The sequence below is a fragment of the Methanococcoides vulcani genome (genome assembly GCF_900111645.1).
Classification (GTDB): domain Archaea; phylum Halobacteriota; class Methanosarcinia; order Methanosarcinales; family Methanosarcinaceae; genus Methanococcoides; species Methanococcoides vulcani.
Genome location: NZ_FOHQ01000003.1, coordinates 1 through 230,686, shown reverse-complemented (window position 1 = coordinate 230,686; position 230,686 = coordinate 1). Strand labels below are relative to the sequence as shown.

The window sequence follows — 230,686 nt, the reverse complement described above, 5'->3', positions numbered from 1 at the left end:
ACATCACCACAGCCAACAAGCTGCTGGATGACATCTGGGACCCTGCAGCATACCCTTCCAGGACCCAGGAACAGCAGGAACACGGCAAGATGAAGAAGATGCTGGACTTCTGGTTCCGCTTTGAAGAAGATGATCCCAACGAGACCGTTGCAGTGGAAGAATGGTTCGATCTTGAACTAAGCGGTGCCCATTTTGCAGGATTGATCGACAGGATAGACCGGACACCTGATGGTGAATACATTGTTATCGACTACAAGACTGGAAAGACCACACTTTCAAAGAACAAGCTGAAGGATGATGTTCAGATTGCTTTGTATTGTCTGGCTGTGAAGGAGATGTATGGGAAGCTACCGATAAAGGCAGGACACCTTTATGTCAATCCCGAGGTCCAGGAGCTTAGGATGATCGATGTGGATGGGGAGAGGATCGGTGCTGTGGTGGAGGGTATCAATTCTGTGGTCGAGAGGGCAATGAGGGATGATTTTGAGGTTGATGCTGATCCGAATTGTTATTATTGTGACTACAAGGGGCTTTGTGAGTGGTATAATGGGGAGTGAATTTTAATTATCTCAACCGGAAGGATGTTCGTGTTTCGAGATTTAGTGCTGGGTTTGGGGTTAGTGGTGGGTTGAGAGTATAAATCGAGCAGGGGGTTGCCGTGAATTGTGAACGTTTGCTCTCAGGGTGCTAAAAGTGCCCACTTGGTGACAATGATAAAAAAAACCAATCGAGCTAATACCAATCAAACCAATTATTGTTTGTAAATAGATGCATGGGTCAAGTAGCAAATTGTCTGTGAACTTATAGCTCACAAGAGCTTTCAATAGCCTGTTGATGCCAATACTATGTTTTTTGTGTTTGCTGAAAATACTAGAAAAATTCAGGACATCGATATGGGATGCTTTACGAACGGAAATGTTTAATTTTTTTATTATATAACATCCATTATATTACAAAGTCCTTAAATAGAAAGGACAATATATTGTAAGCAGGGAGGTCATAAATTATGACATATAAATTAGCTTGTGAAGATTTGGGGGTTACTTGTCCCTTTGTTGCTCAAGGAAAAACCATGGATGAAATGATGGAAGTTGCTGTAAAGCACGCCAAAGAAATGCATGGTTATACTGATGAACAATTAAATGATCCCGAAACGCAAAAAGAGATTAAAGCAGCAATCAAGGAAGAATAACATCAAATGTCGTAAAACTGGATGACTTGCTCATAACAGGGAAGTCACGTCCGAATACAACTATTTTTTTAATTTTTCATTGTGGAGACCTAGCCTTAATTCAACATCGATTGATGCCGGTTCCTTCAATTTATAATTTTAAATTCAACTTTCTTTTTTATACTTCACATTAGCTGCTCTGTTTATGAAACTTTTCAATCGCTTATTCTCATCCTGTTCCTCACCTATACAGTCCAAATCGAATACTGTTAACCACTTCACCCCCACCACAATATAAATACAATAAGAAAACCATTTTGAGTATGGAAGAACTCCTCGACCTCCTGCAAAACTCACAGTATTGCGTAGTCCTGACAGGTGCAGGAATATCCACCCTTTCAGGGATACCGGATTTCAGGGGAAAGGACGGACTTTACAACAAATTCGATGCAGACCTTATTTTTTCAATCGAGTACTTCAACAAGGACCCATCTTATTTCTATACCCATTCCAGAGAGCTGATATACGAACTTGATCAAAGGAAACCGAACATCATTCACAAAGCCCTTTCAGAACTTGAGAAGAGAGGGATCGTCAAAGCGGTGATCACACAGAACATCGATATGTTGCACCAGCGAGCAGGATCAAAGAACGTCATTGAGGTTCACGGTTCTCCAAGGAATCACACCTGCCTTGCATGTGGAAAGAAATATTCATATGAATACGTTGCAGATCTTGTTAAGAATGAAGAGATTCCCATGTGCAATGAGTGCGGTGGTCTCATCAAACCGGATGTGATCTTCTATGGGGAAATGCTTGAGCATGAAGTGATCCAAAAAGCCATTGACGAAAGCTCAAAGGCCGACCTGATAATCGTACTGGGATCTTCGCTGGTGGTCCAGCCGGCAGCTGCACTTCCATTCTACACTCTTGATAACGGTGGGGATCTTGTAATAGTGAATAATATGCCAACACCGCTTGATAATTATGCACGGAACAAGTATGATGATCTTGTGGAGTTTATCAATTATCTGGCTGAAAAAATGGGTCTCGATGTTTCAGAACATATATAAACAAATAAAACTTAAATGCTCGATAAATATATCGATCGCAAAAACGATGAGCATGAAAATAATACCGGAACATATAATCCAGGCTGAACCTCAAGCACATGGTCAGTTGCTACTATCCCTTGCGTTCATGTTCATGTTCCTGCTGTTCCCATTCGTCAGCTGGGAGATCCTTATCGGCCTGTTCTTCTTTTTGCTTTTAGCCATTAGATATCTTGAGGACAGACCTGGCACATTGGGAATGTTCGAACCAATGTTGAAGATAAGATCAACACAGTATCTGGTAGTTTCGATCTTTATTCTGCTTCTGGTAAGCTTTGTGCTGAACTTATTCTCTGCTACCTATCCGCTCTTTGTGATAGGACAGACGATCACCATATCGACCATGGGCCTAGGTGTTGCAACCATCGTTCGGTGCCACATGAAATCAAAGTATGCATCCCTTACAAAGAATAAATATCCTTCAAAAAAATACAAGGGTGACCCGAACAGCCTGAATCTCATACCTTCAAGCATCTCAATGCTTATCACTGGAATTATCGTTGCATCAATAGCCGGTGCATGGATAGTCTACTGGCAGGATCCGGGCATATCCTACAATCTGGTGTTCTTTGTAGCAGTAATAGGCTCAATAACAGCCGCACTTTTCGAATCCATACCTTCCAAGATAGATGAGAATATTTCCATCCCACTTGGTGCAGGAATGGCAATGTGGCTTTTCTTCTCGTTTGGGTATTCTGTTCCCCCGCAACAGATATTATTCGCTCTTCTGTTCGCATTGTTCTTAGGATACCTTGCTTATTATGCAAAGATAGCAGACATATCCGCATCCCTGAGCGCCACTCTGATCGGTGTTCTCATCATTGCATTCAGCAATATCTACTGGTTCGTATTACTGTTGACATTCTTCATACTTGGAGGCATGTTCACCAAGTACAAGTATAAATTAAAAGAATCACTTGGCATTGCCGAATCAAAGGGTGGTGTACGCACATATGAGAATGTTTTCAGCAACAGTACAGCAGCCCTTATATTAGCGATCGCATATGGCATCTACCCGCAACATGGTGAACTGATCATCTTTGCCTACCTTGGAACAGTAGCAACAGCTGCAGGAGATACTCTTGCCAGTGAGATAGGTACGACCTCGAACCAGAAACCGAGAATGATAACTACCCTGAAACCTGTCAGGACCGGTATCGATGGGGGTGTTACCCTGCTTGGAGAACTCTCCTCTATAGGCGGATCGGCTGTAATTGCTATACTGGCAGTGGCTTTCGGAATGGTTGACAATGTTACTGCAGCCCTTGTCATAACAATTGCAGGTGGATTCTTAGGCACGAATGTTGACAGTCTTCTGGGTGCTACACTCCAGAGTAGAGGATTGCTATCCAATAGCGGTGTCAATTTTGTAGCCACCTTCATAGGTGCTATTATATCTGCAGGACTCTATCTGCTGCTTTTTTGATTTGCAGATATTAATATAGAAATTAAACTTCAGCAAAACTATATTATCTTCGAAAACAATTTCCTATTATGAAAGTAAATGGTATTGCACGTGAAACGCTGGAGTTCATCCTGAGTGTCAGTAAGTCCATGGCCCCAAAAGAATTCGCCGGACTTTTACAGGTAGAGGACGGCGTGATCGCTGAGGTCCTTATACTTCCAGGTACCGAGTCCAGCGAGCAGAATGCTGTTATCAAGTTATTCATGATGCCAAACGTCTCATCCGTAGGATCGGTACATAGCCATCCCGGATCTAACATAACTCCTTCTAACGCCGACCTTCGGCTTTTTGGGAAAACAGGAAGCTATCACATCATTGTAGGTGCCCCTTATGATGAGAACAGCTGGCAATGCTATAATGGTGATGGGGAACCTATTGAACTTCCGGTACTTGATGTTGAACTTAAAGAACCGGACTTCATCTGATGCTGCAATATTACGTGATATTATTAAGGTTTGAAATTACTCATCCTGCAGCTTTTTGTGGATGAAACCACCCAGCCAGAAACCTACCATTCCAATGCTAAAGGCTATTGGTATAAGGATAAGCACCTTAAACCCAAGTGGAACCATCAATGGGAGTGCCACTGCTACGGAAGCCAGAACGAAAAAAATGTAGCCTGCATACTGTGCCTGTCTTCTGGAAATATCGCTCATTGACATAATAGTCGTCTTCTAATATACTGATAGTACTTAAATGAAACAGATACTATCGATCTTTATTCGTTAAAACTTATTAAAAAATATAGATTGGGATCAAAAAATTAATTAAAGCAGAATTATGCCCTGGTGATCTGGTTCTCAACAGGTATTGTAAAAGTGAACTTACTACCTTTTCCAACTTCACTATCTACCCAGACCTTGCCACCATGCATCTCAACATAATTTTTCACAAGAGCAAGACCAAGCCCTGTGCCATCATATTCCCTTGAGTTTGATGAATCCACCTGACTGAAAGGATTGAACAGTTTACCCTGGTCGTTTTGTGAGATACCTAAACCGGTGTCTTCTACAAAAACTGAAACCAGCTCATTAGATGTGTTCACACCTATTGTCACAGACCCTCCCTGATCGGTGAACTTAATAGCGTTACTTACAAGGTTATAGAGAATCTGCTTGAACTTCAATGCATCCGCCATTATAAGGGGGTTCCCGATATTTATGTTGCATTTCAGGTCAACGCCCTTCTTCTTTGCAAGAGGCATCATTGTCGCTTTTATTCCATTGATGGCATCGAGGATAACAAACTTTTCAGGGAAAAGCTCCATCTTACCAGCTTCGATCTTTGAAAGATCAAGAAGATCATTGATTATTCTCAAAAGATGTTGACCATTTATAACAACATTGGACAGATACTTTTTTTGTGTATCGTTCAAGGTACCAAAGTTTTCACTTGACAGTACATCCGAGAATCCGATGATCGAATTGAGAGGAGTTCTCAGTTCATGATTCATATTTGCAATAAATTCGGTCTTGGCCAGGTTAGCATCTTCAGCAGCAATTTTCGCATTCATAAGCACATCTTCAGCATTTCTGCGTTCAAGGCCAGCACCTATGATCAGAGATGCCAGAGAGAGAATGTTGATATCTTCTTCTTCCCACTCCCCTGTATTCAGAACATTGTCCAGACCAAGAAAACCTGTAAGTTCACCGTTCATATAAATAGGTAAAACTATCAGGGATCTTATACCCTGCATCTCAAGGATCTCTTTTTCTGCAGATGCTTCTTCTGTCAACGCTGAAACATCTTTAATGTGGATTGCTTCACCATTGTGGAGTTTGTCCATCCACCATGGAAACATATCGACCGTAAGGTCCTGAAGATTGCCTTTTTGTGGAGAAATGCCTTCCGGACAGTATTCATGAGTATTGCTCATTCTTGTTCCATCATTACTGAACCTGAAAATGTAACTTCTGCTGCATCCACATAGTTCACAGATCTTCTCAAGAGCGACGTTAATAGTCTGATCAATATTTTTAGGAGATATGAACATAGAAGAGATCGATGCCACGGTTTCTTCAATTTCGAGCTTTCGCTTGATAAGCAAGTTTGCCTTTTTGATGTCAGTGATATCCACAAACGAAGCCATCATACAAACCGGTTTCCCGAATTCATTAGATACCATGTTAGCTGATAAATTTACTAAAAATTCAGTATCATCTTTTTTTCTGGCAAGTAATTCTCCAATCCAACTACCTTCAAAGAATAGTGCCTTTTTTACTTCCTCTGCTTTACTTTCATCCTGCCAGAATTCTACAGAGAGTTTCCCAAGAACCTCTTTTTCATCACCATAACCCCATAATTCAAGGAAAGAATGATTAACATAGGTCAGATTCCCTTCAAGATCAGCAAGAGCAATAGCATTGATCGATGAATCGATAGCCTTTTCTTTTACTAAAAGTTCCTCTTTTGTTTCTTTAATTTTTGAAATATCTATAAAGCTCTCGATCAAGTATAGATGGTCGTCCTTCTTGATCTTCTTGACAGTCTTTAGAATCGGAATTGATTCGCCCTTATAGTTTAAAAGCACACATTCCGATCGATCTATAATTTGCCAGGGATGAAAAACAGGACATTGTCCGATCTCAGCAGGGCAGATATACTTGTGACACACGTTACCAATAATATCTTCTTTTGCCAGCCCGATCATCTTAGCAGCTGTTTCGTTTACATCAACTATAACATGATCTTTGTTATCAATGATCACAACACCTGATAATATTGAATCCAAAACAATATCAATGAGTTTTTCTTCTTCGTGTGTCGTATACATCTCTCCCATATTATTAGAGTGCATTATGATGATGAACCTGTTAAGTTATGTTATTACCTGCTATAAACTTTTTTATGATCTGTTTAATAAAATCGTAAAATGATTTTAGTAAATTTGTAGTTATGTTTATGTTAGAATAACTATATACTAACCATATAGAATTCTTAAAAATTATTTTGAGTGCCTGCTACTTAATGTCATGAGCTCATCCATTGGATCAATATCGAAATAGATATGTACTTTCAGATATGCTTTATTTATGTTCTATAGAAGAAAGTGTGAAATATTAATGATATCAGAGCTACTATCAGACATGGTGGACAAATTTACTTGTAAGACAACTTTATCTTAAACTTGAACTTGAAGCAAGAAGGTGTAATATATGGGATTGGGAAACTTTATCAGCAACCTGTTTGGGAAAGAAAAGGCAACTGCAAGCAACGAACCGGCAGTAGAGGAAATAAGTACGAACCTCTACGAGATCAATACAGCTGCATTCGAGAATGAGGTTGTAAACTCCGGTTTACCTGTTGTAGTGGATTGCTTTACAAAGACATGCCCACCATGCAGAAAAATGGCTCCTATATTTGAAAAGGTAGCCGCAGAATATGATGGAAAGATCAAGTTCGTAAAAATGAATCTCAAGAACTCACCTGAGATCGCAAAGCAGTTCAAGATCATAGGCGTACCAACCTTTTTGTTCTTCAGGAGTGGGGACATGGTGACGAACGTAGTTGGATTTGTCGAAGAAGATAAGCTGAAAGAGAAACTTGAAAGTCTTTTGGAATGATGCATTAAGAACCCCCGATTCAACGTGAGAATTATGAGCGAACGAAAAACTACAAAAGAAGATGTACATTCATGGACTTCCAGATATGCAGATAAAGCGGGATATATGCTTAACCCGGATGAAGAAATGAGGGAACTTGTTCTGGAAGGAATAGCAAAGAACAAGGACACTCACGGAAAGAACTATTGTCCCTGCAGGATAGTAACAGGTGATGAGATCGAAGACAAAAAGATAATTTGTCCCTGCATATACCATAAGGGTGAGATCGAAACCGATGGTTCCTGCCATTGTGATCTTTTCTTCAAAAAGGAAGATGAAGATACAGACGAAGATTAAAATTTAACATCTTTTTTATCTTTTACGGATATGACAATATTTATCAGGTGAACCTATGACAAATGCATTGGAGATATATCAGCTTCTCCCAAAAACGAACTGTAAGCAATGTGGGAAAGCCACATGCATGGCTTTTGGGGCTGCTCTTCTTTCAAGAGAAGTTACCATAGATGACTGCCCGCCCCTGAAAGAGGACAAGTTCAGGGAAAACTATGAGAAACTCTCGCAGATGATAACACCTTCAGGCGAGGCCTCGGAATCCGGGATGATCGTCCATACGGAAAAATGCATCGGATGCGGTAATTGTGTGGTCGCCTGCCCTGTAAATGTTGCAGAAGACCCTTATGGTGCAGGATCAGGAAAAGCTCCTACAAATGAAAATGTCATCCTGCGCGTTGAAGATGGTGTTGTGCGCCTCTCCAATGTTAACCAGTGCCGCCGTTTTGGAAAGAACAAGATAATGTGCAACGGCTGCATAGTGACATGTCCGACAAAAGCAATAGAGTTCGTCTGAAGAATGTGGTGAGATAAGTGGAACAGGAATATTACGTTTGTACAGGTTGTGCACTTCTTTGTGATGATATCGAAATAGAAGTAACTGATAATAAACTCTCAAAAGTGAACAACGCCTGCTTAAAAGGTGTGGCCCGCCTCAAAGAGTGTGCTAAACCCGCAGAGTGTAAAGTTGATGGAAGCAATGTCAACATAGATGACGCTATAAAGGAAGCATCAAGCATACTTAAAAATGCCCCCAATCCCCTGATATTCGGCATGGGCAATTCCACCACCGGTGCCCAGAAAAAAGCTATAGAGCTTGCAAAGAGGACAAATGCATACATTGACGATACATCCTCATTCTGTCAGGGACCTGTTATTGAGGCTATCCTTGGGGACAGGATTAGGACATGCACGCTGGATGAGGTGAAAGACTATGCTGATGTGATAGTCTATTGGGGTGCAGACCCTTCGAACTCACATCCACGTCATCTCTCAAAATACACATACTTCCCTCGCGGAAAGGAAAGGCAGCGTGGCTGGGAAGAGGACAGGACCGCTATATGCATCGATGTTAGAAAGTCTGATACTGCTATTATATGCGGGGATAAGTTCTACCAGATACCACCACAGGCAGATGAGGAACTGATCGATGCGCTTGTCAGTGCATTGTCAGGGAAAGTCCCAAAGGTCTCCTTTGGAATGGGGCCAAAGAAGATACTGGAACTTGCCAACCTATTAAAGAAAGCAAAGTTCGGTGTCGTCTGTGTAGGTCTTGGGTTAATCTATTCCCTTTCTGACATTGAACCTCTTGTCAAGTTGATGAACAAGCTCAACGATGTTTCTAATTTCCACCTTATACCAATGGTAGGCCAGTTCAATATGCGTGGATTTGACCACAACCTGCATGAGGAAACCGGATACATCAATCGTGCACGATTCCAGGAAAGTGGTGTTGAACATGGTCCGCAATGCTCTATCGTAGAGTTGCTTAGAACTAAAAATGTGGATGCAGCCCTTGTAATAGGCTCTGATCCAATGTCAAGCCTGCCGGGAAGTATTGCTAAAGAACTTCTTGACATCCCTGTGATAACGATCGACCCCTGCATGACAATGACGTCTAAAAAAGCAAAGGTAGCAATAGCTTCTGTTACCAGTGGTGCTGAATGTGGAGGCACTGCTATAAGAATGGATGGTGTTGAGGTCGAGTTCAAGCCGATGATACCTACTGACAGTTTAAGCGATGAAGAGATACTTAGCCGCATCATGGAGGCATTATAATGGGATTTGGCCAATTTCTTGCAGCTCCTGAATATGATCTAAAGATCATAACTTACAGGGATATATTCCAGAACACTGCCCTTGAGTCCTCAAGAGGCGGAGAGGAATACCTCAACCGTTCAGCAGTCATAAAGATAGATGTAAATGACATGAAGAAGATGGGATTCAAGGAGAAAAGTAACGTTATCCTGAAGAACAGCTTTGCAAGGGTCGTGGTTTCTGTTCAGCTATCCGAATATGAGGAAGCTCATGAAGGTATTGCCTACATGACCAACAGCCCATGGTCAAATGCACTTGTGTCCGCTGACGACGGTACAGGAGTACCAAAGTTCAAAATGATAACTGCAACGATCTCTGATGCAAAGGACGAGAAGATAACCACTTATGATATTTGATATCGAGACCTGATATTCAATGTTTGTCAGTAGTTTTGCCAGTGCTCATTAAGGATCATCAAAAAATATTTTGCCGAAAAGATCAGACAAGATCTTTCGGCTGCTTCTTTTCAGGAAGCACTGGTAAAGGCATTGTGTTTACAAGTATCGGGCTTTCTACTTCCTTGGCACGCTCAAGCAAAAGCTCCTTTCCTTTCTGAGTAAGTGCAAATAAAGGCACAGCAGTGCCTACCTGTGCCAGAGGTCTTATTGCATCCCTTATGTTCTTTGAAGCACAGGAAGTGACAATGTCGAGATGCTTGATGATCTCAAGAGCTTCTTCCCTGCCAAGACCTGTTGTATGCGCACCGATTATCATAAGCTCAAGGTCATTCTCTTCCTCGATCTCACGAAGGGTCCTTGCAGTAGCAGGGTCGACCACAGTAACTGCAATCCTCTTGAAGCCAAGATCACTGGCTTTCAGAACGCCGCCTACAGGATCAATAGTTGCATTTGAAGGATCGAGCACGATGCCACCCCTGTCCTCGATACCGTTGATGACTTTATCAATAGGCTCGGTCTCTACAAGACCTGATATCCTTGCACCCATTCCCTGAACAAGAGTTGGATTATTGCTAATTACAGTTCCGGCACCATCGCACACGGTTATTGTGGTATCCAGCAGGTCACGGTTCAGGCCGGTCATCATAACTTCAGAAGCACCGAAACCCACAAAGACGTCCATCTCAAGCTTACGGTCCTCAGTAAAAAGACCGAAATCCTTTATGCGAAACTCCATGTTCTCCTTTACAGCTTCGCAAGTAATTTCTTTGATACCTCTTGCTTTTTCAAAAAGAGGGCACCATTGGAGCTGTGGCTAACCAACTTCGACAACCTTTCCGTCCTCGACCACAACCCTTGTTTTTCCAAGGATCTCCATAACGTGTGGCATATTTGAACCTCTGGAAGAATATGAAGGGGTTAGATAGCTTCCCTTCTGTCAAAGACCCTCTTGGCCTTACCTGTGCTTCTGGGAATCGTACCCTTTTCCACAAGCTCAACGTTTGCCCTGATGCTCAGGACACTCTTGAGTTCGCCTTCTACAACCTTTTTTACTGTTGCAAGGTCCCCGATCTCACCGGTGAAAGCATCTTCATCAAGTTCTACCCTTACTGTGATCTCATCCAGCTTCTTCTTGTTCCTGTCAAGATAGATCTCGAACTGGTCTGTGATCTTCTCGATCCTGACAAGTACGTCCTCTATCTGGGATGGGAATACATTAATGCCTCTTACAATAAGCATATCATCTGCCCTTCCAAGGATCCTTGAGATACGATCAGTGGTACGTCCACAGGCACACTCACTTTTCAGGCGCCTGGCAATATCTCCGGTACGATACCTGATAACAGGTAGTGCTTCCTTTGTAAGGGAAGTAAGCACAATTTCTCCTTTCTCGCCTTCTGCAACCTCTTCGCCAGTCTCATCAAGGATCTCCACGATGTAGTGATCACTCCAGATGTGAAGACCATCCTGCTCCTGGCATTCAAATCCGATGCCTGGTCCCATCATTTCAGAAAGACCATAGGAATCGTATGCCTTAATATTAAAAGCAGATTCAAGTTCCTTTCTTGTACTGGAAGACCATGGCTCTGCACCGAAGCAGCCGACACGTAATGATAATTTGTCAACGATACCCATTTCCCTGACAGTTTCTGCAAGGTAAAGACCATAAGAAGGAGTACAGTGGATAGCAGTAACACCAAAGTCCTGCATCATCTCGATCTGGCGGACTGTATTTCCTGTTCCGCTTGGAACTGCCATGGCACCCAGCTTCTCAATGCCGTAGTGGAAGCCCAGACCACCCGTGAAAAGGCCGTAGTTAACAGCATTCTGGAAAGTATCATTTGCATCAAGCCCAACCATTGTGAAGTTACGTGCCATCATGTCTGCCCAGGTGTTGATGTCATTGGCAGTATATCCGACCACGGTAGGCTTACCGCTTGTACCGGAAGATGCATGGATACGGACAATGTCCTTCTTTGGAACAGCAAAAAGACCGAAAGGATAGTTGTCACGCAGGTCCGTTTTTCGGGTAGTTGGCAGTTTTTTAATGTCATCCACGGACTTGATGTCATCAGGAGTTATGCCCAAAGAATCGAACTTCTCCCTGTAGAAAGGAACATTATCATAGACTGCAGCAGCCGTTTTCTTTAAACGATTCAATTGCAGTTCCCGAAGTTCATTGTGCTCCATTGTTTCAAATTTTGGCTGCCAGTATTTCATGAGATGATCACCTTTTCAGGTGTCATTGAATTCAATCTTTAAATTATTTCCTATCAGCCCTTCGATAAAAAAGACGGGGACGAAAAAATACTGCTTTTACATTCTTGCTAAACGCTCACTGTAAGTTCATGATTTTATAATATAAGGCCATGAATTATATTTTTGTTTCCATAAACTTTATCTTATGAACATATACTCCTTTTTCGTGAACATTTATTATTTCTTTATTGAGGGAGCATGAGTAAAGCACATAACTTAACAGAGAATGATAGAATTTGTAGCGAAACTTTCGGCATAATAAAGGAGCTTTGGACCGACTTCATATATGGAGGGCATATTTTTGCATTTGGTGCAATCTGTGTTGCATTCATGTGCTCGATCCTGTTCGCTATCCCCGTAACATGGGATTTCCTGATCATAATCTACCTTATGTTCTACATAATCTACCTGTACGATTACTTTAATGGAACAGAAGATGACCAGAAAACAAATTCAACCCGTGCAGATTATTTCCGGAAAAATGATTCAAAGACAATAGCCTACATATTATATGGATCCATTATTTCTATAGCCTTTATCTACGTGCTTTATAGTGACATACCGAACATGCTGATAGGATTTGCCATCCTGATACTCGGACTGACATATCAGGCATATTTTAAGGGACTTACAAAAAAGATAACAGCATTCAAGAACATCTTTGTATCACTGGTATGGGCCATACTTGTGTATGTCATGTTCATGTACTACTCATACCCCATAACAACAGAAGCACTGGTCATCTCTGCTTTTGTATTCCTGAGAATGACAGGCATCCAGATACTTTTTGACATCAGGGATATCGAGGGCGACCAGAAGAAAGGACTACGCACATTACCTGCGATCTACGGATACAGGAAAGGCCTTATGACCCTCGTTGCCATCAATTTCATTACAGTCATACTACTTATTTACGAAACATACATTCGGGTCCTTCCGCCCACTGCATTGATGATCGTACCGGTAATGTTCTATTCCCAGAACTATCTGGAAAAGGTCAAAAGATCAAGAAAAGACCATAAAAGCTACCTCTTTGCAGCTGGGGAGCCATTTATCTGGTTCATTCTGATCTTTTCAGGTTCAATGTTCTTCCGCATGGTCCCTTACATATCAGAGATCACGAACATCTTGTGAGAAATTAAAGGCCTTAAAGACCTGCTGCATTTGATATAAATATCATTAGAGTTTATTTTTAACTGAAACTAATGAGCTATGAACTCTTCATTGCAGTAAGACATATTAAGTCAAAACGAAGGCAGACGTTACTATCCATCATAGCCATAGCCATAGCGGTTATGGTGCTTTCTGTTTCACAGGCCATCATGGTAGGATTTACAGATGAGCTCTATGACAAGACCATAGACCAGCTGCCTCATGTGACCATATCACCGGAAGAGGATGAGGAATACATACACCTCCATAACAATGTCCTGAAAGACATACTCAACATTGAAGGGGTGGTGGCTGCCTCCCCGTACCTGATAGGGACGGCGACCTTTAGTAATGACGAACTGAGCCAGAATGCTATATTGAAAGGGATAGATCCAGCCGAGGAAGACGCTGTTTCCTACCTGTCAGATGACATCGTTGAAGGCGACCTTTTTGGATTGGTGCATTCAAGGAACTCAATTATTCTCGGAGATGAATTTGCAGAAGACCTCGAAGTCGTACTGGGCGATAGTATTGATGTATCGTTTCCAAATGCAAAGACAATGTCCCTGAAAGTTGTCGGGATATATGATACAGGAACCCCATATGACACATCCCTTGCATACACTTCCCTCCAGACCTCACAGGAATTCTTTGATACAACTGATGTGATAAACGGAATGTCACTGAGGATAGAAGATATCCACCAGGACATGGTGATCGCAGAAATGATCAAGCAGAAAGGCTACAATGCACAGGGATGGACCGAGACGAACCCGGAGATACTGAGGACTATGGCAATAGAGACTGCAGAGAACTACATAATCTACGGCCTGTTACTACTGATAGCATCATTTGGTGTTGTGAGCACACTTAATATGATGGTCATGGGAAAGATGAGGGAAATCGGGATCATGATGGCAATGGGAGTTTCTCCTTCAAGCATACGGACGATTTTCCTTCTGGAAAGCGGACTGCTGGGACTGACCGGTGCGATCCTGGGGGCCTCTGCAGGGATTATAATTTCGTCCATGATAGGCGATATAGAGATTGGAAGTATGGGTGACACTTATGGCTTTACATCCATTCCGGTCATAGTAAGATTCATTGACGTCTTACTCGTAGTGATAGGAGTATTTATACTGAACATTGTGGCCGGACTATACCCTGCCAGGAAAGCAGCAAGTTTTGATCCGGTATATGCAATATCCAATCGATGAGATCGATTACTAGCCTATAGTCAGTAGCCTACGATCATTAACACACGATCATTACCCACAATCGTTAACTCATATAGTAAACAGATCACGATCAAAAGATAAGATACATCAAAATTTCAGCCAGCAAGATCAGTCATTCTCAATTGCTTCCACAGGATCTAGTTTCGAAGCACGTCTTGCAGGATAAACTCCTGCAATGAGGTTCAGGATAAAAGCAAACCCGGCAGCATAAACGAAATTGATGGCTTCTATTTTCATTGGCATTGTGGTCAGGCCAAGATACATCTCACTTGGGAGCTCAAGCTCATAAGCTCCAATTGCCACAGATGCCAGATATCCTATTATACAGCCCACTACCACACCGGATGCTCCAAGGAAAGCTGACTCAAAAAGGAATATCGAAGTTATGCTCTTTCTGGAAACACCCATTGCCTTAAGCATACCGATCTCTTTTTTCTTGTCCATCACTACTGTGATAAGGGTGTTAGCAATGCCAAAACCTGCGATCACATAGATAAGAGCATAGAATATCCAGACGAACACTTTCTGGGTGTTGAGCAGGTCGAGGATGTCCTTGTTGGCCTCGGTCCAGCTAACTGCATCAGCCCCGGTTTCTGCCTCAATTAAAACCGCTATATCTTCTGCCTGATAAGGGTCAAGCACTCTGACACCAATAGAGGTCACAACCCCGTTCTTTCGGAAGAGATCCTGCAGGGTCCCAAGCCTTGCATATGCGAGACTTTCATCACTGGCTGTTCCGGTGTTGACAATACCAACAACCTTGAAGGATCTTGTCGGAGAACCCGGATAAACAGCTTCGACGTTGTCCCCGATACCTACTTCGAGGTTCTCTGCAAGTTCGTCACCAAGGACAATACCATGTCCAGTAAGGGAAATATCTACAAAACTTCCTGCTACAATGTCGTCGCCTACACGCATCACACGCTCTTCAGCATGTGGTTCTATACCTTTGAGCAATACGCCTTCTGCATTGTCTTTATATTTCAAAGCCGCCTGACCTGAAAGATAAGGTGACACTGCAACAACCCCCTCTTTCTGTATGATGATATCCATCAGATAATTATACAAATGGAGATCCTCTTCAGCATCTGACTGCGGGCTGACAACAATATGTGGAGCGTTCTCAATGGTGATCTCGATAAGTTCCTCCTGAACTCCTGAGACCATTGACATGAGGACAACTATAGTAGCAACTGCCAGTGCAACGGCGAGAAGAGAGAATAGAGTATGCCGCCGGCGTGAATTGATATGACGCATTGCTATGCTTAACTCGAACACAAGAAATCTCCTGATACAGGTACTCTGCCTGCTATGGATATTAGATTATTTTCTCCGGCTTAATATTTGTTTGTATTGCTTGTATTTATTTTGAAACTGGGTTACCCACTTCATTTTTAGAATACAGGTCAGAATAAGATTATTTATTAATGGGAGTCAAGCAGACCACATATGAACCGGACATCAGCGGTCATAAGGGCACATATATTTATAGCTTTCAAATATTATTATAATGGGCAGGTGTTTCCGCAGATGAGCTGTGGAGATGACATGAGGGCTGCCCTTATAGAGGTAATCAGATGGATTTTATTGAAAAGCTTAAGGATAAACAAAAAGACCAGAGCGCTAAGAACTGGTTCGACCTTGGTGTGCAAACAAAAAGCCTGGATAAAAAAGTGCAGTACTTCACGAAATGCCTCTTGATAGAGCCGGAAAACGTGCAGGCATTGAGACTTCTGGCAGATACACAGGAAGAACTTGGTATGATAGATGCTGCTATGGGAAGCCGTGCAAGGGCAGATGACATCGAAGGCTCATCCAGTATGTTCAGCCAGGAACCCGGAAGCTATACAGAGAACAATGCATTTGGTTCTGATAGCTTCACTTCAGATACCATGGCTGTAGAAGAAGAGAATTTCGTGGAAGAATCCACATTCTCAGCACCTGAAAATAACAGGAATATGGGCTTTGGAACACCTGTGACCGAAACTGACCCGGGCAGCGAAATATCCAATTCGAACAAAGAGAAGTGGGCTATTTTTGAGATAGCAAAGGAAAATGAAGCTAAAAAAGAGGAAGAGAGCTTCAGCACAAGTGCAGCATCATTCTCTCAACAGGAAACGAATGTCGTTGTGGAAGAACTAAACGAAACTGAAGATCAGCCAGCTATTCCAACCACACCAGCCAGTGTCCCGGAAGAGAGTCCTACAAGAGCAAAACCGGAACCAGTTGTTGTTAAAAAGCAGACTGAGCAGAAGGTGGCTACTCCCGTGAGGGAACAGACCACACGCCAGCCAGCTGTACAAGCATCAGGAAGTAAAACTGCAGCAACATCTTCAAATTCAACTGCTGTTCCACAGGCAATGCCACAATGCAGTATTTCAGAGCCGATAGCTATAAAATTACCAATTATGGAGATCATTAAGTTCTGGATAGTAGGTGCCATTGTACTGATCATTGTAGGCATGATCATGAATTCCTTACTTGTATAATGACCAGGAGAGATTAATTCCCCAAAGATCAATAAGATCGGAAGGTATTCTGGTATTAAACGTAATAGAAAGCAGCGTAACTTTCAAAAAGAATTACTACCAAAAACTACCAATTTCTACTGAATTGGTAGTTTATTGTTGATCCTTTAACTTCTTAATAAAAAAGAAGTCTGGTAAAGCAGACCATTAGAAATAATGATCCATCTATTACCAGCGATTACCTTTTTTCCTTCTGCCTTTATCTCACTTTTTTGCTTTACCATATATCTCACTAATAATAGCCTGAAATTTTCTGGCACAGATATTCACAGGTCACTATCCCCGTAGCAACTGACCTCCATATAGACCGGATAGTGATCTGACACAGCAACTGTCATTTCTTCGGAAAGGCCATATTCAAGATCATACCTGAAAACACCATGCTCACCGCTAAAGTCAGAAGCATCAGTTAGCACTATCCTGTCGTAAGTATAATCAGTACTTTTAGTGGTAGTATCCCAGCTATCATCGATCAGCCAGAAGTGATCATCGAGGTCACTGGAAGAGTCCTCATCAAAGTAATTCCCGTCAGCGTTGAAATCACCCATAAGGACAAAATCCCCCTCATCAGGATAGGACAGTTTTGCATATTCAAGTACATCATCAAGAGCATTGATCTCCTCGGTAGCCTCATCGGGGTCTGTATGGATCACCCATAAGGACAGCATCATAATCACCATCTAAAGCTTTGAAATAGCTGATATATGGGCTGCCTGTGGAACGGATCGGTACCTTCAGGCTCAGGATATGTTTCAGGTGTGCCTGCAAGTGCAACAGCGGAGGTGTCATAGATATAAGCATATTGCTCCTTACTGGAAGTCCTTCCAAGGCGCTCACTTACAACATAATCGTATTGTGAACCATCACTGTTCACCAGATCCACAAGTGCAGGAAGTGCGGTCTGCGAGGAATCCCGAATCTCCTGAATGGCAATGATATCATAGGTGCGAACGATGTCTGCAAGCACCATCATGACATCAGATTTTGATGCCTTAGTAACACCGAACACCTGTATGTTGAAAGCGCCTATGCGAAGATCATCCATATCAGATGTTGAATCGTCAATTGCAGGTGTTCCTTTACCATCATCCACATCAGAGGGAGTGTTTTCCGCAGGTTCGTTTGGTTCGTTCAGTTCGGATTCTATCTTTTCTATAGCACCTGATACTTCTGCTGCAGCCGTAGATATCTTATCTACAGACCCTGCAAGGTCTCCCGTGGAACTCGTGCAACCGGACGATATCAGGAATATTGATAATAATAAAATTTGGATTGTCTTTTGTAACATCTCTATACCCCTTTTTAGAAGTATAGATTTTTGTTTTAATATTATATTGAAGTTATTAAATAATCAGAAAAGGGTTAATGACCTTGAGAAAACCTGTGAAATTGTGATAACAATTACAAGCTTTCCGGATATTCAGGTTCTGTTTCTTGACGTTTTGACATTTTATTTAATGCCTAACTAAAAAATGCAGGCGCAAATGCGATAAAATAAACAAGAATAAATATAAAAAATAAAACGGGGATTGATGGGATTTCTTTCCCATCTCGTTTTTATCAAAATCTCATTTTCGCAGGATCTTCTTTAAGCTTCGGTTATGATCTTTCCTTCCATATAAGGATGGAAAGTACAAATATAATCAAAAGTGCCCACTTCCGCGAAAGTAAAACTGAAACTTTCGCCTTTTGAAAGACTTCCTGAATCGAACTCTTCATCATTCGAAGTTGCTGTGTGTGCTGCTGAATCCATATTGATCCATGTAACAGTATCACCAACCGATATCTGAAGTTTAGTAGGTTTGAACTTAAAGTCCTCGATCAGCACTTCATGATCCTTTGACAAAGTTTCATCGACATTATTGGTGATGTCCATCTCATCTTCATCATCTTCTGCTGTGACTTCATCTGTATTTTCAGGTGTGGTTATGTCTGTTTCCTGTGCAGGTTGTTCGCTATCCTGTACACATCCTGCCATTATTATTGTTGTCAATAGAACGAACAATACCATTAATGCTCTCACTGGTAAGTCCCCCTTAGTTATTCCTAACTTGCCTAAATTTATGTTAGTATCAATAATATGCGTTTTCCTAAAAATAGCCCTGCGAAATTTATTAATAGTTCAGTTGATGATATTTTATTGGGAATTTGATCGAGTTGTAGCATTTTTGTTTTTTTGAATGCTTTCTATAATCGATTCGATATAATTATAGGTTAACGGGATGCAGATATGTTATCGAAGATACCAATAGACCTTTCTAAAGTAGCTGCTGAAGACATTAATAAAGAAATCCTCAGGACTGCAGTAATTGCTGAACTTGATGCTATCAGTCTGTATGAGCAAATGGCTTCTCTTACAGATAACAATGAGGTAAAACAGGTCCTTCTGGATGTTGCAAAAGAAGAAAAGACCCACGTAGGTGAATTCCAGACACTGTTACTGAAAGAAGATGACCAGTAGGACTATGAACTAAAGATGGGGAAAAAAGAAGTTGAAGAAAAGCTCGAAAAGTAAAGGAGGCTCCTGTGATGTTATCAGAAATACCTATTGATCTTGAAATAGTAAATAAGGAAGATATTAACAAGGAACTCATGAGACTTTCCATGATAGCCGAACTGGATGCTGTCAACCTTTATGAACAAATGGCTTCCCTAACCGACGATGAAGAGCTCAGAGCGATACTTCTTGATGTCGCAAGAGAAGAAATGATCCATGTGGCCATGTTTCAGACAGCACTGATGGAAGTGGATGATGAATATCTGAAGGTGCTTGCAGAATACTCCCTTGCAAGGGACTGATTTTTATCCTTAAGTATCGGTGAGAGAAGTTCATAGGATATATATCATCTTAAGATATCGATGAACTTTCTTTTCATCCAATTCTTCATTTCTATTCTTTTTTTCTTCTTTTCCCCAAAATGCTTTAATTACTTGCGATCCTTCCTGTCAAAAGATGCCCAAAAATAATATACTCTCCGTGTTGAAGTATGTTTCACGCATGAAAAAAGAGTTCATGCTATCGGAGATAAAGGACTACATAGAAGAAGAGATGTCGACACAGGACATCTATAAAGTCGTATCACCATTCTTATTCGATCTTAAGATCAATGCAACTCCCCGGGATGAAGATTTCAGGATGACCCGCGCTCTCAGTAAAGAAAAGCTGGAGCTTACAGTTGAAGAGCAGGGAAGAACCAGGTCATTCTTCAGGTCTCCTGTTGTATCACAACAACTCCAGAAGACCATTGAGCAGTACATCAAACATAAGACGACAAAGGACTGGGATGACCCTCTGGTTCTGGAAAAAATAAGAAAAGCGATAGTTGCCCAGAAGAATTCCTACTGGAAATCAGGAAAGTCCAAGAATATCTCTTATGAGAAAGGTTATAGCATCCTTGCCTATCTTGCTTATCAGTTTCCGGTCTATTTCGTACAGTTTGAACATATCCTCTACAGCATGGCACTTGATGGCATGTTGAAGACCAGGATGAAGATCCTTGACATAGGCACCGGTCCGGGAACAGTTCCTCTTGCTATCACTGACTTCTACAAGCGACTTGACGTGGCAGAAGCAGCTATCCATAGCGTTGAACTATATGACGAGAACATCGAGGCATATGATTCCATCGTACCGGAATATGCAAAGAACAAAGCAAGGGTATCCGTGGAAAAACCCATTAAGGCTAATATCGTGGACCTTAAGCCCGAGGATATTCCTGACAAGATCGACCTAATGGTATTTTCCAATGTTCTCAATGAGATCCGGGAGCTTACAATTGAGCAGAAGGCAGAGCTTGTCAAAAAACTGTCCGAGAAGCTCACAGACGATGGCAACATTCTTCTTATCGAACCTGCAGATAGGGTAAATTCAACCGAGTTCAGGAAGCTGACCCTTGCTCTTAAGCATCTTGGTCTTGGGATATATAGTCCATGTTCCTTTATCTGGTGCAGAGGCTGTAATCCTGACGAATGCTGGAGCTTTGAGCAGAAAGAGGATATAAAGCCACCTCTCCTTATGTCAAAGATTGCGGAATGCGAGGAGCCCTTCAGGTATCTTAACACTGATATCAAATATTCATATGCTATAATGAGAAAGGACAATTTGTCAAAAGTAAGCTACAAGGTACCACTAAAAGCGAAATTTGCCAGATTGTCAGATATGAAAAAGTATGTTGACAAGCGCATCAATGTTGTTTGTTCCCTTATGTCAGGAGATCTTGGTGATAATAAATACTCCGTCTATAAGGTATGTGATGGAACTTCAAAAAAACAGGTATATGCTGTATTACCTTCACATAATGTCGTTTATGAAAATGCGCTTCTCAAAGAGGAAGGTTATGGAAATGTTCTTGAGCTGTACAATGTTCTTGTTAAGTACAACGAAGCTAAAGATGCATACAACCTGCTTTTGAGCAAACAAAGTATTGTTAAAAAGGTGGAGTAATATTTCCACCAGTTTTTTCTATTCTTCTCTTCATTTTCAGTTTTGTCTTTTTTCTGATCGTTTCTCTTTTTGACAAAATATTATCGGGAATTTTACATTTTATATTTTACATTTTTATGCTATTCTATATGGTACTAAAAGAAAACTTAAATAACATTGAATTATAACAATATACATTGATTTGTGTTTTTCAATAAACCACAATTCATTTTATGGGGGGTTAATCGTATTTCATACGAAGATACAATGGACAAGGTAATTGTGGAGCTAGATTCCACAAAAGGCATTGAGCAAATACTATTTCTGAATGCTGTAGACCGAATGAATATTATTAAACTTGAAAAGAAGGACGAAAGGGTCAAATCAGTTCTTTTCGGTAAAAAGAAGAACCTGGGGGTAAAACAGGTCCTTGATTGCGATGTGATGATAGCGTTCATGACGAACAAAGACTTTGAATGGCCAGCGAACAATATCAAGCTGATGCATGGTGATCAGATCATAGGTGGGGACGTAACTGATCCTGTCAAGCTTCAGGAGTATCAGGAACATTCAGGTTACTGTGTTCTTGGAAATATCGTAATAGAACTTGATAAGTTTGTAAAAATTAAATCCTGTGCTGATTCTGTCTGTATGGTCGTCAATCCAAAACCATTCCCTTACATAGAACATATTCCCGGGATCTCCGATGCTCTTATGGCTTCACCTTCCAGGTTTGCGGATGAATACATAAGATCAAGAGCACAGATTAGCGACAAAAAGCATTGTGTTGGTTCTTTCCTTCTGGGATTCAATATCAAAAACCACATCTGTGCAACCCAGGCCGAGTGTGCTTCTGCTAAGAGTATTGTTTATTGATCAATAGCTGATAAAAGGGTGGATGGATGTGATTTAACTTCCTTTGACACATCCATTATTCTTATTTTCTGCTATTTCTTCCGCTTCTTTTCCGTCAAGTAATTAATTACTATTACGCTTTATTCTTCATTTGGTACAACTATACGAAATCCATTCAATTCTTCTACAGTTGCAGAAACACCGTATACCTGTTCAATAGTCTCAGGCACAACTATCTCGTGTCCCCCATGAGCGAAGATGTTTCCATCCTTCAGAAAAATATACCTGTCAGCAAATCGGAGTGCAAGATTAATGTCATGCATTGTTATGACGGCAGACACTCTGTTATCTTTCACAACCTGCCTGACAGTACGCAGTATCTCCAGCTGTTTCTTAAGGTCAAGACTGCTGGTTGGCTCATCAAGCAACAACAGCTTTGGTTCCTGGACGAGGGCTCTTGCTATTGCAACCCTTTGAAGTTCTCCGCCACTCATTTCATTGATGTACCTGAGTGCAAGTTTATCAAGTTCCAGCTTCATAATGATGGACTCGACGATCTTGTGATCTTTTTCTTTAATGTTCCAGCCAATATGCGGTTTCCTTCCAAGCAGGATGGCATCATAGGCAGTTAGCTTTCCGGCTTCAGAACGTTGTGGAACGTAACCGATTCTCTTTGCGACCTCATGCTTTTCAAGGGAAAGGACCTCCTCACCATCAACAAAAATAGTTCCTGTGGCAGGCGGATGTATAGTGTTGATGCATCTGAGAAGTGTCGATTTTCCAACACCGTTAGGACCAAGGATAGCAAGGACCTCTCCGGGTTTTAGACCGAAGTGGATCTGTTCGAGTACTTTTCTGGTCTTATAGTTAAACCCAAGCCCTTCTACGTTCAACATTAGTGCTGATACCCCCTGATAAGCAAGTAAAGGAATAGCGGAGCACCCATAAAAGCGGTCAGTATAGCTACCGGGAGTTCGTGGGGTGCGAGCATAAGACGTGCAGCGGTATCTGCACTAAGTAATAGCAGGCCACCTGTAAGGCAGGATGCTGGCAGGAGGAATCTTTGTTCATCACCTACGAACTTGCGTGCAATATGCGGACAGACCAGTCCGACAAAGCCAATGACACCCAGGAAAGCCACGACAAAAGCGGTCATCAGGGATGCGACCAACATACCCCAAAGACGAACTTTTTCGACATTAACACCAAGCCCTTTAGCTGTTTCATCTCCTGCGTCTATCGCATTGTAGTTCCAGCGGTTGAGCAGGAAATAGACCATTGAAGGTATCGTTACGGCTGTTAGTATTCCAAGATCTCCCCAATCGGCCCGACCAACGTCCCCGAAGGTCCAGAAAACAACCGCTGCAAGCTGAACATCATCTGCAAAATACTGAAGGAACATTGTACCTGCAGTAAAAAGTGATGCCAGTGCAACTCCTGTGAGGATCATAACTTCCGGGGAAGCACTCCTGTATCTTGCGATAGCTATCAGGATGAATGTAGCTATCATAGAGAAACAGAAAGCAACCGCCGTTGTCATATAGGGATTGTTAAGCATGACCGCATCTGCTCCTGTGCTTCGCATACTGCCGCTGCCAAGAACGATCACTGAGAATGCTGCACCGAATGCGGCAGCATGTGATATCCCCAGTGTGTAAGGCGACCCAAGCGGGTTTCGCAGGATGGACTGGAGTGCTACACCTGCAACCGATAGTCCTATGCCTGAAACGATGGCTGTCAGTGCTCTAGGAAGGCGTATATTCCATATGATGGTGGAAACATTTCCAACATCGTAGCCGAACAGTGCAGCCATAACATTTGTGAAAGAAATATTTGCAGCACCTACGGCTATGGAATAGATGAGTAACAGGAACAGAAGGATCGATGAGATGATCATGAAGGAGATCTTCTTTCTGATGTAACCTGTATAGGCCAAAGGAAGTGTATCTTCCTTTAGCTCATCCATTTTACCTTCTATAAATTCCATATTTTCCTCCGATATTCTTCAGGCTCAATCCACTCTTTATTCATCAAGTTCGATCTGGCCGAATCCGGCACTGAATCCGGATCTCAGGTTTTCATAAGCTGGTTCCCCAAGGAGGAATACATAGATCTCATCTGCCTTGTCGGAAGGTTCGATGTCCTGGAACCTTTCAGGATAGATAACTTCTCCTGAGTAGTAAGCTGCAGCAAGGACTGAACCATGGTTTGTGGTGTACCAGTTGTAAGGTAGCACTCCATAGACGTTCCCGTTCTTTACAGCTGTCAAGGATGTATAGGCAGGATCAGTTTTCAGCTCATCTACTGCTGAAGGTGTTGTCTGGTATGTTGAAAGGTCAACAAAAATGATCTCCGGATCCCATTCAATGATAGCTTCCTTTGACACATCAGCATGTTCGGTCCCAAGTGAAGCTGCTACATTCTTTGCATTGATCAGGGCAAATGGCGGGTAAGAGGGTTCTGTTGACTGGAATCCGTGTGGACCTCGGTATGCTATACCGCCAACATAGACCGATATCTTTTCGTCTTCAGGAATATCCGATGTCCGGGACTCGAGGTCCTCAATGGTCATATCGAAAAACCCAATAACCTCTTCAGCTCTCTCTTCCTTCCCCATTACTTCTGCCATGATACGCAGTGACCGGTACATATCATTGCGATAGGCCCCAAGGTCTCCATAATTAAGGGCTACAACAGGGATCCCTGTCTTTGCCTGGAGTTTATCTGCATCATCAGCTGACTGGACGTATGTCCAGAAGATCACATCCGGATCAACAGTAACGATCTTTTCTGGGTCAGTATTTCCCCTGTATTCACCGATCAGGGGCATATTCTGGAATTGAGGATTAGCAATAGCATAGGGTCTTCTATTCTCATCTTTTCTCAATTCAATGTCTTCCACACCAACAACTGCATCCTGTGCATTAAGATAGCAAATATATCTTAATGCCCCTGGTCCCTGACAGACGATCCTTTCAGGATTAACGGGAACCGTTACTTCCCTGCCAAGTCCATCGGTAATGGTCTGCACTTCTATATTGTCTTCTGTTGACTGCCCGGAACTCGAAAGGCAACCTGCACCGATGCAGGACAGTATTAGTACGAGGATAATTAGTATTCCACTATATGTTTTGAATTTCATTTTGTTAACACCACTGATATGATGTTACAAATGATCTTCATACACAGAACCCGAAGTTTTAGGTTTATTTCCCGGTATGGTTAAGTTTTTTCTTCTTTTAAGGTTCTATTGGCATGATCATCTGTAACAATTTAATGCTATGTTATAATCTATTTAACTTATCTATTAATACTAATTTTAATTTTTGTAATAATAAATAGCATACAACTTAAACTTTATGTTAATAGTGTTAACAAAGAAAAATTTATTAAATGAAGAGGTCCTTAACTCTATTGATCCAAAGAGCATTACTCAATCGCATACTTTTTAAAATACTATGCCTTTTACTAATTAATGGACCTTATCGGGTATTTTATCTATTCTTTTATCACTTTATTTATTATTGTAAGCCCTATTACCGGAGTAATTACTTTTATAACGCTGACCAATGGCCTCACTCTAGATGCAAAGAACGTGATCGCAAAGAAATCTGTTTTGTTGGCATTTGTTATTGCCATATTCTTCATTTTCACGGGAAACATTATTCTTGATATTCTTGGGATCAGTCTTGATTCACTGAAAGTTGCAGGTGGACTGTTACTTTTCACGATAGCTTTTGATATGATGCAGGCCAAGATTTCAAGAGAAAGCATTACTGATAAAGAGATAGATGCATCCGCGGATCGTGAAGATATCTGGATCTTCCCCATCGCAATGCCTATTCTAACAGGTCCTGCTACCATTACAACCGTTATAATTCTTACAGAAACTGCTGAAGTGGTTCAGCAAAAGTTTCTGATAATACTCGCAACAGTACTGACCTATTCAATAGCCATGGTAACATTTCTCTTTTCGAGGAGAATACACAAAAAAATGGGATATAATGGAATGCTGGTACTTACCAGGTTATTCGGTCTGTTCTTGGGTGCGATCTCAGTAACTATGATTGCCAGTGGTATCTGGGGAATTTATCTGGGCATGATCACATTGCCAACTTGAATCCAGTTTTAATAATTCTTTAGATCCATTTCAGTTTTCTGAAATAAGCAAGCATCACAAGAGCTACAGTTATCATTAGTGCCCAGATCACAGGATATCCCAAATGCCATTTCAGCTCTGGCATATATTCAAAGTTCATTCCATATATTCCTGCAATAAAAGTGAGGGGAATAAAGATGGTCGCTATGATAGTAAGTACTTTCATTATCTCGTTCATTTTGTTGCTTGCAGTCGAAAGGTAAAGGTCGAGCATCGTGGAGAGGATGTCCCTGTATGATTCAATTGTATCCATTACCTGAATTATATGATCATAGACGTCTTTTAGGAAAATTGATGTTGACTCTTTAATAAAAAATGACTCTTCCCTTTGTAAACTGCTAACAACTTCCCTTGAAGGCCAGATGAATTTTCTTAAAAAGATCAGTTCTTTCTTTAGGTGATGGATGTCCTCAAGCGTTTTTGGTGTAGGTTTATCTAATAGCTCGTCATCAAGTGCGTCGATATTTTCACCTATTTTTTCAAGCATAACAAAATAGTTGTCAACTATAGAATCCAGAAGTGCATAAGCCAAATAATCAGGACCTTGTTTTCGAATACGGCCCTTTGAGGACCTTAATCGATCTCTTACCGGATCGAAAGTATCCTCGATAACTTCCTGGTACGAAATAACAAAATTAGAGCCGAGGATAATACTTACCTGTTCAGCTATAAGTTCTTCTTTGTCCTTATCATATTGTAGCATCTTCAGAACTATGTAGATATAGGAATCGAAGAATTCTACTTTAGGTCGTTGATCAGTATGGACGATGTCTTCAAGTACAAGGGAGTGTATTCCAAAGTGAATACCTATCTTTTCGATCAGGTCGACCTGATGTACTCCGTGAATATTGATCCAGGAAACGTTTTCACTATCTTTAAATGGATATACTTCCTCGATATTTTCTGCTACCAGTTCCTGGAAATTATCTACATTGTAATCAATAACAGTTATTTTGGGCTCTGTTAGATGCTTTTTCCCAATATGAATAAGTGTTCCGGGAGCAACACCTACTTTTCTGGAACCCACATGAACCATTTTACCCATTATATCCCCTTGATATCATTTATTCTTTTAATATTATTTATCCCTGTTCTCAGCTATTGCTGTTGTTGTCGGCCTGATCGCAGGTGTCTATCCTGTGAATAAAGCTTCAAAGCTTGATCCTGTGGAGTCCTTGAGAAAGAGCTGATCTGGAATGGATGATAGAATGACCAACTGGCGGATTGACTGAATTCATTTTCAGGATCATTTCTTTTTAGTGCATCCCGCTACTTAAGTTAAGCCCGATTACACCTATGATGATAAGGGCAATAGACCCTACTTTAAGGGCAGTCAGTGTTTCATCAAAGTAGAAGATGCCGATCGCAGTAATGCTCAATGTACCGATCCCTGACCAGATCGCATATGCAAGGCTGACCTCAAGCCGTTTGAGGGCTAATGTGAAGAGAGTGAAACTTATTCCATAGAACACAAAGATCAGTATAGAAGGAAGTGTTTTGGTAAAACCTTCTGATAGTTTCATGCAGGTAGTACCCATAACTTCGAAAAGTATGGCTGCAAAAAGAAATACATAACTCAATCAGATCACTCTCCTTATCTGTCAGAACCTTTTGTTTTCTAATAAGAGAACAATATAACTTTTAAATCTTATGTTAGATGAAGTTTCATTTTGGTTTCATTTTTTGATGTTATGAAGCTTACCTTTTGGAAATATGGTCTATTTTAGTTAGTTTTTTGTATCTGGCTGTCTTAAATAAATATGAGGTACTAAAATGGCTAAAACATCACTTTCTGCAGGCGAGAAAGCCCCACAACTCTGTTTACCGGATCCTGAAGGCAATGATGTATCTTTAGAGGATCTTAAAGGAAAATGGGTAGTTCTTTATTTCTATCCACGTGATAACACATCAGGATGCAGTATAGAAGCCATGGAATTTACGAAACTCAAGGGTGATTTTGAGAAAGAAGGTGCTTTCATACTTGGTGTCAGTAAGGACAGCCAGAAATCACACCAAAGGTTCATTGAGAAGAAAGATCTGGGCATTACTCTCCTTTCAGATGAGAGCACTGAGTTGCAGCAGAGTTATGATGTGTGGCATTTGAAGAAGATGGCAGGCAAGGAATACATGGGTACTGTTAGGACAACCTTCCTTATTGATCCTGAAGGCAACATCGCGAAAGTATGGGATAAGGTCAAGGCCAAAGGACATGCCATGGCCGTACTTGAGGAACTGAAGAAGATCAAGGAAGAATAAATCGTTCTTATTCTTCTTTTTTACTTTGTTTTTCTTTTTATATCTTTTATACTCAGCCCCCTTCCTGCACTTTCTTTTCAAAAGAAAGCATCCTGAAGGACAGCAGAAATACTGCGTAAATAATTGCTGCAGCTATTATGAACGACAAGCCTCCAAGTATTTCATAGAGGAAACCTCCCAAGATAAGTCCTGCAATACTGGCCAGGCTTGAAAAACTGCTGGCAAAACCCTGTACCGCACCCTGTTGGTCTTTACCCGTAAGTTTTGAGATCATGGAAAGGACCGAAGGCCACATGATCCCGTTTCCAAGTGCAAAGAAAACAGCTGCAAGATATGTAAGAGCAACGTTTCCGGGAACAAGTAGAATGAAATTTGTACCAAGTACAACACTTCCGAATATGGTCAGGTAAGCATCTGAATACCTCTTTACCGCCTCGCTAAGTATTGGGCCCTGTACTATTATCATCATTATTCCAAGTACTGAGAAATAGATCCCTAGATCAGCAACGGACCACTGAAGTGAACGGATGGCATGAAGTGTGAATGTTGTATAGAATATATTGAAACCAAGAAATATCAGGAAATATAGCAGCAACATATATGGTATGTTCTTTATCCCAACCACTTCCCTGAAGCCGATCTTCTCTGCTTTCCTTATGGTGCATTGCCTTGATTCCGGCAGATACAGAACTATTACAACAGTTCCCACCAGGGATATGAGGGCAGCAGCAAGTACGGGGATGAGTTCCCTATAGATCGTTATGCTAAGCAGGCCTGCAAGTGCCGGTCCTATTATGAATCCAAGATTCGTAGAAATAGACATTTTCCCAAAGTTCTTATTGCGGTCCTTTTCTTCAGTTATGTCTGCAAGGTAAGCATTTGCTACGGCTACATTTCCCCCCGTAAGCCCATCAAAGCTTCTTGCTATGAAAAGGATGAGAAGTGGTATTGTGATAACAAATGTCCCGAAGAACGCGGAATCTACGTTAACAAGGGCTTTTACGGGGGTAAAAAATGCAAGCAGGAATATGATCCAGGAAAACAATGTTCCTGCCTGGGTTATGAACAGGATCTTTTTTCTTCCGTGAATATCAGACCATCTTCCAAGTATGGGTGCTCCTATTAGCTGGAATGCCGGATACATGGCACCGATGAATCCGTAAACTATGGCATTTCCTCCAAATCTCTCTACCAGAAAAACAAGGAATGGGATTACTATTCCAAAACCAAGGGTATTGATGAAGTTGATGAGCAGTAAAGGAAAAAGTCTTGGTTTTTTTGGTTCATAGCCATTCTGGTCCATCTATACATATTTTCTGTTTATATCTATTTATAGGATCATGTTCCATGCAGGAATTGAGTTCAGAATTACTTTTATGGATATTTAATGATTGCAGTTACCCCAATTTTCATTGACGTTTTGTTTCCCTTTTTATTGAACCTTTTTAATCAATTTTAGTTGATTAAATGTTAAATATAATTTTTAAAAACAGTTATATACCATCAACGGACTATTTATTATTATCAAATAAAACTCAAAATGAGGTGTTGTCATGGCATGTTGGGAATATGATATTAAGTCTGTTCGAATGGGTGAAGTTGGTGAGACAAAAGAAGATCTTAATCAGATGGGTCTTGATGGCTGGGAATTAGTCAAGTTTGTTGGTCAAGTAGATGAGGAAGGTATGTCTACTGCATTTTTCAAGCGTGTTTTAGATGGAGCTAACATCTAAGCTTCATCTTATACCTCCATTTTCCATTTGTCTCCTTCTACCATTTCTTCTGCATCCCTGCAAATACAGAATTTGCAGAGAGCACACTCCACATCATTCTGTTTGTCTTTCACAGGGCAATAGTATATTCCATCCTTTTCCAGGACCTGATCTCCTCCTGGAAAGACCATTCCTATTGGATGGATCGGTTTTTTGACGATGAATACAAGATAGGGAGCTGTAAGATTTACTAACTTATTGAAATACTCCTGATTCAGATCTTCTGAAACACCCATTTGGTCGAGCCTTTTCATAAGATCATCATATTCTTCTGCATCAATGGCCTCATTCTTTTCAGGCTGCTTTGAATTGCTGATCTCTGTAAAGATGGTATACAGATAGTTGAAAAGCTCAGTTGAATATGTTTCCCTGTACTTTTTAGGCAAACCGGAAGCTGATCTGACCATGAAGGCCCTTGCTTTCATAAGATCTGATGTGGACATGCTTCGTGCAGCTTTGTGAAGCGAGCCAAGAAGATCTTCAGTGTTCATAAGAGGTATTGTGTCTTTCTTTCATTTAAAAATTTGTCAGATTTCATGATTTTATGTCTAATTGCCTTCATTTAACGGTATTTCCCCCTTACAAAACATTTATATAACAACAGTTCGCATATACACGAACGTTACTATTGGATCATATTATTGCTTAACTAATTTATTTACTACTTAATCACCTACATTTTTTCTTTTCTTGTTTGAATCGACCTTGAAACACAAAAAATGATGGAGGCAGACCATGACAGAAAAAGAACGCAAAGATGATGGTTCAGTTCCTCTTCCGATGAAGGAACTGGAAGAAATTGTCAGATCCCTTATTGAGCGTATCATGGATGATATGGCTGAAGAGGGATTCGAAAAACCTGCATTTTATGGTTTTTCCGTAGTCTACAATGAAGCTGATAACTCTGAGGAGCAGCACTTTTCCACCATAAAATTAGGTGATAATAGCTTCTTCTATGTTTCAAAGAAGGATGCAGTCGTAGAGTGCACCGAGGTCGATGATAAACTATACGTTACAGTTGATACCGGAGTTGAGGTCGATGACGTATCATATAGTGCATCAGGTTCTGAACTTGAACTTCAGTTCGAGACTAAAGAACAGGTCTTTACCCAGCATGTTGAACTGGAACCAAAGGTTGATCCTAAAAGCTCAAAAATGACCTGCAAAAATGGAATAGTCGAGATCGTATTCCAAATACTCGATGAATGATCATCGTAACTGTACACGACCTCCTCTCTTTTTATGGCACTTTTAATTCTTCATTTATCTTATTTTGTCTTCTTTCTTAGAATAGCAAAAGCTATAGCCACGGAAAGAAGTGCAATGGTTGGACTTAAGGGGCTATCCTGCTCATCCTCCGGAGGCTCAAGAACTACGCCTTCAGGGAGATAAAGTTCTGTTTCGGGATGGAATGCATACCATGCGAACCAGAAGTCCCTTTCTTTGACTATTTCTTCCCCGGTATCCTGGTTGGTTATGGTGACAATTCCCACTTCGTCCCTTTCTACCAGGATATCAACACCATCGACAGTGTCTTCGATGGTCCCGAGTTCGATGAGTTCATCCTCACGGTAAGCCTTGAACATACCGTCCAGTTCTATACCGAAGACCACGGTCTTTGGATGGATCGTAGTATCGCTGTTCTCTACCGGGAACAATAATATGCTGTTCTCGTAGTAGTTACCATAAGGGTCATTTCCATAAGGCCTGCTGAATCCGGTATTCTGAGAAAGCACTTCTGAGTCCGGATGTGCAACCTTCCAGTCTCTCCAGACGACGGTCTCAATGGAGATCGCATTAAGCTCCATGCCTGTAAGTTCTCCTACTATCGCCTGTCCTCCGATCTGTGTCCAGTATGAATTAGTTTTCCTGTCGTACATCACAAGGTTCGAATTATAGAGTTTACCTGATGTCCCGAACTCAACCTCTTCTCCGTCTATCGTTCTTTCATAAGCGATACCTGAACCACACAGGGGGCAATATGTAATGAGGATTGGCTCGCCATTGATGTGATCATTAACGATCTCATGCCATACCATGATCTGCAAGGGGTAGACCCTCTTTGTCTCATTATAGACAAGGGCCAGCACAAGTTCATTGTCCTCGATCCAACTGTCAGCTTCCTCTACGGTAACGTATTCAGGATCATCTAGTGATGGTATCCCGTCCATAGGAGGTCCGCCTGAGACGATATCATTGGGGTCTACAATATACCTGACACCCATTTCCGTAAGCTTTATCCCAAACTCTTCTTCCATCTCGGTCAGTTCAGGAAGTTTCTCTATACCACCATTAGCTGCTTCCTCGGCAGATGCAGGGATGCATGCCATGAAGGCAGCTAGCAGAATCGTTATCGATACTAACAATACCTTATATTTTATTTTCACATCAATCTCTCCACTACCCTGAATACGAATATAAGATAATACAACGATATTACGAGCATTATTATGCCTGCAGACAGGTTGATCTTCCTCTTGTACTTGATAAGGAATCTAATGATGCTTTTGCTTTTTGCAGTTGATATCGCTGAAAAGACCAGTAACGGGAAACTTATTCCTATTCCAAAGGCTACAAAGTTCAGGAAATTTCCAACAAAACCCATGCTGGTAAGTGATTTAGCAAAAAGGGCTGCAATAAATGCCGGGTTACATGGTACAACGATAGCCCCGAAAAAAAATCCATAAAGGAATGCAGTTATCAAAGGATTCCTATCTCCTCCAATGTTCGTGCGTGGCAGGAACTTTCCAATATCATAGTCTATTATCAGTAACAGGCTGATGATAAAAAGTATTCCGAAAGCAATAGGGGAAATTATCCCTACAACCTTTGTCAGTGATACCTGAAGCAGGGTTGTGAATATGAAGCCCAGTAAGGACATGAAAAGGATCACACCTGCACTTATGATCAGGCCAAAGATCAAAGGCAATCTCTGGTTCTTCTCTTCACCTGAAAGCTGGTTTGAAAGATATGCCAGGAATGCAGGATACAATGGCAGTACACATACAGCTGTAAGGGGAGTTAGTAGGCCCAGTGTAAATGAAAGGAACAGGTCTGCTAAAAAGGCCGGGACAAGTGCCATTCAGCACCCCTCCATGACCTCATCATTTAGTTCCTCTGCAGATTTGAGCCCTCTGCCTAATAATCTTGCATCTCCATCCTCACAGATTAGTATAACCGGTGCAATTGGTGCATTTACGACCTCTACACCAAATTCATCGATCAGGTCTTCTGTCATTTCTGTAGGTGCAACTGCAAAATACCAGTCAAGATCATTTCTCTGGACATGATCAAGCACAGCTTCAATATCTTCGTTTGGATCGGTGTCAAGAGAGACATGAGTGATCGTCTCACCTTCTGTCAGAATGAGCTTTTTCATTTCTTTTTGCTGCTGAAGGCAGGTCGGACACCATACTGCAAAACTTTCAACAAGTACAGGTCCTTCAAAGTCACTTATCCTGAATACCTCCCCGGTCCTGACATCGGTAAGTTCCACATCTCTCCAATCAACAGATTCCGTCTGTTCATTATCAGTTGTAGTCTCACTTTCGACACAACCAGACAACATGACAAAAAATAATATCAGTACAACTGAAGCTAACACTATGTTCTTTTTAGTATGCATTTAAAGCCCCCATTAATTATGGGGTTTATCTTCAAATAAGTGTTTTGTATTCCGAACTTAACGAGAGAGTTGTTTTGCTTATCCCTTAGCCTTGAGCAATTGCATCATCTTTTCCGGATCGGTGGTAGGTTCTTTACAGCTTAAGTCCTTGCATACGTAAGCTGTTGCCTTTCCATCTTTCATAATAAGGTTCTCAGTGTACTCCGCGATCCGGGTGATGGCATTCCCTTCATTTCCTGGTGCTTTGAACATCACGACCTTATTAGGCAGGTACTCCTTATGAAGATGTGATAGCATCAATTTTGTATCCTCTGAATTAAGGTCGCCTGCGATCACAACTTCACTTGAGGGTCCCAGAATAAAGTTCACGCCAGATAGGAACTGGGTGTATCCTATAGGTATGGTTGAAACAGTTCCGGAGAAGGTCTTCATGATCTCGTAGGCCTTTTTCTCAAGTTCCGTGTTCCCCGTCATTCTACCAAGGCGGATCAGGTTAGAAAAAGCAACTGAGTTACCGCTTGGGATCGCACCGTCATAAACTTCCTTCTTCCTGAAAAGAAGACTTTCCGAAGTATTGGCTGTCTGATAGAAGCCACCATTTTCAATATCCCAGTAATTATCCAGCAGGTATTCGTTGAGTTTTAATGCCGTATTGAGGTATGATGTTTCAAAAGTGGCTTCATATAGCTCTATCAGTCCCCATATTAAGAATGCATGGTCTTCCAGGAATGCTGGTGTTTCTGTTCTTTCGCTGCACAGGTGGGAAAGACTGCCTGTTCTCATATATGTACTGGTAAGGATAAAGTCTGCACATCTTTTTGCCAGGTTTTCGTATCTCTTTTCTCCAAGTGCTCTTGAAGCGATGGCCAGTGAAGCTATCATCAGTCCGTTCCAGTCAGTGAGTATTTTATCATCTTTTGAAGGATGGACTCTTTTCTCACGTACTTCAAAGAGCTTCTGCCTGCTTTTCTCAATGGAATTTTCAAGTTCTTCGATATCTATATTGTGTTTATGTGCGATCTCATCAGGACTGGCTTTTATGTGCAATATGTTCTTTCCGGTTGGTCTGCGAGTGCTTTCATCAAGGAAATTGCCGCTTTTTTCCATGTTGAAATGATCTATGAATAACTCTGCATTAGCTTCTTCAAGAATCTCTCTGATCTCGTTAGTATCCCAAACGTAGAACTTACCCTCAACACCCTCGCTGTCGGCATCTTCAGCACAATAGAATCCACCTTTCGGGGATGCCATATCTCTTTCGATATACTCGAATATCTCTCTGATCGTTCCTGCATATTCGGTTTTGCCGGTTGCCTGATAGGCTTCTGAATAGGCAATTGCCAGCATTCCTTGGTCGTATAGCATCTTCTCAAAATGAGGTATAAGCCACGTGCTATCTGTGGAATATCTGTGAAATCCAAAACCGATATGGTCATAGATCCCCCCGGATCTCATTGCACTGAGGGTTTTTTCTACAATTTCCAGTGCCCTTTCATCACCGCTCCGGTTCCAGTATCTAAGCAGGTACATGAGGTTGTGTGGGGAAGGGAACTTGGGTTCATTCCCAAACCCGCCATTCTCTTCATCGAAAGTGTCCTCAAGATGCTTGAAGGCCAGATACAGGACATTATCGCCAATTATTCCTTTTCCCATAGGCTTCTGAGCTGTTTGTTCTGAGAAATGGGAAACTATCATGGATGTCTGCTCCTCTATCTTGTGATGCTCTTTGGTCCAGATCTCATTTATCTGTGGTAAAAGTTCCATCAGCCCAATATGCCCTGGAATGCTCTCTTTTGGCATATATGTTGCAGCTACAAAGGGCACTTTTTCAGGTGTCATTATTATTGTAAGCGGCCAGCCACCGTTTCCGTTCATAGCCTGACAGACTTCCATGTAGACAGCATCAATGTCCGGCCTTTCTTCCCTGTCCACTTTTATGGAAACAAAATTGTTGTTCATCAGATCTGCCAGGTCCTGATGCTCAAATGATTCCTTTTCCATTACATGACACCAGTGACAGGTTGAATATCCTATGGACAGGAAGATAGGTTTGCCTTCATCTTTCGCTTTCTTGAATGCTTCTTCTTCCCATGGATACCAGTCCACAGGGTTGTATGCATGTTGCAAAAGGTACGGACTTTTCTCATGGATTAACCTGTTCGTTTTTCTGTTGTTCTGATCATTGGTTTTCATTTTATGCCCCGATTGTTCCCCAACTTAATTAGCATTATTTAACATCGATTTGCTTAGTATATAGTTACTTAGCATATATTTTCAAGATCAACCTTTATTAGATTTATGAATGCATGGCCACATATTCTGTACCAAATCTTAAAATTAAAAAATTGAAAACCTTAAATGAGTTGGTAAATTAATGTAATGAAACACCTTGCTAAAGAAGACATGAGAATGGTCGTGTCAACTCACGAAATGGGATTTGCCAGGGAAGTTGGTGATCGCGTACATACAGACCTGCTTATTCTCAGTTTTATTTTTTAGTTATCTCTATTATTTCTGGCACAAAGACTTTTTTCATAATATTAATCCTAATTTTCTTTAATTAATTATAAAATTTATTTAAAGCCAAATGTTATATATAGTTTTATCGAATGGTAGCGAAGGAATTAAGTCATCCATATATTTTTACTCAACATTGGACCAGATTCCAATGTTAATTGGAGATTTTAATATCCAAAAGCTAAAAACGAAAATTGAAGTACGAAACCTGACTAAAATTTTTGGGAAAAACCCAAGAAAGCTCTTTCTCTTATTGAAAACGGATTCTCAAAACGTGAAATTTTTGAGAAAACCAGTCAGAACGTTGGACTCTACAACGTTAATTTACTTTTAAATAAATACTTTTAATTAAATATATGTTCTAGTAAATAGCAACTACTACTTTTTTAAAAATGCTATTGGAAATATATATTTAAATATATATGATTTGTTTATTAGTTAGTGTAATATATGCTTATTCGTATATATTATACTAACTAAGTTTGTTTATTTAACATTATGTATATTTTCAATATACAATTAGTATCTAGTTTTTGTTTTATTAGTATAACATATAGTATATTTTATAATATCCATATGCTTTAGTAGACTTTAAGCAACATTTTTGAGATCTTATTTTTAATATTGACACTCATTAATAAATACATTTGTATATATTTGTCAAATGAAAATATGCATTATGTTTATTGTTTAAATTTATCAATATCTTACCATTTGATCCTTCCAAAAACAAGCAGTTTTAATTTTATAATGCTATATTTATTTATTACTTTACAGCTTTGTTAGTATATAGGTGTTGATGTACAAATAGATAGATTCGCATAGGCAAACTCGGTAAAAATTTATGATGTGAAATCATTTATTTTGATACATTATTTGCTTATTTATATTCATCATAAAATCTATTTTTTATAGTATATATGATACTATAGTTTTGATTTATTGTACTTTCATATATAGTTTATTCCATAACCATTCATTGATATATACTATTAATAGTATATTTTATTACATCTTTTTAAAATATTTGTTTTTTATGTATAATTAATTCAATTATACAATATGTTTAAAAAATAACATACTTTGTATAATGTATACTTTACTATATAGTTTAACGAATTTAATTATTATTAAGCTATTTTTATATATTATTTTTTTGGTTGCATAGTCTACTAGTTGTGCCCATAAAATACTCTAATTCGCATAGTCAAAATCACTCTTATTTTTTGTATTCAATACATTTTTTTGTAGAAGTAACTTGCATTATGCTACAATAATTTTAGAGTTCTTAGTTTTATTGTTAATCATATTTAATGAAGTGATTCAAATTTAGAAAATCGTTCAATATAATTCCTGCCTGCATCCATTCTCATAATATATATGAATGGAGTGAGTTCCATCTCCGAAAAGTGTGATTATGCAAACATAGTTATTACATAGTCTATATGAATATACATCTTATAACCTGCGAACCCCCTATTCTCTACAAAAAATAATCGAGAAATGCATATTAGGGATGTTACTCCACCGTGTGCACATAGACTATGTAATATTGTAATATCGAATTTTGTAGTTTTTTAATCTCAGTTATGCCAGGTATATTCGTGAAAGCAGACCCAATTTGTCTGATTATTTTAATTACATTTTTGAGGTTGGCTTATTTTATTGTCCAAAAACTCCTATATTTTTCGGTACTTTTTCAGATTACAACTGGTATAGGTTACATTCAATATTATGCTAAAAAAGCATAGGCATTTTCCGTCCATAGTTAGTTGTTCTATTGAAGCGCATAAATAAAATGGAGATATCTTTTAATGCTCTAAAGTATCACTCATTTTTTTGAGTTAGAGCTTAATGAAGATCTTCATTTCTTATAATTTGTCTTATGATTTGCAAAATGTCTATAATTATTTTTTAAAAACATGCCTATGTTTTTCTACTAATATTCAGCTTATTACATATACACTCTGCATTTTAAAAGTTAATTGAAACACATAGCACAAAATAAGGTACTATATTTTAAATTTAATTTTTATTATAATAATACTGAATTTGATTTTTAAGTTACACTCTAAAAAAATCGCATATGTTCGTTTTGTTTGACACTCGTTCAACAGTTACAAATTAGTTTATCTGTGCATGATATAATGTTCAATAATATATTATCCAATTATAATTTTAATTTATATTTTGCGGAGTAATTAATGTAATGGCATTTTATTACATGATTGGTCTGAATTAATTTTAACTTTTAAAAACGCAATCGTAAGCCCTTATTTTAAATTGTAAGCTTGACTCCAAAAACATCTTCAAAAGTTTGATATTTTTTCCTGGCATTATAGAGATATTGCCTAATACATTTCTCACCTTTTGCACGTGCAAACAGTGCTGTGATTTCCGTGGGTGAAAAAATAGTCTCTATCTGCTTCATAGGGATGCTGTTCAATAGTTCCAGGTCATCAATTTCAGGGGTTTCTGATTCTTTAGGACCTTTGGCACCTGGGAATATTTTAGATACCCCTTCCGCGTTATGTTCAGAGATCGGGCTGGAATAGTAAGAAATGGCTATTTCGCTAATCCAGTTCCAGTCGGAATCATAGATGTTTGCAGAGAGAGTTCCACAGTTAGTACAGTTGCCTACAACAATGAATTTATCATCTGTCTCATGATAACTGAGACTTGTGATGGTCGATTCACAGTCCCCACAGGTGCCGATCTCATTTTCTTCCAGCTCATAGGCAGGTACCTGTTGATCTCCTGCGTAAAGTATATTTTCTTTCAGATTGTAACTATAATTTCGAGTATCTTGAGCTGTCATTATCATCCCTTTGTGAATCAATGGTTCTGATATCAATTCTGCTTCATTATTTTACAAAGATATATATACTGCAATCTACATAATATGTGTTACTGTTCTTTAGGGAGAATACATATCATGGCATCTATTCGATCTAAAATTAAAGACCGGCTTGAAAAATTCATTGAACTGGACGTTGATGGACTTAGGAGCTACATACTATCGTTGTTCTTAAACTTAAAAAAGTCTACTGTAGATGAATTACATGCAAGCATCACCAAAAAGTATGATGTTTCCAGAAGCGCAGTTGCTTCGATGGTGGGCTATATACATTCAAAGCTCGGAATTCTAAGGTCCCATAAGGAATCTTACAAGACTCTTACGGTCTATTCTTTAAAGGAAGAATATGCCGATCTTTTAAGGTCAGAACTTAGTTCTAAGGGGATTGCCTCAAGCAGATCTCTGATCAGCAGGCTTTGATCTTAAATGGTATCTGTAAAAGATGCTCCCAGAACCTCTACGACCATAATGGTACGTTCCGATACAAATGCGCGCATAACCCGCTCCAGGGATCCTTATTTCAGCCTTATGCGCCGTCTTTTCCAGGAAGATGCCACAGCTATGCGCGGGCAGAAATTCCTTACCATGGTCGAAGAGCGCCAGAAGGCAGGTAATCCGATCAAGACAAGCGAATGGCAGGATGTCATAAAAGAGCTTGATATAGGCCGTGCCTCATTCTACGCGATGCGTAACAAGCTTCTTGGTGCCGGTATGATCACCAATAAGAACCACAAGTATCGTTTATCGGGCCAGTTCAGCCGCGATCTTATGGATATGGCAAGATGGTGGATGACAGCCATTCTGGATGAGAATCCGGATGATCTCTAAGCTCTTTTTAAGCACCAGCCGATAGCTTTATTAATTAGGGTTACTATGTAGGTGCTGTAATCATAAGCAGCCCGGTAGTGTAGTGGTCAATCATGCAGGACTCTGGATCCCGCAACCTCGGTTCGAATCCGTGCCGGGCTACCAATTTCTTTCTGAATCAAGTATTTTTCTGATTTTGTTCAGGTAATACACTGATATATCTTGATATTTGCTGGATGGATTGACACTCCCAGCTACAGGCATAGATGTATAATAAAGTTTAAGTATTTTCCAGTAAAAACACATTCATAGTGCTTAATCAAGGTGATGGATGCATGCTTAATTTTAAAAAAAGTGCCAGAAAAACCCTGAATACCATAAATCAGAGTTTTCCTGTAGTTTTTGGAGTCGTAATGGCAATAAGTCTTCTGATAGCTGCAGTACCTGAATATCTCTATTCTAGAATTTTTACTGGCAATATCCTTATTGATCCCCTCGTCGGTAGTTTTATCGGGAGTGTGGCAGCGGGAAATCCGATAACAAGTTATGTAATTGGAGGTGAACTCCTTAATGAAGGTGTATCTCTTGTTGCTGTTACAGCATTCTTGTTAAGTTGGGTTACTGTAGGAATTTTAAATCTCCCTGCTGAGATGGACCTCCTTGGGAAAAAATTTGCACTCACAAGAAATATAATCTGCTTTATCGTAGCTTTTTTTGTGGCCATATTAACAGTAACAACTCTGGGATTCATAGGAGAAATATAACCGTGAGAAATTATTATTTTGTTGGAATAATGATCGCAATCTACCTAATGGTTTATTTTACGTTTCCTTCTTTGTTCTACGAAGCGGTATTGCAAACCTACTTGATCCTTTTAAGTGTAATTCCAATACTTGCATTAGTATTTGTTTTCATATTCCTTTTCGACTTGTTTGTCAAACCTGACAAAATCGGGACGTATCTTGGACAGGAAGCAGGGGCAAGAGGCTGGATATTTTCAATTGTAGCGGGCATCTTGAGTGCAGGTCCAATTTATGTATGGTATCCTCTTCTTTCAGATCTTAAAGAAAAAGGAATGAGAACTTCTTTCATGAGCACATTCCTGTATAACCGCTCTATAAAACTCCCTCTACTTCCTATCATGATACATTATTTTGGTGTTACCTATACGTTGATACTTACACTGTACATGATCATAGCATCGGTTGTTGTCGGCTATATTACAGAAATAATAGTTGATGATACATCTGGCTCCCGGCATACCTAATTCCTGTGTAATATGCAGCTTAAGAAAACAGTTAGGCACAGTACGCGTGATCTTGATGTCATTACAATGTTTGAATAGCCGATGTCCTTTCCGAATCACTGCATCATCAAAGATATTCTGATCTGCATCCCAGTGATCTCGTAATCGGTAGCAATTGCACCACCCCATGGACATAACTCATACTTATTTTTTAATTTGTTGTACCATTTAAAGATTCTGTGCAACATGCACTTTTTGTATACCTTCATTTGAGGATTGACAAAAAGCACAGAACTTGTGATTATGTGCCTTTTTGTATCTGCATCAGTACAAAATAATCGAAAAATATATATTGCAATTAATCTTTTAGCTAATCCGCTCATTCAATATGTGGTGGTACTAAAGTGATGAAATCTGTCTTAAAATTATCAATGGGTCTGGTAATTGTGGTCCTTTTGATCACTACTGCAGCTCTGATCGTTAGCAACAACACATCAGGCTCTGTAGGAACAATGGTTGGTTCCGCACAAACAGAACCTCCAACAATAGCAGACACCCTGATGTACGAATTATCTGAAATGTCACTGGATTCAGGTGTAAATATAGTTGGAGTAAGTTACTATGAAAACATTGACGCAATAGTAATCGGCCTTGAAAAAAGGTCATATTCTGACAATGAACACTTGCGTAATTCAATGGTCCATTCTATTTTTGAGATCATGCCTATAGTTTTTGATCATACAGAAGAGTTGAGTGGCAAAAAGATCGTTTTCACAGGTAGCTCTATCTCGCTTAATGCAAGAGGCACCCGTACAATGATGAAGATCTTCCACACCGAGATCGAATTTGATCTGGCTACGCTGATCGATTGGAATGATTTTACTGATAATGAAGATGAAGAGCAATTGTTAACAGAAGAATTTGAATATGTATGGTGGCATACGAGAGTTAAAAGCAGTTGATTGTTTTGTTGATACTATCACTCTAAGTTTCTCAATTTCCGCTCAATTTTTACTTTAATTTTAACGTTCCCGGACGAAATGGTTTATAGTTTCCCACTAAAATAAAAGTGAGAAATAATATGTCTGGTAATTTGAATGAAAGACAAGAGGAAGTTTCTAAGGACTCGATCATTTCATCTGCTCAGAATTACATTGGTTCTATGCTCAAAGCTCTTCCACAGAAGTTAAAGGAATCAACTGGCGAAGTGGCTTTGAATATTATTTGTGATGAGATCAATAAAATGCCAGTTCCTCTTCTGGGCACTGTGCTTGCTTCTACTATAAGGCGTACATTCGGGGAAGAACAAGGGATGGGCAGAAATTATTCTGATGCTATAGATATGCTCAGCAACATCCAGGCTTCGACCAGTTCATTTGAGAATGAACTGATGTCCTACAACATACAAATGGATGAGATCACAAATGAGATATCTCTTCTAAGGCAATTATTGATGGAGAAAAAGGAGTCATCGTGCCTAAAGATGGTCCGGCCTACTATAACTCTGGATTACCCTCAGGGAAACAATGAGATCCAATTTATTCTAGCTAATACAGGTTCCGGATCAATTATTGTAGAGGAGATCTTCCTGGAGGTCGAAAAGTGGGAACCTGACACTACAATTGATTACTCCTTGCCGGCAGCCCCATTGAACTTTGTTATGCTGGAGGCTGAACTCAGCGTACATGAAACGCAATATCCATTGCTTAAGCTGAACAATGAACCTGAGCTTACATTCAGTGCCAAAGGTGAAGGTGCAGATAAGATCGCTATCAACATTTCATCCCAGGAAAATGCTTGCTATAGCCTCAGATTAAGGATGCCTTACTTTGATATTGTTACAGAGGAGTCTGACACGCTTTATTATCCGGCCATCGGCGAGGAACCGTTTGTTGTTCCATTTTATTTTGCTCCGGGCTGGAAACATCTCGAGCCAGCTAACTTATTGGGTAGGGAGTTGATCTTCCAGGAACTAAAGGAAAAGTTCCAGACAATTCTTTCCATCTTTGAGAACCATTCCCTTTCTGATCCATTGAGAGAGCAAAAGAATCGTGAAATGCTGGAGGAATTTCAAATATGGTACGATCCTGATAATTCAATGAGAAGGACATTCTATTTCTTAAGCATCTTTGTTCCTCCTTTTACAAGCATGGCAGTTCTGGAAAGGAAGCAGGAAGCAGTTGAGCTTATCCTCAAACTTCTCTGTCATGAAGCCGAATATTTTGATGAACAGGTCAGGAATGAGTACAGGAATACCATCGAAGCAGGAAATACGGAATATTATGTTCCCGAATATTTCAGCGATATACTAATGCTGATCAATGATCCGGGGGCTGAGCAATTTGTGAAAGATCTCATGCTTGAAACTGAGTTTAGCCAGAGAATAGCATTAACCGACCTGATATTATCAAAGATGAAACCTTTAGATTGATCACTTGGACGGTCTATCATCTCCTTTACCTTTTCAAAAGGTAATGTAAAACTTCCTCTTGAATCTGCAAAACAGACAGGTCAATTCAGGTTGCACGTATCAGTTATCTCTACGATCCCAACGCATGTGTGCTGTTGATGATCCGCACACAATCCATAATCAAGGGGACAGCCCTTCGAAACAGGCTTTTGGTAGTGTAGGGGGCTTTGAACCGGGCCTGTTGCTTAAGACATCAAGATAATCGTTGGCATCCGAATACACAGGGGTTTCGAAAGAACCGTGATCCACACAGTGTTTACATAAAAAGACCTTGTTCTCACGCAGTATCATCTGGCAATCAATGACATTAAGGCATTCCAAGCACACACTTTTTGAAGTTCTTGTGATAATCTTATTGCACTCTAAGCCTTTTTGAGCCGATCAGATCCCATCCGGAGAATGTTCCAGAATCTTTAGTAATTGTTAATTTCCCCTCTTGATGGCAAATACAGCATCTGCTACACAATATTACCATTCCATAGTTTTTTTCTTAAACTATATATAGAGATTATAATGGGATGATCTACATCGAGATTATCTAAATGAAGGTCAATATCTCTAAGATCAATTGTTAGAATAAGGATTTACATTACATATGATGTGTAGATATGATGGAAACCTATAAAGTTAAATGAACAATAAAATCATGGTCAAGGAGAGAATCCTTGATCTTACTCAGCTAATTTAAGGGTCTTAACTGCAGCATATCCTACCAGGGCCATTGAAGGAGCTATCATAAGAAATATGTTACTTTCAAGGAATATGCTGACTCCGGACCTCATTGCAGCAATTTCCAATTGAAGGAGTGTTTTTGCTACTAAAGCAAGTGCAGCATATGCTAAAATTATTAGACTAAATGAATAGTATTTAGATTTAATCAATTTAGATCCCCTGATGTCCATAAGCATTTAAAATTTCAAATATATTATATGTTGAATATTCGATTATATCTATAGTCATTGTATAAAAGAATTTTATATTAATACTACTTTTTTTAATATAGTTTTAAATAGGTAATAAAGAAGAATCAGATCTGACATGATATATTTGTTTTCTTTTCAGTTGATGGTGGCAGTATTATCCAAAAGGTTTATATGTAAATAAGGTGTGTATAAATTGCTTTTAGAGAATTAACGCTGCTTTGATGAATATATAGGTTTGGATGGTATTGCTTTAACTGTTTTGCTATTTCTCCTTATGTTTACTAGTCTGGTTATTATCTTTTTAAGCACTTTAAAGGAAGTGAAATATTTGTTCAATAACATGGAATCAACTGCACCAGTAGAAGCTGGCGAAACATACGACGTAACAATTGAAGATATCGCAAGAGAAGGCGATGGAATCGCTAGAGTAAGCGGTTTTGTAATTTTTGTCCCAGGCGCAAAAGTTGGCGACGAAGTATCAATCAAAATTACCAAGGTCATGAGAAAATTCGCATTCGGCGAACTCGTTTAATTACAGCTTTATAAGCTCAATGATGGAAGGTCGTATTGTTCGATCTTTCATTGTCACTTTTTTAATACTAATTCTTGTTTTGAGTTGCAGTTTTAAATTATAGTATCGTTTGCAATATTTATCTGGTTGATAGTGAAACCAGCCGCTATATTACCCGTATCTATATCCATCTATATTTCTTAATTTAATTGAGACGTAGATACCAAATTTAGCAAAATAATGAAAATAGATAATGAAAATAAATAATGAATGATCATACATTCATTATTTATTTCAGGTAGCCCTTGCGTTGAAGCCAGTTTACCTGTGGAAATGTGTACTTCCAGATCACATCAGCTTTGGAATCCTGGAAAGACCATGGGGTCGCTATTACAATATCGCCTTCGCGAACCCACATCCTTTTTTTCTTTGAACCGGGGATCCTGCCCATCCTTACAACGCCGTCCATGCATTGTAATGTGACTCTTTTTCCACCAAGCAATGTGCCAACAGTTGCTAAGACCTCATTTTTATCTTTTCGTGGGGTACGAACTCTTGTAACTTCCGGAGTATCGGAAGCTTTGCCGCTTGCACCCTTATTTTTTCTCATATTACTTCTATAATTGGCCAGATTAATTCCTCGTTGCTAGTATGTAGATCATTAGAATGTGTGTATAACATTCTGTCCTATTCTATAAACAAATAAGTGTGAAATGTGTGAATTGCTATAAAGCACCTGAACCACTTAATGGTATCTAATTCTATAAAGTTCCACTGAGATTATTTGTTGGAAGATTAACCAAATATGATCAATATAATTTATCATTCAAAAAAGTGGAAATAATTTTTTTAATAACAAACCATAAGCATATTTGTTTATGATATTAAACAAACTCAATACATATAAAGTCTGTTGAAGAAATAGCAATAGTCGAAACAATTTGATTCATTTTCAACTTGAAATTAAAGTTTCATATATATACTCTCAAAAAACTCACAGAATTTGTCTTTCGGAGCTAGCGGTTACTTTGCCAGAATTTATTTTCATTTTCTGAAGATAAATTATATATCCCATCAATTCCCATCTTCACACCGTTAACTCAAACACAAAAGCTTATCAGTAATGTCTATAAGACTAACGGCCTGAACATTTTTGTCGATAGAACTAAGTAACAGATACTCATGTTCTGATTTGAAAAATGCTATAGAATGCCATCGATCAATTGATGATCAGCAACTGGTTACGTTTAATCTGTAAATTTTGTGTTAAATTCATAGGTAATTAATATCTCTTCAAAAAATTGGAGGAAACATGCTCGAGGTAAAAGATCTGGTAGTTGAGATTGGCGGCAGGACGATCCTGAACAAAGTTAATCTCAAAGTAGAGCAGGGTAGCACCACTGTTCTTTTCGGCCCCAACGGAGCTGGTAAATCTGCACTTCTCATGACGATTATGGGATTTAGCGGTTACAATGTTGTTAGTGGGCAGATAATATTCAATGGTGAGGATATAACTAGCCTTTCAGTTGATGAAAGAGCAAAAAGAGGATTGGGTATTATGACCCAGAGACCACCTAACATGACAGGTGTTAAGCTCGAGAATCTTGTGAACGCTATATCCACTGAAGATAGTCTTGACACTGACGCGATCGCAAAGAAACTTGATATGGAGCGTTTCATGGAAAGGGACGTCAATGTTGGTTTTTCGGGTGGCGAGATCAAGAGATCTGAATTGTTACAGTTATCAGCACAGAACCCGTGCCTTTACTTGCTCGACGAGCCAGAGTCAGGTGTTGACCTTGTAAGCATTGAAGAGATAGGCAAGACCATAGACGAACTGCTGGCAAGCAGGTCAAAATGTTTTGTTGACCATAACAAGAGAGGAAATTCCGCACTTGTTATAACACATACAGGTCAGGTATTGGACTATGTTGAACCTGATATGGGTTACATACTTTGCAATGGTACTGTTGTGTGCAAAGGTCACCCACGTGAGATGCTCAAGGAAATAAAGAGTCAGGGATATGGAGAGTGCATTAAATGCAAACGGGGACAGCTTTAAAGGAAAAGGCCGAAAAGGCCATAACAAAGGTTGCAATGTATGGAGAGGACTTCGATCTTAACGAGTTCGAGGTAGGTACAAGAGAAGTTCCTTTAACGGATGATCTTGAAGATCTTGACAGTGATCTTAAGCAGACGCTTGTAAATGTAGGTGTTCTCCCTGATGAGAAGGACCGTTCAGGCAGTTTCCTGATGCTGGACAATGCAATATCCCATTCGTCTATTAGTGATCCTGACATTGAACTGATGTCTTTGCATGAAGCAATGGAAAAACATGACTGGCTGGAAGATTATTCCTGGAAGCTCGTTTCTGTGGATGCTGACAAGTACACTGCAAAAAGCTATCTTGAGAATGCTAATGGTTATTTCATTCGTGCACCTGCAGGTAAGAAAAGTTCTATGCCGGTGCAGACCTGTCTTGTCATGGGTCACAAGGATGCGACACAGACCGTTCACAACATCCTTATTGTAGAGGAAGATGCACAGCTTGATGTCATTACCGGCTGTACTACCAAAAAAGGTGTGGAAAGGGCAATGCACCTTGGTATCTCCGAGATATATGTCAAGAAGGGCGGTGTCCTTAACTTCACAATGATACACAACTGGGCCGAAGATATAGGGGTACGTCCAAGAACTGCTATCCATCTGGAAGAAGGTGCAACATTTGTTAACAACTATATCCTGCTAAAACCTGTGAGGTCGATACAGTCCTATCCAACTGCTATCCTGGCAGGAGAGGGTGCTTTTGCAAGGTTCCATACAATTGCTGTTGCACACCCCGGTTCTGAACTTGATCTTGGAAGCAGGGTACTTTTCAATGCTCCGAACACGAAGGCTGAACTTGTTTCCAGGACCATAACTACCGGCGGTAAGATCACTGCCAGAGGAGAAATGGTTGCAAATGAACTGCACTCAAAAGGTCATCTGGAATGTCATGGACTTGTACTTAGCAACAAAGGTACACAGCGCGCAATTCCAATACTTGAGGCAAATGTGGATGATGTGGAGCTTACACACGAAGCTGCTGTCGGAAGGATCGCAAAGGAGCAGGTCGAATACCTTATGGCACGTGGACTTTCCGAAGAGAATGCTGTAGGAATGATCGTTCGTGGTTTCCTTGATGTGGGTATAACCGGTCTTCCGGAAGAGCTTGCAGCAGACATTGACAAGACGATCGCACAGATCGGAAAGGATGCAATCTGATTTCAGATCGATCCTTTCATTTTCATTCTTTTTTTGTTTATTATCTATTTATCAATTATCTATTTTTAATTATGTATAGTATCCAATATATTACGAACTCATCCATCCTTTTATATTTTGATAATTTTATATAATAGCTCTTTTTATTTATAATAAGGGATTGCAATCCGAAAGATCGATCATATGGACCATACTTATAAATATTCAAGAGTTCCCATTGTAAGAGGGGTAAGAAATGAATTGGAAAATTCTATTAACAACTTTTGTTGTTCTGGCTGTTATCCTTAGTGGATGTACAGAATCGGGATCTGAGGATCGTGCAGATGCTGAGAAGGGTAAAGTGGTAATTGGTTCTAAATTGTTCCAGGAGTCATTTATTCTGGCGCACATGGCTGGCATCATGCTCGAGGAAGAAGGGTATGAGGTCGATGTACAACAAGGTCTTGGAGGCACTCTCATAAATTATGAAGGTCTCAAACAGGGCACTGTGGATGTTTATGTGGAGTATACAGGTACTGCATATAGCCAGATCCTGAAAGAACCCCCACTTGAAGTATGGGATCCTGAAGTGGTCTACCAGAAATCCGAGGAAGGTCTCAATGCTGATGGTGTTGTCATCGTAGCAGACCTTGGCTTTGAGGATGCATATGCACTTGCTGTAAAAAAAGATTGGGGCGAGGAAAATAATGTCTCTGACATCAGCGACCTGGAAGAATATGCATCTGAACTGATCATAGGCACTGATCCTGAGTTTGCAAACCGTGAAGATGGTCTGCCTCGCATCAATGAACTTTATGGTCTTGAGTTCAAGGCAGTCAAGCCTACAGTTGCAAACATCATGTACGAGGCTATCAAAAACGATGAGGTTGATGTTGTTTCAGCATATACTACCGACACCAGGAACGAACTATTCGATCTTCGCATCCTGAATGATGATAAGAATGCATTGCCTCCATACGATGCTATCATTGTGATGTCTGCGGAGTTTGCAGATGCAAACCCTGATGCGGTTGCTGCTCTTGAGAAACTGGAAGGACAGATCGACACAGACACAATGAGGGGTCTGAACTACCAGTTCGATGTCGAGAAGCGTGATGCAGAGGACATTGCAAGAGACTATTTGATAGAAAGCGGATTGATAGAGGCTTAATTCCTCTGTCATTCTCTTATTTTTTTAGTATAGCTGCAGAAACAGCTTTTTTATTGAGATCTACTTATGCCATCCAAAAGGATATTCGACAGGATAGATTCGATCCAGCTTCGTGGCGTGACCAAAAAGTATGAAGGCAGGTTTGCTATCAATGACCTGACCCTTGATATTGAAGGCGGTGAAATGCTCATTCTTATCGGTCCCAGCGGATCAGGGAAAACCACAACGCTACGTATGATCAATCGTCTGATCGAACCGGATTCCGGTACTATTCACATAAACGGGCAGGATATTATAGAACTTGAGCAGGTTTCTCTCAGGAGGAACATTGGTTATGTCATCCAGAACATCGGTCTTTTCCCTCACATGACGATAGCTGAAAATATAGGACTTGTTGCTAAACTGGAAGGCTGGGATAAGGAAAAGATCAGTGAAAGAGTAAAATACCTTCTGGATTTTGTATCCCTCCCATCAGAGATGTTCATGAACAGGTACCCTCATCAGTTAAGTGGAGGCCAGCAACAGAGGGTGGGGCTTGCAAGGGCACTGGTGATGGACCCACCGCTTTTGCTTATGGATGAACCCTTTGGTGCACTTGACCCTATCCTGAGAAAGCAGCTTCAGGAAGAGTTCTGTATTATCCGGGAGAAACTTGGCAAGACCATTATTTTCGTGACACATGATATCGAAGAGGCTTTCAAGCTGGCGGACAGGATAGGTATCATGGACGATGCAAAGCTCGTCCAGATCGGAACAGCAGAGGAATTGATCTTCCATCCTGCAAACGATATGGTGGCAAGTATTGTTGATACCGGGAAAAAGTTCAAACATCTTGATACTTTGAGGATAAGGGACCTCATGACTCCCCTTGACAATAAATATGTCCATGCTGCATCTCTTGCTGTCGATGAAGCGATCGATTCGATGCTTGCAAAGGACATCGAGCTTGCTGTCGTATCTAATGGCAACGAACCTGTTGGTATTGTCAGGTTACCTGACCTGATGCGTCTGGGGGAAACAAGTGATACCATTGGTGACCATGCTGTCAGTGTCCCGTCATTTGCCAGTGATGAGCTTCTTGAGCCTTCACTTAAGGACCTGCATGAGAAAGGTCATTCGATCGCATTTGTTACAGATAATGGCAGGATCAGCGGTTTCCTGTTTCCCAACGATGTCTTCAGGCAACTGGTTTGATAGGGAGTGAGTATTCTTGTTACTATCTGACCTCATGAACGTCTGGGAAGCAAATTCCCTTACCACTCGTACTATTGAGCATCTGACGATGTTTAGCATTGCTATTGTCATTGCTTCCATCATCGGGGTAAGCTTAGGTATCTACCTGTATAGCAGACCCGGAATTGCTCATCCTGTTCTCAATTTCCTGAACGTTGTGGAAACCATACCGGATATCCCGTTACTTGTACTTCTTCTGCCAATATTCGGACTCGGAGAGGAACCAACGATCGTGGCTTCTATACTTTATTCGCTTTTACCTATCACACGTAATACCTATACCGGCCTGAAAGAGGTCGACCAGCAGTATGTGGATATAGCACATGCAATGGGACTTTCCCAGCGGGACATCCTCTTCAGGGTGAGAATTCCACTGTCTCTTCCCATGATAGCAGGAGGATTGAGGATAGCTCTTGTCTTTACCATGGGTGTTGTGACACTTGGTGGACTCATCGCTGCAGGTGGTCTCGGAGCAGCACTCATAGCCGGCATTCAGCTCTATGAGGTCGGAACCATACTTGTAGCCGGTATCTGGACCGGTCTTCTGGCAGTGATCCTTGACGGTTTTGCCGGTTCAATTGAGAAGAAACTGCAGAGGAGGTATGGCACATGGTAACCATTGAGACAATCCTTGGACACACCGGTGAGCATCTTGTGCTGTTACTAACCACACTGTTCGTCAGTATTTGCATCTCCCTGCCCCTTGCATTTGCTTCCCTTTACAGCAAACGTGTTGGGTATGTCATTATGAAGTTCGCGAACCTTGCACAGGCAGTGCCAAGCTTTGCCGTTGTTGCTATTGTTGTACCTCTGATCGGCATAGGTTTCTATCCTGCCCTGATAGCAATTTTGCTGAGGGCACTTCTGCCTATTATCAAGAACACCTACATCGGCCTTTCCACAGTTAATGCCTCCATGCTTGACTACGCAGATGGTATCGGTCTTAATAAGTGGCAGATCCTCCGCTATATACGTCTTCCAAATGCCTATCCTGCCATATTTGCAGGTATTAAGTTCGCTTCTATTCTCATCAACAGCATAGCTATCCTGACAGCCTACATTGGCAGCGGAGGCCTTGGTGAACTTATCTTTGACGGACTTGTGGGATTCAACAATGAGAAGATCCTTGCAGGCGCCATTCCTGCAATACTGATAGCACTTACACTGGATGTGATCTTTACGGCAATGGAGAAGAAGCTGGTTCCCGACTACAGGAAATAAGTTTCACGATGTTTGAATACTGAACAAAAATACGAGGGTTCGAATCCCTCCCCCCGCACATATCAACGGGGATATAGGTAACAGCAAAAAAGTGTACGGGTTTGTGTGAGTTATATGCACAACCTTGTGTATAGTAGACTTAAAAAATCCCCTATATTTTTGTGTAACTAATAAATTTAAAAGTTCAAGTTTGTATTTACTGTACAAATAGACAAATAACTAACTATCCAATTCATTTTACAGGCGTAGCTTTTTAAGCTATAGCAGCAAGAAATAATTGGGGGTTGAATTATGAAAATATTAGTTGCTTATAATTTACAAAAAGATAAAAATGAAGAAAATGCTGAATTTTTATCAAAAGAAGATGTTCTAAGAGTCGAAAAGGCAATAAAAGAACTTGGTTATAAAACAAGTCTTGTTGAGGTTTCAGGTGAAGTAGATGAAGTAATAGAAAAAATAAAACTTTCTGAGCCTGATTTGATTTTCAATCTTGCTGAAGGTTCTGTCGGAGAATCTCGTGAAGCATTTTATCCCAGTTTATTTAAAAATTTAGGAATTCCATATACAGGAAGTAATTGTTCTTTATTGTTTTTAAACTTAGATAAGCACTTAACTAAAGAAGTTTTAAAGTCACATGATATAAAAGTTCCCAAAGGTTTTTTTGTGAAAAATAATGATTCAGTAAAAAATAATTTAAATTATCCAGTAATAATAAAGCCTAACTTTGAAGGTTCAAGTAAAGGAATAACTCAAGATTCAATCGCTCTTAATTTTGAAGAATGTTGTGAAAAAGTTAGTGAATTGCTGAAAAAATATCCTGCTGGAGTTATTGTTGAAGAATATATTGAAGGACGTGAAATTACTGTTCCGATGCTTGAATATTTTCCTGAACTTGCATTAGATATAGTAGAAAATACTTTTGATATAGAAAAAATAAATTATAAATATAATATCTATGACTATACGATAAAACGTGGTGAATACAATAATTGCGTTAAATCATCTATTCCTACAGATTTACCCAAAGATGTAGAAGAAAAAATAATTGAGGACTGTAAAAGAATTTTTAAGTTGATGAATTATAATGACTTTGCAAGAGCAGATATAAGACTCAGCAAAGATAATATTCCTTATTTTATTGAAATGAATCCGCTTCCTTCACTTCATCCAAAGGCTTCTTTAATGTTAGGAGCAAAGAATGTAGGTTTAGAATATAAAGATGTAATAAATAATATTATTCATTCAGCTATAAAAAGAACCAATCTAAAAGCAATTATTAGAAACTCTAAAAAGCAAGAGAAATTAAAAAATAAACAGAACAAAACATTAAGAGAAGAAGGAATAATCACTGGATATTATAAAACTGGTGAGTTTAATGCAATAACTGATGTAAAAGGAGTTATGGTGGGGCATTCAACACATATGAATGATGTTGTAATACCTGAAACAGGGGAAAAAACTAAAATAAGATCAGGCGTAACTGCTATAATACCGGCAAAAGATGTCTATGAAACAAGATTAATGGCTGGTGGTTTTGTTTTAAATGGTATAGGTGAAATGGCAGGTATGACACAAGTATTAGAATGGGAATGGCTAGAAACTCCAATTATGCTAACTAATACCATGTCTGTCGGGAGAGTTCATGATGGACTTATTGAATATATGCTTGAAAAATATCCTAAGTTGCACGGAGATAGAAGCGTAATAATTCCTGTAGTTGGTGAAGCTAATGACTCTTTTTTGAATGACACAAGAATTAGGTCTATAACTATTACTGATGTTAAAAAAGCTATTAACTCAGCAAAAGTTGGGGCAGTACTGCAAGGTTCTGTTGGTGCAGGAACAGGAATGACTAGTTTTGATTTTGCAGGAGGGATTGGTACTTCTTCAAGGTGTTTGCCAAAGAATGACGGGGGATATACCGTGGGGGTATTAGTATTATCAAACTTTGGCATTATGAGGAATTTAACTATTAATGGCAAAGTTGTTGGCACAGATTTAGATGAAATTTGTCCTAAAGAAACTAGAAGAACTAAATGTGACGGCTCTATAATTGTAGTTGTTGCAACTGATGCTCCAATGTTATCAAGTCAGTTGAATAGATTATCACGAAGAGCCGCTTTAGGTCTTGCAAGAGTCGGCTCACATGCAAGAACAACTAGTGGGGAAATAATAATTTCATTTAGTACAGGTAATCATATAAGCAGATATGAGCATTCACGAAAAAAAATTACGTCTTTAGAGATGGTTGGAGATAGTTTGACAAATAAGCTCTATGAGGCAACAGTTGAAGCTACAGAAGAAGCGGTTTTAAATGCAATGTTTTGTTCTGAAGGAATGGATGGTTGGAATAATCATTACAGCCCTTATATTCCACATGAGAAAATTTTAGAGTTATTAAAAAACTGAACTTTAAAAATTTTCCGAAAAGAGTTTATTCATATATTAAATACTTGAAAATGCCGGAAAGCATGTATATGTTCCTCAAAATGAAGGCAGGCTGTATCATATGTTCCCCATGAACATACATTTCCCAATATGATGATTTTCAAAACTATATCGGGATGCAGGTCACATGATTGAGTTTCTATGAAGGGCTGAACATCATATGTAGTTAGTGCAGCAGTTCTTTGCTCCTTTCGATACTGATTTATTCTGTTGTATAGTTCTTCTTCACTCTTTATTATTTTGTTTCATGTAATGAAAGTACCTTTCAAGAATCCCATCTCCTTCCATTAGTTGTAGGACATGTCAATGATTTCTTCCTTAACAGATCAGAATTACCCCTTCAGCAACATAAAGAAGTTGTTAAATATATTTCAACGCCTGTAGTCCCTATTTTCACAAATTAAGTGTGATGCCTGTAAAACCATATTTTACATGTAAATTTGAGTTGTAAATTTCACAATTCACATGTGAATTATCCATTAACAGAAACTTCATTATTCCAGTTTTCCACCCTTTCCCTTACATGAGCGTTCAAAGTAAACGGTTTATCACTCTTGGTATTCTGCTTCATGTAATGCAACGTACCCTTAGAAAATCCCATCTTCTTTCATTCGGTGTAGGACATATCAATGGTCTTCTTCCTCAACATATCTGTCTTGGAATCTTCCAATAGATATATATTAAATTACACACATTTTTTTAGCGGGGAAATGCAATTCGGGGTATTGCAGATTTTCTGGATCAATACAATATTGACGTTTATACTCATGCTGAAATATTGATGAAGAAAAATGATACAGAAGATCAGTCTCTGGCAGAAAGGTTATGGCCAGTTCATGTGCTATGACCAACCTATTGTACCCTGCAAGCAAACTGAACAAGTAGCTACAATAAAATATTGAGTGAAATTTAAATATTTCATCAATGACAACGGGAGGAATACAAATAAAAAAAATAGATTTCAAAGGGCCAAGAGATATGCACAAATCAAAATGTACTAACTGCGGTCAGGAAACAGAAGTGCCTTTCGTACCGGACCCAAACAGACCGGTATACTGCAGGGAATGCTTCCAGAAACACAAACCATCTAAAAAAGACTAAGTGGATGTGAATAATAATATTTTCTTAAAGATCAAAGTGAAATGTGCGGTTAGATAGAATATTTCTATCATGATCGCACAATCTATTTTTGGATTAATTTTTAGATCAATTTTTGTTTTAAGCAGTCTTGAGGATCATAAACAAGACCATATTAGTTCTAATTCATTCCTTTCAGTCACATAAACAGGCATCATAAAATATTTTGTTTTATTCTCTTTGGATAGTTTTATGTACTCCACTTATCAAAGTTTGGTTTACATTCACTGATAAATTCCAAGATGGAACCATTTCGCACTATTTTAAGTATCATCAATTCTGTTATGAATCACGGAGTTGCACTACAATGGATGTCCCTGAACTTATCAATGTTATCCGTTCCTCGCGCAGGTATGAAGGCCAGATCGTTCATGTCGAAACGATTCCTTCAAAGGAGCCGGAATATGGTGAGGTTTCACTGAAACCGTTGATAATGTATGCTCTCAGTGAAATGGGCATTAAGAAACTTTATACTCATCAGGCAGAGGCCATCAGGACAGCAAAGAGTGGTGAGGATCTTGTACTCTCCACCAGCACAGCAAGTGGCAAATCCCTGTGCTATATGCTTCCTATCTTCGAGACATTGATGGAAGATCCAAATGCAACTGCTCTTTATATTTCACCCCTGAATGCACTGGTCAATGACCAGCTTGATACATTCAGGGACTTTCGTGATCTCATGGGGATCGAGATGAACATCAACAGGTTCATCGGTACCATGTCATCTGAGGAGAAATCCGCTGTAAAGTACGGGAATCCCAGAATACTTTTCACAAATCCGGAAATGCTCCATTTGAGCTTCCTGCAATGGAAACACCAGTGGAAGAAGTTCCTCTCGAACCTGAAGTTCATTGTTCTGGATGAGAGCCATTCCTACAGCGGTGTCATGGGAAGCAATATGGCAAACCTGCTCAGGAGGCTCAATCGTGTTTGTGATCATTATGGAGCAAAACCCCAGTACATCTGCTGTACAGCTACCATTGGAAATCCGAAAGAACACACTTCTGCCCTGATAGGCAAAGAAGTGACACTGGTCAATAAGGATGGTTCAGGTGGTGGAATGCAGAAGTTTATTTTCTGGAATCCTCCCCTTTATTCCCGTTCACGCTCCAACAATTTCACTCTCCGGAAGGCAAGTTTCGGTGAGACTGTCGATCTCTTCACCACTTTTGTACAGAACGACCTGCAGACCATTGTATTTGCAAGATCAAGGCAGAAGGTCGAGAGGATGTACGTTGAAGCAAAGCAGAGACTTGAGCAGCGAAGTGACCAAAAGACCATCAGCCCTTACAGGGGTGGCTATCACGGGAACGAGCGTGAAGCGATAGAAAAGGGACTATCGAACGGGAACATCACAGGTGTTATCTCTACCACGGCTCTTGAACTTGGCATCGATATCGGAGGTCTGGATGCCTGTATCATGGATGGGTTCCCGGGGACCATCATGAGTGCAAGACAGCAATCCGGACGTGCAGGGCGTGGGAGTCGTGAAAGTGTTGTTGCCCTTGTCGCGGATTCCAATGCTCTTGACCAGTATTACATGAGAAATCCAACTGACCTTTTCAAGAAGGATTGCGAAGAGGCTGTGATCAATGTCTCTAATCGTTATATTCAGGCAGGCCATCTACTCTGTGCAGCAAGGGAGATAGCATTAAGACCGGAGGATGAGAAGTATTTCGGCAGTGATTTTGCTGAGATAATGGCAGTGCTTGAAGAGGAAGGATTGATTGAAGGCGATCACGAAAAACTTTGTACGGACGGCAAGGCACATATGTGTGTATCCATCAGGGGAATTGAAGGCGATGGCTATACCATTTTTGAGAAAGGAAGCCGTGCTCCCCTCGAAAAGGATATTGGCAGGCTAAGGGCATACAGGGAAGCTTTCAAGGGTGCTGTCTACATTAATAAAGGCACTCCTTATTCTGTTACTGAACTTGACCATGAGAAACAGATCATCCGGGTGGAGAAAGCAAAGGATGGCTATTACACAAGGTCACAGGTAGCTTCAGACATACATATCGTGGATGTGATCGATACGAAGCCTCTTCAAACATGCGATGGTGTCACTGTTGGTTTTGGTGATGTTGATGTCACCCAGCAGGTGACGGGATTTAAGAGATTCAGGCAACGTACCGATGAGGAGATCGGACAATCATCCCTCACGATGCCGAAGTTCAGTCTTGAGACCGAGGCCCTCTGGCTTGAGCTTCCTGAGAATTTCACTGACCTTGTGGAAAAGCATGAAAGGGATTTCAATGGTGGAATCCATGCGATCGAGCATGCCATTATAGCGATGTATCCGCTTCATCTTCTTGCCGACAGGAACGATGTGGGTGGAGTTTCCACTCCTGAACATATTGACCTGAAGAAGAAGAGCGGGATCTTTGTCTATGACGGTCATGCCGGAGGTGTCGGGTATGCTGAAGCAGGTTATGGCAGGATCGTCGAAATGCTTGAAGTGACATTGAAGGCTATAGAGAGCTGTCCCTGCAGGGATGGATGCCCAAGCTGTATCCAGTCCCCTAAGTGTGGTAACAACAACAGTCCTCTGGATAAGGATGCAGCAATAATGATCCTCAGAAAGATGCTTGGCAAACCTGAATATATCCCGAAGAGGAAGCACCTATCTGAGATCTCAAAGCAGAGGCCAGGATCTCCTGCTGTGAACAGGCAGCATGAGAAGAAGGACCAGAACGATCCTGCGGATGCATTGAACAGGGCAAGAAGGAAGCTGAAGCGCCAGGGGTCAGGATCCGCGGCTGAATGGATAAAACTGGGAATCGCTGCCGGAAGGGATAAGAAGGATCACAAAAAAGCATGTGATTGCTTTGACAAGGCCCTGCAACTGGAACCTGATAATAGTGTCGCACTTTCGAATAAAGGGATCACATACATCATGATGGGAAAACATACGCTGGCGTTACAATGCTTTAACAGATTGCTGGACCTTGGTTATGGGAAAAGTCATGTTGTATGGAAGAATAAGGGTACAGCTTTGAGGCTTCTTGGAGACCGTACCGGTGCCATTGAAGCATACAATGAAGCCCTCAGGCTAAAACCGGATGATGCCGGGACAAAGGGAATGCGGGATAAGTTAAGGGAAGCTGATAATGCTCTATATGGCCGCGATGACTTATAACAGAAAAGTTAAACAAAAATAAAAAAAGCATGACAGATCCAGACTTTTTTGTGGATAGGTTCATGCATTACTTCACTTTTAGTTGATTGATGTTATTTTGAACAAGATGTTCAGGCGAACATCTCATTCACAGCTTCCACGAGATCGTGGAGTCTTTCCACAGGAATTCCAATGATCATCTCATTTTCTGTGATGTTTGCGAATTTCCTGCTTCCTCCGCATCCAACTGTTACACTGATCTTACCTTCCTTGTATGGAAGGACAACACCGTCTGCACAAACACTCTGGATGCCTGCAAAGCTTGCTTCGACCCTGCCACCGAACTTAAAGAGAAGTGCCTGGGAAAGCTGCATGACCTGTTTTGGTGAAGCGACGATAACGACAACATCAGGCTTGAATGTTACTGTCTCAAGTGATCCGTAGAGGACCGCTTTTGTGGATCCGGGTGCTACTTTTATAACTTTTTCCATTGTGCGTCTTGCTGCATTGATGGTACTGAAACGCTTGAGATTATAGTAGGTGTCCCCGGTAGCCAGTTTGTGTGGCATTTCCTGCAACCCCATGACAGCAGATCCTCCCCTGCACATCTGATCTTCTGCTGTGGAGTAGAACTGCTTTCCGGTCTTCCTGACAATGTCTACCATCTGGCAGTGTCTTGTTTTCTCATCTATTTTTTCAATGCCCTCAGGAATATCATGACCTTCCGGAATAAGTGAGACTGCAACAGGTTTTGTCTTAAGGTTGAGCTTTTCGGTCAGTTGCTTTCCAAATTCGTTAATTTCCTTGATGTCCATATAGATCACTCTAAATTATATTCGATATAACTGCTCATAACAACTTTATTTTTGTTAGCAGTGGTTCTGATAGTTTTTAAGATGTTTATTTCGGTTGTGCTGCAAGTGTACACAACTGATTTTATATAAGTTTTACCATGGATCATTCCTGCAAGAATGAGAGCAGATCATCTTTTTCAGGCGATCTTATGCTTCAATATTATCAAAAACAGAATAAGATAATGGATAAGGGGAAATAAAACAGAGAAAAGAGAATAGAGAATAAAGAATATTAAGGCATTTGATGTCCCCATAGAAAAACGAGCTCTACAGGGCATCATTCTACCTGAGAATCAGGATCTCATCCAGTCGTTCCATGCACCGGCTTTCATTTCAAGGATGCCTGTGATGTCCTCAAGCTGTTCTTCCGGAATACCTACAACCATTTCATCGTCATTGAGTCCTGCATTCTTGGCAGCACCATCACATCCAATAGAGATGTTGACTTCTCCGGTGGTGTAAGGTGAACCGGTAGCATCGGCACATGTGGACTGGATGCCTGCGAAGTTTGCAGTCATACGGCCACCACGCCTGTAGATCACAGCATGTGCGATCCTTCTGGCTACCAGGGTGTTTCCGATAATGATAATAACATCAGGTTTAGTTGGTGTGCTGTCCAGTGGAGCAACGATGGTTGCAACGGTCGATCCGGGAGCAGGTCTTGGCATGTTGTCTACAACACGTTTGGCGACACTCAGGGATATTTCCTTTTCCAGTTTATCGAAATACAATTCCCCAGTTTTGATCTTGTCAGGATAGTCCTGTAATCCTATAGCTGCAGCACCACCTTTGCAGGCATGCTCATCCATGGTAGCAAAAGTGACCTTATCATCGAACCTTGCATCCTGAAGCATCTGGCAGTATCTTCTTGGTTTTTCTATCTTTTCTAAGCCTTCAGGAATGTCCTTTTCTCTCTTTAATAATGATATTGCGACTGGTTTTCCTTTAAGTTCCAGTGTCTCAATAAGCTTCTCACTCATTTTTGCATAATCCATGTTAATACCTCTGGAATTTGTACTTGTATCGGGGATAAAATTTCATCTATCCCTGGTAATTACATATTCTATAATCTCTCATCGATGGGTAAATATATAGGCCTTTTTAGTAAACTTTATATATTTCCTCTCATCTGAGTATTATACAACAAAAGGATAATTCGAAATGAGGAAATTATATGAAGATATGTGTAACAGCCACAGATAAAAATATTGATGCAGCAGTGGATCCACGTTTTGGAAGATGCCCGTATTTTGTCGTCGTTGATCCGGAAACTATGGAATTCAAAGCATTTGACAACACGGCAGCTTCAGCATCAGGAGGAGCAGGTATACAGGCTGCCCAGAACATTTCTGACAAAGGGATCAATGTTCTCCTTACCGGTAACGTCGGTCCTAATGCCTTCCCGATCCTTTCCGCAGCCGGAATTAAAGTAATGACCGGAGCCAGTGGCTCAGTTAAAGATGCGATCCGCCAGTACAAGGGAGGTCAGTTGAATGAAACTGCTGCTCCGACAGCACAGGCACATGCCTCTATGGCTGCACCCGGCAGAGGCATGGGTGGACGTGGCAGGTCTGGCGGGTCCGGCAGAGGTATGGGAGGCGGCGGTGGAGCCGGCAGAGGCGGAGGAATGAATCGTTAAGTTCAGTACTATGAGGTGATCAGATGAAAATATGTGTACCTTCAAGTGGTAAAGGCGGACTCGATGATCTCGTTGGCCAGCATTTTGGCAGGGTACCGACCTACACCATAAAAGACACTGAAACGAATGAAATTGGAACGATCGAAAATAAAAGTGAACATATGGGAGGAGTGGGGCTTCCTCCAGAGCTCCTGTCACAGGCAGGAGTTGATGTCATGCTTTGTGGGGGACTTGGGAACAAGGCTGTACAGCAATTCGAACAGTTTGGCATAGAAGTATATGTTGGTGCCAAAGGAACAGTAGGAGAGGCTATAATGGCATGGGAAGCCGGAAATCTTCCAAAGGCCACACGTGAAAATGCCTGCCAGTCCCATGAACACCATCACCACCACTGAAAATAAAGCGTAAAAATTAAAACGAGATGAGACCAATGTCAGAAGAATATAAATGGTTCTTAAAAGATGCAGTTGTCGATACCGGAATGTGTACCTTATGCGGTGCCTGCGCTGCGGTTTGCCCCTATGAGATAATCGAATTCGATGAGAACGGGCCAAAGTTAAAGGAAGAATGCTACAGGAACGGAGAAGGTGCCTGTAAGGATGTTTGCCAGCGGGTTATGACAGATGCAGCCCGTATCTCAATGAACGTGTTCAATTTCAAATCACTACCACCATCGCCTATCGGCCAATATCAGAAGATCGTTTCTGCAAGGGCTACAGATCCGTCAATAGCTGAAAAAGGTCAGGATGGCGGAGCGGTGACCGCTCTTCTTGGATACTGCTTTGACAATGGTCTTATCGATGGTGCTGTCACCACTGCAGGTTTTACAAAACCGGATTCCTGCCTCGTTACAAGCAAAGAAGAACTTATAGACACCCAGGGTGCCAAATATTCAGCAGTTCCTGTGATGGCTGCACTGCGCCAGAGCAAGGATGAACTGAAAAATGTTGCAATGGTAGGTGTTCCATGCCAGACATACGGAACCAGAAGGACACAGTTCTTCACAGGCCTGAACGTTCATCCGGTGGAAGTCGGAATGAATGGTGAAAAGGCTGACATTCCAAATATACCATATACGATCGGTCTGTTCTGCATGGAGAACTTTAACTATGAAAAGTTATCCGAGCACATGACAAGCATAGGTATCGATCTGGACAAGATCAGAAAATATGCTATCAGACTTGATGAGATGACCGTTTCCACTGATGAAGGGGAAATTGAGATCTCCCTGAAGGACATCGCTGACTGTGTATGTGATGGATGCCGTATCTGCAGGGATGCTGTTTCCAAAGTTGCAGATATATCAGCAGGACATGTTGGCTCATCCACCGGCTGGACCACTTTAATAGCCCGCAATGACAAGGGCCTGGAACTTCTTGAAGCAGCTGAAAAAGCAGGCTACATAGAGACCATCGATGATGTCGATATCAGCATGATAGATGACTTTGCAGCTATCAAGATGAGAAAGTTCAATAAAGAGCTTGATAAGCGTCTTGATGATGGAAAGAAGGTGAACTTCTACTGGGTACGTGATTATCCCGGCGTAAGACCAGAGGCAAATGGTACGAATTTCGTGAAGATCAAAACCAACTCCGGTATCGTGCAGCATGATTACATTGCCAGAGTTGCTGAACTTGCAGAGAAGTATGGTGACGGTACACTTGAGCTTACCACAAGGAAGAGCGTTGAGATACAGGGTGTCAAAGGCGAAAATGTCGATGGCCTGATGGCCGATGTCTATGGTAGCGGGCTGAAGACCATTGGAATGGGTTATGCTAATGCCTGTCCGGGAATGGCTTACTGTCCTGAAGGACTTGTTGATACTAAAGAACTTGCAAATGAACTCACAATGCAGTTCGCCCAAAAGCTCACACCCCACAAGATGAAGGTCGGTGTGGCCGGATGTCCGAACAGCTGTATCAGGGCAGAGAGCAATGACATAGGTATCGTAGGTCAGCTCCGTCCGAAGGTCGATACGGAGAAATGTACCGGATGCGGAAGATGCAGTGAATTGTGCAAACTGAATGCTATCTCTGTGATCTCAGGAAAAGCTGTCATTGACAGGGACCTCTGCATCAACTGTGGATGGTGTGTCCGGGGATGCCCACATGAGGCTGCTGTTGAAGAACAGAAAGGTTATTCTGTCTGGATCGGCGGGAACGATGGAAGAAGACCAACAAATGGTGTTCTCCTGAAGGCATTCTGCACAAAAGAGGAGATCCCATCCCTTGTAGATAAGGTGGGTAAGACCTTTGTCAAATACCGAACCAAACCCGGAAAGGAACGACTTGGTAACATCATTGAACTGGTAGGAGAAGGTCAGTTCATCAGTGAAGTTCTGAAGGAATAATCGCAACGAAGGATCCCGATGAGGGATCATTTCTTCTTTTTTTATTGTTTATTAGTTATTGGGAGAATATAATGTGGCTGTAAAAGAAAAACTCTGGTTAGGTGTGCAGGCTTCAAGGAATTCTACTATTGCACTGGTTTTTCTTGCAGCAATAAAAGGTATCGTGGGGTTCTATTCAGGCAGCTCCTCCCTGATCGCAGATGCGATCCACACATCAATGGATATCTTTACATCTCTTGCAGTATGGATCGGGTTAAGGCTAAGCCTGAAAAGTAGCGGGGAGCACTTTCCCTATGGTTACTACAAAGCAGAGAATCTGGTGGCTCTTTTTGTCTCAGTTATCATCATATTATCCGGGGTCGAACTTGTGCGTGGAGCCCTGAAAACTATAAAGGACCCTGTCGAGCTGGAATTCCAGGGACTGGCGCTTGGAGCGGCTGTGTTCTCTGTAATTACCATCTATGCCCTTTCACAGTATAAGTTCAAAATAGGAAGACAGATAGGTTCACAGGCACTGATCGCGGATGCTAAGCATTCATATACGGACGTATTCAGTTCTATGGTCGTTGTTGTTGCTATTACCGGTTCGATGTTTGGCATACACTGGCTTGACAGTGCCGGGGTTCTTGTTATATCATTGATCATCTTCAAGCTCGGGATCACAACAGCAAAGGAATCGGCACTGACCCTGATGGATGCATGGCTGGACCGGGATTCTATCGAACGTATCAGGCATACAGTGGACCATACCCCCGGCGTTAACAAGGTTGATGAGATCAGGCTCAGAAGATCCGGTCTTGTGGTCTTTGGGGAGATGCAGGTAGAAAGTGCAGGAGAATACGACCTGAAAAGAGTGGAAATGCTTTCCGCTGAGATCGAAGAGGCGGTTAAAAGTGAGATCCCAAATCTTGAACATCTTTCAGTCGATGTAAAACCCGGAAAAATATCCGTGCTCAGGGTCGCGATCCCTGTAATGATGCCAGAGGGATTACAGTCGAAGCTATCCAGACATATCGGAAAAGCTCCCTATTATATTTTCATCGAGCTGAAAGACAACAAAATAATGAGCTGGGATATTGGTGAGAACCCTGCTGCCGATCTGGATAGAAAAAGAGGTGTAAAGACAGCGGAGTATCTGGAAGAACAGGGTGTTAATATTGTCATCGGAAAGGATATCGGGGAAGGCCCATTCCACAGATTCCATGACAGCTTTATCAAACTGTTAGAGATGCCGGATGATGTGGAGGATGTTGAAACACTTATTGGAAAGATCCCTGAGCTGAGCGTGATCACGTCTCCTACAGAGTAATATAATCTAGAAACTGGAGAATTTATAAATGAAAATTGCGATCGCAAGTGGAAAAGGTGGAACAGGTAAGACCACCATAGCAGTCAATCTCGCACTCTCTCTAAAGGATGCGCAGCTATTCGACTGTGATGTGGAAGAACCTAATTGCAACCTGTTCCTTGGGTACGATCTTGAGAAAGTCGAGGATGTGAATGTTCCGACACCGGTTATTGATAAGAGTAAGTGTGATCTTTGCGGTAAATGTTCTGAGTTTTGCCAGTTCAATGCCCTTGCTGTTTTGCCTGAAGATGTAATGATCTTCCCAACACTCTGTCATGGATGCGGTGGATGCAGTATTGTATGTCCGAATGAAGCTATCAGCGAGGTGGACAGGAAAGTCGGAGTTATCGAAGGTTCGACGAATGAGGACCTCGTGTTCTATCAGGGCCTGTTGAAGATAGGGGAACCCATGACATCACTTGTGATCAAGGCCCTGCAGGAACATATCGATAAGAACACGACTGCCATCATCGATGCACCTCCGGGTACTGCCTGCCCGGTCATTGCCTCAGTGAAGAATGTCGATTACTGCATCCTTGTGACCGAATCGACACCTTTTGGGTTCCATGACCTGAAGCTTGCTCTTGATGTGATGAGGATACTGGGAATACCGTTCGGTGTGGTGATCAATCAATGCGATATCGGTGACAACAGGGTGGAAGAATACTGTATTGAAGAGGAGATCCCGGTCTTGATGAAGATCCCTTACGATCGTGAGATCGCAAGGTTGTATTCGCAGGGAATTCCCTTTGTTAATGAGATGCCGGAATGGAAGGACCGATTTGTCAGACTTTTCAGGGATGTTACCTCACTATATGAAATGAGGGATCGCACTGAACAATGATCAAAGGAGTTGATATTAATGGTAAAGATCGGATTGGTAAGATGTGAAATGGCTTCAAGGTCCTGCCCTGGCACCTCTTGTTTTAAGGCGATAAAGAACGGGACAGGAACACTTGAAGAGTTCAAGGATGAAGATATTGACATCATTGGCATGGTCACATGCGGAGGATGTCCGGGAAGGGATTCGATAAGACAGGTCCGGGAAATGGTAAGGAGAGGAGCTGAAGTGATATTCCTCTGCACCTGCATGATAAAACCGATCCCCAATCCGCCTAAGTGTCCTTATGCTGAAGAAATTGCAGAAGCGATCAGGAATATGTGTGATGTCAGGGTCATCATGGGAACACACTGATGTTTTCCTGAGATCTTTTAAGATGCCCGGAGAAATTACATGAAACAGCTTACTATAATAAGCGGAAAAGGCGGCACAGGAAAGACTACTATCGCAGCAGCTTTTGCTTCGCTTGCAGAAAATGCTGTGATAGCTGATTGTGATGTGGATGCAGCCGATATGCACCTGATATTGGACCCGCAGATAACTGAAACAATAGATTTCTATGGTCTGAAGGAAGCATCTATTGATGACTCCCTGTGCATTCACTGCGGCCTGTGTAAAGAGAATTGCAGGTTCGATGCAATTACCGATGATATCAGAATCGATAGCTACGAATGTGAAGGCTGTGGAGTATGTGCTCATATCTGTCCTGAAGGGGCCATAACGATGGTTGAAAGAAAAGCAGGAGAAGCCTATCTTTCTGAAACAAGGTTCGGACCAATGGCAGATGCAAAACTCGGTGTAGGGGAGGAAGCAAGTGGTAAACTGGTAGCGTTTGTCAGGGAGAATGCCAGAGACCTTGCTGATAGATATGGCAAAGACATGATTATCATTGATGGTCCCCCTGGCACAGGGTGCTCTGTGATCGCTTCCATTGCCGGTGTTGATATGGTTGCGGTCATAACCGAACCCAGTGTATCAGGAATTCATGATCTTGAACGGGTTCTGGGCGTGGCCGGCCACTTTAATATTCCGGCTGTGGTCTGCATAAACAGGCACGATATAAATGAAGAGAACACCCGTGTTATTGAAGATTATTGCAGGAAAAACGGGATCGATGTTGTGGGAAAGCTTCCTTTTAGCAGAATTCCGACCGAGGCAATGATCCAGGAAAGAACGGTGATGGAATATTCAGGTAATGAACTGTCAAATGAGTTCTCAGAAAAACTAAAAGAGATATGGGGAAACATTATGAGAAGCCTGAACTGAAATGTGGTTTATGTTTTCAGGCTATGCTCTCATATAATATTACATAGTACGCTTTACCGCAAGCATCCTGTCAAGTGCCTTTTTTGCTTTGAGCCTTGTCTCTTCGGGAACTGTGATCACATATTCCATTTTCTCAAGTGAATTGAGCACAGAATCAAGGGTTGTGATCTTCATGTTAGTACATACGGTGAACTCGGACACATAGTAGAACTTCTTGTCAGGATTCTCTTTTCTTAACCTGTGTAGCAAACCGTTCTCAGTTCCGATGATGAACTCTTTTGCATCAGAATTCTTTGCATAGCTGAGTATTCCGGTAGTGCTGAGAACCTCATCTGCAAGGTCCAGTACTTCGGTCCTGCATTCAGGATGTGCGAGGAACAGGGCATTTGGATGCTCTTCTTTTGCTTTGAGAACGTCCTGTGCATGCATCTGGTGATGGGTCGGACAGAAGCCTTCCCATGTAATGATCTTCTTGTCAGTGAAATCTGAAACATAGGTGCCAAGATTCTTGTCAGGGACAAAGATTATCTCGTCCTCTTCAAGGGAGTTGACCACATCAACGGCATTTGCCGATGTGCAGCAAATGTCACTCTGGGCCTTGATCTCAGCAGAAGAATTCACATAACAAACTACAGCAGCATTCGGATGCTTTTTCTTCTCGTCGTCAAGTGAGATCACATCGACCATTTCGGCCATCGGGCAACCTGCGTCCCTTTCAGGCAGGAGTACGGTCTTTTCCGGACTGAGTATTGCAGCACTCTCTGCCATGAAATCCACCCCACAAAAAACGATGACATCGGCGTCTGAATCGACAACCTGCTGGCTGAGACCCAGGGAATCACCGGTAAAATCCGCAATATCCTGCACTTCCGGACGCTGGTAATTGTGGGCGAGGATAACTGCATTATGTTCTGCTTTCAGGGAATTGATCCTGTCAATTATATATTTCATTTCCTGCATATTCTCACCACATCATAATTTATATTGCATAGTGTATCCAGATTCTTGGATTTTTATAAGGATAATTATACCCAATTATGCTTTTTCGTTTTTATAAATATGGGTAGCATTTATGTATGGTATATTTAAGTATGTTAACGGCGTTAACTAACCGACTGACACTTTAAGTAGTTTGCGCTAACATAAAAATATTGGAAAAGTATTAATCTAATAATTGCACATTTCATTATGGGAGTGAAAAAATGGTTGAAACAACTATAAAAGTAGAAGGCATGTCCTGTGGACATTGCCAGATGACTGTCACAAAAGCAATATCAGGTGTTGAAGGTGTTTCTTCTGTTGACGTTGATCTGGAGAAAGGAGAGGCTAATATCTCTTATGATCAAGAGGCAGCAGATATTGATACAATCAAAAAAGCAGTCAACGATGCCGGATATAAGGCCTAATACCTGCCTGCAATCCACCTGCCAATTTATACTCTTGCTTTTTGCTGTCTGACAGCACTGATAGACAGACGAACCCTATTTCTTTTGGTACAATAACATGAAAACTACGATCGATGTTCATGGAATGACCTGCATGCATTGTCATGAGAGCGTGACAAAAGCAATTTCCTCCCTTAAAGGCGTGGAAAGTGTAGAGGTAAGCCTTGAGGAGAACAATGCTACTGTTAGTTTCGATCCTGCAAAGGTAACCCTTGATGAGATCAGGAAGGCAGTTACAGATGCTGGTTATGAAGTAGGCGAAGACATTGATTCAGAGAAATCTGTAGAGGTGCCGGAAGAAGTGAAAGAGGAAGCTCAACCTTCATCCCTGCAGGTTTCGACAGAACTCTCTACAGAGTCTCCGACAGAAGCTTCAATAAAAGATTCGACAGAAAAAGCTACCGAAGAACCGGCAAATTCCACATTGAAAGTTACCGGTATGACATGTGCTGCCTGTGCATTACGCATAGAAGATGCATTGAAGAAACAACCAGGTGTCCTTTCGGCAACTGTCAATCTCCCGCTTGAGAAAGCATCCGTGACCTATGATCCAAAGGTCATGACCGTTAGTGATCTTGAAGAGACGATCGAAGATACAGGCTATGGCGTGCTGAAGGATGAGATCGATCTTGATGTGGGAGGCATGACCTGTGCTGCATGTGCATCTAACATCGAGCGTGCTCTCAGGAAGCTTGATGGCGTAAGCAATGCCAGTGTGAATTTTCCGATGTCCAGTGCACATGCTGAATATGATTCCTCAAAGGTTTCCGTCGCTGACATGCTCAATGCTATAGAAGGGATCGGCTATACGGCATCCGTAAAGAAGGAAGGAAGACCCGTTGATCGTGAACAGGCTGCAAGGGATCTGGAGATCACTCGCCAGAGGAACAATCTGCTAATTGCTTTCCTGCTGACAATTCCGATCGCTCTTGGTGGAATGAGTGGCGGGTTCCCGCAGTATCTTTATTTTGTACCTCCTATCCTTGCTGACAGGGGTGTGCTTTTCGTTCTTACTACCATAGTAATGGCCTTCCCCGGAAGACAGTACTTCGTCGGTGCCTACAAAGGGCTTCGGCACGGCTCTGCTGATATGAATCTTCTGATCGCAACGGGTACTGGTGCTGCTTACACTATCAGTGTGGTGACAAGCTTCATCGATCTTGGACCGGGATACCAGCATACTTTCTTCGATTCAGCTGCAATGCTGATCACCTTCATAACATTTGGACGTTACCTTGAAGCAAAGGCAAGAGGCAGGACATCTGAAGCCATCAGGAAGCTCATCGGATTGCAGGCAAGGACAGCACGGGTCATCAGGAACGGTGAGGAGATCGAAGTAGCTGTGGAAGATGTGGTCACAGGAGATATTGTTGTTGTCAGGCCGGGAGAGAAGCTACCGGTGGATGGTATCGTGACCGAAGGCTCATCTTCCATCGACGAATCCATGATCACCGGTGAAAGCATTCCTGTTGAGAAGAATATCGGTGACCAGGTGATCGGTGCTACTGTCAATGGTACCGGTTCTTTCAGGTTCGAGGCTACCAAAGTAGGTGCTGATACTGCACTTGCACAGATCATCAAGCTGGTAGAAGATGCACAGACATCCAAGGCACCAATTCAGAGAATAGCTGACTTTGTTGCCGCTCGCTTCATTGTTGCAGTTATTGTGATCGCTCTCCTTTCATTCCTGTTCTGGTTCTTCATCGGATACAACATGTTCGATGTTGCACAGTATTCTGTTATCACAAGTCCGTTCCTGTTCTCCCTTCTGATCGGGATCACAGTTCTTGTGATATCCTGTCCCTGTGCTGTTGGACTTGCAACACCGGTAGCCATAATGGTAGGTACAGGAAAGGGAGCTGAGAATGGCATACTTATCAAGGGCGGTGAAGCACTTGAGGTCAGTCGCAAGATCGATACTATCGTATTTGACAAGACAGGTACGCTGACAGAAGGAAAACCTGTAATAACTGATATTATCGCTTTTGGAGAACACACTGAAGATGAAGTGCTTTCCCTTGCAGCTACTGCAGAGAAGGGATCAGAGCATCCCCTGGGCGAAGCTATTGTGAACGGTGCTGTAGACGGTAATGTTCCTATCCTTGATGTTTCATCCTTTGAGTCCATACCGGGCCATGGAGTAAAGGCAATGATCAAAGAGCAGGAGATACTGCTGGGTACCCGAAAGCTCATGGCTGACAATAATGTTGACGTTTCTTCCCTTACCGGCAGGCTTGAGGAGCTTGAACATCAGGGTAAGACCGGCATGCTGATTTCAGTTGATGGCAATGCCACTGGTATCGTAGCGGTAGCAGATACTCTCAAGGCGAATTCCATAGAGGCTGTTTCCAGGCTCAAAAAGCTGGGGCTTGAGGTTGTGATGATCACAGGAGATAACAGCAGGACCGCATCAGCTATTGCATCTAAAGCGAGTATTGATCGTGTTCTTTCTGAGGTGTTACCTGAAGACAAGGCAGCGGAGGTCAGGAAGCTTCAGGATGAAGGAAGGATCGTTGCAATGGTCGGTGACGGTATCAATGACGCTCCTGCGCTTACCCAGGCGGATGTAGGAATAGCCATGGGAGCCGGTACAGATGTGGCTATTGAGTCGGCACAGATCGTGCTTATCAGGAACGACCTGCTTGATGTGGTAGCTTCCCTGCGCTTAAGCCGTCTGACCATGCGAAAGATAAAGCAGAACCTGTTCTGGGCCTTTGGGTACAACAGTCTTGGAATTCCAATAGCAGCAGGCATTCTCTATCCTGTGTTCCATCAGATACTTGTAACTCCTGCAATGGCAGCGGCTTTCATGGCCATGAGCTCGGTATCTGTTGTGACGAACTCATTACTGATGAAAAGAAGCAGGATAAAATGATGAACAGATCATCACCAATTATTATCAAATGGCATTTTTAGGCATGCTAATCCTTTTTTTCTTAATTTGATAACTACGGATCAATTCGAAGTTTAGACAATTCTTTAATAAGTTCAGCACATATTGGAACATGTCGAAAGACGATCACGATCATAAAGGAGAAATTGATATGAAGAAATATTTCGCGTTTGTCACACTCGGTCTGCTGTTGCTCAGTATGACGGCAGCAGGTGTTGCTGTTGCCATCTCTGAGCCGGTGGTCGAGGAACCTGTACTGATAGCTGAAAAGATCGCTGCGGATGGATATTACCAAGACATGATCTACCCTGAAGCTGCAAGAGAGACCGTTCCCCTCTATGTTGATCCGGGATATTCCTATCTTACAATCAAACCTGGTGAGTCCGAGGAAGTAACTGTTGTGCTCTACAACCACGGTGAAGGGACAATCACAGTTGAGCCTTACCTTGTACCACAGTTCTACAGCGATAATATGCTTGATGAGGATTGGGTCACTATCTCACCTGCAAAAACTGAACTGGAGACCGGAGAAAAGCAGGAGTTCACTATCAAGGTATCAGTTCCTGAAGATGCTGAACTTGGCCATTACAGTGCGAACGTCTTCTTTAGCGGTCTTGTGGGAGATGTAGCTTCCCTGTATCCGGGTTACAACGGAGCACTTGAGCTTTCAGTGAATGTATGGTTGCCACCAAATGTGGAGATCTCTAATTCATACATCAGTGACCGCGTGGAAGCCGGTGCTGAGTATGAGTATAACATCAAGCTCAAGAACGTTGGTGACAAGGCAATTTACATTGATCCTGAGTTCGAGGAGATCGAGGATGAATGGTACAGATACAGTTCACAGGTCTCTCTTGATGAGAAAGATGTGACCATCACAGCACCTTCTGTTATCAAGCCAGGAGAGAAAGCTGTTGTGAAGGTAAATGTAAGGATCCCGGCTGATGTAGAAGGAAGTATCAATGGCAGGATCAACCTGAACATCGATGACAGGACCATCAATGAATGGAGCCAGAAGGTAAGCATGAACTTCGATGTCTGGCAACAACCAGATGAACCATTCACAACAACTTTCAATGCAAGAACCGATGATCCTATCACCATCAAGGTGTTCTCAATGGATTACAACTATGGTAGCAGCAGCACATCTTCTACAACACCTTCCTTTGATGTTGTATTGAAGAACACAAAAGGAGAGGTAAAGACGGTACTTGTAAGCACAAGCTACAGTGGCTCCGTAAGTCTTGGACAGCAGTATCCTGTCCCTTACAGGATGGCAATGGATGAAGCTGTCAGCAGCTATATGGAAGTTGAATCTGTGATGAGTGAGGATATGGAACAGCCTGATGTCTATCAGCAGGGTTCTACCGGATATTCAGAGACCTATCGTGTTGACGGTGGTGTCGGTAAGTGGACACTTGAGATCATGCCACATAACACAGAGAACTTTGAATATTCGATCAATATTGGTCCGACTGAATAAGACCCCGGTTCATTATACTGACGTGTGTCATGTGCTAACATGACACCCGGTACTTTTTTTAACTTCCTGTATGTTAAAATACGGAAAAGGATCGCAATATCAAGTTAAGTTGCTTGAATATTGTTTCTTTCAAAATTCTATTTTATTTTGTAAGTATCTTCCTTATTAACCAATAAAAGTTGATATCATGCAGGAAAAAATAAAGGAAATCTCGTCACGTATCCATGAATTGCGCGAGCTGTCAGAAATCAGTGTAGAAGAAATGGCAAAATATCTGAATATCCCTGTTGAAACCTATCAGCAGTATGATACAGGTGAAACTGATATCCCTGCCAGTATACTTTTTGAGATCGCACAGTTCCTGAAAGTAGATATGACACTACTTTTAACCGGCGAAGAACCACGCATGCATATTTTTACTGTTACCAGGAAGGACAAGGGTCCCACTGTTGAGAGAAGGGAAGCTTACCAGTATCAGAATCTTGGACCAAATTTCATACACAAAAAGGCAGAGACTTTCCTTGTTGAGGTTGAAGCCGGATCAACAGATGCTGAGAATTCCATGAATTCGCATCCGGGACAGGAGTTCGACTTTGTTCTTGAAGGTACCCTTAAGGTGAGGATACATGATAATGAGATCATTCTTGAGGAAGGAGATTCCATCTATTTTGATTCCAGCTATGGTCATGCAATGGAAGCCCTTGGGGATAAACCTGCAAAGTTCCTAGCTATGATCATTTGAAAAACATATAATTGAATCCAATTTAAGAATTGATCTATTAGAAATGGAAAACGGTGTAAATATGTCATCTTTTTTAGAAGAATATGTTTCACGCACGGAATTCGAATCGTATGATGACTACAAGGAGAACTTTAAGATAAAGATCCCCGAAAACTTTAATTTTGCATACGATGTGGCCGATAGGTACGCAAAGGAACAGCCTGAGAAAAGAGCCCTTGTATGGTGCAATGATGATGGTGAAGAACTAATCTATAATTTCAGGGACCTGAAATACTACAGCGATAAAGCTGCAAATCTCTTCAGAAAATATGGCATCAAGAAGGGCGATGTTGTAATGCTGACCTTGAAGGGCAGGTACGAGTTCTGGATCTGCATCCTTGCCCTGCACAAGATCGGAGCTGTCGCACTTCCTGCTACCCATATGCTAACAACCAAGGATGTAACCTACCGTATCGAGCTTGCAAAGATCAAGATGGTAGTAAGTGCTGACGATGAAGGCCTTATGGGCTACATTGATGAAGCACACAAAGGTTATGAGGATGTCCTGCTCCACAAGGCTGTCCTTAATGTTGAGAAAGAGGGTTGGATCAATTTCAAAAAGGAGCTTGAAGAAGCTTCTGAAAACTTTACTCGCCCGGAGGGCGATGAGGAAACAAATAACGATGATATTTCCCTGTTGTATTTCTCATCCGGAACAACCGGTCTGCCAAAAATGGTTCAGCATGATTTCGCCTACCCACTTGGCCACATAATCACTGCTAAGTACTGGCAGAACGTGATGGACGACGGATTACACCTTACAGTTGCAGACTCCGGCTGGGCAAAATGTGTATGGGGCAAGCTCTACGGTCAGTGGATCTGTGGCACTGCTGTCTTTGTTTATGATTATGAGCGTTTCGATGCAAAGAACATGCTTGAGATGGCAAGCAAGTATGGTGTGACAACTTTCTGTGCACCGCCTACTATCTACAGGTTCCTCATCAAAGAAGACCTTTCACAGTATGATTTCAGCAGCCTTGAGTACTGTGTGGTTGCCGGTGAGCCATTGAACCCTGAAGTGTATGAGAGGTTCCTTGAGTTCACAGGACTAAAACTTATGGAAGGTTTCGGTCAGACCGAGAGTGTGGTGACCATTGCAACCTATCCGTGGATGGAACCAAAACCGGGATCCATGGGAAGACCATCACCCGAGTACGATATCCAGCTGTTGAACCTTGACGGGAAGCTCTGTGATTCCGGTGAGGAAGGAGAGATCGTCATCAATACTTCAAAAGGCAAACCAATAGGTCTTTTTGCCGGATATCGTGCAGATGAGGAAAAGACCAGAGCTACCTGGCATGATGGATATTATTATACAGGTGACATGGCATGGAAAGATGAGGATGGCTATTTCTGGTTCATCGGAAGATCTGATGATATCATCAAAAGCTCCGGTTACAAGATAGGTCCTTTCGAGGTCGAGAGTGCACTGATCGAGCATCCTTCTGTGCTTGAATGTGCCATCACCGGTGTACCGGATCCGGTTCGTGGCCAGATCGTTAAGGCGACCATTGTTCTTGCAAAAGGGTATGAGGCAAGTGAAGAGCTTAAGAAGGAACTGCAGGAGCATGTCAAGAAAGCCACTGCACCTTACAAATATCCAAGGGCTGTGGAATTCGTGGATGAGCTTCCAAAGACCATCAGCGGTAAGATAAGACGTGTCGAGATACGTGATCACGACAAAGCAACAAACTGATAAACTTTGATTACTTCATGTCAGGAAGCTAAAGGTTTCCTGATGTATTTATTAATAAATATTAAAGATATTCTGATCTAAGAATATTGTAAGATCGATCATTTGAGATCATATTTATCCGTTCATTGAGTTGATATTATGTCTGAGAATAAGGAAAAGATGCAACCATATCCTGAGCTGAACATTATTGAATGTAAAGGATGTGAAAGATGCGTAGCTGCATGTCCTAAAGATGTACTCTTTATGAGTGAACACATTAACGAGCGCGGCTACCATTATGTTGAATACAAGGGAGAAGGATGCATAGGATGCGGAAATTGTTACTACACCTGTCCTGAGCCACTGGCTATTGCTGTGCATATCCCGATCAAGGAAGAATAAGCCAAAAATGAGGTGATATTTTATGGCTACACAATTAATAAAAGGCAACTCCGCAGTTGTCATTGGTGCTTTATATGCCGGTTGTGACTGTTATTTCGGTTATCCGATCACACCTGCAAGTGAGATCCTGCACGAGGCTTCCCAGACATTCCCGAAGCTTGGAAGGAAGTTCGTACAGGCAGAATCAGAAGAAGCTGCAATTAACATGGTATATGGTGCAGCATCTGCCGGACACAGGGTTTTGACGGCTTCATCAGGTCCTGGTATGAGCCTGAAACAGGAAGGTGTATCATACCTTGCAGGAGCAGAACTCCCATGCGTGATCGTGGACATCATGAGAGCAGGTCCGGGTCTTGGTAACATTGGTCCTGAACAGGGAGATTACACACAGGTCGTAAAGGGTGGCGGGCACGGAAACTATCGTAACATCGTCATCGCACCAAATTCCGTCCAGGAAATGTGTGATCTCACAATGAAGGCATTTGAGCTTTCAACAAAATATCGCAACCCGGTTGTAGTGCTGGCAGATGGTGTGCTTGGTCAGATGATAGAGCCACTCAAGTTCCCTGAAACTGCAGAGGAACTTGCTATTGACAAGTCGTGGGCTGTTTGCGGAACAAAAGAAACACGGGAGAACCTTGTTACATCTATCTTCCTGGACTTTGACCAGCTTGAGGATTTCAACTATAAACTTCAGGAAAAGTATGAGACCGTCAAGGAAAATGAGGTCGATTACGAGGAATACATGATGGAAGATGCATCCATTGTGCTGGTTTCATATGGTATCAGCAGCAGGATCTGCCGTTCAGCTGTGGAAGCTGCAAGAAAGGATGGCATCAAGGTAGGACTTTTCCGTCCGATAACATTGTTCCCATTCCCTGAAAATGAGCTGAAGGCCCTTGCAGATTCAGGTGATAAAACCTTCGTTTCTGTTGAGATGAGCAATGGTCAGTTGATCGATGATGTACGCCTTGCTACAGGTTGCACTAAGCCTGTAGAACTTGTGAATCGTATGGGTGGAAACCTCATTACAATGGATCAGGTCATGGATAAAATAAAAGAAATTGCTGCAAGGGAGGAATGAACATGGCAGAAAAGATCATTGGAAGACCAGCCGGAATTTATGAAGAGTTCCCACGCAAAGGCGGAGCAGCACCAACTGCAACCCACTATTGTCCGGGATGCGGACACGGTATTTTGCACAAACTGATCGGAGAGGCTATGGAAGAGCTTGAGATCCAGGACAGGAGTGTCATGATCAGCCCTGTAGGATGTGCAGTTTTTGCTTACTATTACTTTGATTGTGGAAACCTCCAGGTTGCACACGGTCGTGCACCTGCTGTAGGTACAGGTATGTCAAGGGCACAGGACAACTCTGTTGTGATCGCATACCAGGGTGATGGTGACCTTGCATCTATCGGTCTTAATGAGACCATGCAGGCAGCTAACCGTGGCGAGAAGATGGCTGTGTTCTTTGTGAACAACACTGTCTATGGGATGACCGGTGGCCAGATGGCACCAACAACACTGATCGGTGAGAAGACCGTTACGTGTCCTGATGGAAGGGACCCACGCTTTACAGGATACCCTATGCATATGTGTGAGCTGCTGGACAACCTCAAGGCCCCTGTGTTCATAGAGCGTGTTTCAGTGTCTGATATTTCACATATCAGGAAAGCAAAGAAAGCTGTCAGGAGAGCTCTTGAGGTTCAGAGGGACGGCAAAGGATATGCATTCGTTGAAGTGCTTTCCACATGTCCGACCAACCTCAGGCAAAATGCTGAACAAAGCACAGAGTTCGTCAACGAGATGATGGAGAAGGAATTCCCTCTCATGAACTTCAGGGATAATTTCGATGAGACCGAACCATTATGGCGCTCTGAGAGTGATTTCTCCAAAAAGGGTATCGATGAACTCTATAGTCTCGATAGCAGTGCATCCCCTGATGCAGTACAGGACCCTGACTTTGGCCAGGTGCTCGTAAAGATCGCCGGATTTGGCGGACAGGGTGTTTTGAGCATGGGACTTACACTTGCACGTGCAGGATGCCGTGATCAGCGCTACACTTCCTGGTATCCGTCATACGGACCGGAACAGCGAGGAGGAACTTCCAACTGTTCAGTTGTGATCTCAGGAGACTCCATTGGTTCACCTATTGTTTATGGGTCAGATGTGCTTGTAGCACTCAACCAGCCATCCCTTGAGAAATTCGCAGGGGATGTGAAGAAAGGAGGTCTCATACTCTATGATGACACCGTAGGTGAGTTCGATGCTCCTGAAGGGGTAAGAGCAATTGCAGTACCTGCTATGCAGATAGCAAAGGACGCAGGTTCAGTAAAAGCTGCAAATACGGTCATGCTCGGTGTGCTCATGGCACAGGGAGATAGCCATCTTCCGGAAAAGGTCTTTAAGGAAGCGATAGAGGATACTTTTGCAAGCAAACCAAAGCTTATCCCGATGAACCTGGATATCCTTGAAGCCGGTGCAAAATGGTCAAAAGAAAATTTTAAATAAGTTGCCGGTCATTTCCGGCTAACTTTGCTTTTTAGCGACCATGATAAGAATAGTTCACTTTTTGATAGCTTTCATCGTATTCGCTATAATAGCTGTTGCTGTAACAGCTCTGCTTTAGGAAAGGATATTTTTCTCTGTGTTTGTAGGACTCCCTGCCGGCACAATTGCAGGAGTTGTTACTTTCATTTACCTCAGGGTGAAAAGCAGAGAGCAATAAAGGTAAATTAAATGGATCGATCCTGTCCAATATGAAGGATTGATCCATTATTGAAGCTTTTAACTACATCATTTAATTAGCTAAAATCATGGTCATATGCATTTTCTCCATGTATTGCCCAGTCCAGTCCCAGACATTCATGCTCTTCTGAGACTTTGACCGGTGTTATAGTATCGATCATTTTCAGCATCATGTATGTGAATACAAATGCATAGACCGAGGTTCCTGCTACAGCGGCAAACTGGATCATGAAGAAGGTCGTTCCTCCATATATCAACCCATCAGCACCTGCCGGATTTATTGCTGTGGATGCAAAAACACCCAATAGGATCGTTCCTATGACTCCGCCCATTCCATGTACACCCCATACATCAAGAGCATCATCCCATCCAAACCTGTTCTTGATGTGAACGGCAGAGTAACATCCAATCCCTGCAAAGATCCCCATTATTGCAGCAACTGGCATTGATACGTAGCCAGCAGCAGGGGTTATTGTTGCCAGACCGGCAACAGATCCAGTCAATAATCCTACGAATTTGGGCTTGCCTTCCTTTTTCCATTCTATGATCAGCCATGTGATAGCTGCAAATGATGCAGATATATCTGTGTTTATAAATGCTAATGTTGTGATCCCATCCAGGTTAAGCTCACTTCCTGCATTGAATCCGAACCATCCAAACCAGAGTAAAGCTGTACCAATAGCAACAAGTGGAATACTATTTGGGTTTGATTTTGTATCCATCCTGGAGCCAACATAGAATACCGATGCAAGAGCTGCAAACCCTGCAGTTGCATGGACGACGATACCTCCTGCAAAATCAAGCACGCCCAATGTTGCCAATAAGCCACCACCCCATACCATATGGACGAATGGGTAGTAGACGAATATCTGCCACAATACCAGAAAGATCACATATGCTTTGAAAGTGACACGATTTACGAATGCACCGGTTATCAGAGCGGGAGTAATGATCGCAAACATCATTTGATATGAAACAAAAACGATCTCAGGGATCATTCCATTACCTGAAAATACAGAGTCCATTGTTACTCCGTTCAGGAATATCTTATCAAAGTTCCCAATGATCCCTCCCTCTCCGCCACTGAAGCATAAAGAATAGCCGATAATGAACCATAAGATCGTTGTAATTCCCAATGAAAGAAAAGTTTGCATCATTATTCCAAGAATATTCCTTTTACATGCAAGTCCACCATAAAAAAAAGCCAGTGCCGGAGTCATGAGCATGACAAGACTTGTTGAAATTAACATAAAACCTGTTGTTCCTGTGTCAAACATAATTGTTCTCCTGATCATAGTACGGTAATATGAAGCTCTCTTCCGTCTTTATATTATTTAAATTTAACTATCATTCGATTTAAAATCAAAATCAGAAGAGGTTTTAAATAAAATGGTCTTGAAAATAGTATTTTATTTATAATTTACTACTAAAAAAGGAAAATAATTATTGATCCCGGACATTAGTAACAATAAAAGCAACGATCGAATTGATCATCTCATCTGATATTTCGCCAGAACCCAGGAATTTCTATGCCCATATCCATGTTCATTCTGGTATTTGCCTGTCTGTTCCGGAAAAGGAATAACTGGGTTTCTTCCTTTTTCTGTTTCTCATTAGCATCGAGTGGGTAATTTTAACGTCCTGCAAGCAAATATTCGCAATTGTAGATCATCTTCCTGCACAATCCTTTAATTGTGAGGTGGTATTTTTATTCATTCGATTGCGATTTGTATTAGTTCTTTGAATTCCATGACGCTTGAAAGGTAGATGTAGATAAATTCAGTTACCCACTCGATGTTGAGGAGATCCCTTTTTCTTATTTTCGTTTTTTAGAGATTTTAAGCTATAATGAGATGTTTTGATTATAGTTGCCACTATGATCAATAACTCAATCAATTAAACAATCGATGAATAAATGTGGAATATCAGATCAAAAAAGTAATCCTAATGGTAAATTCACCTTCTCATCTTTAATTCACTTATCAGGTGAATGAATGAAAGTTATAAACTTACCATTAGCTTAAAATCCAATAAATTAACTCACCACGCTCAAAGGAGCTTCTTTCCGGCATCGTCTCCGGATTTACATTCGAAGACCTCGGTGATCTTCATGACCATAAGAGCTTTTGCAGGGAACTTGTCTCCCTTTGCCTTTGCGCCAGCATAGGCTTTCTCATAGTCATCACCACTTGTCTTGATCTCGACATCTCCCTTGATCTGGAAGCAGCCACCGACCTCAGGTCCCCAGACAAAGATAGATGCAACCGGGTTCTCATCCAGGTTCTGGCGGGTCTTCAGGAAATAGTTGTCTGTTATCCAGATAGTTTCATCATCTGCCAGCTGGCACATGCCGATAGGGATGACATTTGGCATTCCTGCCTTTGATGCTGTTGCAAATGGGAATATCTTTACTTTGGAAAATGCTTCCTTCATGTCTTCTGTTAGTTTGACCATCTAAATCACCATTTCTAATAAATAATAATGATCTCTTCTGAGACCTTAAAGAGAGGACACGCTACACCTTAATAAGAATTTCTTATTTGTTGCGTGGTTTTGTTATCAGAACAGCATGTCAAGGAAATACTGGTGAATTCTCATATCCTCAGTAAGCTCAGGATGGAATGCCAGTGCCAGAACATTATCCTGCTCGGCAGCAACTATCTTGTCATCAATTGATGCAAGGACCTTTACATTCTCTCCTGCCTCAAGAATAGCCGGTGCCCTGATAAAGATCGCATTGTATGGTGAATCAAGTACTGATACATCAAGTTCGATCTCGAAAGATTCGAACTGCCTTCCAAAAGAGTTCCTGTTGACCCTGATATCCATCAGTCCAAGCAGGTATTGATGCGTTTTCTCTACCTGTGAATCTCCTGACTTTGCAAGAAGGATCAGGCCTGCACAGGTACCAAGTATTGGAATACCGTTCTCTTTTGCCTGTTTGATCTCCTCGTCAATGCCTTCCCTGAGGATCAGGCGGCCAAGAGTTGTGCTTTCCCCGCCCGGGAATACAAGGCCGTCGCATGTAGGAACTATTCCTTTGTGCTTGATCGTAACTACCTCGGCAGTCTCGCCACGTTCGGCAAGTGCTCTCTCAATAGATTCCACATGTTCGGCAACATCGCCCTGAATAGCAATTACACCTATACGCATTATAAACACCGTAAAAAAAGAAAGAAAAAAAGAAGGTTACCAGCCGCGTGTCTGGAGAACCTGATCATCCGGGATAGTATCCACGCTGATTCCTTTCATGCCTGCGCCGATACCTTTTGAGATCTCTGCGAGCACTTCAGGATTGTCGTAGTTGTTAACAGCCTCAACGATAGCTTTTGCCATCAATGCAGGGTTCTCTGCCTTGAAGATACCTGATCCGACGAAAACACCGTCAGAGCCAAGTCTCATCATGAGAGCTGCATCAGCAGGAGTTGCAACACCGCCGGCTGCAAAGTTCACAACAGGAAGACGCTGCATCTCTGCGGTCTCCATGACAAGCTCAATAGGTGCTTCGATGTCTCTTGCAGCCATAATAAGCTCTTCCTTTGTCATACCCTTAAGGGTCCTGATCTCACCTTGGATCTGCTTCATGTGGCGTACAGCTTCCCTGACGTCACCGGTACCAGCTTCACCCTTTGTACGGATCATAGCTGCACCCTCGTTGATCCTTCTGAGTGCTTCACCGAGGTTACGTGCACCACATACGAAAGGAACTGTGAACTGTGTCTTATCGATATGGAAGCTTTCATCAGCAGGTGTGAGTACTTCTGACTCATCGATCATGTCAGAGCCAAGTGCCTGCAGGATCTCAGCTTCAACGAAGTGACCTATTCTTGCTTTTGCCATTACCGGAATTGTTACGGATTCAATGATGTCAGCAGTGACCTGTGGGTCTGCCATCCTTGCAACACCGCCTTCCTTCCTGATATCGGAAGGTACAGCGTGGAGTGCCATAACTGCAACAGCTCCTGCTTCTTCAGCGATCCTTGCTTCTTCAGGAGTTGTAACGTCCATAATAACGCCGCCTTTCTGCATCTTTGCAAACCCGCGCTTGATAAGTTCGGTACCATGTCGTAATTTTTCAAGTTCCATAAGATCATCCTTCTGTCGATTTAGTGTACTAAATATAGTCAATGCTTAAAAGTGTTTAGTTCGTGTCATTCCTCATACTTAATTCTTGCAACACCCACGACCTTGTCGCCGGAGCGTACATTCATTATTTTAACACCCTGTGTGTTCCTGCCCTGTGCACGTATGTCTTTCACAGGTATCCTGATAATGATCCCTTCAGAGCTGGTAACCATGACCTCATCGTCCTCATGAACGGCCTTCACATTTATGACCGGACCATTACGCAGGCTGGTTACTATGGTAATGACACCCTGACCGCCTCGTCTCATGCCACGGTATTCATCAAAGGAAGTACGTTTTCCATATCCGTTCTCAGTTATTGTGAGCAACTTGCTTTCCGGATCAACGATGTCCAGGCTTACCACAACATCATCGCCGGCAAGTTTCATACCGCGAACACCTCTTGCAGTTCTTCCCATTGAACGCACATCGTCCTCAGAGAACCTGATGGCCTTTCCATGCCTTGATACCATCAGTATTTCCTTTGATCCGTCGGTAAGTGCCACATTGACCAGATCATCACCGTCGTCAAGGTTGATAGCAATAATACCTGCCTTTCTAACGTTGCTGAAATCAGATAACTGGGTCTTCTTCACAGTCCCCAACATGGTAGCCATGAACAGGTATTTGTCATCCTCGAATTCCTTTACAGGTATCATTGCAGTAACGGATTCGTTCTCTGCAAGTTCCAGCAGGTTGACGATAGCCTTACCCTTGGATTGCCTGCTTCCCTGCGGGATGCTGTAGACCTTTAGCCAGTGTACCCTTCCACGGTTCGTGAAGAACATCAGGTAATTATGAGTGGATGACACGAAGATATCCTCAACGAAATCCTCTTCCTTGGTCTCCATACCAATGATGCCTTTTCCACCCCTGTGCTGCTGGGTGTAAGTGTCCACTGGCATCCTCTTGATATAACCGCTATTTGTGATAGTTACAACAACATCTTCCACAGGGATAAGGTCCTCGTCCTCGATCTCAACGTGGGAACCTGTGATCTTTGACCTGCGTTCATCTGCGAACTTGTCACGGATCTCCTGCAACTCTTCCTTAATGATGGTGTATTTCCTTTCATCACTGGCGATGATATCCTTCAGGTCACCGATGAGCTTGATAAGTTCTGTGTGTTCATCCTCGATCTTCTGCCTTTCCAGTCCTGTCAGACGCTGCAGGCGCATATCAAGGATAGCTTTTGCCTGTATCTCATCCAGTCCGAACTTGTTCATCAGACCGTTCCTTGCTTCCTCTACGGTCTTTGAACTGCGAATAAGTTCGATGACCTCATCAATATGATCAAGTGCGATCATCAGGCCTTTGAGTATGTGTGCCTTCTCCTCAGCTTTTCTCAGGTCGAACTGGCAGCGTTTGAGGATAACTTCGATCCTGTGTTCCAGATATATCTGAAGTATTTCCTTGAGAGTCAGTTCCCTTGGAATGCCGTCCACCAGTGCAAGATTAATGATGCCAAATGTAGTCTGCATCTGGGTGTGCTTGTAAAGCTGGTTCAGGATCACTTCAGGATTAGTGTTCCTTGTAAGTTCGATAGCAACACGGATACCGTCCCTGTCAGACTCATCACGAAGATCTGAAATACCGACTATTTTTTTATCTCTCACAAGTGAGGCAATGTTCTCGATAAGTTTGGCTTTATTGACCTGATAAGGTAGTTCCGTTACGACAATACGGTTCTTATCGTTCTTCATCTCCTCGATCTTGGTAACTGCACGCAGTTTTATGGGACCACGTCCGGTCTCATATGCAGACCTGATACCCTGGGTCCCGAGAATTGTAGCGCCTGTTGGGAAATCCGGTCCTTTGACTATTTCCATGAGCTCCGGGATCGTAGTCTCCGGCTCATCAATAAGTTTCAATGTGGCATCGATCACTTCACCAAGGTTGTGAGGTGCCATATTAGTAGCCATTCCGACTGCAATACCGGTAGAGCCGTTAATAAGAAGGTTAGGTAGCTTTGCAGGTAGTACGGAAGGCTCCTTGAGGGAACCATCGTAGTTCGGCTTGTAATCTACGGTTTCCTTATCGATGTCTGAGAGCATCTCATTCGAGATACGGTCCATGCGGACCTCAGTGTATCGCATTGCTGCTGCTGAATCACCATCAATAGAACCGAAGTTACCCTGACCGTCAATGAGTGGATACCTTAGGGAAAAGTCCTGTACCATTCTCACAAGGGAATCATAAACTGCAGTATCACCATGCGGGTGGTATTTACCAAGAACGTCTCCCACTACACGGGCGGACTTCTTGTAGGCCTTGTCAGATGTGATTCCCGCTTCCTTCATGGAATACAGGATACGTCTGTGTACAGGCTTGAGACCGTCACGTGCGTCGGGTAATGCCCTTCCCACAATAACGCTCATTGCATAATCGATATACGAGTTCTTCATCTCGTCCTGTATAAGCACCGGTACGATCCTTTCGCCTGTATCGGTAGGCCGGATGTCCAGAGGTGCTTCATCTTCTGGCTGTACATCTGTAGGATCATTGTTCATATTATCTGCCATCTTATCTCACCTCACACATCCAGATTGACAACTTCCTTTGCATGCTTCTGTATGAACGCTTTACGCGGTGCAACCTCATCTCCCATGAGGATCGAGAATACCTCATCAGCAGCTACTGCATCTTCCATGCTTACCTGCAATAATGTCCTTGTCTCAGGATTCATTGTGGTTTCCCATAGCTGTTCAGGATTCATTTCACCAAGACCCTTGTATCTCTGGATGCTGGTTCCTTTTTCACCGATCTCTTCAAGCTTTGCTGCCAGTTCCCTGTCAGAATAGACATAATGTTCAGCTTTCCCTTTCTTTATACGATAAAGAGGAGGCTGGGCAATGTAAACATAACCGGCATCGATAAGCGGTGTCATGTACCTGAAGAAGAAAGTAAGTATGAGGGTTCGTATGTGTGCACCATCAACATCAGCATCGGTCATAATGATGACTTTGTGATAACGTGCTTTATCCAGGTTGTAATCCTCTCCGATACTTGTACCCATTGCAGTGATCAGGGAGAGCACTTCGTTGTTCTTCAGTACCTTTGCAAGACGTGCTTTCTCAACATTGATGATCTTACCCCTGAATGGCAGGATCGCCTGGAACTTACGGTCACGTCCCTGTTTTGCTGAACCGCCTGCAGAATCTCCTTCAACAAGATATACTTCACTTACTGTGGGGTCCTTCTCAGAACAGTCTGCCAGCTTTCCGGGAAGTGTGCTCACTTCAAGGGCGCTCTTCCTTCGGGTAAGTTCACGTGCTTTCTTGGCAGCTTCCCTTGCACGCCTGGCATCCAGTGCTTTCTGGAAGATGATAGCTGCTACCTTTGGGTTCTCTTCCATGTACTCTGAAAGTCCTTCTGAGACCATGGAGTCTACGATACCCTTAAGCTCACTGTTGCCAAGCTTTGTCTTTGTCTGCCCTTCGAACTGTGGTTCTGTGAGCTTCACGCTGATAATGGCTGCAAGCCCTTCACGAATATCCTCGCCTGAGAGCTTCTCATCGCCTTTTACCACATTGTTCTTCTTGATATAGTCATTAGCAACACGTGTGAGTGCTGTCTTGAATCCAACAAGGTGGGTTCCACCTTCATGTGTGTTAATATTGTTAGCGAAAGAGTAGACGTATTCTCCATAACTGTCAGTGTACTGCATGGAGATCTCGACGATTGTCCCTTCTTTTTCGCGTTCGAAATAGATAGGCTCTTTGTGAAGCGGGGTTCTGCTCATGTTAAGATGCTCGACAAAGGAGATAATGCCCCCTTCATACTCAAAGACATCCTGTTCCATTTCCTCCGGCCTTGAATCCGTTATGCTGATACGGAGACCCTTGTTGAGAAATGCGAGTTCCCGAAGCCTTGTGACAAGGGTGCTGTAAACGAACTCGGTCGTTTCAAAGATCGCACTATCGGGCATGAAAGTGCTCTTTGTTCCAGTACCTTCTGCATCTCCGATAACAGATACATCAGAAACAGGTTTTCCATGCTCATAACGCTGATAGTATAATTTGCCGTCACGTTTTACTTCAACTTCCAGCCATTCGGAAAGAGCGTTCACCACGGATACACCGACACCATGGAGACCACCTGATACCTTGTAGCTGCTCTTGTCGAATTTTCCTCCTGCATGCAGGACCGTGAGCACGACCTCAAGAGCTGATTTCTTGTATTTCGGATGAGTGCCTACCGGTATTCCACGACCATTGTCCACAACGGTAACAGAACCGTCTGTATTGATGGATACGTCTATTGAATCACAGTATCCTGCAAGTGCTTCGTCTATACTGTTATCGACGATCTCGTACACGAGGTGATGAAGTCCTCTGGTGTCTACACTTCCGATATACATGCTGGGTCGTTTGCGTACTGCTTCCAACCCTTCAAGGACCTGAATGTGTGTTGCATCGTAATCTTGCCTGTCACTCATCGCGATTTTCTCCATGTGATGTGGCTTTTAGCTCTTAAATAAAATCATTTATCCTGTAAATGATATTTGTAGATAATAAGTCAGTCTGAATTAATTTAGTTTCAATTTACCGATATTGATTTTCATCTAAATAATTTGCTCGTACTATGCATTACATGTATATAAAGGTATGATTAACAATCAGGTTTATTTATGCGCCAAATTTGCTTAAATATCGGATATGTCGGGATACGGGCAATACCGATATAAACGATCAGATAATATCGGATATGTGTAATTATGACCAATACCGATACTTCCTTGATCAGAAAAGATGTCCTATTACGCATCGAAGAAAAATACGACCTTCTAAATTCTATGCGTCCGCTTTCAGCAGACGTTCTCGATAGATTGCATGATGAAATGAAGATCATGCATACATACCATTCGAATGCTATAGAAGGCAATACTCTGACGCTTTCAGAGACAAAACTTGTTCTGGAAGAAGGTATTACAATTGGTGGGAAATCACTAAGAGAACACCTGGAAGCAAGTAATAATGCCAGGGCTTTTGATCTGATAGAAGAACTTGCAAAGGACAAAAAGCCGATAGATCACATATTGGTCCAGCAGATACATGAGATCGTGACAAAGAACATACTGGAAGATGCAGGAAAATATAGAACAAAGAACGTAAGGATCACAGGTGCCACAAAAACTTCTCCGGATTGGTCCAAAATTGTTAAAATGCTGGATGTGCTTTTCGAGAAAGTAAATTCAGCTAAAAGCGATCCTATTGAAACAAGTGCCATATTGCACCACGGTTTTGTTGAAATTCATCCTTTCATTGATGGCAATGGAAGAGTTGCAAGATTGATCACAAATCTGTATCTGATGGGAAATAACTATCCACCAATCGTTCTAAAAAAAGAAGACCGCCTAAAATATTACAAAGCTTTAAGGTCAGCTGACTCCGGAAACCTGAAACCTTTTGCAAATTTTGTTGCACAAGCTGTGGATGCAGGCTTAAGCTCATACCTTTCCGTGTATGGAGGAAAAGATGAATTAATTCCTCTAAGGGAATTGATAGTCCAAACCCCTTATTCTCAGGAGTATCTAAGTTTAAGAGCAAGACAGGGAATACTGGATGCTGTTAAAATAGGGAATGTCTGGTATAGCTCCCAGAACTCTATTAAAAAGTACATGCTGAAGCATGCTCAGAAAAGTAAGAAGGAACTGAAATAACACTAATAAGCTCATTAAGAGGACTTTAACCCGTTTGCTGGAGGGTCTCAGTATCTGCCAGACTCCAGACTACCTCACCATTGAATTTGTAATTGATCGGCTCTATCGGACGTGGGGATTTTAAGAGCCATCCTTTTATGTTCTTGGAATAGTTCTCTTCCGGACTCAAATGACGGCGATGGTCAAGCTTGAAATGAAAATCGGATTCGTACTCCATACATTCAATGAGGTTCACAGTTCCGATTATCATTCCTGTGGGCAGGTCATCAAGCTGCTCAAGAGGAACATCATAGTTTTCGTTCACCCATTTCAAGTCCTTTTTCCGAATAGGCGCTCTGCTTGCATAGATAGCGATCGTTCCCCGGACAGAAGTATTCTTCGAACGTATGTCTATATTTTTTAGCCCATGTATTACCAGTGATGCCCATGGCTGCCTTATCGCAAGGACATGTATCTTCGGATATGGCAATGCATGTTCATCTCCCAGGTCGACACCGCATTCGAAAAGCGTGGTCTGCTGATGTGTAGTGGGTAAGAAACGATCAAAATAAGTTGGTTCTTTTGGAACAACATCGACCTGCCATGTTTTGTCCAATTTAATGTTTGAGCTTGTGGATGTTGAATTTAGAACCATCTTTTCACCGTATCTATGTTATAAAAGCTACATTTATTATTTGTAGATTTGATCCAGAGTTAACTTATTATTTGGCAATATTTGTATTATTATCCTTCTACTACTCTTTTTTATATTTATTTTTTGTTAATTTCCCTAAAGTGAAAACGTAAGTTTCCTGTTACTCGCATGGATATATCAATAAAGTTTAAACACCTGTTAGACAAAAACGATCATCCACTTGTGTTTGTGGTACAAACATATACAGGAGACTTGTTATTATCAAGATTGTAAATGGTCAAGCAGGTTTAGAGAAGAGGATTTCTACAGAGCCGTTTTTACGATTATTCTTATTTCCATTGCCTCTTTTTCAATAGTTAGCTATATTTACATGGATGCAATTTACAGTACAAGAATAGCTTATATACTAACAGGCTTATCAAAAGCGTCATAAAGCGCTATACATATCATTTTGATAACTTTGTAAGGTGAATATATGTCATTAGAAAACCCAAGAACACATTATACCTCACAGATCGATCCGGAAAAGATCGGTGATGAGAAGGTCACCGTCTGCGGATGGGTACATGAAGTAAGAGACCTTGGCGGTATCTGCTTTGTGGTTGTCCGTGACCGCGAAGGAAAGGCACAAATCACACTTGTCAAGAAGAAGATCGACAAGGAGATCTTCGACGCTGCAAGAAAACTGGTGCGTGAGTCCGTAGTGGCTGTGACAGGTTCTGCAAAGCCGGAAGGCAAGGCTCCAAACGGCTATGAGATCATTCCTGAAGAGATCGTTGTCCTCAACGAGGCTGAATCACCACTTCCAATGGATACCACCGGAAAGGTCGATGCTGAACTTGACACACGTCTTGATTCCAGGTTCATTGACCTAAGGCGTGAAAAGACCACAGCGATCTTCAAGATACGCCATGAGGTCCTTCGTGCAGTGAGGAATTTCCTGTCAGACGAAGGTTTTATCGAGACATCAAGCCCGAAGGTCGTGGCAACAGCTACCGAGGGTGGTACATCCCTTTTCCCTATCACATACTTTGACAGGGAAGCATTCCTGAACCAGAGCCCACAGCTCTTCAAGCAGATCCTGATGTCCGGCGGACTTGACAGGGTCTTCGAGATCGGTCCTATCTTCAGGGCAGAGGAACACGATACCCGCAGGCATCTTAATGAAGCTACCTCCATCGATATTGAGGCAAGTTTCGTCGATCACTTTGATGTCATGGAGATCCTTGAGAACATGATCGCTTACGTCTATGAGCAGGTTATCGAGAATGAGTCAGCTTCCCTTGAGAACCTTGGTATTGAACTTGAGGTTCCAAAGACACCTTTCATGAAGGTGCCATACAGTGAAGCTATTGACATCGTCAATGCTAAGGGTGAGGAAATGATCGAATGGGGTGGAGATCTTGGAACAGTTGCAGAGCACACCATTGGTGAGCATGTGTTCGAGGAAACCGGAGAATCACACTATTTCATTACTGACTGGCCAACCGAGATCAAGCCGTTCTATGCTATGCCTTATGAGAACGACCCATTGATATCCAAGTCATTCGATATGATGCACAGGACAATGGAGCTTTCCTCCGGTGCCCAGCGTGTACACCTGCATGACATGCTTAAGGAAAGGATCGAATCACAGGGACTTAATCCTGATGGTTTTGAGTTCTACCTGCGTGCATTCAAATACGGTATGCCACCACACTCCGGATGGGGTGTCGGTTGTGAGCGTCTTGTAATGACAATGCTCGGTGTTGAGAATATTCGCGATACTGTTCTGTTCCCAAGGGACAGGAGGCGACTGTCACCTTAAGGGTGGCAGTTCCTATCATTTATTTTCCGGCAGAAGGGAATGAAAATGAAAGAAAGAAATGCAAATGCATCAAGTGCTGAGAAGCAGGCAGCAGGTATTGCAGCTGCTGATCTTGTGAAAGATGGCATGGTGATCGGTCTTGGAACCGGCTCCACTACGGCTTTTGCTATTGCAGAGGTTGGCAGACGTGTAAGAGAGGAAGGTCTGGATGTTCTTGCAGTTGTTACATCCTATCAGGCCGAAATGCTTGCTATTGAAGCAGGTGTGCCACTTACAAGCCTTGCAGAGCACCCTGTGCTCGACCTTGCCATCGATGGTGCAGACCAGGTCGATGCTAACCTTAATGTGATCAAGGGAGGCGGTGCAGCACACACTCGTGAGAAGGTCGTGGCCCATTCAGCAAAACGCTTTGTTGTGGTCGCTGATGATTCCAAGATGAGTGAAAAGCTTGAGCACTTCGTGCCTGTAGAGGTACTTCCATACGCAAGGGACCTTGTAAAACAGCAGGTTATCGAGCTTGGCGGTACTCCTCAGATAAGACTTGCATCCCGCAAGGACGGACCGGTAATTTCTGACAATGGTAATGTCATCATGGATGTCGAATTCGGCACCATTGAGAACCCGGCAGAACTTTCACAGAAGTTATCCATGTGCGTGGGTGTTGTAGAGCACGGTATTTTCCTTAACACAGACGAGGTCTATGTTGGCAGGAAAGACGGCTCTGTTGAGATAATCAAGTGATCGTTTTTTAGAATTTCCAATGCATGGTTCCTTAATACCAATCCGGAACCTGCATTATACCTTTTTGTAATTTTTATATTTAATTTCATAATTAAATTTGAATATTTGTAACAAAAAAAATAGTATTACTGTCTGAAAATCCATTGTATTTTCAATTTAAATCCCCAGTTTAACAGTTTTTACTTTTTCTCGTAGAGAAATATAGATTTAATCAAACCCTTTTAACCCCCATTTCTTTCAATGATTCTTCCATGTTATATATCTCATCCATATTCTCGGCTAAGAGTATAACGGCAAAATCGCCGGACAACGGCAATGTATCGCAGTTAAAAGGAAATACGGAATTTAATTTTTTGCCGTCATAAAGTACTGGTTTAATACGTTCTGTAAGCTCAAGAAATGAGCATGCTGCTGTCTTGATTTTTATAAATTTCCAGTATGGAATGGGGGAAATCAATTCTTCAATGTTATCTACGATCATGCTCACATAAGAGGAAGCGTTAAAACGAGCGTTATTTTCAACAGGAAATATACCATCATCCGATACAATATAATCGATACCGACTACACCCCGATATCCGAATTCAGCCATATTGTTTACAATTTTTGCAGATGTTTTTGTAATGTAATTTAAAATGTCTGGTGAAGTTTTTGCTCCTTTGAGAGTACCAATGTGTACCATACCTCTTTCGCATATTTGATCCCGCATACCAAGAGAGTTTATATTTCCATCTCTGTTGATTACCCACTGATCAGTCGGAGAAGAAAAAACGTTCAGAAAAGGCTCAATGATAATAGATTTTTCACCGCTAACTGCAATTTCGTGATATATTTCAGAAATATCATTGCCTTTGGTTTTATATAACGACATACCGGCTTCACCCAAAGTACCGCGAATAATAACAGTTTTGCAGGTTGACAGATATCCGTTAATAATGTTTTTCATCTCTATACAATTTTTATTGTTTTCAGGATGCATTTCAAATAAAGTACCTTCAACAACAGACACGCCTAATTGTCGACATACGGTCTTAAAAGCTGACTTATCATTATATTTTAGTGTTGCAGTTTCAGTTGCTCCGAAAAGATCAGATCCAAGAGCATTTGCAGCTTCAGTTTCCATGCGCCCTGAAAACCATGGCACATATACAGGTTTTTTCCCGATCTGCCGGATAATTTTTTTAACTGGTTCCGGATCATTAACAATAAGTTCCGAGAGAGTCATCTCTCTTGAATGAGCATTATATTCAACAACATGATCTGATCCAAGACCATGAGAGCGCAGCCATTTATGGTACTCGTGGTCCAGCTTTCCGCGTAGAACTACCAGATCATCCCGGCGTGCTACCGGAAGTGCTCTGTCACATTTTGAATTAACAGATGCATCACGGCGCGGGAACTGTGAAAAATTATCTGCTCCGTAAATTATTAACTCATTGTCATTATTAGAGATACATTTCCTGAGTGATTGATAGCCATACATATCTGTTCCCTTTTTTTAGATTAATTGTTTCAATTTTATTGATACTTGATCCACAGTATCCAGCTATAGATGACTGTTAATGCCAGGACATAAACCAAGAGAACATAAAACCACCTACCTGCAAACTTGGGTGTTCGTATTGGTGCTAAATTAAAGACAGCCATAATCATAAACATTGCATATATAATGACTGAAAAAATTGTATGCCCGAATAAACCGTCAAACAGAAAGACAAAAGCAAGAATTAGGACATTGTTGTCAAGTGCCAATCCCATGTATGTCGAATCATCGACCAGGCCGAAAACATTGAAATAACTCAACCGTATTGCACTGACGGCTACAATCACGAATGCTCCAGGCAAGAACCATGGACTGAATTCTCCATAGCTCAAGAGAAATACAGCGGGGCAAATGCCAAAACTTACTATATCTATCAATGAGTCAAGTTGTCCCCCAAAAGCTCGATATTCATCAGTTCGCCCCTTCATCCGGCGGGCAATGAGTCCGTCTCCCCAGTCAAAAACAACAGCCCAGATCATCCCAATTATTGCAATCGGTAAATTACCTAATATGGCATAGTATATACTAAGGACCGCACATAACAATCCTGCAAGCGAACAGATATTTGGAAGATCACGGGCGAAAGCAAGCATTCCTGTCTGATGTAATCGTTGATGGTCTGGATCGTTCATCAGGATACTTCCACTTTATTCAAGTCAATGACATCTACCAATGCTTCAACTAATTTGCAATTTTCTGTATCAGTACGGCTGGCAATACGAACATAACGGCCAGAGTCAGGTAAAGTCTTGTCTTGGCAGTGTTTTATGTACATGTTATGCTCAATGAACAATCTCCGCGTGACTTCAGGACCACTTTGTGCGTGATCCGGTAGGCGGCAGAAAATAAAGTTTGCATCGGGTTTGTAAACAGTCATTCCCGGAATAGCACACAGGCTTTTATACAGATTATCCCTGTCGATCCGCACCTGTTTACAGCTTTCGACAAACTCCTGTCTGTAATCGGGCAATATCCGCAGAAACTCTTCGGCAAATCCGTTAATATTCCAGATATGTACGCCTTTTCTTACAGATTCAGCAAATGCTGAATTTGCAGTTAGCATATAACCGATCCTGAGACCGCAGATACCATAGGCTTTGCTCATGCTTTTAAGGATCGCTATATTTGGGTAACGTTCGATTTCATGTTCCAGAGTTGTCTGATCAGGGTCATGTACAAAATCCATGAAGGATTCATCGATGATCAGCATACAGTCATGGTTTGCAAGTTTTTGTGCAAGAGATATTAGATCGGACTTGGGAACCACTATAGATGTTGGATTATTAGGTGTTACCACGACAGCAACATCTGCTTTAACCTTGATCGCTTCAGCAGCAAATTTGTCTACATCCAATTGAAAAGATGGAAATTCAAGAGGAAATTCAACTACTTTGCCTATTGGCGCTGCATTCGCATATTCATTAAAAGAGGGTACTGGAACGATCAACTTGTTGGATATGTGCCCGGATATAATTTTGATAAGTTCGGCAGCGCCGTTTCCTACAACAATTCTTTCAGCAGGTTGATGGATCAGATCACCTATAAGACCGGCAAGAGCATCCTGTGCGATCGGATAGTTAAGGACAATGTCGTGAATTTGATCTTTAAAGCTTGTAAAAACTGCTTCTGGCGGGAAATATAGATTGTAAAGATAAGCATGATCTATAAAGTCATGGCGATAGTAACCACCATGCTGTCCGGAAATGAATTCATATTTTTCAGTTTGAGTCTCATAATTAGATTTCATCATGTATTCTCTTCCTTGAATTGATTTAAGGTGGTACTTCACTTTTTTAAAGTCTTAGCCTGACGAATTGGCTTTAAACCGGAAAGTGAACGAGCAATCCTCACCTTCACCCCGCATTATGATTGTTGAAAAAACGGCTTTGATCTTCCAGAAGTATGCGGCGTGGTGTCGTAAGGAATTATTGTTTCATATTTGTCTGCCTAAAATAGTGTCTCAGCCTTTGCCAGATCCGCAACTGTGTCTATTTCATACCATCGTTTGCTGTCAAAAGAGACTGTTTTAAGGGCGAGACTACCATCAGCCACCATTTCCGCAAATACGGTTTCATAATAGTCGTTTACTCTGCCGGCTGAAATGTACTGGTCTAGTCTTTCTGTAATACTATGCCATGAAGAGAGCGAAAAACTGTAAATATTAACAGTCTTGTATCTGATCTCATCAAAAGTCCCGGCAATACCGTTTTGGAATTCCTTAACATGTTGGGATTGATTGACTGTGACAGTGGAACCATTCATCCACGGTTGCATGCGTGCAACGGCAATTCTGTCAGGAGAACACATGTCATCCAGAAGAGATCCGTCAAAAACAAGATCACTTTCAATCAGCAGAAACGGCTCATTAATGATATCACGGGCCATCCAGAGTGAATAGATATTATTGGTGGTCTCATAAAGGGGGCTTACAACATAATCGATTTTCATACCGCAAGCTCGCGTTTCTAGAAACTCAACAATGCATTTTTCCTTGTACCCTGTGACCACAACAAGACGTTTGAAACCTTGCTTTTTTAAATTGATGACAAGTCGTTCAAGTATGGACACCTCATGAACCATTGTGAGACATTTGGGTGTATCGTGTGTAAGAGGATAAAGACGGCTACCCTTACCAGCTGCCAATAGTAATGCTGTAGTTATAACTCCATTACCACTATTGCTGTAGTCTGAGTTCATTGTATATTCGATTGTTTTTTCTCCATCCCATATAAATCAGTTGTTAATACTTAAAGGAGTTGGTGTTAACATCGGCCAATTTTGCCTCAAAATTTGGATTTGTTTGAATTGTGTTGATGACTTATTTTATCTACATCTTAGCAGTTTTAAATAAATTATTCCAGATCCTCACAACGATCTATCCATCCAGGGAAGATCAAGGATTACATCGAGTTTTTCAACGGCCAGAATCGTTCCGATCGAAAAAGAGATATTGTCATCTGGAACAATGTCATATGTTCTTAGTTTTTGTTGAATGTTTTGATAGACTCGATCAAAACTAAGAATATTCAGATTAATTTTGAATGTCAAATTTGGGTTAAAAAAGAGCCAGGGAGGATCAGTCATCCTCTCTCATCGGACAGGCACACATCTCAAGTAATGCTTCCTCACTTGTCTGTGAACCACGTCCTATAACGAGATCTCCTTCCTTGACCTCTGTTCTTGCACTTGGGCTGTACACCCAGCGGTCATCGCGCTTGATGGCCATAATATGAACACCGGTCTCGGTTTCAAGCTTTAGTTCCCTGAGACTTTTACCTATGATCGGTGAACAGCCATCAACCTGTATCTTTGTTATGACCTCATCGGATTCACGTACTGCTATGGTGATGATCGGGTGCAGGTCTATATCACGAAGAACAGTGTCTGCAATGCCGTATGCAGCGTCTGAGATGAATTCGGATGCATTGGCCAGGTGAAGCAGACCACGCAGCTGGTTCACGTCAGGAACATGTTTTGCAGTTTCAAGGACCCAGTGCTGGAGATCGTATTTCATTTCATCCATTTCGGATTCAAGGGCTTTTACTTCTTCAGCGATATCCGTGTTGTCAAAGAGCAAGGCTGAATATGCAAGTCCTACAGAAAGTTCTGCGGTGTTCTTCATATCAACAATGATGTCAACTGCTTTTTCAAGATCCCTTAATACCCTCTCGTGCTCGACCTTGCGTGGGGTGTATGCCCTCTGGGTGGCAAGCTCAACAAGCAGCGGAACACCTTCATCGTGACCTCTTGCAAAGATCACATCATCTGCACGGATGCGTGTGTCGTGATGTGGGTCGTATATCCAGTCATCGTGCCTGCGGATCGCAATTACCAACATACCGGTCTCGACCTCAAGTTCAAGATCTCCCAGGGTGCGTCCGCACATCTGAGAGTCTTCACTAATAGTAGCTCGCACAATGGTCTCTTCGGCTTCCCGGAGTGCAAGTTTAAGCTCAAGAGGAATGCCCATGTCCATCTCTACGATCTTTGCAATGTCACCTGCTGCGTTGGCAATGTTCTCAGCAGATGCTGCTACCTGAAGAACACCTGACATCTCCTCGGCCTCATCGATGCGGCGTGTGCTTAACATTGCAGCCATTTTCATGTGGTAATAAAGAGTATCCATCTTTTCTTCAAGATGAAGTACTTCTTCGGCAATGTCCTCATCATCATATACCATTGCAGAATAAGCAAGATCTACCATCAGTTCCGATGTGTCCTTCATTTCAATGAGAAGGTCCTTTAGATTTCTGGGAATGTACTTGATTTCTTTGAGGCTCATGTTACTTGTACCAGCTGTTATCTATGATCTTTTAATTATTTATATATAATCGTTTTTCATGATCGTTTTTTTAAATGATCTGCATTAGATGTAATGTTACGAAGATGGCTGTGATACCCACGAGGTCACCCAGCGTGGCGATTATTGGAATGACAGTGTCATCCGGGTCAATACCGAACTTGTGAGAAGCAAATGCTATGGCTATGGTGGCTGAGAATACCGCTAACAGCTCGAACATGCTTGAGATAGTACATATCTTGAAGAGCGTAAAGAATCCAAATCCATTCCCAACAAAACTGCCTATTATCCAGGCAATTATACTCAGGACCACTGAAGCGGACATTCCCACGATGAAAGCTGCGATCACGCTGTTCTTCACTACAGGGTTCTTCTGGATGTGTGTTGTACCGATACCCATATGGAATGCAGAAGCCAGTCTTGCACCCAGCATGCTGCCGGTATCCCCGCCTATTTTGATCAGTGCAGGGATCAGCAGAAGTATGGTCGGAATAGCAATAAGGTTGTCAAGCTGCGAGTTTAACATCTGTCCTGCAGTAAGTCCAAGCAGTGATGTGAGAAACAGTATAGGAAGTCCCCTGTTGATGATGCCGCGTATGGTATAGTAGCTCATAACATAAGCACCACCTTTGCAGACAGGAAAATCATAAGAATGGAAACAATGTCGCCGATAGTGGCAATGGCAGGCGTTACCACGTTGTCAGGATCGAAACCGAACCTGAACATACCTATTGCAAGGAATACAGCGATCACAGAAAGGATGATCCCCGATGATACACCTGCAAGCACTGCGATCAATGTAAGTGACAATACACCTGCACTTTCAAGCCCCAGCAGCACCGTCATACCATGCCCCAGCATCCCGAGAACTACTGACAGGATCAAACCAAGTAAAAGCGATCCGAGGATGTTATTGGTAAGCTCCGGATTGTTCTCGATCTTCGTAATAAGACCCATGTGGATTGCACTTCCAAGCCGTGACCCAAGGGTACATGATATATTCCCACGCATACCAAGAACCGCAGGCGCAATAACGATCAGCCCAGGTATAAGCTCAAGCTCATCCGTCATCCCCACAAGAATAAGACCAGCCACAGCTCCTCCTATAGTCGCAAGGATCTGGAACGGCAATGCCTCTTTCACAATAGACCGAATACTGGCATAATCTCCCAGGTATTCCTCTTCTATCTCAACATCGTCGTCTTCTTCAGCGTGGGAGCTGTGAGACATAGTCTGCTATTTGTACTTTTAGTATTAAATGATTTGTGAGAGTTGGGGAGATTTGTTGGATTTTTGGGAAATGGGAGTTTTGATAATTTACTGAGTTCGAATCTTACACCCCGCAAAGAAAGTCGGGGATATAGGTAAGCAAGAAAAACCGAACTCCCAAAATTTTAAACTCAAGTACAGTTCAAATCGGATCAATTCTTATTTTATATTTTTATATTTTGGTTATTATTGAAACATCTACATTTTTAATTAACACATAAAATTTCAAAAATTAAAAAAAAATGGTGCAGTAGGTAGACCAGAAGACTGGAAAGAAGCAATAAACTTTCTACTTTGAGTTTCTATTAGTTCAGCAGTTCACTAATATTTAACCCCTTCTATAATAATCCACATTTATCTACAATATTCAATTGTTAACATCGGTTTTAGCTTCCGTCTCACCCATTCCGCAACAGTTTTTACATATGAAAATTAACAGATTTTCAGAATCCCACATATCATCGCACAACCAGCACCGGTACCTTGGAATGTCTAACAACATTCTCTGCTACACTACCGATTAAGAACCTCTTAACTCCCGTCAAACCAAGTGTGCCCATCACTATCAGGTCAATATCATTTTTCTCTGCATAATCGATGATCTCTTCAGCTGGTCTGCCTTTGAGCAATACAGATTCCACCTGAACTTCAGCTTCCTTTCCAGCTTCTTCTACATATGCTGTTGCACGTCCTCCCCTATCAACTAACTTTTCTTCAATTCCCTTCGCCCAGCTTATGCCCCTTCGTGCAACCAGGGCATACTCATCAGAAACAACATATACTGCATAAACTTCAGCCCCAGTCCCTTTTGCAATTTCAATACAATAAGAAACTGCGTTTTTGACATTATCTGAACCGTCGGTTGCAATCATAATTTTCTTACAAATATTCTCTTTCGTCTTATCCACTCCCCTTTTGTCCCATAATCTAATAGAGACAGTTTATAGACTCATTTTGTAGCATTTTAACTCATGAGTCTTGATAGATGCAATTTACACAACTGAAACTTATCCTAAATATTACTTTGGACACATCCTATAAAAGTGATTTGTCAATTGATAGATAATATATAACCATAATAACATTAAAACTTCATTTCAAATCGAGTAGTAGAGGCTTTCTTTTGCGATTGGAAATACATGCAGAGGGAACTTTACCACATATAAATGTATCGTATGATGTCGTTTATATAAGTTTAAACTGAAATTAGCGAACTACTGTAGTTGGTTAAACGCTTCAAAAGAGGTGTTGAAATATAGCAATCCCCAAAAAAACCGAAATACAAATAATTTATTTTGTTATTTTTTAATAAACTTAAAATAGATCGTGAATATACAGATATAGTATATGATCGAACTTAATAAAAAACAAAAAAATAGTATGGGAATTATGCGTTTTTCTCGTTTTGTCGAAAGATACCTTTATGACACTGATTGGAACTTAATAGCAACTTGCTGTGGTGTATCTGAAATTTTGAATAAATATGAACGTGTTACACGTGCTCAAACTTTTGGAGATCCTGATTATCCAACTGCTATCTCTAGATTTTTAATCGATGTTTTTGAATATAATGAAGCTGTAGGTCTTTTACTTATCAATGAGATTGTTTCACAAGACACATTAAATGATGAGGCAAAAATAGAATTAAATGAAATACTCACATTTTTTAGTAATGGGGATGTTTGTGTTTCTGATTATACTTTAAGTTTTAATGTGTCAGAACCTGAAAAATTCATTACATTAACAAACTACCCTGATGATTTTTACAAAAAGTTAATAGATGAAATAAACTTTCAATATTCAAGCAAACACCCAATGTCTCTATCTATTTTGATACGAAAATTGTTTGAAAATTTAATTATTGACATTCTAAGAAAAAAATATGGTACTCAAGAAATGGAAGAGTATTATAATATAGTAAAAAGGAGATTCCATGATTTTTCATTACTTTTGAAAAACTTGGATTTAAATAAAAGTGATTTTCATTACATTTCTTCTAACTTAAATAAAGAACTTATTGCTGAGCTTAACAAATATAGGGAATACGGCAATTCGGGTGCTCATTCTATTGATGTCGATTTAAGAATCGAAAACTTTGCTAATGACAAAACAGACATAAATCATAAAGTGATTTTTTTAGTTCGTATTTTAAATAATATATAAATCGAATCTAAATATTTTTGCTTAAACCCCTCCCCAAGTTTCTAATCTCTCCCTGACATGAGCATTCAAAGTGAACGGCTTGTCGCTTTTGGCATTCTGCTTCATGTAATGCAATGTACCCTTAGAGAACACCATATTCTTCCTTGTTGCCATTCATCTCCCTCCAAAACAAGAATTACAAAGATTTATTAATGTATTTCTACAATTATTGTATATGTCTATTCAGCGGGGATCTTGGATTATGTTCACATTAATCAAAGATAAAAGAGGGATTTTAAATGGAATCTAAAAAAGATTCTTTATCAATGTATCTAAGTATCTTTTTAATTCTGGTCCTTATCAACACACTCCTTTCAAGGTTTGCAATTGTCAATTCCCCGATATCTCCGGCTCCGGGTGTCTCTGGAATATATTTTGCAGTGGCTTTCATGATCGCTTTTGGGCTGTGGTATGGAATGTGGGGTGCTATATCTGCCTACCTGGGCTGTCTGATAGGTGGGGGGACTCTTATCGACATGCCACTTTCAATGAATATCATATGGTCCCTTGCAGATTTATGGCAGGTTCTTATACCGCTTGTTGCATTCGTTTCACTGGGCGCTGACATCACCCTAAGGACTCGGAGAGATGTGGTCATTTTTCTTGTGTTTGGGCTTTTCCTCAATAATCTAGTGGGTGCTGTATGGGGCTCTTCCATACTTGTTGCCGGGGGAATTGTCCCATGGTCTGAATACGGGAATGTTTTCAGGGGATGGTTCATTGGCAATCTGGTTGTTACAATCCTTATAACTCCTCTTCTGCTCAGGTTCGTAACACCCTATCTGAGTAATACAAGGTCATATGTCAGGGGTTACTGGAGCTGATACTCATTATCCACCCAAAAAGAAAAGCAAACACTCCACCCACCCCTTTCAGGAGGCACTAATGCAGAAGTCACCCACCCTCACTTCGAAACTCTCCAACCTCTCCCTAACATGAGCATTCAAAATATACGGCTTATTGCTCTTAGCGTTCTGCTTCATATAATGCAAAGTATGACAGACAAAATTCGTATTTTGTTAGTCCCTGATCACAGGGACTCACTCTTTTTCATTTTCTTCCATAATTATCTTCTCAAATTAAGATTAAAAAACAATGGTAAAGATCGCCTTCACATTAATCGATTCTTATGTTCAAATCCTGGGCACCATATTGGAGATTTATGGGCTTCAACCGTTTCATGTTTGATTAAACGATTCAACTTTTTACACGTGTACTCATATCCCCTTTCGCTCGGGAAGGAGGTCCAGTATTTAAAATGTTCACATAAGGTGCAATCGTCGCGTTTTAATTCAGGGTCATGGTAGTCTTCCCATTCTCCACACCACGTATCGACATCAGTTTCGGGGAATCCCTCAAGGAAGGGAGTATGCTTCCGACACTCTCCTTTAGCTGATCCCGAATTTACTTCAATTATTACCCAATTTTTGCAATATAAGCATTTTTTTATTGAATCCATACTACCACTTCTATACAAACTTCTCACTCGTATAAAAATATTTACACTAATACCGATTCACTGCAACACAGCATAAGACGAGAACTTCTTCTTTTTCATCAACACGCTTGCAGCACCACTCAATGCATCAACCTGTTCGTCGTGCGAACCTTCCGGAAACTGCTCAAGCTCTGCCAGGAATGCATAGATCCAGCTACCCTGCACAAGCTTGACATGCTTGAAGATATTCTGGATGAAAAAATGGTTTTGACTATCAATGAATGCATGGCTGAAACTAAATATAAAAATCAATATTCGAAACATTTTTACAGAATGAGAAATGATTCTATATTAATGGCAACTGCGAATAAATATCCACCTGTTGATCGTAATGCATTTAAATGTGATTTGATAGGTTTTAGAGAAGTACACAGTCTTTCTAAGACACTTTCTCAAAAAATAAAAGATTCAGGATATGTTCCTGACATCATAATTGCGATAGGCAGAGGTGGCTATGTGCCTGCCAGGCTCGTATGCGATTTTCTGCTTTTTGATGACCTGACAACAATAAAGATCGAGCACTACAAAAGAGCCGCAGACATTCAAGAGACGGCAAAGCTAAAGTTCCCACTCTCTGTTGATATTCATGGTAAAAAGATCTTTGTTGTGGATGATGTTACAGATACGGGTAAAACACTAAGTCTTGCCGTAGAATACCTGGAACGCCTTAAACCAGCAGAGATCAAAACGGCAGTCCTCCAGCACAAAACATGTTCAGATTTCGTGCCGGATTATTATGCTGAGAAAATTATTAAATGGCGCTGGATCATTTACCCATGGGCTGCTTATGAAGATCTTACAGGATTTACCGAAAATATAATTGCTGACAAGACTTTAACCCCTAAACAAATTTGTAATGAATTTGATGCCTGCTACAGTATAACTATAAAACGATCTGATCTGACAGAAATACTTAAAGACTTGAATGAAAGGGGACGTATAGAGTGCATTGATGATAAAAGAAATATACTATGGAGAAAAGCAAACGTTTCGAAATAAACCGTAGATAAGTGTATTACACGTCCTTTGATTTGTATAAAAGATAGTTCTTTAAGGATGTTCCTCTACCCCAAGCAGGTTGATTTCCCTTTTAGAACTCATTCATCTAATACTTTTTTGGAAACTGAATTAGTAATATTTGTTACTAATTTTAGGCATTGATTAAATTCATTTTACACAAAAAATTCCAGCTTTACAAAAATCTAGCATTGCACTTTTAGGTAGTAATATGGTTGTGTAGTAGATTGACAAAAAACCGTTGCCATATTTTCTTTATATATATCCCTGCATAACTTTTCGGGAATATAGTTATCTAAAAAAAAGTGTACGAGGTTGTGTATACACCTCCCACCACCTTGTTCCAAACTAGAGAAAAGCCGTTGAATTCATGAAACCTGTTCATGTGGGAGTAAGGGATGATTTCGATCTGTTGAGAAAGAAGATCCTTGACATGTCTTATACTAAATGGAAGAAGATGGGATTCTCTAAGGGTTCATTGCATTACATGAAGCAGAATGTCAAAAGCGATAAGCCGTTTACTCTCAATACTCATGTGAGGTTGGAGACTTGGGGTGAGTTTTGTGCAAGAAAGTATAGAAACCAAGTAAAAGAAGTGAAGTTTTATGTAATCGATGTTTGGTGATTAAGTTCCATATTATAACAGGTATAACGTATTTAATAAATTAATGTTAACACTGTTAACTTTTATAATGTAGCAAAAGTATTTACGCGCAAAATTCAAACTCTTTTATATCAGAGCAAAATCACAATTGAAGGATTGTGCAGGGAGATGATATAGAATTGTGAATATTTTTTGTAGGACGGTGAAATTACCCACACGACGTTAAAGAGAAACTAAAATAATACATGATATAGGAGTGTTGCGACATGATCGAGCTGAAGAAAGTAATTTGCGTTCTATTAATCCTTGTAATGTTCTTTGTAGTTGCAGGGTGTGTGCAACCAGATGATACTGGTGAAGACGAACAGGGTATAATTGAGGAACAGAATGAACTGGCTTCCCAAAGAGAATTTACTGCCTCACAGGTCAATTCAGCCGTCGAGTTAATAGAGGAGGAAGGAGAGCAGGCCTTCCCGCAGTTCAGGGAAAAGAACAGTCAGTGGTTCCATGATGATTTCTACATCTTTGTCTGGAGAAACGATGGAATACGTATGGTATATCCGCCCAATGTCAGCAGAGAAGGACAGGACACGAGCAATCTTGAAGATTTCAACGGTAAACCAACAGGCCAGCTGTTCATAGACATAGCTCAGAGCGAAGAAGGAGAGGGCTGGATTGATTACTACTGGCCAAAACCCGATGAGACAGAACCCTCAAATAAATACACCTTCATCAAAGCAGCATCCTTTGATAACCAGACCTACCTTGTAGGATCAGGGTTCTACGTTAATGACTATATCTATACCAATACTCTTGAAGACGTTGATTACACCCGCTATGGAAACACATCCGTTGGATATCTCATCCACCCAGCAAAAGTTGACAGGGATCTGGATGTAGATTTCAGCTTTACACATGTGATAATCGATGCAGGGCAGTCTATTGAACCTCACATAATGAAGAACCCCGAGGTATACTATGTTCTTGAAGGTGAAGGTGTGCTCTACATAGAAGATGTGCCATTTGAACTGAGCAAAGGAAAGCTTGTCCACATACCTGCAAACTCAAAGCAGTACACTGAAAACACTGGGGATGTTGACCTTGAGATCTTTGTTATAGACCAACCTGCCTGGGCAAAAGAGAATGAACAAATATTGGAGTGATCTATCATTCCACCTTTTTTAAAGAGGTAAATATTAGTATCTCATCCAGCATATTTTCTTATATTTGATCTGGAATCACCCTAGATCAGTATTTTTTAATACTTTCTGCAAAATTACCGTTCAGCTCCAAAGTCTTCCTTAGAAGATTATACTCAACGTCATTTCCAGGAAATAGCGTGAAATCCTTGTTTTCAGCATGTACCTTATCAAGCGATGCTATCTGAAATTGACACCCCTTGTACTCACTTGCATTAAAGGAACTTTCATTCCATTCTTCAAACTGTGAGATTTGGTCTTGCAGAATCTCATCAGCGGCAGTCCTTGCAGTAACTTCGTTTGATAATGCATCCCATAACTCATCAATATCGGATAGTGTACCTTCGACTTTTATCAACTAGGCGTCTTTGTTGGGACTGTGCTTGATTATTTTATATTTGCCGAAATAGTTAGAAGTAAACAAAAAAGGTAAAAGTTCAGACCGACCTCTGAACTTTCTCGAACTCTTCCTGTATTTCCTGTTCCGGCTCCTCACCAAATCTGGTAACCAGCCAGATAGCAATGCTGGAAAGCACGAATCCCGGTACGATCTCGTAGAGATCGAAGATTCCACCTGAGAGCTGTTTCCAGACGATGACCGTGATACCACCAATGAGTATTCCTGCAAGGGCTGCATTCCTTGTCATCTTCTTTGAGAATAGTGAGAAGATGATGGCAGGGCCGAAAGCTGCACCAAATCCTGCCCATGCATAGGCTACAAGTTCAAGGACTGAACTTTCCGGGTCGAGTGCGAAATAGTATGCAAGAAGGGAGATTCCGATAACCGTGAACCGTCCCATCCAGACAAGTTGTCTCTGGCTGGCATCTGACTTGAAGAGCAGCGTGTATATGTCTGTAAAAGCAGAAGATGCCACAAGTAACTGTGAGTCAGCAGTACTCATTATGGCTGCCAGGATCGCTGCCAGCATTACTCCTGCAACGATCGGGTGGAAGAGGCTGTTGACCATTACTATGAACACGGTCTCGCTTGTTGCTCCTGCAAGGAACTCGGGAACAAAGGCCCTTCCGACAAGACCGATGAACACTGCAAATACGAGGGAGATGGTGACCCATGACATGGCTATTGCACGGGACTGCTTGATCTCCCCAAGGTTGTTGATGGCCATGAAACGCACAAGGATGTGTGGCTGTCCGAAATAACCGAATCCCCAGGCCATGAGAGATACTATTGCCATCAATGAGATCATGGTCCCGTCAGAACCTGTTAATGGGCTCAGGAGGCTTGGATCGATCGTCCTTATGATATCAGTTGTCGAAGAGATACCTCCAAGTCCGTTCATGGCTGTTAAAGGTACTAATGTAATAGCAAGGATCATGAGCAGGGCCTGGAAGAAATCGGTCCAGCAGACTGCCATGAATCCTCCCATGAAAGTATAGAAGATGATGGCAAGCACTCCGATGGTAAGCGCTGTGACATATTCGCCCCCGAAGACCGTGCTGAAAAGCTTACCGCCGGCAACGAAACCGGAGGATGTGTAGAAGAGGAAGAATATCAGGATGAATAGGGCTGAGATCGTTCTCAGGAGTTTGCTCTTGTCACGGAAACGGTTCTCGAAATACACTGGAATTGTGAGGGCATCACCTGCTTCCATTGAATATTTTCGAAGCCTCTTGGCAACGAACTTCCAGTTAAGGTATGTTCCGATTCCCAGTCCAAGGGCGATCCATATCGCTTCCATTCCTGCAAGGTACGCATAACCGGGTAATCCCAGAAGCAGCCAGCCGCTCATGTCCGATGCCTCGGAACTTAAAGCGGTTACCCATTTGTTCAGTTTCCTGCCACCAAGAATATAGTCGGACAGGTTCTCGGTTCTCTTATAATAGTAAAAACCGATCGCTAGCATAAAAAGCAGATATAATGCAATTATGATTACAACACTCTGGTTTCCGGATGTAATTTCCATGAATTAATGATCTCCTGTGGACATTGGTCTTTGAATTGGTCTTAAGATACAGTTTTTCCGTTATCAATGCTATAATTTTTCGGCGAGGAATTAAAATCCTTGAGCAACGACTGTTTTGCAAAGCTATTCTGCCCCACATTATCTATATTTTCAAAAGGATATAAAGGTAAGAGATGGATGCATCGAGGAACTGAAAAAAATTTAGATGCATCCGTTCTCGTTATTAGCTCAAATAGACTCCTGCACCGAGCCACCAGGTATCATCGACCTTTTGGACATAGCTCATCTTGGGTTCAAGGGTCATATTGTGAGCTGGGTTATGGTAATGGTAGAAGATGAAACCACCATCTTGCTGCGCCAGAAGGATCTCGACCTGGGTGTAATTTACGCCATAGGGGTCCTGAAGCCCGGAGAGATCGGTTCCAATCAACTGGGGCTGATAGGGGAGCGCCAGGGTCGATCCATTATAATCGAAGGCGTAAATGTAGAGATTGTCGCGGACAAACGTACCGTTCTGGTCATTGAACTCCGCGATCGCGGCATCCTTTCCGTTCGTATGGGCATACGCAATCGCTTCCCCTACAAAGGATTCCAAGCTCTCTCTTACCTGGGAATCTGTGCCCGTCCTCACGACCGGCGAATCCTCCTGCGGATCGTAGATACCGGCTCCGATGAACCAGCCCTCGTCCACCATCATCACGTAGCTGAGTTTTTGTTTGACCGTGAAGTTATCTGCAGGGTCTACATAGAGATACCGGGCGAAGCCCCCGTCGGACTGTGCGGTGGCTGCCATATCCTGGATAAACGCGGTGCCGTTTGCATCAGTGATGTTCCACCGGTTCATCCCGAGGACCTCGGGCTGGAATGGAAGGGCCAGTGTGGTGCCTTCGGTATCGTAGGCGAAGATATAAAGTTCGCCGTCAACGAACTGGCCAGTCTGGTTATTGAACTCCCTGAGAGCGGCTTCCTGTCCATGGACATGCGCATATTCATAGGCTATTTCGACGAATGCCACGAGCTCACCTGGAGATACGGTGGAACTGGAAGCTGGCGACAGCGCATCGGTCGGCGTTGCTTCCGATTGGTTCTGAGGAAGAGCGGTATCGGTGTCTGTACAGCCGGCGCCAAGGACAGCTATCAGTACGAGTGCAACAGTAAAAAGGATTGTATTAGTTCTCATAAATAAGAATTGGAGTTTACATTAATAAATATTAGCGTCTTTCAAGATTTCTCAAGAATTTCAGCCATAATCTTCTTATTTTGTATTAACAAAAGCAGGAGACATAATATTTGCTGATAGACTATACTATCTTAAACTGGATATAAAGGATATAAAATCAAGTACAAGAGGCTAACCATAGTTTAAGCTATCAGACCCCTTTAACCGTCATATCCCATTCTCTTAACCTATTCCTAACATGAGCATTCAAAATATACGGCGTATTGCTCTTAGCGTTCTGCTTCATATAATGCAAAGTACCCTTAGAGAAACCCATCTTCTTCCATTTCTTACCTGCATTAAATCCCCTGAATCCTCTAAGGACATTTGCCGTTGAAACAGTAGACCACAATGTAGATTTTAATTCTAATTAGCCGTGGATCTTATTCTGAATAAGTTGAGTCAGAGGATGGGCACTATTAAGGGAGAGCTCATTCTTTTTCTTCTTTTTCCATGATCTCTTTGATCTTCTTATCTTCCCAACCTTTACCGAATTTGCTCACACTAATTCCTTGTAGCACTACAAAGATTCCCCATCCAATAATCGGCCAGTGAACCCACCAGCTTCCCCCATCAGAATAGTCGATAAAAAATAGCACGACCATAATCACCAAGTATACTGCTAGATGGTTGTAGAACTTTTTGAGTTCCTTTACTCGTTCCTGGGCACGTAATAATTTGTCATCTCTTTCTTCCATTTAATACCACTCCCTTTTGTAAAATGAGGGATAACTATTTGATATTTTGGGATGTGTCCAACTTTGCAGAAATATAGAGCTGTTCTTTTAAGCAGTAACTGGGTTGTGGTAATTACCACATAAACCGTTGCCATATTTTCTTTGTAATATCCCCACATAAAAAAGAGGGGATATATACAACGCTAGAAAGGTGTACCAGATGGTGCGAAGTATCTGCACAACATTTTTTAAAAAACGTTCCGTAGGATTTGGGATATGATCCGCAAGCGGATGTCTGGGGATAAAAGACATAAGCTTGTCAGAACTATGCCGGAACTAACAACAACGCATTATTACTTCCAGTAATTAATATCGATATCCTTATGTATTATTGCGAATATCCTATAGTTACAGGTGAAAATACAATGAGTCGTGTAATTGGTCTAAATGCCCCTTCATTTACGGTTGTCGCAGGAAGGTTTGCAGACAGGGTCTTAAATGCTCTTTTTGTTAGTGGTGAACATTCCATGTCCATGGGTCTCTACAGTTGCTCGGGTGGTTCCTGTAAATCTTCAGTTACAGAGAACATAGTTGATGGAAATTAAGGGATTCCTTCCCCCAAAAATATGGGGGATATAATTATCACAAAAAACACTATGGGTCTGCAATTTAGCACACGATCATCAGATAAGCTGCTTTAAAAAAATTATTATCGAACTTCAAGTCTATCGTTAAACATTGATAGTTTTTCTCATGTAAACACGGGTATCATCACGACCGATCTCTGACCACCCCAAATGATGATAAAAAGAAATATTCTCGGTTAATAATACATGAGTTGCTAAACGCATTTCCAGATAGCCTCTGCGTTTAGCTTCTGACTCAGCGAGATCCATTAGCCGCCGGCCTAGACCAGTTCCCTGGAAATCAGGTCGTACCGCCACATTTGCTATTGTAGTATAATCATCTTCGAAGATCAAGATCAAGCCACCGACTATCTCTTTGTCAGATTCAGCGACCCAGACAGGAAAATAGGTGATCTCCTCTTCATAATCAACGTCCATAGGCGGTAATCGTTCCCCTTTGAGCCTGTCCAGATACTTTGTGTAAGCCAGATCCATACAACTTTTGAGATACTTCGCATCATCGATTGAAGCTTTTCGTATATGCCAGCTTCTTTGTTTCGCATTTTGGGTTTGCATTTTGACCATAAATAACTATCAATAAACTTTACTTATGAATATAACAATTTATGACAGCATTGCTTTAAGTTGCTTTTGCTATTGGGAATTACTATTAAATTAAGCCTACACCGCTCAAAAGATCAAATCATAGGATTATATATACAACCATAAAATATACTAATTAGCATATCGACATAATACAAACAATTCAACAGTATATATAGGGAATATGGAGGGGGCTAATCTGGATGGAAGTAATATAATTCAGCGTGAATTTGCTGTCGAAGGATCTTGTAAAGATCCTACCGAATTGTTTGTAGATCCTGAGATCTTAAGTCCTGTTTTTGAGGATATTCCTATGATCATGATCCTTGTTAATCAGGACGGGAAAGTTGAATACATCAATCGGACTGCTACTATTGCATTAGGGAAAGAAAAAAAAGATAGTATTGGCCTCCTTGGTGGTGAACTGTTTGGATGTATGAATTCGATCAAAGGCGAAGGTTGCGGGAAAAACAGAGAATGCTCAGAATGTACTGTAAGAAACTCTGTAATGCACACTTTTGAAACCGGTGAAAGCATTTACAAAAAGGAAGGCGAATTGGAAATCGTAACCAATAACAAGTCTGTAACACTTAATTTTTTAATTTCAACAACATTGATACAACAAAATAATGAACCACTTGTGCTGCTAACTGCGGATGATATTACTGAACAGAAGAACAATGATCTTGCCTTTGAGGAAGCAATTCGGAAACAGAAGGCTCTGGAAGATATCATAAACAATAGTTCTACAATGGTATTCTTATGGAGGGCAGAGGATTTCTGGCCTGCAGATTATACTTCTGAGAATGTTTCAAAGCTTGGTTATTCAGCTGAGGATTTCATACTTGGACGAATTACTTATGGTGATCTGGTCCATCCCGATGATTATCAAATGGTATGGGATACACTTGCAGAGAAGTGCGAGGATGGTAGTGACAACTATACCTCGGAATATCGTTTGATAACAAAGGATGGAAAGTTATTATGGGTAAGTGAAAAGACCTTTATTCTGAGGAACGGCAAGGGACAAGCAACTCACTTCCAGGGAATTGTCCAGGATATCACCGAGCGCAAGGAAGCAGAGGAGGCAATGCTCCATGCCAAACTTGCTGCGGAAGCTGCCAACACGGCCAAGACCGAATTCATCTCAAATATAAACCATGAGCTAAGAACTCCTCTTACTTTGATCATCGGATTCTCGAATCTGCTTTGCAGTGAAGATTACGGCTCTTTGAATGAACAGCAGAAAAAGTACATATCCACGATTCTTAACAATGGAAATCATCTTTTGAAGCTTATCAATGATCTTCTGGATTTCTCAAACATTGAAACCGGGGAGATGGAACTTCATGTTAATGAATTCCGGGTATCCGATGCTATTGATGAAATAGAAGCATTGATGGTACCTCTTTCAAAAAAGAAGGGCATCGACCTGACATGTAACATCGATATCGAAAAGCCTACCATAAAAGCAGACATGCCAAAATTCAAGCATATCCTTTACAACCTCGTTAACAACTCCATAAAATTCACCGGTCAGGGAGGGGCAGTGACCATTGGTGGCAAAATTTCTGATGAGGCTGTTGATTTCTTCGTAAAGGATATTGGCATCGGCATTTCACCGGAGGATCAGGAAAAACTGTTCAAGCCTTTCTTCCAAGTGGATTCATCAAACTCAAGAGAATATGGCGGTACAGGGCTTGGCCTTGCTCTTGTCAAGAAATTTGTTGAAATGCATGGTGGTGAGGTCTGGGTAGAAAGTGAACTTGGAAAAGGAAGTACATTTGGATTTAGCATACCAAATGAACCTGAAAACCCATCCTACTGATTTGTTCCAGATGGTTTAACAGATCCATCTGATCAGAAGATAGTTCCCCTGTAGATCTGCAACCATCATTTGAAACTACAACAGGTCATCACGCTTATCGTTGTACTTCATGCAATTCAAAGTAGATGTTTTTTACAGTAACAAATTCGAATTATCTCCTCCCACTTTTCCAACCTCTCTCTCACATGAGGATGGAGAGTAAACGGCTTATCACTCCTGGTGTTTTGCTTCATGTAATACAAAGTACCCTTTGATGATCCCATCTTCTACCAGTTAGAATAAAACATATGCAGTATCTTTTGCCTTCGATCATCAGAATCAGCTCTCCAGACTGCAAAGACATTTTCCGAAATAAATAGACCTATTTTGAATACGTTAACTTAAGTTTCATCCATCATTATCCCATGACAAAAACGATCTCCAGCAGGCTTTCGATTAGCAGGCCACCCAACCAGGACGCCAGCGGGATCAGTAAATAGGCCATCACATGCACAATTGTTAAGCTTTCAAAAGGCCATTCCGGCACATCTTCAATGAGTTTAAGATTTGCAACCAGATCTGCCATATGTCCGGGTGATATGTCCGGTGAACCGCTATGCAGGAGGGTTTCAGATTGGTGTATCTTTTCGCGTGTCCATTTTAATTCTGCTTCTTTGATCTCATGAATCCGCTGGTGCACACCTCTCATTGGCAACCAGAAGCCAAGCAATGCAATTGCTTAAGGGGGGGGCAGGATGGAATTTGAAGAACCTTCTGATATGCTGGAAAAAAACAGATCAGGAGTTTTGAAATTTACAATGGCATATAGACATGATTTATTGTCCATGACATAGTATTTTGATCTTTGACCATGATGACACTGTAACCCTAATTTGACAGTTTATAAAAATTAATGCTAATTTTGGTGGTATTTTGCTTATTTCCATCAATATTTGCCCAATCTGCAACTAAAATAAGAACATATCACAAATTATAGTTTTTACATAACATTAGTTAATACACATATTTAATTTAGTAACAACTGTCAAATTCTATAGGGTTAAAAAATAGAACTGTCAAAGTTGGGCTGTAACAGCAATGTTTCTACATGTATAGGATCTTAAGAAGGTAATCGGATTTCTACAGGATTTAACATCTCATTTTTTTAAAAATATAAACCTTGAAATGATCAAATGTGATATTGAACATGGAACCTATAAACAACCCTTATCTCATCCATTTCCCTGTATTCTACCTCAAAGTTGCCTTCATCTGCAATATATGTCAGGTCATCAAGGTCTTTGAAGATGACCTCGCAGGTAATGTTCTCTGGAAGCAATGAGCTGAAATTATCACATTTTTTTGTGATCTCCTGTATCATCCTTTTTGTTTCACCTGCATCAAAGGTTCCATCCTTATCCGGACTATAGATTATTTCGGTTGTTAGTGTTTCCTTGTCCAGCAATGTCATCCAGAATCCATTGATCTGTGAATCTTTTATGGCGTAATCTTTTATTTCGAAACTCTTGTTGATCACATTCTTCAATTTTGAACACCTTTTATTTTATTAAGTTCAATGTCATAAATCAGTTTTCATGATGCTCCTACGTTATAAAAAGTAACTTCAAAACAAAACATTTATATTTCATCAAAGAAGTGCATATGTCCACATCAATGCATAAATATATGCAATCTTTCAGCTCCAATATGTGAATCTGCTTAATTATTTTCTTTTCATACCTATTACCATTCAAGAGGAACGATATTGACCAGTAAACGTATATTAATGGGCAACGAAGCGATCGCTTTTGGAGCGATGAAGGCCGGCGTTCAGATAGCAAGCGGTTATCCGGGTACACCTTCGACCGAGGTGATGGAGACCATCATCTCCAATGCGAACAAATATGGCATATATGCCGAATGGGCGACCAACGAGAAGGTGGCACTTGAAACAGCAGTGGGCGCCGCCTACTCGGGTGCCAATGCCATGGTCACCATGAAACAGGTGGGACTGAACGTGGCATCAGACCCCCTCATGAGCCTTTCCTACATAGGAGTAAAGGGTTCGCTTGTGATCCTTGTCTCCGATGACCCCGGCCCCCATTCATCCCAGACCGAACAGGATACAAGGGCCTTTGGTCACTTTTCAAATATCCCTGTCCTGGACCCCTCCACTCCTCAGGAGGCTTATGACATGGCAAAGTTGGCCTTCAAGCTATCACATGAAATGGAGATCCCTGTGATACTCAGGACCACGACGCGTGTATCCCATGGCTGTGCTGATGTAATGATCGAGGACATAGACCCGGCATCCCGTGACATAGAGGGTTTTGTAAAGGATCCAAAGTGGGTCATATTCCCGAAACTGACAGCCCAAAGGCACCCCTGGCTTGAAGAGCTCCAGGTCAGGCTCTCAGATCGTTTTTCTGAGTACTTCAAAGAGAACTCTTTTAACTCAATATCAAAAGGAAACAGCAAGATCGGCATGGTAGCCTCTGGTGTTTCCTATCTGTACGCAAAGGAAGCTATAAAGGATAGCTCTGAAACCTTCTCCCTTTTCAAGATCGGGACAGTCCATCCTTTCCCTGAAAAGGCAGCCCTTGAATTCCTCAGCAATATCACAGACCTGATAGTGATCGAGGAACTTGACCCATACCTTGAGGAGCAGTTCCTGCAATTGATAGGCAGGCATCATCTCGATATGAACATATATGGAAAAAAGAACGGTCATTTCCCTCTAAGCGGAGAATATAACGTCGATACCGTTATCGATGGGGTGAACAGCTCACTTAAAGATATCAATACAGACGTTCCTTTCCTGTACCATTCATCACCTGTGATCGATAAGGAGAATGTACCTCCACTTCCCGTAAGACCTCCCACATTATGTGCAGGCTGCATGCACAGGACGGTATTCTACGCATTCAAAAAGGCTGCCGGGAAATTGAGGACAGAAAAAGGCATGGAGTCCATATTCTCAGGGGATATCGGATGCTACACCCTCGGAAATGCCAGGCCACTCAATATGGTGGACACATGTCTTTGCATGGGGGCAGGGATCAGTATAGCAGCAGGTCTGTCCCATACACATCATTATCAAAGGGACCAGAAGGCAAAACAGGTGGCATTTATCGGTGACTCTACCTTTTTCCATTCCGGGGTTGCCGCTGTGATAAGTGCAGTATACAACAATGCTGACATCACTGTAGCTGTTCTTGACAACCGGACCACAGCCATGACAGGTCATCAACCCCATCCGGGTATTGGTCTGACAGCCACAGGCGTTTCCACAAAGGTCATTGATATAGCCGATGTCCTCAGAAGCTGCGGGGTGGATCTTGTCGAGACCATAGAGGTCAATGACCTTGGCGAATGCATAGATACGGCAAAAAGGGCCATGGAGTTCGAAGGTCCTTCTGCTGTCGTGTTCAAAGGAAGATGTGTGGGGATCACAAAAGGAAAGGAGCAATATGTGGTTGATGAAGGAAAATGTACCGGTTGCATGCTGTGTGTCTCTCAGCTTGGATGCCCTGCCATATTCTCGACATCTTCCGGGCTACCGGTCATACAGGACAACTGCACCGGTTGCAGTCTGTGTGCACAGGTCTGTCCATCGGATGCTATTGTTCTAAAGGAGGATTCACAATGAAATTCGATATTCTTATCGCGGGTGTGGGCGGACAGGGTGTTGTGCTTGCATCCCGTCTGCTTGCAACGGCTGCCATGGATGCTGGTTTTCATGTAACCACCGCTGAGACCATCGGCATGGCCCAGAGGGAAGGGTCGGTTACCAGTCATATCAGGATCGGGGATGAGGTATGCGGCTCACTTATCCCATCCGGAAATGCCGACCTCATAATAGGACTTGAGCCTGCTGAGGCTGCAAGGAACATTCATTTTCTGGGCATGAATGGCAGCATTGTTGTAAATGAGCATGCTGTAATGCCCTCTGTTCTAAATGGATGTGTTGAATACGATCCTTATCAGGTCCTCGAATTCCTGAAGGGGAACTGTCGGGATATCTTATCTGTCGATTTCACACAGCTTGCAAAGCAGGCAGGGACCTACAGGGCAGCAAACGTTGCCATGCTGGCAGCAGCTGCAGGTGCCGATCTAATTCCATTCTCCTCCGGGGATCTGTGGAATGTGCTTGAGAAGATGGTGCCGGAAAAGTACAGGGATGTGAACAGGAAGGCCTTTGACATGTCCCTCGAAAGGGTCTCAGGTATAAAGAACCCTGAACAGCAGGCAATGGATGTCTGATCTTCCAGAGGTGATGCGAATGTTCAATGTTTGTGTGAATAATGATCTAAAGGAAAACGCTCCTGAAAATGAGGATGAACGATTCAGTTTATGTGAGGAAGAGCAAACTGTCAAGCTCAAACAGCTTCTCAAAAGGGTTGCATTGGGAAGCTCCTTCTATCAGAGGAAGTTCGAAGAGGCTGGGATAGATGTCGATTCTATCAAAACCCTGGAAGATATTGCAAAGCTTCCGTTTACCACTAAAGAGGAATTACGGGATGCTTACCCCCTGGGTCTACAGGCTGTCCCGGATGAGGATATCATAAGGATACATTCGTCATCAGGCACAACCGGCAGTCCTGTCATTATCCCATATACACAGGGGGATGTTGATGTATGGGCAGATATGATGATGCGCTGCTACCAGATGGCAGGTCTTACCAGAAATGACAGGATACAGATCACACCCGGATACGGACTTTGGACCGCAGGCATAGGTTTTCAGGCAGGTGCCGAGCTTCTCGGGGCAATGGCAGTTCCAACAGGACCGGGAAATACAGAAAAACAGTTGCAGATGCTGCTCGACCTCAAGTCCACAGCACTTGCAAGCACCTCATCCTACGCCCTCCTCCTTGCAGAGGAGATCAACAAAAGAGGCTTGAGGAACAATATCAACCTGAAGGTCGGGATCATAGGTTCCGAGCGCTGGAGCCCTAAGATGAGGTCCCGTATCGAGGATGAGCTCGGGATCGAGAGCTTTGACATCTTCGGTCTCACCGAGATATACGGACCCGGTGTTGCCATAGATTGCTCCATGCATGATGGTCTTCACTACTGGTCAGACCACCTGCTCTTTGAGATCATAGACCCTGTCACAGAAGAGAGGTTGCCCGATGGAACCCTTGGGGAGCTTGTCATAACAACTCTTACAAAGGAAGGTGCACCCCTTATACGCTACAGGACAAGGGACCTTACACGCATCATCCCCGAACCCTGCAAATGTGGCTGCCCCTTCCCTCGCATAGACCGTTTGCTAGGACGTACCGATGACAGGATAAAGATCAAAGGTGTCAACGTCTATCCCGGCCAGATCGAGGATGTCATACAGAGGGTCGAAGGCGTCAGCAGCGAATACCAGATAGTTCTTGAAAGGAAACAGGGCAGGGATTCAATGCTCTTCAGGGTCGAGATCGATGGTGCAAATGACCCTGGAATAAATTCAGGAGCTGCAAAAGTACTGTATAAAGCCTTCAGGGACTTTATAGGTATCAGTGTAGATGTGGAATGCGTCGGAATGGGAGAACTCCCCCGCAGTGAGAAGAAGAGCAAGAGGGTCATTGATAACAGGGATATGTAAAAAGACCCCATTCTTTTTTCAAAATACCTTCTCAAATCTGTACAGTGAATAAGATTGCTATAGTGTGATTCTTAAAAACAAACATTATAAATAGTTTCTATTTAATAGTAGAAGTTATTGAACTGTGCAAGATTTACTAATGGGAAAGCCAATGACGTTTTGTTCAAATTGTAGAGCAGAGATTGATGAAAAAGCTGCAATGTGCCCAAAATGTGGAGTTCCCACTGGCACACGAGATCCAACATTACAATCTCCCAAGGATCCTGGATTAGCAGCTGTTTTATCCCTTTTATTCAGTGGTTTAGGACAAGTTTACAACGGTGAACTTAGAAAAGGAATTGGAATATTAGTAGGTGTTGTTGTTGGATGGGTTACTTTTCTTATCCCGGGACTAATAATATGTATATATGGAGTTTATGATGCTTACACCACCTCAAAAAAAATGAATGCAGCTGAGATACCATTCAAAAAAGCAGATCGTGCAGATTACATTCTTTTTATATTGGTTTTCTTGATTCTGATCGGAGTATTTGCCGCTATTTTACTTTGGATGGGGTTACTGTAAACACAGAAACCCTGTTTTACATCAGATTTTGACCTGAACTAAAGGCATGTTTCCCAGAAACATTTTTGTTTCCTGATATGGAAACAGTACTATGATGCGAAGATATAATATCACCCACATCATTAAAGATCAAAATTCAAATCAAGGAAACGAATGAACAATGCCAGACGCAAAAACACATGACAAGATAAACATTGCAGTGCTGATAGTTATACTGGCAGGCCTTTCCTATCTTACGATATGGAAGGAAAATGAGATGGCTGTCGGATATCTGGATATTTACAGGATATCGGTCTTTTCTATATCTTATCTGTTTGCAACATTCTTCCTTAGCCCGGACCTTGATATCGAAAGCAAACCCTACAAAAGATGGAAGATGTTCAAGATCCTCTGGTGGCCCTACAAGGTTATATTCAAACACAGGGGATTTTCTCATAATCCTGTCATCGGACCCCTTTCCATTGTGATTAACCTTGCATTGATAGTGGCAGTTTTGCTGCTGCTTATAGGTGTTGATCTGTACAAGATCCCTTTAAGGTTCATTCTAGCAGCCACAGCAGGGATGTGTCTGTCAATGGAGATCCATATAATATCGGACTTCCTGATATCAAAAACGAAACGTTATTTTTGAGAATTAGTGAGAAGTTTCGTTCTATTAAATTCCGGAAAGGGGAATTTTGAAGGTTATTTTTGTACCTTGTGCATAAATCAGGGTAGTAGATATCCTGAAAATAAATATTTGAATTTATTCAATTTCAACAAATTCCACATAATCACTTGACGTTTTAATAGCTGAATCGAACATATTCCCCTCATGATTGATCTTCCTGATGTATTCAAGTTTCTCTTTATTCATATCAGCTTTATCCAATGCTCTAATAACACAACTGATCAAAGCATGAACATCATTAGTTTCACCGTAAAAAGCACATTTTGGTTTATCGGACATTATAGCTCCCATAACAAATATAACAAAATGAATGAACATTTGTCATCCATTCACAAAATGAAAATAAATCATTACCAATTATCATAAACCTTTAAAAAAACTCATTGAGTATAATGTCCTCTATCTTTAATAAGGTTTGTATTCAGTCACATAAAACAAATTAAGCAAAATCACACAAACTAAGTGATAATTACCACATCAGTAAATGCCTGAGCCTGCTTAACGATTTGAAATGCCGGGATCATCCTTGATCTTCTCAGATCCATGATCAATAAATAGTTCATAAACACCCTTTTGAGGATCATTCGAAAAGCAGCTCAACGTTTTACTGCCTTACCATTGTTTTCAGATATCTGAAAACCAACAGTGATATATCTGGTCAGACCATGAGTGGCATTAGTCAACTAGTTCATCAAGACCTCCCAAGAATAATAGATTCCCAAGTGCGGCTTTTTGGATCGAATTGGTATAAAATATAAAGGGAGGAAAACAAATGGAAAGAAGAGGTTTCAACAACGGACCAAGAGAGATGCACAAAGCAAAATGTGCTGACTGCGGTCAGGAAACAGAAGTGCCTTTCGTACCGGACCCAAACAGACCGGTATACTGCAGGGAATGCTTCCAGAGCCACAGACCACCTAAAAAATACTAAGTGGATGTGAATAATAATATTTTCATAAAGATCAAAGTGAAATGTGCGATTAGATAGAATATTTCTATCATGATCGCACGATCTATTTTTGGATTAATTTTTAGATCAAATTTTGTTTTAAGCAGTCTTGAGTATCATAAACAAGACCATATTAGTTCTGATCCATCCATGACAGAAACCAACATTTACCAGTTATCCAAACGTTTTGAAAAAATAACTCTTAATGAACCAGACAACTGTAAAAGCAGTTGTTACTATGACGTAAGACCAGATATCCATCCCGCTATTTTCTTGTGACAGGATCGTCACTAAACCCAAAAATGCAATCAAAAGAACAGCAAACCACGTTAGTTCTTTCATCAATTGTTCTTTCATTATGATATTCCTGCTTTTAAGAGGGAATATTTATCTGGCTCATAGATATGCTTTTTTGCTTTTTAATTGAATATCCTTTAGAAATATTTAATAACTAAAACCGTGCTCTTGTTAATGAGAACAATGAGAGGATATATCAATAAATCAGAGATTCGCATGTTTTTGATCTTTGGATTCATGCTTTTGCCTATGGCGGTCCTGTGTTATCAGCAGGAGCTTTCGTTAGGGATAATATCTTCTTATCCGCTTTTCATCATACTGGTTCTCATGCTTCTTGGTGCTAATATTGAGCTCCCTGTCAGTACGATCAGAACAAAGAAAACACAGGATCTTCAAAGGGATGCAGCAACATTGGAAGAGGTCTATTCAGTACCTCTGGTAAAAGATATCTCATCCAGCATGAAGCTGGCATTTAATACGGTCATTACCCTCAACCTCGGGGGCTTCATAGTTCCTTTTGCTGTAATGCTATTCCTGATCGTCTTCCAGCCTGACTTTGTAGGGCTTGAGATCATGCTGATCATGATAGTAGCTGCAACACTTCTCTCTGATTTTGTCAACGGCATTGGCATTGTGATGCCGGATTACATCGGACTCATAGCAGTGCCTTTCGCATTGATCTTTGCACCGGAGAATGCAGCTACCGTTGTATTCGTATCAGGTATTGGTGGTATCCTTCTGGGAAATATCACCGGACTTCTGATGTTCGATAAAGAGAATAAAGGAAGTGCTTTCATCAACCTTGGCGGGGTTGGAAGCTTTAAAGCAGTATATGTGACAGCAATAGTTGCAGCATTAATATCCTGGTTCGTTTGAAGAAGAATTCTGATGCATGTTCATCCTCTCCTGAAGCTTGCTGGCTGTAAGGTTTACGGTCCTGTACTTTGAAATACCCTTATCTGTGAACCTGAACGGTTGCGGGGAAGCGTCCACGCGGGTAGCTCTCATTTTCTGGACAGCCATAACAGGGGTCAGATTTGCTTCGACCTCATTTGCCTGCATCTTATCAAGGAAGATTATCCCATCCCCAAGGAAATCATATGTGTCATATGACTTGGTCTCAATTCCGAACTCTTTTTCAGTTACAAGGAAAGAAGTGATATTTTTTGTCTTAAGCATCTTATGTAATGTACGCCATTCCAGGGATTTCCTGAACTCAGCAGGATCAGTGAACATGTTCAGGGAATCGAAAACGATCCGTCGTGGCTTATACGCCTCTATAATCTCACCGATCTCCTCAAATGACAACATTGACATGCCGAACACCTCAAGGTAGCCATCGTCGATATGCTTGCCAATATCCCAGCCAAATCGCATGAAATGCTGAATTAATTGCTGTATCCTTTCTTCAAAGGAGAAAAAGAGGCATTTCTCATCGTTCTTGATGCCTTCCATCAAAAACTGCATGCAAAGGGTAGTTTTACCTGTTCCCGGAGGACCTGTCACAACAACTGTAAATCCTTCAGGAATACCGCCTTCAAGCATGTCATCAAGCCCGACAACACCAGTATTGACCCTTTTGATAGCCTTCTCGATATTGTTCGTATCGATCTTGGATTTGAACTTGCTACTATCAAGGGACATCAGCGCCTTTTCAAGTACAAGGTTCTTGGCTCCAAGTTCCTTCTCATACCTTTCAAGTATCTTAATAGCGTCAGAACTTAATGTTGTGTGAACAGGGAACTTGTTTCTTGCCATAAACGTAGATTGAAGACTATATATTTAAGGCTTACTTCATGTGTCCACAGATATGAATATTATGTCCATCATTGCTCTTCTTTAGGGTAGCCACGTCCTTCAAGGAACTTGCCACGTCCTTTTTCAGCAATGACCTCATTTTCCCAGACAACTTCACCCCTGGCGATCGTGGTCATCGGGAAGATGGCATCCATGCCTTCAAATGGAGTCCAGCCGGCTTTACTGTGAAGCTTGTCAGCTTTAATAGGAGTTGCACTGCGTGTATCAACAATGATCAGGTCTGCATCATACCCTTCCGCAAAAACTCCCTTTGAGTGGTGTGTATCAAGGCCAAATATATGCGCAGGGTTCCTGCTTGTGACCTCGATCATCCTGCCGATCGGAAGAATGTTCTTCTTGACCGCCATGAGCATGAGCGGCATAAGCGTCTCGACTCCCGGAACACCTGATGGTGCACTCCTGATATCAAGGTCCTTATCGAATTCAGAATGTGGTGCATGGTCTGAAGCTATAGCATTCACAGTTCCATCATTGACCGCGTTCATAAGCGCTTTCACGTTTCTGCGGTCACGCAGTGGCGGGTTCATCTTTCCAAAAGTTCCCAGCTTGTCCCAGTCCCTTGTAGATAAGAACAGATGGTGCGGGGCGACTTCACAGGTAACAGTATGCTCGCGGTTCTCTGCTGCTGCAACATATTTTTCCTTACGGATAAGCCCCAGCGCCTCAAGTGTGCTGATATGACAGAAGTGTGATCTTGTACCCTTTTCTGCAATTACTTCAAGTGCTTTCTCGACAGCATATCCTTCACAGAGGTTTGAACGTATTCGTGAATGTGATGACGGGGAAAGGTCATTCTTAAGCAGTTTTTCATTTTCCAGGCGGATGTTCTCATCTTCGGCATGAATGCAGGCCACCGCATCAAGCTCTTTAATGATCCCGAGTGCCTGCGAGAAATCCTCTTCGTTTATGTTCAGCCCACCAGTGGATTCTGCCATGAATATCTCGCCAAATGATGTCACTCCAAGCTCCCAGAGCAATGAAAGGGATTCAAGGTTCTGTGTTACACCGCCATTGATACCAAAATCAATTACAGACTTGCGATTTGCCAGTTTCAGCTTTTCCTTAAAAGAGGATTTACCAACAGTCGGAGGTATGGTATTCGGATGCTCTATAACAGTAGTAATTCCGCCTGCTGCTGCCGAGCATGAACCAGTGTGCCAGTCTTCCTTCTTTATCATACCCGGCTCCCTGAAGTGCACGTGCGCATCTATGCCTGCAGGTATGGTCAGTGCTCCTTTAGCATCGATCAGAAGGTCCGGGTCAGCTCCGGTGATATCCTTTGCAATACGCTCGATCTTTCCATTGTTGATCAATACTTCTCCTGGCTGCAAAAAGTTGTTGTAGAAGACCTTTGTGTTCTTAATAAGGATATCAGTCATAGATCGGAGCTCCTTTTGAAAATTATGAAATTTAGATCATGATGAAGTCAACGTTGGGATTTACTTTTTTATGTATTATAAAACTGTTCTTTGTTGTTTTAGCTTTCGTCGTTATCCTATTCTTGTACAAGTAAAGACTGAACGATTCGATCAAATTTTCTAAAATATATAGAATATATATTAATATATAAGATATTGAGCATTATATATTGAAATATAGAATATACAGAGAAATACTATATACGATTCACCTTATTTCCTTCCTTACAGGTCGAGACATTAGAATTCAGATCTGAAAACAAAAACCACTTTAGTTCAATAAGGTGAAAAAACCAATGTCCAAGAAATCAATGTCATATATGATCACGCTTTTGCTGGTCACTTCACTTGCTCTTTTCGGAGCAGGGTGTGTGGGTAATGACACTACTGATTCCGGTAGTGAAGAAATGCAGTCAATTATTATCAAGGGATCGGATACCGTTCTTCCACTTGCACAGGCAGAAGCCGAGGAATTCATGATAGAAAACCCTGAAAGCACAATATCCATCATCGGAGGGGGGTCAGGTGTCGGTATTGCAGCACTCATTGATGGCGAAGTTGACATCGCAATGGCATCAAGAGCAATGAAAGGATCAGAGATCGAGAATGCACAGACAAATGGTGTCGATCCTATACAGCAGACAATTGCATGGGATGGTATCTCTATTGTAGTAAACCCGGAAAACCCTGTATCTGATCTGACATTCGAACAGCTCAAAGCGATCTATGTAGGAGACATCTCCAACTGGAATGAAGTTGGTGGCGAAGACCGTGAAATAGTCGTCCTCTCACGTGACAGCAGTTCCGGTACATACGAATACTTCAAGGACGAAGTAATGGAAGGCAATGAATACAGGGCTGATGCACTTATCAATCCATCAACAGGAGCAATCACCCAGACTGTATCACAGAACCAGAACGCTATCGGCTATGTCGGTGTTGCTTACCTTGACGAGACCGTAAAGGCACTTGCAGTCGACAAGGGCAGTGGTGCTGAAGAACCAACATCCGAGAACATCCTTTCCGGTGAATATCCACTTGCAAGACCACTTTACTTCTACACCGACGGTGAACCAACAGGCCTTGCACTTGAGTTCATCGAGTTCGTCTCAAGTGAGACCGGAGAAGAAACGATCTTTGAAGTAGGATACTTCCCTGCTTGATCTTTTTTACGATCCTCTAAGGATTAAGGGATGACTTATGTTGCATAGAAAAAAGAAGGAAAAAGCAATTGAATCCACTCTCTTAATGGTAAGTGGAGTTACAGTTGTAGCTCTTTTCCTTCTTTGTTTTTTCCTTTTCAGGGAAGGATTCCTTTTGTTCGGTGATCATTCCATCATTTCGTTCATAACCGGAAGTTCATGGTATCCATCGTCATCGCCAGCAAAATTCGGATTATTGCCATTATTAACAGGATCACTGATCGTAACAGCTGGAGCCATCCTTCTCTCAGTACCTCTTGGCATTGCTTCCGCGGTATATATATCAGAACTTGCAGACCCTAAAGTGGCACAGCTGATCAAACCATTTGTAGAGATCCTCGCAGGTATACCTTCAGTTGTTTATGGTTTCTTCGGCCTTGTAATAGTAGTCCCATTGCTACAGGATCTATTAGACCTCCCCACAGGACAGACCGCACTGGCCGGTTCTATCATGCTCGGAATGATGGCGCTACCTACCATCATATCAGTATCAGAGGATGCTATAAATTCAGTGCCCGCTGCACTCAAGGAAGGTTCCCTTGCCCTTGGAAGTACCAAGTGGCAGACCATTTACAGGGTAGTATTGCCGGCAGCATTGTCAGGTATTTCCGCAGCCGTTATGCTTGGTATAGGTAGGGCGATCGGAGAGACCATGACCGTCATGATGGTAACAGGAAACACTGCGATCATACCCGGGATCCCCGAAGGACTTTTCGATCCCGTAAGGACCATGACCGCAACCATTGCACTTGAAATGGGAGAAGTCCCACAGGGAAGTGAACATTTCCATGCGCTGTTCGCAGTCGGATCTGTGCTTTTCCTAATAACGTTCATAATCAATCTTATCGCTGACAGTGTTAAGAAGAAATACAGGCTTCAGGAGGGAGTTTGATGTTACTTCGACCAAAGACCTCCGAGAAACTGGCATTTGCCACGCTGAAGCTCTGTATGGCAATTGTTCTCGCTTTCGTATCCATCCTTGTGATCTACATTGTTATGAACGGCTACAGCGTGCTCAGCCTTGATTTCATAACCCAGATGCCAATGAAAAGAATGACCGAAGGAGGCATTTATCCGGCAATTGTGGGAAGTCTCATGCTGATCGGACTTTCAATGGCCTTCGCAATCTCTCTTGGCATACTCTCGGCAGTTTACCTGAATGAATATTCAACTCCGGGACGTGTTTCCTGGGCCATTGAGATGGCGATCAATAATCTTGCAGGTACACCATCAGTGGTGTTCGGTCTTTTCGGACTGGCATTGTTCGTCAAATACTTCGGATTTGGAGCTTCTCTCCTGTCGGCTTCTTTGACATTGGCTTTGCTCATTTTGCCCGTGATCATTCGTGCGAGCAAAGAAGCATTGATGACAGTACCACAGGAATACAGGGAAGCTTCCCTCGCACTTGGTGTTACCAAATGGCAGACCACAAGAAAGGTCATACTTCCTGCAGCAATTCCCGGAATGATGACAGGTATAATCCTGAGCATCGGCAGGGTTGCAGGCGAAACAGCACCAATCCTGCTTACAGGAGCCGCATACTTCCTGCCAAGAATACCGGATTCGGTGTTCTCCCAGTTCATGGCATTACCATACCACCTTTTCGTACTGGCAACCTCAGGTACAAGTATAACACAGACACGTCCGATCCAGTATGGAACAGCACTGATACTGCTCTTGATAGTTGTTTTCATGAACAGCATTGCAGTAGTAATAAGAAGACATTACCGGAACAAATTGAACAGGTAAAAGAGAATTCAAGGATGATCCTATGTCTAAAAATGAAATTAATACGAATATCAATATTAAAGATCTTAATCTCTGGTACGGTGAAAAACACGCGCTTAAAGACATTTCACTTGACATACCGGAGAAAAGCGTTACTGCATTGATAGGTCCTTCAGGCTGTGGAAAATCCACATTCCTCAGATGCCTGAACCGTATGAACGACCTGGTAAAATCATGCAGGATAGATGGGGAGGTACTTGTTGATGATGAGAACATCTATGATAAAAATGTAGATGTCGTTGACCTGAGGAAAAAGGTCGGAATGGTCTTCCAGAAGCCAAACCCTTTCCCCATGTCCATCTATGATAATATTGCCTATGGTCCGAAGATACATGGCTGTTCAAAATCAGAGACCAATGAAAGGGTACACAAGGCACTCGAAGATGCTGCCCTTATGGGAGAGGTTCAGGAAAGACTTGGAGACCAGGCATTTTCACTTAGTGGGGGACAACAGCAAAGATTGTGCATTGCAAGAACACTTGCTGTCAAACCTGAAATAATCCTGTTCGACGAACCATGCAGTGCTCTTGACCCTATATCCACTTCCAAGATAGAGGACCTGATCCTTGAGCTTAAAAAAGATTACACTATTGTGATCGTAACACATAATATGCAACAGGCAGCTCGTATTTCTGACCATACTGCCTTTTTCCTTCTCGGGGAACTGATCGAGTTCGGAAAGACAAAGAATATATTTGAGAATCCACAGGTAAAGAGTACAGAGGATTATATTACAGGAAGGTTCGGGTGATCTTATGGTGAGAGAAAGATACGTTGAGCGGCTTGATTACTTAAAATCAGAGATAGAAGAGATGGGGAAGGTATCCGGGGAAATGCTGGCCAGTTCAATACAGGCTCTGGAAACCCTTGATATTGAGCTCTCAGAAAAGGTCATTGAAATGGATACAGCCGTTGATAATTACGAGTATGACGTTGAAAAGTCTACAGCACACCTGTTAGCCCTTCAGCAGCCAATGGCCGGTGACCTCCGCCTGATCACAGCTTCGTACAAGATCGCGATCGACCTTGAGAGAATGAGCGATTTTGCGGTCAATATTGCAGAGATCGTCAAGAAGATCGAAGTAGAACATACCATTCCATTGTCCGAAATAACTACCATTGCATCTATCGCCCAGAATATGCTCAGCAATTCTATCAAAGCCTACGCGGAAGGAGATGCCGAACTTGCAAAAGCGACCGCTGCAGAGGATGAAAAGGTAGATAAATTGTTCTATTCCACATGGGAAAAGATGGTTAAAATGATGATAGATGATGCGATCCTTATTCCAAATGCAGTAGATCTGATATTTGTTCTCAGGTATCTGGAACGTATTGCAGATCATGCATGCAACATCTGTGAAAGTGTCGTCTATATGGTAACGAACCAGAGACTAAATTTGAACTGAAAACTGATAAGGTTCTTTGAACCTTATCGAACATCATTTTTTATTTTATCTTTGATCCTCTTCAACGTACTCCTGTGTTCGATTCCCATCTCCCTAACATCATCAGGAGTCAGAACAAGCACTCATTCATGAACCTTCTTGATATCAAGATAGGTTTCAACCGCATTTCCTTCAAGCTCCTGCATATCAATATTGTTCGCTTCCTTCTAACCCATTCCACAATCAAATGAATGTCTTCTTTAAAAGCAAAGCTCTTTAAGGATCTAATATAAAATTATAACATTTGCTTATAAATTTTGCTTCTGTTGGGGAGGTTTATCGGAATTCTCCATTCTTTTTAACAATTGGAAAGATGTTGTCTTGCTAATCACCACACTCCAAATTTAATCTATTTAATAAATTTCTATTTTTATCTATTAAAAAAATAATTATATGAATGGTATAAAATTATGCTATGTTTATAATGCTATATCTATCGCATAAAATTATAATAAACTACTGATATATACTATAAATTTTTATATGTATATGTCTAGTGTGATAGGGAAGACATGATCCCGATCATTGAAATTAGATATGATGCGGACAATAGTGGGGGGTTAAACTATTTTTGCCGCCAAAATTGTCGCTTAACAGCGGATAAAAGGCTTCGCCATGCTTCATTCAAATTTATCCATTAGCGAACTTCTTTTATCCGCAAGACATTGTCTAAAATGAGTGAATGGGGGAGACAAAATGGGAACACGAATTGAAAACCTTCAAGTGACAAAAGTAGTAGATGGGGACACTATTAAGGTACTGATTAAAGGGGAAGAAGAAACTCTGAGACTTATCGATGTTGATACCGAGGAAAGCTATTCAGGGGGTTCAAAACCTGTTACAAAAGCAGGGAAGGCAGCAACTGAAATGGCAAAAGAGTATTTCACTTCACCAGGAGGAGGATTTGTTCAGGTTAGCATCGAATTTGACACCGATGACCCTGAGCATGTCTGCTTAGCCAAGCATCGCGGAAACTATAACCGCCTGTTGTGCTACGTCCATAAAGGCGATGAAAATTATAATCTAAAACTTGTTAAAGAAGGATGGAGCCCATACTTTGTTAAGTATGGCAGGTCAAGATTGTATCATGAGGAATTTATGATTGCGGAAGCGGAAGCACAGGCTAACAATCTTCAAATATGGAATCCGGAAACCAATTGCGGTGGACTGTCTCGTGACTACACTACCTTGTTACCTTGGTGGTCGCTTCGAGCATCCGTCATCGAAGATTATCGTGAAATTGGTGTTGATGCAGGCGTTCTTTCTGTAAGACTTGACTATGAAACCATCAAAAAAACAGCTGAAAATGAAGAATTCGCCACGGTATTTTGCGATCTTCAATCTGGAATAAATAAATGGACTGGTGGTGGAGCACTGATCTACGCAGGTTCAAAGCATCACAAATTCAATTTGTGGATACCAAACGTAGATGGTGAAGAAGCAGCCCCCCTGCTCCAACTTATTGAAAAGCGTTATGCCAAGCATGGGCGAGGTTATGTTTATGTTAGCGGGAAAGTCAAAAAATATAAGTATAAACCCCAAATCGTCCTTACAGATTTAGAACAACTCTCTGACTTTCCGCCAATTAGCTAAAGGAACTAAGTTTCGGATCTAATTTGTTAGGAAACAAGGGAAATAATAAGGTAACTATTTAGCATACTTAAAATCAACCGGATGATGTTGATTTTAATGTTGCTAAATTCTAAGTATCAAATTGAGGGTTATGAAACTTAAAGCCAGAGCGATAAGTCGTTTACTCTCAATGCTCATGTAAAGGAGAGGTTGGAGAACTGGGGAGAATGCTGTTGATGATTTTTAATCAGATCAGTTTATCAAAAAATTAAGAAGGGTTATATTACCCTTCTGAATTCTGTATCATCTCAATGATAGAATTTGCTTCATTGATTAGGTATTCAGCTTGCTCAGTTCCTAACTTACCTTGCCTTTCCTTTATATCAACAAATTTAATGAAATTCTCAAGTTTTTTGATGGCATTATCGTTATTTCCTTTGTCAAGATTTTTGATTACACCGTCGAGTTTTACATTGAGAACATGTTTGGTAGAATCTGCAACCTCTCCATCCAGACCATTCACATATTCTTTGAGAGCTTCCATTTTATCAACAGGTGTTGGTAAATACAATGGCAGGTAGTCGGTGTTGTTCCCATCAATTATATATGGTGAATCGCAGATCCCATCCCCATCTAAATCTTCACCAATCTGGCTGAAACCTGTGCCATTCGGATGTGCCCAGTAGTTTCCGCCAAGGAAAGGACCACCAATGATATTTGCACCTGCTGTTTTGGTGGTGTTCCAGGTGATGTATATGCCGAGATAAGGTACATCAATCTGAGCATTCATCGTGTTGTTGAAATAGTTGTTAGCTATCTTTCCGTAGGAATTCCCATATATCTTGATTCCAACTTCATTCCTATATATGGTGTTGTTGTAAATATCGCCGCTGCCAAAGTCCCATATCCTAATTCCTACACCATTCTCATATATAGTGTTGTTAACCAAGGTGCCGTCTGCCTGACCTTCAATAGTTATTCCAGTACCAGAGCAAGAAAACACTTCATTATTCTCTAAAATACCTTCACTATCGTATAATATTATTCCTTTCGAAATTACGGTGTTATTGATCACGGTAATGTCGCTACCACCAGCAAAAATTCCCCCGTCCGATATAATGTTATTTCTCAGCTCGCTGTGTAAGGATTCTGAAAAACCTATCCCTCTACCACCTGTTACATTAAAGCCGTTGATGGTCACATTAACATTTTCGGTTAAATTTCCAGCATGGAAGACGTAATCGTCCATCCCCGGAACACACTGGACAGTGGTAACATCAGGTCCGGATTCTGCGATAATGGTCAATTCTTTGTTTACATCCACGTTTTCGACATACGTTCCTGGGTAAACAAGGATTGTATCCCCATTAGTTGCGACATCTACAGCATCCTGAATCGAGGTATAATCTGCTACTGGTCCTGTGCTGTTGTTCACTGTGATCGTGCCTGCTGTTGCTGTTCCAATGGTCATTAATACTAAAACCATTCCAAAACAAATCATCATATTCTTTTTAATTCTCATTTCCTCACCCCCACCAAATAATTAAAAAGATACATACCGAATTTTATCTATATTTAAAAGTGGTTTTTCAAACTATTAATACTTTTTTTAGAAATTGGATCAGTAATAACTGTTACTAATTTTAAGCACAGATCATATTCATTTTACACAAAAATCTAACATACAAAAAGTTTGGGAGTTCGGTTTTTTCTACTTACCTATATCCCCGAAGTATTGTGCGGGGATATAGGTAACCCAGATTTTTTGTACGGGCTTGTGTAAAGAGTCCACAAAACCCATTTTTTATATTATGCACAACAGTTTTTGAAAAATGGTTTACGCTTCAAAAAAACTATAAAGACGGCTATGATCAAAAAAAGAATCGTGCCGATACTAACCAAAAATGTTTGATTACCAATAAAAACAAAAATAATAGAAATAATTTCGAGTATTTTTTTTCTATTGTCGTTAGTGTTATTTTCCCAAAATAGTAACAAAGTAAATGATATGGAAAAAAATAATAAGCTTAACCAATATTGGCATTTAATATCTTTACGGCTTGTCATTTCAAATTCAATTTTATCTCTCTTAAAATGTGCATCGCCTTCAAAGCGGGAACCATCTACGAAAGGCAACTCACTTTTTTTTTCTTTAAGTGATGGTGGATTTATGGCATAAATTTTAGATTGATAGCTGTCAAATGGAAAATAAAAAGAAGAACCTTCAAGCAATAGTGGTTCATTAAAAATAATTTTATCATCATTAGCGTTTATCGTTTCAATTTTTGTGGTTCCAGATTGGTTATATTTTAAAGATAATTGGTTAATCTCTTTGTCTTTACATTCGATAACAATTTTTGGTACAATTTGGCTTTGAGTTACAAGTATATAGTGAAAAATTCCATCTATTGAATAATCAACAGTGACTTCTTCTATATTCCCTTCAAATATTCTAAAAAATTGTTTTCCATCATACAACCATTCTGAAGAATTCAACTTCAAAGCTTCATCGAAACTAATACTTTCAAATGTTTCATTTGTACTACTAAACTGATTGTAGGTGAAATAAGGAGATCCCCATTGTGCACTTCCATTTTTGACAATTACATTCTCAAAACTCCACTTAACAACATCTTCTGGATCAGAAAAGTCTATTTCTTGGGAAGTGCCATTTTCGTAGTGTAGTGAAATGTCACGTATAGCAGAAGTTGGTTCATATAACAAAACATCAATTTTTTCATCTAAAAAACCTAAATTAGTAACTTCATTGCGATAGGTTTCTGTCTCCTTATCTAAGTACATAATATCAAGATGTAAAGAATCTTGCTCTTTTTTAGGAGTAGTAATTATTGAGATAATTGTTGACCCATTATTTTTCCATACTAAGTAGTTACTTGAATTGGGTAGTGTAGGAAAAATTAAAACCTTATCCTCATTATAAACAGCAAGAGGGCCTGTTGATAGAGTTGACAGAGTTGGACTTGTTAGTCTTTCTGGCCATAGGCCTAAGTTAAAACTAAAAGCTTCAATCATATGAACTTCAGGTGAAACAACGTAATCCAACCTGAAAAAAAAAGAAGATTCTGGATTAATGATCTTGTCTTGTATTTTTATCGATTGACTACCTGAAGTAAAGTTAAATGTAAAATTAAAAGCGACATTGGAATCTTTGAAATCCTTTATTTTACCACTAAAACTTGTGTTATTAGTCAAAACATAAGATCCATAAACATCTTGAATTATTGGGGAATTGTTATCCCTTAATAGAGGAGATCTTTCTGAGTCAAAATCGAGACCTTGTGCACTAGATAAAGGTAAAAAGAGGACAAGAAGGAATATGAACATTACTGTTTTCACGATTACACCTTGCTCTTTTTGTGACAAGTTAGAAATTTTTGCTTTTAATTAATTCATTTTTGATACAATCCTTTACTTATAAATAATTTTGCTACTCATCCTTTTTATTCCCATCCTTCCAACCTTTCCCTAACATGAGCATTGAGTGTAAACGGCTTATCACTTCTAGCATTCTGTTTCATGTAATGCAATGTACCCTTAGAGAAACCCATCTTCTTCCATTCAGTATAAGGCATATCAATGATCTTCTTCCTCAATAAATCAGAATCATGTCTTTCAATCTTATAAGAAGGATTCATGAACTCAACAGCTTTTCTCTTTCCAACAAGATGATGGCTTAGTTCCCTTGCTTTGAGCAACAGGACAGATCCCCAAGAACTATTCTTTTTCCTATACTCGACTTTGCTATTCATCACAGAATTAAACTCTTCAGTAACCTTCCTTGCTCCAGTTGGTCTTAACCTCAAAGAAAAGCTCTCAGTCCTGACAAAATCCTTGTTATCCATAGCTCCCTTTTCAATCAGGTTCATTACAGCGAGATCAACAATAAACCTGAACAGCTCTTGGAAATCATAAGCCAGACTGTACTTGCTCTGATTCATCTCATGAAGGAAACCAACATGAGCATCAAGACCAACTGAATTAATGACTCTCAGGCACTCAGATTCAAGCAATGCATACCCATAGTTAAGCATCACATTGACTTTGTCGCCTGCTCCGTTTGCCCTTCTGTAATTATCAGTTCTTGCCTTGAAATCATACTGTTCAGGAACAGCTTTGGCATACTCATTCCAGTATTTCCAGGCAACTCCACCTTCAACACCAAGTATTTCCCTTATGGATTTGGCTTTCTCAAGTCTGGCTTTGTCATCAGTAAAATCGTACTCAATCTCAGGATACCTTTGCTGCAGATAATCAAGAACAGCTTCAGATTTAGAGAACTTGGCTTCAATGAACTTCCTTGCAAGCTTTACTCTTGTATCCTGATCTTCATAAGCGTGGTACTGGGCAAACTTTGTCTTAACATTGGTACTTTCAGAAGGAAGCATTGTTGTCAACAGTTTTCCATCCCAATTGAGAATTGTAATCTGTACATTGTGTTTGACCAACCATCTGATAGCCTCAAGGCTCAGAGATCCACTTCTACCATAAACAATGATACTATCAACATCCATCCTCTTGGGAGAGAACACATACTCTTGAGGATCTTCAGTGGTTGAAAATCTTCCATCCCTGATATGGAGTTTAGCAGCATCAACCCGCATGTTGATTCCATGGCCGTTTAGAAGTAGCATTTTCATTGTAGATTACCTTCCATTAGTCCAAATAATCAGCTAAACTAATGCATCGATTTCAATACTATTTTTTTTGAATCTTACAGATAATTAGCTGAATAATTTGATAGAAATGTACATATGTAATATGCATTTTTAGCATATAAATATTTTGCATAAAATGTGCTTACTGATTGCGTTTTAATAAATTAAAAAAAGACAATTTTCCTTCTCAAGACTTACTTAAAATAAGCCGTAAGTAGACGGCCTTACTAGAAGGGTATAGTTAGAAAGTTTTAGGAGTTGCCTTTTCGTACTTTCCCTATATCCCCGAAGTATTGTGCGGGGGGTAAGATTCGAACCCACAAAAAGCCGTCCAAATTCCCCATATCCCATTCTTCACTTATACAAAACACATTCAGCCCTTACATAGATTACCGAAACACCCTTTACTGCGAGCTTATTCCTTACAAGACTTTCAAGTTCCTTTATCCTGCTACCAGCAATTTCTGGATCATTGAACTCAAAGACAGTGACATCATCACAAAGTGCTTTTACAGCATCTGTAAGATCAGGCGTGGATTGTCCACCTGTCATTGCTGCTGTCCTGTTGTCCAGTACCAGTACCAGTACATCACGTTCGTTCTCGACAGCATTTATCAGACCTATAATTCCGGAATGTGAAAGTCCGAAGTCGCCTATAACAGCAACGGACTTCTTATCGAAACCTATAGCTGTGGAAATAGCAGCACCAAGTGCAAATCCGACATCAACGGCTTCAAGGGGCGCAGGGGCACTGCGTATGGAGCAGCCCATATCACCTGCTATGAAAATATCCAGATCATGAAGCATTCTATAGACCGGCAGGAAAAGACAGTCCTCGCACAAAGAACGTGAACCCCTTTCCTCAATGGTCTCAATAAAAGTATATTCAGTTACCTTATCTTTATCGATGTTCTCGATCGCAAAACCGATCTGTTCTTTTTCAATGCGACCATATGGGAGATGCCCGCTCATCTTTCCCAGCACATTCTCACAGATACTGATGTGGGATTCGATAAAGGCTTCACTTTCCTCAATAACAAGAACTTTTTCGTGATCGGATATGAAATCTCTCAATTTCCTGACAGGAAGAGGAGATACAACATTAAGTGAAAGATGTGAAACCTCAAGCTGCCTTTCGGATAATAGCTCATCTACAAGTAAAGAAGGATAGCCGGAAGAAATTATTCCTACTTTATCTGTTTTGCTTGATCTGCCTGATCTAACAGATCGGTTCAGTGAACTGCTCTCTGCTTCATCCACAAGCAATGGCTGTACATTTATGTGAAAATGCTGATGCTTACCACGCATTGTCAGCTTCCAGATAGACCTGTCAAATGTAGCTTCGGTCTCTGCTTTAATGTCATCGGATCTTGTGACAGGACCTGTGGCTTTTTCCAGACGATCCGTTATCCTGACTATGACCGGCGTTTTTGTTCTTTCAGAAAGTTCGAATGCCCTGACAAGTGACCCGTATGCAGCATCCGGGCCGGAGGGGTCGAATACAGCAACCTCTGCCACCTCACCGTACCATCGTGAATCCTGCTCGTTCTGGGATGCTCTGACCCCCGGATCATCTCCGGCAACAATCACTACCCCGGCACCAATGGTGTGAGTAACAGCTGTAACAAGGGGGTCGGAAAGGACGTTCATACCCACATGCTTTGTGAGGACCAAGGACCTCTTGCCTGAAACCGAAGCACCAAGTGCTGCTTCGAGGGCGACCTTCTCATTCGTCATCCACAGTGTGGGAATGTCAGAACCGAGATTCTTCTCGAAATATTCCATTACGGCAGTAACAGGAAATCCGGCAACTCCCGTGACCATCTCCACCTTGCTGTCAATCAATGCAAAATAAAGAGCTTCCAGCCCGGTAATTTCTGAAGTTCCGACCTCCCTGTCAGTTCTGTTCATAACTTTGCTTCCAGGTCTACTGATTCGTCAGGTCGTGCGAACCACGCAAGTGATGCAAGAGCACCAATGACTCCATTGCCATCAAGCCAGACATCGACACCGTTGTCCCGTGCATACTGCATGGCAAAGTCTTTAGTAAGCTCACCACTGCGGCACAGGGTGCTATATTCCTCCATCCTGGAGGCTTCAAATGAGGATAATACGACCATTCCGGTCTCATCGGACACACTGTATTTGAGAAGTGCAGCCTTCAGGTCTTCCAGAAGCTCCTGCTTTGCTTCCTTGCTGACACAGCCGAACTCAAGCACTGTGGAAACACAGTTCTGCGTCTTTGCCGATACCGGGAAGAGCTGTACAAGTGAATGTGAAAGATAAACGGATTCATTGCAGTTAAGCGCCATTGCTATGTTGTGTGTCATGGACCATGTGGCACCCTCTTCCTTTGTATCAGTATCATCGATACCGATAAGGACACGCTCACGCCTTGGAACTACAATAGTGCCTTTGGCAGCTCTTCCACCACCTGATTCACTCACATTGTAGCGTAGCACTCCCTGTGCAAGTGCCCTGCATTTCGTAGCTCCCACACCGCCGCCGCCAAGACCGGCATAGGTTATGGACACCTCATCGTCTTCGACCACTACAGATTCGATCCCTGCAGCAGCCACAGATGCCTTGAGTGAAAGGTCACACGCTCCAGTGTTCACGAGATAGCGGGTCATGTTCCCCACAGCACGTGCCTGCTGTATCAGGGGAGATCTCGCATAATGAAAACGTGACCATGCAGCCCCACTATAGCAATTGGTATGCTCAATGATCTCTGCGTTCTTATTCTCTTCATCGCAGACTGCATATATGCCCCTGTAAGGTATAGTATAGGGGTCTGTAAGTTCTACTTCTTTCATCTGAATGGATAATTACAGGCAATGGTTTAAAAGTTTTGTCAAATAGAACAGGCAGTCAAACATAACACCCAAATTCCATATCAATTGATGAATCCTTCCTCTTTCAGACTGACATATCTCCCATCCCCGATTATCACATGATCAAGCACATTGATCCCGAGGATCTTCCCGCCCTCAACAAGCTTCTCAGTAACAGCTATGTCCTCCCTGCTTGGTGACGGGTCACCTGAAGGGTGATTATGTGTCAATATGACCGATGCCGAGGACTCCATTAGTGCTGACTTGAACACCTCACGCGGATGGACGATATTTGCATTCAGGCTGCCTACAGAAACTACCTCCTCACGAAGGATCTGGTTCTTTGTATCAAGATAGAGGGCAGTGAGCATTTCCTTTTTGAGCTCCCTGTGTTTTGGATAGAGCAGTGAATAGACATCACCGGCAGATCGTATCTTCCTTTTAGGATCATCCATGAAGACCTCCAGTTTTCTTGCAAGTTCAAAAACAGCAGCTATCTGTGTGGCCTTTGCTGGACCAATACCACGCATATTTGTTAGCTGGCTTATGTTTGCCTGGCTGAGCTGCTTCAGGTTGTATTCAGAAAATATACGCGCACACATGTTCAGGACATTCTCGTCTTTTGAGCCTGTGCGAAGGATAATTGACAGCAACTCTGTATTTGATAGTGAGCCTGGGCCGTATTTCAATAAACGTTCCCTTGGTCGTTCCTCTTCAGGCATATCATGTATCCGTACTTTGTGAGCACACATGAAGCCCTATAATATAGAGGATTAATATAAAGTAGACGAGATTTAAGTTGTTGATTAATATTTTTATAAGGAATATCCTTTTTCACTTTTCGTTTTCATTTACTTTTCCGATTCCATTTCTATTTGTATTTCCATAATCCAACGTACTTATATAGTGAGCTGAAAATACAGAAAGACCATGAAAGTCATCTCAGTAATAGGCTACAAGAACACAGGAAAAACGACCCTTGTTACAAGGCTGGTTCAGGAACTTTCAAAGCTTGGACGTGTGGGAACGGCCAAAATGATGCTTGACCATAGGCTTGATGATCCGAACACTGATACCGGCAAACATTTTGATTCCGGTGCTGATATGGTCACAGCGGTCACCAACAGCGAACTTGTTTCCATCCAGCGTGATCCTTCTATTGAAAAGGCCATCGATGCTCTTGCAGATGCAGGTATGGACTTCGCTGTGGTCGAAGGTGCAAAGGACAGCCCTATTGCGAAGATAGTACTGGGATATATGGATGAGGATGTCCAGAATGTGGTTGCAAAGCTGCCTGCAAGGTCTGACTGGGATCTTGACGAGGTTGTGGAACTGATAAAGGAACAGCCTGACCATGTGACACTTGATCTTCTGATCAAGCAGATAAAAGAGACTCCTGGGATTGAAAAGGTAGGCGGTATAGGAAGCTTTACCGGAATAGTCCGTGTGGACAATGAGGACTTCCGGACCAGCCAGCTCGAGTTTGAAAGTTATGAAAAGGCTGCTGATGCAAGCATCCGTAAGATCCGCGAAGAGATCATGCAGCAGGAAGGTATTATAGATGTACTTATCCATCACAAGGTCGGCAGTATAATGCCTCTGGAGGATATTGTGTACATTGTCGTAGCAGCAGGACACAGACAGCAGCTTTTCGCTGCACTTGCCGAGACCCTTGAAAGGGTAAAGTCAGAAGTGCCCATATGGAAGAAAGAGATAACAGTTGACGGTAACTTCTGGGTACATGATCATGCCTGAGTTGTTATTCAGCTCAGCGCATTCACTCTTTTATTTTTAAATCATTTTCATTTCATTTAATTCCAACATTTATCCGTACTACTTTTGATATTTTTATTAGACTTCATCTAAAGTATATATGTGCACATTTGTGCCAACATGTGCCCAATGACTTATAAAATATACTTGTATCATACGAAACCTTAAAGTATTGTTCGTGTTAACGAGTGACATGATTTATACATTTTTGAAAAAAACGTGGTGATAATTATGTTAGGAATAGATGACCCCCAGATCTGGATCGCCTACGTACTTTGCATTGTAAGCGCTCTTGGTTGTATGGTTTATGGTCTTTTGAAATGGAATGAAGAAGAGCAGGAGGACTTTTAATGACAGTTAGCACACCCCTGCTCGGAGTTATTGTACTTATCTATCTAATGATAATCTTCTATCTGGGATTATTAGGATACAAGAAAACAAAGCAGATCGATGACTACATGGTAGCCGGGCGAACGATACATCCTTATATTCTTGCACTTTCCTATGGTGCGACATTTATCAGTACATCTGCGATCGTCGGATTTGGCGGTGCTGCAGGTGCCCTTGGCATGGGTCTTCTCTGGCTTGCAGTGATGAACATCATTGTCGGTATCTTCATCGCTTTTGTCATATTTGGAAAACGAACAAGAAGCATTGGTGCCCGTCTCAATGCTGTCACATTCCCGGAATTGCTTGGAAAACGTTTCCAGTCCCGGTTCATCCAGGGATTTTCCGGAGCCCTCATCGGCGTATTCATGCCTCTATATGCAGGGATAGTTCTCATTGGCGGAGCACGTTTTCTTGAAACAACCCTTGGTGTGAACTACGATATTGCAGTTCTTATCCTTACGATCATTGTAGCAGCTTACGTCATTACAGGTGGACTTATCGCTGTGATGTATACTGATGCATTGCAGGGTGCTTTCATGTTCATTGGCATGATAATCCTGCTTGCACTGACATATGTCAAGCTCGGAGGTGTCACTGCAGCACACGAGGCACTCACAGGCATGTCAAACCTTGTTCCTGAATCCCTTGCTGCGGGAGGTCATCTTGGATGGACAGCGATGCCGGCTTTTGGTACGCCCATCTGGTGGACGCTGGTATCAACTCTCGTTCTTGGAGTTGGGATCGGTGTACTGGCACAACCTCAGCTTGCTGTCAGGTTTATGACAGTTGAGAACGACAAGGCATTAAATCGTGCTGTCTTCGTAGGCGGACCATTCATCCTTATGATGACCGGTGTGGCTTTTACTGTAGGAGCCCTCTCAAATGTCTATTTCCAGAAGACACAGGGACTTATTGCAGTAGCAGCAGCAAAAGGAAACACTGACCTCATTATGCCGGAATATATCAATGGTGCCATGCCGGAATTGTTCGTTGTCCTGCTCATGCTGACACTGCTTGCAGCTGCAATGTCAACGCTGAGCTCACAGTTCCACACAATGGGAACGGCTATCGGACATGACTTTTACCGTGAGTTCATTAAGAAAGGGGATATCGGAAATACAGTGAACATAACAAGGCTTGGTATTGCAGTAACTATTCTTGTAAGTGTCATCCTTGCCTACATACTTCCAATAAGTATCATTGCAAGAGCAACAGCGATCTTCTTTGGATTATGTGCAGCAGCATTCCTTCCTATGTACATCGGTGCATTGTTCTGGAAGAGAATGACAAAGGAAGGTGCTATCGCAAGTCTGCTGGTAGGTACTGTAAGCAGCCTGTTCTGGCTTACATTCGTCCATGCAAAGGAAGCAGTCCCTCTCGGTATATCAAAGGCGATCTTCGGCATGGACACATTGCTGACAGGAACATGGACAGTTGTCGATCCTATCCTTGTGGCAACCCCTATTGCAATGATAGTTGCAGTAGTTGTCAGCTTTGCCACAAAGCCTCCATCCGAGGAACATTTAGAACTTTGTTACAGGAAATAAAGATAAAAAGGTAGTAATTCATGTAGATGTTCCTATCCACATCTTTTTTTATTTTTAAAAATGACTTAAACGTTTCTGTAAAAACATTTTAAGATCAAGAAGCCTGACTCAACCAGCTCAAAAGCATGAGCTGGAAGCCTTTGTTGTGAAGTGGCAAAACAGATATCAAAAATTGATATCAAGAAGATTATGTGAAAGGCAAAAGTCTATGACGGAAGTTTAGAGGGGATGGATTTATAGTTTATAATAATTATTCGACTTTTGCCTAATTTAGGTTCGCTTACATTGAATATAAATGTATTGATTTGATTATTTTATGATAGCATCGAAAACCAAAAATAAGGTCCATTACAAAGTATTGACTATGAAGATAGGGGTTGTTATCCACGGGCCTGAAGTGATCGATTCCGGTCATGCAAAACATATACTGGAGATGCTCTCAGGTATGGGAGAGGTCACTGCGAAGCTTGGTGGCACAATGGGAAAGATCGCAGTCATGGATGCGCTCATGGAAGACTGTATAGACATCAAGGAAAGCCTTAAACCCAGTAATGCTATCGATTCTCTTCTTGGCTCCTGTGATGCCGTTTGCCTGCTCAACCATGGGAAAACAGCAGGTAACGGGCTTGAATTTGGCAGTATTGTCATGTCCAGGCTTTCGGACAGGAACCTCAAGCCCATCATACAGATAGAAAGCCCGGGCTGTGAAGATGGCAGTGTGATCTACTGGAATGATGGAGGTTACGATCTCGCAACAAAAATGGGAGATCTGCTTGGAATGCCAGTTACTGAAGGTCAGGATCACGGAGACGTGCAGATCTCGACTGTGGGCACAAAGACCATGAGAAAGATACGGGGAGTTCATGCTGGCGAGCTTATCATGATAGAAGGATTCGTCATTGGTAAAGCCACGTCTGATGATGTTTCAATTGTGGTGGAAAACGGTTTTGTAACCGGATTAGAGGGCGGTATAATAAAAGAGCATGGACTTGAGAAACTGCACATGTACGAATCCATGGAACCGCTTGATATCAGGACAGCCTGGGTTAAGACAGGTGCAATAAGGCGAAGTTTGCCTGAAGTTGGTACCGGTCCTAAAAGATGCCATACCCTGATCCATGAAAGCAACTCTTCCTTTATGGCGACTTTGATAGATCACATAGCAGAGCGATCCATAGAACTTGCTGACGGATGTAAATGTGCGATCACTGTGGGCGATGATACGACCGCAATAGCCGGTGATATTCTCTACAGGTTGCATGTTCCTGTTATTGGTATTACCGACGGTGATCCCGATGGTTTTTCGCACACTGCACACTTTTATCCGGGCTCTCAGGTCCTGCAACTTGAACCAGGATGGGATGATATTATCGGAAAACTGATACGCAACAAACTTTTCGATGACAATGATCGTGCAAGATTTGACAGCTTTGAGAAAATGAGGGAAAGTATTCTGGAGATCGTTGGGGAAAAGTTGGTATTGTTGACCAATTACTGACTCATTAATCTTACTCTAAGATTTCCATACTAACTCCCCCATAGTAGTTCTTCTATACGAATTCCGGGATGATTTTGAAGATCGATCTTTAGAGATTATACATATAGGAGAAGCATATTCAATTTTATATAATACATGTAGAATTGCCTAATTCGTCACACACAGTTTAAATATAATAATGACACATCTTTAATTGGGGGTAGAAAATACTCTACAGTATTTACTCTACAATAGTGGTACGGTGGTGAACATGATAAGCTTTGGTGGAAAGCAATTGGGTGAATCCAACGAGGAGATCGTTGAGTCTCTCAAAAGTCTTGGAATGACACGGAATCTTGCTACGACCATTGCATATCTATCAAATGTGAAGGAAGCCTCTTCACAGGAAATAGAAATGAGCACAGGTCTTCGTCAACCCGAAGTCAGTGTTGCAATGAGAGAAATGAGAGAGAACTCCTGGATATCAGTCCATAATGAAAAAGTGACCGGAAAAGGAAGGCCTACAAAGATCTATTCTTTAACAACGCCTTTTGGAAAGATCATTAAACATTATGAACAAAAGATCCGTGAGGAAAACGAAGCAAGAATACGCATAATCAACAAACTGAAAACTCTTGCCAAATAAAGAACCCCCGGATCTAGATCCATCCGGGTTTTTTTTGTCAGGCGTGCTCGTTGGTTGTAAGAAAGAAGCATCAAACTAGCTTTGCTTTTTTGATTTATGTGACCATATGTCGCATTAATATATTGTATCAATATATCGTGTAACTGTATCGTAAAATTACATCGCAGTAAATATTATACTGAATCATATTACTGTGCTGTATCATATTATACGATTATATCAGCCACCTGATATCGCTCTAAGAATAGTTATTGTTCCGGCATCGACTGTTCCATCAATGGGAACAGCCTGACCGTTATTTAATAATATTACTAGCTCCTGATTTATGTCCAGAATTTTCAACAGATCTTCATAGGTTGCTCCATCGGGAACATCTATGATCTGTCCTTCCGGACTTTCAGGGAAGATCTTTACTTCTACTTGTGGACTCAATCTAGTATTTCACCGCCTTCTCCTTTGAGATCCTCGAGGTTTTCGTGTATTAATTTGTCTTCCAGAATTTCGACCTTCTTTTCACCCTTACGTTCTGACTCGCGTTTGTGATACTTTGACATACATTTCACCTCATTAATAAAATGGGCTCGTATAGTTATTAATCCTTTCGAAAACCGTTATATAAACCATTAAAAGGAAGACCGAACAGGTAATCTTTATGTCATATCAGCCGGAATTTAAATGCATGTTCAATTCACTGATATTTGATGCTGATGGAGTCCTTATGGATTCTATGCCATGTCATGCTGATGCCTGGGTACGCACATTCTCTGAAGTTGGTATTGATATTGTCAGGCAGGATATCTATGATATTGAAGGTTCTAACCACGTAGGCGTCATCAAGCTCATATTCAAAAAAGCTGGCCTTGAAGCAGACCCGGAAATTATCGAAAAGCTTCGGGTTCGAAAACGTGAACTGTTCTTAAAAAATAAGAAAATTGCTCCTTTTGACGGCATGTATGATCTACTGAAGACCCTTAAAAGCCACTTCCATCTTGCCGTGGTTTCCGGTTCCGATCGCCCGATCGTGGACAGTATGATCAATGAGTTCTATCCGGACATCTTCGAGGTGACAATCTCAGGTGCTGATGTCACCAATGGGAAACCGCACCCTGAACCTTACCTGAAAGCTATGAAAATACTTGAAGTCGAAAAAGAGAACTGCCTTGTTATTGAGAACGCACCACTTGGCGTAGATTCTGCAAAGAATGCCGGAATTCACTGTGTGGCAGTTTCAACCTATGTGGATACTGAAAAACTTAAAAGAGCAGACCAGATATTCCAGGATCACAGCCAATTGCTGAAATTTCTGGCAGATCTGGAACCGCTCAGGTAAATCTTTTTGATATCATCCGCTTCAAACAAGCCTTACAGTCTCAAGGTTTGTAAGTGCTCTCGTTTCGAGGCGATATTTCTTGTGCAATGAACTTGCAAGATCGATACAGGAACGTTCATCACCGTGCTCAGTGAAAACACGCTCTGGCTGTGGCTTCATCTTCTTAATGAAATCCATCAGCTGTTTTCTGTCGGAGTGTCCTGAGAAACCATCGACTACCTGCACATCCATATTCATCTGGACGACCTCTGCTCCGTTCTTGGATGAGAGCGGGATCTCCTTCCAGCCTTTCTGGATACGTCTTCCAAGTGTACCATCTGCCTGATAACCGACGAACACAAGTGTGTTGTTAGGATCAGGTGCAAATGCCTTGAAATATTCCATAACGGGGCCTGCATTCATCATACCAGAGGTTGCGAGGATCACACATGGGTGTGGATCATTAATGATCTTCTTTCGCAGATCATGGGAATCTACCGGCTTGAAGCATTCTGCAAGGAACGGGTTCTGCCCCTTCTGGAAGATGAGTTTCCTGAGGTTATTGTTCAGGTATTCCGGATAGGTCGCATGAATGGCTGTAGCTTCCCATATCATACCATCAAGATAGACAGGAATGTCGTCAATTATACCTTTCCTGATAGCATCTTCAAGAACTATCATGACTTCCTGACTTCTTCCAACAGCAAACGCAGGGATCAGTACAATACCATTGTTGGCAATGGTCCTTTTGACGATCTGCTGAAGGTTCTTCTCAGCTTCTTTAAGGGATGGCTGTATTGCCGAGGATGCACCATAGGTAGATTCGGTTATGACGGTCTCAACACGCGGGAACTTGTTGACAGCCGGGTCAAAGAGCCTTGTAGGACCGTACTTGTAGTCACCGGTGATAACAACATTGTGAAGACCATCACCAATATGGAAATGTGATATTGCTGAACCAATGATATGGCCGGCATTATGGAATGTGAGCTTGATATCAGGTGCAATGTCGGTAACCTCTTCAAAACCAAGTGCAATGGTGTGCTTAAGTCCGTCACGCACATTTGAAGATTCATAAGGTATCCTTTTACCATCCTTTGCAGCCACATCGATATAATCCAGCTGTAAGAGCACCATCATGTCCCTTGTAGGTGATGTGCAGTAAATAGGACCTTCATAGCCATATTTGTAAAGGAGAGGAACAAGTCCCTGATGATCAAGGTGAGCATGTGTCAGTACGACAGCATCGATCTGGTTAAGTGGCTGTACCTCAGGCAAATAGAGATAAGGGGTCATGTTATCGTCTGAACCGACGTTCACACCACAATCAATCATGACCTTTGACTCAGGGGTTGATAAAAGGAAGCAACTTCTTCCTACCTCTTTACAACCTCCCAATGATGTGACCCTTACCCACTTATCCTTTGATGTGCATTCCCTGTGAATATTGCGCCCAACGGTCTTAAGGATCTCTTTACGGTCCTTGTGATTGGTTCGCATAAATTCCCTGATGTTGTTAACAGTTCGGGATTTGATAGGCGGCGTGCGGACAACCTTTGGTGTCCAGCCGATCTTCTTTGTGATCTCACGGAGCGTCTCTCCATGCTTACCTATCACAAGTCCGGGCTTCTCCGCTTCTATGACCACTTCTCCCACATCAGGATCAAAGTGAAAATTAGTTAGAATGGAATCTTTTGGAACGGTATCTTTTATCTTTTCGATAGCATCCTCTGGAGGAACTAAGACCTTAGGGTCCGGACGAACGACTATCCTTGTTCGAAGAGTTTTTGCAAGGTTCCTCACGATATGACCATTGTCTGCAAAATTTTTAGGATTTTCAGTATAAACAACAAGCTGTGGCCCCTCGAACTCAACACTGGTGATGGTCGTTCCATCAGGGACCTTTTCTTCTATTTTCTTTTTTAGGTCAGATAGTACATCTTCTATTGCCATTAAATAGCCTTCCTATTTCAAAAAAGTCAAAAAATGTTAAAATTTAAAAAAAATATATTAAAATTCGATCAAAACCGTAAGAACGGATCTGATCTTCATAAAATCAATATAAAGCTTTACGTTTTTCCTTAACCTCTTCCTGATCAAGTCTTTCATACTTGTCCTTTGTGATCACAACGACGTCAATGCCTTCTCCGGAAGCGGAATCTCTCTTCATTGCATTGTGAAGAGCACGTATTGCAAGGTCAACTCCTTCTTCTACGGTCATGTCATCCTTATAGCGGTCTTCAAGAACACCATATGCCATTGGAGAACCTGAACCTGTTGACACTGCTTTTGTCTCTTCGATCTTGCCTCCAAGTGCATCCAGTGAATAGACTGCGGGTCCGTTCTTGTCAAATCCGCCAATAAGCAACTGGACCATAAGTGGATAATATCTCTGTCCGCTCAACAAATTAGAGAGAAGTGTCGCAATACCTTTAATGGTAACTGACTCCTGCCTGCGCATCTTGAAAAGCTTGGATTCTACACTAATGACACGTACGATCTGCTGTGCATCGCCTACAGAGCCTGCTGTGGTCATTCCCACAAGGTCATCGATCTGGTAGATCTTCTTTGCAGTCTTGCTGGCGATAAAATTCCCCATGGTTGCTCTCTGTTCAGTAGCAAGGACTACTCCATCAGAGCACACTATACCTACAGTAGTTGTGCCTTTTAAATGCTTATCATTATCCATTAATTATACCTCATAGTAAAAAACGAGAAAATCAATAGGTAAAAATGTGTTTTGCTTCCCGCAATACAACATCCCTTTAGTGATTTTAATATATAAATTTATCCATAGTCATTTTTGAAATAACAACATAGAGGTCAATAAATTCCAACCTCATTCGCAAGATCCTGAACCCTTGAAATTGCCTCTTCACTCATTCCCCTGTCCTTCATGCGCTGGATACACCTTGAAATGGTCACACTTTCTTCTCCCATTACAAGATTATCAGCATGAGCCACTATCTTTTCCTCAATGCTCACAGGAAGATAATCATCCTCAGGAAGACCCAGAAGTGAAGCTTCCTGACAGGTTATACCCGCACCGATATGGTTCCTTATAATACGTATAAGACGGAGATCCAGACCAAGATCTTCTGCGATCGATACCCCTTCCAGAGCGTGTCTTATTCCATGAGTGCGACATCTTCCAATATCATGAAGAAGGGCACCCACTTCCACGATATCAAGATCGATATCCTTACCTGATCCCCTGTACGCAACAGCAATTTCCACTGCCTTTTTTGAAACGACCTGACAATGACGGATAACGTTCGCTGCACAGCCTGCTTTCTCAAGCAATTCCAGGGCATCAGAAGGTGAGATCATGAATTATTTGTTTTTAGCTCATCAAGACGTTTGGTGAGCTTTTCAACCATGGGTGAGTTGTCTTCGAACATCAGGTCCTCACCGCATGCAGGACAAAGGAACTCACATTCACTGGCATCGTTGAACTGGAACCTTACACATCCTTCAGGACAGGTGTAGAATACATTGTCTTCCTCAGATTCAAGACGTAACTGAAGGTTCTTGAACAGTTTCTTTTTTTCCTTTGCAAGATGGGACTCGATGTCACTGAGATCGAGCTGCCACAGGTAAGTAAGCCAACCACTGCTGGAATCACGCTCCCTTCTGCAAATTGCAAGCTTGTTCTCGTTCATGATGAAAAGTGTTCTCCTGACAATGTTGAGCATAACACCGGTTGCTTCGGCGATCTGCTCGTCAGTGACCTCGCCCTCCGCCGGCATCTTCTCGATCATCTCAAGCCCCTCTTCACCCATCAATTGTATCAGATATCCTCGGACGACTGGATCATTTAAATCTGTCAATAGTATCACCTTTCAAGTAAGATAGTGTGTATAAGTAGATAGTATGAATAAATATTAATTTAAGGATAGGACTCTTGGGTATTTTGTTATTTATAGCTAATCCATAACTAACTGCCATAAGATTCATGTCTCTAGATATATCCGGCCTTAAGGCAGTTTCCTTATCCTGTATGTTATGTTCAATGCCTTTTCCATAACATCTTCCCGGGTTGTACCAGCAGCGAGTATTGATGCAACAGGATCATCGGGAAGTGCCTGATATCCCGGTGCAGGAATATCAGCAATGGATTCGGCCCTGATCATCTCATAAAATGATCCATCGACAGTTACAGCTTTATCAGCATACAATACAGCCCGAATAGCATATTGACAGATATCAGGAATGTCTTCCGGAAGGATGCCATCAAAGGATTGCACATGAAGATCAAAGAGATTAAAACCGGTTGCCATTTCCACAGTATCCAGACTTCCCTGCAATCGGGCATTTACTTCTATTACAACAGGACCTGTATCGGTCAGCAGGAAATCCACACCATTGGAACCTATAAGTCCAAATTCGGATGCGATCTTTTCAGAGATCTCATACATCTGTTGAGTGTAAGGTGTCCTGTAGGGTGTTATATTGCCACAGTATGCAAAAGGTAAACCGGAAAGCCAGGGAACACCAATGAGCTGCTCGTTGGCTGCTATAGGAACTGCACGGGATCCATCCGCTATGAGAGAAACACTTGCAGGGAAACCTGACAGGAACTCCTGGACCATGATATCCCCGGATGTCAATGTCGGATCAAGTTCAGGGATTTCCTCCATAATAGCATTCAGGTCATCTTCATTGTGTGCTATCCGGTTCAAACGCCCCCCTCCTGCACACTTGGGTTTTACCATCAGGGGATAGCCTATCTCATCAGCTTCTTCCACATTACCCGAGCGAGGATGAAGGATTCCCAGAGACTCGAGCTCTTTTGCAAGAAATGATTTGTCAGAAACCTGTTTCATGGTAACAGGGTCATTGTTCAGTATCTTACAGGACAGATCTCCCAGGTCCAGTTCTTCAAAACCGGAGCCAAGTACTACAGCATCAGGATACACATCAAAGTTATCGATCAGTTCCAGAATAGTCTTTTTATCTATATTCTTGATATCAATGGATTCATCCGTAAGAAGGGATTGACATGCAACTGTATTTTCCTTCAGGTCCATGTCACAGAAGGCATCGATGGCATAGACATTGTAGCCAGCTTTTGTAGCCGAGCAGGCTATGTTCCTGCTACTGTATCCTAAAACAAGAACGTTCTCCAGAAAGATAGCCCCCTTATAGTTTGTGTGCACTGTCCTCCGGCAGAGCAAAAAGTCCCTGCTCGGTACTGATCACCGGGATCTCACTGCCTGACTCGGATGAGAAGAACATGGGTTTCTTCAATGTTATAGTTTGATAAGTAGAAGGATCAAGGACCATTATATCATCGCCCTCCACAGCCACAAGAACAGCACCAACTGCATCGTCCCTGTTGGCTATGCGTATAGCACCATTCAGTTTTTCGGTTTCTTCAAGGAACCTAGCACCACTTGCAAGGTAGATACCTTTGGAGTTCTTCCCGGAGTTCCTTATTTCTATGACACTATCTTTGAAGAGAATTATGTCACCCGGCATGAACTCAGGTAATCTCATGGAAAAAGTAATTCTGTAAAGGTCTTTCCCGTCTTTATGACTGTAAAGCGTAGGAGACTCCGAAAAGGTCCCTCCAATTTCTGATACGATGGCCTTGCATATCTGGCAGCCTGCATTTGCCGAACCAAGATATAGATCAGCTCCATCCTTTGAATCAATGCAATCCGTAATGAACGCAAAGCGGTCTCCTTTTTTCCATAATTTCTCGACCATATTGGCACAGATGAGCTTACAGGCATCGATCTCTTCAGGAGTCACTATTCTGTTGGCTGCCCTTATCTGCAGGATCGCCTCGAAATAGCCACCTGCCATCCGGCTGCACCTGTCACAGGCTTCACGTATTATGCGAACCTCTGCCTTAAGCTCCTGATGTAGTGGTTCTCCCTCGACCATGGCATCAATTTCTACTTTTACCCTGTAGAGATGTGGAGTCATCTCTCGGGGATTAATGTAGATCTCAACATTATCCGCTTCATCGTGGACAAAAAGCTCATCTTCGACAGTTCTTATGACTATATCCTCAAGGTCTCCTTCATCCCGCCATTTATTGCGGTCAAATCGTGCATTGCACCTGGAGCATATTCTGGTGTGAAGGACAAGCGGAAGCTCAGCTAAAGTGAATTGTTCTAAAAAGCATTTTCTACAAACGTTTTTGTAGAGTCTTCTGGTTTCTGCCCCACACTTCGGGCATAATGTAAGGCTCATTAGAGTTGTGAATGGTTAGTAGTTAGATATTAGTCTTTTGTACAATACAACAAACTTCATTTCCTGAATATACCTTTAGCAGAGAACTTCTGCTTTAACTTTTGTGCAAACAATGGCCTGAGGTTCCAGAGAAGTTTCTTGTTACTCTTGAACAATGCTGATGCAAGCACAATGAAATCCATCTTATCAAAATTAACATCCCTTACCGATTCAGCAAGACTGTTGAGATCCTCATCCGGCAGGTTGAAGAAAGTGTCCTTCACGATCAGGCTGTTCCCAATATCCTTTCCGATGGTCTCACGCCAGAGTAGTTCATATTCCTGAAGAATATCCTCTGAAACGTCGCCGACTTCAATAGCCTTTGCTGCAACCTCACCTGCCATCATTCCCGCATCCATGGCATTACTGATACCACCGCCTGTAAAGGGATCAGACTGTCTTGCAGCATCACCTACAAGCATCAATCCGTTGGCAATGGTCCTCTCAATAGGACCACTTGCAGGAACTGCACCAGCCACTCGTTCAATGATCCTGCCTTCAGGAATATTCTTTGCAACAAAGTCGGTTAATAGATCTATCGGCCTCTTGCTACCGGACTTGTTTCCAAGTATACCGATACCTACATTTGCAACGTCGCCACCTTTAGGGAACAACCAGATATATCCTGCAGGTGCAACTTCGTTTCCGATATAAAAATAACAGAAATCCTGATTTATACCAGAACCACTTACAAGAAACTGTGCACATGTTTCAACCTGTGAAGGCTTAAGGGATGTATCGATGCCTGCCCACCTACCAACCTTGGATTCAACTCCATCTGCACCAATGACAATACTGGAGTGGACCGTATGCATTTCACCATGATACATCAGGTGAACGCCACATATAGAATCATCCTCAGTGACAAGTCCGGTTACCCTGGCCTTTACCAGCACATCAGCACCAGCTTCTACACTTTGCTCTGTAAGTGCACGATCAAATATCTTTCTGTCAAGGACATAACCGACTTCCGACCCGGCATTCTCTTCAGACATAGCTATAGTAATCCCGTTGGGAGATATGATATGGGCTCCTTTAAGTTCAGAGCAGATCCATTTTTCATCAGGTTCAATATGCTGTTGAAGTCGTTTTTTGCTTACACCTTCAGCACACCTTACAGGTGCACCTATTTCCTGTCGCTTTTCAAGAAGAAGAACAGAAAGCCCTTTTCTGGCAGCAGTGGTTGCTGCTATTGAACCAGCAGGTCCTGCACCTACAACGATCACATCATACCGATCTTTCATAATATTGCTCCGAAGATCCTTATCATCTATTTCTACTGATCAGGAACGATGATAGAATTGAGTTATTTTATTTAAGAATATTGTAGTACAATGCTTGCAGAGGCACTGTTTTTTGGATGTGAACTTTCGTTCGAAAAGGTCAATTTACATATACATACTGTGCGTGTTGTATACTGTTTTTTATATATTAAAATATACGAAATAAAATTGGTGTTTATTAAATAGTATGTTTTTCTCAAAATAATAGTTTAAACTGGTTTTTCCAAAATAATTGTAGGCTTTAGAAAAAAGCATCAAGACAGATAATAGCAAATATATTCTTAGTATTTAAGATAATATTAATTGCATATTCAGCAAATTTATATACTATAATTTGTTCTACATATGAGAATATACAAGACATAAATCGGTCTCAAACATTCAATTGTAATTATATAATGATAAAATAAAAGTTTATAACACTTTATTTGTTAGTATAATTGCATACATAAAATCATCTTTAGAAAATCGAGTCACTAATACAATAAAGGAATTGACCAGACCAAATTTCCTGCTACAGAATGTATAGAAGCTAAATGCTCGACCTTGAATTTGAGGTATTAACGTCTGGCTATACTAAGGAAATAAAACATGTGTTAATTTTTTTTGAAGCTGAAAACAAGTTGACTTACATTATCTAAAGTGAATTTAAAACAACGAAATTGAAAAAACTTAATAAATTGAATGCAGCCATCCGGTCAACTCTACTAATTGACAGAAGGCACTGCATTATTGGTGGTAGGTATATGAGAAAATGCGGCATATTAGCTTTAAGCATACTTTTGTTGCTGGCACTTGCAATGCCAGTGGTATCGGCTGGAAATTATGAAAATATGGAAGTCGTTGCGAATACGACGAGTGATGAGAACGGGAACTTTAGTTTTAGTGATGTTCCGAATGGAAATTACCGACTGGCTTCAGTAATATATAGTACTGCAATGGGTGGTATGTGGTTAACGAATGTCAGTGATTTTACTGTAGAAAACGGCACTGCTATGAACATTACGTTTGCAATGCGCAAGAATGAGAGCAATGATCACGATGTTATACTTGCATACCTGGATAGAACTGCTGTTTCAGGCAGAACGGTAAGCAAGAGTGGGTCTGCAAAAGTTGGTACTAATCTTGTTTTAACTGACCAGAATGGTGAGTTCGTTGACAATACAACCAGCAATGAAACCGGTTACTACCTTTTCGATAACGTCCCCAACGGGGATTACAGCTTATCGGGTGTTATATATAGCACTGCAATGGGTGGCATGTGGTTAACAAATGTCAGTGAGTTCACTGTCGAAAACGGCACTCCTATGAACATTACGTTTGCAATGCGCAAGAATGAAAGCAATGATCACGAGGCAATACTTGCATACCTGGATAGAACTGCTGTTTTAGGCAGGACGGTAAGCAAGAGTGGGTCTGCAAAAGTTGGTACTAATCTTGTTTTAACTGACCAAAATGGTGAGTTTGTTGACAATACAACCAGCAATGAAACCGGTTACTACCTTTTCGATAACGTCCCCAACGGGGATTACAGCTTATCGGGTGTTATATATAGCACTGCAATGGGTGGCATGTGGTTAACAAATGTCAGTGAATTCACTGTAGAAAACGGCACTGCTGTGAACATTACGTTTGCAATGCGCAAGAATGAGAGCAATGATCACGAGGCAATACTTGCATACCTGGATAGAACTGCTGTTTCAGGCAGGACGGTAAGCAAGAGTGGGTCTGCAAAAGTTGGTACTAATCTCGTTCTGCTTAAAAATGTATTTACAGATGAAAATACAGAGCCAGAAGAAACAGAAGAAACTCCAACTTTTACTACAACTTTCAAGTTATTTGGAAATGCAACCAGTAATGAAACCGGTTACTACCTTTTCGATAACGTACCAAATGGTGATTACAGGTTATCAGGTGTTATATATAGCACTGCAATGGGTGGCATGTGGTTAACTAATGTTAGTGAGTTTACTGTAGAAAACGGCACTCCTATGAACATTACGTTTGCAATGCGCAAGAATGAGAGCAATGATCACGAGGCAATACTTTCATATATTGACCGAACGACAGTTTCAGGGTTTACACTCAGTAAATCAGGCTCTCCAAAAGTTGGTTCAGATCTCATATTAACTGACCAAAATGGTGAGTTTGTTGACAATACAACCAGTAATAATACTGGTTACTACCTTTTCGATAACGTCCCCAACGGGGATTACAGCTTATCAGGTGTTATATACAGTACTGCAATGGGTGGCATGTGGTTAACAAATGTCAGTGAATTCACTGTCGAAAACGGCACTGCTATGAACATTACGTTTGCAATGCGCAAGAATGAAAGCAATGATCACGATGCCATACTTGCATACCTAGATAGAACGACAGTTTCAGGTCTTACACTAAGTAAATCTGGATCTCCAAAAGTTGGTACAGATCTGGTTCTAACTGACCAGAATGGTGAGTTCGTTGACAATACAACCAGTAATGAAACCGGTTACTACCTTTTCGATAACGTGCCGAACGGGGATTACAGCTTATCGGGTGTTATATACAGTACTGCAATGGGTGGTATGTGGTTAACAAATGTAAGTGATTTTAATGTCGAAAACGGCACTCCTATGAACATTACGTTTGCAATGCGCAAGAATCAGAGCAATTATCACGATGCCATACTTGCATACCTAGATAGAACGACAGTTTCAGGTCTTACACTAAGTAAATCTGGATCTCCAAAAGTTGGTACAGATCTTGTTCTGCTTAAAAAGATATATGCTGAGTCAGGAGCTGCAGCAAATGGTCCTCACATCAATATTGCATTGATAACTGGTTATGAAAGCTATAAACAACAGTTCGATGGACTTGTAAGCAGGATTAATGAAAATTCGACTTACAACATTACTGTATCCTATTATCTACCTTCCACACTTACAGAAGACGTAAACCTCAGTGATACTGACATCATATATGTGAACATGTTCACGGATAGTGCATCTATGATCGAAGATGAGATTAATGCTGCAATAGCAAATGGTACGGTAGTAATAGGATATAATACTCACCTGAACCAGAATATCCCATACATACCATCCGTCTTTTCCGACGAGGATGATCTGCGGGATTACCTCCAGGATTACTGGATATATGGTGCTATGGATACCTCAAACTTTGATAACATGATCTTCTTCCTTTCAAAGGAATATGGAGGCAGGGATGATCTTGAGGTGAAAGGTCCAGACGGTCTGGAAAAAGCCATTTATCATCCAGACATGACCGAATTGTCCCATTTCACATCCAGTGCCACAGAATATTTCGACTGGTATAGCAACAGGACGGGAACCAATCATTCCTTTGATGAAAATGCACCAACTGTAGGTATACTATTCTACAGTTCTTATTATCCAGACGACCTGATGCCTTTCGATGAGCTTATCAGAAACTTCGAATCCAGAGGCATAAATGTAATTCCATGCTATGGTTCAAGAAGTAATTATGTAGACCCGTTCTTCAACCATACTCCTGAAACTAAAGTCGACCTGATACTTTCAAGCACTTATCGCAGTCAACCTTTCGACAAAGAAGATCTGGGTGTACCAGTGATGAACACCGTACTCAACGGTTACATGAACCTGGAAGAGTGGGAGGCTACAAATAACCCGCTGCCTAACACCTATATGCTGAGGATGTACAGACCTGAGACATGGGGCTGGATCGATCCGATTATGATCGCATCAGAAGAAGTCGATTCCCAGGGTAATGATATTTACGTTCCAGTTGATAGTCAGATTGATTGGCTTGTGGACAGGGCTGAAGCACAGACAGAACTTTCTTCAAAGAACGAATCTGACAAGAAAGTAGTTATCCTGTACTATAACCATGGAGCAGGAAAAGACAACATAGGTGCTTCATACCTTGAAGTCGTCCCAAGTATCAATAATCTTCTGAAAGGAATGGCCGACTCAGGTTATGATGTAGAAAGTTCAAGCATTCCTAACGAAACAGAACTTGTAGATCTCTTTGTGAAGCAGGGTACAAATATTGGAACCTGGGCACCTGGAGAACTGGAAGACCTTGTCGAGACAGGCAAAGTGACATTGATCCCTGAAGAAACATATCATGGTTGGTTCGATGAGCTTCCTGAAGAAAGAAAGCAGGAAGTAGTTGAAATGTGGGGTGAAGCTCCTGGAGAGGTCATGATATACGAAGATCGTTCAGGTAACAGCTTCGTCGTTATACCTAAAATAGAAGTTAGTGACAATGTGATCCTTGCCCCGCAACCTACAAGAGGCTGGTTACAGGACAATGATGCACTCTACCATTCAGGAGACCTGCCACCTCACCACCAGTACATCGCATTCTATCTATGGTTGCAGAACGAGTTTGATGCCGATGTGATGGTAAATATGGGTAGACATGGTACTGTCGAATGGTTGCCTGGAAAAGAATTCGGTCTGTTCAGGGACGAGTGGCCTGCCCTCATGGTCAGTGACATTCCTGTCGTCTACCCATACGTAATGGATGGTATGGGAGAAGGCATGCAGGCAAAACGCAGAGGTAATGCGATCATAATCGATCACCTCATACCACCTGTGGTAATGTCCGGAAGTTATGGAAATTATACCGAATTGAACGACAAGATAAGTCAGTATAACGCTCTTTCCAGTGACCCGAATATGCAGGAGTTACGCTATAACGAGATCGTTAACCTGACACTTGAATTGCATCTGGATGAAAGGGTCAATATGAGTCATTCCAAGGGTGAGTCGACAAGGGAAGAGTTCCTGGATGAACTTGATGATGTTCTCAGGGAACTAAGGACCACATCTATGCCATATGGTTTGCATATCCTTGGTACTTCACCGCAAGATGAACAGCTAAGTGAGATGGTATGTTCCATGCTTGGAAATGATTTCAAGGAGGAAGTCGCACTGTACAACACATCCGAAACTGCACCAGTGTTGCTTCTCGACCTTGTTCTGAATCTGGGATTAAATTCCACGTTTGCTCAGGAACAGGTTCTTGGTGTTGGTAACAATTCAGTTGCAATGGATGATTATCTATCAGATGCTACGGAATATGCCTACAACCTTGGTCAGAGTGAGGATGAGGTACAGCAGGTTCTCAACGCAATGGATGGAAAATATATAGAATCCAACCTTGGAGGGGATCCAATACTTCGTCCGGATGCACTTCCATCAGGCAGGAACTTCTATGCCTTCGATGAACAGCTCATACCAACAAGGCAGGCCTGGGAACTTGGAATGGATCTTGCCAACGAGACCATTGACATGTACAAGGCTGAAAATGATGGTGAATATCCAAACAAAGTTGCATTTATCCTCTGGGCCGGGGAATCCACACGTCACGAAGGTGTGATGGAAGCAGAGATACTTTACCTCCTCGGTGTCAGGCCTGTATGGGATGATGATGGGGACGATGTTGAAGATGTCGTGTTGATAGATTCTTCAGAACTTGGACGCCCACGTATAGACGTACTTGTGCAGATCTCCGGTCTTTACAGGGACACCTTCCCGCATAAAGTAGAATTGATCGACAAGGCAGTCTACCTCGCATACAATGCACCTGATAATGGATATGGTGAAAAAGAAGAACGTCCTACGCCTGAATATATCCCATATGCTCCTGCAGAGAATACGAACTTTGTAAGAGAAAATACCAACAATATCTATGAAGGACTGAATACAACCTTCCAGAATGAAACCGCTTCCATGACCATTTCCCTGCTCAGGATTTTCGGTCCTGAAGACGGTGCCTATGGAACAGGTATGGCAAATGCGATATCTGCAAGTGATACCTGGGATAACAACACCGTTCTTGCTGATCTTTACATGGAAAGGATGAGCAATGCCTATGGTGAATATGTCTGGGGAGAAAGCGTAGAAGATATCGTCAGCCAGTGGGATGTAGCTGATAGCTCCGTGGATAATGAGGAAGTCTTTGGTGACAACCTTGAAGATGTAAATGCCATCTTGCACAGCCGCAGTTCGAATACATATGGTGCCCTTGACACCGATGACTTCTTCCAGTACATGGGAGGATTGAGTCTGGTCGTAGGACAGGCTTCCGGTACAACTCCGGATACCTATATAATGAACCTCCAGAACCCGGATGCTGAAACCATAGAAACCTTGAAAACATACCTTTCAAGAGAGATCGTGACAAGGTATCTCAACCCTACATGGATCGAAGGTATGCAGCAGCATGGTTTTGAAGGTGCAGGTATGATGGGTGATTTCGTTGAAAACCTCTGGGGATGGGAAGCCGTCTGCCCGGATCTGATCGATGACTACGTCTGGGACAATGTGTATGAAACATACATGACAGGTGAAAACTCTGACTGGATGAAAGAGAACAACCCTTATGCATACCAGTCCATGAATGCAAGAATGATCGAAACTGCAAGAAAGGGTAACTGGGATGTATCTGAGGAGGTACTAAAAACTCTTATTAAAGAGTATGTCGAATCGGTAGCTGAGAACGATGTTACCTGTTGCCATCACACCTGTGGGAACCCTTCGCTCGATAATTTCATATCCGGACAGATATCTCTTCTGGGAGTAGATGTGGACAAAGATACCTTGGACAAGTACAACGAATTGATGCAGGATGCAACACATCGTTCTTCTGAAACGAGTTTCCACAAGAGCAGCTCGAACACACCTTCTGCAAACATCGTCAATAGTACAAGCACAAGCAATGATGCTGCAGGTTATGGAACTGTTACAGAACAGGCACCTGCACCAGTGGATGACAACTACGTGGAAGGATACGAGATGACAAAGGAAACGACCTCTGAAGAGAATGCATCATCAAGTGGTTTCTCAGGATCCGATGTGATAGCTACTGCAGTTGTTCTTCTTGCTGTAGGAACTATCATCTATGGATTTCGCAGGCAAAGACTCTAAGAAATAAGTGGCATCCTTAAATGGATGCCTGTTTCTTTTTTATTTTTACTTTTTTGATTGCTTAATTATTCATTCATTCATTCATTCATTCATTAAGCAAAGATCTCTTCCAGTCCGTCCTTCATATATGGATACATTGCATCAGTATAACCATGTGCTGTGCCATCAACGGTTCCGAATGACTTAGGTTCTTCTGCTTTCCCGAACGTTCTCATGGCGGTATAGTAAGGAATGATGGTATCATTGAGAGAGTTTATCATCACAAAAGGACGCGGTGATATGTTGCCAACATAGTTGTCAGGGTCGATCGATATGTAAAGATCATAAGCTGCCTGGTCAATTACTTCCTCCCGATCGAGAGAATCAGATCCATATCCGCTTGTACTTATGCCGATAACACCGGAGATGGACTCATCGATAGATGTTGCAATGATCGCAAACCTGCCACCGTTACTCGAACCGAGCATTGCTATCTTCGAGCCATCTATTTCAGGCTGGTCACGCAACACATCTGATGCCATCAATGCATCATAGACCATAAGGAATTCCACAGGCTCAGCACCGTTCCTGAAGAGCATTATATCCTTTTCCACATCCACTGCACCAAGATTGCGCTGGTCGATGACGATGGATGCATAGCCCATTTCAGCCAGCAGCACAGAAAGACCATGTTCACCCTCTTTGGTAACTCCTGCACCTGGTAAAATGACCACTGCAGGAACTGCATTGCTATTATTATTGCTCGTCCCAGGAATTGTCAGAAGGGAACTCACCTGTTTTTCCCTGCTTGTATAGGAAATAGTCTTTACAACATAATCTGAATTGGAGTCATCAACATCCATAACAGAATACTCGAGTTCTTCACGTTCAGGATATGACAGCAAGCTATCTTCTGTCATTACCCATTCATCTTCCTGGTTGTACACAATACCGTAAAAACCTGCGAGCAATAGTGACAGGCCGATTAAAAGCACAATATTGTTGTGACGTTTCAGGAATGATTGCTTTGGTTTGATCTTAGCCATAGCTAAACAAATGGTTGCACAATAAAAAAAAGGTTTTCCGTGCCAGAGCTGACACGGATAGGATAAATTGAGTTATTTCTTTGGTGGCCAGTTCTGTTCCATCCAGCCAGGCAGCCTGCCTGAGTCAGTCGGACCGATCATTACTGCTGCGCCGGTCTCGTCTTCCACATCACCCTGAAGACGTGCCCCAAGTCCCGGAAGCACAATAACATTGTTGTTAAGCTTCTCCTTCATATCGAAGCCTGCATCTTCCAGTCCCTTCTTGATCTTTGCAGCTGTGAGCTGACCGCCTGCTACAGCAGCTTCCACACCAATACCATCGGTGTCGATAGCTGTGAGATAACAGTCAATGCCATTGGATGACAGGTCGCTCTCTACAGTGTAGTATGTCAGGGCGAAGTTGGCTGTGACAAGCAGTGGTGAATCTGCTGTTGGTGAACCTACCTCATAGACTCCCGGATCTACTGTGACCGGTTTACGCGGGTCGGTGTAGATGGTGTCACGGATGTGGACCTGTGGCAGCTGTGCGTATGGCTCGATACTGTGGAGTATCATGATATCGCCGTACTTGATAGTGAACACTGATGCGACCACGGTCTCCCAGTAGGATGCACTGACATCGTCATCGTGTGCCATCCATGCTGTAAGAGGCACTGCCATGATCGGGAATGCAATGTCGCGGTCACCGTTGATGCCTGCCCTTCTGATCTTCAGGAAGTTCTGGAAGGTTGTTCTCAGTCCCTTGCCTGTTGGGAATGTTCCCGGATCGAGGACAACATCCTCAATGCCATTCTCTGAGAATGTCTTGGCCAGTGATTTGAGCATGTCAAGATCATTTGGTGCGAACACTGTCACAGGAACATTGTATTCCTGTGCAAGAGCTGCGACATCCTGCCAGTTGTCCTTGTTAGCTGCATAAAGAAGCGGTCTCTTCTCTGCTGCCACCTCAAGTCCTGCTTTGAGAACTTCAGGGTTGAATGAACAGAGGACCATTGGGAACTCAGTTGTTTCCATTACTTTCTTTACTGCTGCTGCGAACTTTGCAGGATCATCTGAAACGCTGCGCACTGCGATCATGTCAAGTGTCAGGAAATCTCCTACATAGAATTTCTTGAAGTCCTGTATCTTGTTGACCCTTTCAACAAGGTCCTTCTCATCCATAGTGTCCCAGACATCGTATGCGAATGCGGTCTTGTTGAAGAATGTAAGTTTATGGCGGTGCAATACATCATCGCCACCGATACTCACTGCCTTTTCACCGACACCGATCACAACTTCCCTGATCTCAGGTGCAAGAAGTGCTTCCAGTTCATCATACTTTTTCTTGTACTTCTCCTCACTTACAAGAGGTGTACAATCAGTAGCTTTCAATGATCTGTCAATAAGGTGGGATGCAAATGCCATACAGGATGTTTCACCACACTCACCACAGTTGGTGCCCGGAAGGAATTTATAAGCTTCAAGAGGGCTGTTAATTTTCATTTATCACACCTCCGCTCCGACCCAGTTAGTAATGTCGATCTCATCTGCCTCAATGGAACCATAGAGTGTCTGTGTGATCTCCTTGAGAACCTGTACAGATGTTGGATGCATCATCATGAACATGTCGTTTCCTGCAAGTGAGAGTGTAAGACCTGTGACGATCTCCCAGATAGGACCCCTGTACTCACGTGGACCCCAGTCGGAATCCTGGTTGAGTGGTGATTCCTTCATCCATGACTCACGGGCACCCCATGCATTGGTAGTACCGGAAGACATCGGGAATGTCAGTTCTTCATCACCCATAAGACCTGCAAGCCTTATACGTTCCATGTTAGTGTAAGCATAGTCCAGACCGTAGCCAAGAGCTGCGGTTGTCGGGTCCATTACGATGCTGTCCCTTGGGACACCACACTGCTTCATGAGCTTCCTGTTAAGTTCTTTCTGTGCATTGATCTCAAGCTGTGTCCATGACAGTACTGCATGACCGTGATCTGTTGCAGCCTTTGCAACTCTTTCGTAATCAAGGTTAAGACTTGCAGATGCCAGCAGTACACGCTCGCCTTCTGCAGCCTCTGCTGCCTTTTCAAGGACCTCAGGGTCCTTCTTTGGATTACCTGAACCACCTATAACAATAGGCACATCAACGGCCTGAAGAACATCTTCTACGACCTTTGCTGCTTCCCTTGCAGGTGTATCGTTTATGAGAGGATCTGTTGAGATAAGGTGTATGGTGACCATGTCTGCATTGAAGTCACGTACGACCTTCTTTGCCCATTCCGCAGGATCGTTGATAACATCTTCATAGTTGCCTTTGACAGATTTTGCCATTCCGATAGGCATATCGAAGACATCCATTGTAACGTAGTTGCGGTGTGGCATTTCAGCATCGAAGTAATATGGAAGTGCATTCTCGCCACCCAGAGTGATAGTGTTCTTCCTGGAACCGCCATCTGCTGATGTAGCACCAAGGGTCACTTCCTGGATAGGAGTAGCCCATTCGCTCATCTTTGCAACATCTAACTTTGCAGGAATAAGCTCCTGTATCCTGGACTGTCCGGCTACTGGCACCTGTGGGAGTCCGCCCATGGATGCAGCAAAAAGCTGGTCAACCGGGTATCCCAACATCCTTGCGATGTTTGCGACATGTAATGAGATCTGTGCTGCTTCATGACCAAGTGCATAGGCCATAGCAGGATTAAGACCTCCGCCTCCACTGATATCAAGCTCGATGTCTCCTTCGATGGTCACTCCTTCAAGTGACTCGACATCAAGATCTTTTAGAATATCAGTAAGACCTGATAATTTCATCTTATTTGACATATGAATTCCACCATTTGATTAAATGAAGTAATGAAAGTTCTTATAAACCAAGTTTCTCCGCGATCTTTCCGACCTCTTGTACAGCAACAGACTCGTCAGGAAGGTCGAAAAGAGGCAGGCCCTTCAAGTCCCTTTCTGCGATCATACTGTCCATCGGAACAGTTCCGATGAGTTCGAGATCAAGGTCTTTTGCAGTTCTCTCGATTTCTTCCTTATTGGCATCTGTGACCTTGTTCGCAACAACATAGATATTCCTGATATTGGTCTCAAGTTCCTCGGTAAGTTCCCTGATGCGCTCGGCAGTCCTCAGACCACGTCTTGAGCCATCGGTAACCACGATGAGATCATCAACATCACGGATGATCTTACGACTGAAATGCTCAAGCCCGGCTTCGGTATCAAGAATCACAACATCATAGTTCTTTACGACCTTGTCCATGATACCACGAAGCAGGTTATTAACATAGCAATAGCATCCGGAGCCTTCCGGACGACCCATTACGATAAGGTCGTAATTGGACATCTCCTCAAGGATCTCATAGATCTTTGATTCGAAGATGGACTGCTTGTTAATGTCAGGAGGGAAGTTGTCCCTTTCATCCTGCATGAACTGCTTCATATCACCGACTGTCTTGACAGTCTCGCAACCAAGGGTTTCCGGAAGGTTCGTATCCGGGTCTGCATCGATAGCGAGGACCAACTTATCAGTTCTTGTAAGATGGCGGATAAGAAGACTGGTTATTGCAGTCTTCCCTGTTCCGCCCTTACCTGTTATTGCAATTACTTTTGTCACAGAAGACCTCGTTTACTCCTTTTTCTGGATTATCACTTTGTCTATGCTGACCTTTGCATTCTTGAGGATGATCTTGACACCGCCGGTTCCGGATGAAGGTGGCATCATCATTGGCATACCCTGCATTGGCATTGCTGCCTGCATCATTGCCGGTGCTGCAAATGTTGCTTCTTCCTGAACCTCTTCTTCTGCCTCAGGTTCTTCCTCTGCTTCCCATCTCTCGACTATTGGATGACCCTTGTCAGTAAGGAAACTCCTCAATGAATCAAGGTCCGGAGCATCTTCTTCGGTTGCAACCTTATCAGCAATATCAGCAGGTATGTCAGAAAGCACACGGTCTTTCAAGTGTTTTGGCATCCATACGACACGATCCCATCCACCATCGGATTGAATGAACTTTGGTGACCTGAAGTAATTGATACCGACACCAAGGAAACCAGCTACCTGTTTTCCACCACCGGTCTGACCTGCCATTGTAGAGAATGGAAGACCATTTGGTGCAGTGCCTGCATAATCCCTGTCTACCCAGCCAATACCATCGACCTCAGGTATGTAGAAACCTACTACCTCAAAGCAACCACATGATGTGTGTGGATATTCAAAGAATGAGTGAAGCTTGATACGGTCATATTCACCGCTTGAAAGTGACTTTGCGATCTCGTTCACACCGGAGTACTCACCGGATTCAGCATCGACCACATCGCCTTTTGGAATCGCGAACTGTGGACCTTCAGGATCGACCTTGGCAGCTGCCCTTCCGTCGAACCAGTTGATAGCACCACAAAGTGAGATCCTGTCTGGTGTGATGACACAAACGTTGGATGGAGCAAATGACTGACAGAGACTGCAGCCGTAGAAAGTGTCTACGTCCTCATCGTGCAGGTCACGTGTCCTGTCATCTCTTGACTTATAGATGGCCTTTACATTATCCATCTCTTTCTCGATCTCTGCAAGATCTGTTACATAGACAGCTTCGACCTTCTCTATGAATGGAAGCTCGTTCTTGAAGAGCATCATAACAGCTTGTGCTATTGGCTCAAAGGATGTTAAGCCCTTGCCCACAGCATCCTTGCTGACACGTATCCATACATCGTAACGCTGGTTCAAGTGCATTAAACCCTGGATGTAGTTCTGGAAATCGTGGTTCCTACGTTCAACGATAGACTCAAGGTCTTCTTCCACAAGTTCTCCTGCGATCTTGTAGATCATTGCAAACGGGTATCTTGATCCCTCTTCCATCTCTGAAAGATCAGGGCCGATAAGTGTGAACTTACCGTCCTCGATTTCATCCATAGGTGTAGCTCTTACAAGCTCGTAACCTTTTGATTTCGGTCCTGAGAGTTCGACGAACATGCCGTCCTTTCTAATCCTTTCCCCTTCGAACATAGGGGATATCTCAAAGGGATATTCCTCTGCCATATTTTGTCCTCCGTAATGGTCATCTAATGTTTGTAATATGATTTATGTGATTTTGTCGGGTCTTAAAGATTCTCTATCAATTCATCCAGTGCTTCAAGAAGTACCTCAGGGGTTATGTTCCCAAAGGACATGGTAGCATTCTGGAGGTATTGCCTGTCGATAGATATGGTCTTAAGGTTAGAGAAGTTCTTCAGACCTGAATATACCTGATTGATATAATACTTGTAATGCCCCAGCGTGATAATTGTATCATACTGTCCTTTCCCGTCAAGGCCGGTCCAGTTAGGATCACATAGATATGTTGCAAGGGCGTGGATGTTGATGTATTTAGCATCCACATCGGCATCGACAAAACCCTTCATAGAATGACCGGTAGCTGCTACCGGTATATCAGCTTTCTTTGCGATCTCAATGGCACGTTTCAACAGCTCTTCATCTTTAAGGATCTGTGATCCCACAACGAACAGAGGACGTTTTGCCTTCGAGATCAACTTGCCGGCAACATTTGGCTGGACCGCTTTTGAGGTCTTACAGCCATATGTGCAGTGCATCTGAGTATTTTTAATAACGTCGACCATGATTTAAGCCTCCTTGCAAAGTCTCTTAAGGTTGGTCGGCTGTGCTGAAACATCTGATTTCATCACTGGTCCTGAAAGGATCTTCTTCCTCTTCCAGTCTATCTCCCAACCATGCTCTTCTTCCAGTATCTTCAGCAACTCTTGACGTTTTGCAAGCGGAAGATCTGTTTCCATCCTCACATAATTCTGCCAGTCATCTGGCATGACACCAAGATACTTCTGGCTAAGCTCGATATAATGCGTCAGCTTGATCATCCTTCCCATGTTGTTGTCACTTGGGCGGATACAGCTCTTTGCAAGCATAGGCATCATTTCCTCGATGGTTTCACAGGTTGTGAGCAGGAACTCCGGGGCAGCCGGGATCTTCATCTCACTGCCATCCCTTGCATCGTACACATTCCACTTCTGGTCCTCGTAAGGCTTTGCAATCAGTGCCCTGCGGTACTTTGAACCGTGAGGTCCAAGAATGACAGGGATACCGAGCCTTGAGCAGCCTGTACCGATGGAAGCAGCTTTCTGGGAATATGCTCCCCATGCAACACCAACAGCACCGACACGGTTGAGTGAGTAATCAGCAAGCTCTTCGTAGTTCCCTGAAACCTGTTTCTGTGCAAAAATAGCTGCGACCTTGATGACAGCTGCAGTAATATGTGCGTTGGATACACAGGAACCTACGTTAATAAGTCCACCACTCTTGAATTTTGCAGGATACTTTTCATAAAGTGTCAGACCATCCTCGTCCTTGTACATTCCAAGGTCCATTGCAGAACATCCTGAAACAACAACAATATAGTTCCTCTGAAGCATCTCCTTTGCAATGTCGAAAAGGTCCTTCGTACCATCAGGGTAATTGGAACATCCAACCATTGCAACAATTCCCGGTGTTGTACCAAGGACAAGGTTAACACCCTCTTCCCTGATCTCAGGGTCACTGATAGGTCCTCTACCTGCACGTACCTTTCCGATCTCGTTGCGGATCAGTTTCTGAGAGGATTTCTCGATGACGTTAACGATATCAATATCTTTTGGACAGGCAAATTCACATCTGCCACATCCGATACACTTGTCATGGATCCACTCGAACTTTGTGAAGTCACCCTCTTTTGCGAGTTTCATTGCTTCACTTATTGGCAGGTTGTCAGGACATGCTATTTCACAGGCAAGACAGTGGACACATTTGTCGACCTGGTCTTTTAGCTCTTCCTCTGTAGGAAGTGCCTTAATACCTTTCTGCTTCCTGATCTCAGACATCATCATTGCAAGTCTTGGAGCGATCTCTCCGACCTTCTCGAAGTCGAGCAGCAATGCTCCTGGTTCCTTTCCACTTGTAAGATCAGCAAGGATATCTTCGACATCATCATTGGAACGATCTTTCAGACCGTACATGACCTTGTCATTGGTAGTGATCACGGGGATCATGAGCTTCTGTGCTTCCGGAAGAACATCTGCACGGATGCACTGCTCATCAACAACGATAACATCAGGAGCACCTGATCTGATCATCTTAAGCTCTTTTGCAAGGGATCCTATGATCTTGGCCTTAGGAACCTGATCCTCTGCTGAACCGTCCATCTTGTAACGGGTCATGTCAAGTGCAGTACAGCACAGACCACCAAGCTCGATCTTATCGGAAAGATCGTTGTCTTCCATGTAATCAATAATATCGGTAACAGCTGCTACATTGTGACCGATAACAATGAGATTTGGCTTGGATGGATCTATGCAACCCATCCCTATGTCTGCAAGTGGTGGGTTTGCATCAGATTTAGGGAATCCAAGACACGAGATCTGGACAATGTCGGAAACTTCCATACCTACGTGGTCGATCATACCACCGTGCATTGCCTTTGACTCAAAGTCAATAGCTGCCCCTTCCTGACCTGCGTGAACTGCTGCAAGCAATTGTGTAAGCTGTTCTTCCACATAGTTCAGTACAATATCAAGATCGCCAAGTGTTTCTGGTTTGATACCTGTAACAGCCTGAACGTTCGGAGCTATAATATTAGTAGGTCCGACATCTAGGGGATAATCTTTTCCGTACAGGTCGATCATATGATGAAGAAGGTGTCTTCCATGTCCGGAGTGTGCTGCTGCACCTGTCATGACACGAAGCATGAACTCACGTGCATTATGGGCTTCCAGATTGATACCACAGGCACCTTCCTTGTTTCCACTCAGATCACAAGGACCGAAGGTACAATAACAACACTGGTCACACATTGGAGTATAGATCGGGTTGTATCTTTCAAAGATAGTATGATCCCAATCCCTCAATGAAGAGACACCTGGCTTAGGTGTAGGACCCATTTCCTCATCGCTTTTTTCCATCTGTTTATCAATAGCACCTACAATGTTATTGATAGTAATCTGAACATTTTCAAGGTCGCCGATAGAAAAACTACCTGTAGTTAGCTCACTCATATGTTTTCTCTCCTCCTGGATTGAACATTTAGTAGTTAGACGGGTATATAGACAATTTTCCCGCGGTGTTACGAATTGAATAAAACGTAATAACTGATGCACAGTCTTTTGAATGTGGAATGTAGTATGCGCATCTCATATATAAACGTATCCGGGATTTATCATGATTATACTAGATAATTCTTTTGTGAGTTTACAGTGTTACAAAAACTAAAAGCAAGAGGAGTATCCAGCAAATTTTAAAAATCACCATTACTGTATAAAATAACGAGTGGTGTCGGGATGAGCACCATTAGAAATCATTTTATTTGATAGCAGATATTGACTTATTAGATCCGGATAATATTATTTGTGATCGGGAGGATACTTTGGATAATAAATGCTGGATATGTGGCAAACAGGAACTTATGATGTTTACCTGTCGTCATTGTGGCAAAACGTTTTGCTCAGACCACCGACTTCCTGAAAGACATGCCTGCGAGGGCCTTGATCGCAATGCAGGATATTCTTCAGGGACGTCAGGGAACTATAACAGAAGCAACACCGGAGGTCAGGCATACGGACCGGAAATGGATGACGTTATAAAGAATATGATGAAGGATGCAGCCAGAACTGCTGCAAAAGGAGCAGCTACAGGTGCAGTTCACAGGACAAGGTCATCAATATCGACAAGTCCGTCAATGGCCATTATATTCATCTGCATCATTTCATTCTTCCTTGAGCTGATACCAGGCTATGTGGATTTCTTCCAGCTTGTCCCGAACACGATATTCTTAAAGCCCTGGACCTTGATAACTCACATGTTCCTGCATGCCAGTTTCGGGCATATATTATTTAACATGCTGGTATTGTTCTTCTTCGGAAGAGAACTGGAAAGACGCATCGGAAAGGACATGTTCCTGTATGTTTACTTCATCTCAGGAGTTGTAGCAGCCCTTGGATATGCCCTGACAAGCAGTGTCAGCTACCCTATGGTCGGAGCCAGCGGTGCTATCATGGGAGTTTTCGCGACACTTACTATATTAGCCCCTGATATGCAGGTATATGTCTACTTCATACCTATGAAGATCAAATATGCGCTCTTGCTCTTTGTACTGCTTGACTTTGCGTTAATAGGAGCTCCTGACATGATCGCCCATACTGCACACCTCAGTGGTGTTCTGGTAGGACTTTACATGGGAATTCGGATCAGGAATACCAGAAAACAACGCAGAAGAGCAGAGTATGATCCTCGAAGGTGGTGAATCTGAAAACTGATAACCGCCACCTTGCAAGATACCGGCCAAGACCTGAAGAAGGGGAAGAGATACCCATACAATTTATTGAAATGGAAGAAAAGATCGCAGGCTGGTCACCTGAACTTAAAAGGACCATCTACCTCACTGCACCATGCAATTATGATCCTGACAAGCTTAAACGTGTGCGTGAGGTCTTTCTTCTTAAAGTATACAACTGGTTGCTTGATGGAATAAGTGTAATAGAACTATCACACACAGAACGCATCCAGTTCGAAGATGTGCTGAATGATTTTCTGCTCTACGGAGGAGAATTGCGTTATACAAGAAAAAAACAGGGCAAAAAGGCCATCAATCATTTCAGGCTTGAAGACCGGCCTGTTGAAGTACGTGCAAAAAGAAGTTCTCTTGAAGAAATATTGTAAACCTTTATTGTAAGATCTGATACTGATCTTTGATATTCTTTTTGAGATCATTGTTTGGTATTATTTTTTAAGGATCTCCTCAACATCGAGTGGGTAACTAAATTTATTTACATCTACCTTTCAAGCGTCATGGAATTCAAAGAACTAATGCAAATCGCAATCGAATGAGCAAAAATACCACATCACAATTAAAGGATTGTGCAGGGAGATGATCTACAATTGTGAATATTTGCTTGCAGGACGTTAAAATTACCCACTCGATGTTAAAGAGAACCATTTTTAATATTGGTTTTTGAAACCGTCAAACATTATAACAAACAATAAGCTTTATCCATTAAGTTGGCATTAAAGATACATCAAATTTCTATCATTTATTGTTCATGATCTCTTAAGAGGTGCTATTTATGGAAAATGATCCATTCAAGGAAATTCAGAGACAGATCGAGGGACTTAAGCGTCAGCTACAGGAAAAAGATGAAAAGATCATGGACCTGGATGGTCAGATCACTGAGTTGACAGCTTACATTAATATGCTTCATGAAAGGTTCACGGGTCTTTCTCTGGAGATGAGCGAGCTATTTGATTCCAATCCTTCTAAAAAGCGTGGAACATATGCAAGGGATTCAATTGTGTATCACTCTGGATCTGAAGAAAAGGAATAATATCTTTCAATTCTTTTTTTTAACTACGTACATAGTTAATGCTTTAAGGCAGCCAAGGTATAGTTAAAATATGAGTTTCCTGAAGCTGCCGGATCACAAGACTAAGATAGTATGCACCATCGGACCTGCTTCTTCTTCGGAAGAGGTCTTGCGTGAACTTATACTGAATGGGATGAACGTTGCGAGGATCAATTTCTCCCATGGCAGTTTTGAAAGCCATGGCAAGGTCATCCGTACGATCAAGAAGCTATGCAAGGAGCTGGATGTTGTTGTTTCCATTATGGCAGATCTTCCGGGCCCGAAGATCCGTGTGGGCCAGCTTCAGGATGAGCCTCTGAACCTGCAGAAAGGGGATAAGGTTAAACTGACCACTGATAAGATCGTAGGATCAGGTGATCTGATCCCTGTGGATTTTGATAAACTTCCCTATTGTATTGCAAAGACCTCAGACGTTTACTTCAATGATGGCTTCATCCAGATGAGATGTAATGGTGTTTGCAGCAATGAAGCTGAATGTGAGGTCGTTGTTGGAGGCCTGCTTTCCTCTCATAAAGGTGTTAACCTGCCCGGAACCGACCTCTTGCTTGATCCTGTTACAGAAAGGGACCTTGAGATCGTGGATTTTGTTTTAGATGAAGGGGTGAACTGCTTCAGTGTATCCTTCATTGTGAGGGGAACCGATATCCAGAAGGTGAGAGATCACGCTGCTAAAAAAGGTCGTTCTGTTTTCCTTGTAGCAAAGATCGAGAGAAGTCAGACCCTGAATAACATTGATGACATAATGGATGTGACCGACGGCCTGATGGTTGCACGTGGTGATCTTGGAGTAGAGATCCCAATAGAAGAAGTCCCGATCGTCCAGAAGGAACTGATCCATAAAGCAAATCTTCGCGGAATTCCGGTGATAACCGCAACCCATATGCTTGAGTCCATGACCGAAAATATCAGACCCACTCGTGCCGAAGCAACCGATGTGGCAAACGCTATCCTCGATGGGACCGATGCTGTGATGTTATCCGGTGAGACAGCCGTTGGAAAATATCCGGTAGAGACCGTAAAGACCATGGTCAATATTGCAAAGAAGACCGAGATGTGGCGTACTAGCACAGGTTTTGGTCTTGACCTTATCAGAAAAGGCATCGACGAGACTACGATGAACATCAGTGATGTCGTTTCAGTTCAGGTGCACGAAGCGATCAAGAGGCTTCCCATAAAATACGTTGTAATACCTACATATTCCGGTGGCACTCCAAGACGTATCTCAAGGTTCAAGCCCGATGAATGGATCATTGCTATGAGCCATCTTGATATGACCTGTGAACAACTGGCATATTCCTATGGTGTATATCCTGTTAAAGTGACGGATGGATCCGAAAGTATTGAACAGAAGGCCAATGAGTCCCTGAGATCGAAGGGTATAGGTGACCCAGGTGACATGATAGTCCTGACCCAGGGTCACACAGGTGGCACAAACCTTCTGAAGATAATCGAGCTTACGTGATCTAATTGAATAGAATTGAACTGAACTGAACCAAATTTGATTGATTTGAACTTAATCGGTCTGGTCTGTTGAACCAGACCTGATGTTCGAAGTTAAAGTATGCTCTCCAAAAGCAGCTGTGAGATGTCCTGCATATCTATCTCTTCATTTTTTTCATGGCACACGTTTTCCAGATGATGATAACAGAACGGGCAGTAGGATACGGTGCCATCAGGCGTATCTTTTAAATGTTCAATGGCAAGCATTGCAACCTTTGATGATATCTCCGGGAAATTTGGTTTCACTCCAGCCGGACCACCACAGCAAGCCCTTTTCCTGTCAAAAATCTCCCGAACCTCAACACCCATCGATGAAAGGATCTTCCTGGGGATGTCGGACATTTCCATGATAGCACAGGCATCCCTGACAGATACCGTCTTATTCAGCTTCTTTGGGGTAAGTTTTCCTTCATCAATGAGTTGATCGAAAAGTGAAAGTGAATAGATCACTTCAAAATTCGGTTCCCTGAAGAGTTTCGGATATTCTTCCTTAAGGACCGTATAGCATCCCGGGCATGAAGCAATTACCCTCTTTATTCCAAGGGATTCGATATATTCCACATACTTTTTGGCGTGTTCCTTAGCTTCTTCAAGATGACCGTTGTCTATCAGGAAAAGACCACAGCACGTCTCATCCGGAATGGTTCTCGGTGTTATGCCTCCGGCATTCAGTATCCTGATGGTGGAGCGGGCGATATTCTGATGTGCAAATGCTATCCAGCAGCCTGCCATGTAAGCTACATCCGAGCTATCTTCAAACTCAAGTTCATCGGTGACCCAGGAGTTTCGAACTGAAGCATCTTTCCTTCCCGGACTTCCTGCCTCGAAAATGTTCCTGCATATCTGTGTGGTTCTGGCAGGTTCTTTTTCCTGTTTTGCCAGTATTTCCCTTTCTCTCTGTATAATATCCGTGATCGGGATGTTCATGGGGCAGACATCATCACAGGCACCGCAACGGGTTGAAAGGTAAACATCATTGATTTCTTCCTGCTCAAGTTCGTCACCATCGATCAGCTTCTGGAGCAGCATTATCTTCGATCTTGGCGTGTACTTATTGTCTGTCACTTTTGCAATATGGCAGACATCATAGCATTTTCCACAATCGATACAATGATCCACAGCAAGCAGGTCTTCGTCCATTTAATTGCTCCTTTGTTCTTCCGATGGCATCATATATCTCCTGATACATCAAGCCTTGTATGGGATCACTGCTCATCTTTATATTTATTATTATTTTCATCAGTGTCCTCACGATCAGATTCCATGTCACCCCTTTCCTGACCCTTATAGCAGCTGCATTCATATTTGGCATACTCAGTGGTATGAGCGAATGGCTGGTCCAGTATGTCACCGGGGGTGCAGGACGTATTTTCTCCCTTCTGGGAATCCCTATCTATTGCGGAGCAGTGATAGGCCAGATACTGAGGCACGGACACTTTATTGAAAAGATCGTGGAGGATGTGAAACGAACCATTAAAACTCCTGATATGGCTGCAGGAGTGGTAGGGTATCTTCTTTCCATTCCACTTATGTGCTGTCTCACCGCATATGTTGTGATGCTTCCTCTTATTGAACAGATGGAGAAGGAACATTCTTCAGGTGGAAGACTTTTCTACATGGCAGCCTTCGGAAGTGTGCTTTCATTCGTACTTATCCTGCCATTACCTGTTGTTTACAGCATGGCCACCACTTTTGGAGTTCCGGGATCGGAGAGCTTTGGTATCAATCTCATAACTGTTCCTCTTTCCCTGTTCCTTCTCGGTATCGGTTATGTTGTCTCGAAAAGACTTAGCAGGAATCAGCAACACCCGGTTCCGGAACTTGAAGGACTGGTAGAACCTGTTATGCTTTCCCTGCCCCGATGGAAGGTCTGGTTGCCCATAGCACTGCCTGTTTTCCTGATAACGATCGGTTATCTTTTCTCTCCGCTCTCAGCCATCAGTGACGTGAATATTGCCCTTGTTATCTCAGTGTTCGTTTCACTTCTGCTCGTCAGTGAAGGACCTCGCAGAATTGCACTTGAGAAAGGGACCAAGAATGCAGGTATCATACTCTTCGACCTTTGCGGCGCAGGTGCCCTTGGTTTTGTGATATCCGCAAGCAGTTTCCCGGATGAGGTCTTTGCCCTGATATCCGGTATCTTTCCGGTAGTGGTGATACCCTTTGTTCTGGCAGTCCTCATACAGACGGCCCAGGGCTCCCGTGTGGTCACAGCGGTTATCACAGCAACCATTCTCGCCGGTACAGACATTGTTGCTTCGATCCCGACCATTCCCCTCATACTGATGATCTCAGCCGGTACACTGGTCGTTTCATATGTGAGCGATCCTTATTTCTGGTTGGTGCAGCGCTCCACAGGAGACTCCATACCCACTGTTGTGCGCAGGTTCACTCTTCCTCTTGCAGGTGCCGGAGTTCTGATCTTCTGTTGTGCCATGGTACTTTCCATTGTTGGATGAAACAGGCAGGATAACTCTAAAATCCTATCAGGTCAACCTATAATGTATGCTGTCGGATAGGATAGTAGTTACTAAAGGTGACATTGTAGAGTTGGATGTCGATGCCATCGTAAATGCTGCCAATAACTCTCTTCTGGGGGGCGGCGGAGTGGATGGTGCCATACATGCAGCAGCAGGACCACAGCTTCTTGAAGAATGCCGGACCCTGAAAGGCTGTCCTACGGGAGAGGCAAAGATCACTTCGGGCTATCGTCTTCCTGCAAAGTGGGTAATACACACCGTCGGTCCGATCTGGAGGGGGGGCACTTCCGGGGAAGATGAAATGCTGGCTCGCTGTTATCGTAACAGCCTGAAGCTTGCGGTAAGGAATGGTGTGAGAACGATCGCCTTTCCTTCAATAAGCACAGGTGCATACGGATTTCCTGTGGACAGGGCTTCCAGGATAGCAGTAAGGGAGATCGCTGATTTCCTTGGGAAGGATAGTTCTATCGAGAAAGTTCTGATCGTTTGTTTTAATGAAAGAGCATTTGATAGCTATTCCCGCGCCCTTGAGGAACTGGTGGCAGAAAAAAGTCATGATTAACATGCCGATTTCCATGATCCTTTGTTGTAATATGGATATATGGATGTGAAAATTTCAATCTCTATCCCATATTGCCAGAATTCCACCAACTGTAAGTAATGCTCCCGGGATGATCCACCACATCCAGAAGAATAGGTCAAGTCCAATTATGCCGGATACCAGCATCAATCTGCCACCCTTTTTCATGTCTGTTCTAGCAATATTTCCTCCGGCAATTCCCAGTATGCTCAATGCCGGTGCTATGAGGCCAAAACCCAGAACTATAAAGGTTGAGATGCCGAAAACCGGGCTGGGGGCATATTCTATAATTCTGCTGCCAAATCTCAAATTGAACGCTGCAACCAATAATGTGGATGCAGAAGCGGCAACTCCAAAAAAGGCGCCAGTAACTCCTAATATTATTGCAGTTTCCTTGCTCATATTATTTGTCCACTGTTATCCCGCTTCCTGACCATATAGTAATACAATACCGCACCTATGAAATTCAGGAAAACTAAGGCAACCGACCAGATCAATTTATCATACTCCCCTTTACCGGGAAAATGATCTGTGCTCCTTTGCAGACAGTCGGCTAACATGAAAAACCAGAAAACAAAGGCGATTGCAAAGATTCCCCATAATAGCTGGCCTATGTGAAATGTGAAAACAAGTATCGAGAAAAATGCTATAAGTCCAACGATCGTCCATTCTGAATTGCTTTTGCTCACCTGCATGTCCCCTTGTTATTATATTAGATCATCCATTCTATTTCTTTCAGATGTTAATACGTTCCAATATGCATTACATTGTAATAATTTTATCCCCAAATCATAAAATAATACATTTAAATACAATCATTTGGTCATTGCTTGAATATTTTAATCCTGACGTTATGGTTTCTGATAAATCTGTGCATCAGGTAATCTATATAGCACAATGAAACCTCACAATGAACTACTGGTCAACAGAGGTTGTAAAAATGATAGATATAATATCTGATAACCTCTTGTTATGGTTGGGCTTACACCTAAATTTTGTTCGTACAGTAAGCGTTTTCGCAATTTATAATTTGAGAGTTATACAAACATGTAATAATCACTGACCGCTGCATCCCTCTTCTTGAGATGTGTGTCTATATTTGTTTCCTTTCGTGTGAATAATGAAATTTAAATCAAAAGAATTACGGAAGATTTTTACTTTCATCCCAAAAGGCTTCCTGAGGTGTTGGAGAAGTACGAAAATTATGCAGTTATTTCTAATCTTGCCGTTTCAACAGACACGATATCCTGAAACGATTTAAAAAACTAAATGAAGGGAGCATTGTTGTCAATAACTTACCGTTCCAATCCAGTACAGTAACCTGTACATTATGCTTGATCATTCCTTTTTGATCTTCAAACCAGATCATCAAGATGTTTCTGCATCTCATTCCGGATTTCCTGTTCATTTCCATTACTGATAATTCAAGACCGGGAACCCGGCTGCAATAATTATTTATTCAGAAATCCCCAAAATGACATTGGTGAAGCTGTTGGTGGAAAGGTTTGAAAAATAAAAAAGAGAAGAGAGCTTTTTTATTCCTTTTTCAATAAAGAAGCTAAAATTTCAAATTCAAGTACAGACGTTAGTGATGCACTGCTATTTGTAAACTCATTAAAATTTGCTGGAAAACGCTCAGTTGCATTAACTGCCGTTGTTTGATTGTTTTTATAATTGTTTCTCTGCCCATATCATAGTTGCCTTACCAATCATTTCAGACCAGTTATCAAATGAGGTATTGTCCCTGATGTACGCGTTGAATTTTTCATCGTTTTTATCGATATCTGAATAAGCAATCCCGATAAGTCCTTCACAGGCATCTATAAATTGTTGAACAGTACTAAATCCAAAGAAGGTGTATGTTCTCATAAACGATTCATCTAATAATTCATCGAGTGACACTCTAGCTGCAATTTTTTTCTGAAACTCTTCTAATTCTTTGTGTAACTTAACTAACTCAACGATGTCAGATTCTACCATAAAATCACTCCCTTACAAGTAAACAATTATTCGTATTTTTTACATATATACCTAACTTTGCCACTCAAAATAAATATAAGTGTTCTTATTTGGTTTGCATGTTTTGATCGACTTAATTTATGATTAAGATCTCTGCGCTGATTCACGATTGGAAATGCATGAGGAGGGAATTTTACCACATATAAATGTATCATATGATGTCGTTTATATGAGTTTAAACTGAAATTAGCGAACTACTGTATTTAGTTATTATCATAAAGTGCAAAGGATAAGGAGTGGATGCCTATGGTCACTAAAGAAGATGTGATGGAAGTTCTTAAGAAATGCTACGATCCCGAAATCCTGATCAATATCGTGGACCTTGGATTAGTTGTACGATGTAGATGCTGAAGGCGACCGAGCCCATATCAAAATGACCCTGACAACGCCAGGTTGCCCAATGGCTGCAGTGATTCTGGATAATGTCAAGCAGAAGGTTGAATCGATTGACGGTATAAAGAAGGCAGAAGTCGAGTTGGTCTGGGATCCTCCATGGACACCTGATCGGATATCAAAAGAAGTGAAATACGACTGAGAATGAAATAATGGAAAAATATGACTTAGTTGCTCCATGAGGTGATTTCCGACTTATTTTTTATGTAGATCAAAGAACTTGCAATCTACTTATCCACGATTTACTTCGATACGTTTGCTTTTCTCCATAACATATTCTCTTTATTATCAATGCACTCTATACCTCCTCTCTCATTCAGGTCTTCAAGTATTTCTATCAGATCCGATTGTTTTATAGTTATACTGTAGCAGGCATCAAACTCGTTACAAATTTGCTTGGGGGTTAAACTCCTGTCAGCAATTATCTTTTCGGTAAATCCTACGAGATCTTCGTAAGCAGCCCATGGGTAAACGATCCAGCGCCATTTAACTATCTTTTTGGCATAATAATCCGGCACGAAATCCGAACATATTTTATGCTGGAGGACTGCCGTTTTGATCTCTGCCGGTTTAAGGCATTTCAGGTATTCTACGGCAAGACTTAGCGTTTTACCCGTATCTGTAACATCATCAACAACAAGGATATTTTTACCATGAATATCAACAGAGAGTGGAAACTTGAGCTTTGCCGTCTCTTGAATGTCTGCTGCCCTTTTGTAGTGCTCGATCTTTATTGTTGTCAGGTCATCAAAAAGCAGAAAATCGCATACAAGCCTGGCAGGTACATACCCACCTCTACCTATCGCAATTATGATGTCAGGCAAATATCCAGAATCTTTTATTTTTTTAACAAGTATTTTAGCAAGGCTATGTGCTTCTCTAAAACCCATCAAATCACATTTAAATGAGGTGTGGTCAGCAGGTGGATATTTATTTGCAGCTGCCATTGACATAGAATATATTAGCATTCTATAAAAAATGTTTCGAATATTGATTTTTATACTTAGTTTTGACCTTGCCAATATCCCAACATCATAATAGTCTCTGCTGGATTCAAACTTCTCATTACCAAAATCTTCCAGCTACTTTTCCACGGGTCTTGCAACTGCTCTTTTGCCGGAGCAGCCACCACAACTAACAAATCTCATGACTTCTATATAATCCATTTCTTCAAAGGCCATTTTGCCCGATGTTGCTACTTTGAAATCCGTATTTCCGGGTAAACGAAATTTCTACACATTTCTATATTCGACCTCTCTAACAGAAACTCGATTATTGGAGGTTAATCTCTCTTATCAATATCAAGAGGGAAAAAGATCTGTTCAAATGCACAGCCCTTTCTACGTAAGCTCATTTCAAAAAGTAGTTATTGTTTTACAGCTCTGACAACCACAAAGGACCCTTTCCCATGGCCTGACCCTACAGGTTCTAAATACTGTATATCCTTCAGGTCCCTGAAGATGGTCTGGGTGAAATAAAAGTCATCAAAACCCGAACTTTTAAGCAGCTTTACGACCTCCTCCACAGAATAGAAAGTGGCAATTTCATAGAATACACTTTTCTTCTTTTTCTCCTGATATGATCTGCCAACAGAGCTGTTCTTATCTATAAACCCTATAATAAAAGAACCATCAGGATTCAGGATCCTCTTTACTTCCCTGAATGCAGATTTAATATCATCCAGAAAACAGATAGTTGTGACCATTAATACAAGGTCGAAACTGGAATCTGCAAAAGGTAGTTGTTCAGCCACACCATAGATTCCCTCGATACCCCTGTTGCGGGCGATATTCAACATTCTGGGAGATGGGTCCACACCAAAATGAATTCCCAATGGAACTGCAAACCTGCCTGAACCAACACCGATCTCGAGTCCTCTTGCATATGGTGGCATATTAACCCTTAATGCTCCAAGCTCTGATTCATAGACAGGCCTGTTCTCCTCGAACCAGTTATCATATTTACATGTATACCTTTCAAATGGTTTGATTTTTGCCATGGAAAATAACCAAACAGTAGTGTTACTTACTTTGCTGTAAATTTATCCCGTACCCCTATCTATCCTTAGCCTTGTATCGATAAATAACTATTTCCTGTAACCGGTGTGGTTGAAGTAAAGGGCACACCAATTGTAAATCCGGGTGAAACTGCAGGAGTGCTTACCGGTAGAAGGACAGTTGCTCTTCTTGATCCTGAGACAATTGAGATTGAGATAATTGATCTCATATCTTCTTAGATCATTTTTCTTTTTTCCTTTTATGATGTGCTTATAATGAAGTTTTGTCCATCTTGGAACATCTCTGTGCTTTCAGTTCCATTGATGTCTTTTTTTGTTCAATCAATTGCAATATTTTTCAGGAAATTTTTCGAAACATTAAAGTATGGTACTTGTTAACAATTACCATTATCCGAGCTTGCTACGTGTTAGCAAGCATCAATCAAAATAATGGCAAGTGGTAGTAATGTTAGGTATCGATGATCCTCAAATATGGTTAGCATATGTCCTGTGCATTGTAAGTGCACTGGGATGTATGGTCTATGGGCTTTTAAAGTGGAACGAAGAAGAGGACGAGGAGTGCTAAGATGGCGGTCAGTACTTCAACTCTGGGAATATTTGTCCTGATCTATATGCTCGCTGTGTTCTATTGTGGCTGGCTTGCATACAGGAGAACTAAAGAGGTCGACGACTATATGCTCGCCGGAAGGAATGTCAATCCTTACATTCTTGCACTTTCCTATGGTGCAGCTTTTATCAGTACGGCTGCGATCATTGGTTTTGGTGGTGTGACAGGAACACTTGGTCTGGGAACCCTCTGGCTCGTGTTCATGAACATCTTTGTAGGTATCTTTATTGCATTCATTTTCTTCGGTTCAAGGACAAGAAGGATCGGTGTGAACCTTAATGCTGTTACATTCCCCGAACTTCTGGGAAGACGATTCCAGTCACGTTTCATTCAGGGCTATTCCGGTGCTCTTATCGCTTTGTTCATGCCTCTTTATGCAGGAATCGTCCTGATCGGCGGTGCAAGGTTCATGGAAACCGCACTTTCTGTCGATTATGATATTGCTGTCCTTATCCTGACAGTTATTGTTGCTGCTTATGTTATCACAGGTGGATTGCTTGCTGTTATGTACACCGATGCACTTCAGGGAACCCTTATGCTCGGTGGTATGGCAGTCCTTCTGGCACTTACCTATGCAAAGCTTGGTGGTATCGTTGAAGCTCATCAGGCACTTACGGATCTTGCACCTCTTGTACCGGAATCACTGGCTGCAGGTGGTCATCAGGGATGGACAGCAATGCCGGTCTTTGGTTCGCCTATCTGGTGGACCATGGTGTCAACCATCATCCTTGGTGTGGGTATCGGTGTGCTTGCACAGCCACAGCTTGCAGTCAGGTTCATGACCGTTGACAGCAAGAAATCCCTGAACAGGGCAGTCTTTGCTGGTGGTCCTTTCATCCTCATGATGGCAGGAGTTGCATATATCGTAGGTGGACTTTCCAACGTTTATTTCTTTAATACTACCGGGATGCTTTCCATTGAAGTTGCAAAAGGAAATATGGACGTCATTATGCCCGAATACATCAACAGTGCAATGCCTGAGATGTTTGTCATAGTCTTCATGATAACCCTTCTTGCAGCTGCAATGTCAACCCTGAGCTCACAGTTCCACACAATGGGAACAGCCATCGGGCACGACTTCTATCGCGAGTTCCTGATGAAGGGTAATGCAGGAAAGACCGTCGACGTTACAAAAATTGGTATCTCAGTGACCATCCTGTTCAGTGTCATCCTTGCATACATTTTGCCAATCAGCATCATTGCAAGAGCTACTGCTATATTCTTTGGACTTTGTGCAGCAGCTTTCCTCCCGACGTATATGGGTGCACTGTTCTGGAAGAGAATGACCCGTGAGGGTGCAATTGCAAGTCTTATTGTTGGTACTTTCAGCAGTCTCTTCTGGCTTACTTTCATCCATGCAAAAGAAGCAGCACCTCTTGGTATCTGCCAGGCTATCTTTGGCACAGAGACATTGCTTACAGGCACATGGACAGTTATTGACCCGATCCTTGTGGCAACCCCACTCGCAATGATAGTTGCAATTGGTGTAAGTCTTGTTACGACTCCACCAGCAGTGGATCACCTTGAAAAGTGCTATGGAAATAATCGTTGAGAAGACATTTGAGAATATATTTAAGAACTTATCAGTTGCAGGCAATTTCGAGACCTGCATCTGACTTTTCATTCATTTTTTTATTATCTTTTTATTGTGTTCGTCCCCATAATTCTGCTATGGCATAACGATCGTAGGCATCCTTATATAGTTCCGGCCTGCAACATTATCTACCTGTTGAAAGAGGAGTAGACCTATGCCTGTAATAAGCCTGATAGGATGCAGGATGTTCGAAGATGAGATCGTTCATCTTGTTGAACATGATCCTTTGATAGATAACCTGATCGTGGTCGAGAACAAGGACTGCAGTGGCCTTGTACAGAAACTGGATGATATCGGTGTTTCTTACAAACTTGTGCCTGAAGCCAGCCTTGCATTCCGGTGCTCAGATCAATGTGCTGATCCTTATTGCTTTGTCATAAATATACTTGAATTTGCATTACATGCTGTACCATCCAACCTCAAGTCAGAGGTTTATTCAAAGGTCGAGGAAATGGCATCTTACTCAGAAGGAATTCTCTTATTTTACGGACTTTGCGGTAATGTCCTGGGTGACGTTGAAAGCGACCTCGGGGATCTTGAGTGCAAGATATGTATTCTCAAGGAAGAGAACGGTGAGATCATCGATGATTGCATCGGGGCAGTGCTTGGAGGCAGAGAGGCATATCTGCATCACCTCAAGAGTTTCAAAGGAATAGGTACCTTTTTCCTGACACCCATGTGGGCTGCAAACTGGGGAGATATGCTTGTTGCCGGTGGCTTCGGTAAGGACGCAAATGATGTTGAGACCTCTAAATTCGTTTTTGATGCAGTTGGCTATAAGAAGGTGGCAAAATTGGATACCGGACTGCGTTATGAAAAGAAGTTCGATGATATCGTAAAGGAGTTCGCCGAGATATTCGACTTTGATATCCTGAACATCGAGGGAGAGCTTGGCCTCATTGAAGGCTGCTACAGGAAGTTCCGTAATGAAGTCCTGAAAAGGGAACACTGATCAATAGAATTACCTGTTGCTTATCCCCTGCATAATATTATTAAGGTTGTGTTCATTACCTGAACTGTAAGATCCATCGATCTATAAATCCATTAATCCATATCTTTAGGGTGATCTTTCTTGAAACGAGTACTTGCCACAGGAACTTTCGATCTTTTGCATCCCGGACATGTTTTCTTCTTAAGTAGTGCCCGTGCTCTTGGTGATGAACTTTATGTTCTGGTTGCAAGGGATTCCATGATAAGGCACAAAGCAAAGCCCATTGTTCCTGAAGACCAAAGACTTAATGTAATAAGTGCTTTGAGGGTAGTTGATAAGGCATTACTTGGAAGTGAAAAGGATATTTTCGAGCCTTTGTATGAGATCGAACCTGACATCATCGTTCTTGGTCACGACCAGACCTTTGATATTGATGAACTCCAGAAAAGCCTGAAAGAAAAAGGTTTTCAGGCAAAGGTCACACGTATCGATGAATCCCTGAAGTGTCCACTATACAGCAGTGGGAGAATAGTCAATAAAATACTCGAGCGCTACTGCCAGGATAAAGCCTGATATTGGAACAGGACGTTGAGGCCGGATATTAGAGTCGAATGTTGAGATATAATATTTAGATCTGATATTGAGATACGGATCTAAAGAACCCTAAAAAAAATATATAAAATAAAAGGTTTAGAGGAGTGTTTCCTCTATCCTCTGAAGTGCTTCCCTTATCCTTTCCTGTGATGTAGCATAGGAGATCCTTATGAAATCCTTACTGCTTGCTCCGAATCCTGATCCCGGAGTTACTGCTACGTGTGCTTCCTGTAACAGTTTATCTGCTACTTCATCACCATTGCCGAACTCGCTTACATCGGCAAATGCGTAGAATGCACCGTCGGGTCTCTTGCACTTAAAACCAATTTTATTCAGACCATCGATAAGGATGTCACGTCTTGCTTTAAATTCCGTGATCATGTTATTGACAGGTTCCTGAGGTCCTTCCAGTGCTGCTACGCCACCAAACTGTGCGAAGGTCGTAGCACTGCTTACGGAGTGGGAATGAATCTTCTTGAAACCACTCATGAGTTCCGGTATAGCTGCCACGTAACCAAGTCTCCAGCCGGTCATAGCATATGCTTTTGAGAAACCGTTAACTGTTATGGTACGATCGTGCATCCCATCCAGTGAACCCATGCTGATGTGCTTTTTATCATAGATGATCTTCTCGTATATCTCATCGGAGATCACAAGCAGATCGTGGTCGATAGCAAGATCTGCAACTGTCTTGAGCATCTCTTTATCGTACACTCCACCTGTGGGATTACATGGGGAATTAACGATGATGAGCTTTGTCTTGTCAGTTACAAGTTCCTCAATTCCATAAGGCATGAATCCGTTGTCCGGATCAGTAGGTGCCCAGACGGGATTCGCACCTGCAAATTTGATGCAGGGGCTGTAGGATACCCATGAAGGATCAGGAAGGATAGCCTCATCATTGTCGTCGAGGACTGACATAATGATCTCAAAGATCGCCTGTTTTGCACCAGGAGTGACAAGTACGTCATTTGGTGTAAAATCAAGCTTGTTCTCATTTACCAGCTTGTTTGCAATTGCTTCCCTGAGTTCCGGAATACCGTCGGATGGTGCATAATGTGTTTCACCACGGTACATTGCGTCGGCGGCTGCCTTGCAAATATGTCCAGGAGTGTCAAAATCCGGTTCGCCGAGGCTGAAACTGATGATATCGATACCTTCACTTTTCAGCTTGTTGGCAGCGTTTGCGATTTTGATCGTTGCCGATTCTTCTACACGCTCAAGTCTTGATGATGGCATAGGAATTATCCCTCATTATATCGTTTTTAAAGTTCAAGTTGGAATTGTACAAGTTATTTAAGACGTCTGACAAGTTTTACAGCAGCTTCAACAGCGCGTTTTGCGTAATCCACACGCTGGTGTGCTTCCATGCGTGTCATGCCAGGTCCTGCAATACCAAGTGTTACTGGTTTGTCATATTCAAGTGAAAGATCAGTGATCTTCCTTGCAGCATGCTGGACAACGATCTCGTCGTGCTTTGTGGCACCTTCGATCACAATACCAATTGTGATCACAGCGTCGATGTCGTCTTTCTGACAAAGTTTCTTGATAGCAAGAGGCATATCATATACGCCAGGTACCAGAATGGTATCTGTGACCTCAGCGCCAAGGAACTTTGCATGCTCTGTTCCCAAAAGCTCCATCTGGTATGTCAGGTCCCTGTTAAACTCAGCTACAACAAATCCCAATCTAATAGGTTCACTATCACTCAAAGCATCAAACTCCTTTATAATGTCTAACTTATATTCTTCATTAAACATCAATCTTGCATATAAATATACGTATAGGCTATTGTTTCATCCGATTTCGTATCCCTATTATGCACGATATCATACACAAAAATGAGGACATGATACACAAAGATAAATAGAAATGCTTTCAAATACAAGCTGATGTTATCAAACGTTGCTATCCTGCTTATCGGCCTGACACTGTTGGTCAAGGGTTCGGATCTTTTTGTCAGTTCAGCATCTGCCATTGCAAAAAAACTCGGAGTTTCAGAGTTCATCATTGGACTAACTCTTGTTGCTATTGGAACTTCAATACCTGAACTTGCTTCTTCTGTAGCGGCGTCACTTTCACAATCAAGCGGGATAGTTGTTGGAAATATCGTGGGTTCGAATATTGCGAACATAGCTCTTATAATCGGCTGTGCTGCGATCATCTCGGTGGTGAAGACCGACTCAGAAATGCTGAAAAGGGATGGATACATCATGCTCTTTGCTTCCACTCTTTTCCTTCTTTTTGCATTTGATCTGCAACTTTCAAGAGCTGAAGCAGTTGTCCTTGTCCTTTTCTATGTCGCTTATATTTTCTTTTTGTTCGAGGATAAGTCAAAATATGAAACTAAGTCCCATTTCGTGGAGTTTATCGGTTATTTTGTCAAATTCAAATATGTAGAGTCTATGAACCACCGTATCAGAGAGGGAATCAATGACTTTAACTCCGATGACAAAAAAGAGAATAAAAAGGAACGCGGTGACACTTCCAAAGATCTTTTTATTCTCGCGGTTAGCGGAATCGCGGTGATATTTGGTGCCAAATACTTTGTTGAAGAGGCAATATTCTTTGCACAACTCTTTCAGGTTCCTGACACCTTTGTTGGTGTTACACTGGTTGCAGTAGGCACTTCACTTCCTGAACTAATGGTGACAATATCTGCTGCACGTAAAGGTTATGGGAACATTGCAATCGGGAATGTGATCGGTTCCAACATAACGAATATCTTTTTGGTCCTGGGAATCTCTGCATTTGTGTTCCCTCTCGAAATAACAGGACTTAGCATTATGTTCACAATACCGTTCATGATCATGATCAGTGTGATTCTTTTATGGTTCATCAATACTCACTGGGAGATAAGGAGAATTGAAGGAATAGCATTGATCCTGCTTTATGTGGTCTTCCTGATCTTGCTGTTCAGGTCCGATGTAGCTTTGTGATCACTGAACTATTATAAATTTTTCAATTGAGTTGCCCGATATTAATTGACTAATCCGGCATATTTAATAATCATCTAAATTGACTTATCAATTATTATTTTCTCATGAGTATACATCCTGGAAAAATGTACTGGGAACTTCTTATTATTAGGTTTGTAGATGATCTGTGGAAGAGCTGATCGATGAATTTTGCAACCCACAAAATATATAACACATAGTTTCACTGATTAGAGCCAACGAAATTAAGACCCCAATACGTTTTTATTCAACATTGAAAATGAATTCAATGTTAACTGGAGATTTTAGTATCCAAAGTCCAAAAAAGAAAATTGAAGTACGAAACCTAACTAAAATTTTTGGGAGAAAAACCAAAAATGCTCTTTTTCTCATCGAAAAGGGATTATCAAAGCGTGAAATTTTTGAAAAAACCGGACAGAACGTTGGACTCTACAACGTCAATTTTGATATCTACGAAGGCGAGATCTTTGTAATAATGGGCCTTTCAGGCTCTGGAAAATCTACTCTTTTGCGATGCATTAACCGCTTGATAAATCCAACTGACGGACATATCCTCCTCGATGGTAACGATGTTGCCACAGCAAGTTCTGAAGAACTGCGAGAGATGCGCAGGAAAAAGATGGGAATGGTCTTCCAGAATTTCGCACTTATTCCTCACAGAACAGTTCTGGATAATGTTGCATACGGTCTCGAGATACAAGGTGTATCAAAGGAAGAAAGGCATACTAAGGCAAAAGAAGCTATCGAAACCGTTGGCCTTAAAGGATATGAGGAAAGCAAGACCTCCCAGCTTAGCGGAGGGATGCAGCAAAGGGTCGGACTTGCACGGGCACTTGCAACTGATCCGGATATCCTCCTGATGGATGAAGCTTTCAGTGCTCTTGATCCTCTTATAAGAAGCGAGATGCAGGATGAATTGCTTGCACTGGAGGACAAGATGCAGAAAACGATCGTTTTCGTATCTCATGACCTTGATGAAGCCCTGAAACTGGGGGATCGGATCATGATCATGCATGATGGTAAGATCGCACAGATAGGCACTGCTGAAGAGATCCTTACAGAACCTGCAGATGATTATGTATCTAAGTTCGTAGCAGGTGTTGACCGGACTAAGATATTCACTGCAGAAGCGGTAATGAAACGTGCTGAACCTGTAGTATCAATCAACTCCGGTCCGAAAGTGGCTTTGAAATTGATGAGGGAACATGGTATATCTTCTATTTTTGTCGTGAACAGGGAAAAGCACGTTGAAGGCATCATTAAAGTGGATGATGCATTAAAAGGTTCAAAAGAAGGAAAGAGTATCAGGGACATTATGTCAGATGATGTCACTATAACTCATCCTGACACTCCTTTAAACGAACTTATCCCGGTAATAGAGAACAGTTCCCCCCTTGCGGTTGCAAAGGATGATGGAAAACTCCTTGGAGTTATTGTAAGGGGAAGTGTACTTGGTGCACTTGCGATCGAGGAGGTGTGATCAATGGCTATGCCTAAGATCCCGATAGGTGAGGGTGCAGAAACTCTGGTCAACTGGATCGATGATAATTTTGGAATGGCGCTGGATATTTTCAGTGATATGACCGATTACATGATATCTGGCCTTAATGATGTCCTCCTTTTGTTTCCTCCGATATTATTCACATTGATCATTGGAATTGCTGCATATTTTATCGGCAAGAAAGATTTAAAACTTGCAATTGGCAGCGTTGTCGGTTTGCTCCTGATAGACAATATGGGTCTATGGGAACTATCGATGGAGACGATCTCACTTGTGCTCTCATCGGCATTCCTTGCATTACTTGTTGCAATACCATTGGGAATTATTTCAGCAAAGAATGAATGGGCATTCCATGTGATCAAACCTATACTTGACCTGATGCAGACAATGCCTTCATTTGTGTACCTTATTCCTGCTGTCATATTCTTCGGACTTGGAAATGTACCCGGACTTGTTGCAACGATCGTATTCGCAATGCCTCCGGCTATCAGGCTTACAAACCTGGGTATCAGGCAGGTCCCGAAGGAACTGACAGAGGTCGCCGATGCATTTGGTTCGACCCCATTGCAGAAACTGGTCAAGGTGGAGCTACCAACTGCACTGCCGAGTATAATGGCAGGTGTCAACCAGTGCATCATGCTTTCACTTTCAATGGTGGTAATAGCTGCCATGATCGGTGCAAGAGGTCTGGGATATCAGGTCCTTATCGGTATACAAAGGGTCGATATCGGTCAGGGATTCGAAGCAGGACTTGGAATTGTGATCATTGCGGTCATACTTGACAGGTTCACACAACATCTTACGCCTAAGTAAGATGCATCTTTCTTTCATAGCGGCAATGCCGTATGATAACTATGCAAAAAATAAACTGGAGAATATTTTAAAGTTTGTGATATTTTGAAAAGTAAAATGAAATCATTTATGTTGATTCTAGTATTGATGTTAACTCTTTTTGCAGCTGGTTGTGCAGAGCAGGAAGAAGAAAAAACACCTCAAGGTGCAGAACCTGTTATCATTGGCTATCCTCCATGGGATGATGCAAGGGCAAATACTTTTGTCCTGAAGCAGGTCCTTGAGTCAGAAGGATACGAAGTTGAGGCCATAAATGCAGACCTTGGGGCTGTTTTTCAGGGTGTTGCCCAAGGAGATATCGATTTCTATGCAAGTGCATGGTTGCCCACGACCCAGGGTTTATACTGGGAAAGATATGGCAATGACCTGGATTATGTCAAGAACATAAGTACTGGTGCCAGGATCGGATTGGTTGTACCAACATATGTTACCATTGACTCCATAGACGAACTAAATGAAAATAAGGATAAGTTCAATGGCGATATACAGGGAATTGAGCCTGGTGCAGGAATAATGGCAACAACTGAAACTGTAGTTGAGGAATACAACCTTGACTATAAACTAAGGGCAAGCAGTACCGTTGGAATGGCAACCGAACTACAGGATTCAATAGACAATGAAGAGTGGATGGTTGTAACACTCTGGCAGCCACATTGGGCATTCGCACGCATGGACCTTAAATTCCTGGAAGATCCGGAGAATGTCTATGGTGACGGTGACAATCTTGTTATTGTGGCAAGAAAGGACCTATCAGAGGATAGGCCTGAAGTCTACGAAATTCTTTCAAGATATGAAATGGAGCTATCTGATATAGAGTCCATCATGCTGGACCTTGATCAGGGAATGACTTCTGAAGAAGCAGCTGCAAAGTGGATAGAGAACAATCCTGAAAAGGTAAATGAGTGGTTGGGCGAGTAATCCCCTTCCATTTTTCTTTTTGTTAACTTTTTGTTCTGTCCAAGAATATAATCACTTATAAATTACTTTTTATAAGTTCACATTTTATTTATTGTAGTGAATTTTGAGAGGTACCAATATAATATCATCAGTTTCAATATATTATGGTCCGATGTGATCACCACTTCAGGAAAACTTTTGCAAGCAATGAGCCCTTTCTGATGTAATATTTCCTGACCTCATCCTGCACGAACAACAATATTGCAAACGGCAGTGCAAGTAGAAGGTATTCCACCGAAACAGGTGCTGTTCCAAATATCGTGTTTGCGAACGGATAGAACATTATCATGGAAAGTATCAACAATTCACTCACGATCGCCAGTAGTATTATCTTGTTAGTGAACAGGTTCTTTGATAATGCTGATTCCACTCTTGTGCGGGATACGAGCAGGTTTGCTATCTGGCAGATTATGACCGCAGCGAAAAATGCCATTATGGCCTGCCTGTAAAGAAGTTCATTGCTTAGCAAGGCCTGTCCCCAGGTCCAGCCCCCTCCCATAAGTACTGCAAAATAACAGGTGAAGCCTGCCAGAGCTTCGATCGGTCCTTTCAGTCCATAGGATGTCAGAAGTACCTGCGGTGTCAGGAGCTTTTCAGATCTTGATCTAGGAGGCCGCTTCATTATATCCCCTTCACCTTTCTCAACAGCCAGGGCCAGTGCCGGAAGTATATCTGTACCAAGGTCGATAGCAAGGATCAACTGCACGTTCATAGGCAGGGGGATCGAAAGCAGAACAAATGCAATGAATGACAGTATTTCCGGAATGTTGCTTGTAAGAATGTAGGCAATGAACTTCTTGATATTATCGAAGACGGTCCTACCTTCTTCCACCGCATTGACGATGGTGGCAAAATTATCATCAAGAAGTATCATGTCAGCAGATTCTCTTGCAACATCCGTACCGCTTCCCATGGCGACTCCCATATCTGAGTTCTTTATTGCAGGAGCATCATTGACACCATCCCCGGTCATGGTCACGATCTCTCCCATTGCCTGAAATGCCTGTACGATCTTCAATTTCTGAACCGGGGATGTTCGCGCGAATATAATATCCGGAGCCTTTAACTTTTCTGAAAGTTCATCAAGTGGTAATTCATCCAGCTCAGCACCTGTGATCATCACCGGCTCATGGTCATTATTACTGAAACCCACGGTCTTTGCGATCGAAACGGCAGTTACCGGATGATCCCCTGTTATCATTACTACCTTAATTCCGGCCCGGTGGCATTTATGAATAGCATCTTTGACCTCCGGCCTGGGTGGATCCACCGCTCCGGTAAAACCGATGAAGGTAAAACCGGTGTCGTATTCGACCTCCTCTTCTGCCCTGCGATATGCAAGAGCAAGCACACGTTCCCCCCTCTCAGCGATCTTCAGGTGCATGTCAAGGAGGTCGTTCCTGTCATCTTCTGTAATAGGTACCTCGTCCCCGTTCATCAGGACGTGGTCACACATTTTAACAACAACCTCACTTGCTCCTTTCAGGTAGGATTCCTGCTCACCCGTATCAGTGTGGTAAATGACCTGCATCCTTTCTTTCATGGAATCGAACGAATACTCCTTTAATCGAGTATTATTTTCCCGCATCACATCAATATCCGTGAATTTTGATGCGTACATCAACAAAGCACCTTCAGTGGGATCTCCCTTATATCCCGCAGGTCCTTCAGTGAGTCTTGAATTATTGCAAAGTACTGCTACTTTCAATAGAATGTCCAGTGGAACTTCCCCATTGCTCACATCGATCTGTTCAAAACCCAAGGTCATCGAATGTATCGCCATTTTGTTCTGGGTCAGTGTCCCGGTCTTATCAGTACAAATGACCGTGGTCGATCCAAGTGTTTCCACTGATTCGAGCTGTTTGATAAGCGCATTCCTTTTTGCCATTCTTTTTGAGGCCAGGCTTAAGGCCAGTGTCACAGTTGGAAGCAGTCCTTCAGGGACATTAGCAACTATGATGCCTATCGCAAAAATGAGATTTAACAGGAAGAGGTCCTGTATCACAAAGCCGATCGTAAAGAAGGATATACCCAGAAATATTGCGATTATGGAAATGATCTTGATGAAAGTGTTAAGCTCTTTGCGAAGAGGTGTTTCAACTGATGTTGTCTGTTCCGTCAGTGTTGCAAGCTTTCCCATCTGTGTATTCTGGCCGGTTCCATAAACAACAGCTTTTCCGTTACCTGTTAATACAAGCGTGCCTGAGAATATCATATTCCTGCATTCGAGTACGTTTGGATGAGTGCATTCAAGTGAGCGTAACTGTGGCTCAGCCTCTCCGGTCAGTGACGAATTGTCAACCTTTAAAGTATTCTCTTCAATGAGCCTTCCGTCAGCAGGGACCTTGTCGCCTTCCTCAATGAATATGACATCTCCTACAACCAGTTCAGATGCCAATATTTCCTTAATTTTTCCATCCCTCAGAACCTTGGCAACAGGAGGTATAAGCTGGCGGAAACTCGCCATTCTGTTCGGTCTGGTATTCCTGTATAAAGGTAAAAGTGGCATTAAGAATGACAACTCCAAAAAGGGCAATAGCGATGTACAGGTTTCCTTTTCCGGGATCCAGCAGTTCTGCTGTATATGAAAGCAAAGCCCCTGTAATAAGCAGGATCGAGAAAAAATTGCGGAATTGCTTTAAGTACTTCTTGAGAGTTGATTCGCGACCTATATTTTCAAGAATATTCTTTCCACATATCTCCAACCTTTCCAGGGCTTCAGCTGATGTTAATCCTTCAGTGTCAGCATCGAACCTTTTGAGAAATTCTTCAAGAGAGATGCTATGCTCATCGCCTTTTGCCCCGCAATCAGGAACTTCATTGTTGAGTATAATGTTACCCCCATACTCTCAACATATTTGTACATATAACTGTAATAATAGGATATAGATTGTTCCATCTGATCAAAAAACGGTGCATAAAATGTTCAGATCAATTTTTCTCCAGAAACATATAGTATAATTGATAATTTTACAAAAACTAATATAGTATTCCTGCTAATATCTGTAAACAATTAATAAGTTCGGGGGGGGTACTGGGTGTTCGAACGTAAATGCATAATTATTGCTGGTGAAGAAGCGGGTCCAAAGTCCAATAAGATGGGCGGTATATGGAATGTTATTGATGCGGAAGTAAAGAATCTTGCTCAAATGCTTGAAGACGGGACCATAGACGAGGAATCAACTCCAAGGATCTTTGTTGCGTGTCCTTATTATGGATATAGTGGCTCGGATTGGAACAAGGGTCTGAACCGTATCACAGATATGAGTGAGTTCGAAGATTTTGTTCCCGATGAAGGATTTTCAACTATCATCGAAAAGCTCCGGGAAAAAGGTATAGAACTTATTGTTGGAGCCAGAAAGGTAGAAGAGATAGAAATTATCTACCTGATGTTCAGGACCAATGATTTTTGCAGGACTCTCATTGAATATAAAGGAAAACATATCTGTCTGGAAAATAAGATAAAAGCTGAAGCATATGATATCATTGGTCTTGATTCCCTGTCATATGAGGGTATGGGTAACAGGACCGAATATACGCATTACCTAAATCTTTCGTATGCAATATCCGAATTTGTTCATACTCTTGTAGCTCTCAGGGAAGAAAAAGCGAGGACCTATGGGGATGAACTAATTTCAGAATTTGCCAGCTCCCTGATACCTTCATGGCATGTTTCATTACACTGCCACGAGTTCGGTGTCTTTTATGCAATTGCCAGACTCAAGAAAATTGGTGTTCCGATAAATTCAGTTGCAACTTATCATGCAACTATTCCCGGTAGAGTTGCAGGACATCTTTCTATCCAGAAAATACGTGATAATGATAGTTCATGGGGCGATGGGGTTCCAAAAAATATGGCAACCCTTGAGTCGTTGTCCTCATATGCAGATGTTGTAACTGCTGTGGGAGATTCTACAAAAAAAGAGATCAAATTGTTCTATGATATTGATTCCATTATTGTGAGGAATGGTATCGATCTTGACATAGAAGACATTGATGAACTATGGGATAAAAAGCTAAAATGCCGTACTAAGATCCAGGAGCTAACTTCCAGTAAACTTTACAATACCCATAACAGCGTAGAACTTTCACCGGAAAGGATCATTCCTATCTTCTCCATATCAAGGATCGAAATTGAAAATAAAGGCTATCCTGACCTGCTGGATTCACTTCTTCTTCTTGACAGGATGGTAAGAATAGAGGTCGAAGCCGGCAGGCTTAATGAAAACTACAGGGTTGTGTGTTTCATCATAACTGCCCATGGTCCAAAAACGAATCTGCCGGAAAATTTCCCGATCATGCTCAATGAAGAGGTACTGATCGGCGAAGAGTTGCGGATACAAAGAATGATAGAGAGCCGGGGACTTGAATGTTCCAGACTTCCAGGTGGTAGCAGGTATGTTTCTGCTGTTCTTTACCCCCAGTGGTTGTCAGCGAAAGATGGCGGTTTCAACATGACGGTCGATGAGTTCATGGCTGGCTGTATTGCCGGTATATTCCCTTCACGATACGAGCCTTTCCTGTTAACCGGTCTTGAGGCAGGAAAGGAAGCAACTCCCAGTATTGTCAGCAAGGTTTGTGGATTCAGTGATGCATTAAAAACTGTCAAGCGACTTGTGATGGGAATGGGGGGAGTATTGGTAGTTGATAATATCGATCAGGCCTATCTTGAAACGATAGCAGATTATGCACTTACCATGTATTACTTCATAGATACTTACACTGACGATAAGACAAAATATAATTTCCTATGCCAGGAAGCAAATCTCCTTGCCAAGGATATGAACTGGAAGGAGCCTACTAAGCAATACTATGAGATGCTGACAGGTACAAAACCGAAAAATGAGCTAAAGGACCTGTAAAAGAAAAGCATTGCTCTTATGAAAGTAACTAAATGGATTTATATTAGGGATGTTGGGAAAAATGTCAGAGATACGTAAACATTATTTTCTGGATGAATATTGCATAATAGCACCCGGAAGAAGTAAAAGACCTTCAGTGTTCAAAGCAGAAAAGAAAGAAGAGGCATCCAATAAATGTGTTTTTTGTGCCGGTGAAGAAGACAAAACTCCTCTTGCAACTGCTGTTTATAAAAATGGTAGCATCCTGAAGGATTCCGAAGGTTCAAGGGTAACAAGATGGGATATGCGTTGCATACCAAATCTTTATCCTGCACTTGCTCCGGATGCCAGTGAAGTTAATTCCGATCTCGATGTGACCCCAGGCTATGGTTTTCATGAAGTTATAGTCGAAACACCTTTGCATGAGAATGTGACACCTGATCTTTCCGACGAAGAGATGACATTACTTATGAAGGTATATCAGGATCGCGTAATGCACTACGAATCCATGGACAAGATAGAATATGTTTCACTTTTCAAGAACTGGGGAGAAAAGGCAGGTGCATCTCTGGAACATACACATTCCCAGCTAATAGCAATGCCTATCAAGCCTCCGGTTTTAATGGAAGAAATGAAGGCCATCGATTCATATTCAGGATGCCCTTATTGTGATATTGTAGAGAAAGAAAGCAAAAGTGAGAGACTCTTATATGAAAATGAGCATTTTCTGGTTATAACACCTTATTGCTCAAAAGTTCCATATGAGATGTGGATCCTGCCTAAGGTACATACAAATCATATCTCAGGGTTCGACCAGGACCAGTTGAGCTCTCTTGGAAAGGCAATTCATTCTGCTCTATCAGGTCTATGGAACAATATTGGAGAGATCCCTTACAATTACATGTTCTATCAGCTAAGGGATGAAACTGGATATCACTTTAACTTAAAGATCCAGCCAGTTACAACTAAGACAGCGGGATTTGAGAAAAATACCGAGGTATTCATCAATACAATGCCGCCGGAAACGGCTGTGAATTATCTTCAGGGTGATTTTTGAAGCCATTCCAAATGATAATTTTAAATATGTATAGAAATATTAAACTATAAATCTAAAATAATTAGGGTTGAAAAAATGGGGAAAAATTTAAAGATCGGGATGTTCTCCTGGGAGAGTCTACACTCGATAAAAGTGGGCGGTATAGCACCGCATGTTTCCGAACTTGCAGAAGCTCTTGCTGAGAAGGGACATTCAGTTCACATATTTACAAGAAATCATGAACTTGAACCATATGAGAAAGTGAATGGAGTTCACTACCATCGTGTTGACCATTCTCTTGACGGAGGCATTGTCCAGCAAATGGATAGTATGTGTGATTCAATGTACTCGAGATTCCTTGATGTTACGAAGGAATATGGCAAGTTCGATATATTGCATGTCCATGACTGGCATCCTTTCAATGTGGTCTCAAGGATCAAATATGAATTTGGAATACCCTTTATGTTCACATATCACAGTACTGAATGGGGAAGGAACGGTAATGTACATGGAAACTGGTGGGAAGCCGAGGAAATATCTCACAGGGAATGGAAAGCCGGCTATGAATCCATAAAAGTCATATCCACTTCACAACAACTTACAGATGAGATCAAGTTCCTATACCAGATACCCGATGAGAAGATCACCATCATTCCAAACGGTATATTTCATGGCAAAATGAAAAAGGACGTTGACGCCGGTGAAGTGAAAAAAAGATTTGGGATCCATCCTCTTGCACCGGTTGTTTTGTTCATAGGACGTATGAGCTACCAAAAAGGTCCGGATATACTTGTTGAAGCGATCCCTGAAGTGTTGGATCATCGCTGGGATACCCAGTTTGTCTTCATTGGTGAAGGTGAAATGCGCCCTCACTGTGAACATCTCGTAAATGCAGAAAATGTTTCAGATCGTTGTCATTTTCTGGGGTATGCAGATGATGAAACAGCAAGGGACTGGTTTAATGCATGCGATATTCTCTGTATTCCAAGCAGGAACGAACCTTTTGGCATAGTTGTTCTTGAAGGCTGGGATGCTGAAAGGACCATCGTTGCAACAGATGCTGTCCAGATAATCGATAATTATGTCGATGGTATCCTTGTATACAAATATCCGGAGTCTATTGCATGGGGCTTAAATCACGTGCTTGACGATCTCTCCAATGACAGCATGAGACAAGCTGGTAAAGAACTTATCGACACTAAATACAACTGGCACAAGATCGCAGAACAAACAAGTGAAGCGTACCTTGATGCTATCAAAAATTAAATTCTGGCAATCAATAGTGACTAATGCCATCGGAAATATAATAAAACGGGAGGCTTGGGAATGCAGTCGGTTTGCATCTGTTCAGAAGTACATTTTCCTTGGATGCCAAAATGGTACTGGCCATCTGGGGGGTATCGTTCTCCGGAATTCGAAACATATTTTGATCAACCCCAAATATACTCTGCTTTAGAAAGAAATGTGCCGGAGATAATCAGTACGAATGAGGCTTTGCTGGATTCAATAGATAATGGTGCGAAGTATACTTTTGATATATCCGGGATATTTTTAGATCAATGTAAATGGAATCCTGCTTTAATAGAATCATTTCAGGAGATAAAGGACAGGGGTGCCAATTTTTCAGCTTCCCCTTATTATCATTCCGTATCGTCCCTTTTCCCTGATAATAAGGAATTTAAAGATCAGGTTTCCATGCATCGGGATAAGATCAAAGAGATCTTCAGTATTAATCCCCGTACATTCATAAATGCGGAACTGATACTTACAAAAGAGCTCAGTACGACACTTAAAGATATGAAGTTCAAGTGCCTCATTTCAGAAGGTTCAGAAAATCTATTGTATGGAAGTGATCCAATGTACGTTTATGGTAATCATATACCGACGTTATTGCGTCACATATCCCTAAGTGAAGACATAGAATTACGCTTTTCAGATCAGAATTGGAAAAGCTATCCTTTGATCGCTGATAAATTCGCTTCATGGATAGCAGGTATGGAAGGCGATGTGACGACATTACATTTGAAATATAGTTCTATCCTTGCTCATCAACAGAACAGAAGCGATATACTTCAGTTCCTGATCGATCTTCCGGAAAGTTTTGATAAATATGGAATTTCCATGGTAACCCCTGAAGAAGCTTTGAAGAAATTCAAGACAAAAGAACTTCCTTCTATCATAAACAAGTCTACTTCTCGCTATGGAATGCATAATTTACTTGGAAATCATCCTCAGCACCTGTACCTGCATGAACTGATAAGTATAGGTGAGATCCTTCAGACGTTAAAAGACACTCCTGAATATGAAAAACTGAATTGTATCTACCGATACCTACAACAAAGCGAAATATTGCTGGAGATGGGGTCTGACAACAATAATCTTGGCTATGAAAAGGCAGTTAATAGCTTCTCTGCGATCTCGGACTTTAAACGTGCACTTCTGGAGGTGAGGGTATGAGATCCGTGTGTATGTACTTCCAGCTCCACCAGCCTTATCGTTTAAAGTGGTTCTGGCCGGATGACTCAAAAGGGTTCGAAAGGTATTTCGATGTTGCAATAAACCGAAATATCTTTGAGAAGGTTGCCAGCAAGTGTTACCTTCCAGCCACAACTCTCCTGGCAGAACTCGTTGACCAGTATGAAGGCAATTTCAAGTTCAGTGTTTCAATAACCGGAACTCTTCTGAGCCAGTGTGAAAAATGGAATCCTGATGTCCTTGACATTTTCAACCAACTTGCTGATTCAAAGTGTGTGGAATTCCTTGATGAGACCAATTATCATTCTCTTGCAGGTCTTTTCGATAGCAAGGATGAGTTCAGGGAAGAGGTAAAGACCCACCATGATCTCACTTCAGACCTGCTTGGTGTAAAGCCACAGGTCTTCAGAAATACAGAACTCCTTTACAATAACAGTATTGCAGAAACCGTCTCATCCATGGGTTACAAAGCCATACTTACCGAAGGGGTTGATCGGCTGCTGGAATCCCGCTCACCCAATCATGTCTACAAGGCAAAGGACTGCGACATCGCCGTTCTTATGAGGAATTATAAGATGAGTGATGATATAGGCTATCGTTTCTCAGCAAAATGGTGGGAAGAGTATCCATTAACTGCTGACAAGTGGGCCTGCTGGGCAGCTAAGGAACAAGGAGATTGCCTGAATATCTTCATGGATTACGAAACCTTTGGTGAACACCAGTGGGCAGACACAGGTATCTTTGATTTCCTCCGGGCTTTACCTGATGAGGTCCTTAACAAGGGCATTGAGTTCAATACACCTTCCGAAGTCATTGAGAAATATAATCCGGTAGGAGAGATAGATGTTGGGGACTTTAGCACGGTCTCATGGGCAGACATGGAAAGAGATACAAGTGCATGGCTTGGTAACGATATGCAACGTAGATGCTTCGAAGAGGCAAAACGGCTTGGTCCTTATGTGAAAAGAACCAAAGATCCGGAGCTTATTAACATATGGAAGCACCTTCTGACATCTGACCACTATTACTACATGAGTACAAAATGGTTAGGCGATGGGGATGTTCACTCGTATTTCAGTATCCATACATCACCCTATGATGCAGCAATAAATTTCATTGCAGTATTCCTGGATTTCAAAACCTGTGTTTTCAGGAAACTGGCTGAAATGGATGAATGAATTATAAATAGTTCTTTAAATGGAGCGATACATTTGATCCGGCATCCAAATGCTATACTTGGCAATGATAAGTTGCTTGTATCAATGGGTGAAAAGGGCGATTTACGGGGATTTTTTTACCCCCGGCGAGATTGGGCTCAACATGTTGATGAGTCCAAAGCTTGCATTTACACAAGTGGAAGATTACTATGGCTGGATTCTCCTGAATGGAATGTAAAACAGGAATCTCCGGATGATACGAATATAATTAAGACCCACCTGTCTCATTTTTCCGGGATCGAAGTATCAATTCATGATCTTGTGCATCAGTCCAGTCCAGTCCTTGTAAGGAAGTATGAGATCACTTCAAAAGAACATATCACTGGCAAATTTTATTATTATTCTAATTTCCAGATTGGAGAAAACCATAGAAAGAACTCTGCATTTTGTGATGTGAACAGCGGTCTGCTTGTTCAATACATGCAGAACTTCTACAGTGGTCTGGCAAGTGCTCCGGAATTTGAAGAATGGCAGGTCGGTAAGATACAGGAGACAGGCTGGGTTGCAAGCGCTAGGAATGATATGGAAGATGGTAAGCTCCAGCAAAATATGGAAGATATAGGCGAGATGGATAATTCCATAGGCTGGGACCTTAACCTCCAGTCTGGTGAAACAGTCACAATTACAGTTTTTATCGGCATCGCTTCAGAAAGGCAGCTAATATACGACCTGCTGGGTGATGTTCTGAAGCAGTTCCCTGATGATATGATGCGTGGATCTGAAGACGGCTCCATTCGGTGGCTATCAAAAAAGCGACCTCTAGAGTTATTAGCACTTGAAAATGATCCACTATTCAAAAAAGAGGTCAAGGGCTTATACGATCGCTCATTACTCTCCCTGAACTTACTTACCGATCCCGATGAGGGAGCATGTCTCGCTTCCCCGGAGTTCGATCCTGCTTTTGAGATGTGTGGAGGGTATGGATTTTGCTGGAACAGGGATGCGGTAGAATCTGTTCTTGCCCTGATGAATGCCGGCTATCCTGAATATGCTGAAAAGTTCTTTGGCTGGTGCAAAAGAGCACAGCTACCTGATGGTTCATGGTTCCAGAGATACTGGCTTGATGGAAAGGAAGCTCCTTCGTGGGGTAATTTTGATGATTCTACACAGATAGATGAGACCGGTTCAACGCTTTATGCAATTGATTATTATTACCGGGAACTGGAAGGAACTAAAAGGGATGAATTTCTGGAAACCATCCGGGAAACGGTTTGGAAGGGTGCAGAATATCTGATAAGAAGAACCGAACAGGGTCTTCATGATCCATGCAGGTGCCTGTGGGAATCTGAAATCGGGATATTCACCTATACGAGTGCTGCTATCTATTCCGGTCTGAAAGGTGCTGCCCATCTGGCAGAGGAGAACAATGAACACATTCTCGCTGAGAAATGGTCTGACAGGGCTGAACTTGTCAGGAAGCGAACCATTGAGAAATTGTGGCTTAAGGAAGGCTATTTTTCCCGTGGCATCATTGAAAGCAATGTCAATAGAACTGTGGATTCGAGTATGATCGGCACTTTCATTCCTTTTGGTCTTCTTTCACCGAATGATCCTGATGAAAGAGCTATGATACTCTCAATGATAGAGCATATTGAAAAAGCTCTCAGGGTTCCGGTCAATGGCTATTTTGGGATCAAGCGTTATGAAAATGATAATTATGTCGGTGGCAATCCTTGGGTAGTGACAACATTATGGCTTTCCCGTGCTTTGCTCACTCTTGCTATGTCGCTTAAGAACAAGAATGATGAATATGACCTGCTGGTGAATAAAGCAGTTGAATACATAAAATGGACAATGAGGAGTGCAACGAGTACCGGTCTCCTATCCGAACAGGTGGATAGGAATACAGGGAAAGCTGCATGGGCCAGGCCTTTGGGCTGGAGTTGTGCACTATTTATTGAAAATGCCCTGCTTCTGGACCAATTGAAAGAAGAGTGACAGATATTAAGTTTGAAATCAATATATCTTAAGGTGTAATTCGGATGTGTCCATCTGCAACATATAATGGTGAATTAGATCATACTTCTGCCATTTCCCAGGAATGGCTGATCACGAACGGCATCGGAGGCTATGCATCATCCACTGTTATTGGTGAAAATTCAAGAAAATATCATGGGCTTCTGATAGCTTCTGCAAACCCTCCGGTTGATCGAAGGGTACTGCTTTCTTCCCTTGATGAAGAGATCATTGCTGGAGATGAAGTATATCGTCTTGCAACTCACAGGTATCCCGATACGCTGTACCCATCAGGTTTCGAATATCTCGATCGTTTTTCTGCTTCTCCATTACCAACATTTGAGTACAGCATCAGGAACATTAAGCTGATAAAGACTATCTTCATGGTCTATGGACAGAACACGACAGTTGTCAGGTATAAGCTGTTCAATCCTGATAATGAGGACATTGTTTTCCGGATTTTGCCTCTTGTGACCAATCGGGATTTCCACCAGATTGGGAAGGCAGGGGTTATCAGTTTTAGTGAGATACATGATCCTACAGGAATTCAGCTGAGAACTGATGATGGTCTTCTCCAACTACGATCCAATATGCACTATAGACAGGAACCCTACTGGAACTATAATTTCGAGTATGACAGTGAACGTGAACGAGGGGAAGCCTATCAGGAAGACCTCTATAACCCCGGCTATTTTGAAAAACAAATTCATGAGCCTGCGAGTGAGGTATACGTTGTAGCTTCGGACAGTATCCTGAAAAAAAAGGACATTGACCATGAATTTGTTAATTCCGGATATGAAAGAGAACTTGTAAGGCAGAAAGGTTTGCAGGATCGTTGCAATTTAAAGGGTGACTTCACACAGAAGCTCGTTAATGCTGCAGACTCTTTCATTGTGCAACGCAGATCTACCGGTTCAGAATCGATCATCGCGGGTTATCACTGGTTTGCGGATTGGGGAAGGGATGCGATGATATCGCTTCCGGGACTTACTCTTGTAACAGGAAGGTTCAATGATGCAAAAGATATTCTGACAACCTTTTCTGAACATTGTTCAGGAGGCCTTATACCAAACCGTTTTTCAGATGACGGTCTTTCTCCTCCTGATTATAATACCGTTGATGCTTCACTATGGTTCATCCATTCACTTGGGCGATATTATTCCTATACGAAGGATGTAAAATTTGTCAGGAAAATGTGGGATACAGTTGTGTCAATAATCCAGAATTATATTGAGGGAACCTTATACGGAATTAGGATGGATGAGGATGGACTCATTGCGCATGAAGGTCAGCTCACCTGGATGGATGTGAAGATCGGTGATCAGGAGATCACACCAAGAGCCGGAAAAGCATGCGAAATAAACGCTTTGTGGTATAATGCGCTATGTATTGCCATCCAACTGGGGGAAATTTTAGGTGCAAATACAAAGCATTATTCTGAGATCGCTCAACTGGCAAAGAGCAACTTCACTGAAACTTTCTGGAATCCGAAGGATCTGTGTCTTTATGACTGCGTTTCTGTAAATGAAGATATGTCGGTCAGTAAAGATGCAGCTGTCAGACCGAACCAGATATTTGCAGTGTCACTTCCCTACACGATGCTTGATCATGAAAAGAAAATGATGATCGTTGAAAAGGTGAAGGAGGATCTATTAACTCCTTATGGACTGAGGTCCTTATCGCCGAAGGACAGCCGCTACAATGGAAGATACCGGGGTGATAGAGATTCCCGGGACCGCGCATATCATAACGGGACTGTCTGGGCATGGTTACTCGGACCGTTCGTTACTGCATATGCAAAGGTCAATAACAAGTCTCCGTTAAGTCTGGAATATTGCAGGCGCTTGTTAGTTAATTTTGAAGCTCATCTTGATGAGGCTGGAATAGGAACGATCTCCGAAGTATTTGATGGTGATTCCCCGCACAGACCGGGAGGATGTATCTCACAGGCATGGAGTGTTGCTGAAATATTAAGGGCTTATGTTGAAGATGTGAATGTTTAAAGTTATCACTGAATGGAAATCATGATCCGAATAAAAAAAGTAAATTTCAGAGATATGAAATACAGGATATATATCCTGTAATTTTAGACTTGTTATTGATGTTCTGTGTTAGTGCCTCACAGCACCAACATCCTCAAACCCTTGCCTTTGACCAGTACCGGCCTGCTTGACAAGTTTCTCAGGGTGGAACAACATGTTAACGACATTTAAGGCATGTTCACGAGAGCGCATTTCCATAAGATATGCCAGTTCCCTTTCATCCTTTGCCTCATCTTCATGAACGAACACCTCGATAATATGGGTGTTCGTCATAAGCTGTGCCTGTATTATGCCGGTCGAAGCTTCATGTGCGCAGATCTTATCCTGCTCTTTTGCTCCAGGCATGCCTAAAGCTATGACAATGTCGCATCCATCTTCCTCTATGAGCTTCTTGGATGCCACCGGCAGGTCCTTTACGCCGGGAACTGTGATCCGCTTTATCTTAACGGATATGTTCTGCTGGATCTCATCGACCGCAGCACGCCCCATGTTGAAGCGTGCAAAGGTCGTGTCTACTACGCCTATGGTCTTCATGTGATTCACAGTGTGTCCAGTACGCTGGCAGCTGCCTCTGTACCTGGACCGATCTCATTTACAATACCGAGTTTCTTCAGTACAAGTTCCAGTTCCTGAATTGTCAGCATGATGTCCTTTGGTGCGACATTGCCCATGCTTCCGATCCTGAAGATCTGGCCGCTGAGCCTGTTCTGACCGCCGGCGATGATGATTCCCTTGTCCATCATACCTTTCTTGATATCGTTGCTGTTGACACCTTCGGGTGCTTTCATTGCAGAAACGGTGTTAGAGTAATCGCTGAACTCATTGAGCTGTGGGAACATCTCGATACCCATAGCATCCATTGCAGCACGTATAGCAGCAGCACCGGTTGCCTGGCGGTTGATCCTTGCTTCCATTCCCTCTTCCATCACGATCTTCAGTGCTTCCTGAAGTCCGAAGAACAGTGGTACTGCAGGTGTATATGGTGTCTGGGACTTGTCAGCGCTCTTCTTGTATGCCTTAAGGTCAAGATAGTATGGCAGGTTTTCCTTGGTCATTGCTTCAAAAGCACGTTCGTTCACGGAGAGCATGGAAAGTCCTGGTGGTGCAGCAACACATTTCTGGGAACCTACTACAGCGATGTCGACTCCCCATTCATCGACCTTGACGTCATCTCCGCCGATGGATGTGACGCCGTCCATGATGAACAGTGCATCGTACTTCTTTGCGAGTTTTCCTATCTCTTCTGCAGGATTACGAATACCTGCGGAGGTTTCATTGTGGACCATTGTGACAGCTTTTGCACCTTCTGCAAGCTTTTCTTCCACAAGGCCGAGGTCAACGGACTGGCCCCATTCGAACTCAAGAGGAACTACCTGACCGTATCTGGCTGCGATGTCCTTGAACCTTTCACCGAACTTACCGTTCTCGATCGCGACGACCTTGTCGTCCTTATCGATGGTGCATCCGAGAGCAGCTTCCATTGAAGCTGTTCCTGAACCGCTGATTGTAAAGAGGTCGTTCTGTGTCTGGAAGATCTCTTTGAGCATTGCAGTACAGTCATCAAACATTGCAGAAAATTCCTTGCCCCTGTGGTTTATCATGGGTTTTGACATTGCCCTGAGCACTTTTGGTGCAACAGGAACAGGGCCAGGCATCATTAATAATGTGTCTTCAAGGTCCATATAATTCTCCTGGTATTTTTATTAATAAGTAAGTGAATGTCGTATCTAATGCAAACCTAGTATATAACTAGTTTCATGGAATTGAAAGCTCTTGAATGCTTTGCTTGTCCACGTTGGTAATTAGTTATGCATTCTATTCATGAAATAAAGATGTTGGCCGTCGAGACGCTATTACATGAGGCAGAATGTCATAATCTCCTTGAATGTTGATATGGTATGCAATGGTATCTGCTTGGTCTTTACCACTGTTCATATCTTTCATGTTTGGTTCAACACCATTGGCTTCGCGTACTTCTATGTTCAATTCCTCGCATCTCATCATTATCATAATGCGCATCTGTTTTCATTTTTGCAAAGAGTTTATATATTAATAACTAGATAACTTTTAATTGATATTAGGTGATCCGAGTAAGACCATCTAATAATAATTGGATAGGTGGCGGAGTATATGAAAACAAACAAAATAGGCATTTTAGCCATTTCATTACTAGTAATGATAGTGGCTGCGGGCACCGCAATTGCACCTGCAACTGTAGGTGTAGATATCAAACCATATTCATAGCCAAATTCCATTAATGTAAAAGCCAATGGTGAAATCCCAGTTGCAATATTGACTGGACCTGGCTTTGATGCAGCCGCGATAGATCCATCTACTGTGCTTTTAGCTGGGGAGTTTGAACCAGTGTACAAGAAAGGAGAGGTCAAGGCAGCACTTGAAGATGCCGATGGTGATGGCGATATTGATTTGGTGCTTCACTTTAAGCCGGATAGAGATGAACTACCAGGTTTGGTTGTTGGTGATGGTGCTATATAGGTAGATGGGGATAAAGGTACGATTGATGGTTACCTAAATGTGACAGGTATGACCTATAGTGGTACAGACTTCATAGGCATGGACACAGTAAGACTTCTTCATGTAGAATTCTGATTCAACATCAGAATCTATTTTTTTTCTTTTTTAATGGTTACGAGATTGAGATTCTATAATCCAATCTGTTATGATGAAAATCAGTCCAAATAAGAAGGATATTAACACTGTAGAAGCATAAACTTTTAAAATAAAGTGTAAAATTAACAATTTGAATTTTAGAGTATCTCTTTTCCAAGATACCTATCTCTCACCATTTAGTACGACATTTATAATTCAAACCTCAAGCTTCCACAAAATACAAATGCTGATGATCAGGACAATACATTTCCATCTCCAGCTTGATGCGCTGGATTAAGTCACAGGAATAAACAGCAACCACACCAAAGTATTCTTTCAGAACCCGACACAGCTCGTATGTCGTGATACCGTCGTACACGTATCCACGGAGTTCTTGGAGCACAAATCTTGCATCTATTCTTCTGAAATTGTCTCATTCACATCGATGTTCTCGATCAGGTATCGCATCATCTGACTGTGGTCACTGAACACGGTCTTGCGTACCAGCGTGTTGACAGCAATGTCATGATAATCGACTTGCTTACAGTGAGAGCAGCGTGTGCGGATGTACGTGTTTTCGCCTTTAAATTACACATCCTCAATGTATGGTATATACAGGCATCTACAGAACCCATCTCCATTTTCATTTGGATTGTGTTTACAGTTCTTATGTGGGATAGGCATATTTTCAAATGCTTCTTCGATTGTAACTACCATACCCTCAAATACACGACATACTTTACATGATTGGGATCCTGCAGCAAGTATTTCCACTCTGTCGATACCATTTTTTTGATGATTTAGCAATTGAAATCGTGCAGATTCTTGGAGTGTCGGGAAAAACTCTTCGTTATTTTCATAGAGTTCTCTCGCTTTTTGGAAGTACATCATCGATTCGTTATGCAAAGCTTTTATGTTTGAATATTGATCAATTGTATTCGAACTTTTTTGCTTTGGTTTACCCTTCAAAAAATCAAATAACCCCACGCTACCCTTCCGCTTGTATTGATTGTTAGTGCCCTATCCTTCAATTTTCGACAGAACTTCATTTTTTTTCTAATTGTTTTTCTGCCCATAACAGGGTTGCCTTACCAATCATTTCAGACCAGTTATCAAACGAAGTATTATCCCTGATGTACTCATTGTATTTTTCATCGTTTTTATCGATATCTGAATAAGCAAGACCGATAAGTCCTTCACAGGCATCTATAAGTTCTTGGACAGTAACAAATCCAAAAAACGTGTATATCCTCATGAACGATTCATCTAATAATTCATCAAGTGGTACTTTAGCTGCAATTTTTTTCTGAAGCTCTTCTAATTCTTTGTGTAGCTTAACAACCTCAACAACGTCAGATTCGATCATAAAATCACTCCCTTGTTTTATCATTTGTTCTGAGTTCGGTAAAGGCGAATTCACTCTTCAATAAATCAAATAACCCCCGTATTTCCCCAACCCACTCATAATAATAATTATTTGAATTTGACTTTCTCGACAGATTCGGAAATGACAATCGGTTCTTTCGCTTCGCATCCACCCGCTGGCTTAACCAAGTCTCTGATCTTTTCTTTGTCGGTTTCGGTTAGCGCGTTTATCAATTCATTGAATCTGTTTTCAAGTACTTTTATATCGGACGACTCGTCCCGAGCCTCTGTCTCTTTCGCGTACTTACCGATGAACTCAGCAAGTGCGATATTGACGAGATCAGACATGCTACTAAACTCTTCGGTTGCCACTAGTTCTTCTGCTTTTTTCTTCACATACGGACTAACGGTTGCATGTATTGACTCTTTCTTGTACTTGATTGGCATTACATAATCATTACATAACCATGACATATAAAAAATACTAGAAGTATTATGGCATAATTATGGCATATTCAGCACATATTTGTTTGATGAAGTTGATGCCATAATTAGGTGATAAAAATTACATCTTATAGATCACTGCACATAAACGTCCCCTTGGATGATTATGACAAAATGGAGAAGATTGTGAAATCGGGGAAGTACGTCAATATAAGCGACGCCGCTAGGCGATATCTCAAAGACGGTATTCGAAACGACATGGAGTGAGGGTTGAAAATGAACGGAAGAAGGAAGGCATCAGTACATACGACGGTATCACCGCTTGCAGAAAGGCAGTTGGAATCTCTGGTTGATTCGCATAACTCGTTTTCCAGCAAATCCGACGCTGTGGACAAAGCAATCGGTATGCTGTACTACGCGGTCAACCACAACGTGTTGGTACAGGTGTGCCTTTTTGATCCTTAACCATGAAGCAGCTTGATCACATCGTGTTTTGTGACAAAGCCGGTGGTAACTCCTTTTTCGAGTACCAGGACGGCAGGATTTCGCTCAAGCATGTGTGAGATCACATCAAGTTCAGTGGTTGGTGAGACGGTTGGGAATGCATCCCCCATCATATCCTTGATCTTCATCTGGGATATGGTCGAAGCCTTCCTGTCTGCCATGTATTTGATGATAGTATCCTCTGAGATACTTCCAACAGGTACTCCATTATCGATCACAGGGACCTGTGAAAAACCGTGTTTTTCCATCAGGTTAACGGCAGATTCTACAAAATCCTCCGAAGAAACAAATATCACAAGAGTGTGCATTATGTCCTTTGCAAGTATCTTTTCCTTTTCAACTTCCTCAAAAGCGGTGAATATTTTCCTGAGTGTGGAAAGCCGGGGGTCAACATCGCCGGATTCTATACGGGCTATCAAAGGCTGACTAACACCTGCACGCTTTGCAAGACCACTCTGTGTAAGGTTCAGTTCGATCCTTTTCTGCCTTAGTCTTTCAGGAGTCGGAAGTTGCATAATATTACTGATAGTAATGATTCTATTTAAAGAGTTTGATTATTTAATTCAAAAGCATGCTAAATGGTTGCAACAGGCAGACATTTATATGTTTATCATTAAAATATAATAATAGGGATTTGGGATTAGGTGACCGAGGTTAGTACAATCGTTCTATAATGGACCTGTGTTCTTTCCTTTGAGCTTCTTGTTTAAGATAATTAGATCTCATTCGTATAATTTGTATTATATCTGTGCGCTTTCGGCAAGGTGTCCGATATGAAAATGGATGATGTGCCTCTAAAAGTGAAACTGATCCTATACATAGGGTTCAGTGTTCTCATAGTAATGGCTGCTACTACAGCTATCATTATTTCTACCAGCACATCCCAGCATGAGGAACTTGCATATAAGAAATCCATAGAGAAAGCAAGCAATTATGCGAACCAGTTCAATTCGGATATGCAAGCGAATATGGCCATTGCAAGGACAATTGCAAGCACGCTGACCGTTTACAATTCTTCTGACAGGGATGAGGTTAATGATATTCTAAGGGAAGTGCTCGTCGATAATCCCAACCTTATCGGTACATATACGGGGTTCGAACCCAATGCGTTCGACGGGAGGGATGCTGAATTTGCAGGTACTGAAGGATATGATTCCACAGGCCGTCTTGTACCTTACTGGAACAAGATCGGCGGTACCATGTTCGTGGAACCCCTTATTGACTATGAGTCATCAGATTACTATCAATTGCCAAAACAACTTGAGCAGGAAGTACTGACAGAACCCTACCTGTATCAGGGTGAGCTTATTGTGAGCTATGTATCCCCGATAATGAGGGAGGATGAGTTCGTTGGTATCGGCGGTGTTGATGTATCGCTCAACTATATTGATGAGATCGTTTCCAATGTTACTGCTTTTGAGACCGGTTATGCTTTTACTACAAGCAATACCGGTATACTGTTATCCCATCCTGTGCACAAGGAGTGGATCGGGACACAGACCCTTAATGATTTTGACGACCCTGAAATAACACGTATGGCTGAGGATATACTTGTTGGACAGGGAGGCCATATTGAGACCATTGATCCGACCACAGGAGAGAATGCGATCATATTCTATGAGCCGGTCCGTACAGGCAATTATTCTTTTATTCTGGTGATCCCGGAAGAAGAGATGCTTGCGGATGTTACAGCCCTGCGTAATGAACTGATCATCATCTCATCGCTTGCACTTATCTTCATGGCAGGAGCAGCCTATCTGGTCGCGATATCCATAACCCGTCCTATCAATGACATCGTTTCCAACTTTGGAGATATCTCGGATTCTGCCCTGAAAGGTGATCTGGGCAGGAGGGCCGAGACTGAGGTGGAAGTGGACCTCAGAAAGATACCTTCGGGGCTGAATGAGATCCTTGACTCGCTACAGACCTATTCAGATGAGCTTGAAAAAGCCAATGAGGAACTCAAATCACTGGACCAGATGAAGGATGTCTTCCTGTCAAATGTCAGTCATGAGCTAAGGACACCGCTTACCAGCATTAAAGGCTATACCCAGAATGTGTATGATGAGTCCCTGGGAGATGTCAACGACCAACAAAAGACATCACTTGGAACTGTGATACGCAATGCCGACAGGCTCAGACGCCTGGTAGATTCCCTCCTTTACATAAGCAAGGCACAGGCAGAGGTCATTGAATACAACTTCAAGGAGTGTCAGATGGCGGAAATAATGAACAACACCATTATGGATACTATCATGCTCGTTGAAGCGAACGATCTCCATATCGAAAAGAAAATACCTTCTGATCTTCCGACCATTGAAGCCGATAAAACCCGCCTGGTCGATATGCTTAACAACCTAGTCGATAATGCCATCAAGTTCACCCCCCCGGGTGGCATTATCACCCTCGGAGTCTACGAGGAAGAAAGATACCTGCACCTGACCGTCCATGACACAGGCATCGGTATTCCCAAAGAACTCATTCCGAACCTGTTCAGGAAGTTCTACCAGATCGATTCATCCATCAGAAGAAAATACGGTGGAACAGGCCTAGGCCTGTACATTTGTAAGAAGATCGTTGATGCTCACTCGGGTGAGATATGGATCGAGAGCGAAACCGATCAGGGAACCACGGTTCACATAAGGCTTCCAAAGTCGAGGAATGGCGGGGAAGCTAGTGGAAACATGGAAGTTAGCGGAAGTGTAGAAATTAATGGAAACGAGGAATAAGATCCCTCTTTTAGAACATTTTGCTGTGAGAGAACTCTGTGCAGACCTCCATGTTTCATTTATCTGGAATTTTCAAATATGGCGAGTAATCTGTTTTCGAGATTGGGATATACAAATTGGCAATAAACTTTTATATAAATAACCTAATCCCATACCGTTATGTTCTAGAAAACATAACGGATTGTTATGATCGATATGAGGGATCTTATGGAAAAGAATCATCTGATTATGGTTATTGCGGCAGTGGTCCTGATTGCTGCTGCTATGTTGGTAATACCGTCCTCTCAGACAGAGACGAATACTGAGATCACGGTTTCGGCTGGGGCGGGTATGACCGAGAGTTTCACAGAGATCGAACAGGAATTTGAAGCACAGCATCCTGATGTTGATGTAAATCTTAATTTTGCAGGTTCCGGCTCCCTCCGCATGCAGATAGAAGCTGGCGCTCCCATCGATGTTTTTGCTTCGGCTTCCCAGAAACACATGGATATACTTGAATCAGAACAATTGATCGATGCTGATACAAGACATGATTTTGCTGAGAATTCCCTTGTGATGATAGTTCCGAGATCCGGTGGAAATAAGATAATGTCTCTTGAAGACCTTACGGATGGATCTGTCACAAAAATAGCAATTGGAGACCCGGAAGTCGCACCTGTAGGAAGATATGCAAAAGGTGCACTTGAGGAGGCTTCTTTGTGGGATGATGTCAGTGAAAAGCTAATTTATGCGGAAACTGTGAAGCAGGTGCTGGTCTATGTTGAGAACGGAGACGTGGACGCAGGTTTTGTCTATATGACCGATGCAATGTCCTCTGACATGGATGAGATCGACGTTGTCGCTCAGATCCCGGTAACTACCAGCATAATCTTTCCTATTGCAATCGTTTCTTCTTCAGCTGAAAAACAAGCTTCCCGGGAATTTATAGATTATGTACTCTCAGATGAAGGAAAAGATATATTCGTTAAATATGGTTATACCGTAACGGATGAGAATTAATGCTTGAAGATGCCTGGATCCCCCTGCTGATAACTCTCAAAGTGGCAGTTCTGTCCACCGCTTTTGTAGCTGTGCTTGGTATTTTGATTTCCTATGCACTTGCAAGACGGGAGTTCAGGGGGAAATGGCTCGCTGATATTATTGTAACTCTTCCTCTTGTACTGCCACCGACGGTTACCGGTTATCTGCTTGTGTTTTTGCTGGGTAAGAACGGAATAATAGGTCAGACGATCTTTGAACTGACGGGATGGTCACTGCTTTTCACATGGCATGCTGCGGTGATAGCGGCTTTTGTGGTATCGCTTCCTCTTATGGTGAAAACAACGGCTTCAGCAATAAGTGCGGTTGATCGTGAACTGGAGTATGCGGCCTATACACTTGGACACAGTGAGCTTGAGACAATGCTCTTTGTGACCCTTCCCCTTGCCAAGAAAGGCATACTTGCAGGCATCGTGTTAAGTTTTGCAAGGGCTGTCGGCGAGTTCGGTGCCACTCTTATGGTTGCGGGAAACATCCCCGGAAAAACGAACACAATGTCGCTGTCTATCTATACTGCATTCCAGTCAGGCAATGATGCACTGGCAAATATTCTTGTCATTACTCTTGTTGTTGTTTCGCTGCTGTCCATGGCACTGACTGCAAGGTTTGTAGATCGCTGGAGCGTGTGAGGTGGTCAAATGGGTGTAAAGGTAAGTGTGACAAAGGAATACAGGTCCCGAAATAAAAAGGGCAGCAGTGAGGATGTCTTCTCGCTGGATGCTACTTTTGAAACGGGGGATGAACTGGTGGTCCTTTTTGGCCGTTCCGGTTCCGGCAAGACCACGACACTTCGATGCATCGCAGGGCTGGAAACTCCTGAGAGTGGTAGCATCGTTGTTAATGACCAGACATATTTCGACAGCAGTTCAGGTGTCAACCTCCAGCCACAGTACAGGCGCCCGGGTTATGTTTTCCAGAACTATGCTCTTTTCCCGCATATGGATGTGAGGAAGAATATCATCTATGGTCTTAAGGGATGGGATAAGGAGAAGAAGGAGGAACGGATGTTCGAGATGCTTCGCCTTTTGCACATCGAGGGACTGGAGGACAGGTATCCTTCACAGTTGTCAGGTGGTCAGAAACAGAGAGTTGCCCTTGCACGTGCCCTTGCACCCAATCCTGGGATACTCCTACTGGATGAACCGTTCTCAGCACTTGATATGGTCGTCAGGATGCGTCTGAGGGAGAGAATAAAAGCAATTCAGAATGAGCTTGGGATCCCGGTTCTTTTCATCACTCACAGCCCGGAGGAAGCATTTTCGCTTGCAGACAGGGTGATAGTTCTTCATAATGGCAAAGTTCACCAGACAGGCAGTCCGAGGGATGTTTTCTATTCTCCTGTTGACAGGAATGTGGCCGAGCTTGTGGGCGTCAGCAATATCTTTGATAATGGGAAAGTGGTTGAGAGATCTCCTGTGGGAACTGTAGTTGAAGGCAGAGGTCTGCAATTCATAACAAGTTCCAGTGTGGATGCATCTGAAAATGTGTCCTGTGGGATCCGACCGGAAAATGTGCACCTGAAACCCTATGATGAGAATTTGCTTTCGGGCAATGGCAACGTTTTTGCAGGCAATGTCATTAATGTTACTGATAAGGGAAGCAGTAAAATAATGGCGGTCGAACTTGATGGTAGCGATTTTATATTGCTTTCTGAGGTTCCGACACGTTTGTCAGGGGAGATCGATTTTTCACGCGTGATCGTGGAGATATCTCCGGATGATGTGCTGGTTTTTGAGTGAATGGTCTGAAATAAGAGTATTTGCGGTTTTTTTTCAAAAAACAAAAAAACAAAAAGAAAAGTACGTCCCCTGCATCAATACTTCAATGCAAAGTACATACTTCCCATTGCTACCAGCGTTGCCAGAAGACTGATGATCCCACCTACAAATGGCAGTTCTGTCAGGATCAGCAATAGGAGGAGGCCGACTGCAAGTACAGTCCACTGATTATATTCGAATCCTGCTTTTCTGAACGTTACCTCTCCGAGCCACATTGCAGTGTATATCTTTGCGATTAGAAGGACGATGAAAAGCAGCAATAGCAGGAAGAGTGCAATTGGGATGCCGATAACGGTTATTAACAGGACGGCTGATCCTATGATCGAAGCTACCAGTATAAGGAGTCCCACGGCGATGTTCTTGAAAGTTTCTTCCTGTATGTCCTTTACGATCTCTTCGGTCTTTTCCGGGAAGACCAGGATGAGTATTACACCGAGAGCGAACAGGAAGAGATAATACGCGATCTTACCGATAAAGGATATCACTTTTAGCACGCCTTCGCCATCGAACCTGTCTTCGCGTTGTTCTGTCCTTTCAGGCTTTATTTCTTCCCCGACAATACCGGCCGGGATCGAGATCTCTTTGGAGCTACTGTATTCCAGGTCACCTTTTATGCTGGAATCAGGCTGGATCGTCAGATCAGTTGCATCCAGTATTGCATCTCCTTCGACATTACCGAAGAACACCAGATCACCTGCTGATACATCCAGCAGGCCTCCGAAGTTTCCTGCAAGATCTGCATCGCCACTTCTTATGGTCGTGTCACCGCCAATGGTTGCGGTCTCATTTGTGGACACTGTTCCGGCAGTTACCAGAAGATCGTCACCGATATGACCACTAAGTTCGAAATTACCACATGCAACCCTGACATCATCACCGATCTCGCCGGTAATGATCACATCACCTGCAGCAACAATGAGATCTCCGGAAACGTTTCCGTAGATCTGGACTGTGCCGCCTGTGGCCACGACATCCCCCAGTACAGTGCCACTTACTATTAGTGTATCACCTGCAAGGTAAACATCGTCTTCAACTATATCGTCGATGATCACCGTTTCCCCGGCGTCGAACATCAATGCTGCGCTTGCATTGCCTGCGAATAAGAGCAGTAGCAGTATAGGTAAAAGCCATAAAGTTCGATCAATTTTCATAGTAACCCCACCTGAATATTGTATATATATTACTGGGGGTTTCTTGCTATTAAGGTTTACTTAAAAATCTTCAATTGTAGGGTCCAATTCAGAGAATTCTAAAAGGATTAGAATAAGGACAAAATAATTATAATTTAAGAAAAGGCTATCAGTGTCTCAGTTATGATGCATTTACATATCACGGCCTGGCGGGATATGTGACCGTGATATGCAAGTTCAGATGTTCCCCCACTTCGAAAACCTGAAAAGTCCCCAGACCTTTCAGATGAATCTAAGGTCAAGAGAAACGGCAAACTCTTGACCTCGTATAATATATATTAAATTTTGTCCTATAAAAGTGTATGCAAAATAGTTGTACTTTAATGATGAAGAGGTCATATTATTGTACACATAAGCACATTGCCACAATCCTTTACTTTATATATAATTAAATCACACCATAGTATGGCGTGGGTTTACTTCTGCAACTTATAAGTGCTGCAGTCAGTTACTTTTATATAGCAGTTTTGTGAATCCATACACAGTTAACGCCGTTAACAAGTTGAAGGAACCAGCAAAAGTGGTTCAGGTATAGCAGACCGATCGATTGGGGTTCGAAATTGTTTTTACAGTTTTGCATATCCCGAAACGAGCAGGTGGTAACAGAATGGATGAACAAATCAACAAAAAATATCTCGCCAACAAAATATTCGAAACCCAGTTCGCACTGGAGGATCTCAGGCAGATAGTAAGGCAGGCTTTACCTACGGGTATGAGCGATGAGCAGTCTGCACACTTTTCTGAGATCGTGTCGGGTCTTGGCGGCCTTATCGAGGAGATAGGCGCAAAAGACGGCCAAACACACCCTGTCAGTATTGTGGGCGACCTTATGTGCCGAACAAGGGAAGAGGAGTTCATAAACATACAGCCCATTCAGGCCGGTGGAAGACTGACCCCGGAAGCCCGCAAAGCTGTCATAGCTTATGGGGACGGTTACTCAACCTGTGACAACTGCCGAAAACCCTTCAGGCTCGATAAGATCGAAAAACCTTCGATCGCAGAATTCCACACAGAGCTCGCAGAGTTCGTTGGAATGGACCAGGCACGAGTAGTTCCTGGCGCCAGGAGAGGTTTCCAGGCCGTTGCTTCAACCCTTGTTGAAAAGGGTGACACGGTGGTCGTATCTGCATTTGCACATTATACGGAATTCCTCGCTGTGGAAGGCGCAGGAGGAGTTGTAAGAGAAGCTCCTGTGAACGAGGAAAATGTACTCACAGCCGAATCTGTGGCACACAAGATCGATGAAGTGAAAAAAGAGACCGGTAAATTACCGTCCCTTATCATGATCGACCATTTCGACTATCTGTTCTGTAATGAACACGATATTTATGGTATCGGTAAAGTGGCACAGGAATATGGCATTCCATTCCTGTACAACGGGGCATATACAGTGGGCATCATGCCGGTTGATGGAAAGAAGCTCGGTGCGGACTTCGTAGTAGGTTCCGGGCACAAGAGCATGGCCTCTGTAGCTCCTTCGGGAGTGCTGGCAACCACGGAAGAATGGTCTGACAAGATATTCAGGACCACCCAGATGGTCGGTGATGTCACCGGAAGGAAGTTCGGTATCAAGGAGGTAGAGTTCCTTGGGTGCACACTGATGGGAGCTCCATTGCTGTCAATGATGGCATCGTTCCCATATGTGAAAGAAAGGACAAAGCACTGGGATGAGGAAGTCAGGAAATCCAACTATTTCCTCAACGAGTTCCTGAGGATCGAAGGAAATGAAGTGCTGAGCGAGTTCCCGAGAAAGCATGCTCTTTCCAAGGTGGATACCACCAACAGCTTCGACAAAGTAGCAAAGACGCACAAACGCAGGGGATATTTCTTCAGTGACGAACTGAAGAAACGCGGTATCGCAGGTGAGTTCCCCGGTGCTACAAGAAGCTGGAAACTGAGCACATACGGACTCTCGTGGGACCAGATACACTATCTCTCGGATGCATTCCTTGAGATCGCTGAAAAATACGAACTTAATATCAACTGAGGTACAATTATGACTGACAAAACTTATGGATTAGACACATTAGCATTACACGCAGGACATGAGCCTGACCCGACAGGATCACGCGCAGTCCCTATTTACCAGACCGCTGCCTATCTTTTCAAAGATGCAGATCACGCAGCGAACCTTTTCGCGCTGAAGGAATTCGGCAACATCTACACACGCCTGATGAACCCGACGACCGGTGTCCTGGAAGAAAGGGTAGCTGCCATCGAAGGCGGTACAGGTGCACTTGGTGTAGCTTCAGGCATGGCTGCCATTTCCTTAACGGTCCTGGCTGTCACACAGCTTGGTGATGAGATAGTCTCTGCCAACAATCTCTATGGTGGCACATACCAGCTCTTCAACCACACCCTTCCAAAATTCGGCAGGAAGGTGCACTTTGTGGATTCCACAAAACCAGAAGAGTTCGAGAAGGCGATCACCGAAAAGACACGTGCCATCTATGTAGAGATAATCGGAAATCCAAAACTTGATGTTCCGGACCTTGAAAAGATAGCAAAGATAGCACACGATGCCGGCGTTCCTCTAATTGTGGACAACACCGTGGGTGTGGGTATCACAAAGCCGATAGATTATGGTGCAGACATTGTCGTGATATCTGCAACCAAGTTCTTAGGAGGTCACGGTACTTCCATAGGCGGCATAATCGTGGATTCCGGGAATTTCAAATGGGACAATGGAAAGTTCCCTGAGTTCACAGAACCCGACCCCAGCTATCATGGCCTGAAGTTCTGGGAATCCTTCGGTGACATTCCCGGAATGGGAAATCTTGCTTTCATACTCAGAGTTCGCACACAACATCTGCGTGACCTTGGTCCGGCAATGAGCCCATTCAATGCATTCCAGTTCATACAGGGTGTTGAAACACTTCCTTTAAGGGTACAAAGACACGGTGAGAATGCGCTAAAGGTAGCAAAACACCTTGCATCCCATCCGCTGGTCGAATGGGTGAACTACCCCGGTCTTGAGGACCATCCATCCCATGAACTGGCAGGCAAGTACCTTGAAGGAAGCTATGGTGCTATCCTTGGATTCGGTGTCAAGGGCGGACTGGAAGCAGGCAGGAAGTTCATCGAGAACGTAGAACTGCTCTCACATCTGGCTAACATCGGTGATGCAAAGACACTCGTTGTTCATCCTGCATCTACAACACATCAGCAACTCACAAAGGAAGAGCGTGAGCAGACCGGTGTAACCGATGATTTCATCAGGATGTCCGTGGGCCTTGAGAATGCAGAAGACATTATTGCTGACATCGATCAGGCTTTAGAGAGGTCTCAGCAGTGAGCGAGAGGTCCGTAGGTATTGTTGGAACTAACTATCATACAATTAAAGGTGAGTTCCTCTTAGAAGGTGGGCAGACCCTGAAGGATATCAGGGTCGCCTATGAGACCTATGGGAACCTGAATAAGGACAAAAGTAATGCCATCCTTGTCTGCCACGCCCTGACCGGTGATGCACATGCTGCAGGGAGGCATAGCCCGAATGACCGCAAACCCGGCTGGTGGGAGGATGTCATCGGACCGGGCAAGGCCCTCGATACTGACAGGTATTTCGTTATATGCTCAAATGTACTGGGTGGCTGTAAAGGCACTACTGGTCCTGCATCACTGGATCCTGGTACAGGAAAGCCGTATGATATCACTTTTCCGGTGATAACTATCGGCGATATGGTGAACGTCCAGAAAAAGCTGATAGACCATCTCGGCATCAAGGTTCTCCTTGCAGTAGTAGGCGGTTCCATGGGTGGCATGCAGACCCTCCAGTGGACAGTTGCTTACCCGGATCTTGTGAGAAAAGCGGTTGTTATCGCTTCCACAGCAGTCTCATCACCGCAGCAGATAGCTTTCAATGAGGTTGGCAGGAATGCCATAGTCTCCGATCCCGACTGGGATGAAGGTGACTATTATTCCGGAAATCCTCCTGTGCATGGGTTAGCCACAGCCAGAATGATAGCTCACATCACATATCTTAGCGATGATTCCATGCATGATAAGTTCGGCAGGAAACTGCAGCAGGGTGAGAATTACAAGTTCGATATGTCAAATGATTTCCAGGTCGAAAGCTACCTGAAATATCAGGGAGAAGCATTTACCGAAAGGTTCGATGCCAATTCCTATCTCTATGTGACAAAGGCAGTCGATTATTTCGACCTTTCAAAGAACGGTTCCCTTGCAGAAGGCTTGGAGGACATTCAGGCAAAGATACTGTTGATCTCCATAACCTCGGACTGGCTTTACCCTCCATACCAGTCAAAGAAGGTAGTGGAAGCTCTTCTATTCAATGACCACGATGTAAGCTACAGGGAGATCGAGTCCAGCTACGGCCATGATGCATTCCTGCTCGAGAGCGGCCACATCAACTATGTGATCCACAATTTCCTGACACACACATCCGTTGGTGATGTCATGACCGAAGCGGTTGCGACCATCAGGGAAGGTGTTAGCATAGAAACAGCTGCAAAGGTAATGTTCGAGCAAGGTCTGACACACCTGCCGGTGGTCAATGAGAAAGGCTGTCTTGCCGGTATCGTCACGTCCTGGGATATCTCAAAAGCGGTTGCACTAAAATCCATTAAGCTGGATGACATCATGACAAAAGAAGTACTTGTGGCAATGCCTGATGAGCCCATCGTTGCCGCTGCAAAGCGCATGGAAAGACATAGCATCTCCGCTTTGCCTGTGGTCGATGGGAAGAAAAGGCTTGTGGGAATTATTGATCGCGAGGATATCAGCCGATTGATCGGTTGATAGCTTTTTACTTTTTAGTTTTTTACAGATATTTCATCTACTAAAGTATGAATAAAAAAAAGAAGAAGAATGAATAAAAAATGAAATTCATCCCATCTCTTTTTCCGTTTCCAGAACCTTCAATGAGATCTTCATCACAGAATCCGGATTCAACGAGATCGAGTCAACGCCTTCTCTCACAAGGAACTCGGCAAATTCGGGGAAATCACTGGGTGCCTGGCCACAAATTCCACTGTGCTTTCCATTCCTCTTTGCTCCCTGGACTGCCATGGAAACCATTTTCTTCACCGCTTCATCCCTTTCATCAAAGGACGAGGCAAGTATCTCGGAATCCCTGTCAACACCAAGGATCAGCTGGGTAAGGTCATTGGAGCCGATGGAAAAGCCATCGAAGTATTTGCTGAACTCATCTATCAGCAGCACATTGCTTGGTATCTCACACATGACATATACCTGCAGGCCGTTCTGTCCCCTTACCAGACCGTTCTTTTTCATTTCAGCAATCACTTTTTCTGCTTCTTCTATACGCCTGCAGAAAGGTATCATAAGGATGAGGTTCGTAAGTCCCATCTCGTCCCTGACATTCTTCATGGCCTTGCACTCAAGTGCAAATCCTTCTCTGTAGCGTTCATCATAATAGCGTGATGCTCCCCTGAAACCTATCATGGGATTGCTCTCTTCGAACTCGAAGTATTCCCCCCCGATCAGGCTTGCATACTCGTTCGATTTAAAATCGCTCATACGCACCACCACAGGTTTCGGATAGAAAGAAGCTACAATGGTCGCCACTCCCTGGGAAAGTTTTTCCACGAAATAGTCTTCCTTGCTTTTGTATCCGGAGGTGAGTTTCTCAATTTCCTCAAGCACACTTTCGTCCTTTACTTTTTCAGGATGGATCAGTGCCATGGGGTGGACTTTGATGTAACTCGTGATGATGAACTCAAGTCTTGCAAGTCCGATACCATCGTTAGGTATCATTGAAAGGGCAAAGGCTTCTTCCGGATTCCCTAGGTTCATCATCATCTCGGTCTTTGTCTTTCCAAAACCCTTGAGGTCAACCGTCTCTATATGGAAAGGCAATATGCCGTCGTAGACCCTGCCGATATCACCTTCAGCACAGCTGACCGTAACATCCATTCCATTCCTTAGTTTTTCAGTAGCATCCTGTGCACCCACGACAGCCGGAACTCCCAGTTCACGGCTGACGATAGCTGCATGGCATGTCCTTCCACCTTTATTAGTGATAATGGCAGCTGCACGCTTCATAATAGGTTCCCAGTCAGGAGTTGTCGTATCAGCTACCAGTATCTCTCCCTGTTTGAACGAAGACAGTTTTGACACATCATCGATCACATGTACCTTACCAGCTGCGATCTTGTCACCTACACTTCTGGCAGTGACGAAAACAAGGGATCTCTCATCAAGGAAATAGGTCTCAAGGATGTCTTTCCTTTTTCTGGATTGCACGGTCTCAGGTCTTGCCTGAACAATAAACAGCTCACCGGTGTTACCGTCCTTTGCCCACTCGATATCCATGGGCACGGCCTTTCCCTTCTTTATAGAATAGTGGTCCTCGATGGTAGCTGCATATTTTGCAAGCAGGAGGATCTCGTCATCGTTGATGCAGAATTTCCTCCTGTCTGCAAGGGGAACTTCAACATTACGGGTAAGTATGCGTGAATCCCCACGTCCGTATATCATCTTTATCTCTTTGTTACCCGGCTTTTTCTTGATAATTGGCCTGTAACCTTCTTTTAAGGTGGGCTTAAAAACATAGAACTCATCCGGATTGACAAGTCCCTGTACGATGTTCTCTCCAAGACCGTAAGATCCTGTTATAAAGACGACATCCTCGAATCCGGATTCGGTGTCAATGGTGAAGATAACTCCGCTGGATGCAAGGTCTGAGCGTACCATCTTCATGACACCTATTGACAGGCCGACCTTGAAGTGATCGAATTTGTGGTGCACACGGTAGGATATTGCCCTGTCCGTGAAAAGTGAGGCAAAGCACCGGTTGCATGCATCTTTCAGGGAGTGGTAGCCGTGTACGTTGAGATATGTTTCCTGCTGTCCTGCAAATGAAGCATCAGGAAGATCCTCTGCTGTTGCAGAACTGCGAACTGCTACGTCGGTCTCAGGTCCGTACTCTTCGCTCAGTTTATCGTAAGCCTCTTTGATCTCGTTCCAGAGATCATCCGGTATCCCTGCATCGAGTACTATGCTCCTTGCTTTTTTCCCTCTCTCAGCAAGGTCACTGACATCTGATGTATCCAGTCCCTCCAGGCTATCCTTGAGTTTCTCAAGCACACCTGCAGATTCCAGGACGTGCCAGTAAGCATCCGCTGTAACCGCAAAACCGTTTGGTATTTTGATATCTTTCTCTGTCAGTTCCCGGTACATCTCACCGAGTGAGGCATTTTTACCTCCGACCGAAGGTATGTCCTCTATACGTATCTCTTCGAACCATCGAATGTATTTGCTATCTCCCATGATTAACCCCCGGTTATGAGAATGAATTATTCTTTTAATGTAAATATGATTAATTTTTAAGGGTATTAGACTTTTTGGAGAAAAGGGAAGAGTTGATGGAAGTTATGAGGACTGATCAAAATGATCTAAAAAGAGGAGGCATGGTCAAAAAGCTGATCACTTTTTGTAACCATGCAATTGCTATTCTTATTTCACTCTGTTAAGACCACGATCTTCAAAGTTCCGCTTTGTGGTGGCAAACTCGCTGTTACCATTGGTCCGTAGTAAGCTTCTATCCTTGTTCCCTCTGTAAGGTCTTCAATGGTAAATTCATTCCCGTTGCTGTCTGTGATGGTCGTTGCCTGACCTGTTATCAGATAGATGTCGCATGGATAACCTTCACCAATATCGCTGTCATCCAGATCCAGAAGCAGGACTGTGTTTTCACTCCATATTTCAGTTCCAAGGATCGTTGCGATCGTCTTAACAGGCTGTGGAGCGGTTTGAACATTCTCATCAAGTACAACAATGCTAACAGCTGCACTTTGTGGTGGCAGGCTTCTTGTTGTCATTGGTCCATAGTTTGCTTCAATTCTTGTTCCTTCAGTAAGGTCTTCAATAGTAAGTTGATTCCCGTTACTATCTGTGATAGTTGTTTCCTGTCCGATCATCAGATATAGGTCGCATGGGTAGCCTTCTCCAATATCACACTCATCCTGGTCAAGAAGTAGAACTGTCGTTCCGTCCCATGAGTCGATACCTATGATGGTAGCTACCGTCTTTATTGGTTGTAGTATGTTGCTCTCATCGATACCATCATTGTCGATCAATATTTCTTCATTGGTGGTGTCGTCAGCGCTCAGGATAATTGCGCCGGAGGCTATTGTCGAAAGTACGACAAGTATTAGTAACGGAAGTGAAGCGTTTTTTGTTTTCATAATATCACCTGATGTATAAACATATTGGTTATAACATACACCAAAATCAACATGTTCGCCCACTTTGAAAGGATAACTATGTCGGATAAATCATGTAAAAAGTATTGTATACATTAACTTATTTTTCTTGAGTGTACGTTTTCACCTAGAACCTACATTCTTATAATATCATATAAGGATGCCTTTAGCTACGGAAAAATTCGAAGTCATGTGGTGAAAAGAAAAGGAAATACTGTTTTTTCTTCATAGCGTTGTAGGTGGAGATATTTTTAAAAAGATAATAGCTTGCAATAACAATCCTATGATCATACATAACATTGCCATTAATTATACCCCCAACTTTCTATGCGGGGCTTAGTTCACGCCTAAAGCCTTATCAAAATATCTTTGGGATTCTTTTTGATTGTCCTCATCATAACTCACATATGACAAAAGCATAAAGACATCCTTTATATCAACTATCAAATTGCCACAGCTTTTTTCTGTTCCAGTAAATGTCTTACTTTCTTCCTCCAATAATTCAACATTGCCAAGGAAAGACGCATACAATTCCACAGCCTCTTGCTCATCCATTTGTCCAACATCAACAATATGAGCAAACAATGATTTCTTCTGTTCTGCAAAAGCCTTCGCAATTTCCACACCCTTATCACAAGGGGCAATTGCTATTTTATCAGGATACTCTTTATTCTGAATCCAGAATGGGAACATTTCCACCGTGACACCGCTCTTCTCCCTCACATTTTTACACTTCTCACATCCCTCTGGACATTCAAAATAGTCCAAAAGTTTCATTACATCTTCTTTATATTCTCTAAATTCGTTCTCAACATACATCCTTTTCACCTTTCCGAATTTCAATTTTATTCATTTTGTGCTCCTTTTAGTTAAATAAAGTACTGTTATTAATTAGCATTACCATATTTCCAACCTCTCCCTCACATGAGCATTGAGAGCAACCGGCTTGTCACTCTTAGCATTCTGCCTATTGCTGCAACTTAATTCAATGCATCAAGCTTGAAATGGACATGTAGTGCACAAATAGGCTGCATCTGTACTTTGTGGAAGCTTGAGTTACATTACTGATTCAATTTCCAAAAAAAGTATTAATACTTTTAAGTGCCTCTTTTAAATATAAAATAAATTCTGCGTGTAGATTTTTTATTATTTGGTGGTGTGGATAATGAAAATTAAACAAAGTATACTGATTTGTTTTGGAATATCCTTGATATTACTAATGATGTCTGCGGGAACTGCTGTAGCAATTTTGACGAGTCCAGACAAAATTGTTCTGACTCAGGAAAACGATACAAATACTGTGGGTACCGAGCACACTGTTACGGCAACAGTGGATGATGCAGATGGTTTTATTGTGGGAGCGACAGTGACTTTCAATGTCACCTCGGGTCCACATATCGGGGTGAATGGCACCGATACAACAGATGCTAATGGAAATGCAACGTTCACCTACACCGGAACGGCACCGGGTACTGATACAATCAAGGCAACGCATATCGATCCCACGTACGGCGAATGCAATGACACCATCGTGAAAACGTGGACTGCAGTTCACAATATAGATTCTGGAAAGAACTTTTCCACAATACAAGCTGCTATCGATGATTCTGGAACATTTGATGGACACACGATTGTTGTGGATAAAGGAATTTATACAGAAAATGTGGACGTGAACAAGGAGTTAACGATAATCTCAGAATCTGGAAATCCGGATGATACCCATGTTCAGGCTAATAATTCAAGTGTTCATGTCTTCAATGTTACTGCTGACCGGGTGACCATCAGCGGGTTTGATATAAAAGGTGCTATAGCCCCTGGTAAGGCAGGCATCTATCTGGACAATTCCAGCAACAGCACGCTGACCAGCAACACGGTGGCGAGTCACAACGATTACGGCATCTATCTGAAAAATTCCGAATACAACAACCTGACCAGCAACACGGTGGGGGATAACTACGTGTATGGTATCTATCTGAAAGATTCCGACTACAACAACCTGACCAGCAACACGGCGTCGAACAACTATCGCGGCATAGAACTGTATTCTTCCAGCAACAACACGCTGACCAACAACACGGCGTCGAACAACGTTGGCTCCTTCGGTGCCGGCATCTATCTGGAACATTCCAGCAACTACAACAACCTGACCAGCAACACGGCGACGGGCAATGACGACTACGGCATTTAGCTGTATGAATCCAGCAACTACAACAACCTGACCGACAACACGGCGTCGGGCAACTATTTCGCTGGCATCACTCTGGAAGTTTCCGACTACAACACTGCGACCAATAACACAGCGTTGTACAACAGCTACGCCGGCATCGAGCTGTATGGTTCCAGCGACTACAACAACCTGACCAGCAACACGGCGTCGAACAATAACTTCGGCATCATAGTTGAATATTCCAGCAACAACAACCTGACCAGTAACACAGCGTCGAACAATAACTTGAACGGCATCGATCTGTATTTTTCCAGCAACAACAACCTGACCAGCAACACGGCGTCGAACAATACCGACCACGGCATCTATCTGGATTGGTCCGGCAACAACGACCTAACCAGCAACACAGCGTCGAACAATACTGACCACGGCATCTATCTTGAGGGTCCCAGCAACAATAACATCATCTACAACAATTATTTCAACAACACCCACAATGCGTATGATGCTGGAACTAACAAATGGAACATCACAAAAACAGCAGGTACAAACATCATTGGAGGAGACTATCTGGGTGGAAACTACTGGTCAAATTATACTGGTGTAGATACCGATGGAGATGGACTTGGTAATACCTTGCTTCCATACAACTCTTCAGGCGGCATAACTAGTGGAGGAGATTATCTGCCGCTTACAACAATGGCAATCCCAACTGTTCACAATATAGATTCTAGCAAGGGATTTTTTACAATACAAGCTGCTATCGATGATTCTGGAACATTTGATGGACACACGATTGTTGTGGATAAAGGAATTTATACAGAAAATGTGGACGTGAACAAGGAGTTAACGATAATCTCAGAATCTGGAAATCCGGATGATACCCATGTTCAGGCTAATAATTCAAGTGTTCATGTCTTTAACGTGACCAGAAATAATGTGACAATCAGTGGATTCAATGTTACAGGCGCCACAAATACTAGCGGAATATTCCTTGATGGAATTCTAAACAACACTATCAGCAACAATAACTTATCGAACAACGACTACGGCATCCATCTGAATTCTTCCAGCAACAACACGCTGACCAACAACACGGCGTCGAACAATACCGGCCACGGCATCCGTCTAACATCTTCCAGCTATAACAACCTGACCGACAACACGGCGTCGAACAACACTTGGAGCGGTATCAATCTGGGTGCTTCCCGTTTCACTGGCCCTTCCAACAACAACATACTGACCGACAATACGGCGTCGAACAACAATATCGGAATCATGTTAAGTGTTTCCAGCTATAACAAACTGATCAGCAACACGGCGACGGACAATACCGACCACGGCATCTATCTGGTTGGTAAGGTGAGAGGTCCTGGCAGTGGCCCTTCCAACTACAACATACTGACCGACAACACGGCGTTGAACAATAGCTATGGCATCTGGCTTTATTATTCCAGCTATAACAACCTGACCAGCAACACGGCGACGGACAATACCGGTGATGGCATCTATCTGGAGTATTCCAGCAACAACAACCTGACCAACAACACGGCGATGGACAATATACAATACGGTATACATCTGGTTGGTGAAATAAGTCCGAGTCCTGGCAGTGGCCCTTCCAGCTACAACATACTAACCGACAACACGGCGTCGAGCAACGACTACGGCATCCGTCTGAATTCTTCCAACTATAACAACCTGACCAGCAACACGGCGACGGACAATACCGGTGATGGCATCAGTCTAAGATCTTCCAGCTACAACATACTGACCGACAACACGGCGACGGACAATACCGGCGACGGTATCAATCTGAATGCTTACCGTTTCATTGTCATCGGCGTGATTAAGTCCAACAACAATATACTGACCGACAATACGGCGTCGAACAATAACTACGGCATCCGTCTAACATCTTCCAGCAACAACACGCTGACCAGCAACACGGCGTCGAACAACACTTGGAGCGGTATCACGCTGGGTGCTTCCCGTCGCACTGGCCATTCCAACAACAACATACTGACCGACAATACGGCGTTGAACAATACCGACCACGGCATCTATCTGAGTGTTTCCAGCAACAACACGCTGACCAACAACACGGCGACGGACAATACACAACACGGTATATATCTGGATGGTCGTCCGAAGGGTTCTATCACTGGCCGTTCCAGCTACAACATACTGACCGACAACATGGTGTCGAATAACGGGAATGGCATCTGGCTTTATTATTCCAGCTATAACAACCTGACCAGCAACACGGCGACGGACAATACCGGCGATGGCATCTATCTGGAGTATTCCAGCAACAACAAGCTGACCAACAACACGGCGATGGACAATACACAATACGGTATACATCTGGTTGGTGAAATAAGTCCGAGTCCTGTCAGTGGTCCTTCCAGCTACAACATACTAACCGACAACACGGCGATGGACAACAATATCGGCATCCGTTTGTATAATTCCACCTCCAACACCATCTACAACAACCATTTCAACAACACAAACAACACTGAATTTGCAGGCACCAATACCGGAAACATCTGGAACATCACCAAAACAGCAGGTCTGAACATCATAGGCGGACCTTATCTTGGTGGAAACTACTGGGCATATCCGAATGGTACGGGCTTCAGTCAGGTTAATGCAGATGCGAATGGCGATGGGTTCTGTGATTCACCTGAAAATGAATACGTTTTTGATGGGAATACTGACTATCTGCCACTCACAGATCCAAACTGGGCACCTGTTGCAGATGCCAATGGTCCCTATGTTGGTGATGAGGGTTCATCCATAACCTTTGATGGAAGCAATTCCACCGATCCCGATGGAGATACTCTCACTTACAGATGGGATTTCAATAATGATGGAATATGGGATACTGGATGGTCAGACATCCCAACTGCAAACAACACATGGAATGATGACTGGAGTGGTGTGGTTAAACTGGAAGTCAATGACAGTAAAATAGCTACTAACGATACAGCCATTGTTACAGTCAACAATGTTGCACCAAACATAACCCTTACTGTGCAGCCAACTGAACCAATTGAAGTTGGTACTGAAGTGATTTTAAATGCCACATTCACTGATCCAGGTTCTCTGGATACTCATAACTATACCATTGACTGGGGTGACGGAACCGAATCAGCTACTTTGACCTTGGGTGTCCGTGCTGTGGATGCAAACCACACATATGCAGCCGCTGGCCTGTATAATGTCACATTAACTGTTGAGGATGACGAACTCGATAGTGACACCAAATTCAAGTATGTGATCGTATACGATTCGGATGGTGGATCTGTAGCCGGTAAAGGAAGTTTTGATTCACTTGCAGGTGCATATATGGATGAATCTCTTAAGGGTGTGGCCACATTCGACTTCAATTCAGAGTATAAGAAAAGTAAACTGAGGGGTGAGACTCAGTTTGAATTTGAGAGTCTAAAATTCCAGTCAGAGAGCTATTACTGGATGGTGGTTGAAGGTCACAAAGCTACCTGTAGAGGAAATGGTATGGTAAACGGTGAGGATGACTATGAGTTCCTGGTATCGGTAATTGATGATGATGACGACCTGTTCAGGATAAAGATCTGGAATGCAACAACTGTCATCTACGACAATAATATTGGTATCGATGGAGACTATGCAGATCCGATAACGGAGGTAGAGAAAGGTAGAATCCAGATCAAGACATAATCGTCTGGAAATGAGAACAATTCGCACATGCTTCCGGTAATTGAGCCGGGAGTTGTGCATTCTTTTTTTTAAGCCAGAGTTGCCTGATAGCTGCAGGACTTTATGGTCAAGTATACTATTTTGTAGTTAAAGATAGTTTATAGTTAAAGCCAAGAGAAAAACCAGATGGGGATGGAGAGATTCGAACACCTTTCACTCAGCCCCAGTTCTCCAACCTCTCCCTCACATGAGCATTGAGGGTAAACGTTTTGTCACTTCTGACATTCTGCTTCATATAATGCAACGTACCTTTAGAAAATCCCATCTTCTTCCATTCAGTATAAGGCATCTCAATGATCTTCTTCCTCAACAGGTCAGTGTCATCCCTTTCACCCACATAAACAGGCTTGCAGAACTCAACAGCTTTTCTCTTCCCAACAAGATGATGGCTAAGCTCCCTTGTCTTGAGCAACAGTACAGAACTCCAGGAACTGTTCTTTTTCCTGTACTCAACCTTTCCATTCATCATAGTATTGAATTCCTCAGTAACCTTTCTCGCTCCTGTCGGTTTAAGCCTCAACGAGAAGCTCTCAGTCCTGATAAAATCCTTGTTATCCACTGTTCCCTTCTCAATTAGGTTCATAACAGCAAGATCCACAATGAATCTGAATGGTTCCTGCAAATCATAAGCGAGACTGTACTTGCTCTGGTTCATCTCATGAAGGAAACCAACATGAACATCAAGACCAACTGAATTAATGGCTCTCAGGCACTCGGCTTCTAGCAATGCATAGCCATAATTGAGCATTACATTGGTTTTATCACCAGCTCCTGTTGCTCTTCTGTATTGGTCTATCCTTGATCTAAAATCATATTTCTCAGGAACGGCTTTGGCATACTCATTCCAGTATTTCCAGGCAACTCCACCTTCAACACCAAGTATCTCCCTTATGGATTTGGCTTTCTCAAGTCTGGCTTTATCATCAGTGAAATCATACTCAATGTCAGGATACCTTTGCTGCAGATAATCAAGAACAGATTCTGATTTTGAGAACTTAGCCTCAATGAACTTCTTGGCAAACTCAATCCTTGTATCCTGATCTTCATAGGCATGGTACTGAGCAAACTTTGTCTTTACGTTTGTACTCTCAGGAGGAAGCATTGTTGTCAACAGTTTTCCATCCCAATTGAGAATTGTGATCTGTACATTGTGCTTGATTAACCACCTGATAGCCTCAAAGCTCAGTGATCCGCTCCGACCATACACAACAATACTATCAATATCCACCCTTTTTGGATAGAAAACATACTTTTGCGGTTCTTCAGTGGTTGAAAATCTCCCATCCCTGATATGGAGTTTAGCAGCATCAACCCTCATGTTAATTCCATGACCGTTTAGAAGTAGCATTTTCATTGTAGATAACCTTCCATTAGTTCAAATGATCAGCTAAGCTAATGCATCAATTTTCGATACCATTTTTTTTTTTGAATCTTACAGATAATTAGCTGAAGAATCTGATAGAAACGTACATATATGACATGTACTTTTTAGTATATATAACTTTTGTATAAAATGTGCTTACTGATTGCGTTTTATGAAATAAAAAAAAAGAGTATTTTACGGATAATGACTTATAAAAAAAATGGGCCGTAAGTATAATCTTCGGATATAGAGGTAATATTCGAGAAGTTTAGGGAGTTGCCTTCACACAACTTCCTTAAATAAATTAAATAGAGGGATAGGCCTTACTAATACGAATAGTTAAAGTAATTTCGGGAGTTGCCTTTTCCCGTTTTCCCTATATCCCCGCATAGCAAGTCGGGGATATAGGTAATAGCAAAAAACACTACGCTTTTGTAAAATTTTCACACAACCCTTTTTTTATAGTTTTGAAGATGGAAATAAAAAAGCTACGTTTTTTCTTTTTTGTCACTTACCATCAAGTCACCTACTAACAGCAAGTACGATTATGTATTTAATTTACCAAATGTAATATGTTTACTATACATTGTCAAATTATGATGCATAATTTGTGCGTATAAATGGGAGTACAAATTGGTTTAGGGGGTATCATTCTGGTCTCGATTTCCGAAATCACCGTCACAGAAATTCTGATAATCTTATCTCTGATCTTCTTCTTGTACGCTTTTGTCTATCCCAAGTCCCAGCTCAAGAAGATTAAGATGCAAAGGCTTTCCATGATCAAACGGATGGAGCGCATGTGGGGCACAAAGGTTCTTACCATGATACACAGGAAAGAAGCAGTTTCCATGTTAGGTGTTCCTGTCTACCAGTACATAGATGTTGAGGATGCTGAACAGGTACTTCGAGCCATCAGGGAGACCGGTGACCGGCCCATAGATATTATCATGCACACACCCGGAGGTCAAATGCATGCCAGCATAC

The 230,686-nt window shown here is 42.2% G+C and carries 213 protein-coding genes, 1 tRNA gene and 3 pseudogenes (1 of these 217 cut by a window edge); 117 read left to right on the top strand and 100 right to left on the bottom strand.

Annotation, left to right across the window (positions count from 1 at the left end; genetic code table 11):
- The 5 genes from BMX02_RS06460 to BMX02_RS06435 form a co-directional block, all read left to right on the top strand.
- Window positions 1-557: the 3' portion of an ATP-dependent helicase gene (locus BMX02_RS06460; protein WP_091689872.1), read on the top strand. 2,500 nt of this gene lie to the left of the window's left edge; the window shows 557 of its 3,057 coding nt (coding positions 2,501-3,057); the start codon falls outside the window, past its left edge; it ends in the stop codon at window positions 555-557.
- Between the two features lie 449 nt (window positions 558-1,006).
- A complete protein-coding gene (locus tag BMX02_RS06450; protein ID WP_091689870.1) occupies window positions 1,007-1,192 on the top strand; it encodes a DUF1059 domain-containing protein in 186 nt (61 codons plus the stop codon).
- 302 nt (window positions 1,193-1,494) lie between these two features.
- On the top strand, window positions 1,495-2,244 hold the full coding sequence (locus BMX02_RS06445) for an NAD-dependent protein deacylase (protein ID WP_091689869.1): 750 nt from the start codon (window positions 1,495-1,497) through the stop codon (window positions 2,242-2,244).
- A 46-nt stretch (window positions 2,245-2,290) separates the two neighbouring features.
- Entirely contained in the window at window positions 2,291-3,709 is a 1,419-nt protein-coding gene (locus BMX02_RS06440) for a TIGR00297 family protein (protein WP_342707206.1), read from the top strand.
- Between the two features lie 68 nt (window positions 3,710-3,777).
- Window positions 3,778-4,173 (top strand): Mov34/MPN/PAD-1 family protein, encoded by a 396-nt coding sequence (locus BMX02_RS06435; RefSeq protein ID WP_091689868.1) that lies wholly within the window; start codon window positions 3,778-3,780, stop codon window positions 4,171-4,173.
- Window positions 4,174-4,209: 36 nt separating this feature from the next.
- On the opposite strand, the gene BMX02_RS06430 is transcribed toward BMX02_RS06435, so the two are convergent.
- Together BMX02_RS06430 and BMX02_RS06425 are read right to left on the bottom strand one after the other, a co-directional pair.
- Window positions 4,210-4,410, bottom strand: coding sequence for a hypothetical protein (locus tag BMX02_RS06430; RefSeq protein WP_091689867.1), 201 nt, complete (start codon window positions 4,408-4,410; stop codon window positions 4,210-4,212).
- A gap of 116 nt (window positions 4,411-4,526) precedes the next feature.
- On the bottom strand, window positions 4,527-6,545 hold the full coding sequence (locus tag BMX02_RS06425) for an ATP-binding protein (protein WP_091689866.1): 2,019 nt from the start codon (window positions 6,543-6,545) through the stop codon (window positions 4,527-4,529).
- Between the two features lie 358 nt (window positions 6,546-6,903).
- Between BMX02_RS06425 and BMX02_RS06420 the strand changes: the two genes are divergently transcribed.
- Genes BMX02_RS06420 through BMX02_RS06400 form a run of 5 tightly spaced genes read left to right on the top strand, consistent with a single transcriptional unit; the run spans window position 6,904 to window position 9,818 of the window.
- A complete protein-coding gene (locus BMX02_RS06420) occupies window positions 6,904-7,311 on the top strand; it encodes a thioredoxin family protein (protein ID WP_091689865.1) in 408 nt (135 codons plus the stop codon).
- Window positions 7,312-7,344: 33 nt separating this feature from the next.
- Window positions 7,345-7,647: a ferredoxin-thioredoxin reductase catalytic domain-containing protein gene (locus BMX02_RS06415; protein ID WP_091689864.1), complete on the top strand. Its 303-nt coding sequence runs from the start codon at window positions 7,345-7,347 to the stop codon at window positions 7,645-7,647.
- A gap of 55 nt (window positions 7,648-7,702) precedes the next feature.
- Window positions 7,703-8,161 carry a (Fe-S)-binding protein gene (locus BMX02_RS06410; protein WP_091689863.1) on the top strand — a complete coding sequence of 153 codons (459 nt, stop codon included), beginning with the start codon at window positions 7,703-7,705 and terminating at the stop codon, window positions 8,159-8,161.
- Between the two features lie 17 nt (window positions 8,162-8,178).
- On the top strand, window positions 8,179-9,423 hold the full coding sequence (locus BMX02_RS06405) for a formylmethanofuran dehydrogenase subunit B (RefSeq protein WP_091689862.1): 1,245 nt from the start codon (window positions 8,179-8,181) through the stop codon (window positions 9,421-9,423).
- A complete protein-coding gene (locus tag BMX02_RS06400) occupies window positions 9,423-9,818 on the top strand; it encodes a molybdopterin dinucleotide binding domain-containing protein (RefSeq protein WP_091689861.1) in 396 nt (131 codons plus the stop codon). The genes BMX02_RS06405 and BMX02_RS06400 overlap by 1 nt, the downstream gene beginning before the upstream one ends.
- Window positions 9,819-9,900: 82 nt before the next feature.
- On the opposite strand, the pseudogene BMX02_RS06395 reads toward BMX02_RS06400, so the two are convergent.
- Window positions 9,901-10,749 (bottom strand): annotated as a pseudogene (locus BMX02_RS06395) (methanogenesis marker 8 protein).
- A gap of 29 nt (window positions 10,750-10,778) precedes the next feature.
- Window positions 10,779-12,080: a phenylacetate--CoA ligase family protein gene (locus tag BMX02_RS06390; RefSeq protein ID WP_091689860.1), complete on the bottom strand. Its 1,302-nt coding sequence runs from the start codon at window positions 12,078-12,080 to the stop codon at window positions 10,779-10,781.
- 237 nt (window positions 12,081-12,317) lie between these two features.
- On the opposite strand from BMX02_RS06390, the gene BMX02_RS06385 reads away from it, so the two are divergent.
- A complete protein-coding gene (locus BMX02_RS06385) occupies window positions 12,318-13,253 on the top strand; it encodes a UbiA family prenyltransferase (RefSeq protein ID WP_091689859.1) in 936 nt (311 codons plus the stop codon).
- A gap of 71 nt (window positions 13,254-13,324) precedes the next feature.
- A complete protein-coding gene (locus BMX02_RS06380) occupies window positions 13,325-14,488 on the top strand; it encodes an ABC transporter permease (RefSeq protein WP_091689858.1) in 1,164 nt (387 codons plus the stop codon).
- 129 nt (window positions 14,489-14,617) lie between these two features.
- On the opposite strand, the gene BMX02_RS06375 is transcribed toward BMX02_RS06380, so the two are convergent.
- Window positions 14,618-15,787, bottom strand: coding sequence for an ABC transporter permease (locus tag BMX02_RS06375; RefSeq protein WP_091689857.1), 1,170 nt, complete (start codon window positions 15,785-15,787; stop codon window positions 14,618-14,620).
- Between the two features lie 299 nt (window positions 15,788-16,086).
- Between BMX02_RS06375 and BMX02_RS06370 the strand changes: the two genes are divergently transcribed.
- Window positions 16,087-16,998, top strand: coding sequence for a hypothetical protein (locus tag BMX02_RS06370; protein WP_091689856.1), 912 nt, complete (start codon window positions 16,087-16,089; stop codon window positions 16,996-16,998).
- Between the two features lie 305 nt (window positions 16,999-17,303).
- Here the strand turns inward: BMX02_RS06370 and BMX02_RS06365 are convergent, their stop codons facing one another.
- The 3 genes from BMX02_RS06365 to BMX02_RS06355 form a co-directional block, all read right to left on the bottom strand.
- Complete coding sequence (locus tag BMX02_RS06365; RefSeq protein WP_167879308.1) at window positions 17,304-17,717, bottom strand: exonuclease/endonuclease/phosphatase family protein; 414 nt, start codon at window positions 17,715-17,717, stop codon at window positions 17,304-17,306.
- The gene (locus BMX02_RS06360; RefSeq protein WP_091689854.1) at window positions 17,711-18,325 is read right to left on the bottom strand and encodes an endonuclease/exonuclease/phosphatase family protein; all 615 of its coding nucleotides are present in this window, start codon (window positions 18,323-18,325) and stop codon (window positions 17,711-17,713) included. Before BMX02_RS06360 ends, BMX02_RS06365 begins: the two co-directional genes overlap by 7 nt.
- A gap of 300 nt (window positions 18,326-18,625) precedes the next feature.
- Window positions 18,626-19,060 (bottom strand): cupredoxin domain-containing protein, encoded by a 435-nt coding sequence (locus BMX02_RS06355; protein ID WP_244625142.1) that lies wholly within the window; start codon window positions 19,058-19,060, stop codon window positions 18,626-18,628.
- 207 nt (window positions 19,061-19,267) lie between these two features.
- On the opposite strand from BMX02_RS06355, the gene BMX02_RS06350 reads away from it, so the two are divergent.
- The 4 genes from BMX02_RS06350 to BMX02_RS06335 all read left to right on the top strand — a co-directional run bounded on the left by BMX02_RS06350 (window position 19,268) and on the right by BMX02_RS06335 (window position 22,336).
- On the top strand, window positions 19,268-19,498 hold the full coding sequence (locus tag BMX02_RS06350) for a ferritin family protein (protein ID WP_091689853.1): 231 nt from the start codon (window positions 19,268-19,270) through the stop codon (window positions 19,496-19,498).
- Between the two features lie 68 nt (window positions 19,499-19,566).
- Entirely contained in the window at window positions 19,567-19,836 is a 270-nt protein-coding gene (locus BMX02_RS06345; protein ID WP_091689852.1) for a ferritin family protein, read from the top strand.
- Window positions 19,837-19,990: 154 nt separating this feature from the next.
- Entirely contained in the window at window positions 19,991-21,481 is a 1,491-nt protein-coding gene (locus BMX02_RS06340) for a small ribosomal subunit Rsm22 family protein (RefSeq protein WP_091689851.1), read from the top strand.
- Window positions 21,482-21,727: 246 nt separating this feature from the next.
- A complete protein-coding gene (locus BMX02_RS06335) occupies window positions 21,728-22,336 on the top strand; it encodes a hypothetical protein (RefSeq protein ID WP_091689850.1) in 609 nt (202 codons plus the stop codon).
- A gap of 119 nt (window positions 22,337-22,455) precedes the next feature.
- Here BMX02_RS06335 and BMX02_RS06330 read toward each other — a convergent pair whose 3' ends face one another.
- From BMX02_RS06330 to BMX02_RS06320, 3 genes are read right to left on the bottom strand one after another with little or no spacing between them, the layout of a single operon-like run.
- Window positions 22,456-23,211 (bottom strand): ABC transporter ATP-binding protein, encoded by a 756-nt coding sequence (locus tag BMX02_RS06330; RefSeq protein ID WP_091689849.1) that lies wholly within the window; start codon window positions 23,209-23,211, stop codon window positions 22,456-22,458.
- Window positions 23,211-24,302, bottom strand: coding sequence for a FecCD family ABC transporter permease (locus BMX02_RS06325; protein WP_091689848.1), 1,092 nt, complete (start codon window positions 24,300-24,302; stop codon window positions 23,211-23,213). Before BMX02_RS06325 ends, BMX02_RS06330 begins: the two co-directional genes overlap by 1 nt.
- 36 nt (window positions 24,303-24,338) lie before the next feature.
- Complete coding sequence (locus BMX02_RS06320; protein ID WP_091689847.1) at window positions 24,339-25,457, bottom strand: iron ABC transporter substrate-binding protein; 1,119 nt, start codon at window positions 25,455-25,457, stop codon at window positions 24,339-24,341.
- Between the two features lie 333 nt (window positions 25,458-25,790).
- On the opposite strand from BMX02_RS06320, the gene BMX02_RS06315 reads away from it, so the two are divergent.
- Entirely contained in the window at window positions 25,791-26,435 is a 645-nt protein-coding gene (locus BMX02_RS06315) for a MarC family protein (protein ID WP_091689846.1), read from the top strand.
- Between the two features lie 19 nt (window positions 26,436-26,454).
- Here BMX02_RS06315 and corA read toward each other — a convergent pair whose 3' ends face one another.
- On the bottom strand, window positions 26,455-27,519 hold the full coding sequence (corA, locus tag BMX02_RS06310) for a magnesium/cobalt transporter CorA (protein WP_091689845.1): 1,065 nt from the start codon (window positions 27,517-27,519) through the stop codon (window positions 26,455-26,457).
- 211 nt (window positions 27,520-27,730) lie between these two features.
- Window positions 27,731-28,054 (bottom strand): DMT family transporter, encoded by a 324-nt coding sequence (locus BMX02_RS06305; RefSeq protein WP_091689844.1) that lies wholly within the window; start codon window positions 28,052-28,054, stop codon window positions 27,731-27,733.
- A gap of 193 nt (window positions 28,055-28,247) precedes the next feature.
- On the opposite strand from BMX02_RS06305, the gene bcp reads away from it, so the two are divergent.
- Window positions 28,248-28,730 carry a thioredoxin-dependent thiol peroxidase gene (gene bcp / locus BMX02_RS06300; protein WP_091689843.1) on the top strand — a complete coding sequence of 161 codons (483 nt, stop codon included), beginning with the start codon at window positions 28,248-28,250 and terminating at the stop codon, window positions 28,728-28,730.
- Between the two features lie 52 nt (window positions 28,731-28,782).
- On the opposite strand, the gene BMX02_RS06295 is transcribed toward bcp, so the two are convergent.
- A complete protein-coding gene (locus BMX02_RS06295; RefSeq protein WP_091689842.1) occupies window positions 28,783-30,033 on the bottom strand; it encodes an MFS transporter in 1,251 nt (416 codons plus the stop codon).
- A gap of 250 nt (window positions 30,034-30,283) precedes the next feature.
- Here BMX02_RS06295 and BMX02_RS06290 point away from each other — a divergent pair, with 250 nt between their 5' ends.
- Window positions 30,284-30,463 (top strand): Sp36 family protein, encoded by a 180-nt coding sequence (locus tag BMX02_RS06290; protein WP_091689841.1) that lies wholly within the window; start codon window positions 30,284-30,286, stop codon window positions 30,461-30,463.
- Between the two features lie 8 nt (window positions 30,464-30,471).
- Here BMX02_RS06290 and BMX02_RS06285 read toward each other — a convergent pair whose 3' ends face one another.
- Window positions 30,472-30,993: a DUF2115 domain-containing protein gene (locus tag BMX02_RS06285; protein ID WP_091689840.1), complete on the bottom strand. Its 522-nt coding sequence runs from the start codon at window positions 30,991-30,993 to the stop codon at window positions 30,472-30,474.
- A 244-nt stretch (window positions 30,994-31,237) separates the two neighbouring features.
- Here BMX02_RS06285 and BMX02_RS06280 point away from each other — a divergent pair, with 244 nt between their 5' ends.
- A complete protein-coding gene (locus BMX02_RS06280; protein ID WP_091689839.1) occupies window positions 31,238-31,711 on the top strand; it encodes an Hsp20/alpha crystallin family protein in 474 nt (157 codons plus the stop codon).
- Between the two features lie 59 nt (window positions 31,712-31,770).
- Here BMX02_RS06280 and BMX02_RS06275 read toward each other — a convergent pair whose 3' ends face one another.
- The 5 genes from BMX02_RS06275 to BMX02_RS06255 form a co-directional block, all read right to left on the bottom strand.
- Window positions 31,771-32,889 carry a DUF3179 domain-containing protein gene (locus tag BMX02_RS06275; protein ID WP_135644040.1) on the bottom strand — a complete coding sequence of 373 codons (1,119 nt, stop codon included), beginning with the start codon at window positions 32,887-32,889 and terminating at the stop codon, window positions 31,771-31,773.
- Complete coding sequence (locus tag BMX02_RS06270) at window positions 32,886-33,584, bottom strand: cytochrome c biogenesis CcdA family protein (protein WP_091689837.1); 699 nt, start codon at window positions 33,582-33,584, stop codon at window positions 32,886-32,888. Before BMX02_RS06270 ends, BMX02_RS06275 begins: the two co-directional genes overlap by 4 nt.
- Entirely contained in the window at window positions 33,585-34,127 is a 543-nt protein-coding gene (locus BMX02_RS06265) for a TlpA family protein disulfide reductase (protein WP_091689836.1), read from the bottom strand.
- 78 nt (window positions 34,128-34,205) lie between these two features.
- Window positions 34,206-36,320, bottom strand: coding sequence for a thioredoxin domain-containing protein (locus BMX02_RS06260; protein WP_091689835.1), 2,115 nt, complete (start codon window positions 36,318-36,320; stop codon window positions 34,206-34,208).
- 2,602 nt (window positions 36,321-38,922) lie between these two features.
- Window positions 38,923-39,462: a hypothetical protein gene (locus BMX02_RS06255; RefSeq protein ID WP_091689834.1), complete on the bottom strand. Its 540-nt coding sequence runs from the start codon at window positions 39,460-39,462 to the stop codon at window positions 38,923-38,925.
- 117 nt (window positions 39,463-39,579) lie between these two features.
- Here BMX02_RS06255 and BMX02_RS06250 point away from each other — a divergent pair, with 117 nt between their 5' ends.
- From BMX02_RS06250 to BMX02_RS06230, 5 genes are all read left to right on the top strand, one after another.
- Window positions 39,580-39,921, top strand: coding sequence for a DUF2551 domain-containing protein (locus BMX02_RS06250; protein WP_091689833.1), 342 nt, complete (start codon window positions 39,580-39,582; stop codon window positions 39,919-39,921).
- 6 nt (window positions 39,922-39,927) lie between these two features.
- Window positions 39,928-40,329 (top strand): hypothetical protein, encoded by a 402-nt coding sequence (locus tag BMX02_RS06245; RefSeq protein ID WP_091689832.1) that lies wholly within the window; start codon window positions 39,928-39,930, stop codon window positions 40,327-40,329.
- A gap of 68 nt (window positions 40,330-40,397) precedes the next feature.
- A tRNA-Gln gene (locus tag BMX02_RS06240) sits at window positions 40,398-40,473 on the top strand.
- A gap of 170 nt (window positions 40,474-40,643) precedes the next feature.
- A complete protein-coding gene (locus tag BMX02_RS06235) occupies window positions 40,644-41,072 on the top strand; it encodes a hypothetical protein (RefSeq protein ID WP_091689831.1) in 429 nt (142 codons plus the stop codon).
- A gap of 2 nt (window positions 41,073-41,074) precedes the next feature.
- Window positions 41,075-41,575 carry a hypothetical protein gene (locus tag BMX02_RS06230; protein WP_091689830.1) on the top strand — a complete coding sequence of 167 codons (501 nt, stop codon included), beginning with the start codon at window positions 41,075-41,077 and terminating at the stop codon, window positions 41,573-41,575.
- A 95-nt stretch (window positions 41,576-41,670) separates the two neighbouring features.
- Here BMX02_RS06230 and BMX02_RS06225 read toward each other — a convergent pair whose 3' ends face one another.
- Window positions 41,671-41,937, bottom strand: a complete 267-nt coding sequence (locus BMX02_RS06225; protein ID WP_091689829.1) for a hypothetical protein — start codon at window positions 41,935-41,937, stop codon at window positions 41,671-41,673.
- A 24-nt stretch (window positions 41,938-41,961) separates the two neighbouring features.
- Here BMX02_RS06225 and BMX02_RS06220 point away from each other — a divergent pair, with 24 nt between their 5' ends.
- Window positions 41,962-42,516, top strand: a complete 555-nt coding sequence (locus tag BMX02_RS06220) for a hypothetical protein (protein WP_135644043.1) — start codon at window positions 41,962-41,964, stop codon at window positions 42,514-42,516.
- A gap of 131 nt (window positions 42,517-42,647) precedes the next feature.
- On the top strand, window positions 42,648-43,985 hold the full coding sequence (locus BMX02_RS06215; protein ID WP_143052423.1) for a hypothetical protein: 1,338 nt from the start codon (window positions 42,648-42,650) through the stop codon (window positions 43,983-43,985).
- Between the two features lie 159 nt (window positions 43,986-44,144).
- Here the strand turns inward: BMX02_RS06215 and BMX02_RS11620 are convergent, their stop codons facing one another.
- Both BMX02_RS11620 and BMX02_RS06210 read right to left on the bottom strand, forming a co-directional pair.
- Complete coding sequence (locus BMX02_RS11620) at window positions 44,145-44,372, bottom strand: hypothetical protein (protein ID WP_449288726.1); 228 nt, start codon at window positions 44,370-44,372, stop codon at window positions 44,145-44,147.
- A 323-nt stretch (window positions 44,373-44,695) separates the two neighbouring features.
- A complete protein-coding gene (locus tag BMX02_RS06210) occupies window positions 44,696-44,926 on the bottom strand; it encodes a hypothetical protein (RefSeq protein ID WP_143052422.1) in 231 nt (76 codons plus the stop codon).
- Between the two features lie 361 nt (window positions 44,927-45,287).
- Between BMX02_RS06210 and BMX02_RS06205 the strand changes: the two genes are divergently transcribed.
- Entirely contained in the window at window positions 45,288-45,479 is a 192-nt protein-coding gene (locus tag BMX02_RS06205) for a TRAM domain-containing RNA chaperone (RefSeq protein WP_091689934.1), read from the top strand.
- A 268-nt stretch (window positions 45,480-45,747) separates the two neighbouring features.
- On the opposite strand, the gene eif1A is transcribed toward BMX02_RS06205, so the two are convergent.
- Window positions 45,748-46,068 carry a translation initiation factor eIF-1A gene (eif1A, locus tag BMX02_RS06200; RefSeq protein ID WP_091689825.1) on the bottom strand — a complete coding sequence of 107 codons (321 nt, stop codon included), beginning with the start codon at window positions 46,066-46,068 and terminating at the stop codon, window positions 45,748-45,750.
- A 702-nt stretch (window positions 46,069-46,770) separates the two neighbouring features.
- Here eif1A and BMX02_RS06195 point away from each other — a divergent pair.
- The 9 genes from BMX02_RS06195 to BMX02_RS06155 all read left to right on the top strand — a co-directional run bounded on the left by BMX02_RS06195 (window position 46,771) and on the right by BMX02_RS06155 (window position 59,050).
- Window positions 46,771-47,520, top strand: coding sequence for an ABC transporter ATP-binding protein (locus tag BMX02_RS06195; protein WP_091689824.1), 750 nt, complete (start codon window positions 46,771-46,773; stop codon window positions 47,518-47,520).
- Complete coding sequence (locus tag BMX02_RS06190; protein WP_091689823.1) at window positions 47,499-48,722, top strand: SufB/SufD family protein; 1,224 nt, start codon at window positions 47,499-47,501, stop codon at window positions 48,720-48,722. The genes BMX02_RS06195 and BMX02_RS06190 overlap by 22 nt, the downstream gene beginning before the upstream one ends.
- Window positions 48,723-48,957: 235 nt before the next feature.
- Window positions 48,958-49,872 carry a glycine betaine ABC transporter substrate-binding protein gene (locus BMX02_RS06185; RefSeq protein ID WP_091689822.1) on the top strand — a complete coding sequence of 305 codons (915 nt, stop codon included), beginning with the start codon at window positions 48,958-48,960 and terminating at the stop codon, window positions 49,870-49,872.
- Between the two features lie 66 nt (window positions 49,873-49,938).
- Entirely contained in the window at window positions 49,939-51,066 is a 1,128-nt protein-coding gene (locus BMX02_RS06180; protein ID WP_091689821.1) for an ABC transporter ATP-binding protein, read from the top strand.
- Between the two features lie 16 nt (window positions 51,067-51,082).
- The gene (locus BMX02_RS06175) at window positions 51,083-51,721 is read left to right on the top strand and encodes an ABC transporter permease (RefSeq protein ID WP_244625144.1); all 639 of its coding nucleotides are present in this window, start codon (window positions 51,083-51,085) and stop codon (window positions 51,719-51,721) included.
- On the top strand, window positions 51,715-52,326 hold the full coding sequence (locus tag BMX02_RS06170) for an ABC transporter permease (protein ID WP_091689819.1): 612 nt from the start codon (window positions 51,715-51,717) through the stop codon (window positions 52,324-52,326). Before BMX02_RS06175 ends, BMX02_RS06170 begins: the two co-directional genes overlap by 7 nt.
- A 291-nt stretch (window positions 52,327-52,617) precedes the next feature.
- The gene (locus BMX02_RS06165) at window positions 52,618-54,735 is read left to right on the top strand and encodes a P1 family peptidase (protein ID WP_091689818.1); all 2,118 of its coding nucleotides are present in this window, start codon (window positions 52,618-52,620) and stop codon (window positions 54,733-54,735) included.
- Window positions 54,736-55,752: 1,017 nt separating this feature from the next.
- Window positions 55,753-55,875 (top strand): CxxC-x17-CxxC domain-containing protein, encoded by a 123-nt coding sequence (locus BMX02_RS12255; RefSeq protein WP_342210530.1) that lies wholly within the window; start codon window positions 55,753-55,755, stop codon window positions 55,873-55,875.
- Between the two features lie 343 nt (window positions 55,876-56,218).
- Window positions 56,219-59,050, top strand: a complete 2,832-nt coding sequence (locus BMX02_RS06155) for a DEAD/DEAH box helicase (RefSeq protein WP_091689816.1) — start codon at window positions 56,219-56,221, stop codon at window positions 59,048-59,050.
- A gap of 110 nt (window positions 59,051-59,160) precedes the next feature.
- Here BMX02_RS06155 and BMX02_RS06150 read toward each other — a convergent pair whose 3' ends face one another.
- Together BMX02_RS06150 and BMX02_RS06145 are read right to left on the bottom strand one after the other, a co-directional pair.
- Window positions 59,161-59,844, bottom strand: coding sequence for a DUF169 domain-containing protein (locus BMX02_RS06150; protein WP_091689815.1), 684 nt, complete (start codon window positions 59,842-59,844; stop codon window positions 59,161-59,163).
- Window positions 59,845-60,176: 332 nt separating this feature from the next.
- Window positions 60,177-60,878: a DUF169 domain-containing protein gene (locus BMX02_RS06145; RefSeq protein WP_091689814.1), complete on the bottom strand. Its 702-nt coding sequence runs from the start codon at window positions 60,876-60,878 to the stop codon at window positions 60,177-60,179.
- Window positions 60,879-61,057: 179 nt separating this feature from the next.
- Between BMX02_RS06145 and BMX02_RS06140 the strand changes: the two genes are divergently transcribed.
- From BMX02_RS06140 to BMX02_RS06110, 7 genes are all read left to right on the top strand, one after another.
- Window positions 61,058-61,522, top strand: a complete 465-nt coding sequence (locus BMX02_RS06140) for a NifB/NifX family molybdenum-iron cluster-binding protein (protein WP_091689813.1) — start codon at window positions 61,058-61,060, stop codon at window positions 61,520-61,522.
- Between the two features lie 23 nt (window positions 61,523-61,545).
- Window positions 61,546-61,917: a NifB/NifX family molybdenum-iron cluster-binding protein gene (locus BMX02_RS06135; RefSeq protein WP_091689812.1), complete on the top strand. Its 372-nt coding sequence runs from the start codon at window positions 61,546-61,548 to the stop codon at window positions 61,915-61,917.
- Between the two features lie 35 nt (window positions 61,918-61,952).
- On the top strand, window positions 61,953-63,872 hold the full coding sequence (locus BMX02_RS06130; protein ID WP_091689811.1) for a Coenzyme F420 hydrogenase/dehydrogenase, beta subunit C-terminal domain: 1,920 nt from the start codon (window positions 61,953-61,955) through the stop codon (window positions 63,870-63,872).
- Between the two features lie 73 nt (window positions 63,873-63,945).
- A complete protein-coding gene (locus BMX02_RS06125) occupies window positions 63,946-65,181 on the top strand; it encodes a cation diffusion facilitator family transporter (RefSeq protein ID WP_091689933.1) in 1,236 nt (411 codons plus the stop codon).
- Between the two features lie 28 nt (window positions 65,182-65,209).
- The gene (locus BMX02_RS06120) at window positions 65,210-66,064 is read left to right on the top strand and encodes an ATP-binding protein (RefSeq protein WP_091689810.1); all 855 of its coding nucleotides are present in this window, start codon (window positions 65,210-65,212) and stop codon (window positions 66,062-66,064) included.
- An 18-nt stretch (window positions 66,065-66,082) separates the two neighbouring features.
- A complete protein-coding gene (locus BMX02_RS06115; RefSeq protein WP_091689809.1) occupies window positions 66,083-66,415 on the top strand; it encodes a CGGC domain-containing protein in 333 nt (110 codons plus the stop codon).
- A gap of 39 nt (window positions 66,416-66,454) precedes the next feature.
- Window positions 66,455-67,327 (top strand): 4Fe-4S binding protein, encoded by an 873-nt coding sequence (locus tag BMX02_RS06110; protein ID WP_091689808.1) that lies wholly within the window; start codon window positions 66,455-66,457, stop codon window positions 67,325-67,327.
- Between the two features lie 39 nt (window positions 67,328-67,366).
- On the opposite strand, the gene nadA is transcribed toward BMX02_RS06110, so the two are convergent.
- Window positions 67,367-68,287, bottom strand: coding sequence for a quinolinate synthase NadA (gene nadA / locus BMX02_RS06105; protein WP_091689807.1), 921 nt, complete (start codon window positions 68,285-68,287; stop codon window positions 67,367-67,369).
- Window positions 68,288-68,529: 242 nt separating this feature from the next.
- On the opposite strand from nadA, the gene BMX02_RS06100 reads away from it, so the two are divergent.
- From BMX02_RS06100 to BMX02_RS06065, 8 genes are all read left to right on the top strand, one after another.
- Window positions 68,530-68,733 carry a heavy-metal-associated domain-containing protein gene (locus BMX02_RS06100; RefSeq protein WP_091689806.1) on the top strand — a complete coding sequence of 68 codons (204 nt, stop codon included), beginning with the start codon at window positions 68,530-68,532 and terminating at the stop codon, window positions 68,731-68,733.
- A gap of 97 nt (window positions 68,734-68,830) precedes the next feature.
- Window positions 68,831-71,647 (top strand): heavy metal translocating P-type ATPase, encoded by a 2,817-nt coding sequence (locus BMX02_RS06095; RefSeq protein ID WP_091689805.1) that lies wholly within the window; start codon window positions 68,831-68,833, stop codon window positions 71,645-71,647.
- Window positions 71,648-71,816: 169 nt separating this feature from the next.
- Window positions 71,817-73,148, top strand: a complete 1,332-nt coding sequence (locus tag BMX02_RS06090; protein ID WP_091689804.1) for a COG1470 family protein — start codon at window positions 71,817-71,819, stop codon at window positions 73,146-73,148.
- A 187-nt stretch (window positions 73,149-73,335) separates the two neighbouring features.
- A complete protein-coding gene (locus BMX02_RS06085; protein WP_091689803.1) occupies window positions 73,336-73,890 on the top strand; it encodes a helix-turn-helix domain-containing protein in 555 nt (184 codons plus the stop codon).
- A 61-nt stretch (window positions 73,891-73,951) separates the two neighbouring features.
- Window positions 73,952-75,625: an AMP-binding protein gene (locus BMX02_RS06080; protein WP_091689932.1), complete on the top strand. Its 1,674-nt coding sequence runs from the start codon at window positions 73,952-73,954 to the stop codon at window positions 75,623-75,625.
- Window positions 75,626-75,763: 138 nt separating this feature from the next.
- Window positions 75,764-76,006, top strand: a complete 243-nt coding sequence (locus BMX02_RS06075; protein ID WP_091689802.1) for a 4Fe-4S dicluster domain-containing protein — start codon at window positions 75,764-75,766, stop codon at window positions 76,004-76,006.
- Window positions 76,007-76,028: 22 nt separating this feature from the next.
- Complete coding sequence (locus BMX02_RS06070; protein ID WP_091689801.1) at window positions 76,029-77,090, top strand: 3-methyl-2-oxobutanoate dehydrogenase subunit VorB; 1,062 nt, start codon at window positions 76,029-76,031, stop codon at window positions 77,088-77,090.
- 2 nt (window positions 77,091-77,092) lie between these two features.
- Window positions 77,093-78,520, top strand: coding sequence for a 2-oxoacid:acceptor oxidoreductase family protein (locus tag BMX02_RS06065; protein ID WP_091689800.1), 1,428 nt, complete (start codon window positions 77,093-77,095; stop codon window positions 78,518-78,520).
- A 293-nt stretch (window positions 78,521-78,813) separates the two neighbouring features.
- On the opposite strand, the gene BMX02_RS06060 is transcribed toward BMX02_RS06065, so the two are convergent.
- From BMX02_RS06060 to gyrB, 6 genes are all read right to left on the bottom strand, one after another.
- Window positions 78,814-80,034, bottom strand: a complete 1,221-nt coding sequence (locus tag BMX02_RS06060; RefSeq protein WP_177165255.1) for an ammonium transporter — start codon at window positions 80,032-80,034, stop codon at window positions 78,814-78,816.
- A 772-nt stretch (window positions 80,035-80,806) separates the two neighbouring features.
- Complete coding sequence (locus tag BMX02_RS06055) at window positions 80,807-81,211, bottom strand: pyridoxamine 5'-phosphate oxidase family protein (protein ID WP_091689799.1); 405 nt, start codon at window positions 81,209-81,211, stop codon at window positions 80,807-80,809.
- Window positions 81,212-81,316: 105 nt separating this feature from the next.
- Complete coding sequence (gene pdxT, locus BMX02_RS06050) at window positions 81,317-81,910, bottom strand: pyridoxal 5'-phosphate synthase glutaminase subunit PdxT (protein ID WP_091689798.1); 594 nt, start codon at window positions 81,908-81,910, stop codon at window positions 81,317-81,319.
- Window positions 81,911-81,946: 36 nt separating this feature from the next.
- On the bottom strand, window positions 81,947-82,843 hold the full coding sequence (pdxS, locus tag BMX02_RS06045) for a pyridoxal 5'-phosphate synthase lyase subunit PdxS (RefSeq protein ID WP_091689797.1): 897 nt from the start codon (window positions 82,841-82,843) through the stop codon (window positions 81,947-81,949).
- Window positions 82,844-82,908: 65 nt separating this feature from the next.
- The gene (gene gyrA, locus BMX02_RS06040) at window positions 82,909-85,404 is read right to left on the bottom strand and encodes a DNA gyrase subunit A (protein ID WP_091689796.1); all 2,496 of its coding nucleotides are present in this window, start codon (window positions 85,402-85,404) and stop codon (window positions 82,909-82,911) included.
- 11 nt (window positions 85,405-85,415) lie between these two features.
- Complete coding sequence (gene gyrB / locus BMX02_RS06035; RefSeq protein WP_091689795.1) at window positions 85,416-87,320, bottom strand: DNA topoisomerase (ATP-hydrolyzing) subunit B; 1,905 nt, start codon at window positions 87,318-87,320, stop codon at window positions 85,416-85,418.
- Between the two features lie 279 nt (window positions 87,321-87,599).
- On the opposite strand from gyrB, the gene BMX02_RS06030 reads away from it, so the two are divergent.
- Window positions 87,600-88,544, top strand: coding sequence for a Fic family protein (locus tag BMX02_RS06030; protein ID WP_091689794.1), 945 nt, complete (start codon window positions 87,600-87,602; stop codon window positions 88,542-88,544).
- A 25-nt stretch (window positions 88,545-88,569) separates the two neighbouring features.
- On the opposite strand, the gene BMX02_RS06025 is transcribed toward BMX02_RS06030, so the two are convergent.
- Window positions 88,570-89,178, bottom strand: coding sequence for an ASCH domain-containing protein (locus tag BMX02_RS06025; protein ID WP_091689793.1), 609 nt, complete (start codon window positions 89,176-89,178; stop codon window positions 88,570-88,572).
- Between the two features lie 475 nt (window positions 89,179-89,653).
- Between BMX02_RS06025 and aspS the strand changes: the two genes are divergently transcribed.
- Together aspS and rpiA are read left to right on the top strand one after the other, a co-directional pair.
- Entirely contained in the window at window positions 89,654-90,985 is a 1,332-nt protein-coding gene (aspS, locus tag BMX02_RS06020) for an aspartate--tRNA(Asn) ligase (RefSeq protein ID WP_091689792.1), read from the top strand.
- Between the two features lie 45 nt (window positions 90,986-91,030).
- The gene (gene rpiA, locus BMX02_RS06015; protein ID WP_091689791.1) at window positions 91,031-91,726 is read left to right on the top strand and encodes a ribose 5-phosphate isomerase A; all 696 of its coding nucleotides are present in this window, start codon (window positions 91,031-91,033) and stop codon (window positions 91,724-91,726) included.
- 211 nt (window positions 91,727-91,937) lie between these two features.
- Here rpiA and BMX02_RS06010 read toward each other — a convergent pair whose 3' ends face one another.
- From BMX02_RS06010 to BMX02_RS05970, 8 genes are all read right to left on the bottom strand, one after another.
- Window positions 91,938-93,209, bottom strand: coding sequence for a hypothetical protein (locus BMX02_RS06010; RefSeq protein WP_091689790.1), 1,272 nt, complete (start codon window positions 93,207-93,209; stop codon window positions 91,938-91,940).
- 35 nt (window positions 93,210-93,244) lie between these two features.
- Window positions 93,245-93,901 carry a CDP-alcohol phosphatidyltransferase family protein gene (locus BMX02_RS06005; RefSeq protein WP_091689789.1) on the bottom strand — a complete coding sequence of 219 codons (657 nt, stop codon included), beginning with the start codon at window positions 93,899-93,901 and terminating at the stop codon, window positions 93,245-93,247.
- Window positions 93,901-95,019 (bottom strand): pyridoxal phosphate-dependent aminotransferase, encoded by a 1,119-nt coding sequence (locus BMX02_RS06000; protein WP_091689788.1) that lies wholly within the window; start codon window positions 95,017-95,019, stop codon window positions 93,901-93,903. Before BMX02_RS06000 ends, BMX02_RS06005 begins: the two co-directional genes overlap by 1 nt.
- A 197-nt stretch (window positions 95,020-95,216) precedes the next feature.
- Window positions 95,217-95,966, bottom strand: coding sequence for a phosphocholine cytidylyltransferase family protein (locus BMX02_RS05995; protein ID WP_091689787.1), 750 nt, complete (start codon window positions 95,964-95,966; stop codon window positions 95,217-95,219).
- Between the two features lie 379 nt (window positions 95,967-96,345).
- Entirely contained in the window at window positions 96,346-97,551 is a 1,206-nt protein-coding gene (locus tag BMX02_RS05985) for a potassium channel family protein (protein ID WP_091689785.1), read from the bottom strand.
- Between the two features lie 70 nt (window positions 97,552-97,621).
- On the bottom strand, window positions 97,622-98,182 hold the full coding sequence (locus BMX02_RS05980) for a magnesium transporter (RefSeq protein WP_177165254.1): 561 nt from the start codon (window positions 98,180-98,182) through the stop codon (window positions 97,622-97,624).
- Window positions 98,179-98,799 (bottom strand): magnesium transporter, encoded by a 621-nt coding sequence (locus tag BMX02_RS05975; protein WP_091689784.1) that lies wholly within the window; start codon window positions 98,797-98,799, stop codon window positions 98,179-98,181. Before BMX02_RS05975 ends, BMX02_RS05980 begins: the two co-directional genes overlap by 4 nt.
- Window positions 98,800-99,296: 497 nt before the next feature.
- Window positions 99,297-99,746: a universal stress protein gene (locus tag BMX02_RS05970; RefSeq protein WP_394328885.1), complete on the bottom strand. Its 450-nt coding sequence runs from the start codon at window positions 99,744-99,746 to the stop codon at window positions 99,297-99,299.
- Between the two features lie 439 nt (window positions 99,747-100,185).
- Between BMX02_RS05970 and BMX02_RS05965 the strand changes: the two genes are divergently transcribed.
- Entirely contained in the window at window positions 100,186-101,001 is an 816-nt protein-coding gene (locus BMX02_RS05965; protein ID WP_091689782.1) for a hypothetical protein, read from the top strand.
- Between the two features lie 21 nt (window positions 101,002-101,022).
- Here BMX02_RS05965 and BMX02_RS12250 read toward each other — a convergent pair.
- Window positions 101,023-101,142, bottom strand: a pseudogene (locus BMX02_RS12250) (CRISPR-associated protein Cas1); the annotation flags it as partial.
- Window positions 101,143-101,279: 137 nt separating this feature from the next.
- On the opposite strand from BMX02_RS12250, the gene BMX02_RS05955 reads away from it, so the two are divergent.
- Window positions 101,280-101,864, top strand: a complete 585-nt coding sequence (locus BMX02_RS05955; RefSeq protein ID WP_091689781.1) for a hypothetical protein — start codon at window positions 101,280-101,282, stop codon at window positions 101,862-101,864.
- Window positions 101,865-102,556: 692 nt separating this feature from the next.
- Here the strand turns inward: BMX02_RS05955 and BMX02_RS11845 are convergent.
- Window positions 102,557-102,703, bottom strand: a complete 147-nt coding sequence (locus BMX02_RS11845; RefSeq protein ID WP_167879309.1) for a hypothetical protein — start codon at window positions 102,701-102,703, stop codon at window positions 102,557-102,559.
- 9 nt (window positions 102,704-102,712) lie between these two features.
- Here BMX02_RS11845 and BMX02_RS05945 point away from each other — a divergent pair, with 9 nt between their 5' ends.
- Both BMX02_RS05945 and BMX02_RS05935 read left to right on the top strand, forming a co-directional pair.
- Window positions 102,713-103,537, top strand: coding sequence for a phosphoribosyltransferase (locus BMX02_RS05945; RefSeq protein ID WP_244625147.1), 825 nt, complete (start codon window positions 102,713-102,715; stop codon window positions 103,535-103,537).
- Between the two features lie 888 nt (window positions 103,538-104,425).
- Window positions 104,426-105,322 (top strand): cache domain-containing protein, encoded by an 897-nt coding sequence (locus BMX02_RS05935; protein WP_091689779.1) that lies wholly within the window; start codon window positions 104,426-104,428, stop codon window positions 105,320-105,322.
- Window positions 105,323-105,407: 85 nt separating this feature from the next.
- Here BMX02_RS05935 and BMX02_RS05930 read toward each other — a convergent pair whose 3' ends face one another.
- The 4 genes from BMX02_RS05930 to BMX02_RS05915 all read right to left on the bottom strand — a co-directional run bounded on the left by BMX02_RS05930 (window position 105,408) and on the right by BMX02_RS05915 (window position 109,200).
- The gene (locus tag BMX02_RS05930; RefSeq protein WP_091689778.1) at window positions 105,408-105,716 is read right to left on the bottom strand and encodes a hypothetical protein; all 309 of its coding nucleotides are present in this window, start codon (window positions 105,714-105,716) and stop codon (window positions 105,408-105,410) included.
- A 79-nt stretch (window positions 105,717-105,795) separates the two neighbouring features.
- Window positions 105,796-107,283 carry a sodium/proline symporter PutP gene (putP, locus tag BMX02_RS05925; RefSeq protein ID WP_210409177.1) on the bottom strand — a complete coding sequence of 496 codons (1,488 nt, stop codon included), beginning with the start codon at window positions 107,281-107,283 and terminating at the stop codon, window positions 105,796-105,798.
- Between the two features lie 223 nt (window positions 107,284-107,506).
- A complete protein-coding gene (locus BMX02_RS05920; protein ID WP_244625151.1) occupies window positions 107,507-108,463 on the bottom strand; it encodes a cache domain-containing protein in 957 nt (318 codons plus the stop codon).
- Window positions 108,464-108,933: 470 nt separating this feature from the next.
- Window positions 108,934-109,200, bottom strand: a complete 267-nt coding sequence (locus BMX02_RS05915) for a 2TM domain-containing protein (protein WP_091689777.1) — start codon at window positions 109,198-109,200, stop codon at window positions 108,934-108,936.
- A 404-nt stretch (window positions 109,201-109,604) separates the two neighbouring features.
- Between BMX02_RS05915 and BMX02_RS05910 the strand changes: the two genes are divergently transcribed.
- On the top strand, window positions 109,605-109,784 hold the full coding sequence (locus tag BMX02_RS05910; protein WP_091689776.1) for a hypothetical protein: 180 nt from the start codon (window positions 109,605-109,607) through the stop codon (window positions 109,782-109,784).
- 126 nt (window positions 109,785-109,910) lie between these two features.
- On the opposite strand, the gene BMX02_RS05905 is transcribed toward BMX02_RS05910, so the two are convergent.
- Window positions 109,911-110,300, bottom strand: coding sequence for a GNAT family N-acetyltransferase (locus BMX02_RS05905; protein ID WP_167879310.1), 390 nt, complete (start codon window positions 110,298-110,300; stop codon window positions 109,911-109,913).
- Between the two features lie 292 nt (window positions 110,301-110,592).
- Between BMX02_RS05905 and BMX02_RS05900 the strand changes: the two genes are divergently transcribed.
- Window positions 110,593-112,236, top strand: coding sequence for an ATP-binding protein (locus tag BMX02_RS05900; protein ID WP_091689774.1), 1,644 nt, complete (start codon window positions 110,593-110,595; stop codon window positions 112,234-112,236).
- 397 nt (window positions 112,237-112,633) lie between these two features.
- Here the strand turns inward: BMX02_RS05900 and BMX02_RS05895 are convergent, their stop codons facing one another.
- Both BMX02_RS05895 and BMX02_RS05890 read right to left on the bottom strand, forming a co-directional pair.
- Window positions 112,634-112,915, bottom strand: a complete 282-nt coding sequence (locus BMX02_RS05895; RefSeq protein WP_135644052.1) for a hypothetical protein — start codon at window positions 112,913-112,915, stop codon at window positions 112,634-112,636.
- Between the two features lie 489 nt (window positions 112,916-113,404).
- Window positions 113,405-113,752, bottom strand: coding sequence for a hypothetical protein (locus BMX02_RS05890; RefSeq protein ID WP_244625174.1), 348 nt, complete (start codon window positions 113,750-113,752; stop codon window positions 113,405-113,407).
- Between the two features lie 228 nt (window positions 113,753-113,980).
- Here BMX02_RS05890 and iorA point away from each other — a divergent pair, with 228 nt between their 5' ends.
- From iorA to BMX02_RS05865, 5 genes are all read left to right on the top strand, one after another.
- Window positions 113,981-115,864, top strand: coding sequence for an indolepyruvate ferredoxin oxidoreductase subunit alpha (iorA, locus tag BMX02_RS05885; RefSeq protein WP_091689771.1), 1,884 nt, complete (start codon window positions 113,981-113,983; stop codon window positions 115,862-115,864).
- The gene (locus tag BMX02_RS05880) at window positions 115,861-116,478 is read left to right on the top strand and encodes an indolepyruvate oxidoreductase subunit beta (RefSeq protein WP_091689770.1); all 618 of its coding nucleotides are present in this window, start codon (window positions 115,861-115,863) and stop codon (window positions 116,476-116,478) included. Before iorA ends, BMX02_RS05880 begins: the two co-directional genes overlap by 4 nt.
- The gene (locus BMX02_RS05875) at window positions 116,471-117,814 is read left to right on the top strand and encodes a phenylacetate--CoA ligase family protein (RefSeq protein ID WP_244625152.1); all 1,344 of its coding nucleotides are present in this window, start codon (window positions 116,471-116,473) and stop codon (window positions 117,812-117,814) included. The genes BMX02_RS05880 and BMX02_RS05875 overlap by 8 nt, the downstream gene beginning before the upstream one ends.
- 139 nt (window positions 117,815-117,953) lie before the next feature.
- Window positions 117,954-118,379 (top strand): zinc ribbon domain-containing protein, encoded by a 426-nt coding sequence (locus BMX02_RS05870; RefSeq protein WP_210409178.1) that lies wholly within the window; start codon window positions 117,954-117,956, stop codon window positions 118,377-118,379.
- A 160-nt stretch (window positions 118,380-118,539) separates the two neighbouring features.
- Window positions 118,540-119,010, top strand: a complete 471-nt coding sequence (locus tag BMX02_RS05865; protein WP_091689769.1) for a metal-binding protein — start codon at window positions 118,540-118,542, stop codon at window positions 119,008-119,010.
- A gap of 114 nt (window positions 119,011-119,124) precedes the next feature.
- Here BMX02_RS05865 and BMX02_RS05860 read toward each other — a convergent pair whose 3' ends face one another.
- Window positions 119,125-119,328, bottom strand: a complete 204-nt coding sequence (locus BMX02_RS05860) for a hypothetical protein (protein WP_135644055.1) — start codon at window positions 119,326-119,328, stop codon at window positions 119,125-119,127.
- Between the two features lie 493 nt (window positions 119,329-119,821).
- Between BMX02_RS05860 and BMX02_RS05855 the strand changes: the two genes are divergently transcribed.
- A complete protein-coding gene (locus BMX02_RS05855) occupies window positions 119,822-119,980 on the top strand; it encodes a CxxC-x17-CxxC domain-containing protein (protein ID WP_091689767.1) in 159 nt (52 codons plus the stop codon).
- A 489-nt stretch (window positions 119,981-120,469) separates the two neighbouring features.
- Window positions 120,470-121,171, top strand: a complete 702-nt coding sequence (locus BMX02_RS05845; RefSeq protein ID WP_245725352.1) for a DUF1614 domain-containing protein — start codon at window positions 120,470-120,472, stop codon at window positions 121,169-121,171.
- On the opposite strand, the gene BMX02_RS05840 is transcribed toward BMX02_RS05845, so the two are convergent.
- Window positions 121,151-122,053 (bottom strand): RAD55 family ATPase, encoded by a 903-nt coding sequence (locus BMX02_RS05840; RefSeq protein ID WP_091689764.1) that lies wholly within the window; start codon window positions 122,051-122,053, stop codon window positions 121,151-121,153. The two genes, BMX02_RS05845 and BMX02_RS05840, sit on opposite strands and share 21 nt — an antisense overlap.
- 68 nt (window positions 122,054-122,121) lie before the next feature.
- Window positions 122,122-123,492 carry a dihydroorotase gene (locus BMX02_RS05835; RefSeq protein WP_091689763.1) on the bottom strand — a complete coding sequence of 457 codons (1,371 nt, stop codon included), beginning with the start codon at window positions 123,490-123,492 and terminating at the stop codon, window positions 122,122-122,124.
- Between the two features lie 335 nt (window positions 123,493-123,827).
- Here BMX02_RS05835 and BMX02_RS05830 point away from each other — a divergent pair, with 335 nt between their 5' ends.
- From BMX02_RS05830 to BMX02_RS05805, 6 genes are all read left to right on the top strand, one after another.
- Window positions 123,828-124,694 (top strand): PstS family phosphate ABC transporter substrate-binding protein, encoded by an 867-nt coding sequence (locus BMX02_RS05830; protein WP_091689762.1) that lies wholly within the window; start codon window positions 123,828-123,830, stop codon window positions 124,692-124,694.
- Between the two features lie 37 nt (window positions 124,695-124,731).
- Window positions 124,732-125,625: a phosphate ABC transporter permease subunit PstC gene (gene pstC, locus BMX02_RS05825; protein WP_091689761.1), complete on the top strand. Its 894-nt coding sequence runs from the start codon at window positions 124,732-124,734 to the stop codon at window positions 125,623-125,625.
- The gene (gene pstA, locus BMX02_RS05820) at window positions 125,625-126,482 is read left to right on the top strand and encodes a phosphate ABC transporter permease PstA (RefSeq protein WP_091689760.1); all 858 of its coding nucleotides are present in this window, start codon (window positions 125,625-125,627) and stop codon (window positions 126,480-126,482) included. The genes pstC and pstA overlap by 1 nt, the downstream gene beginning before the upstream one ends.
- Before the next feature lie 22 nt (window positions 126,483-126,504).
- Window positions 126,505-127,272: a phosphate ABC transporter ATP-binding protein PstB gene (gene pstB, locus BMX02_RS05815; RefSeq protein ID WP_091689759.1), complete on the top strand. Its 768-nt coding sequence runs from the start codon at window positions 126,505-126,507 to the stop codon at window positions 127,270-127,272.
- Window positions 127,273-127,276: 4 nt separating this feature from the next.
- Window positions 127,277-127,927, top strand: a complete 651-nt coding sequence (phoU, locus tag BMX02_RS05810; RefSeq protein ID WP_091689758.1) for a phosphate signaling complex protein PhoU — start codon at window positions 127,277-127,279, stop codon at window positions 127,925-127,927.
- A gap of 735 nt (window positions 127,928-128,662) precedes the next feature.
- Entirely contained in the window at window positions 128,663-129,559 is an 897-nt protein-coding gene (locus BMX02_RS05805) for a thermonuclease family protein (protein ID WP_091689757.1), read from the top strand.
- 262 nt (window positions 129,560-129,821) lie between these two features.
- On the opposite strand, the gene BMX02_RS05800 is transcribed toward BMX02_RS05805, so the two are convergent.
- From BMX02_RS05800 to radC, 6 genes are all read right to left on the bottom strand, one after another.
- The gene (locus BMX02_RS05800; protein ID WP_091689756.1) at window positions 129,822-131,060 is read right to left on the bottom strand and encodes a right-handed parallel beta-helix repeat-containing protein; all 1,239 of its coding nucleotides are present in this window, start codon (window positions 131,058-131,060) and stop codon (window positions 129,822-129,824) included.
- 287 nt (window positions 131,061-131,347) lie between these two features.
- Window positions 131,348-132,895, bottom strand: a complete 1,548-nt coding sequence (locus BMX02_RS05795; RefSeq protein ID WP_135644058.1) for a hypothetical protein — start codon at window positions 132,893-132,895, stop codon at window positions 131,348-131,350.
- Between the two features lie 104 nt (window positions 132,896-132,999).
- Window positions 133,000-134,196 carry a CRISPR-associated endonuclease Cas1 gene (gene cas1 / locus BMX02_RS05790; RefSeq protein ID WP_091689754.1) on the bottom strand — a complete coding sequence of 399 codons (1,197 nt, stop codon included), beginning with the start codon at window positions 134,194-134,196 and terminating at the stop codon, window positions 133,000-133,002.
- 372 nt (window positions 134,197-134,568) lie between these two features.
- A complete protein-coding gene (locus BMX02_RS05785) occupies window positions 134,569-136,125 on the bottom strand; it encodes a thiamine pyrophosphate-dependent enzyme (RefSeq protein ID WP_091689753.1) in 1,557 nt (518 codons plus the stop codon).
- Window positions 136,122-137,030 (bottom strand): methanogenesis marker protein 11, encoded by a 909-nt coding sequence (gene mmp11 / locus BMX02_RS05780; RefSeq protein ID WP_091689752.1) that lies wholly within the window; start codon window positions 137,028-137,030, stop codon window positions 136,122-136,124. The genes BMX02_RS05785 and mmp11 overlap by 4 nt, the downstream gene beginning before the upstream one ends.
- Window positions 137,031-137,110: 80 nt before the next feature.
- Window positions 137,111-137,800, bottom strand: coding sequence for a RadC family protein (radC, locus tag BMX02_RS05775; protein ID WP_091689751.1), 690 nt, complete (start codon window positions 137,798-137,800; stop codon window positions 137,111-137,113).
- 178 nt (window positions 137,801-137,978) lie between these two features.
- Between radC and BMX02_RS05770 the strand changes: the two genes are divergently transcribed.
- From BMX02_RS05770 to BMX02_RS05755, 5 genes are all read left to right on the top strand, one after another.
- Entirely contained in the window at window positions 137,979-138,803 is an 825-nt protein-coding gene (locus tag BMX02_RS05770) for a molybdopterin synthase (protein WP_091689750.1), read from the top strand.
- A gap of 249 nt (window positions 138,804-139,052) precedes the next feature.
- Window positions 139,053-139,172, top strand: coding sequence for a symporter small accessory protein (locus BMX02_RS12295; RefSeq protein ID WP_342210531.1), 120 nt, complete (start codon window positions 139,053-139,055; stop codon window positions 139,170-139,172).
- Complete coding sequence (locus tag BMX02_RS05765; protein ID WP_091689749.1) at window positions 139,172-140,758, top strand: sodium:solute symporter family protein; 1,587 nt, start codon at window positions 139,172-139,174, stop codon at window positions 140,756-140,758. Before BMX02_RS12295 ends, BMX02_RS05765 begins: the two co-directional genes overlap by 1 nt.
- Window positions 140,759-141,122: 364 nt before the next feature.
- Entirely contained in the window at window positions 141,123-142,256 is a 1,134-nt protein-coding gene (locus tag BMX02_RS05760; protein ID WP_091689925.1) for a DUF2117 family protein, read from the top strand.
- Window positions 142,257-142,506: 250 nt separating this feature from the next.
- Complete coding sequence (locus BMX02_RS05755) at window positions 142,507-142,881, top strand: MreA family transcriptional regulator (RefSeq protein WP_091689748.1); 375 nt, start codon at window positions 142,507-142,509, stop codon at window positions 142,879-142,881.
- Between the two features lie 219 nt (window positions 142,882-143,100).
- On the opposite strand, the gene BMX02_RS05750 is transcribed toward BMX02_RS05755, so the two are convergent.
- The gene (locus BMX02_RS05750; RefSeq protein ID WP_048194363.1) at window positions 143,101-143,313 is read right to left on the bottom strand and encodes a ubiquitin family protein; all 213 of its coding nucleotides are present in this window, start codon (window positions 143,311-143,313) and stop codon (window positions 143,101-143,103) included.
- Window positions 143,310-143,435 carry a hypothetical protein gene (locus BMX02_RS12245; RefSeq protein ID WP_256360067.1) on the bottom strand — a complete coding sequence of 42 codons (126 nt, stop codon included), beginning with the start codon at window positions 143,433-143,435 and terminating at the stop codon, window positions 143,310-143,312. The genes BMX02_RS05750 and BMX02_RS12245 overlap by 4 nt, the downstream gene beginning before the upstream one ends.
- A gap of 125 nt (window positions 143,436-143,560) precedes the next feature.
- On the opposite strand from BMX02_RS12245, the gene BMX02_RS05745 reads away from it, so the two are divergent.
- Window positions 143,561-144,211: an HAD family hydrolase gene (locus tag BMX02_RS05745; protein ID WP_091689924.1), complete on the top strand. Its 651-nt coding sequence runs from the start codon at window positions 143,561-143,563 to the stop codon at window positions 144,209-144,211.
- Between the two features lie 21 nt (window positions 144,212-144,232).
- On the opposite strand, the gene BMX02_RS05740 is transcribed toward BMX02_RS05745, so the two are convergent.
- From BMX02_RS05740 to BMX02_RS05710, 7 genes are all read right to left on the bottom strand, one after another.
- Complete coding sequence (locus BMX02_RS05740) at window positions 144,233-146,143, bottom strand: beta-CASP ribonuclease aCPSF1 (RefSeq protein ID WP_091689747.1); 1,911 nt, start codon at window positions 146,141-146,143, stop codon at window positions 144,233-144,235.
- Between the two features lie 103 nt (window positions 146,144-146,246).
- The gene (psmB, locus tag BMX02_RS05735; protein ID WP_091689746.1) at window positions 146,247-146,879 is read right to left on the bottom strand and encodes an archaeal proteasome endopeptidase complex subunit beta; all 633 of its coding nucleotides are present in this window, start codon (window positions 146,877-146,879) and stop codon (window positions 146,247-146,249) included.
- Window positions 146,880-147,013: 134 nt separating this feature from the next.
- A complete protein-coding gene (locus BMX02_RS05730) occupies window positions 147,014-147,520 on the bottom strand; it encodes a TIGR00295 family protein (RefSeq protein WP_091689745.1) in 507 nt (168 codons plus the stop codon).
- A complete protein-coding gene (locus BMX02_RS05725; protein WP_091689744.1) occupies window positions 147,517-148,020 on the bottom strand; it encodes a transcription factor in 504 nt (167 codons plus the stop codon). The genes BMX02_RS05730 and BMX02_RS05725 overlap by 4 nt, the downstream gene beginning before the upstream one ends.
- A 147-nt stretch (window positions 148,021-148,167) precedes the next feature.
- Window positions 148,168-149,349, bottom strand: a complete 1,182-nt coding sequence (locus BMX02_RS05720) for an ATP-grasp domain-containing protein (protein WP_091689743.1) — start codon at window positions 149,347-149,349, stop codon at window positions 148,168-148,170.
- A complete protein-coding gene (locus tag BMX02_RS05715; protein ID WP_091689742.1) occupies window positions 149,333-150,394 on the bottom strand; it encodes a 60S ribosomal export protein NMD3 in 1,062 nt (353 codons plus the stop codon). The genes BMX02_RS05720 and BMX02_RS05715 overlap by 17 nt, the downstream gene beginning before the upstream one ends.
- Window positions 150,395-150,450: 56 nt before the next feature.
- Window positions 150,451-151,677 (bottom strand): NAD(P)/FAD-dependent oxidoreductase, encoded by a 1,227-nt coding sequence (locus BMX02_RS05710; RefSeq protein ID WP_091689741.1) that lies wholly within the window; start codon window positions 151,675-151,677, stop codon window positions 150,451-150,453.
- 785 nt (window positions 151,678-152,462) lie between these two features.
- Here BMX02_RS05710 and cobN point away from each other — a divergent pair.
- Complete coding sequence (cobN, locus tag BMX02_RS05700) at window positions 152,463-158,636, top strand: cobaltochelatase subunit CobN (protein WP_210409179.1); 6,174 nt, start codon at window positions 152,463-152,465, stop codon at window positions 158,634-158,636.
- Window positions 158,637-158,728: 92 nt separating this feature from the next.
- Here cobN and BMX02_RS05695 read toward each other — a convergent pair whose 3' ends face one another.
- From BMX02_RS05695 to cdhA, 7 genes are all read right to left on the bottom strand, one after another.
- Window positions 158,729-159,661, bottom strand: coding sequence for an alpha/beta hydrolase (locus BMX02_RS05695; RefSeq protein WP_091689740.1), 933 nt, complete (start codon window positions 159,659-159,661; stop codon window positions 158,729-158,731).
- 72 nt (window positions 159,662-159,733) lie between these two features.
- On the bottom strand, window positions 159,734-161,143 hold the full coding sequence (acsC, locus tag BMX02_RS05690) for an acetyl-CoA decarbonylase/synthase complex subunit gamma (RefSeq protein ID WP_091689739.1): 1,410 nt from the start codon (window positions 161,141-161,143) through the stop codon (window positions 159,734-159,736).
- 3 nt (window positions 161,144-161,146) lie between these two features.
- Entirely contained in the window at window positions 161,147-162,463 is a 1,317-nt protein-coding gene (gene cdhD, locus BMX02_RS05685; RefSeq protein ID WP_091689738.1) for a CO dehydrogenase/acetyl-CoA synthase subunit delta, read from the bottom strand.
- A gap of 40 nt (window positions 162,464-162,503) precedes the next feature.
- Window positions 162,504-163,256 (bottom strand): ATP-binding protein, encoded by a 753-nt coding sequence (locus BMX02_RS05680; RefSeq protein ID WP_091689737.1) that lies wholly within the window; start codon window positions 163,254-163,256, stop codon window positions 162,504-162,506.
- A 12-nt stretch (window positions 163,257-163,268) separates the two neighbouring features.
- The gene (gene cdhC / locus BMX02_RS05675) at window positions 163,269-164,675 is read right to left on the bottom strand and encodes a CO dehydrogenase/CO-methylating acetyl-CoA synthase complex subunit beta (RefSeq protein WP_091689736.1); all 1,407 of its coding nucleotides are present in this window, start codon (window positions 164,673-164,675) and stop codon (window positions 163,269-163,271) included.
- Between the two features lie 62 nt (window positions 164,676-164,737).
- The gene (cdhB, locus tag BMX02_RS05670) at window positions 164,738-165,253 is read right to left on the bottom strand and encodes a CO dehydrogenase/acetyl-CoA synthase complex subunit epsilon (protein ID WP_091689735.1); all 516 of its coding nucleotides are present in this window, start codon (window positions 165,251-165,253) and stop codon (window positions 164,738-164,740) included.
- 3 nt (window positions 165,254-165,256) lie between these two features.
- Entirely contained in the window at window positions 165,257-167,674 is a 2,418-nt protein-coding gene (cdhA, locus tag BMX02_RS05665; protein WP_091689734.1) for a CO dehydrogenase/acetyl-CoA synthase complex subunit alpha, read from the bottom strand.
- Window positions 167,675-168,042: 368 nt separating this feature from the next.
- On the opposite strand from cdhA, the gene BMX02_RS05660 reads away from it, so the two are divergent.
- The 4 genes from BMX02_RS05660 to pyk all read left to right on the top strand — a co-directional run bounded on the left by BMX02_RS05660 (window position 168,043) and on the right by pyk (window position 171,497).
- Complete coding sequence (locus BMX02_RS05660) at window positions 168,043-168,918, top strand: rhomboid family intramembrane serine protease (protein WP_091689733.1); 876 nt, start codon at window positions 168,043-168,045, stop codon at window positions 168,916-168,918.
- On the top strand, window positions 168,915-169,334 hold the full coding sequence (locus tag BMX02_RS05655; protein WP_244625155.1) for a hypothetical protein: 420 nt from the start codon (window positions 168,915-168,917) through the stop codon (window positions 169,332-169,334). The genes BMX02_RS05660 and BMX02_RS05655 overlap by 4 nt, the downstream gene beginning before the upstream one ends.
- A 404-nt stretch (window positions 169,335-169,738) precedes the next feature.
- Window positions 169,739-169,996, top strand: coding sequence for a hypothetical protein (locus BMX02_RS05650; protein WP_091689732.1), 258 nt, complete (start codon window positions 169,739-169,741; stop codon window positions 169,994-169,996).
- Window positions 169,997-170,075: 79 nt separating this feature from the next.
- Window positions 170,076-171,497 carry a pyruvate kinase gene (gene pyk, locus BMX02_RS05645; protein WP_091689921.1) on the top strand — a complete coding sequence of 474 codons (1,422 nt, stop codon included), beginning with the start codon at window positions 170,076-170,078 and terminating at the stop codon, window positions 171,495-171,497.
- A gap of 92 nt (window positions 171,498-171,589) precedes the next feature.
- On the opposite strand, the gene BMX02_RS05640 is transcribed toward pyk, so the two are convergent.
- Window positions 171,590-172,675, bottom strand: a complete 1,086-nt coding sequence (locus tag BMX02_RS05640) for a (Fe-S)-binding protein (protein WP_091689731.1) — start codon at window positions 172,673-172,675, stop codon at window positions 171,590-171,592.
- Window positions 172,676-172,734: 59 nt separating this feature from the next.
- Between BMX02_RS05640 and BMX02_RS05635 the strand changes: the two genes are divergently transcribed.
- Both BMX02_RS05635 and BMX02_RS05630 read left to right on the top strand, forming a co-directional pair.
- Window positions 172,735-173,994, top strand: coding sequence for a GntP family permease (locus BMX02_RS05635; protein ID WP_091689730.1), 1,260 nt, complete (start codon window positions 172,735-172,737; stop codon window positions 173,992-173,994).
- Window positions 173,995-174,040: 46 nt separating this feature from the next.
- A complete protein-coding gene (locus tag BMX02_RS05630) occupies window positions 174,041-174,577 on the top strand; it encodes an O-acetyl-ADP-ribose deacetylase (protein WP_091689729.1) in 537 nt (178 codons plus the stop codon).
- 54 nt (window positions 174,578-174,631) lie between these two features.
- On the opposite strand, the gene BMX02_RS05625 is transcribed toward BMX02_RS05630, so the two are convergent.
- The 3 genes from BMX02_RS05625 to BMX02_RS05615 all read right to left on the bottom strand — a co-directional run bounded on the left by BMX02_RS05625 (window position 174,632) and on the right by BMX02_RS05615 (window position 176,575).
- Window positions 174,632-174,997 (bottom strand): hypothetical protein, encoded by a 366-nt coding sequence (locus BMX02_RS05625; protein ID WP_091689728.1) that lies wholly within the window; start codon window positions 174,995-174,997, stop codon window positions 174,632-174,634.
- Complete coding sequence (locus BMX02_RS12240) at window positions 174,994-175,290, bottom strand: PLDc N-terminal domain-containing protein (protein ID WP_280176521.1); 297 nt, start codon at window positions 175,288-175,290, stop codon at window positions 174,994-174,996. The genes BMX02_RS05625 and BMX02_RS12240 overlap by 4 nt, the downstream gene beginning before the upstream one ends.
- Before the next feature lie 973 nt (window positions 175,291-176,263).
- Entirely contained in the window at window positions 176,264-176,575 is a 312-nt protein-coding gene (locus BMX02_RS05615) for a hypothetical protein (protein WP_091689727.1), read from the bottom strand.
- Window positions 176,576-176,945: 370 nt separating this feature from the next.
- Between BMX02_RS05615 and BMX02_RS05610 the strand changes: the two genes are divergently transcribed.
- Window positions 176,946-177,149 carry a metal-sulfur cluster assembly factor gene (locus BMX02_RS05610; RefSeq protein WP_244625157.1) on the top strand — a complete coding sequence of 68 codons (204 nt, stop codon included), beginning with the start codon at window positions 176,946-176,948 and terminating at the stop codon, window positions 177,147-177,149.
- A gap of 100 nt (window positions 177,150-177,249) precedes the next feature.
- Here the strand turns inward: BMX02_RS05610 and BMX02_RS05605 are convergent, their stop codons facing one another.
- The 3 genes and pseudogenes from BMX02_RS05605 to BMX02_RS05595 all read right to left on the bottom strand — a co-directional run bounded on the left by BMX02_RS05605 (window position 177,250) and on the right by BMX02_RS05595 (window position 179,006).
- Window positions 177,250-177,954: a phosphoribosyltransferase gene (locus BMX02_RS05605; RefSeq protein ID WP_167879311.1), complete on the bottom strand. Its 705-nt coding sequence runs from the start codon at window positions 177,952-177,954 to the stop codon at window positions 177,250-177,252.
- A gap of 135 nt (window positions 177,955-178,089) precedes the next feature.
- Window positions 178,090-178,215: pseudogene (locus BMX02_RS12365) on the bottom strand (CGGC domain-containing protein); the annotation flags it as partial.
- A gap of 158 nt (window positions 178,216-178,373) precedes the next feature.
- Window positions 178,374-179,006, bottom strand: a complete 633-nt coding sequence (locus BMX02_RS05595) for a class I SAM-dependent methyltransferase (RefSeq protein ID WP_091689726.1) — start codon at window positions 179,004-179,006, stop codon at window positions 178,374-178,376.
- 105 nt (window positions 179,007-179,111) lie between these two features.
- On the opposite strand from BMX02_RS05595, the gene BMX02_RS12235 reads away from it, so the two are divergent.
- The 5 genes from BMX02_RS12235 to BMX02_RS05575 all read left to right on the top strand — a co-directional run bounded on the left by BMX02_RS12235 (window position 179,112) and on the right by BMX02_RS05575 (window position 182,729).
- Window positions 179,112-179,243, top strand: coding sequence for a metallophosphoesterase family protein (locus BMX02_RS12235; protein ID WP_280176522.1), 132 nt, complete (start codon window positions 179,112-179,114; stop codon window positions 179,241-179,243).
- A gap of 226 nt (window positions 179,244-179,469) precedes the next feature.
- Entirely contained in the window at window positions 179,470-179,589 is a 120-nt protein-coding gene (locus BMX02_RS12290) for a symporter small accessory protein (protein ID WP_330217372.1), read from the top strand.
- A 1-nt stretch (window position 179,590) separates the two neighbouring features.
- Window positions 179,591-181,183 (top strand): sodium:solute symporter family protein, encoded by a 1,593-nt coding sequence (locus BMX02_RS05585; protein WP_091689725.1) that lies wholly within the window; start codon window positions 179,591-179,593, stop codon window positions 181,181-181,183.
- A gap of 196 nt (window positions 181,184-181,379) precedes the next feature.
- A complete protein-coding gene (locus tag BMX02_RS05580; protein WP_091689724.1) occupies window positions 181,380-182,177 on the top strand; it encodes a DUF1638 domain-containing protein in 798 nt (265 codons plus the stop codon).
- A 120-nt stretch (window positions 182,178-182,297) separates the two neighbouring features.
- Window positions 182,298-182,729, top strand: coding sequence for an FAD synthase family protein (locus BMX02_RS05575; protein WP_091689723.1), 432 nt, complete (start codon window positions 182,298-182,300; stop codon window positions 182,727-182,729).
- Window positions 182,730-182,846: 117 nt separating this feature from the next.
- Here BMX02_RS05575 and BMX02_RS05570 read toward each other — a convergent pair whose 3' ends face one another.
- Both BMX02_RS05570 and ribH read right to left on the bottom strand, forming a co-directional pair.
- Window positions 182,847-183,989 carry a pyridoxal phosphate-dependent aminotransferase gene (locus tag BMX02_RS05570; protein ID WP_091689722.1) on the bottom strand — a complete coding sequence of 381 codons (1,143 nt, stop codon included), beginning with the start codon at window positions 183,987-183,989 and terminating at the stop codon, window positions 182,847-182,849.
- Between the two features lie 53 nt (window positions 183,990-184,042).
- On the bottom strand, window positions 184,043-184,462 hold the full coding sequence (gene ribH, locus BMX02_RS05565) for a 6,7-dimethyl-8-ribityllumazine synthase (RefSeq protein ID WP_177165253.1): 420 nt from the start codon (window positions 184,460-184,462) through the stop codon (window positions 184,043-184,045).
- A gap of 180 nt (window positions 184,463-184,642) precedes the next feature.
- Here ribH and BMX02_RS05560 point away from each other — a divergent pair, with 180 nt between their 5' ends.
- The 4 genes from BMX02_RS05560 to BMX02_RS05545 all read left to right on the top strand — a co-directional run bounded on the left by BMX02_RS05560 (window position 184,643) and on the right by BMX02_RS05545 (window position 188,978).
- Window positions 184,643-185,689 carry a calcium/sodium antiporter gene (locus BMX02_RS05560; RefSeq protein ID WP_177165252.1) on the top strand — a complete coding sequence of 349 codons (1,047 nt, stop codon included), beginning with the start codon at window positions 184,643-184,645 and terminating at the stop codon, window positions 185,687-185,689.
- A 286-nt stretch (window positions 185,690-185,975) separates the two neighbouring features.
- Window positions 185,976-187,187, top strand: coding sequence for a quaternary amine ABC transporter ATP-binding protein (locus tag BMX02_RS05555; protein ID WP_091689720.1), 1,212 nt, complete (start codon window positions 185,976-185,978; stop codon window positions 187,185-187,187).
- Window positions 187,188-187,190: 3 nt separating this feature from the next.
- Window positions 187,191-188,021 (top strand): ABC transporter permease, encoded by an 831-nt coding sequence (locus tag BMX02_RS05550; RefSeq protein ID WP_091689719.1) that lies wholly within the window; start codon window positions 187,191-187,193, stop codon window positions 188,019-188,021.
- Between the two features lie 126 nt (window positions 188,022-188,147).
- The gene (locus tag BMX02_RS05545; RefSeq protein ID WP_244625189.1) at window positions 188,148-188,978 is read left to right on the top strand and encodes a glycine betaine ABC transporter substrate-binding protein; all 831 of its coding nucleotides are present in this window, start codon (window positions 188,148-188,150) and stop codon (window positions 188,976-188,978) included.
- Window positions 188,979-189,135: 157 nt separating this feature from the next.
- Here the strand turns inward: BMX02_RS05545 and BMX02_RS05540 are convergent, their stop codons facing one another.
- Together BMX02_RS05540 and BMX02_RS12285 are read right to left on the bottom strand one after the other, a co-directional pair.
- On the bottom strand, window positions 189,136-191,484 hold the full coding sequence (locus BMX02_RS05540; protein ID WP_342707202.1) for a cation-translocating P-type ATPase: 2,349 nt from the start codon (window positions 191,482-191,484) through the stop codon (window positions 189,136-189,138).
- Window positions 191,423-191,797 carry a cation-transporting P-type ATPase gene (locus BMX02_RS12285; RefSeq protein WP_342707207.1) on the bottom strand — a complete coding sequence of 125 codons (375 nt, stop codon included), beginning with the start codon at window positions 191,795-191,797 and terminating at the stop codon, window positions 191,423-191,425. Before BMX02_RS12285 ends, BMX02_RS05540 begins: the two co-directional genes overlap by 62 nt.
- 258 nt (window positions 191,798-192,055) lie before the next feature.
- Between BMX02_RS12285 and BMX02_RS05535 the strand changes: the two genes are divergently transcribed.
- The 7 genes from BMX02_RS05535 (at window position 192,056) to BMX02_RS05505 (ending at window position 202,545) form a co-directional block, all read left to right on the top strand.
- A complete protein-coding gene (locus BMX02_RS05535; RefSeq protein WP_091689717.1) occupies window positions 192,056-193,879 on the top strand; it encodes a glycosyltransferase family protein in 1,824 nt (607 codons plus the stop codon).
- A gap of 61 nt (window positions 193,880-193,940) precedes the next feature.
- Window positions 193,941-194,915 carry a galactose-1-phosphate uridylyltransferase gene (locus tag BMX02_RS05530; RefSeq protein WP_091689716.1) on the top strand — a complete coding sequence of 325 codons (975 nt, stop codon included), beginning with the start codon at window positions 193,941-193,943 and terminating at the stop codon, window positions 194,913-194,915.
- Window positions 194,916-194,990: 75 nt separating this feature from the next.
- The gene (locus tag BMX02_RS05525; protein WP_091689715.1) at window positions 194,991-196,160 is read left to right on the top strand and encodes a glycosyltransferase family 4 protein; all 1,170 of its coding nucleotides are present in this window, start codon (window positions 194,991-194,993) and stop codon (window positions 196,158-196,160) included.
- 60 nt (window positions 196,161-196,220) lie between these two features.
- Window positions 196,221-197,351 (top strand): glycoside hydrolase family 57 protein, encoded by a 1,131-nt coding sequence (locus BMX02_RS05520; RefSeq protein WP_091689714.1) that lies wholly within the window; start codon window positions 196,221-196,223, stop codon window positions 197,349-197,351.
- Entirely contained in the window at window positions 197,348-198,547 is a 1,200-nt protein-coding gene (locus BMX02_RS05515) for a glycoside hydrolase family 57 protein (protein ID WP_091689713.1), read from the top strand. The genes BMX02_RS05520 and BMX02_RS05515 overlap by 4 nt, the downstream gene beginning before the upstream one ends.
- Before the next feature lie 33 nt (window positions 198,548-198,580).
- Window positions 198,581-200,524 (top strand): glycoside hydrolase family 15 protein, encoded by a 1,944-nt coding sequence (locus BMX02_RS05510; protein WP_091689712.1) that lies wholly within the window; start codon window positions 198,581-198,583, stop codon window positions 200,522-200,524.
- Between the two features lie 44 nt (window positions 200,525-200,568).
- A complete protein-coding gene (locus BMX02_RS05505; RefSeq protein WP_091689711.1) occupies window positions 200,569-202,545 on the top strand; it encodes an amylo-alpha-1,6-glucosidase in 1,977 nt (658 codons plus the stop codon).
- A 108-nt stretch (window positions 202,546-202,653) separates the two neighbouring features.
- On the opposite strand, the gene ribC is transcribed toward BMX02_RS05505, so the two are convergent.
- From ribC to BMX02_RS11605, 3 genes are all read right to left on the bottom strand, one after another.
- Window positions 202,654-203,118, bottom strand: a complete 465-nt coding sequence (ribC, locus tag BMX02_RS05500; RefSeq protein ID WP_091689710.1) for a riboflavin synthase — start codon at window positions 203,116-203,118, stop codon at window positions 202,654-202,656.
- A 5-nt stretch (window positions 203,119-203,123) separates the two neighbouring features.
- Window positions 203,124-204,266 (bottom strand): pyridoxal-phosphate-dependent aminotransferase family protein, encoded by a 1,143-nt coding sequence (locus BMX02_RS05495; protein WP_091689709.1) that lies wholly within the window; start codon window positions 204,264-204,266, stop codon window positions 203,124-203,126.
- Window positions 204,267-204,626: 360 nt separating this feature from the next.
- Window positions 204,627-204,956 (bottom strand): hypothetical protein, encoded by a 330-nt coding sequence (locus BMX02_RS11605; protein WP_135644064.1) that lies wholly within the window; start codon window positions 204,954-204,956, stop codon window positions 204,627-204,629.
- Between BMX02_RS11605 and BMX02_RS12230 the strand changes: the two genes are divergently transcribed.
- Window positions 204,949-205,080, top strand: a complete 132-nt coding sequence (locus tag BMX02_RS12230; protein ID WP_280176523.1) for a hypothetical protein — start codon at window positions 204,949-204,951, stop codon at window positions 205,078-205,080. The genes BMX02_RS11605 and BMX02_RS12230 overlap by 8 nt on opposite strands.
- Before the next feature lie 337 nt (window positions 205,081-205,417).
- Here BMX02_RS12230 and BMX02_RS11600 read toward each other — a convergent pair whose 3' ends face one another.
- From BMX02_RS11600 to BMX02_RS05470, 4 genes are all read right to left on the bottom strand, one after another.
- Window positions 205,418-205,597, bottom strand: coding sequence for a hypothetical protein (locus BMX02_RS11600; protein ID WP_135644068.1), 180 nt, complete (start codon window positions 205,595-205,597; stop codon window positions 205,418-205,420).
- Between the two features lie 185 nt (window positions 205,598-205,782).
- Entirely contained in the window at window positions 205,783-206,181 is a 399-nt protein-coding gene (locus BMX02_RS05480; RefSeq protein ID WP_091689706.1) for a hypothetical protein, read from the bottom strand.
- 58 nt (window positions 206,182-206,239) lie between these two features.
- Window positions 206,240-206,560, bottom strand: coding sequence for a hypothetical protein (locus BMX02_RS05475; RefSeq protein ID WP_091689705.1), 321 nt, complete (start codon window positions 206,558-206,560; stop codon window positions 206,240-206,242).
- Window positions 206,561-206,667: 107 nt separating this feature from the next.
- Window positions 206,668-207,006, bottom strand: coding sequence for a hypothetical protein (locus tag BMX02_RS05470; protein WP_091689704.1), 339 nt, complete (start codon window positions 207,004-207,006; stop codon window positions 206,668-206,670).
- 273 nt (window positions 207,007-207,279) lie between these two features.
- On the opposite strand from BMX02_RS05470, the gene BMX02_RS05465 reads away from it, so the two are divergent.
- On the top strand, window positions 207,280-207,468 hold the full coding sequence (locus tag BMX02_RS05465) for a hypothetical protein (RefSeq protein WP_091689703.1): 189 nt from the start codon (window positions 207,280-207,282) through the stop codon (window positions 207,466-207,468).
- Here BMX02_RS05465 and BMX02_RS05460 read toward each other — a convergent pair.
- On the bottom strand, window positions 207,465-208,022 hold the full coding sequence (locus tag BMX02_RS05460; protein ID WP_091689702.1) for a CBS domain-containing protein: 558 nt from the start codon (window positions 208,020-208,022) through the stop codon (window positions 207,465-207,467). The two genes, BMX02_RS05465 and BMX02_RS05460, sit on opposite strands and share 4 nt — an antisense overlap.
- Window positions 208,023-208,280: 258 nt before the next feature.
- On the opposite strand from BMX02_RS05460, the gene BMX02_RS05455 reads away from it, so the two are divergent.
- The 4 genes from BMX02_RS05455 (at window position 208,281) to BMX02_RS05440 (ending at window position 213,013) form a co-directional block, all read left to right on the top strand.
- A complete protein-coding gene (locus BMX02_RS05455) occupies window positions 208,281-210,236 on the top strand; it encodes a sensor histidine kinase (protein ID WP_244625170.1) in 1,956 nt (651 codons plus the stop codon).
- A gap of 186 nt (window positions 210,237-210,422) precedes the next feature.
- Entirely contained in the window at window positions 210,423-211,235 is an 813-nt protein-coding gene (gene modA, locus BMX02_RS05450) for a molybdate ABC transporter substrate-binding protein (RefSeq protein ID WP_244625172.1), read from the top strand.
- Complete coding sequence (gene modB / locus BMX02_RS05445; protein WP_091689700.1) at window positions 211,235-211,903, top strand: molybdate ABC transporter permease subunit; 669 nt, start codon at window positions 211,235-211,237, stop codon at window positions 211,901-211,903. The genes modA and modB overlap by 1 nt, the downstream gene beginning before the upstream one ends.
- Window positions 211,904-211,912: 9 nt before the next feature.
- On the top strand, window positions 211,913-213,013 hold the full coding sequence (locus BMX02_RS05440) for an ABC transporter ATP-binding protein (protein WP_091689699.1): 1,101 nt from the start codon (window positions 211,913-211,915) through the stop codon (window positions 213,011-213,013).
- A gap of 74 nt (window positions 213,014-213,087) precedes the next feature.
- Here the strand turns inward: BMX02_RS05440 and BMX02_RS05435 are convergent, their stop codons facing one another.
- Complete coding sequence (locus BMX02_RS05435) at window positions 213,088-214,203, bottom strand: DUF8173 domain-containing protein (RefSeq protein WP_091689698.1); 1,116 nt, start codon at window positions 214,201-214,203, stop codon at window positions 213,088-213,090.
- 646 nt (window positions 214,204-214,849) lie between these two features.
- Here BMX02_RS05435 and pscS point away from each other — a divergent pair.
- Genes pscS through metX form a run of 3 tightly spaced genes read left to right on the top strand, consistent with a single transcriptional unit; the run spans window position 214,850 to window position 219,000 of the window.
- On the top strand, window positions 214,850-216,229 hold the full coding sequence (gene pscS, locus BMX02_RS05430; RefSeq protein ID WP_091689697.1) for an O-phospho-L-seryl-tRNA:Cys-tRNA synthase: 1,380 nt from the start codon (window positions 214,850-214,852) through the stop codon (window positions 216,227-216,229).
- A 9-nt stretch (window positions 216,230-216,238) separates the two neighbouring features.
- A complete protein-coding gene (locus BMX02_RS05425; RefSeq protein WP_091689696.1) occupies window positions 216,239-217,537 on the top strand; it encodes an O-acetylhomoserine aminocarboxypropyltransferase/cysteine synthase family protein in 1,299 nt (432 codons plus the stop codon).
- Window positions 217,534-219,000, top strand: coding sequence for a homoserine O-acetyltransferase MetX (gene metX / locus BMX02_RS05420; RefSeq protein WP_091689695.1), 1,467 nt, complete (start codon window positions 217,534-217,536; stop codon window positions 218,998-219,000). The genes BMX02_RS05425 and metX overlap by 4 nt, the downstream gene beginning before the upstream one ends.
- Before the next feature lie 87 nt (window positions 219,001-219,087).
- On the opposite strand, the gene ppsA is transcribed toward metX, so the two are convergent.
- The 3 genes from ppsA to BMX02_RS05405 all read right to left on the bottom strand — a co-directional run bounded on the left by ppsA (window position 219,088) and on the right by BMX02_RS05405 (window position 223,247).
- Entirely contained in the window at window positions 219,088-221,493 is a 2,406-nt protein-coding gene (ppsA, locus tag BMX02_RS05415; protein WP_091689694.1) for a phosphoenolpyruvate synthase, read from the bottom strand.
- A 191-nt stretch (window positions 221,494-221,684) separates the two neighbouring features.
- A complete protein-coding gene (locus BMX02_RS05410) occupies window positions 221,685-222,410 on the bottom strand; it encodes a hypothetical protein (RefSeq protein ID WP_091689693.1) in 726 nt (241 codons plus the stop codon).
- Window positions 222,411-222,764: 354 nt separating this feature from the next.
- A complete protein-coding gene (locus tag BMX02_RS05405) occupies window positions 222,765-223,247 on the bottom strand; it encodes a hypothetical protein (protein WP_091689692.1) in 483 nt (160 codons plus the stop codon).
- 346 nt (window positions 223,248-223,593) lie between these two features.
- On the opposite strand from BMX02_RS05405, the gene BMX02_RS05400 reads away from it, so the two are divergent.
- Together BMX02_RS05400 and BMX02_RS05395 are read left to right on the top strand one after the other, a co-directional pair.
- Window positions 223,594-224,616: a NosD domain-containing protein gene (locus tag BMX02_RS05400; RefSeq protein WP_091689691.1), complete on the top strand. Its 1,023-nt coding sequence runs from the start codon at window positions 223,594-223,596 to the stop codon at window positions 224,614-224,616.
- Window positions 224,617-228,300 carry a right-handed parallel beta-helix repeat-containing protein gene (locus BMX02_RS05395; protein WP_280176524.1) on the top strand — a complete coding sequence of 1,228 codons (3,684 nt, stop codon included), beginning with the start codon at window positions 224,617-224,619 and terminating at the stop codon, window positions 228,298-228,300.
- A gap of 196 nt (window positions 228,301-228,496) precedes the next feature.
- Here the strand turns inward: BMX02_RS05395 and cas1 (BMX02_RS05390) are convergent, their stop codons facing one another.
- Window positions 228,497-229,693: a CRISPR-associated endonuclease Cas1 gene (cas1, locus tag BMX02_RS05390; RefSeq protein WP_091689689.1), complete on the bottom strand. Its 1,197-nt coding sequence runs from the start codon at window positions 229,691-229,693 to the stop codon at window positions 228,497-228,499.
- 725 nt (window positions 229,694-230,418) lie between these two features.
- On the opposite strand from cas1 (BMX02_RS05390), the gene BMX02_RS05385 reads away from it, so the two are divergent.
- On the top strand, window positions 230,419-230,686 hold a 268-nt coding region (locus tag BMX02_RS05385; RefSeq protein ID WP_449288725.1), incomplete at its 3' end, for an SDH family Clp fold serine proteinase.

Coding starts and splice junctions, on each gene's coding strand:
- BMX02_RS06450 (WP_091689870.1), top strand. CDS start 1,007: ATGACATATAAATTAGCTTGTGAAGATTTGGGGGTTACTTGTCCCTTT.
- BMX02_RS06445 (WP_091689869.1), top strand. CDS start 1,495: ATGGAAGAACTCCTCGACCTCCTGCAAAACTCACAGTATTGCGTAGTC.
- BMX02_RS06440 (WP_342707206.1), top strand. CDS start 2,291: ATGAGCATGAAAATAATACCGGAACATATAATCCAGGCTGAACCTCAA.
- BMX02_RS06435 (WP_091689868.1), top strand. CDS start 3,778: ATGAAAGTAAATGGTATTGCACGTGAAACGCTGGAGTTCATCCTGAGT.
- BMX02_RS06430 (WP_091689867.1), bottom strand. CDS start 4,410: ATGTCAATGAGCGATATTTCCAGAAGACAGGCACAGTATGCAGGCTAC.
- BMX02_RS06425 (WP_091689866.1), bottom strand. CDS start 6,545: ATGCACTCTAATAATATGGGAGAGATGTATACGACACACGAAGAAGAA.
- BMX02_RS06420 (WP_091689865.1), top strand. CDS start 6,904: ATGGGATTGGGAAACTTTATCAGCAACCTGTTTGGGAAAGAAAAGGCA.
- BMX02_RS06415 (WP_091689864.1), top strand. CDS start 7,345: ATGAGCGAACGAAAAACTACAAAAGAAGATGTACATTCATGGACTTCC.
- BMX02_RS06410 (WP_091689863.1), top strand. CDS start 7,703: ATGACAAATGCATTGGAGATATATCAGCTTCTCCCAAAAACGAACTGT.
- BMX02_RS06400 (WP_091689861.1), top strand. CDS start 9,423: ATGGGATTTGGCCAATTTCTTGCAGCTCCTGAATATGATCTAAAGATC.
- BMX02_RS06390 (WP_091689860.1), bottom strand. CDS start 12,080: ATGAAATACTGGCAGCCAAAATTTGAAACAATGGAGCACAATGAACTT.
- BMX02_RS06385 (WP_091689859.1), top strand. CDS start 12,318: ATGAGTAAAGCACATAACTTAACAGAGAATGATAGAATTTGTAGCGAA.
- BMX02_RS06380 (WP_091689858.1), top strand. CDS start 13,325: ATGAGCTATGAACTCTTCATTGCAGTAAGACATATTAAGTCAAAACGA.
- BMX02_RS06370 (WP_091689856.1), top strand. CDS start 16,087: ATGGATTTTATTGAAAAGCTTAAGGATAAACAAAAAGACCAGAGCGCT.
- BMX02_RS06365 (WP_167879308.1), bottom strand. CDS start 17,717: ATGGTGATTATGATGCTGTCCTTATGGGTGATCCATACAGACCCCGAT.
- BMX02_RS06360 (WP_091689854.1), bottom strand. CDS start 18,325: ATGTTACAAAAGACAATCCAAATTTTATTATTATCAATATTCCTGATA.
- BMX02_RS06350 (WP_091689853.1), top strand. CDS start 19,268: ATGTTATCGAAGATACCAATAGACCTTTCTAAAGTAGCTGCTGAAGAC.
- BMX02_RS06345 (WP_091689852.1), top strand. CDS start 19,567: ATGTTATCAGAAATACCTATTGATCTTGAAATAGTAAATAAGGAAGAT.
- BMX02_RS06340 (WP_091689851.1), top strand. CDS start 19,991: ATGCCCAAAAATAATATACTCTCCGTGTTGAAGTATGTTTCACGCATG.
- BMX02_RS06335 (WP_091689850.1), top strand. CDS start 21,728: ATGGACAAGGTAATTGTGGAGCTAGATTCCACAAAAGGCATTGAGCAA.
- BMX02_RS06330 (WP_091689849.1), bottom strand. CDS start 23,211: ATGTTGAACGTAGAAGGGCTTGGGTTTAACTATAAGACCAGAAAAGTA.
- BMX02_RS06325 (WP_091689848.1), bottom strand. CDS start 24,302: ATGGAATTTATAGAAGGTAAAATGGATGAGCTAAAGGAAGATACACTT.
- BMX02_RS06320 (WP_091689847.1), bottom strand. CDS start 25,457: ATGAAATTCAAAACATATAGTGGAATACTAATTATCCTCGTACTAATA.
- BMX02_RS06315 (WP_091689846.1), top strand. CDS start 25,791: ATGGACCTTATCGGGTATTTTATCTATTCTTTTATCACTTTATTTATT.
- corA (WP_091689845.1), bottom strand. CDS start 27,519: ATGGGTAAAATGGTTCATGTGGGTTCCAGAAAAGTAGGTGTTGCTCCC.
- bcp (WP_091689843.1), top strand. CDS start 28,248: ATGGCTAAAACATCACTTTCTGCAGGCGAGAAAGCCCCACAACTCTGT.
- BMX02_RS06295 (WP_091689842.1), bottom strand. CDS start 30,033: ATGGACCAGAATGGCTATGAACCAAAAAAACCAAGACTTTTTCCTTTA.
- BMX02_RS06290 (WP_091689841.1), top strand. CDS start 30,284: ATGGCATGTTGGGAATATGATATTAAGTCTGTTCGAATGGGTGAAGTT.
- BMX02_RS06285 (WP_091689840.1), bottom strand. CDS start 30,993: ATGAACACTGAAGATCTTCTTGGCTCGCTTCACAAAGCTGCACGAAGC.
- BMX02_RS06280 (WP_091689839.1), top strand. CDS start 31,238: ATGACAGAAAAAGAACGCAAAGATGATGGTTCAGTTCCTCTTCCGATG.
- BMX02_RS06270 (WP_091689837.1), bottom strand. CDS start 33,584: ATGGCACTTGTCCCGGCCTTTTTAGCAGACCTGTTCCTTTCATTTACA.
- BMX02_RS06265 (WP_091689836.1), bottom strand. CDS start 34,127: ATGCATACTAAAAAGAACATAGTGTTAGCTTCAGTTGTACTGATATTA.
- BMX02_RS06260 (WP_091689835.1), bottom strand. CDS start 36,320: ATGAAAACCAATGATCAGAACAACAGAAAAACGAACAGGTTAATCCAT.
- BMX02_RS06255 (WP_091689834.1), bottom strand. CDS start 39,462: ATGACAGCTCAAGATACTCGAAATTATAGTTACAATCTGAAAGAAAAT.
- BMX02_RS06250 (WP_091689833.1), top strand. CDS start 39,580: ATGGCATCTATTCGATCTAAAATTAAAGACCGGCTTGAAAAATTCATT.
- BMX02_RS06245 (WP_091689832.1), top strand. CDS start 39,928: ATGGTATCTGTAAAAGATGCTCCCAGAACCTCTACGACCATAATGGTA.
- BMX02_RS06235 (WP_091689831.1), top strand. CDS start 40,644: ATGCTTAATTTTAAAAAAAGTGCCAGAAAAACCCTGAATACCATAAAT.
- BMX02_RS06225 (WP_091689829.1), bottom strand. CDS start 41,937: ATGAGCGGATTAGCTAAAAGATTAATTGCAATATATATTTTTCGATTA.
- BMX02_RS06220 (WP_135644043.1), top strand. CDS start 41,962: ATGAAATCTGTCTTAAAATTATCAATGGGTCTGGTAATTGTGGTCCTT.
- BMX02_RS06210 (WP_143052422.1), bottom strand. CDS start 44,926: ATGGACATCAGGGGATCTAAATTGATTAAATCTAAATACTATTCATTT.
- BMX02_RS06205 (WP_091689934.1), top strand. CDS start 45,288: ATGGAATCAACTGCACCAGTAGAAGCTGGCGAAACATACGACGTAACA.
- eif1A (WP_091689825.1), bottom strand. CDS start 46,068: ATGAGAAAAAATAAGGGTGCAAGCGGCAAAGCTTCCGATACTCCGGAA.
- BMX02_RS06195 (WP_091689824.1), top strand. CDS start 46,771: ATGCTCGAGGTAAAAGATCTGGTAGTTGAGATTGGCGGCAGGACGATC.
- BMX02_RS06190 (WP_091689823.1), top strand. CDS start 47,499: ATGCAAACGGGGACAGCTTTAAAGGAAAAGGCCGAAAAGGCCATAACA.
- BMX02_RS06185 (WP_091689822.1), top strand. CDS start 48,958: ATGAATTGGAAAATTCTATTAACAACTTTTGTTGTTCTGGCTGTTATC.
- BMX02_RS06180 (WP_091689821.1), top strand. CDS start 49,939: ATGCCATCCAAAAGGATATTCGACAGGATAGATTCGATCCAGCTTCGT.
- BMX02_RS06170 (WP_091689819.1), top strand. CDS start 51,715: ATGGTAACCATTGAGACAATCCTTGGACACACCGGTGAGCATCTTGTG.
- BMX02_RS06165 (WP_091689818.1), top strand. CDS start 52,618: ATGAAAATATTAGTTGCTTATAATTTACAAAAAGATAAAAATGAAGAA.
- BMX02_RS12255 (WP_342210530.1), top strand. CDS start 55,753: ATGCACAAATCAAAATGTACTAACTGCGGTCAGGAAACAGAAGTGCCT.
- BMX02_RS06155 (WP_091689816.1), top strand. CDS start 56,219: ATGGATGTCCCTGAACTTATCAATGTTATCCGTTCCTCGCGCAGGTAT.
- BMX02_RS06150 (WP_091689815.1), bottom strand. CDS start 59,844: ATGGACATCAAGGAAATTAACGAATTTGGAAAGCAACTGACCGAAAAG.
- BMX02_RS06145 (WP_091689814.1), bottom strand. CDS start 60,878: ATGGATTATGCAAAAATGAGTGAGAAGCTTATTGAGACACTGGAACTT.
- BMX02_RS06140 (WP_091689813.1), top strand. CDS start 61,058: ATGAAGATATGTGTAACAGCCACAGATAAAAATATTGATGCAGCAGTG.
- BMX02_RS06135 (WP_091689812.1), top strand. CDS start 61,546: ATGAAAATATGTGTACCTTCAAGTGGTAAAGGCGGACTCGATGATCTC.
- BMX02_RS06130 (WP_091689811.1), top strand. CDS start 61,953: ATGTCAGAAGAATATAAATGGTTCTTAAAAGATGCAGTTGTCGATACC.
- BMX02_RS06120 (WP_091689810.1), top strand. CDS start 65,210: ATGAAAATTGCGATCGCAAGTGGAAAAGGTGGAACAGGTAAGACCACC.
- BMX02_RS06115 (WP_091689809.1), top strand. CDS start 66,083: ATGGTAAAGATCGGATTGGTAAGATGTGAAATGGCTTCAAGGTCCTGC.
- BMX02_RS06110 (WP_091689808.1), top strand. CDS start 66,455: ATGAAACAGCTTACTATAATAAGCGGAAAAGGCGGCACAGGAAAGACT.
- nadA (WP_091689807.1), bottom strand. CDS start 68,287: ATGCAGGAAATGAAATATATAATTGACAGGATCAATTCCCTGAAAGCA.
- BMX02_RS06100 (WP_091689806.1), top strand. CDS start 68,530: ATGGTTGAAACAACTATAAAAGTAGAAGGCATGTCCTGTGGACATTGC.
- BMX02_RS06095 (WP_091689805.1), top strand. CDS start 68,831: ATGAAAACTACGATCGATGTTCATGGAATGACCTGCATGCATTGTCAT.
- BMX02_RS06090 (WP_091689804.1), top strand. CDS start 71,817: ATGAAGAAATATTTCGCGTTTGTCACACTCGGTCTGCTGTTGCTCAGT.
- BMX02_RS06085 (WP_091689803.1), top strand. CDS start 73,336: ATGCAGGAAAAAATAAAGGAAATCTCGTCACGTATCCATGAATTGCGC.
- BMX02_RS06080 (WP_091689932.1), top strand. CDS start 73,952: ATGTCATCTTTTTTAGAAGAATATGTTTCACGCACGGAATTCGAATCG.
- BMX02_RS06075 (WP_091689802.1), top strand. CDS start 75,764: ATGTCTGAGAATAAGGAAAAGATGCAACCATATCCTGAGCTGAACATT.
- BMX02_RS06070 (WP_091689801.1), top strand. CDS start 76,029: ATGGCTACACAATTAATAAAAGGCAACTCCGCAGTTGTCATTGGTGCT.
- BMX02_RS06065 (WP_091689800.1), top strand. CDS start 77,093: ATGGCAGAAAAGATCATTGGAAGACCAGCCGGAATTTATGAAGAGTTC.
- BMX02_RS06060 (WP_177165255.1), bottom strand. CDS start 80,034: ATGTTTGACACAGGAACAACAGGTTTTATGTTAATTTCAACAAGTCTT.
- BMX02_RS06055 (WP_091689799.1), bottom strand. CDS start 81,211: ATGGTCAAACTAACAGAAGACATGAAGGAAGCATTTTCCAAAGTAAAG.
- pdxT (WP_091689798.1), bottom strand. CDS start 81,910: ATGCGTATAGGTGTAATTGCTATTCAGGGCGATGTTGCCGAACATGTG.
- pdxS (WP_091689797.1), bottom strand. CDS start 82,843: ATGGAACTTGAAAAATTACGACATGGTACCGAACTTATCAAGCGCGGG.
- gyrA (WP_091689796.1), bottom strand. CDS start 85,404: ATGGCAGATAATATGAACAATGATCCTACAGATGTACAGCCAGAAGAT.
- gyrB (WP_091689795.1), bottom strand. CDS start 87,320: ATGAGTGACAGGCAAGATTACGATGCAACACACATTCAGGTCCTTGAA.
- BMX02_RS06030 (WP_091689794.1), top strand. CDS start 87,600: ATGACCAATACCGATACTTCCTTGATCAGAAAAGATGTCCTATTACGC.
- BMX02_RS06025 (WP_091689793.1), bottom strand. CDS start 89,178: ATGGTTCTAAATTCAACATCCACAAGCTCAAACATTAAATTGGACAAA.
- aspS (WP_091689792.1), top strand. CDS start 89,654: ATGTCATTAGAAAACCCAAGAACACATTATACCTCACAGATCGATCCG.
- rpiA (WP_091689791.1), top strand. CDS start 91,031: ATGAAAGAAAGAAATGCAAATGCATCAAGTGCTGAGAAGCAGGCAGCA.
- BMX02_RS06010 (WP_091689790.1), bottom strand. CDS start 93,209: ATGTATGGCTATCAATCACTCAGGAAATGTATCTCTAATAATGACAAT.
- BMX02_RS06005 (WP_091689789.1), bottom strand. CDS start 93,901: ATGAACGATCCAGACCATCAACGATTACATCAGACAGGAATGCTTGCT.
- BMX02_RS06000 (WP_091689788.1), bottom strand. CDS start 95,019: ATGATGAAATCTAATTATGAGACTCAAACTGAAAAATATGAATTCATT.
- BMX02_RS05995 (WP_091689787.1), bottom strand. CDS start 95,966: ATGAACTCAGACTACAGCAATAGTGGTAATGGAGTTATAACTACAGCA.
- BMX02_RS05985 (WP_091689785.1), bottom strand. CDS start 97,551: ATGAGCCTCAAAGAAATCAAGTACATTCCCAGAAATCTAAAGGACCTT.
- BMX02_RS05980 (WP_177165254.1), bottom strand. CDS start 98,182: ATGAGCTACTATACCATACGCGGCATCATCAACAGGGGACTTCCTATA.
- BMX02_RS05975 (WP_091689784.1), bottom strand. CDS start 98,799: ATGTCTCACAGCTCCCACGCTGAAGAAGACGACGATGTTGAGATAGAA.
- BMX02_RS05965 (WP_091689782.1), top strand. CDS start 100,186: ATGATCGAACTTAATAAAAAACAAAAAAATAGTATGGGAATTATGCGT.
- BMX02_RS05955 (WP_091689781.1), top strand. CDS start 101,280: ATGGAATCTAAAAAAGATTCTTTATCAATGTATCTAAGTATCTTTTTA.
- BMX02_RS05945 (WP_244625147.1), top strand. CDS start 102,713: ATGCTTGAAGATATTCTGGATGAAAAAATGGTTTTGACTATCAATGAA.
- BMX02_RS05935 (WP_091689779.1), top strand. CDS start 104,426: ATGATCGAGCTGAAGAAAGTAATTTGCGTTCTATTAATCCTTGTAATG.
- putP (WP_210409177.1), bottom strand. CDS start 107,283: ATGGAAATTACATCCGGAAACCAGAGTGTTGTAATCATAATTGCATTA.
- BMX02_RS05920 (WP_244625151.1), bottom strand. CDS start 108,463: ATGAGAACTAATACAATCCTTTTTACTGTTGCACTCGTACTGATAGCT.
- BMX02_RS05915 (WP_091689777.1), bottom strand. CDS start 109,200: ATGGAAGAAAGAGATGACAAATTATTACGTGCCCAGGAACGAGTAAAG.
- BMX02_RS05910 (WP_091689776.1), top strand. CDS start 109,605: ATGAGTCGTGTAATTGGTCTAAATGCCCCTTCATTTACGGTTGTCGCA.
- BMX02_RS05905 (WP_167879310.1), bottom strand. CDS start 110,300: ATGGATCTGGCTTACACAAAGTATCTGGACAGGCTCAAAGGGGAACGA.
- BMX02_RS05900 (WP_091689774.1), top strand. CDS start 110,593: ATGGAGGGGGCTAATCTGGATGGAAGTAATATAATTCAGCGTGAATTT.
- BMX02_RS05880 (WP_091689770.1), top strand. CDS start 115,861: ATGAAATTCGATATTCTTATCGCGGGTGTGGGCGGACAGGGTGTTGTG.
- BMX02_RS05875 (WP_244625152.1), top strand. CDS start 116,471: ATGTCTGATCTTCCAGAGGTGATGCGAATGTTCAATGTTTGTGTGAAT.
- BMX02_RS05870 (WP_210409178.1), top strand. CDS start 117,954: ATGGGAAAGCCAATGACGTTTTGTTCAAATTGTAGAGCAGAGATTGAT.
- BMX02_RS05865 (WP_091689769.1), top strand. CDS start 118,540: ATGCCAGACGCAAAAACACATGACAAGATAAACATTGCAGTGCTGATA.
- BMX02_RS05860 (WP_135644055.1), bottom strand. CDS start 119,328: ATGTCCGATAAACCAAAATGTGCTTTTTACGGTGAAACTAATGATGTT.
- BMX02_RS05855 (WP_091689767.1), top strand. CDS start 119,822: ATGGAAAGAAGAGGTTTCAACAACGGACCAAGAGAGATGCACAAAGCA.
- BMX02_RS05845 (WP_245725352.1), top strand. CDS start 120,470: ATGAGAACAATGAGAGGATATATCAATAAATCAGAGATTCGCATGTTT.
- BMX02_RS05840 (WP_091689764.1), bottom strand. CDS start 122,053: ATGGCAAGAAACAAGTTCCCTGTTCACACAACATTAAGTTCTGACGCT.
- BMX02_RS05835 (WP_091689763.1), bottom strand. CDS start 123,492: ATGACTGATATCCTTATTAAGAACACAAAGGTCTTCTACAACAACTTT.
- BMX02_RS05830 (WP_091689762.1), top strand. CDS start 123,828: ATGTCCAAGAAATCAATGTCATATATGATCACGCTTTTGCTGGTCACT.
- pstC (WP_091689761.1), top strand. CDS start 124,732: ATGTTGCATAGAAAAAAGAAGGAAAAAGCAATTGAATCCACTCTCTTA.
- pstA (WP_091689760.1), top strand. CDS start 125,625: ATGTTACTTCGACCAAAGACCTCCGAGAAACTGGCATTTGCCACGCTG.
- pstB (WP_091689759.1), top strand. CDS start 126,505: ATGTCTAAAAATGAAATTAATACGAATATCAATATTAAAGATCTTAAT.
- phoU (WP_091689758.1), top strand. CDS start 127,277: ATGGTGAGAGAAAGATACGTTGAGCGGCTTGATTACTTAAAATCAGAG.
- BMX02_RS05805 (WP_091689757.1), top strand. CDS start 128,663: ATGGGAACACGAATTGAAAACCTTCAAGTGACAAAAGTAGTAGATGGG.
- BMX02_RS05800 (WP_091689756.1), bottom strand. CDS start 131,060: ATGAGAATTAAAAAGAATATGATGATTTGTTTTGGAATGGTTTTAGTA.
- cas1 (WP_091689754.1), bottom strand. CDS start 134,196: ATGAAAATGCTACTTCTAAACGGCCATGGAATCAACATGCGGGTTGAT.
- BMX02_RS05785 (WP_091689753.1), bottom strand. CDS start 136,125: ATGAACAGAACTGACAGGGAGGTCGGAACTTCAGAAATTACCGGGCTG.
- mmp11 (WP_091689752.1), bottom strand. CDS start 137,030: ATGAAAGAAGTAGAACTTACAGACCCCTATACTATACCTTACAGGGGC.
- radC (WP_091689751.1), bottom strand. CDS start 137,800: ATGTGTGCTCACAAAGTACGGATACATGATATGCCTGAAGAGGAACGA.
- BMX02_RS05770 (WP_091689750.1), top strand. CDS start 137,979: ATGAAAGTCATCTCAGTAATAGGCTACAAGAACACAGGAAAAACGACC.
- BMX02_RS12295 (WP_342210531.1), top strand. CDS start 139,053: ATGTTAGGAATAGATGACCCCCAGATCTGGATCGCCTACGTACTTTGC.
- BMX02_RS05765 (WP_091689749.1), top strand. CDS start 139,172: ATGACAGTTAGCACACCCCTGCTCGGAGTTATTGTACTTATCTATCTA.
- BMX02_RS05760 (WP_091689925.1), top strand. CDS start 141,123: ATGAAGATAGGGGTTGTTATCCACGGGCCTGAAGTGATCGATTCCGGT.
- BMX02_RS05755 (WP_091689748.1), top strand. CDS start 142,507: ATGATAAGCTTTGGTGGAAAGCAATTGGGTGAATCCAACGAGGAGATC.
- BMX02_RS12245 (WP_256360067.1), bottom strand. CDS start 143,435: ATGTCAAAGTATCACAAACGCGAGTCAGAACGTAAGGGTGAAAAGAAG.
- BMX02_RS05745 (WP_091689924.1), top strand. CDS start 143,561: ATGTTCAATTCACTGATATTTGATGCTGATGGAGTCCTTATGGATTCT.
- BMX02_RS05740 (WP_091689747.1), bottom strand. CDS start 146,143: ATGGCAATAGAAGATGTACTATCTGACCTAAAAAAGAAAATAGAAGAA.
- psmB (WP_091689746.1), bottom strand. CDS start 146,879: ATGGATAATGATAAGCATTTAAAAGGCACAACTACTGTAGGTATAGTG.
- BMX02_RS05730 (WP_091689745.1), bottom strand. CDS start 147,520: ATGATCTCACCTTCTGATGCCCTGGAATTGCTTGAGAAAGCAGGCTGT.
- BMX02_RS05715 (WP_091689742.1), bottom strand. CDS start 150,394: ATGAGCCTTACATTATGCCCGAAGTGTGGGGCAGAAACCAGAAGACTC.
- BMX02_RS05710 (WP_091689741.1), bottom strand. CDS start 151,677: ATGAAAGATCGGTATGATGTGATCGTTGTAGGTGCAGGACCTGCTGGT.
- cobN (WP_210409179.1), top strand. CDS start 152,463: ATGAGAAAATGCGGCATATTAGCTTTAAGCATACTTTTGTTGCTGGCA.
- BMX02_RS05695 (WP_091689740.1), bottom strand. CDS start 159,661: ATGGCTAAGATCAAACCAAAGCAATCATTCCTGAAACGTCACAACAAT.
- acsC (WP_091689739.1), bottom strand. CDS start 161,143: ATGAAAATTAACAGCCCTCTTGAAGCTTATAAATTCCTTCCGGGCACC.
- cdhD (WP_091689738.1), bottom strand. CDS start 162,463: ATGTCAAATAAGATGAAATTATCAGGTCTTACTGATATTCTAAAAGAT.
- cdhC (WP_091689736.1), bottom strand. CDS start 164,675: ATGGCAGAGGAATATCCCTTTGAGATATCCCCTATGTTCGAAGGGGAA.
- cdhB (WP_091689735.1), bottom strand. CDS start 165,253: ATGGTCGACGTTATTAAAAATACTCAGATGCACTGCACATATGGCTGT.
- cdhA (WP_091689734.1), bottom strand. CDS start 167,674: ATGAGTGAGCTAACTACAGGTAGTTTTTCTATCGGCGACCTTGAAAAT.
- BMX02_RS05650 (WP_091689732.1), top strand. CDS start 169,739: ATGGAAAATGATCCATTCAAGGAAATTCAGAGACAGATCGAGGGACTT.
- BMX02_RS05640 (WP_091689731.1), bottom strand. CDS start 172,675: ATGGACGAAGACCTGCTTGCTGTGGATCATTGTATCGATTGTGGAAAA.
- BMX02_RS05635 (WP_091689730.1), top strand. CDS start 172,735: ATGGGATCACTGCTCATCTTTATATTTATTATTATTTTCATCAGTGTC.
- BMX02_RS05630 (WP_091689729.1), top strand. CDS start 174,041: ATGCTGTCGGATAGGATAGTAGTTACTAAAGGTGACATTGTAGAGTTG.
- BMX02_RS05625 (WP_091689728.1), bottom strand. CDS start 174,997: ATGAGCAAGGAAACTGCAATAATATTAGGAGTTACTGGCGCCTTTTTT.
- BMX02_RS12240 (WP_280176521.1), bottom strand. CDS start 175,290: ATGCAGGTGAGCAAAAGCAATTCAGAATGGACGATCGTTGGACTTATA.
- BMX02_RS05615 (WP_091689727.1), bottom strand. CDS start 176,575: ATGGTAGAATCTGACATCGTTGAGTTAGTTAAGTTACACAAAGAATTA.
- BMX02_RS05605 (WP_167879311.1), bottom strand. CDS start 177,954: ATGGCAGCTGCAAATAAATATCCACCTGCTGACCACACCTCATTTAAA.
- BMX02_RS05595 (WP_091689726.1), bottom strand. CDS start 179,006: ATGGCAAAAATCAAACCATTTGAAAGGTATACATGTAAATATGATAAC.
- BMX02_RS12290 (WP_330217372.1), top strand. CDS start 179,470: ATGTTAGGTATCGATGATCCTCAAATATGGTTAGCATATGTCCTGTGC.
- BMX02_RS05585 (WP_091689725.1), top strand. CDS start 179,591: ATGGCGGTCAGTACTTCAACTCTGGGAATATTTGTCCTGATCTATATG.
- BMX02_RS05580 (WP_091689724.1), top strand. CDS start 181,380: ATGCCTGTAATAAGCCTGATAGGATGCAGGATGTTCGAAGATGAGATC.
- BMX02_RS05570 (WP_091689722.1), bottom strand. CDS start 183,989: ATGCCATCATCAAGACTTGAGCGTGTAGAAGAATCGGCAACGATCAAA.
- BMX02_RS05560 (WP_177165252.1), top strand. CDS start 184,643: ATGTTATCAAACGTTGCTATCCTGCTTATCGGCCTGACACTGTTGGTC.
- BMX02_RS05555 (WP_091689720.1), top strand. CDS start 185,976: ATGTTAACTGGAGATTTTAGTATCCAAAGTCCAAAAAAGAAAATTGAA.
- BMX02_RS05550 (WP_091689719.1), top strand. CDS start 187,191: ATGGCTATGCCTAAGATCCCGATAGGTGAGGGTGCAGAAACTCTGGTC.
- BMX02_RS05545 (WP_244625189.1), top strand. CDS start 188,148: ATGTTAACTCTTTTTGCAGCTGGTTGTGCAGAGCAGGAAGAAGAAAAA.
- BMX02_RS05540 (WP_342707202.1), bottom strand. CDS start 191,484: ATGGCGAGTTTCCGCCAGCTTATACCTCCTGTTGCCAAGGTTCTGAGG.
- BMX02_RS05530 (WP_091689716.1), top strand. CDS start 193,941: ATGTCAGAGATACGTAAACATTATTTTCTGGATGAATATTGCATAATA.
- BMX02_RS05525 (WP_091689715.1), top strand. CDS start 194,991: ATGGGGAAAAATTTAAAGATCGGGATGTTCTCCTGGGAGAGTCTACAC.
- BMX02_RS05520 (WP_091689714.1), top strand. CDS start 196,221: ATGCAGTCGGTTTGCATCTGTTCAGAAGTACATTTTCCTTGGATGCCA.
- BMX02_RS05515 (WP_091689713.1), top strand. CDS start 197,348: ATGAGATCCGTGTGTATGTACTTCCAGCTCCACCAGCCTTATCGTTTA.
- BMX02_RS05505 (WP_091689711.1), top strand. CDS start 200,569: ATGTGTCCATCTGCAACATATAATGGTGAATTAGATCATACTTCTGCC.
- ribC (WP_091689710.1), bottom strand. CDS start 203,118: ATGAAGACCATAGGCGTAGTAGACACGACCTTTGCACGCTTCAACATG.
- BMX02_RS05495 (WP_091689709.1), bottom strand. CDS start 204,266: ATGGACCTTGAAGACACATTATTAATGATGCCTGGCCCTGTTCCTGTT.
- BMX02_RS05475 (WP_091689705.1), bottom strand. CDS start 206,560: ATGATCGAATCTGACGTTGTTGAGGTTGTTAAGCTACACAAAGAATTA.
- BMX02_RS05470 (WP_091689704.1), bottom strand. CDS start 207,006: ATGCCAATCAAGTACAAGAAAGAGTCAATACATGCAACCGTTAGTCCG.
- BMX02_RS05465 (WP_091689703.1), top strand. CDS start 207,280: ATGAACGGAAGAAGGAAGGCATCAGTACATACGACGGTATCACCGCTT.
- BMX02_RS05460 (WP_091689702.1), bottom strand. CDS start 208,022: ATGCAACTTCCGACTCCTGAAAGACTAAGGCAGAAAAGGATCGAACTG.
- BMX02_RS05455 (WP_244625170.1), top strand. CDS start 208,281: ATGAAAATGGATGATGTGCCTCTAAAAGTGAAACTGATCCTATACATA.
- modA (WP_244625172.1), top strand. CDS start 210,423: ATGATCGATATGAGGGATCTTATGGAAAAGAATCATCTGATTATGGTT.
- modB (WP_091689700.1), top strand. CDS start 211,235: ATGCTTGAAGATGCCTGGATCCCCCTGCTGATAACTCTCAAAGTGGCA.
- BMX02_RS05440 (WP_091689699.1), top strand. CDS start 211,913: ATGGGTGTAAAGGTAAGTGTGACAAAGGAATACAGGTCCCGAAATAAA.
- BMX02_RS05435 (WP_091689698.1), bottom strand. CDS start 214,203: ATGAAAATTGATCGAACTTTATGGCTTTTACCTATACTGCTACTGCTC.
- pscS (WP_091689697.1), top strand. CDS start 214,850: ATGGATGAACAAATCAACAAAAAATATCTCGCCAACAAAATATTCGAA.
- BMX02_RS05425 (WP_091689696.1), top strand. CDS start 216,239: ATGACTGACAAAACTTATGGATTAGACACATTAGCATTACACGCAGGA.
- ppsA (WP_091689694.1), bottom strand. CDS start 221,493: ATGGGAGATAGCAAATACATTCGATGGTTCGAAGAGATACGTATAGAG.
- BMX02_RS05410 (WP_091689693.1), bottom strand. CDS start 222,410: ATGAAAACAAAAAACGCTTCACTTCCGTTACTAATACTTGTCGTACTT.
- BMX02_RS05405 (WP_091689692.1), bottom strand. CDS start 223,247: ATGTATGTTGAGAACGAATTTAGAGAATATAAAGAAGATGTAATGAAA.
- BMX02_RS05400 (WP_091689691.1), top strand. CDS start 223,594: ATGAAAATTAAACAAAGTATACTGATTTGTTTTGGAATATCCTTGATA.
- cas1 (WP_091689689.1), bottom strand. CDS start 229,693: ATGAAAATGCTACTTCTAAACGGTCATGGAATTAACATGAGGGTTGAT.